Below are 224,408 nucleotides of genomic sequence, written 5' to 3' on the forward strand. Positions count from 1 at the left end.
ATGGACGGTCATCGGGCTTCACTCCAACCTGTGCGATAGGGGATTTTCAAGCCAGATATAGGTTCTCATCTGCACCATGTGAACCACCCTGCGCGCCGGTCAGGAATGCCGTCCGGGCGGGATGAGCCCAAGGATTAGGCAAAGACGATACTCCTTTGAGAATATTTGCGACTTAAGGATGAAACGCCATCGCATTGCTAAGACCGAAACGCCCGTTACCTTCTCTTGACCGTCCATTTTGGTGGTTTCACCATGCGGCTCAACACAAGGCAGGACCAACCTCGCCTCGATCCATGAAGGGAAGAAAGATGCAAGTCCTCAAGCCACTTTTATTTGCCCTAAGCTGCACCGTAGCGGCGTCGTCGGCCTTTGCGCAGCAGGCCTCTGACGGCGTGGTGAAGATCGGCATCCTGAATGACCAATCCGGCGTTTATGCCGATTTCGGCGGCAAGTCCTCGGTTGAAGCAGCCCGCATGGCGGTTCAGGATTACGGCGGCAAGGTCCTTGGTGTTCCGGTCGAGATCGTCAGCGCCGACCATCAGAACAAGCCCGACGTAGCCTCCAGCATCGCCCGTCAATGGTATGACACGGACAAGGTCGATGCCATCATGGAGCTGACCACATCCTCCGTCGCGCTCGCTGTGCAGGGCCTGTCGAAGGACAAGAAGAAAATCACCATGACCACCGGTGCGGCGACAACCGACCTCACCGGCAAGCAGTGCTCGCCTTACGGGTTCCACTGGGCCTATGACACGCATGCGCTCGCGGTCGGCACCGGCGGCGCATTGGTGGAGAACGGCGGCAACAAGTGGTTCTTCCTCACTGCGGATTATGCCTTCGGTTACTCGCTTGAGGATCAGACCTCCAAGTTCGTGAAGTCGAAGGGCGGTCAGGTCGTCGGCTCCGTGCGCCACCCGCTGGCAGCCACCGACTATTCGTCCTTCCTGCTGCAGGCCCAGAGCTCCGGCGCGAACGTGATCGGCTTGGCGAATGCCGGCCTCGATACCGCGAATGCCATCAAACAGGCTGCCGAGTTCGGCATCACCCAGGGCGGCACGCGCCTTGCGGCTCTGCTCTTCACGCTGGCGGAAGTGAAAGGTCTCGGCCTCAAAGCAGCGCAGGGCCTGACGCTGACGGAAGGCTGGTACTGGGACCAAAGCGACGAGAACCGCGCCTTCGCCAAGCGCTTCCAGGAAAAGACCGGCCGCATGCCCAACATGATCCACATGGGCACCTATTCGACTGTGCTGCAATATCTGAAAGCCGTCGAGAAGGCCGGAACGGACGCGACCGAGCCAGTGGCGAAGCTGCTTCACGAGATGCCGGTGAACGACATCTTCGCCAAGAGCGGCAAGGTTCTGCCCAACGGCCGCATGGTCTACGACATGTATCTCTTCCAGGTGAAGAAGCCTGAAGAGAGCAAGGGCGAGTGGGACATGTACAAGCAGCTCGCCAAGGTGCCCGGCGATCAGGCTTACCTGAGCCTTGCCGACAGCGGCTGCCAGATCACACAGTAAGCATCACGATTCGGGTGGGGATGCGTCCTGCATCCTCACCTCTTCTTTTGCACGAGGATGATGGCTGCCATATGGTCAGTACCCAATCGATATTGAGCGCCTCGGGCCTCACCATGGAGTTTCGCGGCTTCATCGCCGTGAAGAACGTGACATTATCCGTCAACGAAGGCACGATCCATGCATTGATCGGCCCCAACGGCGCCGGCAAGACCACGGTCTTCAATCTGCTCACCAAATTTCTCACGCCGACCCGCGGTGAAATTCACTTTCGCGGAGAAAACATCACGCGCATGAAACCCGCCGAGGTGGCGCGCCTCGGCCTCGTGCGCTCCTTTCAAATCTCGGCGGTATTTCCGCATTTGACTGTGCTCGACAATGTGCGCGTGGCATTGCAGCGCCCATCCGGCCTCGCCACACAATTCTGGCGCTCATCCAATAGCCTCTCGGCTCTCGACGACCGGGCGATGGAGTTGATCGATGCCGTCAATCTCTCGACCTATGCGGATTTGACCGCATCCGAATTGTCCTATGGCCGCAAGCGCGCGCTCGAGATCGCAACGACGCTCGCGCTCGATCCCGCCATGCTGCTGCTCGACGAGCCGATGGCCGGAATGGGCCACGAGGATATCGGCCGCATCACCGACCTGATCCGCCGCATTGCGAAAAATCGGACGGTGCTGATGGTCGAGCACAATCTAAACGTGGTTTCCGACCTGTGCGACCGCGTCACAGTTCTTGCGCGCGGCGAGATCCTGTCCGATGGAACCTACGATACCGTGAGCGCCGATCCACGCGTGCGTGAAGCCTATATGGGGACCGAGCATGAGTAAGGCGCCTCTCCTCGAAGTTCGCGGATTGAATGCCTGGTACGGCGAGAGCCACGTGCTCCACGGCGTCGATCTCGACATCCGTGAGGGTGAAACCGTGACGCTGCTTGGCCGCAACGGCGCGGGCAAGACGACGACCTTGCGCGCGATCATGGGCATCCTGCGTCGCCGCGAAGGTGTCATCAAACTGCGCGGCAAGGACCTCCTGAGCCTTCCCCTGCACAAGGTCGCGCAAGCCGGCATCGGCTACGTGCCGGAGGAACGCGGCATCTTCGCGAGCCTCAACGTCTCGGAAAACCTTGCCCTGCCACCGACGGTCGCGGAAGGCGGCATGAGCGTGGAGGAGATCTACAAGCTCTTCCCGAACCTGTACGAGCGTCGCACGAGCCAAGGCACCAAACTCTCCGGCGGTGAGCAGCAGATGCTGGCCATCGCCCGGATCCTGCGCACGGGCGCGAAAGTCATCCTGCTCGATGAGCCGACGGAAGGGCTTGCGCCCGTCATCGTCCAGCGTATCGGCGACGTGCTGGTCAAATTGAAAAACCGTGGCATGACCATTCTTCTCGTCGAACAGAATTTCCGCTTCGCGCGCAAAGTCGCTGACCGTTTTTACCTCATGGAGGACGGACGGATGGTGAGCTCGTTCCCCGGGAATGAGCTCGATGCGCGCATGGACGAGCTTCACGAAGTGCTGGGGGTATAAGGCATCATGAGCACGATTTTCGGCATCCCCACCCCTGCCCTCTACGGCCAGATTCTCATCGGTCTGATCAACGGCTCGTTCTATGCCATGCTCAGCCTCGGGCTCGCGGTGATCTTCGGGCTGCTCCGCGTCATCAACTTCGCCCATGGCGCGCAGTACATGCTTGGTGCTTTCGCCGCCTATCTGCTGCTCACCTATGCCGGCATCGGCTATTGGCCCTCTCTCGTTCTGGCTCCCATCATCGTGGGCGCCATCGCCATCGTCATCGAGCGCGTGATGCTGCGCCGTCTCTACGGCGTCGATCCACTCTACGGGCTCCTGCTGACATTCGGCCTCGCGCTCATCCTGGAAGGCGCCTTCCGCTACTGGTTCGGCGCGGCGGGCAATCCTTATGCGCCTCCGGAACAGCTCACAGGCGCGGTGAATCTCGGCTTCATGTTCCTGCCGATCTATCGCGGCTGGGTTGTCATCGCCTCCCTCATCGTCTGCATCGGCACATGGCTTCTCATCGAGAAGACCCGGCTTGGCGCTTATCTGCGCGCCGCCACCGAGAACGCGACACTGGTCCAGGCCTTCGGCGTGAACGTGCCGCTTCTGCTCACGCTTACTTACGGCTTAGGCGCCGCCCTTGCCGCGCTCGCAGGCGTGCTCGCGGCACCGATCTATCAGGTGAGCCCACTGATGGGCACGAACCTCATCATCATCGTCTTCGCCGTCGTGGTTGTCGGCGGCATGGGGTCGATCCTCGGCGCCATCGTCACCGGCTATATGCTCGGCGTGCTGGAGGGTCTCACGAAAGTCTTCTACCCGCAGGCGTCGAGCATCGTTATTTTCTTGGTCATGGCCATCGTTCTGCTCGTCAGGCCGGCAGGCCTCTTTGGGCGGGAGGAGTGACATCATGGCTATCGGAACAGAAGCTGTCGCGGAGCAACCCAAGCTGCGCATCACCGGCCTGATCCTCGGGGCTGTCGCCATCGCGGGATTGCTGATCGCGCCGTTCTATTTCTACACCGGCATCCTGATGAGCATGCTGTGCTTTGCGCTCTTCGCCTGCGCATTCAACCTGCTCATCGGCTATGTCGGCCTCCTGTCCTTCGGCCATGCCGCTTTCTTCGGCGGCGCGGCCTACTTCACCGCCCATGCCGTCAAGGTCTGGGGCTGGGAACCGCTGGCAGGCATCCTTCTCGGCGTCGCCGGTGCCGCCGTGATGGGCCTCGTCATGGGCCTGCTCGCCATCCGCCGCCAGGGCATCTACTTCGCCATGATCACGCTGGCGCTCTCGCAGATGTTCTTCTTCCTCTGCCTCCAGGCACCGTTCACCCACGGCGAGGACGGCATACAGGGCGTGCCGCGCGGTCATCTGCTCGGGCTGATCGATCTCAGCGACCAATACACCATGTATTACGTGACGCTGGCGATCTTCCTAGTCGGCCTCCTTCTCATCTGGCGCATCGTGAACTCGCCCTTCGGCAATATCCTCAAGGCGATCCGCGAGAACGAGAAGCGCGCTGTCTCGCTGGGCTATAGGGTCGATCGCTACAAGCTCGGCGCCTTCGTCATGTCGGCGGCGCTCGCCGGTCTTGCAGGCGGCACGAAGGCCATAGTCTTCCAGTTCGCGACACTCACCGACGTGACATGGCAGATGTCGGGCGAAGTGATCCTCATGACGCTTCTCGGCGGCATCGGCACGATGATCGGCCCTGTCGTCGGGGCGGGCCTCGTGATCGCGCTGCAGAACTATCTTGCTGCCTGGGATTTCCCCGTGACCGTGCTGATCGGTATCATCTTCGTCATCTGCGTGCTGCTGTTCCGCCGGGGCATCGTGGGCGAGATCCTGGAACTGTTTAAGCGCAAGCCCAAGCGAACGGCATAAGAGTCGGCTCGACCCGGCGTCTCACGATCGACGAATCTGCCAATGGAGGCAGGCCATGTCCAATACGAATCCCAACGTCAGCACTTTTGATTACGTCGTCATCGGCGCGGGCTCTGCCGGCTGCGTTCTGGCAAACCGCCTGTCCAAAGATTCGCGCAACCAGGTTTGTGTGATCGAGGCAGGCGGCAGGGATAACTGGATCTGGTACCACATCCCTGTGGGCTACCTCTTCGCCATCGGCAATCCCCGCTCGGACTGGATGTTCAAAACCGAGATCGAGCCCGGATTGAAAGGCCGCATCCTCAACTATCCGCGCGGCAAGGTGCTGGGCGGCTGCTCGGCCATCAACGCCATGGTCTATATGCGCGGCCAGAAAGAGGATTACGATAACTGGCGGCAGGCGGGCCTAGAGGGTTGGGGCTGGGACGACGTAAAGCCGATCTTCCGTCAGCACCTCGACCATTATCTCGGAGCGAGTGAGCACCATGGCGCGGGCGGAGAATGGCGTGTCGAGGCCGCGCGCCTGCGCTGGGACATTCTCGACACCTTCATCGAGGCCGCCGTCGAGGCAGGCATTCCGCGCGTGAGCGATTTCAACACGGGAAGCAACGAGGGCATCTCGTATTTCCAGGTGAACCAGAAAAGCGGGAGGCGCTGGTCCGCCGCGCGTGGCTTCCTCAAGCCTGCCCTCGCGCGCCCAAATCTCACTCTTGAGATTCATGCCCATGCGACGCGCCTTTTGTTCGAGGGCAAGCGGGCCGTCGGTGTGGAGATCCTGCAGAATGGCACCTTGCGCCGCATCCACGCGCGCAAGGAAGTCATTCTATCGGCTGGCGCCATCGCATCGCCCAAACTGCTGCAGCTTTCCGGCATCGGCGGCGCGACGCTGCTGCGGGAAAATGGGATCGAACCATTGCAGGATCTGCCCGGCGTCGGCGCAAATCTGCAGGATCATCTCCAGCTGCGCCCGATCTATAAGGTCCATGGCGTTCGCACGCTGAACGAGGATTATCGCTCGCTCATGAAGAAGGGCCGCATGGCCCTCGAATATGCCCTCTTCCGCAAAGGGCCGCTCACCATGGCCCCGTCGCAGCTCGGCGCCTTCACTCGCTCGTCACCGGATTATGCGACGCCAAACCTCCAGTTCCATATCCAGCCCCTGTCGCTCGACAAATTCGGAGAGGATCCGCACCCCTTCCCCGCCTTTACTGCAAGCGTCTGCAATCTGCGCCCGACCAGCCGCGGCACGGTCGCGATCCGCAGCAGCGATCCGGCTGATGCGCCCTTCATTCGGCCGAACTATCTCACGACCGATGAGGACCAGCGCGTGGCGGTCGATTCGCTGCGTCTGGTAAGGCATATCGTGTCGATGCCAGCGCTTCAGAAGTACCGGCCTGAGGAGTACAAGCCCGGAGTGAACCTGACGACCGACGAGGAACTCCTCAACGGCGCCCGCGACATCGGCACGACCATCTTCCACCCGGTCGGCACAGCGAAGATGGGAATCGACTCGGATCCGATGGCCGTCACCGACGGAAGGTTGCGGGTGCGCGGCATCGAAGGGCTTCGTGTGATCGATGCCTCCGTCATGCCGACGATCACCAGCGGCAACACGAACTCCCCGACCCTGATGATTGCCGAGAAGGGAGCAGCCATGATTCTGGAAGATCACGCGCGGGACAGCGCGCCCGTGCTTCGCTCGGCTTAAAGCTCACGACCGCGTTAAAAACATCGGCCCCAAAGTTCTCTCTGCTTTGGGGCCGATGCTGAAAGCTTCATCAGTGTCTCAGTTTGTGGAAGAGCGCCCATCCGCCGGCAGATGGCTTGCGGCCCAGATGGCGGCCTGCGTCCTGTTCTTTGCATGAATTTTGCGCAGGATCGCCTTCACGTGGACTTTGACGGTGGCTTCCGTGATATCGAACTTGCGGGCGATCAACTTGTTCGAGTCACCGTCCATGAGGCAGCGCAGGATCACGGTTTCGCGAACCGACAGACCCTTGGCAGGCGCGCTGTCCTCGCCCGGCTTTGGGGCATTCTGAACATCAACCTCGTCAGCTCTCTGCAGCACCTGCTCGCGCAGGAGATCGAGAACCGCTGACGGGAAGACCGTTTCACCCAGCATAACGAGGTCGAGCGTCTTGATCAGGACTTCGCAGGAGATAGATTTCATCAGGTAGGCATCGGCGCCCGCCTGGAACGCAGCGAAGACCTCGGCAAGGTCGTAATCGTCGACGAGCATCACGGCACGCGCCAAAGGCTGGCTTTCCTTCAGTTGCCGAACCTGCTGGCAGGTCTCCTGGTGATCCCGTGCGGCATCGATGATGAGTAGGAAAACCTTGCCGCTGTCATCCAAACCTCCCAGCGCTTCCACCAGGTTGGACGAGAGCCCCACCGGGTCATAAGCCGTTTCTGCGAGAATTCTCCTCAAGCCTTCGCGGAGCAGCGTGTTGGGCTCGACGAGAAGTGTCGAAACCACACCCAGATTCTCCTGAGGCCGCGAAGGCTCCACGGAGCGTGACAATTCGAGATATCTCGGATAGGCACCATCACGCGCCAGCGACACGGCGACAGTTTGCGGCGAACCATCCAGATCGTAATTCTTACGCATCGAAGGATGCCTTTCGGTCTTGATTGCCTAGTAACGACGCAAACTTTTCTTTAGGTAAATTAGCTTAATTTTACAACGAAAACAACGTCATCCCATTCACTTGATTTTAACATTCTTTAATTATCAGAAATTATTTATGTTTTTATATATCATAACAACAGTCTATTCGTGCTAAATCTGCCCAAGACTATCGCGGTTATTTCGGATCATTCAGCCCACTCGACCGAAAGCTCATATAGGAACCTCTCATCAGTTGAGGTACGAAGCTCGAGCTGGGATGGCGCAATCGTATTTCACTACAAAGGCACTGGAAACGATCTTGCGGTACACTAAACAACATATCAATGTGACAGCACATCTGCACCGGACCATGAGATTTTACTTCAACCTAGTTTGCGACGATGAGACGATGACCGATGACGAGGGAGTCGAGGTGAGAGATATCGAGCATGCGCGCGTTCAAGCGATGAAGGCTATCGCGGAATTGCGCCAGGAAGCGGGGACCGATCTCGTCGAGTGGTCTCGGTGGCGGCTTGACGTTGTCGACGAAGCAGGAGACGTGGTGTTCTCTCTGCAGCTCAATCAAACGATACATTGAGAAAGAGCGGCCCAGACCGCTCTCTAGTGACGCTATAACAGCGGCGTTTGCAGGGAAAGAAGGACCACCCTCTCACAAAACCTTCATCAGGGATGCGCTTTGCATGGGCAATCCATCTCCCGCTGGAATCCAGGAAGCGTCCGAGCCCTGATTGGAGAGGTGATTGACGGCCCACATCGCAGCCTGGGTACGGTTGGCGACCCTGATCTTGCGAAGAATAGCCTTGATGTGAACCTTCACCGTCGCCTCTGCGACCTCGAGCTTACGCGCGATGACCTTGTTGGGCGCTCCCTGCATGAGACATTGCAGGATCTCCGCCTCACGGATCGAGAGCGTCCGGATCACCGCTTCCTTCGCATCGGCCGAGCGCTCGGGCTGCGGCGCAGAAATCGTGATCGGAGTAGCCTCCGTGCGGATCTCTCTCGCCTCGCCAACCGACGTAAGAGCCAAAAGCAATGCCGATGATGGGAAAACGACCTCGCCCAGCATGACGAGGTCCAGATACTTGACCAGGGCGTCACAGCCCGTCGTCGCCAGGCAATAACCATCCGCCCCTGCATGCAGCACGGATCGCAACTCGTCGAAATCGAACCCATCGGCAAGGATGACCACGCGCCCGTCAGGATGGTCTTTCTTCACATCCTCGACGATGTCCTTGATCTCCCCAGGATAAAGATTGCTGTCGATCACGAACAGGCAGGGCGTGCCGTAGCTCGACAACCCGCTTGCGAAGCGACTCGTCAAATCATCCGGATGTACCTTGTAGCGCGTACTTGATAGGATATGCCGGAGCCCCTCGCGTAGCATGGAGTTCTTGCAGCCCAGAATCGTGGTGATCTGCAGCAAATTTGACATGTGGGGGAGCCTTTTCGCAAAGATTACCCCTAATTATACAGAGCCGCGTTTCATGCACTACTGCAGCAAAGGGATTATCGAATACCGCTTAGGAGGTATAATTTTTCCATTAGGAAGATTTGACCTGCTTGAAGCGGCTAGACTGATATCATTCGACTTTTCTCATCGGCACAGCTTCGTGTAACCTTCCGGCGCCGGACGCGTCTCAGATGCCGCGCGCTACAAGTGAAGGCAATGATGTATATGCAGCCCAGCCGCACAAGTTTTGCCTTATCTTAAGCATTGCAAGTTGGGACGTATGATCTCACCTCGCCAGTAACGCTGTGTACTTGGCGGCAAAGCTCGTGAAATGGAAACGATCATGCGCCCGACATGGACCGTCCATACCTTGCTCTTCGCAACGCTTGCGGCCTCGGCTTTGTTGGCAGCGCCCGAATGTGCAGCGGCGGAAACCTACTTCGTCAGTTCCATGGCAAACAATTCCGGCGCCGGGACAAGAGGCAACCCGCTGCCTAGCATTCAGGAAGCGCTTGATCGCGCCATGCCCGGCGACACGATACGTCTTATGCCCGGGCGCTATTTTCAGGATTTTAAAACCGTCAGGGATGGGCGCCTGGGCAATCCCATAGTCATCGAGGGACAGAAAAACGCTATCGTGTCCGGGGCCGGTGAACCGCGTATCGTTCAGATCAATCATGATTATATCGAACTTCGTAACTTCACGGTCGATGGTAAGCACAGTACCAGCGACAGCGAAGATGCCTACAGGGACAAGCTGATTTATGCAGTCGGAGCCCACTCCGGGGATGGTGTGACAGGCGTTCGGATCATCGGCATGAAACTCAAAAATGCCGGCGGTGAATGCATCAGATTCCGCTACCAGGCACGGCGCAACGAGGTCGCCCATTCCACGATCCAAAATTGCGGTGTCTACGATTTTGTTTTCGACGGCGGTGGCAAGAACGGAGAAGGCATCTATATCGGCACCGCGCCGGAGCAGTTGGGCAAGAACGGTGTGCCGGATTCCGCTATCGACCGGTCCGACGGTAACTGGATTCATCACAACACGTTCGATACCCGCGGCAATGAATGCGTCGACATCAAGGAAGGATCATCGGGAAATATTGTCGAGCACAATCGCTGCACCGGTCAGAAGGACAAGGATTCAGCCGGCCTCGACGCGCGCGGCAACGGCAATATCTTCCGCCACAATATTGTCTACAGGAATCGCGGCGCAGGCATAAGGCTCGGCGGCGACACGGCACAGGACGGCATCCAGAACAGCGCCTATGCCAACACGCTGCGCGACAATGCAGTCGGAAGTCTGAAAGTCATGACCAATCCTCAAGGCAAGATTTGCGGAAACATCGTCGCCGGCAGGAAGACCGAAACGACGGGAAGGTTCGGGCAGATCATCGATCCTCGACAACCCTGCTGAAAATTTGCGGGCAAGGTACGGCTGGAAGCCCCTGCCCGCTTTCCGATTACCTCAGAGCGTTGCCTGTCTCAGCTTCTTTCTGCACCGGTTGGTCGCCCACCGAACTGGTAGCCGTCGGCTCCATCATCGAACTGAGTGCCACGGCAGCAAGCGGAAAGCCGCTTTCCTGCGCGCTGCTCATCAACTCGATCGCCTTGCCGAGATCTGCATCGACTCCCGTACCGGACTTATACATGAGGCCGAGTCGGTACTTGGCTTCCGGAATTCCCGCATCGGCTGCCTGCTGCAACAGGCTTGCAGCCTTCTCAGGAGCCGCAGCGACGCCCGTTCCGTCGGCATAGGCCTGCGCCAAGCCGATCAAAGCCTCCTGGTTTCCGGCGGAAGCCGCTTTCTCAAGGCCGGCGACGATGTCCGGCACGACGTCGCTTTTTGGGCGCAGGGCGAGAAGGCGTGACAGCCCCTGAGCGGCTGCGACGTTTTCCTTGTCCTGCGCGGCGAGCGTGTACCACTGCACTGCCTGACGCTGATCCTCGATCTTGTCGCTGCCTGCGAGCATGTTGGCGAGATGGGTGGCAGCCGCGCTGTCGCCACGATCCGCCGCCACCTTGATCAAATGTCCAGCCGCCGCTCGATCCTGGACGCCGTTCGTACCGCGCTCCAGATCCATGGCGACCTGATAGGCGACATTGGGCTTGATCTGTGCGGCACGCTCGAAATAGCGCAGGGCCGCAGGCATGTCGGCGCTTCCCTCAATACCGGTGGCAAGAGCCCAGCCGATCTCGACGAGAGTCATCCGGGTACGCCCGTCATTCACGTCATCGAGCCATTTCAGCGCAGCCTCCTCGCTGCGCTCCACGCCCCGGCCTGTCCCGTAAGCATAGGCCACGTGAGCCCTGGCACGATTGTTGCCGACACGGGCTGCCCAGAGATACCACTGAGCCGCCTTACTCACGTCGACCGGTACGCCCTCCCCGCGGTCATACATGCCCGCGACCGCGAGAACGGAGCTGGAAGCGCCGCGCATGGCCTCATAACGAAGCTTGCTTTCGATTTTTCCACGGTTTGCGCCTTCGATGCCGACCTCGTGACGTGCCATGACCTTGGCGAGCAGCCGGGTCGCGACGCGATCTCCACGCGACGATGCAATCTGCAGCGCATTCAAACCCGTCGAGAATGCGGGCGTATCTACCTTCGCCTTCAGCGCGGCGTCACCGAGCTTGAGGAGGCGAGCGGTCGACATGGCGCGCAGCTGAGCCGGGCTCGACCCTGAAGGAGTAGCTGCCTCCCCGCCGTTCTCCTGCTTGACCGGAGCGGCAACGGGGGCTGCGATGGCCGTGCCCGCCATCAGGCAGCTGAGAATAACAATGTGCGTTGTCTTGATCATTGACCCACTCCCTTGCAATCTTTCCCGGCTGTGAAGCCGCTGGCGCCGAAACGCCCCATTGTTCTACTTGCGTGCGGCCGCTTCCGCCGTCGCCAGCCATTTCTGCGCGGCTTCCGCATTCACATCCGTTCCGAACCCAAGCGTCATCGCGAGGCTTACGCCGTACATGGCTTCCGCGTCGCCGGCATTGGCCGCGCGAAGCAGCCATTCAGTGCTGGCATTCGCCGACAATTCGACACCGTAGCCGGACGCATGAGCACGCGAGAGCTCCTTCATGGATGCCGTATCTCCCCCTTCTGCAGCCTTGCGCAGCCAGCCCGCACCCACCTCAGGCTCCGCCGGAATGCCGAAGCCGAATTGCAGGCAGCGGCCATATTCACGCATGGCCGGAATGGAGCCTGCTTCGGCGATGTCCTTCAGAACGGCGATAGCCGATCCCTCATCGTTCGCTGAACCTCCCGCGAGACGCCCCAGATCGACGGCAGCGGCGTCATCGCCTTGGCGCAGAGCTTTTCCGAGCCAGGCGACCGCCTCATCGGCCTTTCCCTCTCCGAACTTGCCGGAGGCATAACTGCGCCCGAGGAAGCGCATTGCCTCAACCTTGCCGGCATTGGCGGACTTCTCGATGATCCCGATAGCCGCCTGCTGCTCCTCCGGCCCTCCATCGAGCATGACGCAGCCGATAAGGAAAAGTGCCGCCGGATCCGGCTGCTCTCGCCTGATGTCGTTGAGCGCGCGCTGGATCCACATGCGCGCGCGATCATTCGATTGCGGATCCGGCATGCGGCGGTAGACCTGCGCCAGCTCGGCCATATCGCGTGCCACGCAGACCGGGAGCGCCTCGGCTCGCTGCACCCAGCGCGCCATCTCGGCTGGGTCGGCCGACGCGGATGCAAGCGCGATAGCGGCGCGGGCGCTGCCTGCTTCGAGTGCGGCGCGCCGCCATTCGGCGGCAGTTTTCGCGGTCGGCCTAAGCTGCTCGTCCGATTGATCCGCCAGCGCCAGCATGGCCGTCGGATTTCCGGCAGAGGCTGCCCTCTGCAGAAGCGCCACGCCTTGCCACTGATCATTCCCGCCCTGGGATACCAGGAAGCGGCCGAGTTCCAGCATGGCGTTCGGATCGCCAGCCTGCACCGCCTCCTGGAGCAGGGCTTTCGCAGTTGCCTCATCGCGCGAGGCACCCTCCGCGCCCAACAGCCTGCGTGCCAGCAGGAGGAGAGCCCGCGAGCGGTCCTCGCCGGGCGCGAGAGCCGCCACCTTCCAGCGCTCGGCGGCAGTTTCATCTACCGCGACGCCCTGCCCTGTCCTGTAGGCCAGCGAGAGCAGGATCATGCTTTCGCGGTCGCCTCTCTCGGCCGACTTCGTGAGCGCGGAGATACTCCGCTGCATGGCGGCAGGATCGCCGTTGGCCTGCGCAGCCAGTGCCGCGATGCTTCGCGCATGTCCTGCTTCAGCGGCGCGTTCCAGCCAGCCGCGGGCCTGCTCAGCGTCGGGAGAGACGACGGCGCTGCAGGCATAGAGATCGGACAGAACGCTCATGGATTCGGGATTGCCTCGGCTTGCGGCCTCTTTAAGGAGTCCGAGAATGTCGGTGCCGTTCGCATCCTGCGGGCGAACCAGCAGAAGCTTGGCGAATTCCGTGAGAGCGGAAGGATCACCGAGATCGGCCGCCTTGCGATAGAGAGCAAGCGCGCTCTTCATATCTGGCTGCCCATTGATGCCCGCTACGTGAAGGCGCGCGAGCGCTACGACCACACCAGGGCTGTGGCCCGGAAGCTCGGAAGCGCGCATGAGCGCATCGGCAGCTTTCGGAAGATCGGGAGACGCGCCGAACTCGCCCCGGTAATGCCGGGCAAGAATTTTATAGGCATCGATATCAGCGTAAGCGCCTGCCTTCTCCAGCCACGCAATCGCTTTCGGAAGATCCTTGGGGGTTCCATCGCCACGCAGCATGCGCTCGCCGAGCCATGTCATGGCCTCAGGCACACCGGCAGCAGCGGCGCGGTTGAGATGCTTGAGAATAATGTCGAGAGAGGCGTTCGCGCGTCCCTCGGTATAGATTTCGGCAAGCGCGACATCGGCGCGGTAGTCGCCATGACGGGAGGATGCTTCGAACCACTTCACCGCCTCAGGCAGACCGCCCGGCACCAGCGTCTCGTCCGCGAGCACGGTGCCGATCTCGAAAAGGGAGTTGCACTTGCCTTTGCCGAGATCACCGTAAAGGATGAGGAATCCGAGTTTGACGAGATCGTCCGTCAACGCTTTCGGCACGTCACCGATGCGGCCGCTGCGCTGAAGACGCGCAAGGCCGATGACGCCGTCTACATTGCCCGCGGCGGATGCCGTGCGAAGAAGCCGCTCGGCTTCCTTCACATCGGCACCGGCGATCCGCCCCTCCACATGAAGGCGGGCGAGTTGTACGGAGGCATCCATGTGCAGCATGGATGCGGCGGCAGTGAAAAGAGATGCGGCGCGCTCCGCATCGACAGGGCCGACAGCCGGATCGAGCATCAATCGACCCAAGCGATAGGTCGCCCGGCCCTTGCCGGGCCAGTTGCGATTAGCAAGACTCTCGAAAAGCTTGCGTGCGGTTGCGGGATCGCGCATCACCTGCGCGGATCCATCCGCATAGAGAGCCGCCGCATCGTACATCTCGTCCGGATTGTTGGCGGCCTGCGATTTATCCCACCTCTTCCAATCCCGTGAGAGGATGGTCTTTGGCGCCTGCGCGCAGATCTTGCTGAAATCAGCATTCGGGCCAAGAGAGCGTTGCGCTTGAGCATTCGTCACAGCGGGAAGAAGCGTCAGAGTGGCGAACGATGCGGCGAAAACAGCACCGATGCGCGTGCAGGATCTGGAGCTGCCGAGTTGAACGAGCTTTTTCATAACGGTTCTCCATTCTGCCTTGGCCTGCCGCATTTTCATGGATTGTGCCTGATCCAATGGACGTGTTGCTCGGTGCGATCACTCATCCTCGTCGGCGTCGCCGGGTTCAGGCAGCTTCCTCTTGCGTACGGCCTTGATCGCCTGCCAGTGCCCCGCCCGAGCCGCCTTCGCCAGCCATTCGTTATCGTCCACATTGCTCATGTCGGCGGCTGCAGGTTTATAGCGAAGCGCCAGGTGATACATGGCGGCCGGATGTCCGCCTTGCGCCGCCTGCATCAGCCAGCGTTCGGCTTCCTGCGGTTTGGAATCGTGTGCGACGGCATTGACGCGGTAGAGTTCATACAGCGCATCCTGAGAGCCAATACGCGCTGCACGCTCGAGCCAGGTCTGCGACAGCGCCGGATCGGCCTGCGTGCCGAAGCCTTTACGCAAGGCACGAGCAACTTCAATCATGGCCTCGGGAGAGCCGGTCTCTGCGGCACGCAGGAAAGATGCGAACGCGCCCTCCGGATCAACCGCAGCGCCCATTCCGGAAGCCTTGGCGTTTCCAAGCTCGATGCGCGCCATCATGACGTTGGCTTCGGCTGCCTGTGCCAGAAGCTGCTCCGATCTGGCGCCGTCGTGCTCGATTCCACCGCCATAAAGATAGGCCATGCCGAGTTGAAGCTGACCTTCCGGATCGCCGTTCTTCGCCGCCAGCGTGTAGAACTGCGTCGCAAGCTTGCGGTCACGCGCGACACCATTGCCCTGCACATAGGCATCGCCGAGCGCAAGGAGGACCTTCGTGTCGCCAGGCTCGTCATTGTAGATTTCGCGGTAGAGCGCGATGGCGCGCGTCGGATCGCGCGGCACCCCCACCCCTTCGCGATAGGCGTTGGCAAGAACGAAGCGCGCCGGATCATATCCGAGCTGGATCGCACGGCGCAGCAGAGACTCCGCTCGTGTACCATCCGATTGGACGCCTGCGCCCTTGAGCATAGCCTGTGCATACGCTGTCATGGCGGCCGGATTGTTTTTCCGGGCAAGCGTCTCGAGAACCCCGACGCCACGCTGCGCGGCACCCGGGTCCGTCAGCTGCAGCACCGCGACACGGCTCGCGAGTTCGTCATTTCCGACGGCTGCCTTCTCGGCCAAGGCGAGCCAGCGGCGGGCCTGCGCAACCTGGTCCGGCACTTTCGTCGCCAGATAGGTCTCGGCAAGCTGCAACGCCGCCTCCACGTTGCCGCCCTCTGCCGCTCGGCGCAGGGTCGTATCCGCCATCACACGCTCGCCGCGCGCGAGATAGAGCTTTGCGAGGGCGATGGGCGCACGAGCGTCACCGGAGCGGACGGCGCGTTCCAGGGCTTCCCGCGCGAGGTTGAAGTGTCCCGGTCCTCCGGCCTTGGAATAAAGAGCGCTCAGCTCGATCATCGCAGGCCCGCTCCCGGCCGCAGCCGCTCGGCTGAGCCATGTCGCAGCCAATGCATAATCCTGCGGAACGCCCCGTCCCTCGCTGAACATGCGCCCAAGCCGAACCATGGCCGTGGAACTGTTGGCGTCGGCGGCTTTGCGATACCATTCCAAGGCGCGGGGTGTTTCTACGCCATCGGAGCGAAGAGCATAGAAATCGCCGAGCCGAACCAGCGCGACAGTCGCGCCTCCTTCGGCCGCCTTCTGGTACCAGCGCAGCGCCTCGACTGGTGCGGACGCCACGCCGTTGCCATGCATCAGCGCGTCGCCCAGGCTGACGGCGGCTTTCACATGCCCGCGCTCGGCAGCTTCCTGCAGGCGCTCGACAGCGATTTTCTGCAAGGGCGCGGTGACCGGATCGGGATAGCCCAAAATCGTACGGGCATATTCGTAGAGCGCGGTCGTGCTGTCCTGTTTGGCCGCCCGATCGAAGAAGTCGATAGCGAGCGGAAGATTACGATCGATCAGATCACCGTTTCTGAGAAAACGGCCCAGGGAGACGAGCACACTCGGATCCGTGCCCGCAACCTTGAAGGCTTCGTTCAGAAGCTGCCGCGCCTCGTCTGGCTTGTCCTGAGCGTGAATCTCCGCACCCATCACAAGCGCGCGTGGCGCTTTCGTTTCGATGGCCCTGTCGAGCCAGAGTTCGGCACGTGCGGAAGGCACACCCAGAGCCCCACCGTTCGCAGGGTCTTCCGCGAGAACGAGCGCGGCCTCCACCGAGCCACGCTTAGCCGCCGTCTCCAAGGCGGCCAGCGCCTCCTGCGGCTGATAGAGCGGAGACTTTGTATCGGAGCGCATGCGGCCTATGCGAAAGGCTGCTTCCGCATCGCCGAGATCCGAGGCACGACGATACCAATCGAGCGCGACGCTCAGACGCTCCGGGCTATCGCTTGTCACTCGGTAATGATCGGCGAGAGTTCTTGCCGCATCCGCCGAACCCTGCTTGGCATCCTGGAAGAGCAGACGCAGGCCCTGGGTGGCATAGACATTCGCCTTGGCAGCGTCCGGCTCCAGGCGTGCAAGCGCGACACCGGAGGGTCCATGTCCCTGGCGCAGAGCCACCTGATAAAGCGCGCGCGCACCCGCGAGATCGCGGCTCATGCCGATGCCGTTCTCCATCAACCCGGCAAGTAGGTAAGTTGCCTCACGGTTCTGCATGGCAGCGGCGCGCCGCAGAAGTTCAGCAGCCCGTTCGTTGGCCGCCTGTCCGCCATCGCCGCTGAGGAGCATCTTTGCGCGGCGCACTGCGGCAGCCGGCCATTGCGGGCCAGGACTTGCCAATGCGCGCTCATATAGACGCTCGGCCTCCTTCGGATCTGCCCTCCGCAGCGGGTTTGACTCGCTGACCGGAAGACCATCTTCGAGCAGTTGCGCTTGATCGACGGCAGCCTCCGTATCCTGACGCTGGCGCAGCCGCTCAACGCGCTCCATCGTCGCACGGTACTGGTTGGAGTTCTCGACATCGGCCGTGCTCTGAGACCATGCAGCTGGAGCAGAAAGAAGAGCTGTCGTCGCAAGAAGAGGAAGAAGCCAGGACCTGTTCATGATCAACCGCGTCCCCAGATACATGTCGCGTTGCCGCCGACGAACTCGTCGATCAGCGGACGCTCATTGCGCAAGCTTCGTGCGAACAGCGCTTTGAGCCGTTTGGATGCGAGCCCGGGGCGCTCATGAGCAAGATAAGCCTCTGCCCAGGCCATGTAGTGGCGACCATGGCCACGTTTCGTCATGAAACCCAGGTCTGGTTTGCGGAAATCGGCATCATCGCCCGGTATGTAATTCTCCGAAGCATAGGCAAGCACCACGTTCGGCTCTACTAAGCCGTTGAGCAGATAAGACAGAACCCGGTCGAAGCTGCCATTGCCATCGTGCATGCCATAGAGGTCCGTTCCCCGTGCGGCTGCAATCTCTGCCATCACGGTCATGCTCGCCAGCGATTGGCGCATGTACCAGAGCGCGCGCGAGCCTCGGCGCGTCTCCAGCGGCAGGCTGCCATCCACCCGCGTCTCCGACAGAATGGTACGGTAGCGATCCTGTCCTTTGGCATAAAGCGCCTCATCGCCAGTCACCGCGCCCCATGCCATGAGGACGCTGTCAGTGAGATAACGATGGTTGTTATGGTCGACCGTTCCGTCGAAGATCCAGTCCACCTTGCGCACCAGGGGATCGATCCAGTTGGCGATGATGCGGCGCTGCTCGTCGTCCAGACCCTTCTGGATGACCGAGTAGCCGACGATGGTGGGAAGAAGGATACGCTTGAGCGCGTAATAGGCGTCATTTTCGACCTCGGTCTTCTCGAAGGCTTTGGCCTTCGCCCAGCCGAGATAGAAATCGCGCAACGCAGCTTCAGACGCCGCATCTCCCGCAAGGGCTCTGCCCGTCAGCACCATTACGGCCCAGGCGTAATCGTTGGCGGCGCCGTCCGTGCCGTAGCCTTCCGTGGTTTTGAGGCCGGGGATCGGCTTCAATGAATTCCATGCTGCGTCACGCGGGATCGCAAGACATGCGGCACGGATATTGGCGAGGGCCGGCTGGGTCAGGGCCGCACGCCGCTGCTCGACATCGAACAAGCCAGGCCGCGCCGATTGAGCGAAGGAGGACCCCGCCGAGAGAACAGTCATGGTCAGAATGGCGATAAAGCGCTTCATGCCGGTCTCTCAAGTTCCTTGCGATGTATTGGAGAAGGCCCGATGCTGAACGGTGTCGTTCGTAGTTGTGCAATCGGACGATGCATTGGAATCGAAGATTCGCAAATCTGCTCCGCCTTCGAAGTAACCTTGATCGCGCAGATGACAGGCGATGACCGGTCGTGCCGGGCGGCAAGTGCTCGCGACCAGCGTGTCGGTCTGGGAGGCCGCCTGAAGCACCAATCCTTCGAGCCCGCGAAGATCGCCGCCGAACAGGCGCCGCGACTGCTTGACGAAGCGGTTCGAGAACAGGGTCAGACCCGATGCGCCTTGCGCATTGATGCCGACACCGTTGGCGGAGAACCGATTGCGGCGCAGCGATACGCTCGTGACTGGAGCATAGGGATCCAGCTTGAAATCCCGCGTGTCGCCACTCTTCGTATCGAGAAGATTGGCCACATAGGCGCTTACACCAGCACTTCCGTTCCGCTCGATACGGTTGCCGTAGACACCGATGTCGAAACTGTTACGCACCTTCAATCCGTCGCGCTTGTTGGCAATGAGCTGGTTGCTGATCATCAGATTGCAGGAACTCTCGAACAGCGTGATGCCATCCTGCAGGTTCTGAAATGCGCTGTTGGCGTGGACGATGTTGTTGGAGCTGTCGCGGTCCAACATGATTCCGGAACCGACATTGTCGAAGGTCAGGTTGCCGATAATCCAGCTTTCATCCACCTCGCGCGAGATGATGATGCCGTGCTTCACCATTGTACCGTAGGTCGTGTTGTAGGCGATGGTCAGCTTGCGCGTTCGGTCATGGGGATCGAGTCCATAGATGACATTGTCGACATATTCGTTGCCAACGATCTGGATGCTCTCCGCCTCGTAGGAGTAGAAGCCAAAATGCGAATTTCGGAATACGTTGTCGACCACGTACCCGGTCGCATGAGCCTGATCGCGAAGCTCGGATACCCGGATGGGGCCCGACGAATAGGAAAGGCCGAACGACTTTGAATTCTCATAGCCGAGGGCGACCAGAACGGACGATGCCACGTTCATGCGCCCGTCGCCCCAGCTCAGCAGGAAGGGACGGAAAATGTGGGTCTTGCTCTTGTCGGACCAAGCCGGCTGCTCAGCCTTTTCGCTGTAGCCGATCACATCGGCATCGACCACATGGAGCTCACCGGCGCTGGCGATGAAAGCACCTGCTTCCGCGCTCAGACGATAGGTCGGAACGTCAAGGCGGGAAAGGATGAGCGTCGCACCGGGAGCGACGAAGACAGGCGCGCGCAGGGTCAGCACATCGCCGTCGAGAGACATCAGGTTCTGGTCGGGCGTTCCCTTGAGCTGTCGGGCCAGCATGCCCAATGTCGTCACGCCCTTTCGGACGACGATGAGGCGCGGGCTCGGAATGCCCTGATAACGCACAGCCTGCTCAATGCGGGTGCTGCCGGTCGGGCCTTCGTCCAGGAATTTCGAGATGTAGAGATTGTAGTTTGCGAACGTCACACCTGCATCTGCGCCGCTCGGCCAGGGCACCATGTCTCGGACGTCGCTCGCCTGCGCGAAATGCGCTGGCAGCGGAACCTTGACGGAGGCGGCAGGCTCACTTTCGACTTTCGCAAGTACCAATCCCCGGCGGGTACGCTGTTCGGGACCGAATTCCGCCTCATCCGATGGCGGAAGGCTCGCGGTCGTATCGACAACTTCCGTCACATCCTCCACGGGCTTGGACAGAGAAGCGGCCTGCTTCTCGGCAAGACGGCGGAAGGCGACGACACGACCGCGATCATCCGTAATCGAACGAATGAGATCAGCCGCCAGAACGACGCCATCGCCCTGCTCAGCGATTTCCAGTGCAATGTCTTCCTTGTCGGCATCGCTCGTCATTTGGCTCAGGCGGCGCTTGAGCACCGCATCCGGCAAGCTGCTGCGCTTCTTCTGCTCCACGGCCTGCTTGGCTTCGGCCTTCGCCAAAGCTTCATCCGCCCGGACACGGATCTTGTCATCGATGATCCGCTGCCTCAGATCGTCAGCTCGCGCCTTGTCTCCGAGTTCGGCGAGCGATTTGACGATGGTGTAGAGCGCCTTGTCCCGATCCGTCTTGTCCTGGCTTTCTGCAATGCGGATCGCTTCCGCGTAAGCCTGCTCACCAGTCTTTCCGTCTTTCTTACGGCTCGCCTGCCGGCCGATCTCGACCCATGCCTCGACCTGCGCGTCCTTGTCCGCGATACCTCCGGCCAGCGCCATGGCATCACTGAACTTTCCGGCTTGGGATTGCGACTTAACGACCGCCGCCTGCACGCGGCCTGCATCCTCCGACTCGGAGATGTCGGCGACGATCTGGAGCGCACCGGCGGCATCGCCTGCCTGGGCTTTGGCACGGCCGATGCCGCTGAGCGCATGCGACCGATCTTCTCGCTCGCGAATCTTCGGCATCAGGGCTTCAGCATCGGAAAGACGCTCGCTTTCAGCCAGCCGCTTGGCAAGATCGCCGAGGGTGGAAGACGTCTCGGAGCTTTCCTGCAACCGCCCAATATAGCTCATCGCCTGATCGAGACGGTCTGCTCGCGTGAGAGCACGGACGGCTTCGGGCCACACCACAACCTGCGTTGCCTCATCCGCAGCCTCGGCGCTCTGCAATGTTTTAGTGAAAACCTCCTCCGCCATGCTGCCATAACCTGCGCGGGCCAACTCGCTCGCGAGCGTAAGCTGTGCCGTGATCTTCTCGGCACCGTCTTGCATGCTGTCGAGAATGCCCACCGACTGGAGCGGCGCGCCCTTGGCGGCATTATCCTTCACAAGGGCGGCAAGGGCCTTCTGCTGGTCGCTAGGGCTGAAGAACCCCTGTGCGGCGGCCAATGCTGACTGCTGATCCTGCTTCTTCAGTGACGCGGCAAGAATATCGTTGAGGACTTTCTCCTGATCGGCGCTGCCTGGAAGCGCCAGCGCAACCTGGAGGCTTCCAGGAATGTCTCCAGCTGAAAGGCGCTTGCGCGCCTCCGCCGCAAGCTGCTCCTTCGAGGCCTTCTGCCAAGGCGTACCCTTGAGACGCGCCACCGCCAGATCCTGACGGGCATAGGCGCGGTCCCGGGCGCGCGGCATCTGTGTGATGGCACGTTCGGCCAGGGCGCTTCCGACCGGGCCGAGATTGGCGGCAAGGCGTGCGGCGGCATTATAAGCGCCAGATTGCTCACCTGCTCCGGGGATAGACTTCGCCGTATCGATCGCAAGCTGCACATAGCGAAGGGAGCGGTCCTGAACACCGAGCCTCGCATAAGCCTGGGCAAGTTCGATAAAGGCCGCCGCGCGGTATTCAGGCGCCTTCTGTTCGCTCGCGATCTGATGAAGGGTGACGCCGAGTTCGACGCGATCCGCGTTTGATTGCGAGGCCGCCATTTCCGTCAGGGAGGATTGGAGCAGCATGGCGCCGATCATATCGCGGCTCAATCCATCATCCGCCAGACGCGCGAGTTCGGTTTTCGCGCTGCCACGAAATTCGGATGCTCCCCCGGCTTGGGAACCGGCAAACTTTTCGAGAAGCTGGACGCGGGCAAGAACAACCTGATAGAAGCCTGCCCTCTGCTTCGCATTACTTCCCTGCTCAGCGGATATGAAAGCCTGCCTCGCTTCCTCGGCGAGGCGTGAGACCTCGTTAGGCTCCTGAGCGACGGCCCCCGTCGCCAGGATCCCGGTGCTCAGCACGATTGCCAGGATGGCAACGAAGGCCGGCATGCGGCGGCGCTCAACTCGCGACGATACGATCATATTGATCCTCCAGTCGCACGATATCGTCCTCGCCGAGATACGAGCCGCATTGCACCTCAATCAGGTGCAGTTCCTCATCGCCGATATTCTCGAGCCGGTGGACATCGCCTTTTGGAATGTAGACGGACTCGTTGGCTGTCATCACGGAGACGGCATCGCCCACCGTGACGCGCGCGGTGCCGGACACCACCGTCCAATGCTCGGACCGGAAGTGATGATATTGGAGTGAGAGCCTGCCCGCCACATCGACGATGATGTGCTTGACCTGGAAGCCCTCGCCCACTCGCAAGGATTCGTACGATCCCCATGGACGGCGGACCTTGCGGTGAGTATTGGCCTCGGGCCGGCGGTTTGCCGCAAGCTCGCTCGCAAGGCGCCCCACGTTCTGCGCCTGATCGATGGAACCGACAAGAACGGCGTCGGCCGTATCGACTACGACGATTTTCTCTAGGCCGAGAACAGCGACGAGGCGGGAATTGCCATGCACATAGCTGTTGCGCACGTCATGAAGAAGCGTGTCACCCCTTGAGACGTTACCATGGCCATCCTTCGCCCCGACATCCCAGAGGGCCGACCAAGAGCCGAGATCGCGCCATTCGGGCGATACAGGAACACAGACGAGACGCTCGCTGTGCTCCATCACGGCATAATCGATTGAAATCGCGGGAGCCGCGTCAAACTCCGCCGAGAGGCGGATCGTGTCGTTGCCCCGTTTAGCGGAGCCGAGCGCACGTCTTGCGCAAGCCATGACTTCCGGAGCGTAGCGCTCAAGCTCCTCGATGATCGTGCGGGCAGTGAACATGAAGATCCCGCTGTTCCACAAGTGGCGCCCACCGGAGAACAGGGCTTCGGCATCAGGACGCTTCGGCTTCTCGACGAAGCCTGCGACCTTGAAGCTCGCCTCGTCATAGGCGTCGCCGACTTCGATATAGCCGAACCCGGTTTCCGCATGGGTCGGACGGATGCCGAAGAGAACGATCTGGCCCTTGCGGGCGGCATCGACGGCTTGGGCTACCGCCTCCGAGAACACTTCCGCCTGCTCGATCACGTGGTCGCTGGGCGCCACGAGCATGAGGCGGTCGATGTCCTCCTCGGCGATCAGGGCCGCCGCCGCCGCGATGGCGGGAGCCGTGCTGCGCACCGATGGTTCGACCAGAAGGCGCACGGCCCCGGGGCCGATCTCACCGAATTCCCGCAGGGCGAGATCGCGATGGTTGCTGTTTACGATGATAAGCGGCTCGGCGTAGAGCTCGGTGCGAAAGCGCTGGACTGTCTGCTGGAAAAGACTGTGATCGCCGGAGAGAGCATGAAACTGCTTGGGCTCGCTGGACCGAGAGACAGGCCACAGGCGAGTACCCGATCCGCCGCACATTAGAACCGGAATGATATTATCCATTATTCATCTCCAAACAATTTTGTAGCGAACGATTCGTGTTTTTACTTCAGTGTCGCGATACGCTTGTCGTCGGCCATTACCGTAGCCTGTGCATCTTGCGATACGCCAGGCCCATCACCGCGGAAGATCGATGCGATCCGGCTACCCGCCCAGCTCATTCCGGCATGAATCTTGGTCGCGGCGCTGCCGACGGACGAACCGGAGAACGTGTCGAACACGACGGAGACAGGTTGTCCTATAGTGCTGCTTTCAAGCTCGCGGCCGGGTGCGATCTTGACGAGGAAACGACCGTTCCCGGCGCCATTATCGGGCAAGGTCGGAAGACGCTCGACCTGCACATCCCGAACGGTCGTGCCGTCGGCATATTCGATGACGGCCTTCGCGCCGCGATAGAAGCGCAACACCTCTGTCTGTGGAATGCTAGCCGTGATGTATGGAGCGCTCGTCTTCTCCCGCAGGACAAGAATCGGAGCCCCGTCCCTAACGAAGTTCGAGGCGCGGTTGTAGCGGGCCTGCACGATACAGTCGCAAGGGCTGTCGATGACAATGCTGTTGCTGCCCTGCGGTCCCTGGATGGTGAGAAGCGGCTCACCTGCCTGCACTTCATCCCCCGATGCCACGAAGGTCAGTTGACCGCTCGACGGCGCGGGAACGGTGACGAGATCCGCCGTGATCTGCGCCGATTGCGCCGGGATGATGTAAAGCTTCTGGAAGATGCCGCTTGCGATGAAACCGACGAGGAGCAGGGTTACGGCAGCGACAGCAGCGTAACCGGCGAAATTGCGTCCGTAATGGAATGCGTTCTCCTTGAGCCCTTGCGGCTTCGGGCGCTGCGGCACATCGCGGGTTTTGCCCTCGTTGCGTCGGGAGACGACATCCAGGACATCCCCGGCCTCCACAATCTCTCCCGAGAGATAGGCATCGAGGACGAAGCGAAGCAGGTTGTGCTGCCGGGGGGATACATTGGCGAAACGCATCCCGACGCGGCTATGCTCTTCATTCACGTAGCGAACTTCCGCCTGTACCGGCAGCGTGAGCTCATAACCGTTGAAAGGAAATATCAGCGTGAGAGCCACGATACAGCCAGGAACGGCATCGAAGGCTCCGTTGCGAACACCAATTCCACCGATGGAAAGATCGATGACCTGCACTTGCGTTCCGGCATAAAGGCACTTCATCGGCAAGCGGTAGCGAGGATGCTGTCGTTGAACCTCAGCTTCATGCGTGATCATCATTTCTAGATTCTCCATCTCGGAAATCGCTTGGTCAGGGAAAAAAGAGAAAAGCTCTCGGCGTCGGCAGGACATCCACGCTCCAGGCCAGCACTGTCAGAAAGGCAACGAGCGAAAGGCCATGCATGTAGGCCGACATGGCATTGCTTGCAGCGAAGGGACGCTTCGCGGCGCGTGCCGAGGTGGTTTTCTGGCGTGTCCACTTCTGCCGGTCGAGACGGAAGGTGATGTGAACTTTCACCAAGGATCCGAATATCTGGTTGAAATACAGCAGGAAGGGATAGAATACGGACACCCTGGGGCGTGCGGCGAGGAGCGAGAGCGTCAGTACGTAGCGGGATACCAGGATCCACAGCGCATAAAGCAGGAATACGTATCCGCTGATGAAGAAGCTGGCGATCATCGCGATGGCGAAGCCGACGAGCGAAGTCCACATGGACATTCGCTGATCGAGAATGGCCCACCATGTGAAGAGGCCGATCCGTTTCGGGCCGAGAGCCAGGGCACGGGAGTTGGTCCGCAACATGTTGCCGAACCACCGCACCATCAGCATGGCTGCCGCCGATACGAAGTTCGTGGTCGGTGGATCCTCGACCGTCATGACAACCATGTCGGGGACATAGACCATCTTGTAGCCGTTCCGCAGAAGCCAGAACCAGCTCGACTTGTCGTCGCCTGTCAGAAACTTGAACCGCCCAAGACGCCAGTGGTCGATATAGTCGAGTTCGACTTGGCTGATGAAGGTCGGATCACAAACGATGTCGGCGCGAAACATCGACATCCGGCCGGTGAGTGTCAGAACCCGCCCCGAGAGGCCCATCGACGACATGAGAGTGTGTCTCTGAGCGAAACGGAGCGTATACCACTCCTGGAAGATTCGGCTGCCGCGGACTTCGCTTGCCTCATCCGTCGTCAATGCGCCGATCTGCGGATCGAGTTGGAAGAAACCTGCGCATTTGCCGATGAGATCGCTCGGCACGATGCTGTCGCCGTCGATCACAGCGACGACATCGTCCCTCGAAGGCGACCGCCGTGCAATCGCCCGAAAGCCATAGGCAAGTGCGTCGCGCTTGCCAGTGCCGGCGATGCGGACAACGACGAGGTCGACCTTGTCCTGATCCTTGCAGATGCTGTGATACAAGGCCTTCACGAGACGCTGATCACCTGCCTCTACGAGCGAGGCGACGACCGTTGCTCTTCCCGGTGCAGCAAGAGCAGCCTCGAAAGCAGCCTTGTAGACCCGAGCCGTGACGGCGGCATCGATCCGAAACGATGTGACGAGCAGGTAGGCATGGTGAGCCTGCATGCTCACCATGCCGTCGGCGACCTTACGCATCCTTGGGAAAACCCACCTCCGGTAAACCAGCGCACGGATGAAATGGAGGAATCCCCATCCGTAGCGCCAGATCGCCAGAAACCCGACCGCTCCGATGAATCCGCCGCCGATCATGCCATAGGCCTCAGCCGGCATTTCAATCGCAAAGACTACAACGGCAACGACGTAGAGCAGATGTCCCCAAACCGACTCCGAGAGCCGAACGCTGCCGGTATTACCAGCAGATTCCCTGATAGAGCTCACTTGAACACCTTGTCTGGTCGATACGGACGAGATCGATGAGCGGGCGGTCGTCATCGATGACACCCATCAAGCGCGCGGCTTCAGCGCGGTTCCCGAGGACAAAGACCTCCGCGTGGTCAACCACTTCATTGATGTCCGCCGTCAGCAGGGAGGTGAGATGCGGCAGATGAGAGCGAACGAATTGCAGGTTGGCTCCCGTCAGCTTCGACACCTGGATGTTCGGATCATAAATGCGGATGTCGTATCCGCGGCCGAACAGGCGCTCGGCGAGCTCCACCAGCGGGCTTTCGCGCAAGTCGTCGGTCCCAGGCTTGAAGCTCAGACCTATGATGCCGATACGGCGCTTGCCGGTGGCCGCGACCATGGCATAGGCGCGGCGGAGTTGCTCCTCGTTGGCTTCCATGGTTGCATCGAGAACAGGCGTGGACACCTCCAGCTTGCGCGCGGCAAAGCGCAAAGCTCGCAGGTCTTTCGGGAGGCACGAACCGCCGAAGGCGAAACCCGGCTTGAGATAGGCTTTCGAAATGTTGAGGCGCGTGTCCGCGCACAGAACATCCATGACCGTGTGGCCGTCGATGCCGGCTGCCTTGCAGATGTTGCCGATCTCATTGGCAAAGCTGATCTTTAGCGCATGCCAGGCATTGTTGGTGTATTTCACCGCTTCCGCAGTGCGGATCGAAACGATGCGCGGCTCGACCTTGAAGATCTTATGCAATTCGACGAGACGATCCACCGTCGGTTGATCATGACGGCCGAATATGATCGCACCCGGGTCGTAATAATCGGCAAGAGCAGTGCTTTCACGCAGAAACTCCGGATAATAGGCAACGCCGAAACCGACGCCGGCCTGGCGCCCCGAGGCGCGCTCAAGCGCGGGAAGAATGATACTTTCCATCGTCCCGGGCAGAATGGTCGAGCGCATAACGACGGAATGAAACGAGTTCTTCTCGCGGATCGCAGCTCCGATTTCCTCGGCCGCAGCGGTGACGTAATTCGTGTCGAGAGAACCGTTCGAGCGCGAGGGTGTTCCCACGCAAACGAACGAAATGTCGGTGCTTTGAATGGCGTCACGGACATCGCTTGTCGCCGTCAGACGCTTCGAACGGATGCCGTCCTGGATGAGGCCTTCAAGGCCCGGCTCGACAATGGGGCTGATGCCGGCGTTGAGAGGCTCGACCTTTTGAGGGTTCGGATCGACTGCAATGACATGATGACCGTCATTGGCCAGACATGCAGCCGAAACGGCTCCCACATAGCCAATTCCAAAAACACTGATTTGCATAGGCTGTTCCTGCTGGACAACAGTGAAAAATCAAGCGCGAAAAACTTCGGCAGCGCCCGTTACAACCTATTAAATACTATCGCTCTGGCCTTTTTCTCGTCACTATTTCGGCTGGCGAGATACTCCCGAGGGATATGGCAAAGCATTACTCCCTCTACCGGCTTACAGTAACTCGAAAGAGCTTGAAAACACCTATAGGAGACGAGTTGCCTTAAGCCGATGCCCGGGTACTAGGCAGGCTTTGCAAAGGCTTGGCGCAAGAGCATCCGGTTTGAGCAACACCGCTCGATGTGGTCAGAGGCACATCAGGGCTACCCGCGCCGCGACTTGCGGCGAACGGGCGCGGCGCTGGAATCATACCTTAAGGTAAGGAAGAATTGACAGCCGCCATAATGTTGCCTTATGCAAGTAACAAAGGTGCCATTCTATAGTTGAGTTCTTTAATTTTTGGAGCGCTCAGCTCTCTGAAGTGAGCATCACTCATAATTAATATGGCGGTGCAATATTTCGCCATCTGGTGAAGCACCTGCTCGCCGACGAGGCGTTATTAAATTTCTATTGCAGAAGTCCCAAGAAATGGGACCTGATTTATTTTGGGGCAAGACGGTGGCTTTGGATTTTGATGCCGCTCCGAGTGGCAATTTTAGCCTGAGAAATTGGAAGATTACGCTGCCTGTAGACGCATCCGGGCGCTTCGTTCGAACCGCCGTCGAGGTGAAGGAGCTTGGCGGTTACGAGAACCCCGTTTACTTCTATACCGGGCAGGATGGGGCGATGGTGTTCAAGGCGCCGGCGGAAGGCGCCACGACAAGCGGCTCGCGATATGCCCGCACCGAACTTCGAGAGGTGAAGGGCTCCGAGCGCGCAGCATGGTCCCTTGCTCAGGGCGGCACCCTATCGGCAACGCTCAAGGTCAACGAAGTCCCTACCCTTCACACTGGCAAAGGCGGGCGTATCGTCATTGGCCAGGTTCATGGCCAGGATGATGAACTTGTCAGATTGTATTGGGAAAACAACACCATCTACTTCAAGAATGACCAGGCAGGCCCCGACAACAGAGAACTGCGTTTTGACCTGAAGGACTCGCGTGGGCACAAGCCTAGCGTTTCGCTGGACGAGCGTTTCTCGTATTCCATCAAGGCGAAAGGCGACTTTCTAGAAGTGGCCGTCCGGGCCGATGGCAAGCTCTACAAATCGCAAACCCCGATCAACGACGTTTGGGACACGGATAAATTCTATTTCAAGGCAGGCGTTTATCTCGGCGTAAACGAGACGCAGGGCACAGGCTACGGGCAAACCTCATTCTATGCCCTGAACTATAGCCACGGCTCAGGCGCAAAAGGCGCAGCTCCCTCTTCGTCCTCCGATGTAAAGAACATTATCAAGGGTACCAAGGGGCACAATGTGCTGAGCGGCTCTTCCTCCAAGGACATGATCTATGGATATGGAGACTCGGACAAATTGTACGGCAAGGGCGGCAATGACACGCTCATTGGAGGAGCTGGCAGGGACACTTTCGTGTTCGATACCAAACCCGACAGCAAGACAAACATGGATGTCATCAGGGACTTCAGCGTGAAGCATGACGTCATTCGCCTCAACGACTCCGTTTATACCAACCTTAAATCAGGCAGGCTTTCCGCAGACAGTTTCTTCATCGGAACACAAGCCAGCGACGAGAGTGACAGGATCATCTACAACGATAAGACCGGCACTCTATTCTATGATGCCGATGGAACCGGAAGTATGGAGGCCGTTCAATTCGCCAGGATTGACGCGAGTTTGTCGCTGACGGCCTCACACTTCATCATCATCTAATCACCACCGCGCGTTACGGCTCCGGAGAAATTCAGTGTTCTTCGATTGCGATGCGGCTGCTTTGCAGGTAGCCTAATTTTTTCCAAAATATAATGCTAGACATCTAACCCTCCATAAACTCTCGACCTGACGGATTACCTCGAAGGCTCAATCGAACGGCCCTCATCCCTTGCTATATCAAGAACTCCAAACAAGGGACTTGGTATATGCCCACGATCATTCACGTCGATCCTCCGACAGGAAATGCCGAACAGGATATGGCTGCCATCAAGACAGCCATCACGAATGCGAACAAGGCCTATCTCCTCAATCCAAGCGCCGGGCAAGTCACGGTTCAACTTTCCGCCGGCACATATGCAGTCGCCGGCGATCCAACCAACCCGTCGAAGGGTCCGGTTGAATTGCTCAGCGGCGTCGCGCTTGTCGGGCAAGGCATGGGCCAAACGACGCTCAGGCTCGTCGACGGATTCAATGAGCGCATCAACGGCATTGTCCGAACGGCTCTTGGTGAGATCAATGATGTGTCGGTTGCTAACCTGACCATCGACGGCAATCGTGCGAACAATACAGGGCATCAAGCCGGCTTCATCTGCGGCGACAAAGAAGATCTTCAGGAGAACATCTCTCTGGAAGGCGTCGAGATCAAGGATTGCACTGCCTATGGCTTCAATCCTCACGAAACCTCGCACAATGTCACCATCAAGAACAGTGTCGCTCACGGAAACGGCCTCGACGGCTTCGTAGCGGACGGCGTGGTCGGTGGCGTTTATGAGAACAACAGTGCCTATAACAATGATCGCCATGGCTTCAACATCCAGAATGCAAGCACAGATATCGATCTGATCGGCAACAAGGCCTACGAGAACGGGTCAGCGGGCATCACCGTGCAGCGCGGCGACATCCCCCGCGAAGGCTCCACGACGATCGACTGGGTGAGCGACATCCGGATTATCGGCGGTGAGTATTATGGGAATACCAAGGAAGGCATTCTCGTCAAACTGTCCGATGATGTCGTCATCGACGGCGCCAAGGTGTACGGCAATATGCGCCAAGGCATCAGGATCGAAGGGGCGACGGACACGATTGTGCGGAACAGCACGATTTCCAACAACTCGCAGGAAGCGGACGGCACCTACGACGAAATCAATATCCGGCTACGCGACGATACCGCTGTCAGCGGTGAGATATATTACTCTACCAACACCCAGATCCTGGACAACACCATCTCTTCCACCGGCGCCATCAATTCACGCTACGGTATCCGGGAGGAGAAGGACAACGCCGCTCAAACTCCGTCCGGAACGGCAATCGTCGACAATACGATCTCGGGAATGGACCGGGGAACGATCTCCGTTCCCGGATATGTATGGACAGGAACGTCCCGTGACGATCAGATGGTCGGAACGGACGAGGGCGAGGAGCTTCGCGGGCTTGGCGGGAACGACACCTATACCGTCAATCACTCTCAGGATGTGGTAACGGAGAATCCCGGTGAGGGGACCGACGACCACGTCCGCTCCTCCATCACTTATACATTGACGGCGAATGTGGAGCACCTGACGCTGATCGGCGCAGCGGCCATCAATGGATATGGCAATGAGCTAAACAATCGCATCATCGGGAATGCTGCGGTCAACACGCTCAAAGGGAACGCTGGTCACGACACTCTCGATGGGGGCCTTGGCGCGGATTTTCTCGAAGGTGGCGATGGCAACGATACTTATTATGTCGACAACGTCGGCGACAAGGTGACGGAAAAATTCAACGGGGGCGCCGGCGGCTACGACGTCATCTATAGCTCTGTGGATTATACCCTGCCGGATGAGGTTGAGAAGCTAGTCCTGATCGGGAATGCGATCAGAGCCACGGGCAATTCCGGCTCTGGAAATAATCTGATCGGCAATGATCTGAACAACATTCTCGATGGCATGGCAGGCGAGGACCGCATGGAGGGCGGCCTCGGCGATGACATCTACATCGTTGATGATAGTGGGGATCTTACCATTGAGGCTCCAGGACAAGGCAACGATACGGTCCACACTTATGTGAACTTCACATTATCTGCGAATGTCGAGAACATCGTCGCGATCGGCGGCGGTGCCATCAATTTGACCGGCAACGAACTCAATAATCGCATGACCGGCAATGCCGCGTCGAACATCCTGAAGTCTGGCTTGGGCAATGACACCCTGGATGGCGGCGCAGGAGCCGACGTTCTCGAAGGCGGCGACGGCGATGATGTCTATTACGTCGACAATGCCGGCGACCACGTGACAGAGAAGTTCAATGGCGGCGCTGGTGGTTACGACGTCATCTACAGCAGCATTGACTACGCCCTTCCGGCCGAAGTCGAGAAGCTGGTCCTGATCGGCGGGGCAATTTGGGCAACGGGCACCGCTCTTTCCGGCGATTACCTTGTTGGCAACAACCTGAACAACGTGCTCAACGGCTTGGCAGGGGCCGACCGCATGGAAGGCGGTTTCGGCGATGACATCTACATCGTCGACGATCCCGGCGACCTCACCATCGAGGCTCTAGGGCAAGGGGTGGACACCGTCCACACCTCCATCAGCTTCGCTCTGTCCGAGAATGTCGAGAATATCGTCGCAACTGGTGAGGACGCCCTCACCCTGACCGGAAACGGATTGAACAACTACATGGTCGGTAATCTCGCTGCCAACGTCCTCAAGGGCGGCGCCGGCGACGACACGCTGGATGGTGGAGCAGGAGCCGATTGGCTCGAAGGTGGCGAAGGAGACGACATTTACTACATCGACAACCCCGGCGATGTTGTCGTTGAGGGCGTCAATGGCGGGTTCGACACAGTTTACAGCAACTTCGATGGCGTGCTCACTGATAACATCGAACGGCTCATCCTGACTGGCAATTCAATTTGGGCCAAAGGCAATGCCCTCTCAGGAAACGTGCTCATCGGCAATGCTCAGGCAAACATTCTCGATGGCATGGGCGGGGCCGACCACATGGAAGGCGGACTCGGAAACGACACCTATTACGTCGATCACTGGGGTGACCAGGTCGTCGAGAATAGGGGCGGTGGAATCGACCGCGTCTATTCCTCCGTGAGCTATACACTCTCGCCGGAGGTGGAACAGCTCTTCGGAACAGGGGCCGATGCCATCGCTCTGTCTGGCAATGCCCTCAACAATACGATCGTCGGTAATTCGGCGAGAAACGTGCTGAGGGGCGGCAGCGGTCACGACATGCTCAACGGCGGTCTTGGCAATGATCGGCTCATCGGCGGAGCGGGCAAGGATACCTTTGTCTTCGACACCAAGTTGAGCCGTTCCGCGAACGTGGACATCATCTCCGGCTATAATGTGAAGGACGACACGATCAGGCTCGACAACGCGATCTTCAAGAAACTGGGTTCTAAGACCGGCAAGCTCAAGGAAGCATTCTTTAAGATCGGCGCCGCCGAGGACCGTAACGATCATGTCCTGTACGATTCCAAGTCAGGCTATCTCCGCTACGATGCCGACGGATCCGGAAAAGGCGCGGCTATTGTCTTCGCGAAGCTTTCTCCGAAGCTGAAGATGACGCACCACGACTTCTTCGTATTCTGAGGGAGCGCCCGTGAAATCAGAAAGGCGCGGCTGGCTCAACCAGCCGCGCCTTTTTACGTTACTGCGCTCTCTTTTGTCTTTTCCGCGAGAGCATGTTGAGCCCCTCGACCAGAGCAGAGAAGGCCATGGCGGCATAGATGTAGCCTTTCGGCACATGCGCGCCGAAACCTTCTGCGATCAAGGTCGTGCCGATCATGAGCAAGAATCCCAGCGCCAGCATGACGACCGTCGGATTGGCCTGGATGAAGCGCGACAGCGGGTCCGCAGCCAAAAGCATCACTGCCACTGCGGTCACGACCGCCACGACCATGATCGGCACGTGCTCGGTCATGCCGACCGCCGTGATGATGCTGTCGACGGAGAACACGAGATCAAGCAGCAGGATCTGAACGATGACAGAACTGAAGCTGACGACTGGGCCACGCGTCTCGAACATGTCCGAGCCGCGATTGGGATCCACATTGTGATGAATCTCCTTCGTCGCCTTCCACACTAGGAACAACCCGCCGGCGATGAGGATGATATCTCTCCAGGAGAAGCCATGGCCGAAGGCGGTGAAGATCGGGTCGGTGAGCTGCACGATGATGGCAATCGTACCCAACAGGCCGAGGCGCAGGATGAGTGCAAGGCCAATGCCGATGCGCCGTGCCTTCGCCTGCTGGTGAGCAGGAAGCTTGTTGGTCAGGATGGAAATGAAGATCAGGTTGTCGATACCGAGCACGACCTCCATCACGACAAGGGTTGCCAGGGCTACCCAGGCTGCGGGGTCCGCTGTTAATGCGATGATCTGGTCCATGATCCTCTCTCAATTGAAACCTGATCCTATGTCAGGGTCCTGCCAAGGTTCGGCAAGTGGGGCGCCTGCACACTTGGACAAAGGCTCCCGGGAATAACGTCATCATCACGGAAATGTTATCTCGCGCCGGGCATGCGCTTAAGCAGCAGTCTCCGGATGGCTCAGCTGGAACCATTAGGGGTCGCGCAAGCGTTCCCTCTGCCAGAAGAGGGAGGCCTCTATGGATACGAAGTTTTATTGGCTGACAAGCGCGGCGTTGTTTGCCTGCATCATCGCGACCGGGTCGCCAAGCTTGGCTCAAGCAGCGCGTCCTTGGGTCGATCCTCCCTCGGAGAATGCGGCATCTCAGCCAATCGTAACCGAGACGCGGCCCGCTGCACCATCAACGCCTCCTGTCGCACCGGTCAAGGAACCGGCTGCGGTCGAGGTCAAACAGACGGCAGAGCCTATTGAGAAACCGGTGATCAAGCCGATGCCAAGGAAGGCGGTCGCGGAGAGAAGAGTTCGCAGGCCGACACGGGAGGCGAGCGTTTCGCCGCGCTCGAACCAGCCACCTATGACGCGTGAAGAGCGCGTGAGGCGAGGCATCGATTCAGGTCTCGAACTTATGACGCTTCGAACCATCGAATACCCGGATGGGCGGAGAGTTCAGATTCTCACGCGTCCTGATCCCAGCGCCATGTCGGAGCTTCTCGAGGTACGGCGCTGAGGCAGCGCTGGCCCGTCAAGCGATCAAACTTTCAGGTTCCGTCAGTGAATCTCCAAGTTTTCCAGGGCGCTAAATTCCTGCGCCGAATGGATTTCTTGATAAGACTCATTCGCACTGGCCATTCTTCGTTCGAAGAGCAAATCTGTTGCTCTCACGTGAGGATGAGATCATGCGCAAGACAATGTTTATATTATCAGGCATCGTGGTTGGTAGCAGCCTAGGCGTCGTGGCTCAGCATGGCGACCCGATCGCGCAGCGTCAGAACCTCATGAAGAACAACCAGGAGCAGGTGCGTCTTCTGACCGGAATGGCTCGCGGCCAGACCGCCTTCGACGCAGCGCGTGCGAAAGCCGCGCTCCAAGCCATCGAGCGGAATGCCGAGCAGGTTCCGGCGCTTTTCCCAGCGGGCTCGCACCAGGGCAAGACCGCAGCTCTACCGGTGATCTGGGAGCGCAAGGCGGATTTCGACGCGCGCTCCGCCAAGCTGGCGCAGGATGCCAAAGCGGCCCAGACCCGCATTACGGATCAGGCCGGTCTCCAGGCAGTCATCCAGCCGGTGGGCCAGAATTGCGGCGGCTGCCACGAAGTCTATCGCAAGAAGGAAAGTTGATCGGCGCAAGGTTTAGGCAGAAGAGGAGCTTGCCTGGGAAGGGCGATTGGCTGTCCCGGGTCCCTGCCCTTATGATTCTTCAGCAAGCTCGACACCTTGGCCATTGCCGAAAGTTCTGCATACTCATCTGGGAGCAGCACTTTCTCACAAGGCCAATTGGATGAGCGCTCCGTCCCTAAAGATTCGGCCTACCAGACCCGTGTTCTGGCAAGCTTTGACAAACAGGGTCTGATGAATACCCTCGGCGCATCGATCGCGCATATGCGCTGGGAGCGGTCGATATCACGCTCTCGCCAAACCCATCCATCTCGCAGCAGCATGATTTCGTCCATGCAGGAGCTGTTGCGGCAATCGCAGACAGCGCCGCAGGCTATGCCGCGCTCATCCTCATGCCACCGGGAGCAGGCGTTCTGACAACGGAGTTCAAAATCTGATCGCCCCGTAGCCGGCAAACGCATCGTGGCGCGCGGACGCGTCGTCAAGGCAGGACGAACGCTGACATTGGCGCAAACGGAGGTCTTCGCTAAAACCGGCGGACAGGAAAAACTGGTCGCCCTTCTCACCGCTACGCTGATGACGATTGAAGGACGAGACGGGACTTCAGACTAAGCTGCAGAGCTTTTCGGCTAAGACCCGATGCAAATTCTCGTTTTCCAATGCATGGCTGAAGGATGGTAGCGGAGGAGGGATTTGAACCCCCGACACAAGGATTATGATTCCTCTGCTCTGACCAACTGAGCTACTCCGCCCCAGGTCGCGGGGCGAACCCGCGTCAGGCATGGGCGATATAGGGAAGATTGAGCCTCAGTGTCAAGAAAGAGGCGGCGCTTAGCTCAAGAAATTATAAGGGGCCTGTGATTTCGCCCGGCAACCGTACCGGATGAATGGGATATCTGCCTGGGGAATGGTAGCGCGGCTGGGATTTGGCCCCGATCAGGAGATCGGGTTTCTCCTCCGGCGAGCGGATTTTCTCCGCCACGGATCGCGGCTTATCCCTTGGACTTCATGCGCCAGAGCTGAAATCCGTCTGCCGAGATCGCAGACTCGATGGCGCGGCGAGAGAATTTATGGGGCGGCGCTTCGCGGGAATTGAGGGTTCCGGTCAGGCCCCAGGGTCCATATTTGGCCGGAAGCTTGCTGCCGGATTCGTCGCCTGCGAAGGCATGCAGGTCATCCTTGGCCTGTGACGTGAACATGAAAAGACGCATGGCGATGACTTTCTGTAGTTTGTGCCCTCTCCTCCAAATATAGGGCACAGCCGCCTAAAGTCAGCCGTGGCGTCTCCCTGAGCCAGAGGCTCAGGCGCGCTTCCTGATCCGCATGAGCTTGAAGAAGCCCACGGGAAAGAGCGACCGCAGCTCCACCACTTCCATGTTGCCGGTGCTGCGCGCCCAATCTTCGACGCGGGCAGCCTTGAAGGACGAACTCCAGCCGATGGCCTTGGCCACAGGTGCTGCCATTTCCTCAAGGGCGGCAACCGGGCCGGAGGGCTGACCCCAATGGTTCGCCAGCACGATCTCGCCGCCGGGCTTCAGCACGCGGGCGAATTCGGTCAGCGCCACTTCCGGCTCCGGCACGAGGGTGATGATGAACTGAGCCGTGACCGCATCGAACATCTCGTCGGAAAAGCCGAGTCGGGTCACGTCCATGACCTGCAGGCTCTTTACGTGGGACAGGCCGCGCTTCTCGACCTTGTCTTGCGCCCGGCGCAGCATGTCTTCGGAGAGATCGACCCCATAGACCTCGGCATGGCGGGGGTAGTAGCCCAGCGACAGGCCGGTGCCGACGCCGGCCTCCAGAACCTTGGGGCCACAAGCAACCGCCGCATTCACGGCGGCGCGGGCGGCCGGTTCCGTCAGCTTGTCGTAGACGAGGTCATAAATGGGCGCCCAACGCGCATAAGCCTTGCGCATCAGAACCGTGGTCGCTCCGTCGTTCATGCGGGTTCCTTCAGTCGAGCCTCAAGCCGCGGCGGGGGCAGCCGTGGCATCACTGCGGGCGATGGTGCCTCCGCCAAGCACCCGTGCCCGCGGAGCATCGCTCTCATAGATGACACAAGCTTGACCGGGAGACACCCCGTCTTCCGCCGATAACAGCTCGACCGTAGTGACGGTTCCTGTGGATCGCAACAGGGCCGGACGAGGTTCACGGGTGGAACGGACCCGCACGGCGACCTCCATCCCCTTATCGCCCAAGGCTTCCAGGGGCACGTCGCCAAGCCAGTTCACATCCGTGACGCGGATGAGCTTCGTCGCAAGCGCCTCGCGTGGCCCCACGATCACCCTGGCCTCTTTGGCATCGAGCCTGACTACATAGAGGGGCTCGCCCACGGAAAGGCCCAGGCCCTTCCGCTGACCCACGGTGTAATGAATGATGCCCTCGTGGCGGCCGAGCACGCGGCCATCCACATGGACGATCTCGCCGCCCTGCACGGCGCCGGGCTTCAGGCGCTCGATGACGTCGCTGTAGCGGCCTTGCGTGACGAAGCAGATGTCCTGGCTGTCGGCCTTCTCGGCCACGGTCAGGCCGAACTCGCGGGCCAATTCGCGGGTCTTCTCTTTCGGCAATTCGCCCAAGGGGAAGCGCAGGATATCGAGCTGCGCGGGCGTGGTCGCATAAAGAAAATAGCTCTGGTCCCGGTCCGGGTCCATCGCCCGGTGCAGGGCGCGGCGACCGTCTGCCAGAGCCCGGCTCGCCACGTAATGGCCCGTGGCCAGGATGTCGGCGCCCAGCTCCTTGGCGGTCTCCAGGAGATCCCGGAACTTGATGGAGCGGTTGCACTCGACGCAAGGGATCGGCGTCTCGCCGGCCAGATAGCTCTGGGTGAAGCTGTCGATCACGGCCTTGCGGAAGCGTTCCTCGTAATCGAGCACGTAATGGGGAATGCCGATGGCCTCCGCTACCCGGCGGGCATCGTAGATGTCCTGGCCGGCGCAGCAGGCGCCTTTGCGATGCGCGGCTTCGCCATGGTCGTAGAGCTGAAGCGTGATGCCGATGACATCGTAGCCCTCGCGCTTGAGAAGCGCGGCAACGACGGAGGAATCCACGCCGCCCGACATCGCGACGACGACACGGGTCTTGGAAGGTTCGGTAGGCAGGTCGAGTGAGTTGAACATCATTCCATCCAGAGGCACCGTTCAAGGCGGCGCACGGGAGGGGCCAAAGCCCTTCTATAGCGCATCGTGCGGAAAAGTGGACCCGGTTTTCATGGGCGTGGCCATTCGGTCGCCGGTACCGCCCTGCGGGCCGGCATCTCAGCCATGCGCCCTTCCTAAAGTTGAGCACCAGAGTAGAGCCCGAGAATGCCTTTCATTTTTGGGGCCGATGCTCATGCGCCACAATTCTTAAAAGGAAAGTGTGCGGCAATAAGTCAAAGTTAACGTTTATGGCTAAGTTTAGACATCCTCGTAACCGTCTGGACGGCTTAGGAAAACATTAAGCCCCACCCTGTAAGTTCGAGCCTATCAAGGTCGTTGAATTTTTGTGTGAGCGTATCATGACCGAACCCCACCGCCCTAGGGTCAAGTATGTCATAGGGCCCGATGGCAGTCCCCTGACGATTGCCGACCTGCCTCCCTCCAGCACCCGCCGCTGGGTCATCCGCCGCAAGGCCGAAGTTGTTGCCGCCGTTCGCGGCGGACTCCTGAGCCTTGAGGAAGCCTGTCAGCGCTACGCGCTGACCACCGACGAATTCCTGAGTTGGCAGATGTCCATCGACCAGCATGGACTCGCCGGACTGCGTACCACCCGCATTCAGCAATACCGGCAGTAAGCCGAACGCTCGAATGCGACAGACAATGAGGCGCTGCCTGACACCAGGTGGCGCCTTTTTTGTTTCCGTTGCGGAAATTCAATTCGGAAGGCTGTCCCGTTAAGACCTTCCTAACCATAAGATGGGCATAAATCCTTACCCCTTAGATGGATAGGTTCGAATCGTGCTCAGCACCCAGGACATGCCGGAACAGCAAGACCTCGCATCGACATTTGCGAGTCATCCGCCGTCCACCGCTGCCGATCAGGCCGTGGAGGCGCTGCGGCGTATTCTGGTGGGGCACACCATCGCCGATGTGGAACGCCACCTGATCCTGGACACCTTGGCCTATTGCCTCGGCAACCGGACCCATGCAGCGCGCATCCTCGGCATTTCGATCCGAACCCTGCGCAACAAGCTGAACGAATATGTGCAGGCGGGCGTCCAGGTGCCCGAGCCCGGACAGAAGCCGGCCTTAGCGGCCTAACGCTTTCTCAACCAGACGCTGGTTTCATGAGCCCCGGACATGAGCGGGATCCGGGAGAGGATGCCGTTCGCCAGGGCCGCCGCATGGTGCTTGGCCACATAATGGCTCGCGAAGACCAGCTCGAATCCCCTGCCCTGTAGAAGCGTTCCGACCAGAAGCTGCTCGTTGTAGCCGCGCCATTCCCAAGTCTTGGGATAGGCGTCCGGCAGGGTGATGTCGTGGATATGGACCAGCGTGCCGGCTGCCAGGCGCGGCAGCACATCGAGGAACAGGCGATCCACATCCGTGCCGGGCATGGCGATGTGGCTTGAATCGATGAACAGGATATCGCCGGCTGCCAGGCTCTCGAAGATGCCGGGCTCAGCATCGCGCAACAGGACCGGCTTATGCTCCACCTTGAGCTTCCCGAGAACCGCGCGGGGTGCCGGATCGATGCAGGTGATCCGCGTCGGCAACCCGCCATCCGCTACTCCTTGAGCCATGAAGCGGGTGGAATGGCCGGAACCGATCTCGACGATCCTGGCAGGCTTCTCCCGACGCACGAGAGCATAAGCCGCCACGGCATCGAGACGCGGGAACCAGCTTTGGTCGAAACGGGCAGGCCCCTCGCCCTTCAGAATGCGCTCGAGGTCCGGGGTATGGCTTTCGACGGCGGCCAGCACCGTATCGAAGCGCTGAATCGCCTCTTCGAAGAGTGGGCGCAGGGCCGGATAGTCTTCGGCCTCCACACTCTCGGCGTAACGGTAGGGGATGAAGAAGCCTAGCCGTTTCAAGCCGAGCAGGGTCGAAAGGCCGAAGCGCAGCCTGCGCCAGAACATCGTCATTTATCGGATGAATGCAGCGGGGGCGGCGGCACAGAGCTCGAATCCACCTGAGCCCGGCCGCGCCAGGCCTGGGCCAGACGCGCCCTCTCGAACATCAGCACGACGACGAGGGACAGGGCGAAGGGGATCAGAAGGTAGAACAAGCGGAAGATGATGAGCGCCGCGAGCACGTCCGGCTGCGGAATGTCCGGCATCGCGGTCAGGAAGACAAGTTCGAAAACGCCCAGTCCGCCGGGCGCATGGCTGACGAGAGCCGCCGAAAAGGAGGCCAGGAACACGGCGAGCACGACGATGAAGCTCGGTTCAAGATGGGCCGGCATGACGAAATAAATGATGCCGGCGGCGCCCAATAACTCCAGCGGCGCGGCAATCAGCTGCCGAACCATGATGGCCGGGCGTGGGTATTCCAGCTTGATCTTGCGGATGGCCAGCGGCGGCAGGTGCAGGATTGAGCCGACCACGTAGAGGGCGACGAAGGCGAGCAGCATGATGCCGACGACGCGGGCGGTGGCCGGATTGGTGAGGGCCGAGGGCATGAGATCCTCGAGCCTGTGCAACAGGTCCGGATTGACGGTCAGCACTACGCCGCCGAGCAGGATGGTGCCGAGCCCGAAGGTGAAGGAGCACAGAGCGACGAGCACCGCGATCTGGGTCGCACTCAGGCCCTTGGACGTATAGGCCCGGTAGCGGACAACGGCACCTGAGAAAACCGAAGCGCCGATATTGTGCGACAGGGCATAGGTCGTGAAGGAGGTGACCGAGACGAACAGCCACGAGATGTGGCGCACGCCGAGATGGAGCAGCGCGATCCGGTCGTACCAGGCAAGGGCCGCATAGGCGACAAGCGTAGAGAGGCCAGCCAGGGCATAGCGATGAGCCGGCACGGCGGTCAGGCTGTCCCACACGTCGTCGAGGGATATGCCGCGTAGCTCTCGATACAGGAGCCAACAGGAAATGACGACAGCCGCAAGCCCGATCAAGGGCCAGATGAACTCACGCACATTCTTCATCAAAACGGCAGCGCTCCCTCGTTCTCTCTTCTTTGCTCACAATCCCTTTATTCCGCAAGAGGGTGATGCCGACAAGCGGGCGGACATATAGCCCTTGGGTGAACAATTCGGCGCGAGCAGGCATGGGCAGGCCTCGCGCATGGTTGCCCTTGTGGCCTGCCCGTGAGACAGCGGCAGCCTGATCTCAATCTGGAGACGGTGGCCCATGACGGAACCTCACACCATTTTGAACCTCGACGGTTACACGGACCTGCCGCCGGGCAAAGTCGCCGCCATCGTCACCTATCTGGAGATGCGCGTCCCCCCTCGCCTATCGAATACCCCGGCGCCGTCAGGCTGGACGCTTCAAGCTATCGGGGCGGACGTCGAGCGCTACAGAACTCTATACCGCCGGATCGGTGAGCCCTGGCTCTGGTTCAGCCGGGCAGTCATGCCTGAAGCGGAGCTCGCCGCGATCATCGGCGATCCGAAAGTGAAGGCCTTCGCCCTGCATGACGGAACCGGAGATGTCGGCCTTCTGGAACTGGATTTCCGGTCGGACAGAGAAGCGGAGCTTGCTTTCCTCGGTCTCGCGACCGGAATCATCGGTAAGGGCACCGGTCGTTTTCTCATCGAGGAGGCCATCCGCCGAGCCTTTGCCGAACCGATCCGCCGCTTCTTCGTGCACACCTGCACCCTCGATCATCCGGGCGCTCTGGCATTCTACAGACGAGCCGGTTTCAAACCTTACAAGCGCGCCATCGAGGTCGCGGACGATCCGCGTCTTGCGGGCTTCCTGCCGCGCGATTCCGCCGACCACGTACCAGACTTGGATGAGCGATAAAATAAAAGGACGCGCCGGGCTGCGGCGCGTCCTTTTGAAAAGCTGTAGGGAAGGATCTCAGGCCGTCGCACGAAGCAGGCGGGCCTGACCGGACTGGCTGATCGCCGGGTCGATGCTGCGCTCGCCCGAGCGCTCCCGGTCTTCCAGGCTTTCGGCCTTCTTCAGATCCTCGAACGCCTCGCCGAGTTCGGCCTTGGCGTCGTCGAGCTGGGTGTTCAGGTTCTGAGCCGACATGCGAAGGTTGTCCCGCCGCTGGGCAGCGGCGCGAGCATAGGTCGGATAGGCGAAATGGTTAGGATCGGAGATCCCGGCCTTGTGCTCTTCCGCTGCGATTTCCCGGTCGAGGTCAGCCGCCATGCGGTCGAACTCGGCCATCATCATCTCGATCTGCGCCACGCGGCGACGCTTCTCGTCGACTTGAAAGCGCTTGAGGCGGATGAGCGTATCCCGCGACTTCATCTTGATTCAACTCCACACGTCGCTGTTTCAGGTCCCTCGCGGATCGCTCAGTTATCCGTCCGGTATGAGACATCATCCCGCATGGAAGTTGACCTTTCCTTACCGACGCGAAGGAAAAGTGCTGCCGGTACAAATCCATAGCCGCAAATGCTCATCCAAAGGCCTTCCCCGGACAGCTCGTCAACCTTTCGTTTACCGATTTCGTTAACACTGTTCGCCGTCACGGTTGCGGCTCTCAACGAGTCTCGACCAGGTGCAGACGAAATCCTTCGTTTGCAATGGTTTCACCTGGAGCGGGCGGTTACGTATGGTCATCCTGAGGGTACGGCGAGACGGCTTTGAACGACAGAATGGCACGGCCAAGTCGTTAAGCGCTTGCATGCATGAATCAGGGTTTGTTAACCATTCCAAACTAGCGTTACGAATCAGTTCAAAAGGGCATCCGTCGCAAGCCCGGCGGCGGATGGGTGGCAAGAGGCCGCTCGAAAGCTCAAGGGCATGGGCTGGGGATTGAACATGCGCGTACTTCTGATCGAAGACGACAGCGCAACTGCGCAAAGCATCGAGCTGATGCTGAAGTCCGAGAACTTCAACATGTATACGACGGATCTCGGCGAAGAGGGCATCGACCTCGGCAAGCTCTATGATTACGACATCATCCTTCTCGATCTGAACCTGCCCGACATGTCCGGCTACGAGGTTCTGCGCACGTTGCGCGTCGCGAAGGTGAAGACTCCGATCCTGATTCTCTCCGGCATGGCCGGGATCGAGGACAAGGTGAAGGGCCTCGGCTTCGGCGCCGACGATTACCTGACGAAGCCTTTCCACAAGGACGAGATGGTCGCCCGCATTCATGCGATCGTGCGCCGCTCGAAGGGCCATGCGCAATCGGTGATCACCACCGGCGATCTCGTCGTCAATCTCGACACGAAGACGGTGGAAGTCGGCGGTGCACGCGTGCATCTGACCGGCAAGGAATATCAGATGCTCGAGCTGCTCTCGCTGCGCAAGGGCACGACGCTGACGAAGGAAATGTTCCTCAATCATCTCTACGGCGGCATGGACGAGCCGGAGCTGAAGATCATCGACGTGTTCATCTGCAAGCTGCGCAAGAAACTCGCCAATGCTTCGCAGGGCAAGAACTACATCGAGACCGTATGGGGCCGCGGCTATGTGCTGCGCGAGCCGAACGAGTCCGAAGAGCGCGTCGCGGTTTAAGCGATACGACAACGAGAATAAAAAAGCCCGGCACATCGCCGGGCTTTTTGTTTTTGTGGAATGCGATTGCAAAGAAACGATACGCCTCCACTGTCATTCGCGCCTTCGCGGCGATGACAGTGTTTTATCCTGAGAGCGATCCCGAATCTTCGCTACGCTTCGTCCGGGATGACAATCAGGATGATGTCAGGCCGTCACTGCCTTGATCGTCACCTCATCGCCTTCGATGCTGAAGGCGATGGTCATGTCGGATTCGCGCGCCACCATGCCGGCGTAGTAGATCTGGATGCCGTGCGCGTCGACCGTGCCGGTCTCGGAATGGCCGGCGAGCAGCTCCTGCGAATGGGCGGGGATGCGCGCGTTCAGGCCCTTCGAGCGGATCTCGAACTGGCAGCTCTCCGCATCGCCCGTTACCGTCACCGCAATCGAGCCGCCGCGCGGAATGGCGGTGATGGCGATCATGATCAGGTTGAGGAGGAGCTTGACCCGGTTCTTGGGGAACAGCAGGCGAGGCGACGACCAGGAGAAGGTGATCTTGTCATCCAGAAACATGCCGCGCGCCACCTGCTCGGCATCGCCCAGATCGATGGAGGCTCCGGCCGATCCGGCTGCGCCGAAGGCGAGGCGGGCGAATTGCAGGCGGGCGGAGGCTTGGCGGGCGCTCTTCTGGATCAGGTCGAGGGCGAACTCGCGCATGGAGGTGTCGCTGTCGTCCTCCAGGACCTCGAGGCCGTTGACGATTGCGCCGACCGGCGAGATCACGTCGTGGCAGACGCGCGAGCAGAGAAGAGCGGCAAGGTCGAGCGAATCAAGGGAAATGGTGGCCATGAGGGCTCCGGAAGCACCGTAAGTTCAGCGTTGGATTCATGAAATTCAGGATTTCATCCGCCATGAATAACGCCAAACAGGAAAGAGAACGTGAACCGGATACCCGGCTACGAGTTCTTTGGAAAGCAGTCAAAAGAGATCGACAGATCTTACCAGAGCAGGCACAAATCAATGATGCGTCTCGATGACTCCAATCCCGATGAAATCGCCCAGCGACTGGCCCATATCGCTTGGGAGGCCGGCAACGTTCTGCGTGGGTTGGAAAATGCCTTCATCGACAAACGGCTCAAGGAGGACGGAAGCCCCACGACGGCAGCCGATCTGGCGGCCGAGGAGCTGATCATCAAGCGCCTTCACGAAGCTTGGCCCGGCATCCCCATCGTGGCCGAGGAGACAGCGAGCACGGCGAGCACAGCAGACTACTTCTTCCTGGTCGATCCTTTGGACGGCACCGGCGACTTCCTGAACGGCACCGGAGAATACAGCGTCAATATCGCCCTGATTCGGGGCAAGAGACCGATCGCGGCGGTTGTCTCCGCGCCGGCCATGGGCTCGATCTGGATGGCTGGGACCAAAGCCTGGACCTGCCCCCTCCCCGCGGACTTGGCGAGCGGCTTTGCTTGGCAGGAGGCGAAAGTTCGCAACGCCCCTGAGGATGGCCTCGTCGCCTTGGTGAGCCGCCGTCACGGCGATGTCGCCACGGAGGCCTGCCTGTCCGTGCTCTCCATCGGCACTCGGCGCATGACCTCTTCCGCCTTGAAATTCTGCCTGATTGCCTCCGGCGAAGCGGATGTCTATGTGCGCTGCGGCGCGACCATGGAATGGGACACGGCGGCGGGCGACCATATTCTCTGCTGCGCCGGCGGCAGCGTGGTCGGCCCGGGCAGCATTCCGCTCACCTACGGGCACGAGGATCGGGGCTATCGCAATGGTCCCTTCGCCGCCATGGGCGACACCACTCTGGCACAGCAGCTCGACCTGCCTGTGGCAGCCGCCTAAACATTCCCCTGCGGCAATAATGAACGTCTCGTACAGAGATTGTTAGGGTTGATGCTCGTAAATTCAGGGTTCGATAGAAGCCGTCCGGCCCTGCGCGGCCGGATCGTCCCCTGTCTCAAGACGAGGAGATAGCCTATGCGCTCCCGAATCCCGTTTCTGGCCGCGGCCGCTTTTGCCGCTCTCAGTGCTTTACCCATGCAGGCCTCGGCCCAGAGGGTCCAGCAAGCCTATGCGCCGAATCCTGGCCGGCCTGAATCCTTCAATTCCAACGAATTGGTGGATTCCGGCCATCAGTTCTTCGGTTCCGCCTCTCGTGGCCTCGCGCTGGCGCTTCAGGAGGCCATCAGCCGCTGGGGTGAGCCCAACGGCTATATCCTCGGGCAGGAGGCCTCCGGCGCCATCATCGGCGGTCTCCGCTATGGCGAGGGGAAGCTGTTCACCCGCAATGCCGGCGAGCGCCGCGTCTTCTGGCAGGGGCCGTCCATCGGCTTCGATTTCGGTGGCGAGGGCGCCCGGACCATGATGCTGGTCTACAACATGCCCTTTACGGAAGCCCTCTATAAGCGCTTCGTGGGCATCGACGGCTCGGCCTATTTCATCGGCGGCTTCGGCGTGACGGCGGCGGCCGCAGACGAGATGATCGTGGTCCCGATCCGGGCAGGCGTCGGGGCAAGACTCGGCGTGAACATGGGCTACCTGAAATTCACCCCCGAGCCGACCTGGAACCCCTTCTGAGGTTAAAGCCGGCGCAGACTTGTCTCCGCGCTAGTGGAAACCTCCCTGAAATGCACTAGAACCGGCAGGCCGGGGCACGATGTCCCTGGAAAGCTGCGCGGGCACAAGGCAAGGTGCTTGGGCGTTACCGGTCAGGCATTTTGGAGTTGGCGTCCGCGTGGTCGAAACAATCATGATTTTCGCGCTGGGGTTTGTAGCAGCATCCCTCATCGCCCTTCTTATCATTCCCGCCATCAATGCCCGCGCCGAACGCCTCGCGCGCCGAAGGGCCGAGGCGCTGTTTCCCATGTCGATCTCCGAGCTGACGGCGGAGAAGGACCATCTGCGCGCCGAGTTCGCTGTGCTGCAGCGGCGAATCGAGCGCAAGGCGGAAGAAGCCATGGCCACCAAGCACCAGAGCATGGAAGAGCTCGGTCGTCGGGCCGTGCGGATCGAGGCCATGGAAAGCGCCCTCACCGAGCGTGACAAGACTATCGCGGAACTGGAAAGAAATCTCGCCTCGACCCAAGACAGGCTCGATGTGACGGATCAGGATCTCGCGCAGACCAGGACCTTCCTGAATGGAACGCGCGAAACATTGTCTACCCTCGAGAATGCCCATCGCGCGACCCTGGATGAATTGTCCAAGACGCGCATGGAGTTGGACCTGACGCACGGGGACCGGAGCAGGACCAAGACTGAGCTCATCCACACCGTGGAGAAGCTTGCGCGCCTCGAAACACAATATGCCGAGACGGACCAGCGGCTGACGGCCGCCTTGAGCGATCTCGATGCCAGGCGCATCGCGATTTCCGACCTCGAAACCCGCCTGATGACACAGGCGGCGCGCGGCAACGATTTCGAGCGGGCTCTGAAGGAGCGGCATCTTGAGCTGACCGAAGAACGCAAGCGCCTGGCCGAACTCGTCAAGAATGTCGCCGCCGAGCATGAGCGCGGCCTTATTCTGGAGCAGCGGATCCGAGAGATCGAAGCCGAGCGCGATGAGGCTCAGGAGCGCTTGGTTTCTCAGGAAAGCTTCGGCAGCCAGGATGAGGAACTGCGCCGCCAGATCACAGAGGTCGCGGCCAAGGTGATGACGGGCAACGGCATGGCGGAGCCACGCGGCTCGAACAACCGCAATCAGCAGCAGCGGCGTAAGAAGGGCGGCAAGCAGAACCGTGCTGCCCCCGCCGCTTCCTGATCAAAACACTTATTTAGGCTGAATTTGTGGATCCCCGCCCGGGCTGCCGGGCGGGGGGATGACTGGCGTCGTGCCTGGCTCAGGCACCGGCGCGGGCACCCTGATATCGGGCGTGGCCGTCTGCGGCGGACGAATGACGCCATCGCTCTGCTGAAGCTTGTCGCTCAGATTGCCGCCCGTTGAGCCTGTCTCGGCCGGTTCCTTGGGCTCGACCCTCTCAAGCGGCATCTTCTGCAGTGGCGGCATGTTCGGCGCCTGCTGCTGGAGAACTTCGGGGTTCTGCGCCATGGCGGCGGTGAAGCTACCGGCCATGGCGAGGGAAAGAACCAGGATTCGCTTCATGGATCGCTCCTTTGCAGAGGAGGCAACGGGCGATCCACGAAGCGGTTCCGCTTCAATTACTCAGCGGCAAGGCGCGGCGCGGCCGCCATCTGAAGATAGGTCTCGCGCAATTTTCGGGTGATCGGGCCGGGCTTGCCGTCGGCCACGGGGCGGCCATCGATGGAGACGACCGGCAGCACGAAGTTGGAGGCGCTGGTCAGGAAGGCTTCCGCCGCCTCATAAGCCTCCTCGACCGTGAACAGGCGCTCCTCCAGCCCGATGCCGTGTTGCTCGGAGAGAGCCAGCATGGACCGGCGCGTGATGCCGGGCAGGATGGAGTTGGAAAGCGGCCGCACCACGATGCGCCCAGCCTTGGTGACGATGAAGGCGCTCGAGGAGCCGCCCTCGGTCACATAGCCGTCCTCGACCATCCAGGCTTCCTGGGCGCCGGCCTCCTTGGCCGCCTGCTTGGCGAGAACCTGCGCGAGCAGATTGATCGATTTGATGTCCCGGCGCTTCCAGCGCATGTCCGGCACGGTAATGACCGCGATGCCGGTCTCGGCTGCGGGAGCGGCCGCGATGGCTTTGGCCTGGGTGAACATGGCGACCGTGGGAGGCACGTTCTCGGGGAATGCGAAATCGCGCTCCGCCACGCCGCGCGTAACCTGGAAGTAGATGAAGCCCTCCTCCATCCCGTTGCGGCGCGCAAGCTCCTCCTGAAGGCGGGTCCACTCGGCGCGGGTATAGGGATTGGCGATCCGTACTTCCTTCAGGGACCGCTCCAGGCGCTCCAGATGTCCTTCGTTGTCCACGAGCTGTCCGCCGAGAACGCCCACGCCCTCGTAGATGCCGTCGCCGAACATGAAGCCTCGGTCCATGAAATCCACTTTGGCCTCTTCGATGGGCAGGAAGGAGCCGTTCAGGAACACGATGCGGGACATGGATACCTCGAATGAGACGACGCGCGACCCCATTCCGTAACGGTAGTCAGCGCGAGCATATGACCTAGATGACCGGGGATACGGATCAGCTTCGGAGCCATAGGTAACCCCAACATGAAACCGATTCCACTGCTCTTCTCGGTCATCCTGTCGCTGACGGCATTTTCTCCCGCCCATGCGGCACAAGGCCCACAGAACTGGTTTCAGGAGAGGGGTTATGTGGCGCCGGCAGGCACGCGGATCATCGCCTGCCACGGCTATGGCTGCGTGCGGCGCCTGGCGATTTCTGTGGACGGGGCCTGGATCAGCCGGGCCGGCGCTCTCTTGAGGGGCGGAGGCGGCTCTCCGGAGGCCGAGAGGCGAGCCTTGGCGCAGGTCGTGAGCACCTACACGGCCTATGTGTCCGCAAGCCTTGGCGGCAAGCCGGACGTTCCGGGGTCACCACCCCAGATGTCGAACGTGCACGGACAGATGGATTGTCTGGACGAGACGGCCAATACGACGAGCCTGCTGCTGGTGCTGCAGGACATGAGCTTGCTGACCTACCACCGGGTCGAGCAGCCGGAATCGCGGGGCTTCTTCTTCGACGGGCGCTACCCGCATTTCACCGCCATCATCGCGGAGAAGGAATCGGGCCGGGAATGGGCCGTGGACCCCTGGAAACGGGCGCCCGGGCAGAGGCCGGAAATCCTGCCGCTCAAGCAATGGCGGCAGGATTCCTGACTTAATGGTCTTATTTCAGGTGCTGAGCGAGGTGCTTGTTCATCTCGAACATGGTCACCTTGGGCTTGCCGAAGATCGGCTTCAGCTTGTCGTCGGCGATGATCTCGCGCTTGTTCTCGGGGTTCTGCAGGTTGTTCTTCTTGATGTATTCCCACATCTTGCTCACCACTTCGCCGCGGGCGATCGGGTTCGAGCCCACGATGACTGCCAGCTCCTTGGACGGCTGCAGGGGCTTCTGAAGAGCATTAGGCGTGGAACCAGCGGCCTTCTTGGCGGCGGGCTTGGCAGCAGCCTTCTTCGCTCCGGCTTTTCCGTCTGTGGTCTTGGTCGGCATGTATTCCTCCGGGAGTAGGATGGGAAAGCTTGTCGTCAGGCGGATATCCTGGCTTCGACAGCTCATTGATCTTCCCTGGGTCGGATAATCCGGAGACTTTTTCTAGGCCCCCGCCCCCGAAGGAAGCTCAATTCCGGCAGAGCTTATGACTGCTCTTCGCCTTCAGCAAGATAGACTTCAGGAATTTAGGCGGTTTTCGGAAAGGGAACGACCTTACCTGTCTCGTAGGGAGCTGAATAAGACTTGGTCGAGAGATGGGACCTCTTAGACCGTTCGGCAGCGGAATGGACATAAGATACGATGGCTTCGTTCGGGCAGGGCTTGGCCAGGAAGGCAGCTCCCAGAGGCAGGTCTCCCTGGGCAGGCCACTGCCGGCCCGACATGATCAAAATTTCGGCCTCTGGCCAGGACTTACGGACTTTATGGGCAAGCTCGAACCCATTGCAGCCAACCGGCATATCCACATCCGTCAGGAGCACGTTGACGCCCAATCCCGCCTCCAGGAGGACCAGGGCCTCCGTAGCGTTAGCAGCCTCGACCACTTTGAAACCAGCTTCCTCTAGAAGCTCGGAAATGAAGAGGCGAATGAGGGGCTCGTCTTCAACCAAAAGAACTGTGGACTGGCTCTCAGACATCGGGTGCTCAAACAATGGAACAATGTCCAACAACGCCTTTAGGGCGGTTCGGTTCCAGACCTCCAGAAGACCACTTGTGGAAACCAGGCATTTTTCGCGACATAAAATTACGATGACGCCGCAAGCCTTTGTTCCCCAAAGGTCTTTTGCATATGGAGGGCCAACCCTTCGGAGGCGATATTCTTCATCTTGGCCTCGACTTCGAAGTCGGACCAGGTGAGGTGCCGGGCGACGAGATCGTTGACGGCCATGTTCCACATGAGGTCGGAATGGGCGCGAAGGTCCCTGGGCTTGATGCCAGCCTCCGTAAGGGCCCGGAAATCAGGAAGGGCATGGATGTCGTAAGCCGGCAGCAGAGCTTCCCGCGAGACGCTGACGTGGCTCAGGGGCTGGACACCACGCCAGGATCGGATGATCAGCCCCACCCTCGGATCCTCCGGCTCGATATATTCGCCCCCGGACTTGATCCAATGATGGTGCAGGTCGAGGACGAGGGGCACGTCGTCCACCAGGGGGAGAAGATCATCGAGGCCGAAGCTCACCTCATCGTTCTCGATGGTGATCAGGTTGCGGGCGGTTTCGGACAGGTTCATGAGCCCGCCGCGGATTCCCTCGGCCCCCAGCGCCTTCGCTCCGCCGTGGATATTGATGTGCGCGCCGTGCGGATGCCATCCGTTGCCATAGCCCATGAGGCGCATAACATCGACGTGGTATTCGAATTCGGCGATCCCGTTCGCCGCGGCATTGGGATTGGCGGATGCGATCACGCAGAACTGGCCAGGGTGCATGCTGAGCCTGACGTCATGTTTGCGTGCAAGCTCTCCGGCCTGCGCCAGCTTCGTCTCGATCAGGTTGCGCAGATCCGTATCCTGATAAAGCTGTTGGCAACTGGTATGGGTGTATCCTGGCAGGAGATCGCTCGACATGCGATGCAGGCGCTCCAGTTTCGGGCGCTTCGAAACGTGGGCGATCTGCCGTGTGACGGCTTCGAGATTATGCGACACGACGGCGAGCAGCTTGTCGTAAGCAGCCTTCGCGTCGAGCCTGGCAAGATAGGTCATCGTCACGGTCATGGTATTCATCTGCCGCGCGACATCCGCTGCGCCATCTTCGGGAAGGTATTTGCAGCAGAAGCCTAGGCGCGCAGTGGTCGTCACGGACAATGATACCTTGAACGGTTGGATCAGCGCGTCAGGGCGCGTCGGAAAGCGACTCGAGAATTGCCCTTTCCTCGAACGGCTTCGGGATGAAAGCGGCCTCACGAAGTGAATGAGGCAACTCACCCGGTGAAGAGGCCGAGACGAACGCGAATGGAATATGCCGCTCAATCAGCGCGCTGGCCACGCCGAAGCTCTTGCCGCCGACGACATCAATATCCAGTAAGGCATAATCGAAGTTGTCCTCGATATGCTCATAGGCATCGTCCACGGAATCGAAGACACCGACGACTTCATGACCATCCGTCTCTAGGATAGTCTGAAGGTCGAGCGCTATGAATGGGTCGTCCTCCAAGATCAAGATACGCACACTATCGCTCCGTTGAATGACTTTTTGAAAACACGCCGACTGCCGATCCACGACAGGAGGAACGCAACTCTATTCCAATCACCGAGAAAACGGATAGAAAAGTCTCAGGTTCCAGCTTTGCCGCGGAAATACAGGCTTTTGACGCCTTCATCGTTAAGAATGCGTGCCGGAACACACAACCCGAAACAGCTTGGCAGGACCTCTCACCGCGCGTCTTGAAATCTTCGAATATCGACACCATTTCTCATTCAGCTGACGGGCAACCGTCAGATGCGGTCACGATGCCGAGGGATGACGCCGGATGTACGCGCATTTCTTGCCGTGACCGTTGCCATTTTTTGCGGGACGACGATTGCTCCCTTGTCGTTTCTTCATAAGAAAAGCGCCGGCATTGCTGCCGGCGCTTTTATTTTTATGCATATTGCTTGCGGTTAGTGACGATTGGTATCCCGATTGGATTCGAACTCGCTTTCGTGGCGGCTGAATCGGGTATCCTCGCCATTGAAGGCTTCTTCCACGTATTCACGTCCGCGGGTTGCGGCATCGCGCGCATAACGAACTCCCTGATTGCGGACTTCATCGGCCCATTCACCGAACGCTTCGTTCTCGCGGCGCGTGCGCGGCAAAAGCGCTCCAAGCAGAAGACCAGCGGCAAGACCGACGAGGCCCACGACCATCGGGTTCTCAGACGCGTAGTTCTGCACGCCACCGCGCGCCTGCTCGAAAGCCTTCGACGAGCGCCCGCCCATGCTGCGGACGCGACGGCGCTGGCCTTCATAGGTGTCGGAAGCCCAGTCGGAAGCACGCTCATAGGTATCGCGAGCCCAATCGGAAGCGCCTTCATAGGCTTCCTCGGCCCGATGACGCACGTCTTCGGCTACGCCCTGCGCCTTGTCCGTCATCGAGGACTTGTCGTCCTGCAAGCTGCGCTGAGCCGACTGGCCCCTTGAACGATCGCCCTGATTGCCGCCCATGGGCTGAGAGGTATGGGATGCAAGCGTAGAACTTTGCGCACTCTTCTTCTCATCGTGCGCATGCGGCATGGGAGCTTCCCCGATGTTACCAACGGATGTTCCAGCCGAAACCTTTCCGGCTCCGGTCTCGCTTTGCTTGTCCATCTGGGATTTGCCGCTTTCGTTCTTCGTATTGTTTGCCATGAAAAGCTCCTGTTTGTTCTTCAAATTCCGGGATTCATTCGACGACGCAGATAGGAATGATCGTCCGGATCCTGCAGCGGAGCCGCACCCGATCCGTAAACGCGCATATCGCTACCGCTCAACGCCAGATCCTCTTCCGTGATGAAATCCTCATCGGCAGGGATCAGACGCGTCGGACGCGGTCGAACCGGCCGACCGAGGCGATAGGCCAAAAGGCCGAGACCTGCGGCGATCAGCATGACAGGCACCGGGTTCTGGCGAACCGTGTCGAGCACGTGGTCGAAAACCGGGCCGTATTGACTGGTGCGTGCCGTGCCGAGCATGTCGTCGACGACTCCAGAGACGGTCATTTTGTTCTGAAGGCGGTCGATGGTCTGATCGAGCTGAGCGCGGCTTTGCTCGATCTCCCGCTCCAGATCCTGAAGGCTCTGTGTCATCATGCACCTCTCTCGGACAGGACTTCCGCATCACGCTTGAGAGACCGCATTGTCCGTTGCGGCGTGAGCGTGGAGGACGACATGGCGCTGCGTCCGTATAGCCCAAGCCCGATGGCGATGACCGCCATGACGCCACCGACGATCAGCGCCGCAAGCGCCTCGGAATCGAGAACGGTTGCCAGCCATTCGACAAGAGATTCCGTCAGCAGCATGACGGCAGCGATCGCAAAGATCGCCGCCACCACCATCATGGCAAGGCCAATGAAGAGTGTCCGAATGTTCTGCGAGATTTCCGTCCGGAAGAGGGCAAACTCCTTCTGGGCGAGATCGGTGGATTCGCGGAGGGCCTCACCGACGAGACCCTGGATGGTTTGTTGACCGTTGCTCTGCATGACCGCTCTCCGTCATGCACCCGCCCGGTTGCCCGAGCGTTGCGCCTGCCGGGAGCGATTATGGCCTCCTCCCGAAACATGCGGATTCATGCGTTCATGCCGCATGTCTTCCGCTGTGCTCTTCAGGAAACGGGCCGCAAGAAAGCCAACGGCAACCGACACGGCCGCCACCGTTGCAGGACGATGTCGCACCACTTCCTCGAAGTCGTTGAAGATGTCGGAGAAGGTGCGCTCCCTGATGGAATCCGCAAGCTGCTCCAGGCCATCGGCGGCGCTGTCCACAACGGCGCGGATATTCGGGCGCTCGTCGAAGGAATGGGTGGATTCTCTCAACGATGTCGCGAAATCGGCGACCGATTGCGCGACATCGTCCTTGCGGCGGCCCGCGTAATCGGAAGCCTGCTCACGCGCGGATTCGATGAAAAAGCGGCCACGCTCGACAGCGGCTCCGGCCATGTCGCCCATATCGTCGCGCAGGGCATCCCAATCTTCGGAACCGTTGTCTTGCTGCTTATCGCTGTTTTGCTGTCCCAAGCCCATGGTCAACCTCTCTTAATCGTGCGGAGGTAACCATTAGAAGCGCGGCAGGTTCCGAAACGTGCACGTGTCTTTCACCCTGAATCAACAGAGTTTTTGACCGTTCGGGACTAACGGGTGGATGCCAGCCAGTCGACGAGATCGGCGACCTTCCTGCGCGCTTCGTCATCTTTCAGGCCCACGAAGCTGCGCACGAGGCGGTCGCTCTCGGGGATGGTAAGAAATTCGGCCATGATGCTGTTGCCGGAAAAGCCCCCGGCCCGCAGCCCCGGAATGCCTTCGAAGAAGAAGTCGATGCCCACATCGAGGATGCCTGCGATACTGAGAAGGCGGCTTGCTCCGATCCGGTTGATGCCCTTCTCGTATTTCTGGACCTGCTGGAAGGTGAGCCCCAGAGCCTCGGCAAGCTTCTCCTGGCTCATGCCAAGCATAACTCGTCGGGCCCGGACCCGACTCCCAATATGCCTATCGGTGGGGTTGGGTGACTTCTGCTGCAACCGCGCCTCCTAGCGCTCCTCAAGTTTGGACGAATATACCGCTTTTAAAACTTATGGTAGCTTTGATATAATATGCAGCTGTTAATAGAGAAGCGACTGAGGGCACCAATGTCTAGTCATGGCTTCGACCATGCCACTGAAGCTTTTGAATTCATTGGTAAATTAGATCAAATTCCGTCCGCGCAGGGCGTTATCGGCGCCATGGAGCGGTCCCTCGCCTTGTTCGGCTTCGAAAATTTCATCATGACTGGCCTTCCCCATCATGACCAAAGGATTGAAAGCCTTGTTCTCCTGAAGAAGTGGCCGCTTGAATGGTATCAGCGCTACACTCAGCAAGGTTATGCCCAGCATGACCCCATTATTCAGCTGTGCCGCCAGACAGTCCAACCTTTCGAGTGGTCCGAGGCTCTTTATGACCCTGAGCAGAATCCCAAAGCTCACGAGATCATGAAAGAGGCCGTCGCGTTTGGGATGAGGGCAGGCTATTGCCTACCCATCCATGGCTTGAACGGCTATGAAGCCTGCCTGTCCATGAGCGGCTCCCATCTGGACCTGACGCCCCAAACTAAGCCCGCCATACATCTGATGGCCATGTACGCTTTCGAGCGCGTCCGAACTATCCTGGCACCTATCCCACGAACCAACCCTCTGACCGCGCGCGAGCAGGAAACGCTTCGTTGGGCTGCCATGGGAAAATCTGCGGCCGATACGGGAGAAATCCTCGGCGTGACGGAGCGTACAATTACCGCCCATGTTACGAGTGCCTGCCTAAAGCTGAGCGCCGCCAATAAAACCCATGCCGTGGCACGGGCGCTACAGCATCGGCTTATCCAGATGTGACGTCGCCGCACCTGTAATTTCCTACAATATTCAAACGACCCCCAATGTGGACATTGTTACTCCAAATATGGAGGAGCAAATATGTCCTTAATTCAGGTTGTTCGGGGCAAAGACGCCAAGGTTCACGCAGGTCTTCTGGACGAATATTTTCGATTAAGGCACAAAGTCTTTGTCGGAGAACGGCAATGGCAAGCTTTGAAACGCCCGGACGAACGGGACATCGATGCTTACGACAACGCCCACGCAACATATCTGATCGCCTTGGATGAAGGGAAGGTCATCGGAGGATTACGGCTCTATCCGACCCTGCTGCCTCACATGATCAGCGAGTTCTTTCCTTTCCTCGTTCAAGAAAAGGAAGTCCTTTCAGGCGAAAGCATCCTTGAATGCACTCGGTATTTCATCGTGAGAGAGCGGCGCACTGGCAGAACGGATTGCCGGTTGCTGGCGGCGTTCCAGAAATATTGCCTTGAGGAGAGAGTGACTGAAGTCACGGTTGTTGTTGAGATGTGGTGGCTGCCCCGATGGCAGCAGGCGGGCTTCAAGGTTCGTCCTTTAGGACTGCCGCAGTTGATCGAGGGCCAGCCTTGCATTGCCGCAGCCATTCAGATCTCCGAGCAAAGCCTTGCTCATGTCAGCAGGCTTGCGGGGCTGCGCTCACCTTACCTTGTTCGACACGACACCGACCTCTCCATTCTCGATCGGGTGCCGAATGTCGCGGCCTGAGGAGAAGCTGCCCCTCGCCTCTTTCGTGCAGGAAGAGATGATTGAGAACCTCAGCGAGAGCCTTGCTCAACTTCTCGGCACCTTGCCGCCTCTCGCGCGTCTCAGGCTTCTTGCCTTCATGCATCTGGTGGAGAACCCGGATACGATGAAAGCGACGCTGGAGATCGAACCTTCCGGCATCATGCGCCTGACCCTCGATACGATTGTGGCACCGTGCAGGGCGCATCAGCATTGATCTGATATAGACGAAGCCCCGCCCAACTCGGGCGGGGCTTCGGATGGGTTCCTTAATCAGGCTGCCTTGGTGTTGACGCGGGCTTCGGCGAGCTTGGTGAGCAGAAGATCGGTCTTCTTCTCCTCTTCCAGGTTCTGCTCGATAAGCTTCACGGCATCGCGCAGGCCGAGTTCTCCCGCCCAGGTCTTCAGGGAGCCGTAGCGGGTGATTTCATAATGCTCGACGGCTTGCGCGGCGGCGAGAATGCCGGCGTCGAGAGCCGGGCTCTCGGCGAAGTCTTCCATGACTTCCTTGCCTTCCTCGATGATGCCGTTGATGGCCTCGCATTGAACGCCGCGAGCGGCCTTGCCGAGGATCTGGAACACCTGCTCAAGGCGCTCGATCTGGCCTTCCGTTTCATCGCGGTGCTTCTCGAAGGCAAGCCGCAGCTCTTCGGATTCCGCCGCCTTGGCCATCTTCGGCAGAGCCTTCAGGATCTGCTTTTCTGCGTAATACACGTCCTTCAGGGTGTGAAGGAAAAGGTCTTCAAGGGTCTTCTCTTTGGCTGCCATCTCACAACTCCTTGGCTTTAGAGTTGACTCAACGATGGCCAAGTTTCCCAGTTCCCTCAGATTAGACTCTTCCCACAACGAGCGGAACAACACCCTTCCGCGTCGCGTTCGGCCTGCGCATTCCCTGCTCAGTTTGCAGGGATCAAGCCTGGCGAAGATGCCGGCCACAGGAGATCATGGATGAGTGAAGAACAGAATCTGAGCACCGTCGAGCGTGGCGCCTATATGGTGGTGGGACTCGGTCTTGCCGCCGCGGCGGCGAAGCCGCGCCCTAATCCGCTCTTGAACCTGCTGGCGCTTGCCGGCGGCTCGTATCTCGCCTGGCGTGGATATGTGGGCAACTGCCCAGTCAAAGCGGCATTGGCCGGCTCCCATGATGAAGCCGGCCAATTGAGCCATCATCGCTGATCAAGCTGCGTGGGCTGTGCCTCAAGCGCGGCCCACTCGCTCTTCATTCAAGATCAGTAGGTCGTCGTGGAACGGCCGCGACCTGCGATCATGCCATAGATGAACAGGACGATGATTGCGCCCACAATGGCGCCGATGAAGTTAGCGCCGTCATCGGGCCCGTACCAGCCGACTGCCCGTCCGAGATAGGTCGCCACCACGGCGCCGACGATGCCGAGAATGGTGGTGAGGATGAAGCCTGACGGCTCGTTGCGGCCGGGCATGATCCACTTGGCGATGAGGCCGGCCACGAAGCCGATGATGATGGTCCAGATGATAGTCATGGCGAGTTCCTTGCAGGTGTTGCCTTCACAAGCAACGCGCATCCCCGGCTAAGGTTGCGGCTGAACTGAGGCATCGCTAGCCATTTTTCATCTTCTTGCCTCAGTTGAGGTGGACGCTCCGCCTCAGGCCATTGACCAATGGAATGGAGACGCACGACATGGATTCCGCCAATACCCCGTGGACCTATGAAGCTGTCCAAGCACTCAAGGCTCTGGCTCGCGAAGGCATGCCCGCCTCCGTCATCAGCCTGAAGCTGAAGCGTTCCATTACGGATGTCCGAGCCAAGCTCAGCGACCTCGGGATCACTCCTGCGGTAGAGGCCTGAGGCCCATCGCGGAAGCGCAGCAACACGATCTCCGTGAGGCGCTGCGCTTCTTTCCCATCGGCGCATCTAACGCCAGCTTATTTCGAACATCGCGATCGGCAGCGCGAACCCCTTCAGGTTGCGATGCCCGAGACGGGTTATCTCGAACCGGTCCGACACCAGTCCTGAGACCGCCTCCGACACCACGATGCTGTCTGGTTCTGCATTCTGACACAGGCGCGCCGCCATCTGTACGGTCGCGCCGAACAGATCGTTACTGTCGGCGATGGGCTCTCCCGCATCGAGCCCGATCCGCACCTGCAGCTTTTCCCGGCTTGCCAGATTGAAGGCATCGAATGCCTGCTGGATGGACCTGGCGCATTCCACGGCCGCCTCGATCTCGTCGAATGAGGCCATGATTCCGTCACCCGTGTGCTTGACCTCGCGACCGCCCTTGTCCTTCAGCGCACGCCGGACCAGGGCGTCGTGTGCCCGTACCATCTCCACCGCCCTCACATCGCCCAACCGGGCCGTCATCGCGGTCGAATCGACAATATCCGTGAACATGATCGTGCGGTGCGCCGGGTCGACCGTTGTTTCCGCATGAGGGTGCATGGGCGAAGGATCGGAGACGCGCCCCAGGAAGGCCTCGACCGCCGACAGATCGACCTCGATCACATCCTTAGGAATATTGCCGTGAGCCTCATCATGGACCCGCACCGCCATGTCGATACTCGGCGCATCGATGAGACAGAACGCCGTGCCCCGCGTCTCGTCGAACCAGTAGGTCAGGAACCGGACGCCATATTGCTCTTGAAGGTCGAGGTCCTTGCGATGCGCCTCCGCGATATCGAGGGCGGTCAGGCCCTTCAGATTATGGCGGTCCAAGAAGATGGGCATGAAAGCCTCCTCACTTCTCGCGGTGCAGTCTACACGTCTCAACCGAAGGTGGGGACTGCTTTTTAGACACCCGAAAGAGAGCGCTTCGAGCTTCGCTCAGCCCTTGTACGCCACAAGAACCGCGCCGAGTGCGATGAGCATGACGCCGAGCCAGTTCGGCATCGAGAGCTTCTCGCCCAGGAACGCCACTCCAATCAGAGCGACGAGGACGACGCTCATCTTATCGATGGGCGCGACCCGCGCGGCATCGCCGAGCTTGAGCGCTCGAAAGTAGCAGATCCATGAAGCGCCTGTTGCCAGTCCGGAGAGAAGGAGGAAAACATAGCTGCGGCCCGAAACCGATCCCAGCGGTTGCCATTGCCCCGTCGCGACAAGAATGAGGCCGAGCGCGCACAGGATCACGATGGTCCGGATGAAAGTCGCGAAATCGGAATTGACGTTCTCGATACCGACCTTCGCAAAAATGGCGGTCAACGCGGCGAAGGCCGCAGAAAGCAGAGCCCAGAACTGCCAGGACAGGAGAACCGGCTTCATCGCATCACCTTCTCGCTTCATCAGGAAACGTATGCAGAGCGGAATATCGCGGAGCAGGTCAAGAGAGCACTGCAACCTGCGGCTCCTAGCATCTCAATGCTGCCTTGCAAGAGGTGTTCGTTGCCAAAGACTACTTTGGAATCGTCAGCAAGATGTTCGTTTTGAAGGAAATCGAGAAAACCATCAGCGCCCATGAGGCGCGCAAAGCCGGTTCGAAGGGCAAGGCCGATGCTGACGATCGGCGGCGTGGCGGCGGTCAGGATCTCGCATGAGGATTAAGGCGAGGGAGCCATCGGCTGGCGCCCGCTGACGTCCAGGAATCGAAGCTCCGAAAGGGATGCCTGCGCGCCCCAGATTGACAGGGTGCTTTCCCGTCCAAACCGTTAGACTTGTAAGGCTTTCAGAAAGGAAAAAATGGCGCGCCCGAAAGGATTCGAACCTCTGACCCCCAGATTCGTAGTCTGGTGCTCTATCCAGCTGAGCTACGGGCGCGTAATCGGCAATTCGTTGCGGGGAGCAACATCGGCCGAGGCGGGTGACATAAAAGGTTCTTGAGCCCTTGGCAAGCCTCCTTTGCAGAGAATTTGCATAAGCTTCGAAATCAGTCGTAGCTGGTAGTGCGATCGGGGATCGTGATGCGGAAACACGTCTTGCCGTTGCGATCGTCGAGGAAGATCGTGCCGCCGTGGAGTTGGACCAGCTCCGCGACGATGGTGAGCCCGAGGCCCGTGCCGCCTTTGCGCGTGGAGCCTTGGAACGGCGTGAAGAGATCGGCGCGAACCCGCTCGGGGATTCCCGGCCCGTTATCCTCAACGAAGATGACAGCGGCATGCCCCTCGCGCTTTGCCGTAACATCGATACAGGGCGACCCCTCGGGCGAGCCGGCCTGACTGAGAGCCTGCACCGCGTTGCGGACGAGATTCACAAGGATTCGCGAGAGCTGGTCCTTGTCCGCATCCACCATCAGGTCCTGCGGCACATGACAGGCGAACTCGATTCCCACCTCCGGCGCGAGGTCCGTCAGATTCGACAGATCCTCCACGAGCGGCGCCAGGGGAATCAGTTTGCGTTGCGGGAGAGGCTCCGTGGCACGGCCATAGGCTAGCGTCGTCTCGCAGAACGCGATGGCCCGGTCGAGGGTCGCCACGAGCCGCGGCGCGACGCGCTGGGCGGTGTCGTCATTGACGCGCTCCAGCCGGTCGGTGAGCAATTGGGCGGTCGTCAGCATGTTGCGCAGTTCATGGTTGATCTTGCTCACGGCAAGCCCCAGCTGCGCCAGGCGCCGCTTCTGCCGCAGCTCGTCGGCGAGGGTCGTCTCCATTTTCGCCAGCGCCTGCTCGGCGAGGCCGATCTCGTCGGCGCGGTCGGTCGGCTGGATCACGCGGGAGGCATCCTCGGGATTGCCCGAGAACTCCGCGATGTTGCCCGTCAGGCGCCGCACAGGCCGCACGATGACCCATTGCAGGGTCAGGTAAAGGAGGCCCGCCGTGGTGCCCGAAATGAAAAGCGAGAGCAGCAGGATGTTGCGGGAGACGTCGAGCATGGCATCCCGCAAGGGACGCTGATCGAGGATGATCTCGACGAAATCGACGCCCATGCCGGGACCGATCACACGAATCGGTTTGTCCGTGGGGTTGAACAGCACACTGAAGGCATCCCTGACGAGATCGACCCATTTCGCATCCCGCAGGTCGATGCTCTTGCCGACTTCGGGGGGCATGTCGTTGATGGCGAGCAGGCTGCGCCGCCCTCCTCCGCGCAAGGCGATGGCTCTGGCGCCGACACCTTGCAGGAGGCGCATTTCGAGTTCCTCGGACAGGTTTTCCTCGGGCGCCGCGTCGAGCACCATGGCGGCCACCTGAGCCGCGGCCAAGCGGTCGCTGAGCCAGGTCAGGCGGAAATTCGCGATGGAGGGCACATAGATGAGCACTTCCGCGATCATCACGAAGAGCACCGTCATCATGAGCAGGCGCGCGGAAAGCCCGAACTGGCTCGAAATCCGCCGTCCCCAGGTCTGCCCCGATGTTTGCGGCCGCTCGTAACTCATGCCCGCCTTATCCTACGCGGCGATTGAACCTGATCAGACGCCGCACCCCTGGATTCTGAGCCGAAGGCCTCAGAAACTCCACCGCAATGCTCTTCGTCATCTCGGAGAAGGTAGGGTTACGGATAAACCAAGCCGGCAAGATCGGAAACCTCAATCCCTTCGCGATGGCAAGGACTTGCGGGAAGGATTTTCATGGCGCCCGTTTACGGCCCCGCCAATACCGGATCGCGACCGGGGCCACGGCCAGAATTCCCAGAACCCCGAGGGCCGTCAGGAGCTCAGGCGTCAGCAGGCTTTTGACATCGAAGCGGACGGCGCAGTCCGTCCGGCCGGAGGCGAGGCAGGTCTCGCGCAGCCTCTGATGGCCGAGGATGACCCGCTCGAGACCCGAACCTGCAAAGGCAAAGGCGAAGGAAACCGGCAGGATGCCGAGCTGGGTTGCCAGAATGAAGCTCCTGAGACGCATGCGGAAGAAGCCGGCGCCCAGATTCGTCAGCCAGAAGGGCACGACCGGAATGAGGCGCAGGAGCAGAAGATAGCTGAACCCCTGGCGCCGAAAGCCCGCGGCAAACTCCTGAATGCGAGGCCCTGCCCGCCTCAGCAAAGGCTGACCCAGGGACGTTCGGGCGATCAGGAAAAAACATGTCCCGCCAAGGGTCGCCGACAGGGAGGCGGCGGTGCCGCCGATGAGCCAGCCGAACAGATAGCCGCCGATGGTGCTCAGGAAGGCGGACAGGGGCAGGGAAAGGACTACAGCCGCCACATAGACCAGGGCGTAAAGTCCAAGCATCGCGGCCGGACGCTCCGAGACGAGCGCGCGCAGTTCGGCGTGATATTGCACGAAAGTGTCGAAGCTGAGCTTGTGATGGAGGCCCGAGCCGAAAACGGCGGCCAGGGCCATGAGAACCAGCGCCAAGGGAAGGTATTTCAAGGGACTGGACGCCAGCCGGCCCTCTTCAGGCCCATGATCTTCCGCTGCCACTCTTTCACCCGAACTGTGTTTCCGCTATATCGTCAGCGACCGCCGGATCGGCAAGCGGCACCGTTATACCCATGACGGTCTCTTTTGCCGCAAAGGCCAGAGTGGCGTTGACTTTGCCCCTCCGTTCCGTCATAAGCCCGCAAGCTGACAGCGCTCTTTTGGGGCGCTGATCGTTTTTTCGAGACAGTTTCGGGGGCAACCCCCTTTCTAACCAGACGGGCGCGAGCCTTCGAGCACCGCTGCCCCTTATCGACCGGAGATGTGCCGTGAAGAGGACGTATCAACCGAGCAAGCTGGTTCGCAAGCGCCGCCACGGCTTCCGTGCGCGCATGGCGACCAAGGGTGGCCGCAAGGTCATTGCCGCTCGCCGCGCCCATGGCCGCAAGCGCCTTTCGGCGTAAGCAGCCTGAGGACCCCGATGCGCGAGCCTCGCGCTGATTTGACCATCGGGCGTCTGACGAAAAGACCTGACTTCGTCGCGGCGGCCACTGGCCGCCGCTTTCATACGGAGCGGATGACGGTGCAGGCTCGCCTGCGCGAAGATTCCGAACAGAATTCTGAGCTTGGCCTTAGGGTCGGGCTCACCGTCACCAAGCGTGTCGGCCACGCCACCGAACGCAACCGGATCAAGCGTCGCCTTCGGACTGTCGTTCTGGCGGCAGCCCGGGATTACGCGAACATCAATGCGGATGTCGTGATCATCGGTCGGCGCGATATCCTGGCGGCGGATTACGACGTGCTCATCGACGATCTGCGGCGCGCTCTACGGGTTGCAACCAAGCCGAAAAGCGCCCACCTCTCGGATCGCCGACCTCCCTCCTCACCTCACCCCAACGGCGAGCGTCGCGGACATTCCCATGCGTGAAGACAACAAAAATCTCATTCTCGCCATCGCCCTGTCGCTGGCGGTCCTGTTGGGCTGGCAATATTTCTATGCCGCCCCCGAGGCTGAAAGGCAGCGTCAGCTGACCCAGCAGCAATCCACGCAGGTCAATCCGAATGCCCCGAACCCGCCCGCCAGCCCAAGCCAGGCCGGCGGTGCCTCGCCGACCGTGCCCGGCACGGTGCCGAGCACTCCTGCGGCCCCGGTCCTCGAAACCCGCGAGGCCGCCCTTGCCCGCACGAAGCGCGTGCCCATCGATACCCCCGCGATTGCGGGCTCGATCAACCTTCGCGGCGGCCGCATCGACGACGTGGCGCTGAAGAATTATCGCGAGACCGTCGATCCCCGCAGCCCCAACATCATCCTGCTCTCGCCGGAGGGCACGCAGAGCCCTTATTACGCCGAGTTCGGCTGGGCCGCGACGCAGGGTGTAGCCGTTCCTAACGCCACCACGGAATGGACCGCCCAAGGCGACCGCCTGACCCCTTCGACACCGGTAACCCTGACCTGGGACAACGGTCAGGGTCTCGTCTTCCGCCGCACGATCTCGGTGGACGACAAATTCATGTTCACCGTGAAGAGCGCGGTCGAGAATCGCGGCGGCTCAGCCGTCGACGTGCGTCCCTACAGCCTCGTTTCCCGCCACGGGAAGCCCACCACCCTCGGCTATTACGTGCTGCACGAGGGCCTGATCGGCTATGTCGGCGATAACGGCCTGCAGGAGTACAAGTACGACGCCATCGACAAGGAAACTCCCGCTGCAGGCTCGACCGTTTCCGAGAAGAAGTGGGAAAATGTCCAGGGCGGCTTCCTCGGCATCACCGACAAGTACTGGGCTGCCGCCGTCATCCCCGATCAGGCTCAGACCTATCAGGGCGCCTTCACATCGCAGCAGAGCCAAGCCGGGCGGACCTATCATGCCATAGTGCAAGGCATGCCGCAGACGGTTCAGCCCAATGCCAATGCCGAGACGACGCAACGTCTCTTCGCGGGCGCCAAGGAAGTTGCTACCGTCGATTCCTACCAGAACAATCTCGGCATCAAGAATTTCGATCGCCTGATCGACTGGGGCTGGTTCTACTTCATAACCAAGCACCTCTTCACGGTGCTGGAATTCTTCTATCACCTCGTCGGCAATTTCGGCATCGCGATCCTGATCGTGACGGTGCTCCTGAAGATCCTGTTCTTCCCGCTCGCCAACAAGTCTTACCGCTCCATGGCGAAGATGAAGGCGGTGCAGCCGGAGATGGCTTCCATCCGCGAGCGCTACAGCGACGACAAGATGAAGCAGCAGCAAGCGCTGATGGAGCTCTACAAGAAGGAGAAGATCAACCCGGTCGCCGGTTGCTGGCCGGTGCTGATCCAGATCCCGGTGTTCTTTGCGCTCTACAAGGTGCTCTTCGTCACCATCGAAATGCGCCATGCGCCGTTCTTCGGCTGGATCCGCGATCTCGCGGCGCCCGATCCGACGTCCATCTTCAACCTCTTCGGCCTGCTGCCCTACAATCCGGGCGCGGTGCCGGTGATCGGCCATTTCCTGATGCTCGGCGTTTGGCCGATCCTCATGGGCATCACCATGTGGCTGCAGATGAAGATGAACCCGGAGCCGCCGGACCCGGTGCAGAAGCAGGTCTTTGCGTGGATGCCAGTGCTCTTCACCTTCATGCTCGGCTCGTTCCCCGCCGGCCTCGTGATCTACTGGGCCTGGAACAACCTGCTTTCGGTGAGCCAACAGGCCTTCATCATGAAGCGCAACGGCGTGAAGATCGAGCTGTGGGACAACCTGCGCAAGACCTTCAGCCGCAAGACCAGCCCCGCCAAGGGCTGAGGCAAACAACCGACACGATGATCATCCCCGGGCCTCGTCCCGGGGATTTTCTTTTGCACGCCGCCGACCTGTCGCGATTTCCTCCGGCGGCTCCTCCTCTAGATATCCGGGGGGGCAATCAAAACGGTGACAGGCCATGCATGCCCCCGAGAATCGGCTGACGCGAGCTTTCCGATCAGGCTCTCCGCCCCGTGAGATCGAGTTGAAGCTCGAACTCGCCTCCGGTTCAATGGACGAACTTCTCCGGCACCCGGCCCTGGCCTCTCTCAAGCCGCTCCCCGACAAGAGCGGACAACTGCATGCGATCTATTTCGATACCGGGGATCATGCCCTGCGCCGGGAGGGCATCAGCCTGCGCATTCGTCATGAAAGTGGCAACGCCGTCCAAACCATCAAGGCAAGCGGCCCCCACGGCAGCGTTGCCATGGATCGCGGGGAATGGGAGACGCCCGCCAATACTGGGCTCGACCTTAGCGCGGCCGCCGGAACTCCTCTCGAAGCGCTCCTGTCTGATGAGGCGATTCGGGAGAGCATTCGCCCTCTCTTCACGATCGACACGGAGCGTCGGGCTTTCGAGGCCGAGTTCGACGGCTCCCTGATCGAAGTCGCCCTCGACCAGGCCAAGGCGTCGGGCCGGCATCAGGACTTCACCTTCACGGAGGTAGAGCTTGAGCTGAAACGGGGCGAGCCTGCCGCCCTCTTCGCCTTCGCTCGTGCATTGAGCCAAGCTGCACCGCTACGCCTATCCACATTGGCGAAATCGGAGCGCGGTTACCGCCTTCTCGATTCGGCCTCCCTGGAGCCTTCGCGCGCAAAGCCGATCGAACTTCCGAAGAAAGCCACCTGCGTCGAGGCCTTTCAGGTCATCGCGCGCTCATACCTGTCTCAAATGCTGCACAATGAAGCCCTGGTGCGGCAAACGCAGGATCCCGTGGCCCTGCACCAGATGCGGGTAGGCCTGCGCCGCCTGCGGGCAGCCGTCTCCCTGTTCGGGAAGCAGTTGCTGACCGATCCGGAGAGCGAGGCCGTCAAGGACGATCTTCGTTGGGCCGGGCAGGCCATGGGCCAGGCCCGCGACCTCGATGTTCTCCTGGCGCGGATCCGCTCCTCGGAGACCGCATACGACAAGTCGCAGATCGGAAAGGTCGAACGATGCCGGGGAAAAGCCTATCGCGATTTGCTGGAAACCCTCGAATCCCGCCGGTTCATGGATGTCCTTCTCAAGGCGGCTGCCTGGATTGAGGCAGGAGACTGGATTGGCGCATCCGAGAACCAAGAAGCTCGCGAGCGCCGGGTACGGAATTTCGCAACCGACGAGCTGTCACGTCGGTTCAAAAGCCTTCGCAGGAATGGAAAGCGTTTGCGCAAGCGCAGCGAGGAAGAGCGCCACGCGTTGCGGATCCGGATCAAGAAACTGCGCTACGGCACCGAGTTCTTCGCTTCCCTATTCCCGTCCTGCAAGGACTCAAAGCACCGCGAGATTCTCGCCGACATGCTGGGGGAACTCCAGGAGAGGCTTGGCGAACTGCACGATCTGGCTGTCGGCAGCTCGCTCGTGCCTTCGCTCGTCGAGACCTCACCCGAAAGGGCTGAGCGGCGGCGAGAGAAGCTTCTCGACAAGAGCAGGTCGGCCATGAAATCCCTTTCCAGGATCGATCCTTTCTGGCTTTGACACCCTCGAAAACTCCGGAAAGTGTCTGGACACCTTGAACAATGCGGTCCAAGCGCCGATAAGAGCCCCATGACCGAGACAAGCCCCCCGAACCAGGACATCGACCCCTTTCTCGAAATCGGCCGCAAGATCTTTGCGGGCGAGGCCGATTTCATTTGGGCGGCAAGCTCCCTCACAGGGTTGCCCCCTATGGGAAAGGTCGAGATCGCCTTTGCCGGCCGCTCGAATGTGGGCAAGTCCAGCCTCATCAATGCACTGACCGGCCGCAACACCCTGGCGCGCACCTCGCATACGCCCGGCCGCACGCAGCAGCTCAACTTCTTCAATATCGGCGACCACTTCAATCTCGTGGACATGCCGGGATATGGCTATGCCGCCGTGCAGAAGGAGAAGGTGCAAGCCTGGACGCAGCTGATCCACGACTACCTGCGGGGCCGTGCGAGCCTTGCCCGCGTCTACGTGCTCATCGACGCCCGCCACGGCATCAAGCCGGTGGATGAAGGTATTCTCGAAACGTTGGGCACCGCCGCCGTCTCCTATCAGGTTGTGCTGACCAAGGCGGATGAATTGAAGGCGGGCGAGCTTGAGAAGTGCATGGCCGACACGGCGGGAAAGATCGCCAAGCGCGCCGCAGCCTTCCCAGAGATCCTGCCCACCTCCAGCCGCTCCGGCTTCGGCATCCCCGAGCTGCGCGCCGGCATCGCACGCCTGCTGAGCGAGCGAGGCGCAGCTTGAACCTCGCTACGCGAGCTCTGATCGTTCTCGCCGCGCTTTCTGGTGTCCTCGGCGTGGGACTGTCGGCTGCAGCTGCCCACATCACGGGCGGCAACCTGACCACGGCGGCTCAGTTTCTACTGTTCCATGCCCCTGCCCTGCTGGCCCTTGCGGCTCTTGCCGCGACTGGCTCTCTCCACCCGCTGCTCGGACCCATCGCAGGCTATATCCTGGTTATGGGGCTGATCCTTTTCTGCGGAGACCTGTCCCGCCGTGCCTTTGCAGACACGCCACTCTTCCCAAGAGCCGCGCCCACGGGCGGCATCCTGCTGATAATCGGATGGATCATCGTCGGGATCGCCGCGCTTGTTCCTGGACGATCCTGAAGTCTTCCTTTGCACAGAACGGCCATTCGGATAGAAGGCAAGCCGTTTTGTCCTGTTTTGTCCCTGCTGGAGTCCCTGATGACCGATCCTAACCAGCTCCCCGACGTCCATGTACAGGCCGAAGTGCTTGTGCAGGCTCTGCCGCATATGCAGCGCTATGACCAGCAGGTCGTGGTCATCAAGTATGGCGGCCACGCCATGGGAGACCGGGCCGCTGCCGAGGATTTCGCCGAGGACGTGGTGCTGCTCGAGCAATCGGGCATCAAGCCGATCGTCGTTCACGGCGGCGGGCCGCAGATCGGCAAGATGCTGGAAAAGCTTGGCATCAAGTCCGAGTTCAAAGGCGGCCTGCGCGTAACCGATGCCGCCACGGTCGAGGTGGTCGAGATGGTGCTCGCGGGCTCCATCAACAAGCAGATCGTCGGCTGGATCGGCGCCGAGGGCGGCAAGGCCGTGGGCCTTTCGGGCAAGGACGGGAACATGGTCTCCGCCCGCAAGGTGACCCGCACCGCCGTCGACCCTGATTCCAACATCGAGAAGGTGGTGGACCTGGGCTTCGTCGGTGAGCCCGAGCACGTGAACCGCGATGTCCTGGACCAGGTGCTCCAGGCCGAGCTGATCCCGGTGCTGGCCCCCGTCGCGACCGGTCAGGACGGCCAGACCTACAACGTCAATGCGGACACGTTTGCGGGCGCCATCGCCGGCGCCATGACCGCCAAGCGCCTCCTGCTCCTGACGGACGTTCCCGGCGTTCTCGACAAGAACAAGAACCTCATCCCGGAAATGACCATCGAGGATTGCCGCCGCCTGATCGCGGACGGCACCATCACCGACGGCATGATCCCGAAGATCGAGACCTGCATCTATGCCCTGGAGAGGGGCGTGGAAGCGGTGGTCATCCTGGACGGCAAGGTGCCTCATGCGGTGCTGCTGGAGCTGTTCACCGACCACGGCGCGGGCACTCTGATCCGGCGGGGCTAGCAGTCGCCCCCAGGAAGGCCTATATTACAAGCAGTGGGGCCGCACGGCCCCATTGTCGTCTTTGAGATCCATGAACGCCAAGCCTGCCATAGAGCCTCATCTGTCTTCTGCCGATTCCCGCGTTTTCTCGCATGTGGACACGTGGGTCTTCGACCTGGACAATACGCTCTATCCGCACACCTCTCGGATATGGCCGCAGGTGGATGAACGGATCACGCTTTATGTCGCAGACCTCTTCGGCATCGACGGCCTGTCGGCGCGGGCTCTGCAGAAGTATTTCTATCATAAATATGGCACGACCCTGCGGGCGCTGATCGAGGAACACGACATCGATCCGCACGACTTCCTCGATTTCGCGCACGATATCGATCACACCGATATCGAACTGAATGCCAGCCTCGGGGAAGCCATCAAGCAACTTCCAGGCCGCAAGCTCATCCTCACCAACGGCTCGCGCAAGCACGCTGAGAACGTGGCAAAGAAGATCGGCATTCTCGATCATTTCGAGGATGTGTTCGACATTGCCGCTTCGAACTTCGTGCCCAAGCCGGAGCGCCGTGCTTATGAGAGCTTTCTGAACAAGCACGGCGTGGAGCCGTCCCGCTCCGCCATGTTCGAAGATATCGCCAAGAACCTCACTGTGCCGCATGAGCTTGGCATGACGACGACGCTGATCGTGCCGAAGACCGTCGATCCGTTCCGGGAAAGCTTCGAGCAGGAAGCAGTGAAAACGCCGGATATCGACTATATCACCAACGATCTCGCGGACTTTTTGCGTCTTTACGCATTGCCTGCAAAATAGCCTGAAAAGAAAATGGCCCCCTTTCGGAGGCCATTTTCTTTATTATTCACGAAAACCTTAAGCGGCCTTGGTGTTGATCTTGCTCTCGGCAATCCGGTTGAGCTTCTGGTCCGTGGACTTTTCCTGATCCAGGATCTGATGCAGCACGCCAGCGCAATCCTCGCGGCCAAGCTGTTTCGCCCAGGCAACCAGCGTACCGTAACGGGTAATCTCGTAGTGTTCCACGGCCTGAGCGGCGGCGAGCAGAGCCGCATCGAGCACCTGCGGATCGGCAATGTCGCCGGAAATTTCCTGAGCTTCGTCGATGATGCCGTCGATGGCCGGGCAGGTCACACCCTTCGGATCGTGACCGTGCATGCGGAACACCTGCTCCACCATCTGGATCTGCTGTTTCGTCTCGCCAAGATGGGTCTCGAAAGCCTGCTTCAGCTGCGGATCGCTGACCTTCGCAATCATCTCAGGCAGTGCCTTCGTGATTTGCTGCTCAGCGTAATAAATGTCCTGCAGGGTGTGAATGAACAGATCGTCGAGCGATTTGATGTCCTTCGAGAAAAGGCCCATAGCGCTAATCCTTCCCAGGTTGTGATGAATCCAGGTACGTTGAGCGCCCGCAATCGCGAGCGCGTCGGATAGTGCTGGGAGAACGTCGCGGCCTGACGGCGGTTCCAGGCCTAATCCACGGCCCGCAGGTTCCGACCCTGAAGGCGCAGCCACTCGGCATGGGCCGCATCACCCTCTTCGAATTCGAGGGTTTCAATCCGCTCGCCACGCTTCACGATCTTGTCGGTCGAGACGCGGATCTGGGCCACGTCTTCCTGAGCTTGGCGGAAATGCTGATCGAGCTTTGCCACACGCCCGTCGAGGCGTGTCACGTCCTCCAACAGCTTCTGCACCTCGACCTGGATCACCTGCGCTTCCTCGCGAATGCGGGCATCGCGGACGAGGGCCTGCATCACCTGGATCGCAAGGGTCAGGAGCGACGGCGAAACGATGACGATGCGGGCACGATGGGCCTTCTGCACCACATCCTCGAAATGCTCCGAGAGATCGGCATAGATGGATTCCGCCGGTACGAAGAGCATGGCGATGTCCTGCGTCTCACCGGGGATCAGGTACTTTTCCGTGATGTCTTTCACGTGCACGAGCATGTCGCTGCGCACTCTGGAAGCGGCGCGGTTTTTCGCATCCTCGCCTTTCGCCTCACGGAAAGATGTAAAGCCTTCCAGCGGGAACTTCGCGTCGATCACGAGGCCGCGCTCATCGCCTGGCAGGCGCACGAGGCAATCGGGACGGGTGCGGTTGGAAAGCGTTGCCTGGAACTCGAAGGCATTCGCCGGCAGGCCATCGCGGATGATCGCCTCCATGCGGCCCTGGCCATAGGCGCCACGGCTTTGCTTGTTGGAGAGAATATCCTTGAGGCCAACGATCTCGCCGGTGAGATTGCTAAGGTTCTGCTGCGCCGCATCGATGACTGCGAGACGCTCATTGAGCTTCGACAGATTCTCGCTCTGATGGCGGGTGGACGCCTCCAGCCCCTGCCCGACACGGTGCTGCAGCCCGTCGATCCGCTCGGAGATCATGCGCACGAAATCGCTCTGGCGCGAGCCGAAGACCTCGGCGATAGTCTGCATCCGACCGGTCATTTCGGCCTGGATGCGGGTGAGTTCGGCCACCTTATCGTCCATCTCCCGCGCCTGCTCGGCGGCAATGCCTGCTTCCATCGCCCGCTCCCGCCGGGACCGGACGAGAAGCACAGTGAGTACCAACAGCAGTAGGAGGCTCGACCCCGCCATTCCGATCACGATATTCCCCCATGTCAGGGCATGGGTGCCGAAGATCAGGACGACGTCGTTCATGTGATAGGCTTCCGGTTGACGGCTTTATCCGAACATATCACGAACGATTTGACCATCCTCCAGGAAGCCCTTATCTCCCGCAAACATGAGCATCAAACCCCTTGTCATCATTCCCGATTCCAAGCTCCGCCTGATTTCCGAGCCCATTAAGGAAATCACGAAAGAGATCCGCCAGCTGGCCGACGACATGCTGGAAACCATGTACGACGCCCCGGGCGTGGGCCTTGCCGCCATCCAGATCGGCCTGCCCATCCGGATGGTGACCATGGACGTGTCGAAGTCCGACGACGAGCGCCAGCCCATGGTGCTCATCAACCCGGAGATCACATGGACCTCGGATGAGAAGCGGGTCTACGAGGAAGGCTGCCTCTCGATCCCGGAATATTACGAGGAGGTGGAACGCCCGGACCGCGTGCGCTTCCGCTACATGAACCTGAAGGGCGAGTCTCTGGAGCAGGAGGCCGATGGGCTTCTCGCCACCTGCGTGCAGCACGAGATCGACCACCTCAACGGCGTGCTCTTTATCGACTACCTGTCGAAGCTCAAGCGCGACCGGGTGATGACCAAGTTCAAGAAGGCCGCCAAGCGCGAGGCCGGAGCATGAGCTTGCGTGTCATCTTCATGGGCACGCCCGATTTTGCGGTGCCCACGCTGGCGGAAATCGTCGGTCAGGGCCATGAGGTCATCGCCGTCTATACACGCGAGCCCGCAGCCGCCGGGCGCGGTATGGAGCTTAAGCCCTCCCCCGTCCATAAGATGGCGGAGCGGTTCGGCATTCCCGTCTTTACGCCCAAGACCCTGCGTACCGAAGAAGCGGCGGAGCAATTCCGCAGCCTCAACGCCGACGTGGCCGTGGTCGTCGCCTATGGCATGATCCTGCCCAAAACCATTCTCGACGCGCCGGAACTCGGCTGCCTCAACCTTCACGCCTCCCTCCTCCCCCGCTGGCGCGGCGCGGCCCCGATCCAGCGCGCCATCATGGCAGGCGACAAGGAAACGGGCGTGGCGGTCATGAAGATGGAAGAGGGCCTCGATACAGGCCCGGTCGCCATGGCCGAGCGCGTCGCGATTGCCCCGGACATGAATGCGGGCGAGTTGCACGACAAGCTGATGGTGCTGGGCGCCGACCTGATGGTGCGTGCCCTGGCCGCCCTTTCCCGTGGAGCTTTGAGCTTCTCGCCTCAGCCTGAGGAAGGCGTGACCTACGCCCATAAGATCAAGAACGAGGATTCCCGGATCGACTGGTCGAAGCCCGCGCAGGCCGTGTACGACCACATTCGTGGCCTGTCCCCGTTTCCTGGCGCTTACTTCACCGCCGATTTCGGCAAGGGCGAGGAGCGCGTGAAGGTGCTTCGTGCGGCTTTGGGAAAAGGCTCCGGCACCCCTGGCATGCTTACCGACAATGATGGTACAGTATCCACCGGCGATGGGGCCGTGCGGCTGATCCAAGTTCAGCGCGCCGGCAAGGGGCCCGTGGCTTTCGATGAATTCCTTCGCGGCGTGAGGATGGATCCGGGCGCCCGCTTTCTGTGAGGCCCCGCCATGAATCTTCGTCTGAAAGAATCGGCCGATGAAGCCGCATTGCGCGCCATTTATGAGGCCTCTTTCGGGCAAATGACTGAGGCGACCCTTGTCCAGCAGCTGCGCATGGATGGCGACCTGATACTCTCCCTTATCGCCTACACGGAGGAACCGGTCGGCCATGTCGCCTTTTCGCGACTGAGTCTCGATGCAGTCCCTTCCATCAAGGGCTGTGGGCTTGCTCCGCTCGCCGTCATTCCGGCGGGGCAGGGCCAGGGCGTCGGTACCTTCCTCGTCGAGGAAGGGCTAAAGCGGATGAGGGCCGAAGGCTACGATCTCGTTCTTGTGCTCGGCGAACCGGAATATTACGGCCGCTTCGGCTTTACGACCACGCTGGCGCGCCAGCTCAAGACGCTTTATGACGGGCCGTATCTCCAGGCCCTCGCCCTTTCCGAAAAAGGGAAAGAGGCTCATGGTTCGATTTCTTACGCCAGAGCCTTCGCAGAACTGAAATAACATGCCTCGCTACAAGCTCGTCGTGGAATACGACGGCACGCCATTTACCGGTTGGCAACACCAGACGAATGGGCTCTCCGTGCAGCAAGCGGTGGAGGATGCCATCGCGCGCTTTGCCGGCGAGACCGTGCGCATTCATTGCGCCGGCCGCACGGATTCCGGCGTGCACGCAACCCATCAGGTCGTGCACGTGGACTTGGCGAAGGAATGGCGCCCGGATACGGTGCGCGATGCCACGAATGCGCATTTGAAGCCCAAGCCCGTCGCGATCCTTGCCGCGCAGATGGTGCCGGAGACCTTCAACGCCCGCATCTCGGCCATCAAGCGCCATTACGTCTACCGCATCCTCAATCGCCGCGCTCCGCCGACGCTGGATTCCACCCGCGTCTGGCATGTGGCCTGGCCGCTCGATGCTGCCGCAATGCACGAGGCGGCGCAGACGCTGATCGGCCAGCATGATTTCACGACTTTCCGCGCGGCGGAGTGCCAGGCGAACAGCCCGATCCGCACTCTCGATCGCCTGGATGTGGAGCGGATCGGCGACGAGATCCGCATCTATGCCTCCGCTCGCTCGTTCCTGCACCATCAGGTACGCTCACTCACGGGCACTTTGGAACGAGCCGGCGCTGGGCGGTGGTCGGTCGCGGATGTCCGCGCTGCCCTCGATGCACGGGATCGCACCCGTTGCGGACCGATGGCGCCTTCGACAGGCCTTTACCTGATTGGCGTCGATTATCCTGACTAGCTTAGGAGGCCGCGCGTCAGGCTTTCCACACCGGCATTCAACAGGATGCCGAAGAGCACGATTGCCAAAGCCGGAAGAGTGGAGAGGCCGAGCGTCGCCTTGGTGGCGAACCATTGGACACGTACGAGGATCACTGCGAAGGCGAGAGTGAACAGACTGGCAAGAGGCGGCGTGGCCCAGCCCAGCAGAAGCAGCATGGCCGGAACCGACAAGACGAGCAGGCCGATCACCGAGATCCAGTTCGTCACGATGACGAAGGGCGCATAGCGGCTGGTGAGCCTTAAAACCCGGGCGATGAAGATCATCGCGAGGGGAAGCGCGATATAGCCGCCCACATGGCCCAGAGCCACCACCGTATCGATCCAGAGATTGCCGAGCAGCGCTCCATTCGGCACCGCACCGATGCGCATGCGCTCGATGGCGAGCGAGATGATGTAGGCGGGAAGCGTCAGCCAGATCGCCGCGAAGGAGCGCCAGAAGCCCCGCTCACTCATGTCGAAGGATTTGAGGCCTTCGGCCCTGCTGTGGAGCAGGTCGATCGCGCCTTTGAACGAGCGGTTGACCTCATCAGCCGTGACGATCATGGAGCCACCTCTTGACGGTTCAGGTGCTCACGAGAACAGGCTGAAGCCGCAAAACGTTCCAGGTTCGATGCGACTTTAGTTTAATACAGCTATGCTTAAAGCCTCAAGCCCCAGGTGCGAAGTAGGCGTTCAACACTTTGCGATAGATCGCCGCAAGCTTGGCCAGATCGTCAACAGCTACGCGCTCGTTGCTCTGGTGCATGGTCTGCCCCACGAGGCCGAGCTCGACCACCGGACAATCCTTCACGATGAACCGGGCATCCGAGGTGCCGCCCGTGGTGGAGAGCTTGGGGCGGATGCCCGTCTCAGCCTCGATGGCATCGGCAATGAAACCCACGAATTCGTTTGGCGGCGTGAGGAACGCGGTGGCGTTCGTCGGCTCTACGCGCAGGGAATAACGAACCGTATTGCCGGCCGCTTCACGCAGGCGGCGGGCGATCTCCTCCTCCAGGCTTTCCGGCGTCCAGAGATCGTTGAAGCGGATATTGAAGGTGGCCCTAGCCTCGGTGGGGATCACGTTGGAGGCGGGATTGCCCACATCCACCGTGGTCACTTCCAGGTTTGAGGCATCGAAATGCTCGGTGCCGCGATCCAGCGGCTCGCGCAGCAGCCCGTCGAGGAGGCGCAGCATGCTGGGAATGGGATTGTCCGCGAGATGCGGATAGGCCACGTGCCCCTGCTTGCCCTCGACCGTGATTTTGCCGGTCAGCGACCCGCGTCGCCCGATCTTGATCATGTCGCCGAGGCGGTCGGGATTGGTCGGCTCGCCGAGGATGCAGTGATCGAATTTCTCGCCGCGCGCCTTCGCCCATTCCAGAAGCTTCACCGTGCCGTTGATGGCAGGCCCCTCTTCGTCTCCCGTGATGAGGAAGCCGATGGAGCCTTTGAAATTCGGATTGTCGCGAATGAACTCCAGCACTGCGGCCATCGAGCAGGCAACGCCGCCCTTCATGTCCACCGCGCCGCGCCCATAAAGCTCGCCGTCATCGATCTCGCCGCTGAACGGATCGTGCTTCCACCGGCTCAGATCGCCCGGCGGCACCACATCCGTATGGCCGGCAAAGAGCAAGTAAGGCTCACCCGAGCCGTAACGGGCATAGAGGTTCTCCACGTCGGGCGTGCCCGGTTCGGAAAACACCGGACGATGCACCTCGAACCCCGCTTCTTTCAGCACGCTCTCGATGAATGAGAGCGCCCCACCCTCCTCCGGCGTGACGGACGGGCAGCGAAGAAGCGATTGGGTGAGAGCGAGGGCGGATGTGTCCATGCATCAATCCCGCAACAGCTCGTTGATGGCGGTCTTCGCGCGGGTCTGTGCATCCACGCGTTTCACGATGACGGCGCAGTAGAGGGACGGGCCGGGAGTGCCATCCGGCAGGGGCTTGCCGGGGAGCGAGCCGGGGACGACGACCGAATAGGGCGGCACGCGGCCGATGAAGACTTCGCCGGTGGTGCGGTCGATGATCTTCGTGGAGGCGGAGATGAAGACGCCCATGGAGAGCACCGAGCCCTCGCCCACGATCACGCCTTCGACCACCTCGGAGCGTGCGCCGATGAAGCAGTTGTCCTCGATGATGGTGGGGTTGGCCTGCAGCGGCTCCAGCACGCCGCCGATGCCGACGCCGCCGGAGAGGTGCACGTTCTTGCCGATCTGCGCGCAGGACCCGACGGTCGCCCAGGTATCGACCATGGTGCCTTCGTCCACATAGGCGCCGAGATTGACGAAGGACGGCATGAGCACGACGCCGGGCGCGATATAGGCGCCGCGTCGCACTGTCGTGTTCGGCACGGCGCGGAAGCCCGCTTCACGGAAACGGTTCTCGCCCCAGCCTTCGAACTTCGAAGGCACCTTGTCCCACCAAGTCGCGCCGTCCGGACCGCCGGACACGACCTTCATGTCGTTAAGTCGGAAGGACAGCAGCACCGCCTTCTTCAGCCATTGATGAACCTGCCACTCGCCGCTGGCCGCTTTCTCCGCCACGCGGGCCTGGCCTGAATCGAGCAGGTTCATCGCTTCCTCGACGGCTTCGCGCACGGAACCCGTGGTAGATATGCTTACATTCGCCCGGTCTTCCCAGGCGGCTTCGACATTACGGGCGAGATCGGTGTTGGACATGGGAAAACTCGGCGCAAGAATTTCGGGTGCCGCTTGATTAGCAACGGGATCGGAGCCTGTCACCTGCGGTTATCAGAACGATGTGCGCTGGCGGATGGCGGCGGAGAGCGTACCCTCGTCGAGGTAATCGAGTTCGCCGCCGACCGGCACGCCGTGGGCGAGCTTCGTCACCTTCACGTGCAGATGACCGAGGAGTTCGGTGATGTAATGCGCCGTCGTCTGCCCATCGACCGTGGCGTTGAGCGCCAGGATGATTTCAACGACATCCGGCTCGGATGCGCGCTCGACGAGGCGGTCGAGATTCAGGTGCTCGGGCCGCACGCCGTCGAGCGGCGAGAGCACGCCGCCGAGCACATGGTATTTCGCATTGACCGCGCCGGAACGCTCCAACGCCCAGAGATCCGACACGTCTTCGACCACGACGAGGATCGACGGATCGCGCTTGGCATCGCGGCAGATCGTGCAGGGTTCCGACGTATCGACATTGCCGCAGGACGAGCACACGACGATGCGCTCGTTGGCGATGCGCATGGCATCGCTCAGCGGGTTGAGCAGCGTGTCGCGCTTCTTGATGAGATGCAAAGCCGCACGACGCGCCGAGCGCGGGCCGAGGCCCGGCAGGCGCGCGAGCAGCTGGATCAGGCGCTCGATTTCAGGACCGGCGACGTGCTGGGCCATGCAGTCTCTCTTTTGCTTTTACCGCATCGCTCGATGCGAAGAACCGGTACCCACTTCTTCGCGCGATACTCCTCAGAACATCTTCAAGCCGGGCGGAATCGGCAGGCCCTTGGTGATGCTTTCCATGCGCTCCTGCGCAGCGCGCTCGGATTTGCCCCGGGCATCGTTCATGGCGGCGACGATGAGATCCTCGAGGATCTCCTTCTCGTCCGGATTCATGAGGGTGGGATCGATGGAAATCGCCTTGAGCGCGCCCTTGCCGGACACCTTCACGGTCACGACACCGCCGCCGGCCGTGCCGTCGACTTCGAGAGTGTCCAGCTCGGCCTGGGCATCCTGCAGCTTCTGCTGCATGGCCTGAGCCTGCTTCATCAGTCCCATGATGTCCTTCATGATCGTATCCTCTGATTAGAAAAGATCGTCGTCTTCTTCGGCCTCGTGCGCGGCAAGCCCATCGGCGTCGCCGAGAAGTTCCGCCTCGGCATCCGTCTCGCCGTCCTTCTCCGCACGCTCGACCACGTTGACGATCTGCGCGCCGGGGAATTTCGACAAAACCGCCTGCACGAGCGGATGACTGGCGGCGCCGGCCTTGCGCTCACGCTCGGCGGTCTCCGCCTGCTCGCGCAAGGTGGGCGCGCCCTCCTCCGACGACAAAGCCACCATCCAGCGCTCGCCGGTCCATTTCTGGAGCGCGCGGGAGAGATCGTTGGCGATAGTGCGGTTGCCGGATTCGGTGAGGCTGAGCTCGATATGGCCTTCCTCGAAACGCACGAGGCGCACATCACGTTCGAGCGCGGCCTTCAGCACGATTTCGCGCTGCTCGCTGGCGAGCGCCACCACATCCTCGAAGCGGCGAAGCCGCATGGTGGGTTCCGCCTGCGCGGGTTGCGGGCGCGGCTGCGGATGAGGTTGCGACGTCGCCAGCGCCATGGAGCCGGATGTTGCCGGGCCACCGGATGGCCTGGACGGCGCGGGAGCCGGACTGCCTGCGGGCAGAGGCGAACCGTCTTTCAGCGCGCGCAAGGCCTCGTCGGGCGTCGGCAGATCCGCCGCGTAAGCGAGACGCACGAGCACCATTTCGGCGGCGGAAATCGGACGGTTGGAAGACTGAACTTCGGGAATGCCCTTCAAAAGCATCTGCCATGCGCGCGAGAGCGTGCGCACCGAAAGCTTCTGCGCGAATTCCGTGCCACGAACGCGCTCGATCTCGGACAAGGCCGGATCCTTCGCTGCTTCCGGGATCAGCTTGAGACGCGTGACGATATGCGAGAAGGCCGCGAGATCGGAGAGGATCACACCCGGGTCGGCGCCGGCATCGTATTGCGCGCGAAGACCGGCGAAAGCGGCGGGCACGTCGCCGCGCATCACGGCCTCGAACAGGTCGATCACCTGGGTTCGGTCGGCAAGGCCCAGCATGTCGCGCACCGTGTCGGCGGTGACGACACCCGCGCCATGGGCGATGGCCTGATCCATGAGGGAGAGCGAGTCACGCGCCGAGCCTTCCGCCGCGCGGGCAATCGCCGCGAGCGCTTCCTGATCGGCCTTCACCGCTTCCGCTTCGCAGATGCGGCCGAGATGGCCCACGAGCTTGTCGGCCTCGATGCGGCGCAGGTCGAAGCGCTGGCAGCGGGAGAGAATGGTGACGGGGACTTTGCGGATCTCGGTGGTGGCGAAGATGAACTTCGCATGCGGCGGCGGTTCCTCCAGCGTCTTCAGGAAGGCGTTGAACGCCTTCTCCGAGAGCATGTGGACCTCGTCGATGATGTAGACCTTGTAGCGGGCGGAGACCGGCGAATAGCGGATGCCGTCGATGATCTGGCGCACGTCGTCGATGCCGGTATGGGACGCGGCGTCCATCTCCAGCACGTCCACGTGGCGCGATTCCATGATCGCCTGGCAGTGCACGCCGAGTTCCGGCATGTGGATGGTAGGCTGGCCGGAGCCGTCTTCCTTCTGGTAATTGAGGCCGCGCGCCAGGATGCGGGCGGTGGTGGTCTTGCCGACGCCGCGAACGCCGGTGAGCATCCAGGCCTGCGGAATGCGGCCGGTCTCGAAGGCATTGGACAGCGTGCGCACCATCGCCTCCTGACCGATCAGGTCGTCGAAGGTGCGGGGGCGGTATTTCCGGGCAAGGACGCGATAAGGCGAAGCCTGAGCCGCAGGGGCCGGCGCAGCGGGGAAGCCCGGCAGGGCCGGCTCGTCGTTCGGGGGCGTGCCGGCTGTGGTATCGTCCATGGGCTGCAAGGCTTTGGAAAACTCTGGAGCTGTTTCCACTTACGCGGAATCGTCTCTCTTTGTGACCGCATTTTTTGACGTCGAACCGGATCCACTTCGCCGAAAAATGCTACTTAAGGTGGGAGGCTGGACGAAGACCCGTTCGGTCTCGTTAGGGCTGCTTCCTTCCGGATCTGACCCGGTTGGCGAGTGAGACGTCCCTCGCCAACCTCCCAATCGCTATATGGGCGTTTCGGACAGGGAACGCAAGTTGGAAAGGCTCGACCCGCGAGTCGTCCCCGGATTGCACAAGCGAAGGCGGCGATGGTCCTCGGATGCAGGGCATTATCGCGGGGCGTCATGGGCACGCGGGCGTGACCTCGCGGCGTGTGGCCCGAGGGTGTTGGGTCGAGGGAGGGCGCGAGGAGGCGTCCGGCTCGTGTGTGTGTTTGTGTTGAGAACCTGACGGCTCCCCGCGCACGGCTTTTTTAGGCGTACACCGCGTCTTTCAGCGGAGGGCCTCCTGTCAGCGGGCTTGCGACGCCCCCAGCAGGACCGTGCCCGATCCCACAATCACGACGCCTCGCGAGCGCGCCCCTCGGTGGATCAGGCTGTGCCCACCATAGCCAAGGTTAGGATCATTGTCAAGAACAAATGCAGAACATAAGAGTGTAGCGGTGTTCCCTCCCCCTTGCGGGGAGGGCTAGGGTGGGGGCGGTCTGGCTGGGCGAGAGATCGACCCAGATTACTCTCACGTCATCACCGGCCTTGTGCCGGTGATCCCGATCATGGTGAGCGCTCCGCTCTTCGCATCGGGATGGCCGGGACAAGCCCGGCCATGACATCGTCGGGCTGTTGTGGTGTCTGGATGCCACGATGGGCTCTGACTTTGCGACCCCCACCCTACCCCTCCCCGCAAGGGGGAGGGAACGCGTGCGCCGGATCCGCCGTCCGGGATGACCCATCCTCTGATGACGTGGGAGGAAACGGCATTCCCGGCTGACAACCCACCGCCACCTCGGCTACATAAATTCTATGACATTCCAGCTCGATTCCCGGCTCGAAGCCGACACGATCCCCGTCGGCGACCTTGCTCTCTGCTCCGTCCTACTCCTGAACGATGCGCGTTTTCCCTGGTTCGTCCTGGTCCCGCGCATCGACGGCGTCAGCGAGTTGACCGATCTCTCCGAGGAGCATTCGGCGCAACTGATGCAGGAGATCCGCATCACGACCCGCGTGATGCTGGAGCTGTCGAAACCCGACAAGGTGAATGTGGGTGCGCTGGGAAATATCGTGACGCAGCTGCATGTGCATGTGATCGGACGCTTCCGCTCCGATCCGGCCTGGCCCGGTCCTGCCTGGGGCCACGGCACGAAGGCTCCCTACCCTGACCACGCGGTGACCGCGCTCATCGAGCGCGCGGCCGCTCTTTTCGCGGCGGCATGACCATGGCGATTTCTCTCGGCTACACCAGCAACGCTCTTGTTCGCCACACGGTCGAGCATGACCCGGAGGCGCTATCCAAAGCTGTCAAAGATCCGAAGAGTGCGCTGATCCTGCTCGCGGGCGATCAGCCGGTTCTCCAGGCCGGAGAACCGGGAACGAGCCTCCTGCCCTTCTCGACACTCGACCGGTTGTCCGCGCACAAGGAACAGGTGTTCCTCGGCGTTCTTGGCGACAGACCCATCATAGCAACGCTTGCGGCTCCGGAAGCGGCGGAGCTGTTTCAGGAGCCAGCTCATGTCGTGACCGATCTGCGCGCGATTGCGACCCGTGGGTTGGTGCCAGTAGAGGAACTCGGCATCCTCGCCATGGCGAAGTCCATCCTGGATTGGCACAACCGTCATCGCTTCTGCGCCAATTGCGGCGCGCCCTCTCAAGCCGCACAGGCGGGTTTCCGCCGCGATTGCAGTTCTTGCGGCGCGCAGCATTTTCCGCGCACCGATCCTGTGGTGATCATGCTGATCACGCGCGGCGACAAGTGCCTGCTCGGGCGTCAGCCGCGGTTTGTGGAGAAGGTCTATTCCTGCCTCGCAGGCTTCCTCGAACCGGGCGAGACCATCGAGGATGCGGTACGGCGCGAGACTTTTGAGGAATCGGGCATCCGCGTCGGTGAAGTGCGCTATCTCGCATCGCAACCCTGGCCCTTCCCGTCGAACATCATGATCGGCTGCCAAGGCGAGGCGATCAGCGACGAGATCAATTTTGATCGCGAGGAATTGCAGGACGCGCGCTGGTTCTCGAAACACGATGTGCGGCGCATGCTGGACGGCACGCACGAGGACTTCGCGGCACCCTCACCGATTGCGATCGCGAACCATCTGCTGCGGGAATGGATGAAGGATTAGAGCGCGACAGAGCGTTCCAACTCAAGCGATGGAAACATCCACGTCATGGCCGGGCTTGTCCCGGCCATCCCGATCCGAAGAGCACTGCCTCCACTCATCGGAATCACCGGCACAAGGCCGGTGATGACGGGGGAGTTTCAGCACTTCATCCTGCTGACGATCCCGGATCGGCTTCGCCGTCCGGGATGACGTGCCCTTATTCCGCCACTTCCTTGATCTTCTCGCGGAACGGTGCTGCCGGATACACGCCGAGAATGCGCAGCTCACGGGAGAAGAACTCCAGCTCCTCCAGCGCGCGCTTGAGGTTCGCATCTTCCGGGTGGCCGTCCACCTCGGCATAGAACTGCGTCGCCAGGAATTCGCCCTCGAGCATGTAGCTCTCGAGCTTCGTCATGTTGATGCCGTTCGTCGCAAAACCGCCCAGCGCCTTGTAGAGCGCGGCGGGCAGGTTGCGGACGCGGAAGACGAAGGAAGTCACGGTCGGGCCGTTGCCGGCGGGCGCCCATTTCGGTGTCTTCGACAGCACGACGAAGCGCGTGGTGTTGTGCGCTTCATCCTCCACATCCTCGGCAATGATCTTCAAGCCGTAGAGATCGGCCGCCATGCGCGGCGAGAGCGAGGCGCGGGTCGGGTCCTTCCACTCGGCTACCTGGCGCGCGGAGCCTGCGGTATCGCCCGCCACATAAGCCTTCAGACCGAGCTTGCGGACGATCTTGCGGCATTGGCCGAGCGCGTGGACATGGCTGTAGACGCTTTTGATCGTGCCGAGATCAGCCTCGGGCAGCGCCATGAGCTGGAAATGAATCGGCAGGAAGCCCTCGCCGATGATGTGCAGGCCGGACGTCGGCAGGAGGTGATGGATATCCGCCACGCGGCCCGCGATCGAGTTCTCGATCGGGATCATGGCGAGACCCGCCTGCCCCTCGTTCACGGCGGCGAAGGCATCCTCGAAGGTCGGGCACGGCAGCACCTCCCAATCGGGAAACATCTCCGAGCAGATGATGTGGGAATTGGCCCCCGGCTCGCCCTGGAATGAAATGACCTTGTTCATGCTGTCCTCCGGGCCGCGATGATCCCGCGGGCTCTGTCCAGATCGTGGGGGGTATCGACGCCGAGCGGCACGTCATCGACGACGACCGCGTCGATTCGCATGCCGGCCTCCAGCGCCCGCAGCTGCTCCAGCTTCTCGCGCAGTTCCAACGGCGAAGGCGGCAGGCCTACGAAGCGCTGAAGCGCCTTGCGGCGATAGGCGTAAAGGCCGATGTGATGGTAGAGCGGCCCCTCGCCATAAGGGGCCGTGGCGCGGGTGAAGTAGAGGGCGCGGAACCGGCCTGGCGAGACCTCGCTGCCAATCATCTTCACCACGTTGGGATTGGTCTTCTCCTCCTCGCGCTCGATCATCGCGACCAGGGTCGCCAGATCGACGGCGGGGTCGGACAGGGGCGCGATGGAAGCCGCGATAGCGCGCGGATCGACAGTCGGCAGGTCGCCCTGGACGTTCACGACCACGTCATGCCGGCCTTCCGGATCGAGCTTTTCCACAGCCTCGAAGATGCGGTCGGAGCCGGAGGCGTGGTCGGCCCTGGTCAGCACCGCCTGCCCGCCGGCCCGGGTCACGGCCTCGGCGATTTCCGGCGCGTCGGTGGCGATGGCGACAGGGCCGATCCCGGCTTCCATGGCACGGCGCCAGACATGGACGATCATGGGCTCGCCCGCGATATCGGCCAGGGGCTTGTTCGGCAGGCGGGTCGCCGCAAGGCGGGCGGGAATGAGAACGAGAGGATCGGACATGGGTTCTTTGAGGGCTTGGATCTTTCGCGTCCTTACCAAGGCAGGGACCATTTGTCATGGGCTCAAGGCCGGACCTCCCGCGGAACTTGGGCGTTTCTCAGCCGGTGCTGCGACCACGGGAGCGGCGAAAACCTCGAAGAGATCCAAAGAACCCCATTGTCAAACCCCTATCTCTACGGCTAAGCAACGCCCCTATCGCGGGCGCCCGCTCGTGGAGTTGTTCTGCTGCGCTGATTTCGCCGATAAGGCGAGGAGAGCCTGACCTATGAATATCGAGACCAACAAGATCGCCGGTGCCGTTTTTGCCACGCTCCTTTTCGTGGTTGGCGTCAACGTTGTTGCAGGCGGCCTGTTCTCGCCTCATAAGCCCGCCGTTCCGGGCTACGATCTTCCGGCTCCCGAAGCGGGTGCCGCTGCAGGCGGTGGCGCCCCGGCCGAGCCGGCCCAGCCCCTGCCCGTGCTTCTGGCCAGCGCCGACCCGGCCAAGGGCCAGGCCGCGTCCAAGAAGTGCGCCTCCTGCCATACCTTCGAGAAGGGCGGCCCCAACAAGGTCGGCCCGAACCTCTACGGCGTCGTCGGCCGCCCCGTCGCCTCGCACGAGGGCTTCAACTATTCGAACGGCATGAAGGCCCATGGCGGCAATTGGGATTACGAGGCCCTGAACGCCTTCGTCCATAACCCCAAGCAGGCCACCCCCGGCACCATCATGGCCTTCGCCGGCATCGCCAGCGACAAGGAGCGAGCCGACCTGCTCTCCTATCTCCGCACGCTCTCCGACAGCCCGGTTGCGCTTCCGGCCGCTCAGTAACCAGAGCGAACATCATTGCATTTTAGCAAAGCCGGGCCCTCGCGCCCGGCTTTTGTTTTGCATGGTCTCCCTTGCGCTCGCCCTACCGCGCACAAAAATGTACGATGCTCTTATTCTAAGAAGGAAGCATCGGATGGGTCCCAAAAGTGCAAATCCACTTTTGGGTCCGATGCTTTGATAGACGCCTCACGCGTAAGGAGACGCCTTTGATCCGTTTCGCGCTGCCAATCCTCCTGGCTGCCTGCCTTGCCTTCTCTCCCCTCGCGGCTCAGGAAGCCCCCAAGGAACCGCAATGGCGGCACGGCGCGACCCTTCTCGGCGAGGCCAAGTACCCAGCCGGCTTCAAGCATTTCGACTACGTGAATCCGAACGCCCCCAAGGGCGGCCTGGTGCGGTTTGGAGCGCAAGGCACCTTCGACAGCTTCAACATCGTGGTGGCAGGCGTGAAGGGCTCACCCGAGCAGGGCCTCGGCCTCATCTACGAGTCCCTCACGACCGGTGCCCTGGACGAGACGAACGCGGCCTATGGCCTGCTGGCGGAGAGCTTCACCTATCCGAAGGATTATTCCACCGTCAGCTTCCGCCTGCGTCCGGAAGCCAAATGGCATGACGGGCAGCCGGTCACAGCGGACGACGTGATCTTCTCATTCGAGAACCTGAAGGTTAACAGCCCCACTTACGCCTATTATTACGCCAACGTGACCAAGGCCGAGAAGACGGGCGAGCGCGAGGTGACCTTTACCTTCGACGAGAAGGGCAATCGCGAGCTGCCGCAGATCATGGGCCAGCTCATGGTGCTGCCGAAGCATTGGTGGGAGGGCACCGCACCCGATGGACGCAAGCGCGACATCACGCAGACGACCCTCGAGCCTCCGCTGGGCTCGGGCCCCTACCGCCTCAAGAGCTTCGAAGCAGGCCGCAATTCGACTTACGAGCGCGTGAAGGATTATTGGGGCGCCAACATCAACGTGAATGTCGGCCAGAACAATTTCGACGAGATCCGCTACGAGTATTATCGCGATGCGACGGTGCTGCTCGAAGCCTTCAAGGGAGATCGCATCGACTTCCGGGCAGAGAACAGCGCGCGCAACTGGTCGACGGGCTACAACTTCCCTGCACGCCAGGAAGGCCGCGTCGTTCTTGAGGAATTCCAGTACGCCGCAAGGGGTATCATGCAGGCCTTCGTGCTCAATCTGAGACGCGACAAGTTCAAGGACGAGCGCGTGCGCCGCGCGTTCAATTTTGCTTTCCCGTTCGAGGAACTGAATAAGACGGTCTTTTACGGACTCTACGAGCGGCCTTCGAGCTATTTCTACGGCCTCGACCTCGCCTCCTCCGGCTTGCCCGAAGGCAAGGAGCTGGAGATTCTCGAAACCCTGCGCGACAAGGTTCCGGCGTCAGTCTTCACCACGCCTTACAAAAATCCCATCAACGATTCACCGGAAGCTATCCGCAACAATTTGCGCGAGGCTGACCGCCTGCTGCGCGAAGCAGGATGGGAAGTGAAAAACGGCCGCCGCGTGAATGCGAATGGTGAAGTCTTGAGCGTGGAAATGCTCGGCAGCACACCCAGCGACGAGCGCATCTTATTGCTCTATAAACCGGCACTCGACCGCTTGGGCATCAAAACCACGGTGCGCATCGTGGACGATGCGCAAGAGACTAACCGCACACGCAGCTTCGACTTCGACATCACCACGGGTGTATGGGCACAGTCGTCATCGCCAGGGAATGAGCAGCGCGAATATTGGGGATCGCAAGCTGCAAAGCGCGAAGGTTCGCGCAATCTTGCAGGCATCGCCGATCCCGCTGTCGACGCCCTGATCGAGCGCATCGTTTACGCCAAGGATCGCGATGAGCTGGTCTCGGCCTCGAAAGCGCTCGACCGCGTGCTGCTGGCGCACAACTACGTGGTGCCGCAATGGACATCTCTGAAACAGCGCACCGCCCGCTGGAACCGCTACAGCCATCCTGAGAACATGCCGCGCTACGGCGGCGCCGCGTTCCCGACCATCTGGTGGTACGACGAGGCCAAAGCCGCCAAGACCGGAGCGCCACGATGAGAACCTTCAGCCGTCGCGCGGTCCTGAAAAGCGGCGCTGCCGCAACCGCGATCAGCCTGCTGCCGAAAACCGCTTTTGCGCAGGAGAACGGCGGCGCGGAAGTCCACGGCCTCTCCAGCTTCGGCGAGCTGCAATATCCGCCCGACTTCAAGCATTTTTCCTACGTCAACCCGAACGCTCCCAAGGGCGGCACACTGGCGCTCCAGATCAAGCAGGGCATCGGCAATCAGAATTTTGACACCTTCAACACGCTCAACATCTTCGTGCTGCAGGGCGACGGCGCCGCCGGCATGACCGCCACCTTCGATACTCTGATGTCGGGATCGGGCGACGAGCCGGATGCGCTCTACGGCCTTGTGGCAAAAAGCGTGCGCGTATCCGACGACAAACTGACCTATCGCTTCACTTTGCGTCCTGAAGCGCGCTTTCACGATGGCTCTCGACTGACCGCAAAGGACGTCGCTTTCTCGCTGAATATCCTCAAGGAGAAGGGGCATCCGGTCTTCCGCTCGCTACTGACGCAGATGGCTTCCACCGAAACTGAAGCAGATGACATTCTGCGCGTACAGTTCACGCCGCAGCGCAGCCGCGACCTGCATCTCGTCGTCGCCGGAATGCCGATCTTTTCGGAACGCTATTGGGCGGCTAAGAATTTCGAGGCGGCGACGCTCGAAGCGCCGCTCGGTTCCGGCCCCTACAGGGTCGGGCGTTTCGAAACCGGGCGGTACATCGAGTTCGAACGCGTGGCCGATTACTGGGCGAAGGACCTGCCGGTGAATGTGGGCCTGAACAATTTCGACCGCGTTCGGTGGGATTATTTCCGCGATAGGACGGTCGCCTTTGAGGCCTTCAAGAACGGCACGCTCAACTATCATGAGGAATACACCTCTCGCATCTGGGCCACGGGCTACGATTTCCCGGCCATGCGTGAAGGCAAAGTGAAAAGAGAAGAAATTCCGATTGACGCCCCTTCCACCATCCAGGGCTGGTATTTCAACTTGCGCCGGGATGCCTTCAAGGATCCGCGCATCCGCGAGGCCATCGGCCTTGCCTTCGATTTCGAATGGACGAATGCCAACATCATGTTCGGCATGTTCAAGCGCACCACGTCCTATTTCGAGAACAGCGACATGAAAGCTGCGGGCATGCCCTCACCCGAGGAGCTTGCCCTGCTGGAGCCGTTTCGCGCCGAGCTTCCAGCTTCCGCCTTCGGCGAGCCGATTCCGCCGCCCGTCTCCGATGGATCGGGACAGGACCGGCGCTTGCTTCGTCGCGCGGATGAGCTGCTGCGCGAGGCCGGATGCAAGCGCGAGGGCGGCGTACTGAAACTGCCCAACGGCCAACCTTTCCGGATCGAGTTCCTAGACTCCCAGGCCGCCTTGCAGCCTCACACGCAGCCCTTCCAGGCCAACCTGAAGCGGCTCGGCATAGAGGCAGTCTCGCGCATCGTGGATGCGGCTCAGTACCAGCGCCGCATGGATGAATACGATTTCGACATGGCAAGCCGAAACCTCGCGGGCAGCGCCACGCCCGGCGACAGCCTGCGGGTGGTCTACGGCTCGGAAGCCGGCAAGGCGCCAGGATCGCAGAACATCGCCGGCATCGCTCAACCCGCCGTCGATGCCCTGATCGAGAAGATCGCCACCGCCAAGTCTCGCCAGGAGCTCAACATCGCCTGCCGTGCCCTGGACCGGGTTCTCCGTTCGGGCCATTATTGGGTGCCCATGTGGTACAGATCCAGTGACCTGATCGCCTATTGGGACCAGTTCTCCCGCCCCGAGACGAAGCCACGCTTCGCGTCTGGCGCGCCAGGGAGCTGGTGGTACGATGCCGAAAAGGCCAAGCGGATCGGGCGAGGATAAGATTTGAACATCGAATTGACACGTCACATCGACCGCAAGCGGGCGGACGCCTGATGCTGGGCTATATCGCGCGACGCATCCTTCTCATGATCCCGACCATCCTGGGGATCATGCTCATCTCCTTTACAATCATCCAGTTCGCGCCGGGCGGCCCGGTGGAGCGCATCATTGCGCAGCTTCAGGGGCAGGATTCGAGCGCCACCTCCCGCATTTCCGGCGGTGGCGGCGATCTCGGCGGCGGCAGCCAGAGCCCCGGCGGCGGAGGTGATTCCACGTCCTCCCGCTATCGCGGCGCGCAAGGCCTGGACCCGCAATTCATCAAACAGCTGGAGACGCAGTTCGGCTTCGACAAGCCGGCCCACGAGCGCTTTTTCAAGATGATCTGGGATTATGCGCGGTTCGATTTCGGCAAAAGCTATTTTCGCGACATCTCGGTGCTGGAGCTGATCAAGGAGAAATTGCCCGTCTCGATCAGCTTAGGGTTATGGATGACGCTTCTGTCCTATGCGATCTCGATTCCCCTCGGCATCAAGAAGGCCGTGAGGGACGGTTCGTCCTTCGACATCTGGACCTCCGCCATCGTCATCATCGGCTATGCAATTCCCGGCTTCCTCTTCGCGATCCTCTTGATCGTGCTCTTCGCCGGCGGCTCGTTCTGGCAGTTCTTCCCTTTACGCGGCCTCACCTCCGAGGGGTGGAGCTCGATGCCGTGGTACATGCAGATCCTGGATTATTTCTGGCATCTGGTGCTGCCGATCACGGCCATGGCATTGGGCGCATTCGCCACCTCGACGCTGCTGACGAAGAACTCGTTCCTCGACGAGATCCGCAAGCAATACGTGCTCACCGCGCGCATGAAGGGCTTGTCCGAGCGCCAGGTTCTCTACGGCCACGTCTTCCGCAATGCGATGCTGATCGTGATCGCTGGCTTCCCCGGCGCCTTCATCGGAGCCTTCTTCGCGGGGGCGCTCTTGATCGAGACGATCTTCTCCCTCGACGGCCTCGGCCTTCTCTCCTTCGAGTCCATCGTGAACCGCGACTATCCCGTAGTGTTCGCCAACCTCTACATCTTCTCCCTGGTCGGCCTCGCGGTGAACCTGGTCTCCGACCTCACCTATACCTGGATCGATCCGCGCATCGATTTCGAGACGAGGGAGGCGTGAGATGAACGAGACCGTTCCCGTCGTTTCCCCCGCCTCCTCGCCCGTCGCGCCGCCATTGCCGCGTGAGGGCTTCGTCAAGCTCTCGCCGCTCAACCGGCGGCGCCTGCAGAACTTCAAGGCGAACCGGCGCGGCTTGTGGTCGTTCTGGATCTTCATGGTCCTGTTCGTGCTCAGCCTGTTTGCCGAACTCATCGCCAACGACAAGCCGATCCTCGCTTCCTACAAGGGCGAGATCCTGTATCCGGCCTTTGTGGATTACCCGGAAGAAAAGTTTGGCGGCTTCCTGGCGGTCACGGATTATCGCGATCCCGTCATCTCCAAGGAGATCCAGGAGAACGGCTGGCTCCTCTGGGCGCCGGTCCGTTTCTCCTACAACACGCACAATCTCGACCTCCCCGTGCCCGCCCCGGCACCGCCCACATGGACGCTCACCGACGAGCAATGCCGCCCCATCGCGGAGCGCAATGGCGGCACGGGCTGCGGCAGCATCGAGTGGAACTGGCTCGGCACGGACGACCAGGGCCGCGACGTGGTCGCGCGCCTCATCTACGGCTTCCGTCTCTCGGTGCTGTTCGGCCTCACTCTGGCAGGCATTTCCTCCATCATCGGCATTCTCGCCGGCGCGGTGCAGGGCTATTACGGCGGCTGGATCGATCTGATCGCGCAACGCTTCATCGAGATATGGACGGCGATTCCGGCGCTTTACCTGCTCATCATCATCTCGTCGATCATCACGCCGAGCTTCTTCGTGCTGCTCGGCATCCTGCTGCTCTTCTCATGGGTGTCGCTGGTCGGCGTGGTGCGCGCGGAATTCCTGCGCGCCCGAAACTTCGAATATGTGCGTGCCGCACGGGCGCTTGGCCTGTCCAACGCCACCATCATGTTCAAGCACCTTTTGCCGAACGCCATGGTGGCGACGCTCACCTTCATGCCGTTCATCATCAACGGCTCGATCACGACTCTCACCTCCCTCGACTTCCTCGGCTTCGGCCTGCCCCCCGGCTCGCCCTCGCTCGGCGAGTTGCTGGCACAGGGCAAGGCGAACCTCCAGGCGCCGTGGCTCGGCCTCGCAGGCTTCTTCGTGATCGCCGTCATGCTCAGCCTCCTCATCTTCATCGGCGAAGCGGTCCGTGACGCCTTCGATCCGCGAAAGACGTTTCGATGACAGAGCCCCTCCTCTCAGTGCAGGATCTCTCCGTCGCGTTCCGCCAGGGCGGGGGCGACATGCTCGCCGTCGACAAGGTGTCGTTCGACATCATGCCCGGCGAGACGGTGGCGCTCGTGGGCGAGTCGGGATCGGGCAAGTCGGTCTCGGCGCTCTCCGTACTGAAGCTCCTGCCCTACCCGTCCGCGCATCACCCTTCGGGCAAGATCCTGTTCAAGGGCAAGGACCTGATCGCGCTCACCGAGGACGAGATGCGCAAGGTGCGCGGCGACGACATCACCATGGTGTTCCAGGAGCCGATGACCTCGCTCAATCCGCTCCACACCATCGACCGGCAGATCGGCGAAATCCTCAAGCTGCATCGCGGCATGTCGGAGCGCGAGGCGCGCGCCCGCACGCTGGAGCTTCTGCACCTCGTGGGTATCCGCGATGCGGAGTCGAGGCTCAACGCCTATCCGCACCAGCTTTCGGGCGGTCAGCGACAGCGCGTCATGATCGCCATGGCGCTCGCCAACGAGCCTGACCTGTTCATCGCGGACGAACCCACCACCGCGCTCGACGTGACGGTGCAGGCGCAGATCCTGAAATTGCTGGCCGAGCTGAAATCCAAGCTCAACATGTCCATGCTCTTCATCACGCACGATCTCGGCATCGTGCGGAAGATCGCGGATCGCGTCTGCGTCATGCTGAAGGGCGAGATCGTCGAGCATGGCAGCGTGGAGGAGGTGTTCGGCAATCCGCAGCACGAATACACCAGGCGTCTTCTGGCAGCCGAGCCGAAGGGCCGCGCGAACCCGGTGCCCGAGAATGCGCCGACCGTCGTGGAGGCGGGCCCCATCAAGGTCTGGTTCCCCATCAAGCGCGGCTTCCTGCAACGCACTGTCGGCCATGTGAAAGCAGTGGATGGCGTGTCCGTGCGCGTGCGCCAGGGCGAGACTGTGGGCGTGGTCGGCGAATCCGGCTCAGGCAAGACCACTTTGGGACTTGCGATCCTGCGCCTCGTGCAGTCGGAAGGGCCTATCGTCTTCCTCGGCAACCGCATCGACGGCCTGCGCTCCAAAGAAGTGCGCCCCATGCGCAAGAATCTCCAGGTGGTGTTCCAGGACCCTTACGGCTCGCTCTCGCCGCGCATGTCGGTGGCGGAGATCGTGGAGGAAGGGCTGCTCGTGCAGAACAAGAGCCTCTCCTATGCCGAACGCCGCGACATCGTGGCGAAGGCCCTTTACGATGTCGGCCTCGACCCCGCGACCATGGATCGGTATCCGCATGAATTCTCCGGCGGCCAGCGCCAGCGCATCGCCATCGCGCGCGCCATGGCGCTGGAGCCGCAATTCATCATGCTGGACGAGCCGACCTCCGCCCTCGACATGTCGGTGCAGGCGCAAATCGTGGAGCTTCTCCGCGATCTCCAGAAGCGTCGCAACCTCGCCTACATGTTCATCAGCCACGACCTGAAGGTGGTGCGCGCGCTCGCGAACCATGTGGTCGTCATGCAGAACGGCAAGGTGGTGGAGGAAGGGGCGGCCGAGAGCATCTTCGCCGCGCCGCAGACGGATTATACGCGAGCCCTGTTCGCGGCGGCGTTCAACCTGGAAACGGCAGGCTCCAACACCGTGAGGCAGTGAGGCTTACCCCCCGTAAGGACCGCAATCATGGCTGACACCCCCATAAAGGTGGGGCATCGCATCTTGCGCCGTAATGCCGTATCAGTCGTGAATCTCAAGTAAGGACCTTCATTCATGGCACGCGCTCTTCTCATCGTTCTCGACTCCGTCGGCATCGGCGGCGCGGAGGATGCAGCGGCTTATGGCGATGTGGGCGCCGATACGGTGGGCCATATCGCGGAAGCCTGCGCCGATGGACGCGGCGACCGCGAGGGCCTGCGCCGGGGCCCGCTGAACCTGCCCCATATGACAGCCCTCGGCTTGGGCCTGGCTTGCGAGGCCTCCACGGGCCGCATGCCGCCAAACCTTGCGCCTCAAGGAGCCCTGAAGGGCGCCTGGGGCTACGGCGTCGAAACCTCCAAGGGCAAGGACACGCCTTCCGGCCATTGGGAGATTGCGGGCGTCCCCGTCACGTTCGACTGGGGTTACTTCCCCAACACGGTGCCCACTTTCCCCGAGAAACTGACGAGCGCTCTGATCGAACGCGCGAAGCTTCCCGGCATCCTCGGCAACAAGCACGCGTCCGGCACCGCCATCATCGATGAATTCGCAGCGGAACATCTCGAGACCGGCAAGCCCATCTGCTACACCTCCGTCGACAGCGTTCTTCAGATCGCGGCGCATGAGGAAAGTTTTGGGCTGAAGCGCCTTTACGAACTCTGCGAGATCGCGCGCGGACTCTGCGACGAATACAAGATCGGCCGCGTGATCGCCCGCCCCTTCCAGGGCACGCCCGAGACCGGGTTCAAGCGCACGGGCAACCGCAAGGATTTCGCGACGCCTCCGCCTGCCGACACCATCATGGACACGCTCGCCAAGGCCGGGCGCACTGTCGTCACCGTCGGCAAGATCGGCGACATCTTCGCCCATCGCAGCACCGGCCAGGAGATCAAGCCGAACGGCAACGATGCCTGCCTGTCCGCCGCCATCGACGCCATGAAGTCTCTGCCCGATGGCGGCTTCATCTTCGCCAACCTCGTCGATTTCGACAGCGAGTTCGGCCACCGCCGCGACATCCCAGGCTATGCCGACGCGCTGGAGGCCTTCGACAGGCGCATTCCCGAGATTGAGGCAGTGCTGAAAGATGGCGATATCGTCATCATCACCGCCGATCACGGCAACGATCCCTCATGGCAGGGCTCGGATCACACCCGCGAGCATGCGCCGATCCTGGTCTTCGGGCCGGGCGTGACGCCGGGCAGCATCGGGCGGCGGGAGAGCTTTGCCGATATGGGTGCAAGCGTGCTGGCGCTGCTGGGCGTGGCAAATCCGGGCAAGGGGAAGGCCTGGGTTTAACCGCTTCCCCTAGTGGTCATCCCGGACGGCGCAGCCGATCCGGGATGACAGCTTGGCCACGACAACCTTGGCCGCAACTTCCCCTCACCACACCCTACCCCCAACCCATTGACGGCCCCGCAACTTTGGATCAGTCTCCTATAGATCGTATGGAGACTCTCCGGACGATCAGGGGGAGTCTTCCCGTTTTCGCGTGGAAGATCATCGATGAGCTCGCCTAACCGCTCGACCCATATCCGGCTCACCTCTCACCCCGAGCCGAATGCAGGCACGATCAAGCATCCGATCAAGTGGGGCGCCTCGACGCCTCAGGAACGCGGGCCGATCATCGGCACGGTCACCAACCCTGCCGACCGCAACGTCATCGGCGCGCATGGCGGCTCCTATTCGCTCTACCGGGCACTCGCGATTTCCGCCCGTGCGCTCAATCCGCTGGCGCGGCCCGATCTTCACAACACGCATCCCACCGCCGAGATCGGCCCGTATCCGCAATGGTCGGAACCGAGCAGGATCGTCTCGCTCGATCCCTGGGGCCATATGGTCGGCGAAGTCTTCAAGGACGATATCGCCAGCGGCATCGACATCCGCCCCAGCATTGCGGTGACGAAAGCGCGGCTCAACATGCCGGAAATTCTCGCGGCCATGGGCGCGAACCGGCTGAAGGCCGATGGCGGTTTCCTGCACGAATCCGGCGACATTTCCGTCACCAAGATCGCGGTCGATCCCGTATGGTATCTGCCCGGCATCGCGGAACGCTTCGGCTGCTCGGAAGGCGAGTTGCGCCGCACGCTGTTCGAACAGACCGGCGGCATGTTCCCCGAACTCGTGACGCGCCCCGACATGAGCGTGTTCCTGCCGCCCATCGGCAACATCACGGTCTATGTTATCGGCGAGGTGTCGCGCCTGAGCGATCCGAAAACCCGCATCGCCTGCCGCGTGCATGACGAATGCAACGGCTCCGACGTGTTCGGCTCCGACATCTGCACCTGCCGTCCTTATCTCGTGCACGGCATTGAGGAATGCGTGAGAGAGGCGCAGTCGGGCGGTGTCGGCGTGATCGCCTATAACCGCAAGGAAGGCCGCGCGCTGGGCGAGGTGACCAAGTTCCTCGTTTACAATGCGCGCAAGCGTCAGGAGGGCGGCGATTCCGCCGCAACTTATTTCGAGCGCACGGAATGCGTGGCGGGCGTGCAGGATGCGCGCTTCCAGCAGCTCATGCCTGATGTGCTGCACTGGCTCGGCATTCGCCGCATCGACCGGCTCATGTCCATGTCGAACATGAAATACGATGCCATCACCGGCTCCGGCATCGAGGTGGTGGAGCGCGTGCCGATCCCCGCCGAACTGGTGCCGCCGGATGCTCAGGTCGAGCTGGAAGCGAAGAAGGCTGCCGGCTACTATACGCCGGATGGAGCCCCCGATGCCGAGGGTCTGGACAAGGTGAAGGGCCGCGATCTCGAGCGCTTTTAACCTTCTCCACAATCGGCTGGCCCCGACGGTGCTGGCCGGCGACAGACTATGCTATCGCTTCTCGCGTCGAGAACACCGGAGCCCCGATTGACGGACCAGCCTGACCTGTCTTCCAAGACCCACCTGTCTTCAGAGACCCACTTGTCTTCAGAGACTCTTGCCGCCCGCAAGCTTCTGACCGCAAAGGCGGTGCGGGAGCGTTCGCATCAGCTTCTCGAAGCCGGCCTTGCCGGCCGTCTGCACCATTTCACGGTCGATCTGAACCGGCTGGACGCTTGCGCCGACGAGGTTGTTGCCACCATTCGCGAGGCCTACCCCTCTCTCGACATTCCTTTCCATGCCCGCTGGCGTCATTTCTCGGCCGGAGGCCACGACCGGTGGGATGCGGTGATGCATGGCGCGCCCTGGGAGAATGCCGCCCAGATGGCTCGCGCCGCCTTCGACCTCGCCATCGTCTCCGTGCTGCTCGATGCGGGCGCCGGCCCGCAATGGCGCTACGAGGAAGGCCGCACGGGCGAGACTTATACGCGCTCTGAGGGCCTTGCGATCGCAAGCTTCGACATGTTCTTGAGTGGCGCGTTCTCCAGCAATCCCAACGATCCGTTCCGTGTGGATGCGGATGTGCTGATGACGATGACGGCCGAGGACTTGGCCTCCGGCTTCCAGGTATCAGTGGATAATCCGCTTGTGGGGCTTGAGGGCCGCGCCTCGCTCCTCAATCGCCTTGGCCGTGTGGTCGCGACCAATCCCGACATTTTCGGCCAGGCGGACGATCCCAGGCCCGGCGGCATCTTCGATGTGATCGCGGGTACGACCTTGGACGACAACATCAAGGCGACCTCCATCCTCGAAGCCCTGCTGGCCCATCTCGGCCCGATCTGGCCGGGGCGCATCACACTGGGCGGCATCGACCTCGGCGATACGTGGCGCCACCCGCTCGTGGAGGCGCCCGATGCCACGAAGGGGTTGATTCCCTTCCACAAGCTCTCGCAATGGCTGTCCTATTCCCTTATCGAGCCTCTGGAATGGGCGGGCTACAATGTTGTCGAGATCGACGGCCTCACCGGCCTGCCGGAATACCGCAATGGCGGCCTTTTTCTCGACACGGGCGTTATCGGCCTGAAGGATCAGGAAGACGCCAAGCGCGCTCATGCGGTGGATTCGCAGCTCGTTGTTGAATGGCGGGCCTTGACGGTTGCGCTTCTGGACCGCATTGCCGATCCCATCCGCGCGAAGCTGGGCTTCAAGGCGGAGGACTTCCCCCTGGCCAAGGCGCTCGAAGGCGGCACCTGGGCAACGGGGCGCCGGTTGGCGAAGGAGAAGCGCGGCGACGGTTCGCCGCCTCTCAGCGTCATCAGCGACGGAACAGTGTTTTAATTGAGTAGGTATGCGACGATGAAAGAGGGCAAGAACATGCAGGGCGTCACGGTGGTCGATCATCCTCTGGTGCAGCACAAGCTGACCTTGATGCGCGACAAGGAGCGCTCCACGAAGGGCTTCCGCCAGCTCCTCAACGAGATCGGCATGCTGCTCTGCTACGAGGTTACCCGTGACCTTCCCATGGAGCGGATCGAAATCGAGACGCCGATGACCAAGATGGCAGGCGCGCAGATTGCCGGCAAGAAGCTGGTCTTCGCACCGATCCTGCGCGCAGGCGTGGGCTTTCTCGACGGAATGCTGACGCTCGTGCCTGCGGCGCGCGTGGCGCATATCGGCCTCTATCGCGATCCGGAAACGTTGCAAGCCGTAGAATATTACTTCAAGGCCCCGTCCGACCTCGCGGACCGCATGGTGCTCGTGCTCGACCCGATGCTCGCCACCGCGAACTCGGCAGTCGCCGCCATCGACCGCCTGAAGGAACGAGGCGCGAAGGATCTGCGTTTCGTGTGCCTATTGGCTGCACCCGAAGGCATCGAGAAGCTGCGCGGCGCTCACCCGGATGTGGACATCTGGACCGCTTCGATCGACGAGCGTCTCAACGATCACGGCTACATCGTTCCCGGTCTCGGCGATGCCGGTGACCGCATGTACGGAACGCGCTGACCACGAAGGGATATGCCTTTGCGATTCATCGTCGCCGATTGGGGAACGACACGCTTCCGTGGCTACCTGATCGAGGATGAAACCATTCTCGATCAGGTCTCGTCGAACGAGGGCGTTTCCGAACTTCAAAAGGGCCAGCATCGCGACGTGTTTCTGCGCCAATGTGGGCGCTGGCTCGAAGCCAAACCTGACGCGCCCGTGCTGCTCGTCGGCATGGTGGGAAGCCGCGAGGGCTGGGTGGAAGCGCCTTACGCCACCTGCCCCGCCGGCCCTGAGGAAATCGCGAAAGCGATGGTACCGGTGGAATTGGGCAATGGCCGCAGCGGCTACATCATTCCCGGCCTTTTCTGCGAGCCTGCTCCCGGCGCCGCCGATGTGATGCGTGGCGAGGAAACCCTTGCGCTCGGTTCCGGCATCGAGAACGGCATCATCTGCTCGGCAGGAACCCATCCCAAATGGATCGAGATGCGCGATGGACGTATCGCGCGTTTCGCCACCTACATGACCGGCGAGATGTACGCGCTGCTGCGTGAGCATTCCATGATCGGTCGCCCCGCGACCGAGCCGGAAGATCTGAGCGGCTTCGATCTCGGGCTCGACGCCGCCATGCGCAACGACGGCGAGAATGCCGTTGGCCTGCTGCATCTTCTGTTCAGCGCCCGCGCATCCGTCGTTTCCAAACGCATGGACAGCAATCTGCTCGCGCCGTACCTGTCGGGCTTGTTGACCGGTGATGAAATCAACGGCGCGCTTGCCCAGTTCGGACGTCCCAAGAGCGTCACCATCATGGCTGAAGAAAGCCGCGCCGAGCTTTATATTCACGCTCTCAAGAGATACGGCATCGAGGCGCAGACGAAGATCCCACAACAAGCCTTGCTCGCCGGTTTGTCACGCATCGTGCGTGCCCATGCGCAGCGTTGAACGGCACAACCCACTCTCAGGTCAAATCTCATGCCCCATCCCCTTCTCGCCGCAGACAACGAGACCTCGCGTCCCATCTGGCTCGTGAATGACCAATCATGGCCGGAGATCGCATCCAAGCTTCCGCAGGCCGCGCAGGCTTTCGCGAAGGTGCAAGGCTTCGAGGGCAAGGCTGGGAGCCATTGCATCCTGTCGGATGCGGATGGCGGCATTCTCGGCGTCGTCTTTGGCCTTAACGGCACTGAGGCCAAGCACGACGATCCCTTCCTCGTCGGCAAATTGCCGACGCTTCTGCCGGACGGCGTTTATCGCTTTGAGACGGAAGCACCGAACCCGACGCTCGCCACACTCGCGTGGATTCTCGGAAGCTACAGCTTCACCCGCTATCGCAAGCGCAACGAGAAGTCTGTGCGGCTCATCGCGCCGAAGGGCGTCGATGCGGATGATGTGACGCGCATTGCGGATGCTGTTTACGCAAGCCGCGACCTCGTCAACACGCCCACGAGCGATCTCGGCCCCGACGGCATCGAAGCCGCCGCGCGCCAGATTGCGGAGAGGCACGGCGCGAAGTTCACCAGCATCGTCGGCGACGATCTGCTGAAACAGAACTTCCCCATGATACACGCGGTCGGACGGGCATCGGCGACACCGCCGCGTCTCATCGACTTCACCTGGGGCAACGAGAAAGCACCGCGCATTACGCTGGTCGGCAAAGGCGTCGCATTCGATACCGGCGGCCTCGACATCAAGCCCGCCTCGTCCATGCTGCTCATGCGCAAGGACATGGGCGGTTCCGCAGCGACGTTGGCGCTGGCCAGCATGATCATGGGCGCAAAGCTGCCCGTGCGCCTGCGTGTGCTCATTCCCGCCGTCGAGAATTCCATTTCGAGCAACGCCTTCCGCCCCGGCGATATCCTGCAGAGCCGCAAAGGCATCACGGTCGAGATCGGCAATACGGATGCGGAGGGTCGTCTGATCCTCGCCGATGCGCTGGCGCTCGCGGATGAGGAGAAGCCGGACCTTATCGTGGATTTCGCGACGCTCACGGGTGCCGCCCGCGTGGCGCTCGGCCCCGAACTGCCGCCCTTCTTCACGGATGACGACGCGCTTGCCGCCGACATCGCCCGCCATGGCCAAGCCGTGAACGATCCCGTCTGGCGCATGCCGCTCTGGGCACCTTATCAGGCTCAACTCGACTCCAAATTCGCGGACATGAACAATACCGGCGGCCCCATGGGCGGCTCCATCACCGCGGCGCTTTTCCTGCGCCGTTTCGTGAAGGATGCGAAGGCCCACGTACATTTCGACATCTTCGCCTGGAACCCCTCCACCAAGCCGGGCCGTCCCGAAGGCGGCGAGGTTCATGCGGCACGCCTGATGTATGCCTACCTGAAGGAGCGCTACGCTTTTTAAGCATAGCAGCAGGGAATGGTTGCACCGTTCGTTATGACACCAAATAATACGGGTCCGAAACGAACGGTGCGGCATGGCTGTCGAGTTGCGTCCTCTTCAATCCCTGCGTCTCTGGCACGATGTGAACCTGGACCTCGTGCATCAGGGCGGCGATCTCTCCTCGCGCCAGATCGCGATTCTTCTGACCATCTATCTGGAAGCGCCGCCGCATACGGTGCGCGGCCTCGCCCAGAAGCTCAACGTCACCAAACCCGTCGTCACCCGCGCGCTCGATACGCTCGGCAAGCTCGACTACGTCACCCGGCGCCGGGATGAGGCGGATCGGCGCAATGTCATCATCCAGCGCACGGTCGCTGGCGCTTTGGCCGTGGAGCGGCTAGGAGATATCGTGACCACCCGCGCCAAGGAGCTGCCCCGATGAGTTTCGACCGCCGCATCACGCCTGTCCGCGCCGATCTGGCCGATGAGCGCCTGCGTGGACAGGTCGAGGCCGAGCGCTTCACCACCGGCACGGCCAAGCGCCTGATCGCCTCCTTCGCGCCCCTGCACCGCCATCCCTCCCGCGAAGCACCTGTCGATACGCAGGCGATCTTCGGCGAGGCCGTGACGGTCTATGACGAGCATGAAGGCTGGGCCTGGGTGCAGCTCAACGACGACGGCTATGTGGGCTATCTGCCGAGCGTCGGCTTAAGCGATGCGAATACTGAACCCACGCACAAGGTCGGCGCAATCCGCACTTTCATCTATCCCGGCCCGAACCTGAAGCTGCCCTATCAGGATCACCTGACTCTGAATTCCAAGGTCGTGGTGGTGGAGACGCAAGGCGAATACGCGCGTCTCGCCACGGGCGGCTGGGTGTTCGCCGCGCATCTGAAAATGCTCGATGCTTGGGAAGCTGATTACGTCGGTGCCGCCGAGCGCTTCTTGCATACACCCTATCTCTGGGGCGGCAAGACGAGCCTCGGCATCGATTGCTCTGGCCTCGCGCAGACGGCGCTGACGGCCGCCGGCATCAAGGCCCCGCGCGACAGCGACATGCAGGAGAAGGAGCTTGGGCGCAGCATCGAGATCAGGCCCGATCTCAGCGGCCTGCAACGCGGTGACCTGATCTTCTGGAAAGGCCATGTGGGCCTCATGGTGGATGCCACGAACTTCATCCACGCCACCGGCCACAGCATGACCGTGATGATCGAGCCGCTTGCTGTCGCGGAAGAACGCATCCGCACGACAAGCTACGGCGCGATCACTTCCATCAAGCGCCTGTAACTTTATTATAGTCCCCGCAGCCCTGCTTGTGCTTGGTCTCTGGCGGACTTATATGGTGAGCGCAAGCGAGGACGGCCTCCCCCAGTTTGGGACAATCGTTCGGGACGACCCGGACTATTCCTGGTGGGGACTATCATGCGCACGACACGCGACCGTATCCGTCATGCACTCAGCTTCGAAATCATCGGCCTCGCCCTCGTCACGCCGCTCGGCGCGTGGGCGTTCGGCATGCCGCTGCATGATATCGGCATAGTGGGTTTCGGCAGCGCGACCCTCGCGACGATCTGGAACTACATCTATAATCTCGGCTTCGACCGCGCCATGCAGCGCCTGCGTGGAACCACGGCGAAGACGACGCCGATCCGCGTGCTTCATGCGATCCTGTTCGAAACCGGACTGCTGATCGTCTTAATGCCGCTGATTGCGGTGTATCTCGGCATCTCGCTCTGGCAGGCCTTCCTGCTCGATATATCTTTCGCCGTGTTCTACCTGGTCTATGCGTTCGTGTTCAACTGGGCCTATGACCGCATATTCCCGCTGCCCGAATGGCAGAAGCTGGAAACGGCTTGAGGCTCGTCTCCGTCATGACCGCGACACATGCGGCCATGACAGGGGGAGAGCTTAATATCCCCGCGCACGATCCACGATGTTCTCTAGCGCTTCACCTGCTTCATGACGCCTGATCTGATCGGCGATGTAGCGTGCCGTCGCTTCAGGCTCGCTCGTCGCGGCATTGTGCGGTGAGATGGTGACGCGCGGGTGCGTCCAGAGTGGAGAATCCTGCGGCAGCGGTTCCACTTCGAACACGTCGAGCGTTGCTGCTTTCAGGGTGCCATCGTCGAGACAGGCGAGAATATCGGTCTCCACCTGCAGCTTGCCGCGTCCCGCGTTGATGAGAACAGGCCCACCAAGCCTGCCGTCATGCGCCAGCTTCTGGAACAGCGAGCGACTGAGAATGCCGCTCGTATCCGGCGTGAGCGGGATAAGGCTGACCAGGATATCCGTGCGGGCGAGGAAAGCGGACAACCCGTCCTCGCCGGAATAGATCTCGAAGCCTTCGACATTCTTGGCCGTGCGGCTCCAGCCCGCCACGTCGAAGCCCATCACCTTGAGCTTGCGCGCGGCATCCTGGCCCAGCACGCCGAATCCCATGATGCCCACGCGCACATCGCCGGCAATCGGCGGCGCGCGGTCCGGCTGCCACCGCTTCGCGCGCTGATCCTCATCGAAGCGGTGCTGATCGCGCAGATGCATGAGGCAGTGCATGACCACATATTCGCTCATGCGATGGGTGAGATCATCTTGCGCGACGCGCACGATGGGCACATCAGGAAGATCCGGATAGCTCATCAGATGATCGACACCGGCGCCAAGCGAGAAGAGCGCGCGCAGGCTTGGCAGGCCTGAGAGACTTCCTGGCTTCGGGCCCCACGTGGCAACATACTCCACGCGGGATTTGTCGAAACCCTCACCGAGCACAACGATGTCGCGGTCGGGCAGCACCTTGCGAAAGCGCTCGACCCAGGGCTTCGGATCCCACGTGAGAGCAACGAGCAGTGTCATCCCTGCACTCCGATGCGTTCGAGAACGAGCTTGCTCGCCGCAGGCTTCGTCTGGCCGATGGTGTAGGATGCGCGAACGGCGCGTGCCGCTGCCTCGGCTGCCGCTTCGCTGCGTGCATGAACGATGGCGAGCGGACGATCCTGATCGACGCTCGCACCGACCTCCGCCAGATCGGTAAGACCGACCGCGTGATCGATAGGATCCTGCGGGCGCGTGCGTCCGCCGCCCAGCGCCACGACGGCAACGCCGATATCGCGCGTCGCGATCTTCTGCACGATGCCTGCACTTTCAGCAAAAATTGGGCGGATGATCGGCGCGGCCTGCAAGTGCTGCTTATGCTTCTCCAGAAGATCGGACGGACCGCCGAGCGCGACGACCATGCGCTGGAACACCTCGGCAGCCTTGCCGGAGGAAATCGCATGCTCGATCTTCGCGCGTGCTTCCACGATGTCGGCGGCAAGCTTGCCGAGCACCAGCATCTCCGCCGACAGCTCGACCGTCACTTCATGGAAGCGCTTCTCGCGGCGACGGCCGGTCAGATAATCGACCGCGTAGGCCATCTCGACGGCGTTGCCCGCGGCGGATGCGAGAGGCTGGTCCATATCGGTGAGCAGAGCACTCGTGGGCAGTCCTGCGCCATTGGCGACGAGCACGAGGCTCTCGGCCAATGCGCGCGCATCCTTCGCGTTGTCCATGAACGCGCCGGAGCCGAACTTCACATCCATCACGAGACCCTGAAGACCTGCGGACAGCTTCTTCGAGAGAATGGATGCGGTGATGAGATCGATGGATTCTACCGTCGCCGTGACGTCGCGAATGGCGTAGAGGCGCTTGTCGGCAGGCGCGAGATCCGCCGTCTGGCCGATGATCGCGCAACCGACCTCGTGCGTCACGCGCCGGAAGGTGTCGATGTCGGGCTGCGTCACGTAGCCGGGAATGGAATCGAACTTGTCGAGCGTGCCGCCGGTATGGCCAAGGCCACGGCCCGAAATCATCGGCACATAGCCTCCGCAGGCGGCGACCGCAGGGCCGAGCGCGAGGCTCACCGTATCGCCCACACCGCCGGTCGAATGCTTGTCGAGCACGGGGCCGGGCAGGTCCCACTTCAGCACCTCGCCGGAATTCATCATCGCGCGAGTCAGCGCCACGCGTTCCGGCACGGTGAGGCCCCGGAAGAAGATCGCCATGGCGAAGGAGGCCGCTTGGCCTTCAGACACGCGGCCGGCTGTGAGGCCCTGAATGAAGGCCTCGATCTCCTCAGCCTGGAGCGTTCCACCGTCGCGCTTGCGGCGGATGATTTCCTGCGGCAGATGATGACTCATATCAGTACGCTCCGGTGGCGGCGGATCCCGCGCGCCCTTCGATCGCGGCGATCAGGGTATCGTAGACGCTGCTCGCGCCGATGCGGAAAGTCTGTGGCGTGGCCCAGCCCTGCCCCATGATGCGATCCGCGAGATCGAGATAGATTTTCGCATCCTCGACAGTGCGGATGCCGCCGGAGGGCTTGAGGCCGACCTTGCGCCCCGAAGCCTTGATGGCATTGAGCATGATCTCGGCGGCTTCGGGTGTTGCGGAAACCGGCGTCTTGCCTGTCGAGGTCTTGATGAAATCGGCGCCTGCTTCGATGGACAGACGGCTTGCCGCATCGATCAAGCCTGCGTCCTTCAATTCACCCGTTTCCAGAATGACCTTGAGCAGGCGGTTACCATCCACGCGTTCGCGCACGGCCTCGATCATCTCGCGGGCAATGGCGACATCGCCTCGGCGCAGGGCATTGTAGGGCAAAACGAGATCGATCTCGTTCGCGCCGTCCGACAGGGCCTCCTGCGTGTCGTCAGCGACGCGGCTCACGTCCTCGCCACCGGCGGGAAAGTTCACCACCGTCGCGATGCGAACGGGCGAGCCTTTCAGGTTTTCCTGCGCACGTTTCACGAATTGCGGCCACACGCAGACAGCGGCGACCGGCCCGCGCGGATCGAGCGCTTTTTTGCAGAGCGCATCGATAGCCTGATCGGTGCAATTGTCGTTGAGATCGGTGAGATCGAGTGAGCGCAGCGCGCGCTGGGCAATGAGCGCATCGGACATTTTACATCTCCGCGACGAATGATCGGATGAGGCGCTTGAACTTCTCGGAGGCTTCCGCCGCCGTATCCTTGGTTTCCTGGTGCGAGGGAGAAGCGCCCTCGATGCCGGCGGCGAGATTGGTGACGACGGAGATCGCCGCGACCTTCAAGCCGTAATAGCGCGCGAGGATCACTTCCGGCACCGTGGACATGCCCACGAGATCGCCACCGAGGATCTGCACCATCTTGATTTCGGCGGGCGTCTCGAAGCTCGGGCCCGAGAGCCAGGCATAGACGCCCTCGGGAACGTCGATGCCGGTCTTCTTCGCGGCGCGCTGCAGGGCCTCGCGCAGGCCCTCGTCATAAGCGCCGGTCAGCGACACGAAGCGGCCTTCCGTGTGATCGCGCAGCAGCGGATTGCCGCCGGAGAGATTAAGGTGATCGTTGATCGCCACAAGGCTGCCGGGGCGGATATTCGCGCGAACGGAGCCTGCCGCATTCGTCGCAACCAATACCGGAATGCCGAGTTCCTTGATGAAGGCGATGGGCAGACGCATCGCGCCCGCATCGCCCGTCTCGTAATAATGCGCGCGGCCCTGGAACAGGAGGACGCGTTTGCCCTCCAGCGTGCCGGCGACGAGCTTGCCCGCGTGTCCCGATACGCCGCTCTTCGGGAAATGAGGGATCTCGGCATAGGCGAGGCTTACCGCGTCGCTCACCTCATCGACCAAGGTGCCGAGGCCGGTGCCGAGCACGAAGGCTGCATCGAAGCGGCCATCGAAACCGCGGGCGCGCACGAATTCGGCGGCCTCTTGAACGTTCTGGTGCATCATCGTCTTTTCAGGCTCTTACTTGAGCCTTCCTTCCATTGCGCGAGGTCCGCAGACGGACCTCATCTTCCAATCAACGGTTCGTCAGATTATCCGGCCCGAACGAGAACGGCAGCAACTCTTCCAAGGTGAAGCTTTTGCGGATGCCCTCAGGCCCCGCGATATGAATCTTCGTATCGGGCAACCCGAATTCGCGGATGCGCTGGCGGCAGCCGCCGCAGGGCGTGACGAGATTCTCGCCATCGCCGATCACCACGATCTCGTGGATCGCGCTTCCACCACCCGCGATCATGGCGGAGATGGCACCTGCTTCCGCGCAAGAGCCCACCGGATAGGCGGCGTTCTCCACGTTGCAGCCGGTAAACATCTGGCCGTCCGGTGTTGCAATCGCAGCTCCCACCTTGAAGCGGGAATAGGGCACATAGGCTCTGGTCTGGATAGCCTTGGCGGCTTCGAACAAGGTGTTGAGCGATGGCATGCTCAGCGCTCCTTCACATAGGGCACGCCGGAGGCGCGCGGCGGGATTGCGGTGCCGATGACGCCGGCGAGCAGGATGACGGTGAGAAGATAGGGCATCGCCTGAATCGCCTGCACCGGCACCTCGCCGATGAACGGAAGCGAGCGGCCCTGCAACTGGTTGGCGAAGGCATCGAGGAAGCCGAAGAGGAAGCAGGCTCCGAGCGCCGGCCATGCGCGCCATTTCGCGAAGATGAGCGCGGCGAGCGCGATGAAGCCTCGCCCCGCCGTCATGTTGGGAAGGAAGCCCGCTGCCTGCGCGACGGAGAGATAAGCGCCGCCAAAGCCGCACAACACGCCGCCGATCACCACGGCGGAATAGCGCAAGGCCGTCACCGAAATGCCCGCCGTATCCACCGCCGCCGGGTTTTCGCCGACCGCGCGCAGGCGAAGACCGAAGCGCGTGCGGCCGAGCACGAACCACGTCACCGGCACCGCGAGAAGAACGAGATAGACCAGAGCGGAATGGCCAAAGAGAATTCCGCCGAAGCGCTGATCGCCTTCGAGCGGCGGCGTGCGTCCGCCCTGGCTGTACCACGCATTGCCGACGATGGCGGTCAGGCCCGCCGCCAGCATGTTGATGGCGACACCCGACACGATCTGGTTGCCGCGCTGGCTGATGGAGGCAAAGCCGTGGATGAGCGAGAAGCCAACGGATGCGAGAATGCCGAGAATCAGGCCGATCCATGCGGAATCGAATGCATAAGCACCGGCAGCGGAGGCAAAGGCCGCGACCAGCATCTTGCCTTCGAGGCCGATATCGACGACGCCCGAACGCTCCGACCAGAGACCTGCAAGGCACGCCGCCAGCAGCGGAATGGAAAGCCGAAGGGCCGAGTCGAGAATGGTTGCGATGATGCCGAGATCCATGATCATGCCCCCGCGAGTTTCTGGCGTGTCATGACATGCGCCACGATGCGCCTGAACAGGCCATCGAGCGCGCCGGCGAACAGGATGATGATGCCACCGATCACCACCACCATGTCGCGGGTGATGTTGGGCTGCTCGAAGGCCAGCTCCGCGCCGCCCTGATAGAGAATGCCGAACAGGAGCGAGGCCAGCACGATACCGACCGGATGCGCGCGGCCCATGAGCGCCACCGCGATGCCGACGAAGCCGTAGCCGGAAGTGAATTCCAGTAACAGGCGGTGCTGGTAGCCCATGAGCTCGTTGACCGCGAGGCCGCCGGCGAGTGCGCCGGAGATCACCATGGCAATGATGATGATGCGCGCGGGCGAGATGCCCGCATAGACCGCGGCGGTCGGGTTCGAGCCGACGACGCGGATCGCATAGCCGAGGCGCGAGCGGTAGATGAGCAGCCATACGAAATAGGCCGCGGCCAGGGCCAGCACGAGCGTGAGGTTGAGCTGTGACGCGGGGATCTCGATGCCGAAGGCGGCGAAGACCTCGTGCATGAAGGGGATATGCGACGCGTCAGGGAAGGTGCGCGTCTCCGGGTTCATGGATTGCGGCTCGCGCAGCACGTTCACCAGCAGATAGACGATCAGCACGCTGGCAAGCCAGTTGAACATGATCGTGGTGATGACGATGTGGCTGCCGCGCTTGGCCTGCAGATAGCCGGGAATGGCGGCCCAGGCAGCGCCGAAAGCAGCGGCACCGAGGATGCCGAGGGGGATCAGCAGGAAGCCCGGCAGGAAGCTGAGATTGTTGAGCACGAGCGCGATGCCGAGGCCCGCGAGCGTTGCCTGGCCTTCACCGCCGATATTGAAGAGACCGGCATGATAGGCCACCGCCACTGCAAGCCCGACGAAGATGAAGTCGGTGGCGTAGAACAGGGTAAAGCCCAGGCCTTCGCCGGTGCCGAGGCTGCCTTGCAGCAGGTACTTGGTCGCGGTCAGCGGGTTCTCGCCGATGCCGAGCACCACGAGACCCGCAATGAGGAAGGCCGCGATCACGGAAATCGCGGGAACCAGGACCGTGTCGGCCCATTTGGGCATGTCGATAGGTGCGCTCACGTCTGACTGTCCGGAAGGAACAGGTGGCCCTGTTCGTCGAGAGGGAAGAACGGGTTCCAGGCAACTTCCCAGAGATGCCCGTCAGGATCGGCGAAATAGCCCGAGTAGCCGCCCCAGAACACGTCCTGCGGCGGCTTCACTTTGCTGGCGCCGGCAGTGACGGCGAGGGCATAGACCTCATCCGCTTCCTGCTTGGAGCGGGCATTGTAGGCAAGCGTGATGGCGGCAAAGCCGGTCGGCTTGTCCTCCACATGCGCATCGGCCGCCAGATCGGCACGGCCGAACAGGCCGAGAGCTAATCCATTCGCCTGGAAGAAGACGACGCTTGGCTGGCTCGCGCTGGAGGCTTTCCAGCCCCAGGCTTCATAGAAGGCCCGTGATTTTGCGAGATCGGCCACGCCAAGCGTGACCAGCGTCAATCGCGGCTGCATCATGCGGCCTCATCCGTTACGCCGGCCATGAGCAGGCCGAGATCCTGCTCGTTCGTCTGGGACGCGATGCGCTCACCCGTAATCTTGCCGCCGCACATGGTGAGAATGCGGTCAGAGAGATTCATGATCTCGTCGAGTTCCACCGACACGAGCAGAATGCCGACGCCCGCATCGCGGAGCGCGATGAGACGGCGATGGATGAACTCGATGGCGCCGATATCGACGCCGCGCGTGGGCTGGCCCACGAGCAGCACCTTCGGATTGCGCTCGATCTCGCGCGCCAGCACGATCTTCTGCTGATTGCCGCCGGAGAACTTGGAAGATTTCAGACGCGGCGCGGGCGGGCGCACATCGTACTGCTCCATCTTCTTCGCGAGATCGGCGATAAGGCGGTCATGATCGAGGATCGGCCCGCGCCCGAGCTGCGGTTCATCGCTGAAGCCGAGGATCGCGCTCTCGAAAGCCGGGAAGGCGGGCACGAGGCCCATGCGCAGGCGATCTTCCGGCACGTGCAGAAGGCCTGCCTTTCGCATGTCATGCGGGTTGTGCTGCGAGAAATGGATCGGCTTGCCGTCGAGGCGCATGGTGCCGAGCACCGGCTGGCGCATGCCGGCAATCGCTTCGAGCAATTCGCTCTGTCCGTTGCCCGCGACGCCCGCGATGCCGACGATCTCGCCGGCGCGGACCGTGAGCGACGCATTGGCGACGCGCAGGACGCCACGGTTGTCGATGACGGTGAGATTTTCGATTTCAAGGAGAGGTGCGCCGGGTGTCTTTTCCGATTTCTCGACGCGCAGAAGCACGCGGCGGCCCACCATCAGCTCCGCCAGTTCCGGCGGCGAGGTGTTGGCCGTCTCGACAGTCGCGACCATTTCGCCGCGACGCATCACCGAGACGCGATCCGTGATCGCCATGATCTCGCGCAGCTTGTGCGTGATGAGGATGACGGTCTTGCCCTGCTCCTTCAGCGAGCGCAGCAATTCGAACAAAGCATCCGCTTCCGGCGGCGTGAGCACGGCGGTAGGTTCGTCGAGAATGAGGATATCGGCGCCGCGATAGAGGGCTTTGAGAATTTCCACACGCTGCTGAAGACCGACGGAGAGTTCGCCGACGGTGGCATCCACATCGATTTCGAGGCCGTAATCGTTTGCGAGCCGCGCAAGCTCCTTGCGCACCTTGGCCTCGCCCACGCGCAGCATGGCGCCGCCTTCGGCGCCGAGCATCACGTTCTCGACCACGGTCAGCGGCTCCACCAGCATGAAGTGCTGATGCACCATGCCGATGCCCGCATGAATGGCATCGTTGGAGGATCGGATTCGGATCGGCTGGCCGTTGACGCGGATCTCGCCGGAATCGGCCTCATAGAAGCCGTAGAGGATCGACATCAGCGTCGACTTCCCGGCCCCGTTCTCACCCACGATGCCGTGGATCGTGCCGCGCTCGACGGAGAGGTTCACATTCCTGTTGGCGTGAACGGCGCCGAAGCTCTTGTTGATCGCAATGAGTTCAATCGCGGGGGACATCGGCCTCTGGTCACTGTCCGGCTGAGTGAGGGTGGATGTGCCGGATCCTAAAGGAAAAGCAGATACTTAAAAAGAGATCCGGCCGCAGACCCTTTTTTGGGCCTGCGGCCGGAGCCATACGTCAGATTACATCGGGCACTTGGAGTCCGACATGTAGTCATGCACCTTGATGGCGCCCGACTTGATATCGGCGGCGGCTTTGTCGGCGGCGGCCTTCATCTCGGGCGTGATCAGCGCCTTGTTGTTGTCGTCGAGCGCCCATGCCACGCCGTCCTCATTGAGGCCGAGAACCGAGACGCCGGCCTTGAAGGTGTTCTTCTTGGCCTGGTCGAAGGCGTTATAGGTGGCGACATCCACGCGCTTAACCATGGAGGTCAGCATCTTGCCCGGGTGCAGGCCGTTCTGGTTCGAATCGACGCCGATGCCGAGCTTGCCCGCGTCCACGGTGGCGCGCAGCACGCCGATGCCGGTGCCGCCGGCTGCGTGGTAAACCACGTCCGCGCCGCGATCGATCTGGCCCTTTGCGAGTTCGCCACCCTTCACCGGGTCACCCCATGCGGCGCCCGTGGTGCCGGTCATGTTCTGGAACACTTCGGCGTCCTTGTTGGCGTATTTCACACCCTGGACGTAGCCGCAGGCGAACTTGCGGATGAGCGGAATGTCCATGCCGCCCACGAAGCCGACCTTGTTGGTCTTGGAAGCCTTGGCCGCCAGAAGGCCGACGAGGAACGAGCCCTCGTGCTCCTTGAACACGACGGACTGCACGTTCGGCTTCTCGACGACGGCGTCGATGATGGCGAACTTGATGTTCGGGAACTCTTCCGCGACCTTCTTCAGCGCGGTCTCCTGGGAGAAGCCCACGGCCACGATCGGCGAATAGCCGTCGCGGGCGAAGCGGCGCAGGGCCTGCTCGCGCTGGGCGTCGTTCTGCGGCTCGAAATCGCGGTAATCGGCACCGGTATCCTTCTTGAACTTCTCGGCGCCCGCGTGAACGCCTTCATTGAAGGACTTATCGAACTTGCCGCCGAGATCGTAAACGATGGCGGGCTTGAAGGCGGCCTGCTGCGCGAAGGCAGCCGAGGCGGAGAAGGCGAGGCCCGCGAGTGCGAGGCCAAACTTGGTTACTGTCATCGGCAATGTTCCCTGTTCTGACGCCGGCCTTGAAGGCCGGTTGCCCCGAGACGATGGCACGGGAAGGGTCACGACGCCAAGGTCTCTGTCAAGCGGCATGTTATTTCCTTAATGCACCGTGCGGAACCTAAAGCCTCGTTTTTGTTGGCGCGCCCTTCGGGTCCATAGGAAACCCGTTCCGCCTTATTGTTAAGGAGCATTGCCGCCTAGGGTGTCCTTTCGCTTTTTGGCGGACGCCCCACCGGAACGGTTGATCGCTCGTCCTGAGGCGCTAAGCTCGTTCCCATGCCCCTGAATCCCGAAGAAATAGACCGCTATGCCCGCCATCTCGTGCTCCGAGACGTTGGTGGGCCGGGCCAATTGAAGCTGAAAGCCGCTCGCGTGCTCGTGGTCGGGGCCGGCGGCCTGGGCGCGCCCCTCGTCCAGTATCTGGCGGCTGCCGGGATCGGCACTATCGGAGTTGTGGATAATGATACGATTTCCCTCTCCAACCTCCAGCGGCAGGTGATTTTCGGGACCGGCGATGTCGGCCTTCCCAAGGTAGAGGTGGCTGCCAGGGCGATCTCCCAGCTCAACCCGAACGTCGCGGTGGAGACTCACAGTCTTCGCCTGACGCATGGGAATGCCCGCGACCTGATCAACAGATACGACATCGTGGCGGATGGATCCGACAATTTCGATACCCGCTATGCCGTCTCCGATGCCTGCTTTTTCGAGAGAAAGCCCCTGGTCACGGCGGCTCTTGGCCAGTTCGACGGTTCGCTGACCACGATCCGGACCTATGAGACCGGCGCTGATGGCCGCCCCAACCCCACCTATCGCTGCCTCTTCCCCTCCCCGCCCCCGGCGGGCTCGATCCCCACCTGCGCCGAGGCAGGCGTGCTGGGGGCGCTTGCCGGCGTCATGGGCAGCCTGATGGCCATGGAAGTGATGCGGGAGATCGTAGGCTTCGGAGAAAGCCTCGTTGGGCGGCTTCTCATGGTCGATGCGCGGGGGATGCGCTTCGACACGTTCCGCTATGGGTGGGATGAGCGGAATCCATTGAATGGCAAAGACGCGTCGGGCGCGGTCTAGGACCGCGCCCGAGCAGGCTTTCCATTATCCGCGCAGCACCGCGCCGGTCTTCTTCGACACCTCCGCGACGATCTTGGCCGTGACGGCTTCGATCTCCACGTCGGTCAGCGTCTTTTCCGTCGGCTGGAGCGTGACGGCAATTGCGACGGACTTTTTGTCTGGGTCGATGCCGGTGCCCTCGTAGATGTCGAACACGTCGACGCCCACGATGAGCTGACGCTCGGCGCCTTGAGCAGCCTTCACGATGTCGCCCGCGGCCACATCGCGACCGACCACGAAGGCGAAGTCGCGGGTGAGCGGCTGGAAGTCGGGCAGGTTCAGCTTCGGCTTCATCTTGGTGGGCTTCGCCTTGGGCGGCACAAGCGCATCGAGGTTGAGCTCGAAGGCGACCAGCGGACCCTTTATGTCGAGCGCCTTCAGGATCTTCGGGTGAACCTCACCGAAAGCACCGACGATGTTCTTCGGGCCGAATTGCAGCGTGCCGGAGCGGCCCGGGTGGAACCAGGCCGGACCACCCGCGACGATCTGCAAGCCGCCAGCTGGAATGCCGAGCGCGGCCAGCAGCGCCAGCACGTCGGCCTTCGCATCGAAAGCATCGACGTTTTTCGCGCCGCCATTCCAGTGACGGCCGACGCCTTCTGCGCGCGCCGTGCCACGACGTACGGCTGTGGCCTTGATCGACTGGCCATCCGGCTCATCGGACGCGAAGGTCTGGCCGACTTCGAAGAGCGCCACGTCACCGAGACCGCGATCCGCGTTGCGCTGCGTGGCCTTCATGAGACCCGGCAGCAGGCTCGGGCGCATGTCGGAGAGTTCCGCCGCAATCGGGTTCGCGAGCGCAAGACGCGCAGCGCCGCCGCCAAAGAGTTCAGCTTCGCCCTTCGAGATGAAGGACCAGGTAACGGCTTCCACCAAACCACGCATCGCGAGCGAACGGCGGGCAACGCGCGTGCGCTTCTGGATGAGCGTGAGGATCGGCTTTGCCACCGTCGCCTCTAAACGCGGCAGCGGCTGCGGCTCGATGCGGTCGACACCGGCGATGCGGATGACTTCTTCGACGAGATCAGCCTTGCCTTCGATGTCAGGACGCCAGGACGGCGGCGTGACGTTCACGCGCTCGCCCGAACCCTGAACCTTGAAGCCGAGCTTCTTGAGGATCTCTTCGGATTCCACAGGCTTCACATCGAGGCCCGACAGGCGCGGAACTTCCGAATACGGAAATTCGATGACGCGCGTGGTGTCCGGAACCTTGCCGGCAACGACGGCCTCTGTCGGCTCACCGCCGCAGAGTTCGATCACCATCTTCGTCGCGAGATCGAGACCCGGCACCGTGAAGGCCGGATCGACACCGCGCTCGAAGCGGTAGCGCGCATCGGTGATGATGCCGTGCTTGCGGCCGGTCTGCGCGATGTTCAGCGGGTCCCACAAAGCGGATTCGATCAGCACGTCGGTCGTGCCTTCGTCCGAACCGGAATGCTCACCGCCCATGATGCCGGCGATGGATTCGACGCTGTTCTCATCGGCGATCACCACATTGCCCGCATCGAGCTTGTAGGTGCGTCCATCGAGCGCCAGCACTTCCTCGCCATCCTTCGCGCGGCGAACGGTGAGATTGCCCTTCACCTTCTTCGCGTCGAAAACGTGCAGCGGGCGGCCGCGGTCGAAGGTGATGTAGTTGGTGATGTCGACGAGCGCGTTGATCGGGCGCAGACCGATGGAGAGCAGACGACGCTGCATCCATTCCGGTGACGGGCCGTTCTTCACACCGCGCACGAGACGCAGCGCGAAGGTCGGGCAGAGCTTCGCGTCCTCGCCCGAGAGATCGAGCGTGACCGAGACCGGGCATGCGCCCTTGGCCGCAATGGCAGCAACATCCCCGCCCTTGAGCGTGCCGAGACCGGCAGCTGCGAGATCGCGCGCGATGCCGAAGATCGACGTGCAATCGGGACGGTTCGGCGTGAGGTTGATCTCGATCACCGGATCGTCGAGGCGTGCATAAGCTGCATAAGCCACACCAACAGGCGCATCTTCCGGCAGCTCGATAATGCCGTCGTGGTCCTCGGAGAGTTCCAGCTCCGCCGCCGAGCACAGCATGCCGGCGCTTTCGACGCCGCGAATGGTGCCGACACCGAGCGTGATGTTCTTGCCAGGAATGTAAGTGCCGGGAGGCGCGAACACGCTTTTCATGCCGGTGCGTGCATTCGGTGCGCCGCAGACGACCTGGATCGGCGAGCCGGTGCCGGTATCGACCATGCACACGCGAAGCCGATCCGCATTCGGATGCTGCTCGGCGGAGATCACATAGGCGTTGATGTAGGCACCAAGCGTCTTCGCCTTGTCCTCCACGCCTTCGACCTCGAGGCCGATGCGCGTGAGCGTTTCGACGATCTCATTGAGAGACGCGGTGGTTTCAAGATGATCCTTGAGCCAGGAGAGAGTGAATTTCATGATTGCTCTCCTTTACGAAGTCAGGCCGCTGACGAGGGACGGGATGTCGAGCGGGCGGAAGCCGTAATGGTTCAGCCAGCGCACATCGGCCTCGAAGAACGGGCGCAGGTCCGGCATGCCGTATTTCAGCATCGCGATGCGGTCGATGCCCATGCCCCAGGCGAAGCCCTGGTACTCATCGGGATCGAGGCCGCAATTGCGCAGCACGTTCGGATGCACCATGCCGCAGCCGAGAATTTCGAGCCAATCGGTGCCCTCGCCGAAGCGGATTTCGCCGCCCTTGCGCGAGCACTGGATGTCCACTTCAGCCGACGGTTCGGTGAAGGGGAAGAACGACGGGCGGAAGCGCATCTTCACCTGATCGACCTCGAAGAAGGCCTTGCAGAACTCTTCGAGAATCCACTTCAGGTGCGCGATGTTCGCCTGCTTGTCGATGACGAGGCCTTCGACCTGATGGAACATCGGTGTGTGCGTCTGGTCCGAGTCATGGCGATAGGTGCGGCCCGGAATAATCACGCGGATCGGCGGCTTTTGCGTCTGCATCGTACGGATCTGCACCGGCGAGGTGTGCGTGCGCAGCACCTTGCGCTCGCCCTTCGCGTCGGGAGCGAGGAAGAAGGTGTCGTGCATCTCGCGGGCCGGGTGGCCTTCGGGGAAGTTCAGCGCCGTGAAGTTGAGGTAGTCGGTCTCGATATCCGGCCCTTCCGCCACGGAGAAGCCCATATCGGCGAAGATCGCCGTTAGTTCCTCGATCACCTGGCTGATCGGGTGGATGAGGCCGCGAGCCTCGGGCGCTTCCTGCACGGGCAGCGTCACGTCGATGCGCTCGGCGGACAAACGGGCCTCAAGAGCCGACTCCGCCAGAGTCTCTTTCTTGGCGGCGAGCGCGCCCTGCACCTTATCGCGCAGGCCATTGATGAGGGGGCCGCGTTCCTTGCGCTCATCCGGCGTCATGGCGCCGAGAGTCTTCAGGAGTTCGGAGACGGAGCCCTTCTTGCCGAGCGCGGACACGCGCACGGATTCGAGGGCCGCCTCATTGCCGGCGGCGTCGACCTGGGAAAGCAGGTCAGTTTCGAGTTGGTTGAGATCGGTCATCGGTCCCTAGCCTGATGCTAAGCGCTTTCAAGTGAGGCGCGGCGCAGGAACCGTGAAGATATCCGAGCCGCGTGGTCGCAACCGACAGCAATCAGCCGTCAGCGCGGATGGTCTCGGAGAAGGGGGAGTAAGGCGGTGCGACTGAAACCCAGCCGCACCGAAAGCTAGTCTATCCGATTTAGGCGGCCTGCTGCGGCAGGGCGGCCTTGGCAGCTTCCACGTAGGCAGCGAAAGCCGCCGGCTCGTGGATGGCCAGTTCGGACAGAACCTTGCGATCGACCTCGATCCCAGCCTTGCCGAGACCGTCGATAAATCGGGAATAGGTCATGTCATGCAGGCGGACGGCAGCGTTGAGACGCTGGATCCAGAGAGCGCGGAAGGTGCGCTTCTTGTTGCGACGATCGCGCGTCGCATACTGCATGCTCTTCTCGACCGCCTGCTTGGCGATACGGATGGTGTTCTTGCGGCGGCCGTAGAAACCTTTGGCGGCCTTAAAAACCTTCTTGTGCTTGGCGTGGGACGTAACGCCCCTTTTGACGCGTGCCATGGGAAAACTCCTTCAATATCCGGGATGTGTTGGGAAGACCGCCTTAGCCGTTGGGCAGGAAGTACTTCTTCACGTTGTAGGCGTCGCCCTCGAACATCGTCGTGGTGCCGCGCAGGTTGCGGATCTGCTTCTTGGTCCGCTTGATCATCCCGTGGCGCTTGCCGGCCTGGGCGTAAACGACCTTGCCGGTGCCAGTGATCTTGAAGCGCTTCTTCGCGCCCGATTTCGTCTTCAGCTTGGGCATTTTGCTCTCCTTTGGTCAGGCCTTGAGAGCGGGAAACCCGCCCTTTCAACCCATATTGCTACTGTGAGCAACACAAACCGCCACGGCAGCCCTAACAGCCGGGCGGTTCGATGAAGGGCGGCTTATGGCAGAAGGCCGCCCAAAAAGCAATGGCCGCCGGAACCCCGACGGCCATGAATCTTGCTGGAAATGGAGTCTTTTACCGAGGTGCGAGCACCATGACGACCTGACGGCCTTCGAAGTTCGGCTCCATCTCGACCTTGGCGATATCGCCCACATCGGCCTTGACCCGGTCGAGAACCTTCAGGCCGAGAGACTGATGCGCCATTTCGCGGCCGCGGAAGCGCAGGGTGATCTTCACCTTGTTGCCTTCCTCGAAGAAGCTCTTCATGGCCTTCATCTTGACGTCGTAATCGTGATCGTCGATGCCCGGACGCAGCTTGATTTCCTTGACCTCGACAGTCTTCTGCTTCTTGCGCGCCTCGGCGGCCTTCTTCTGCTCAAGGAAGCGGAATTTGCCGTAATCGAGGATTTTGCAGACCGGAGGAGTGGCGTTCGGCGAGATTTCCACCAGGTCGAGGCCGGCGTCTTCGGCTACGCGCAGGGCATCGAAGAAGGGCACTACACCCTTGTTCTGTCCGGTGTCATCGATCAGCTGAACTTCGCGGACTCCGCGAATGTCTCGGTTGGCGCGCGGACCGTCTTTCTGCGGCACCGGCATGGGTCTCATGGGACGACGAATGGCTCTTATCTCCTGTTTAAGGGCTCAGTTGAGAGAGCAGACTTGGCCTCAGGCCTCTGCAGGATACTCAACGTTGCCGAGAATGATCTGACATTTCGCCCAAAATGGCGCGAAGTCAACTTGTTCTATGGGTAAAATGGTTCTCCAGAAGAGCCGAATACACATTCAGCGTGCTGGAAACCATGCGTTCGAGCGAGAAGTGGCGCTCCACATGGGCGCGGGCGCGGGAGCCCAGCGCAATCCGGGCGCTGGCGCCCAGGTCGAGGGCCTCCCCGACGGCATCGGCCAAAGCCTCCGAGTCGTTCGGCGGAACGCGCCACCCGGTCCGCTCCTGCGGCGCTACAGCGGGAGGGGAGAGAACCGTCTCCGGCACCGCCCCCAGATCCGACACCACGACCGGCGTGCCCATGGCTTGGGCCTCCACCGCCGAGCGGCCGAAGGCTTCCGGCTCCGTGGACGGCACCGTCACGACGGCGGCGGTCAGGAAGGCCGCCGGCATATCCGTGCAATGGCCGACCCGGCGCACGATGTCCTTCAGCTTCCTTTCCGCGATCAGGCCGTCCAGTTCCTTCACGTAGGAATCGCGCCCCTGCGGATCGCCGGCGAGGATGTAGACGACATCCGTCAGGCCCTTGTCGCGTAGCCTGGCCGCCGCCTCGATCAGGACCTTCTGGCCCTTCCAGCCCGTCAGACGGGCCGCCAGCAGCACCACTCGTTCGTGGGGCGCCACCTTCCAGGCCTTCCGCAAAGCCTCGATCCGCTCCGGCGCGACCGCCCCGGGGGAAAACTTCAGGAAATCCGTTCCGCGATAGATCACTCCCACCCGGTCGCCGGCTTGGGGATGCATCGAGCGGATCAGGTTTCCTGTATATTGCGAATTGGCGATGACCACGTCGCCCCGCGCCATGACCGAATTGTAGAGGACCTTCACCGAGGAACGGCCGGAATAGCTGCCGTGATAGGTGGTCACGAAGGGGATGTGGAGGCTGCGCGCCGCCCCCAAAGCCACCCAGGCCGGAGCGCGGGAGCGGGCATGGATCAGCGAGACCTTCTCGCGGTGGCAGATCTTGGCGAGCTTGCGCACGTTGAGAAGCATCGAGATCGGGTTCTTCGTGGCCGCCGGAAAGGGAATCCAGATGCCGCCCTTGGCCTGCAACTCCCCCACGAGCCGTCCGCCATCGGTGGCCACGAGCGCCCGTGCGCCGGCATTCACCAGGCCCTCGGCGATATCGACGGTGGTACGCTCCGCACCACCGGCTTCAAGCTCCGGAATGATCTGCAGGATTGTCCTTCCCGCCAGGGGATGGACCTGGGATGACGGAAAAGCCGCTCCTCCGCCAGGTCGCGCTGAAAAACTCACCGATGTAAGAGCCTTCTTAAATGGAATCACAGAATCGCTATTAAACGCTTGCTTCAAAGCAGTTGAGGATCGGTTAACCATGCAGCAAAGCGTCACGGTCGGCAAAGAGGCCGACGCACGCCAGATCGCCGTGATCTCCCGCGAGGGCAAGGGGCCGCCCGTGGTCTGGCTCGGGGGTTTCAAGTCCGACATGCGGGCCACCAAGGCCGGCGCTATCGATTCCTGGGCCGAAAAGAATGGCCGCGCCTTCCTCCGCTTCGACTATAGCGGACACGGCGAATCAGGGGGAGATTTCGAGCAAGGCACCATCTCCCGCTGGCTGGAGGAGGCGCTTGCGGTGATGGAGACCCACCTCACGGAGCGCCCCATCCTCGTCGGCTCTTCCATGGGCGGCTGGATCTCCCTGCTGGCAGCACGCGAGCTGATGGCCAGGCGCCCTGCCCTCGCCCCTATCGGCATCGTGCTGATCGCTCCCGCCACCGACATGACGGAGCGGCTCATGTGGGACCGTTTTCCCGAGGGCCTGCGCCAGGGCCTCGAGGAAACAGGCGTCTATTACCGGCCCTCCGCCTATTCGGAGGATTCCTACCCCATCACGAAGAAGCTGATCGAGGATGGGCGCCGCCATCTCCTTCTGGGACGGCCGATCCAGACCGGCTGCCCCGTGCATATCCTGCAAGGTATGGAAGACCCGGACGTGCCCTGGAGCCACGCCCTCCAGCTCGTGGAGCGCCTGCCAGGCGACAGCGTTTCCCTGACGCTCATCAAGGACGGCGATCACCGCCTCTCGCGCGATGAGGATCTGGAGCGCCTGATCGGCGCCATCGAGGCGATTGCTTGAAAGGTTTAGGTGAGCCTTAATGCAGGCTCACCGTCGTCAGGTCATGCGCCCATGCGTTGGCGACTGCCGCGTCCTTGGAATCGGTGAGGACGATGGGCTCGCCGCTGGCGGAGAGGAGCGCGAAAAGCTCCATGCCGGGCTGCAGTTTCGGGGCCTGGGGAAAGAGCCGCGCCACGTCGTCGGAGCGCAGGGGCTTCACATAGGCCACATCGCCGAGGCCCAGATTGGCCAGCTCGGCCACATCCAGAGGCTGTCCGGCATGATTGGTGATATCGAAATTCATGGCCTTCTCCTTATGCGGCTGCCGTCACACCTTGTCCGAGGCGATGATGTTGATCTTGCGGACGATCCGCTCCGGCTCAGGCCGAGCCAGATCGATCGACAACAGGCCATTGGACAGATCCGCGCCCGTCACCTCCATGCCGTCGACAAGGAGGAATGTGCGCTGGAACTGGCGGGCAGCGATGCCGCGATGAAGGAAGTGCCTTGTCTTGTCGTCGGACTGACGCCCCCGGATGACGAGCTGACTCTCTTCCAGGGTCACTTCCAGCTGATCCCGGGTAAAGCCGGCGACAGCCAGGGTGATGCGCAGACGCTCAGGAGCGTGCTCGTTGCGAGCAAGGCGCTCGATATTGTAGGGCGGATATCCATCCCCGGCGGCTTTCGCGACGCGGTCGAGCGCCTGCTCGATCTCGTCGAAGCCTAACAGAAACGGGTGCCCAAAGGGCGACTGACGCGACATGTACGAAGCCCAAGGTTAGAGGCACTTCGGAATTTGAGCCCGCTCATGCGGCACTCAGGCGACCGTTGCCGGCCGCTGACAGCAATATGGATATGGTTCCTGGGCGGATCAAGGGTCCGGCCGGGACAGCCCAGCTGGACCCGAATTCAAGGTAAACGGCCGAGCCTCAGACCTTGCCGCGCCACCAAGCCACCTGCTCGGCCACCTGGACCGGCGAGGTGCCGCCGAAGCTCGTGCGCGAGCGGACCGAGTTCTCAACACCCAGCACGTCGAAGATGCCCTTATGGATGCGCGGCTCCACGGATTGCATGACTTCAAGCGGCAGTTCTTCGAGGGTGCAGCCGCGCTGCTCGGCTTCCGAGACGATGCGCCCTGTCACGTGGTGGGCGTCGCGGAAGGGGATGTTGAGCGAGCGGACGAGCCAGTCGGCGAGATCGGTCGCCGTGGAGAAACCGGCTCCGGCAACCGCCGCCATGCGCTCCGGCACGGGCTTCAGATCCTCGATCATGCCGGTCATGGCGGCGAGCACGATCTCGATGCTGTCGGCGGCGTCGAAGACCTGCTCCTTGTCCTCCTGCATGTCCTTGGAATAGGTCAGCGGCAGGCCCTTCATCATGGTGAGCACGGCCATCAGCGAGCCGAAGATACGGCCGGACTTGCCGCGCACGAGCTCCGCCGCATCGGGATTGCGCTTCTGCGGCATCATGCTGGAACCGGTGGTCCAGCGGTCGGGCAGCTTCACGAAGCCGAACGGCGCCGACATCCAGATGATGATCTCTTCCGCCAGCCGCGACAGGTGCACGGCGCTGATCGAGGCTGCCGCCATGAACTCCAGCAGGCTGTCGCGATCCGACACGGAATCCAGCGAGTTGCGCGTCGGACCGTCGAAGCCCAGCGCCTTCGCGGTCATGTGCCTGTCGATGGGGAAGGACGTGCCGGCGAGCGCGCCCGCGCCGAGCGGGCACTCGTTGAGGCGCTTGCGGGAATCGCGGATGCGGCTGCGGTCGCGGCCGAACATTTCCACATAGGCCATGAGGTGATGACCGAAGGTCACCGGCTGCGCGCTCTGGAGATGCGTGAAGCCCGGCATCACGGTCGCGACGTTCTTCTCCGCCTTGTTCAGCAGCGCCTTGATGAGGTTTGTCAGCTGCTCCTCGGTGCGGTCATGGGCATCGCGCATCCAGAGGCGGATATCCACGGCGACCTGATCGTTGCGGCTCCGCGCCGTATGCAGGCGCGCCGCGGGATCGCCCACGATCTCGCGAAGCCTGCTCTCCACATTCATGTGAATGTCTTCGAGCGCCTTGGAATAGGTAAAGCTTCCTGTCTCGATCTCGCCCAGCACCCGCTGGAGGCCCTGGTGGATCGCATCACGGGCGCTCTCTGCGATGATGCCCTGCTTGGCGAGCATCGCGCTGTGGGCGATGGAGCCCTGGATGTCCTGAGCATAAAGGCGCTTGTCGAAGTCGATGGAGGCGTTGATCGCTTCCATGAGCGCGCTCGGCGAGGACGAGAACCGTCCACCCCACATGGTGTTGGCACCGGTCTTCTTGGCTTCTTCAGACACTGTGTTTCATCCAGAGATTAAGGTTCGCAAGGCTTTGCCATAGGTCACCCCGCAAGGCAAAGCCGTAACAGGGATGCACAGGCATTAATCACTCCAAGCAATGTTTGCCAGTTTAAAACCAGTTGCTAGACTCGACAGAGCCTGTGTGATTTGCATTCATACATCGCCGCAAAAAGGCGCATGCAGCGCTTAAGGGAACTGGCCTATGAAAATGCTACCGAAATTCCTCCTATCCGCCGCGATGGTCGCCACCATGGCCACCTCGTTCTCTGCCGTTCAGGCTGCGACGCCCCCGGACACCCTGGTCCAAGCCTGGCAGATGGACGACATCATCTCGCTCGATCCGGCCGAGGTATTCGAGTTCACGGCTTCCGAACTCCTGGGCAACACCTATGAGCGCCTGATCGCCTATGATTACAAGGACGTTTCCAAGATCTACGGCGAGGTCGCCGAGTCCTGGACGGTCTCTCCCGACGGCAAGACCTTCACCTTCAAGATCCGCCAGGGCAAGAAGTTCGCCTCCGGCAACCCGCTGACGGCCGAGGACGCAGTGTACTCGCTCCAGCGCGCCGTGATGCTCGACAAGTCGCCGGCCTTCATTCTCGGTCAGTTCGGCTTCACGAAGGACACCGTCAAGGACAAGATCAAGCAGACTGGTCCCTTCGAGTTCACGATGGAGCTCGACAAGTCTTACGCCCCGACCTTCGTTCTGTATTGCATGACCTCCAGCGTCGCATCGATCGTCGACAAGAAGCTCGTCATGCAGAACGAGAAAGACGGCGACATGGGCTATAACTGGCTGAAGACCAAGTATGCCGGTTCCGGCCCCTTCTCGATCCGCGATTGGAAGGCGAACGAAGTCGTCGTATTGGAGCGCAACCCGAACTACGACAAGAAGGCACCGCTTGCTCGCGTGATCTACCGCCACATTAAGGAAACGGCGACTCAGCGCCTGATGCTTGAGAAGGGCGACGTGGATATCGCCCGCAACCTGAACCCGGAAGAGATCGCAGCCGTTTCGAAGAACGCTGACATCAAGGTTGATTCCGGTCCGAAGGGCGGCCTCTGGTATCTCGGCCTGAACCAGAAGAACCCGAACCTGGCGAAACCCGAAGTCCGCAAGGCGCTCAAGTACCTCGTCGATTACGCGGCCATCGCCGACACGATCATGAAGAATAAGGGCACCGTCCATCAGGCCTTCCTGCCTAAGGGCTTCCTGGGTGCAGTTACGGAAAACCCCTACAAGCTCGACGTCGCCAAGGCGAAGGAACTGCTCGCGCAGGCAGGCCTGAAGGACGGCTTCACCGTGACCATGGACACCCGCTCCACCGCCGACGTCACCGGCACGGCGCAGGCCATCCAGAACACCTTTGCGCAGGCTGGCGTGAAGCTCGAAATCATCCCGGGCGACGGCAAGCAGACCCTGACCAAATACCGCGCCCGCCAGCACGATATCTATATCGGCCGCTGGGGTGCCGACTATCAGGACCCGAACACCAACGCCGACACTTTTGCCGCGAACGACGACAACAAGGACGATGCGAAGGCCAAGCCCCTCTCCTGGCGTAACGCCTGGGATCCGGGCCCGCTGACGGCAAAAACCCGCGCCGCCGTTCTCGAGAAAGACGCCGAGAAGCGCGCCACGATGTACAAGGAGCTGCAGCAGGCGGTTATGGATGATGGCCCGTTCATCATCTACCTGCAGGAAATCGAAGTCGCTGCCCAGCGTAAGAACGTCGATGGCTTCATCATCGGTCCGTCCTTCGACACCAACAGCGTCGCTCAAGCCAAGAAGAACTAATCTCTCGATGGCATCTTCAATCGCGAACGGAGGCGGAGGGCACGATGCCCTCCGCTTCTACCTTACAAAGATCGTTCAATTTCTTGTCGTGCTGGCGACGACCCTGCTCGGGCTTGTTGCCGTCACCTTCTTCATCGGCCGCGTCGTTCCCATCGATCCGGTGATCGCCATCGTCGGCGACAGGGCTCCCGCGCATGTCTATGAGCGCGCGCGCCAGGAACTCGGCCTCGATCTGCCGATGATTCAGCAATTCTGGATCTATCTGAAGAAAGCCGTTACCGGCGATTTCGGCAATTCGGTTCTCACCACCAATCCGGTGATGACGGACATCATCAATGCCTTTCCGGCAACCTTCGAGCTGGCGACGCTCGGCACCCTGATCGGCACGTTCATCGGGATCCCGCTCGGCGTTCTCGCCGCGGTGAAGCGCGGCAGCATCATCGACCAAGTCGTGCGCTTTCTCGGATTGGCTGGCTATTCCATTCCGATCTTCTGGCTTGGACTCATGGGACTGCTGCTGTTCTACGCCAAGCTCGGCTGGGTCGCGGGGCCTGGGCGCATCGACGTGACCTATTCCTATCTCTACACGCCGGTCACGGGCATCGTGCTGCTCGACACCGCCATGCAGGGGCAGTGGGATGCGTTCTGGGATGCGGTTTCGCACATCCTCCTGCCCGCATGTCTGCTCGGCTATTTCTCGCTCGCCTATATCAGCCGCATGACGCGTTCGTTCATGCTCAACGAGCTGGCTCAGGAATATGTGATTGCTGCGCGGGTGAAGGGTCTGTCAGAAATGCGCGTGATCTGGAAACACGCATTGCGCAATGCGGCCGTGCCGCTGGTCACCGTAATTGCTTTATCCTACGCGAACCTGCTTGAAGGCTCCGTGCTCACCGAAACCGTGTTTGCATGGCCGGGTCTTGGCCAATACATCACCAATTCCCTGCAGAATGCGGACATGAACGCGGTGCTGGGCGGAACGCTGGCGATCGGCACCGTCTTCGTGCTGCTCAATCTCGTCTCCGATCTGCTCTATCGTCTACTCGATCCGAGGACCCGCTGATGGCTGGTGCCCCCCTCTCCCAACCCACCGGCATGCGGGCGTGGCTTCTCTCCGCAGAGCCGCATTCCCGCTGGCAGGCCCGCCTCGGCCGCCTCTATCTCGGCTGGCGCTCGTTCACGACGAACCCGCTTGCCGTGCTGGGCCTCAGCATCGTGCTGCTGCTGCTCTTCGTGGCCATCTTCGCGGATTTCATCGCGCCCTATTCGCCCATCTCCGGCGGCGATCTGCGCACGCAGCGCCTCCTGCCGCCGAGCGAAACCTATTGGCTCGGCACGGACGATCAAGCACGGGACATATTTTCGCGCATCGTCTACGGCTCGCGCATCACGCTGTTCGTGATCGTGCTAGTGTCGATCATCGCGACGCCCATCGGCCTCCTTGTCGGCACCGTCTCCGGCTATCTCGGCGGCTGGGTCGATACGGTGCTCATGCGCATCACCGACATCTTCCTCGCCTTCCCGCGCCTCGTGCTGGCGCTGGCTTTCGTGGCGGCTTTGGGCCCGGGCATCGAGAACGCCGTCATCGCTATTGCGATCACGTCCTGGCCGCCTTACGCACGCATCGCCCGTGCTGAGACGCTGATGATCCGCAACAGCGATTTCATCGCGGCCGTGAAGCTGCAGGGCGCCTCCACGCCGCGCATCATCCTGCGCCACATCGTGCCGCTCTGCCTCTCATCGCTCATCGTGCGCGTGACCCTCGACATGGCGGGCATCATCCTCACCGCGGCGGGCCTCGGCTTCCTCGGCCTCGGCGCGCAGCCGCCCGCACCCGAATGGGGCGCGATGGTCGCCACAGGCCGCAACTACCTCATCGATCAATGGTGGGTCGCCGCCATGCCGGGAATCGCCATCTTCGTGGTCAGCCTGGGCTTTAACCTGCTGGGTGACGGCCTGCGCGACGTTCTCGATCCGAAGGCTGCCAAATGACGAAGCCGCTTCTCGAAGTCGAGGACCTGCGCGTCCGCTTTCATCTTCGCACCGGGATCGTCGAGGCGGTGCGCGGCATCTCGTTCCAGCTCGGCCGCGAGCGCTTGGGCATCGTCGGCGAATCCGGCTCCGGCAAGTCGCAGACCGGCCGCGCGATCCTCGGCCTTACGCCGCCGCCCGGCGAAGTGACGGCCAAGCGTCTCGTGTTCGACGGAATCGATCTGCAAACAGCCTCGAAGCGCACGCTGCGCCAATTGCGCGGCGGCCGCATCAGCATGGTGATGCAGGACCCGAAATATTCGCTGAACCCGGTCATGACCATCGGCGAGCAGATCATCGAGGCCTATCAGGCGCATAAGAAGGCAAGCCGTGCGGAAGCGCGCGACAAGTCGCTCGCCATGCTGGAAGCGGTGAAGATGCGCGATCCGCAGCGCGTCTTCTCCCTCTACCCGCATGAGGTGTCGGGAGGCATGGGCCAGCGCGCCATGATCGCCATGATGCTCGTCACCGATCCCGACCTTCTCATCGCCGACGAGCCGACCTCCGCGCTCGACGTTACGGTGTCGATGGAGATCCTGCGCATTCTCGACGAGCTCGTCTCCGAGCGCGGCATGGGCCTCATCTTCATCTCGCACGACCTGAAGCTTGTCTCATCCTTCTGCGACCGCGTGCTCGTGATGTATGCGGGCCGCGTGGTGGAGGAGCTGGAGGCGAAGAACCTGCGCGAGGCCAAGCATCCCTACACGCAGGGCCTCATGCGCTGTCTGCCGACGCTCGCGAACGATGTTCGCCCGCTCCCTACCCTCAACCGCGACCCCTCGTGGGCTCTGTGAACGGGGGATTGAAGAACAATGCTCGATATTCATAACCTCAAAGTCGTCTACGGCACCGGCCGCATGCGGGTCGACGCCGTCAAGGACGTGAGCTTCCATGTGGAGCAAGGCGCGTCCTACGGGCTCGTCGGCGAATCCGGCTCCGGCAAGTCAACGGTGCTGCGCGCCATCTGTGGCCTTGCGCCAATCTCAGGCGGCGGCGTCAAGGTTGACGGCAAGGAAGTGACGACGCCGCGCGGCAAGGAATTCTACCGCACCGTCCAGATGGTGTTTCAGGATCCCTACGGTTCCCTACACCCCCGTCATACGGTGGACGACACACTCTCCGAGCCGCTCGCCATTCATGGCGAGAAGGACGCGGAAACGCGCATCGTCCAGGCGCTGAAGGAAGTCGGCCTCGGCCCCTCCTTCCGCTTCCGCTATCCGCACCAGCTCTCCGGCGGCCAGCGCCAGCGCATCGCCATTGCGCGCGCGCTGATCCTGCGCCCGAAGGTCCTCCTTCTGGACGAGCCTACCTCGGCGCTCGATGCCTCGGTGCAGGCGGAAATTCTCAACCTTCTGGATGATCTGCGCCGCAAATACGGCCTGACCTATATTCTGGTGAGCCACGACCTCGCGGTCGTCGCGCATCTGTGCGAGCGTCTTCTGGTCATGCGCCACGGCGAAGCGGTGGAGGAAACGACATCGATAGCTTTGCGCAGCGGCCAAGCTTCCAATGAATATACGCAGTCCCTGATCCAGGCGAGCCAGGGCTTCACGCGCGATCCATCCCAACCGGCTCCGGCTTTCGCCGGTTGAGTTTCATTCATTTCATCTGAAGAGCAGAAAACCGATGTCCTCTTCCGCCCCGATGCCCGTTTTCGACGGCCACAACGATGTTCTTCTCCGCCTCATGCGCGGCAAGATTCAGCCTGAGAAGGCGTTCCTGGAAGGCGACAATATCGGCCACATGGATTGGCCGCGCATGAAGCAGGGCGGCATGTTCGGCGGCTTCTTCGCGGTCTATGTGCCTTCCGAGGACATGGGAACGGATGTCGACGCGCTAATGTCGAACGCGCGATACGACGTGCCCCTGCCGCTACCGCTGCCCTTCAGCGCCAGCCAGCACGTGACCGTGCATATGTCGTCGCTGCTGATCCGCATCGAGCGCGCCTCGAACGGTGAGGTGAAGATCTGCCGCAGTGCCGCCGACATCCGGCATTGCCTCGACAACGGCAAGCTCGCCGCGATCCTGCATATCGAGGGCGCTGAAGGCATCGATCCCGACCTGTATATGCTGGACGTGCTCTACGAGAGCGGCCTGCGTTCCATCGGCCCGGTCTGGAGCCGCTCCAATATCTTCGGCCACGGCGTGCCGTTCCGCTTCCCCGCCACGCCGGATATCGGCCCCGGCCTCACCGAGCGCGGTCGCGCGCTCGTGCAAGCGTGCAACCGCCTGAAGATCATGATCGATCTGTCGCACCTGAACGAGGCAGGTTTCTGGGACGTGGCGAAGCTATCCGACGCGCCGCTCGTCGCCACCCACTCGAACGCCTATGCGGTGTGCCAGCATTCCCGCAACCTCACCGACAAGCAACTCGCCGCGATCCGCGAAAGCCGCGGCATGGTGGGCGTGAACTTCGCCACCTCGTTCATCCGCTCGGACGGTCGCCGCAATGACGACACGCCGCTGGAGGAGATGATCCGCCACATGGATCACCTGATCGAGCATGTAGGCGTGGACAGCGTCGGCTTCGGTTCCGATTTCGACGGCGCCACCATTCCCGCCGAGATCGGCGACGTGCGCGGCCTCCCTCGCCTGGTCGATGCCATGCGCAAGCACGGCTACGACGAAGCGACCCTGCGCAAGCTCTGCTACGAGAACTGGGTGAACGTGCTGGAGCGCACCTGGGGGCGGTGAGAGTGTGAGAGACTAATGGGGATCGTAACACCGCTTCTGAGCCATCACCCTTTAATCGGGCGGTGGCGATCGGAAGAAGATGACGGACGCTCAGAGTATGTTGTCTCTGCAGACCCGAACGGCATCCGTGTAAGAGGGTGTGACTTCATTGACGGTGAGGAGTTCCAGATCTCCGACGTCAAATGGACTGAAAGCAGCGTCGATTTCAAAACGCATATGCCCTCGACAGGTCGCCGAGGGCATATTGTTCTGACATTCGTACAATCTCTTCAAGCTGTTATGATGACTTACACGTTTACAGATACGTGTATCGCTCACAAGTTCGACGAGCGCTGAGCCATTCTTACGGAATGTGCGCGCTCATTATCTCTCAGCCTTAGCCGTCAGCGCGAAGACGCTCGCGATCCCGCCCACACCCAGCATCAGCAGCAGGCTCACCGCATTGATCGCTGGCGATGCGCCTTCGCGCATCTGGCCGTACATGGTGATCGGCAACGGCGAATCTGAGCCGACGAGCATCAGGGTCGTGTTGAAGTTCTCGAACGACATCAGCAACGCGACCAAGCCCGCGCCAATGAGCGCGGGCCTCAAGAACGGCAGCGTGACCGTGCGCAGCACGCGAAGGCGGCTGGCGCCGAGATCGAAGGCTGCTTCTTCCAGCGACCGGTCGAACTTGCGCAGGCGCGCGGCGATGATGAGCGTGGAGATCGTCAGGATGAACGAGAGCTGGCCCAGAACCACCAGCGGCAGGCCGGGTCGCAGGAAATCGAGATCCGTCTGAAGCCATTCCTCGAGCCCGTTCGCCACCCGCGAGAAGAAGGCGAGGATCGAGATGCCGAGCACGACGCCCGGGATGACGAGCGGCCAGAGCATCATCATGGACAAAAACGTCTTGCCGGGGAATTCCGCGCGCTCCAGCACCCAGGCATTCACCGTGCCGATGAACACGGCGAGCAGCGCCACGGGGATCGCCACCTTGAAGCTGTTGGCGATGGTATCCAGCCAGATGGGATCGACCAGCACACCGGGCTTGGCTCCAGCCGCGCCCGTGCCGGTGAACCATTCCAGCGTGAAGCCGCGCCAGGGCGGCGACGGGAACGGGCTCGCGTTGAAGGCGAAGATCGCCACCACGAGGAGTGGCGCGAACAGGAAGATGTAGAACGCCGCGATGTAGAGCTTCCAGGAAAGGGTTGGACGGTTCATGGCGTCATGCCTGCTTCAAGGTGGTGCCGAGGCTCTGCCCGGTGAGGCGCAGGCCCACCCCCACGATGGCGGAGGACAACAGGAGGAGAAGGATGCCGAAGGCAGCACCCTGCGGCCAGTTGAAGCGCGTGATGAACTGCGCGTAGATCTGCTCCGTGAACCACAACCCGTTCTTACCACCGAGCAGAACCGGCGTCGCGAAATTGCCGACGCTGAGCATGAACACGATGATAGAACCGGCGACGATGCCGGGCATAGCATGCGGAATCACGATGCGGCGCAGCACCGTCCAGCGGCTGCCGCCGAGATCGTAGCCCGCTTCCACCACGGACGGCTCCAGGCTTTCCAGCGCGTTTGCCAGCGGCACGATCATGAAGAGCAGGCCCCCATAGACAAGGCCGAGGATCACCGCGCCGTCGTTGTAGAGCAATTCCACCGGCTGATCGGCAAGCCCTATAGCGCGAAGCGTATAGGAGATAATGCCGGTCTCGCGCAGAAGGATCATCCAGCCGAGCGTGCGCACGAGCTCCGACACCCAGAAAGGTAGCAGGCAGAGCAGCAGCAGCATCGCCTTCAGGCGGCCTTGCGCCACGCGGGCGATATAGAGAGCGATGGGAAAGGCGAGCACAAGGGTGAGTGCGGTCACGATGATCGACATGATCGCCGTGCGTGCGAAGGTGCGCCAGTAAAGCGGCTCGGTGAAGAATTCGAGGTAGTTGCCGAAGCCGAAGGTGTAAACACGCGGTGCCACGCGCTCGCTGAAGGAAAGGACGAGAATCTCCACATGCGGCAGCACAATGAGCAGGCCCAGCCACAGAACGGCCGGAGCCAGGAGCAGGAAGAGCGTGAGGCTCTGGGCCGGTTTCTTGCTCATGCGGCGAACACCTTCATGGCATCCGCCGTCCAGCCCACATGGATCGGCGCGCCGACCTGGATGCCGGCAAGCGGCCCCGCCTGCGGCAGCACCGCGCGGACGGGCTGGTCGAAACCGGAGGCGTCGATGAGCAGGCTCGAATTCGCGCCGTCGAACAGCACCGCCGAGACGCGGCCCTCGAAGCGATTGGGCAGGCTGCTCAATGCGGACGAATCCTGTGCCAATGCGACGGCCTCGGGGCGCACGAAGGCGAGCAAGGCTTTGTCCGCGACCTTGCCTTGACCCTGCACCACCGTGCCGGAACGCAGGCGCACGGAGATGGCCCCGTTGGAGGCAGCCGCTGCTTCGCCCTGCCACTTGTTCGTCTCGCCGACGAAGCTGGCGACGAAGGGCGTTGCCGGATTGTGGTAGAGCTCGCGCGGGCTTCCCACCTGCTCGAACTTGCCCTGGTTCATGACCGCAATGCGGTCGGACATGACCAGCGCTTCCGACTGGTCGTGCGTGATGTAGGCGAATGTCGTGTTGAAGGTACCTTGCAGCTGCTTCAACTCGATCTTCATGTGCTCACGCAGCTTCAGATCGAGTGCGCCGAGCGGTTCGTCGAGAAGCACGAGTGTCGGCTCGAGCACGAGGCAGCGGGCAATCGCCACGCGCTGGCGCTGGCCGCCGGAGAGCGCCGTCACGCGGCGTTCACCGAAGCCTTTGAGGCCCACGCGCTCCAGCATGCGGCTGGCGCGCTCCTCGGCCTCCGCGCGCGACACGCCGCGACAGGTGAGACCGTAAGCAACGTTCTCGCCCACGCTCATCATCGGGAAGAGCGCGAGGCTCTGGAAAACCATGTTCACCGGGCGCTTGTTGGCCGGAACGCCGATCATCGACTTAGCTCGAATGCGAATGTCGCCGGAGGTCGGATGTTCGAAGCCTGCGATCATGCGCATCAGCGTGGTCTTGCCGCAGCCGGAGGGCCCGAGAATGGAGAAGAACTCACCGGGAGCGACGCTGAAGCTCACATCGTTGACGGCTGCATAGGAGCCGAAACGCTTGATGACGTTGACGAGATCGAGATCGGATGAATGAGCCATGGCACTGCCGGAACAAGCATAGAAACAGGCATCCCCCGGGCAAGCCGGGGGATGATATTGAAGCGAAGTGGAGACTTACGAACCGGCTTTCAGACGGTCGAGGATCTTGCCCTCGATCTCTTCGAGGCCGGCCGGCACGGCCGGATACCACTTGATGTTGTCGATGGCGGCTTTCGGGAAGCTCTCGGCGAACTGATCTTTCAGCTTGCCCTGCATGAGCTTGTCGGCGCCGTTGGAAGCCGTGAAGTTGCCGGCGGCAGCGGCCACCTTCGCGGCGATCTCAGGACGCATGTTGAAGTTGATCCACTTGTAGGCGGCGTCGTCATTGCGGCCCTTGGAGGGGATCGCGAAGGTGTCGACCCAGCCCAGAGCGCCCGACTTCGGCGCGATGAACTTCATGTCGGCGTTTTCGGCATTGAGCTTCCAGCCACCCGTATCCCATGCCATGGCGGCGGCGATCTCGCCGGAGCGCACGGCATTGAGGAGCTGGTCCGAGCCTTCCCAGAAGAACTTAAGGTTCTTCTTGCACTCGGCAAGCGTGGCGCCGACCTTGTCCATCAGCGCGGAATAGGCCTTCACATCGCCATAAGCTGCGAAAGGATCCATGCCGTTGGCAAAGGCGAACGCGATCAACGCGGGGCGCTTGGCGCGGAAGCTAGTCTTGCCGGCGAGCGACGGATCGCAGAGATCGTTGTAATCGGCAACCTTCGGCGCGGTCTTCACGTTCACGACGAGACCGTCCGTGCCCCAGATATGGGGGACGCCGTAGACCTTACCGTCGATGGTGGTGTTCTTCTTGGTCGCTTCCAGCATGGAGGCGATGAAGAGATCGGACTTGAGCTTGGAGAGATCGAGCGGCTTGTAGATGCCGAATTCGGCCTGCGGGCCGGCAATGCGATCCTGGCTCGGCTGGACGATATCGAAGCCAGCACCTTGCGTGGCGCGCAGCTTGGAGATCATCTCCTCGTTGTTGGAGGTCGTGACCTCCACCTCAATACCGGTTTCCTTCGTGAACTGCTCGATCACGTCTGCCGGTGCGTAACCCGACCACGTCAGGAGCCGCAGCTTATCGGCGGCCTGGGCCGATCCGGCGATCATCAGTGCGGCGAAAGCGGTAGCCAGCTTCAAGCTGGCGCGTTTGGTCAACATTATTCATCCTCCATATGGACGGGCTATTACCCTGTTCCCCAGTTGCAAAGTTATATGACAGTGCAACGACATGCTAGTGGGTCTGAAGCCGGCTCACGAACCCTTCTCAAAGGTGACTTCACCCTGCCCCATGGTTATGGATAAGCTCTGATTTTTCGGAGCCTTTTCCCATGCGCACATTCTACCCCGAGATCGAACCCTACGACCACGGCATGCTCGATGTGGGCGACGGGCATAGGGTCTATTGGGAATTATGCGGCAACCCCGACGGGAAACCCGTGGTGTTCCTGCATGGCGGCCCCGGCGGCGGCTGCACGCCGACCCAGCGGCGCCTGTTCGACCCCGAAAAATACAAGATCCTTCTCTTCGACCAGCGCGGCTGCGGACGTTCGACGCCCTATGCAAGCCTGGAGGCCAACACCACCTGGCATCTCGTGGCCGACATCGAGCGCCTGCGCGAGATGATCGGTGTGGACAAGTGGATGGTGTTCGGCGGCTCCTGGGGCTCCACCCTCGCCCTTGCCTACGCGGAAACTCACCCTGAACGCGTGACCGAGCTTGTGCTGCGCGGGATCTTCACCCTGCGTCGTTCGGAACTGCTCTGGTACTATCAGGAAGGCGCGTCCTGGATCTTCCCCGACAAGTGGGAAGGTTTTCTCGCACCGATTCCGGAAGAAGAACGCGGCGACCTGATGGCCGCCTACCGCAAGCGTCTGATCGATCCCGATCCCGCTGTTCGCGCCAAGGCCGCGCGGGCCTGGAGTCTGTGGGAAGGCGAGACGATCACGCTGCTCCACAACCAAGGTTACAGCGACCAGTTCGGCGACGAGCATTACGCCATCGCTTTTGCGCGCATCGAGAACCATTACTTCGTCAACAATGGCTGGTTCGAGGAAGGGCAACTGATCCGCGATGCCCATAAGCTCAAGGACATTCCCGGCGTGATCATCCAGGGCCGCTACGACATCACCACTCCGGCAAAATCCGCGTGGGATCTGCACAGGGCTTGGCCGGAAGCGCAGTTCACCATTGTGCCGGATGCGGGACACGCGGTGAGCGAGCCGGGCATCACGCATCATCTGATCGAAACGACGGATCGATTTGCGAACCAATGATTGTCATTCCGGACGGCATGGCCGATCCGGGATCGCTGAACCCTTTTGTCATTCCGGGGCCGCGCAGCGGAGCCCGGAACCCATAGCCGCCACAGATGTAGAATGAAACGAGCGGGCCCCGTTGCGTTCTTCTCAGCACCGTCGTGGTTATGGGTTTCCACGCCTTCGGCGCGGTCCTTCGGGTCGGGCTCGCCTTCGGCGCCCCGGAATGACAGTGCTCTATTCTGAAGCCGATCCCGGATCGGTTACGCCGTCCGGGATGACAATGCGGTGACTTACTTCGCGGTCCAGCCGCCATCCATGGAGATGTTCGCGCCGGACATCTGGCTCGCGGCATCCGAGCACAGGAACACGGCCATCGCCGCCACCTGATCGACCGTCACGAACTGCTTTGTCGGCTGGGCTTCCAGCAGCACGTCGTTGATAACCTGCTCCTTAGTGAGGCCGCGCGCCTTCATGGTGTCGGGGATCTGCCTCTCGACCAGCGGCGTCCACACATAGCCGGGGCTGATGCAGTTCACCGTGATGCCGTGGGTCGCGGTTTCGAGCGCCACGGTCTTCGTGAGGCCCGCAATGCCATGCTTGGCCGCTACATAGGCCGATTTGAACGGCGAGGCCACGAGGGAATGGGCGGAGGCCGTGTTGATGATTCGGCCCCATCCGCGCGCCTTCATGCCGGGTACCGCCGCGCGGATGCCGTGGAACGCGGAGGTGAGGTTGATCGCGATGATCTGGTCCCATTTCTCGACTGGAAATTCCTCGACCGGCGAGACAAACTGGATGCCAGCGTTGTTCACCAGGATATCCACGCTGCCGAAGGTCTTCTCGGCCTGATGGATCATGTCGGCGATCTCCTCGCCCTTGAGCATGTTGGCCGGCGAATAAACAGCCTTCACGCCGAACTCACTCTCGATTGCGGCGCGAGTCTTTTCGATCTCGGCCGCGTCGCCGAGGCCGTTGATGACCACATTCGCTCCTTCCTTGGCGAGAGCCCGGGCGATGGCCAGCCCGATTCCGCTGGTGGAACCCGTGACGACGGCGGTCTTGGATGTCAAAGTCATGGTCTGCTCCGCATGGGCCTCGAGGCCCCTCATGTGAGGTGACATAGCACGAAGGGAAAAGCGGGGTTAAGTCTATCAAAAAGAGGGGTGGGCCGTCAGGCACGCGCCGCCCGTCACAGATGCTTCGGGTGCATGACGCTCTTCGCCATTGTTGCGTCATGGCCGATGTGGGATGAAGGGGCATGTCTTTCGGTCAATGCCATCGATGGGTGAATGGTGCAGATTCCCAGATTCCTCCCCTGCGGCGATAGCGCCCTGACAATCGAGTTCGGAAGCAGGGTTGACCCTGAGCTAAACGCCAGGGTCCTCGCGCTCGACGAAGTACTGCGCTCCCTAGCGCCCGAAGGCCTGCTGGAGACCGTGCCGACCTATCGCTCTCTGACGGTTCAATTCGACCCGGCGGTTCTGGATTATGATGCCCTCGTGCGCTTCCTGACGGAGACGAGCGCGGAGCTGAAACCGCGCGAGAGTACCGGCAAGCGCTGGCGCGTGCCGGTCGTCTATGGCGGCGAATACGGCATCGATCTGGAGAGTGTCGCGGAATCGAAGGGCCTGACGCCGAATGAGGTGATCGAGATCTTTTCGAGTGCCGTCTACAGGATCTACCTGATCGGCTTCATGCCGGGCTACGCCTATCTCGGCGGCCTCGATCCCCGTCTCGTGACCTCGCGCAGAACCCATCCACGCGCAAAAGTGCCGAACGGCACGATCATGATCGGCGGCGAGCAGGCGGGCATCGTGCCTATGGAAATGCCGAGCGGCTGGCATCTTCTCGGGCGCACGCCCGTGCGCAGCTATGCACCTGAACGGGACCCGACCTTCCTGTTCGAGGCGGGCGACGAGATCGTGTTCGAGCCCATCGATGCCTCGCGCTGGGATGCGCTGGAAAAAGCGGCGCTCGCGGGCGAGCCCGTTGCCGAACAGGTGCGCTCATGATGAGCCTCGTTGTCAAAAGCTGCGGGCCGATGACGAGTCTGCAGGATTGGGGTCGCCTGGGCTATCAGCGGTTCGGCGTCTCGCCCTCCGGCGCCATGGATCGGCGCTACCTTGCCATGGCAAATGCGCTCGTCGGCAACGCGCCTGCAACGGCCGCCATCGAATTCGTCAATCTCGGCGGCACCTTCACCGCCGAAGGCGGCGATCTGCACGTGGCACTCATCGGCGCGGATTGCACGATGCATATCGATGACGTGCTGATTGAACCACAAACATCCGCCATCCTGAAGGAAGGCCGGACGCTGCGTGTCGGCCACGCACGCACGGGTACGTTCGCCTATCTTGCCGTTGCGGGCGGCTTCGCCATCGAGCCGCAATTGGGCAGCCTGTCGTTCCATCTGCGCTCGCAACTCGGCGGGCTGAATGGCTCCGCCCTGAAAGCCGGCGACCATCTCCCCTGCAACGATGCGGGCGACCACATGCCGATGCATCTGCCTGTGGCAATTCCAGAAGAGAGTGGCCCCATCCGCGTGATGCTGGGGCCGCAGGATGATTACTTCACCGAAGACGCTATCAACACGTTCCTGAATGCGGTGTTCACCATCAGCCCCCAGGCCGACCGCATGGGATTTCAGTTGAACGGCCCGCAGATCGAGCACGCGAAGGGCTTCAATATCATCTCGGACGGCATCGTCGATGGGCACATTCAAGTGCCCGGCAGCGGCTTCCCCATCGTGCTGATGCGCGACCGACAGACCGCCGGCGGCTATCCGAAGATCGCGACGATCATCAGCACCGATCTCGCACGCTTTGCGCAGCTGCGCCCGGGTTCGCCGGTTCGCTTCCGCGCCGTGTCACGTGATGAGGCGGTTTCCGCTGCACGCCAATTCAAGGATTGGGTTGCTGCCTTGCCATCGGCGCTCAAGCCCCTGCGCTTCGACCTGACGACGGAACATCTGCTCAGCACCAATCTCATCGGCGGCATGGTGGATGCGCTGGCGCAAAAGACGTCTGAACACGGTGCTTGAATCGTGTTCACTCACGTCATCACCGGCCTTGTGCCGGTGATCCCGATGTCTTGAAGCGTCGCGCTTTTCGGATCGGGATGGCCGGGACAAGCCCGGCCATGACGAAGCAGATGTTGCTATTGCCTCTTACTTGGTCTTGACGCCGCTGTCCTCGCTGCGATCCGCAGCGCCCGCGGCTTTCGCCTCGCGGCGGCGTTCGTGCAGCACGTATTCGGTATAGCCGTTGGGCTGCTCGACGCCCTTGAAGATCAGGTCGCTCGCTGCCTGGAAGGCAGGGCCGTCGAAACCCGGAGCCATCGGACGGTAGAGCGGATCGCCCGCATTCTGCCGGTCCACCACTTCCGCCATGCGGCGAAGCGTCTGCATCACCTGATCCCGCGTGACAATGCCGTGGCGCAGCCAGTTGGCGAGGTGTTGGCTCGAGATGCGCAACGTCGCGCGATCCTCCATGAGGCCGACATCGTGAATGTCGGGCACCTTCGAGCAGCCGACGCCCTGATCGACCCAGCGCACCACGTAGCCGAGAATGCCCTGGCAGTTATTGTCGAGTTCCTGCTGCACCGCATCCGGCGCCCAGTTGGATTGCGACACGGGAATGGTGAGGATGTCGGAGAGCTTGGCGCGCGGACGCTTCTTCAATTCCTCCTGACGCGCAGGCACGTTCACCTGATGGTAGTGCAAAGCGTGCAGCGTTGCAGCGGTCGGCGACGGCACCCAGGCGGTGTTCGCGCCAGCCTGCGGATGGCCGATCTTCTGCGTCATCATGTCAGCCATCTTGTCGGGCGCGGCCCACATGCCCTTGCCGATCTGCGCCTTGCCCGGCAGGCCGCAGAGCATGCCCACATCGACGTTGTTGTCCTCGTAGGCTTTGATCCACGCGGTCGACTTCATGTCGTTCTTGCGGATCATAGGGCCGGCTTCCATGGAGGTGTGAATCTCGTCGCCCGTGCGGTCGAGGAAGCCCGTATTGATGAACACGATGCGCTCGGCAGCAGCCTTGATGCAGGCCTTGAGGTTGACGCTGGTGCGCCGCTCCTCGTCCATGATGCCCATCTTCAGTGTGTTGGGCTGAAGTCCGAGCACGTCCTCGACGGCTCCGAACAGTTCGTTGGCGAAGGCCACCTCGTCCGGTCCGTGCATCTTGGGCTTCACGATATAGACCGAGCCCGCCCGGCTGTTTGGCGTCGGTCCCTTGCCCTTCAGGTCATGGATGGCGATGAGCGCCGTGACGGCGGCATCGAGAATCGTCTCCGGTATCTCCTGACCTTTCTCGTCCAGCACCGCATCCGTGAACATGTGGTGGCCCACATTGCGCACGAGCATGAGGCTGCGGCCATGCAGGCGAACCTCGCCGCCATTCGGTGCGGTGTAGACGCGATCCGCATTGAGCTTGCGCTCGATGGTGCGACCACCCTTCTCGAAACTCTCGACAAGATCGCCCCTCATCAGGCCGAGCCAGGTGCGATAGACCTCGACCTTGTCGTCGGCATCCACCGCCGCCACCGAATCTTCCAGGTCCATGATGGTGGAGACGGCCGATTCGATGACGAGATCGGCAATGCCTGCGGCATCATCCGCGCCGATGGGGCTCGAACGGTCGATCTTGATCTCGATATGCAGATTGTTGTGGCGAAGCAGGATGGCCGAAGGATTCACCGAATCGCCCTGGTAGCCCGCGAGCTGGCCCGCATCCTTCAGGCCCGTCTCGCCACCACCCTGAAGCTTCACCTTGAGGGCGCCGCCCTTAATGGAATAACCGGCGGCATCCTTATGGCTTCCTTCAGCCAGCGGCACCGCCTGGTCGAGCAATTCACGGGCACGTGCAACGACCTTGGCGCCGCGAACCTTGTTGTATCCACCCGAGCGCGTGGCCCCTCCCTCCTCAGAAATAGCATCCGTGCCGTAGAGGGCATCGTAGAGGCTGCCCCAGCGGGCATTGGCGGCGTTCAGTGCGTATCGGGCGTTGGAGGTTGGCACCACGAGCTGGGGGCCGGCGATATGGGCGATCTCGTCGTCCACGTTCTGCGTCTTCACCTCGAAGTCGCCGGGCTCCGGCAGGACGTACCCGATCTCGCGCAGGAACTGCTCGTACTCGATCTGATCGAAAGGCTGTCCGGCGCGGGCCCGGTGATAATCGTCGATCTGCGTCTGGATCTTGTCGCGGACCGCCAGCAGCTCCCGGTCGCGCGGGGCGAAGGTTCGGACAAGCCCGGCCAGGCCGCTCCAGAACGCATCCGCAGATACGCCCGTGCCGGGAAGCGCCTCCTTCTCGATGAAATCATGGAGAGTTGCTGCAACCTGGAGGCCATTCGTCTGAACGCGCTTCATCGCTTCCGCTTTCTTGGAGAGAGGAGATCCCTGCCCTTAGCTTAAGGCGGGCCGACTAAAAATGAAGATGGGCGCGCTTTCCATGAGACATTGGGCTGATGGAATACGTCTGTTGGAAACAAGGCAACAAAAAAGCCGCCCGAAGGCGGCCTTTTGAAAGATTTGGTGGAGCCAGGCGGGATCGAACCGCCGACCTCTTGCATGCCATGCAAGCGCTCTCCCAGCTGAGCTATGGCCCCATCTGAACCGCGGTGTTTGGGGCACCGCGGCGTCTCTATAGTCGGCTCTGAGCCGAGGTTCAAGCCTCTTCGTCGTCTTCGATATCACTATCGATCAGGCCGGCCACATCGTCGTCGCCTTCTTCCTCGTCCTCGAGGAAGGTGTCGTCGTCGCTGTCGTCGACCACTTCGATATCATCATCGACGGAGACGTCCTTCTCGTTCTCACCGGCCTCGACCTCGTCGAGGGACACCATCTCCGGACCATTGGTCTCGAGTTCGGTATCCTCATCCTCTACTTTGGCGCGGGCGATTGCGGGAGCCGGGACGCGGCTCAGGGCCATGGCCTGGAAGACGGTGCCGCATTTGGGGCAGACCGCCGGGTCCCTATTGAGATCGTAGAATTTTGCGCCGCAGCTCATGCACTGGCGCTTCAAGCCGAGTTCCGGTTTGGCCACGGGTGATTGCCTTCATAGAGTGAATCGTTGGGAAGGCACCCGTTAGTCATGAGGGGAGGCCTTGTCAAATAGGAAATTGCAGGAGACACCCCCACCGGGCCGAGCTTGCGCGTGACGGAGAGAAACCGGCGTGTTAGGAGCCCGCCTTCGGGAGAGAAGCCCCTAGGGTCCAAGACCAAAGGGTCAAGGCAAGGAATTCGATAATGTCGCACGCGCATGGCATTGCATCGCCGGTCACCAGCAAGTCGGGGGCGGCCCTGAAGGGGCGTATCCGGGTTCCCGGTGACAAGTCCATCTCCCACCGCTCCATGATCTTCGGGCTCCTCTCCATCGGAGAAACCCGCGTGGAGGGCCTTTTGGAAGGCGACGACGTGCTGCGCACGGCGGAAGCCTGCCGGGCGCTCGGCGCCACCATCACCCGCGAGGCTCCTGGCCGCTGGCGCATCCAAGGTGTGGGAATCGGCGGCCTTAGCGAGCCCAAGGACGTTCTGGATTTCGGCAATGCGGGCACGGGCTCGCGCCTCATGATGGGCGTGGCGGGCAGCCACCCGATCACCTCGACCTTCGACGGCGATGCCTCGCTTCGCAAACGCCCCATGCGCCGCATCCTCGACCCGCTGGTGCAGATGGGCGTGACAGTGGTCAGCGAGGCCGAGGGTGGGCGCGTGCCCCTGACCCTGCGTGGACCGAAGGAAACGCTCCCCATTACCTACGAGACCCCGGCGGCCTCGGCGCAGATCAAGTCGGCGATCCTGCTCGCCGGCCTCAACTCTCCCGGCAAGACCACCGTGATCGAGCGTGAGGCGACCCGCGACCACACGGAGCGGATGCTGCGCCATTTCGGCGCCAAGGTAGATGTGGTGCCTCATGGCGAGGATGGCCGTGCCATCACCCTCCAGGGCCAGCCGGAGCTGCGCGGCACGGATATCGTGGTTCCCACCGACCCCTCCTCCGCCGCCTTCCCGCTGGTAGCAGCGCTCATCACCCCCGGCTCGGATATCGTGATCGAGGGCGTGATGATGAACCCGCTGCGCACCGGCCTCATCACCACGCTTCTGGAAATGGGCGCCTCCATCGAGCGCCTGAACGAGCGCGACGAGGGCGGCGAGACCGTAGCCGACCTGCGCGTGCGCCACAGCCAGCTCAAGGGCGTGACGGTCCCCCATGGCCGGGCGCCTGCCATGATCGACGAGTATCCGGTCCTTGCCGTTGCGGCCTCCTTCGCCGAAGGCGCCACCCGCATGCAGGGCCTGCACGAACTGCGCGTGAAGGAATCCGACCGCCTCGCCGCCGTGGCGGATGGCCTGGCGGAAGCCGGCGTCAGTCATGAGATCGAAGGCGATGACCTGATCGTCCACGGCGCCAAGACGGTCCGTGGCGGCGGCAATCCGGTGAAGACCCATCTCGACCATCGCATCGCCATGGCCTTCCTGGTCATGGGCCTCGCCACAAGTGAGCCGGTGACGGTCGATGACGGTGGGATGATCGTGACGAGCTTCCCCTCTTTCATCCCGCTCATGCGCGAACTCGGCGCCACGATTCAGGACTGAGGCCCTCATGATCATCGCGATTGACGGCCCCGCCGCATCGGGCAAGGGAACCCTGGGCAAGCGCCTGTCGGAGCATTTCGGCTTCGCGCATCTGGATACCGGCCTGCTCTACCGCGCGGTGGCCCGCGTGCTGCTCGACCGGGACGTCGCCCTGACCGAAGAGGCGGCGGCGCACGACGTCGCCCTCAATCTCGACGTCACCCATCTCGACGATCCCCGCCTGCGCGGGGCCGAGATGGGCGAAGCAGCTTCCGTGATCTCCGGTTATCAGCCAGTGCGCGATGCCCTTCTCGCCTTCCAGCGCCAGTTCGCCGAGCAACCCCCCGGTGCCGTGCTCGATGGGCGCGATATCGGCACCGTCGTCTGCCCTCACGCGGATGTGAAGCTGTTCATCACCGCTGCTCCCGAGGAGCGCGCTCGCCGCCGTCACCTTGAGCTGGTAAAGCGCGGCGAAAGCACGGAATATGAGAATATTCTTAAGGACATCCGTCGCCGGGACGAGCGGGACATGAACCGCTCCACCGCGCCTTTGAAGCCCGCCGCCGATGCCCTTACGCTCGATACGACCCATCTCGACGCCGAGGAAACCTTCCAGGCGGCCCTCGATCTGGTGCAGGCAAGGGGTACCTAATTACAACTTGACCTTGCGTCAGGTTGAGAAGCTGGCACACTGACCGAACGTCCGCCTCCTCCAAGGAGATTACGATGGTTCGCTCAGTGCCCGCCCATCTGGCCGCAGGACTAGCCTTGCTGTGGACTTGCTTGGTCATGCCGCAACAGGCGCGGGCCCAAACCGAGGTCGACCTCGCTCTCGTGATCGCCGTCGATATCTCCTTCTCCATGGACACCGACGAGCAGGCTCTACAGCGCGAGGGCTTCGCGCAGGCCTTTCGCTCCCCCCAGGTTCATGAGGCCATCCGCAGCGGCATGCTGGGCAAGATCGCGGTCACCTACATGGAATGGGCCGGTTCTCCCGACCAGAAGGTGATCGTACCTTGGACAATTCTCGACAATCCCGAAGGGCTGATGGCCTTCGCGGACAAGATCTCTTCCACTCCCTTACGCCGGGCGCAGCGCACCTCGATCTCCAGCGCCATTGATTACAGCGTGAGGCTTCTGGAAGAGAGTGGCTTGGAGGCCGCCCGACAGGTGATCGACGTCTCCGGCGACGGGCCCAACAACCAGGGCCGCAACGTGGTGGAGGCGCGGGATTCCGCTCTTGCCAAGGACATCACCATCAACGGCCTGCCGATCATGCTGCGTAAGCCCGGCTATCTCGACATCCCGGAGCTCGATGTCTATTACAGGGACTGCGTGATCGGCGGGCAAGGCGCCTTCACAGTACCGGTGAGAGATCGTGACCAGTTCATCGCGGCCATCAAGACCAAGATCCTGCTCGAGATCGCCGATCTCACGCCCAAGCAATCCCTCATCAACCGCATCCAGACCGCGCCCAGCACCAATTGCCTTGCCGGTGAGATGCAGTGGCGGGACCGCTGGAGCAACTGAGCCTCTCTCATGACGCAGCTGACGTTGGCGCTCGTGGCCCACGACGCCAAGAAGGACGACATGGCCGATTTCGTCGCCAAGTACGAAGACGACATTCGCCCCTTCACCCTCTTCGCCACTGGCACCACCGGCGGACGCATCATGGAACGATGCCCTGCCCTATCGGTGACACGCCTGAAGAGCGGCCCGCTCGGCGGCGACCAGCAGATCGGCGCCATGATCGCAGAAGGCCGGATCGATGCCCTTTTCTTTTTCGTCGATCCCCTGTCGCCACACCCGCACGACGTGGACGTGAAAGCGCTGATGCGCCTAGCCCTCGTCTACGACATCCCCATGGCGCTCAACCGCGCGACGGCGGGACGGCTGATCGAGTCGTTCCGGGATTAATCTCTTTCGAAACCAGCCAATCCGCACACCGCGTGTTCCCTCCCCCTTGCGGGGAGGGCTAGGGTGGGGGTCGGAAAGTCAAAGCACCTGACATCCTCCAGTAATCTCAAAGGCTGATACCAGCCACACCTCTCGCCAGTGGGGATAGGTGAAGAGCGCCAGACTTCGCAATGTCTCACCCAGTCAGACCACCCCCACCCCTGCCCCTCCCCGCAAGGGGGAGGGAATAGGTGTGGTGCACGATCATCTTAAATCCCCCGCGGCTTCGCGCGCCGTGTCGGCGGCGCGGTGAGCGGGTCCTCCGGCCAGGGATGCTTGGGGTATTGCCCGCGCATGTCGGCACGCACAGCCGCCCATGAGCCGCGCCAGAATCCGGGCAGGTCGCGGGTGATCTGAATGGGGCGCTGCGCGGGCGAGAGCAGGTGCAGGATCAGCGGCACGCGTCCCGCCGCGATGGTGGGATGCTTGTCGAGCCCGAACAGTTCCTGCACGCGCACCGCCAGAACCGGCCCCTCCTCGCCACCGTAATCGATCGGAATCTGCGAGCCCGTCGGCACCTCCACATGGGTCGGCGCTTCCGCATCGAGGCGGCGCTGCAGGTTCCAGGGAAGCAGGCTGCGCAACGCCTCGCTCAGCAGGTCAGGACCGACATCGTTGAGGCTGCTCCTGCCAACGAGATGTGGAGCGAGCCATTCTGCCGCTGTTTCCGTCAGCGCTTCATCGGACAGATCAGGCCACTCATCTCCCTCGGCCTTGTGCAGGAACTGCACGCGTTCACGCCATTGCGCCAGCGCCTTCGACAGGGGAAGCGCATCGAGCCCCACAGACACGAGGCCTTCCGCAAGCGCGCGCGCAGCCCCTTCCGTTGCAGGCACTTTGAGCGGGCGCTCGTTGAATACGAGAGAACCGAACCGCCGAACGCTGCGAGCACGCAAGGCGCGGGCCTGCCGGTCAAAGGCGACCTCGTCGCTCTGCTCGATCTCATCGCCGAAATGAGCTTCGATTTCCTCAATGGAAATGGGGGCTGCCGCGAGAATACGCGCCGCCGCAGCACCTCCGGAAATCTCAGCGATAGCGAGATAAGGCTCCTTCGCCAGCCGGTCATGCGCCTCTAAAGATGCGCCGCGCCCATTGGCCATGAGATATTCACCTGGCTTGCCGCGCGCTTTCGCGAGGCGATCAGGATAAGCGAGCGTCAGCAGCGCACCGATGGAGCGCTCCTCACCCCTGCCGCCTGCATGCCCCTTCGCCCAGTTTTCGGCCATGCGCCGCATGTCCTCAGCGCGGCGGGAGCGGTCGCGCCGGAAGCGCTCGACCCGGTCGGTGAGATCGACCATGTCGCCGCCAAGACCGCGCTCGACGAGCACCGCCGCCACATCCGCCGCATCGCGCGCTTGTCCGCTCTCACCGGCGACCAGAATCATGCGCGCCAGACGCGGCGGCAGGGGCAGATCGCGAAGGCGTCGCCCAGTCGAGGTGATTCGCCCCTCTTCATTGAGCGCATCGAGCTGCTGGAGGAGAGTCTTCCCCTCCTTCAGGGCCGGAGCCGGAGGCGGATCGAGGAACGCGAGCGTCGTCGGGTCCGTGACGCCCCAGGCGGCGCAATCGAGGAGAAGCGGCGCGAGATCGGCTGCGAGGATTTCAGGGCGCGCGAAAGGTTCGAGCGCTCCTGTCGCCGCCTCCTCCCAGAGCCGGTAGCAGATGCCGGGTTCCGTTCGTCCCGCACGGCCCCGCCGCTGATCGGCGGCGGCGCGGGAGACGCGCACGGTCTCAAGCCGCATCAGGCCGATATTCGGCTCGTAGACAGGTACGCGGGCTAACCCTGAATCCACGACAACGCGCACGCCCTCGATGGTGAGCGAAGTTTCCGCGATGGAAGTCGCAAGCACCACCTTGCGCCGCCCTGGCTTCGCTGGGCTGACGGCGAGATCCTGTTCTCCACGATCAAGCGCCCCATAGAGCGGCGCAAGATCAACGGCGGGATCGGCGATGCGTTCGCGCAAAAAGGTTTCGACGCGGCGGATCTCGCCCTGCCCCGGCAGGAACACGAGGATGGAGCCGCTCTCGGCCCGCAGCGCGCGCGTTACGGCATCCGTCACCTGCTCTTCGATGCGGCGGTTGGGATCGCGCCCGAGATATCGCGTCTCGACCGGATAGGCGCGCCCTTCGGATTCGATCACGGGCGCATCGCCCAAAAGTTTCGCGACCCGCGCGCCATCGAGGGTGGCCGACATCACGAGCAGGCGCAGATCCTCGCGGAGGCCGCCTTGCGCATCGAGCGCAAGGGCAAGGCCGAGATCGGCATCGAGGGAGCGTTCATGAAACTCGTCGAAGAGAACGGCGGCAATGCCTTCGAGGGATGGATCGTCGAGGATCATGCGGGCGAACACGCCCTCGGTCACCACCTCGATGCGCGTCTTGCGGCTGATCTTGGAGCCGAGACGCACGCGAAGACCCACTGTCTCCCCCACGTTCTCGCCGAGCGTCCGGGCCATGCGGTCGGCAGCGGCACGGGCCGCGAGACGTCGCGGCTCCAGAACGATGATCTTAGCCCTATTCACCCAGGGCTCGTCCATGAGCACGAGCGGCACGCGCGTCGTCTTGCCCGCGCCGGGCGGGGCCACGAGCACAGCATTGGAACGCTCGCGCAAGCTCGCCGTCAGATCGGCAAGGACGGCATCGATGGGCAGAGAGGTCTCGAGATCGCGCATGCCGCGTGATGGCTCAGGACGGGCCGGAGGGCAAGGTGAACCTCACACCGGCAAGCCGTAAAGGCGAAGCTCGGCGGCGAGGTCGATATCCTCAGAAGGATAGTAGATCGCTTCCATGCCGACGGCGCGGGCAGCTTCGGCATTCGGTTTCGAATCGTCGATGAAGATGCAATCGGCGGCCTCCAGCCCGTAACGGTCGAGCAGCAGGCGATAGATCGCGTGATCAGGTTTCAGCAACCTCTCGTCGCCCGAGACGATCACGCCGTCGAAACCGGCAAGGAACGGGAAGCGCTCCTGCGCCAGGATGAATTTGGGCCCTGAAAAATTCGTGATGCAATAATTCGGCACGCCGGCATCCCGCAGGCGCTGGAGCAAAGTCACGTTCTGCTCGAATACGCCGGAAACCGTCTCAGGCCAGCGATCGTGGAAGGCGCGGATGGCGGGTTCATGCTTCGGATGATCCTTGACCAGAAGCGCCACGGCCTCGTCCCAATCCCGCCCGCGATCCTGCTCCAGGTTCCAGTCCGGCGTGCAGACATTGGACAGGAACCATTCCATCTCCGTGTGGTCATCGAAGACGCTTCGGTAGAGATTACGCGGATCCCAGCGTAGCAGGACATTGCCGATGTCGAAGACGACGGTCTTAGGCTTCCGATTGGTCATGTTTGCCCCCTGGCTTAATCGATTCATATTTCGCCAATGGAAAGGCCCGAGCCTGAACGCTGCATGAAGCTTGAGCATGCCGAAGGACCGAGTAAGGCCAGCAGCTCCATCGCGGCAATGCGACATGAGCCACCTCTTTCATCGGGAGAACTGTCAGCCGATCAGCCGCCGATATTGTAGGCGGCCAACGCTGCCATGTTGACGATGTCGTTGTCGGTCGCGCCGAGCGACACGATCTGCACGGGCTTGTCGAGACCGACGACGAGCGGACCCATGACCATCGCGCCGCCCAGCTGCTGCAGCATCTTCGTCGAGATCGATGCGGAGTGGAACGCGGGCATCACGAGCACGTTGGCAGGTCCTGTGAGCCGGCTGAACGGATATTGCGCCATCAGCTCGCGGTCGAGCGCCACATCGGCGGCCATTTCGCCGTCATACTCGAAATCGAGGCGCATTCCATCGAGGATTTTCACCGCCTCCTGGATCTTCTCCGCACGTTCCGCGCGCGGATGACCGAAGGTGGAGAAGGACAGAAGCGCGACGCGTGGTTCATAACCGAGACGGCGTGCGACGCCGGCAGATTCGATGGCGATCTCGGCAAGCTCCTGCGCACTCGGCATTTCGTGAATCGCCGTATCGGCGACGAGAACCGTGTGACCGCGCGCAAGGCACAGGGACACGCCGATCACGCGATGGCCGGGCTTCTCGTCGATCACGTGGCGCACGTCGGCAAGCGCCGTCGAATAGTTACGGGTTGCGCCCGTCACCATTGCATCCGCGTCACCCAGCGCCACCATGGATGCGGCGAAATGGTTGCGGTCCTGGTTGATCAGGCGTTGGCAGTCACGGAACAGGTAGCCCCTGCGCTGAAGGCGCTCGTAAAGAAACTGCGCGTAGGTGCTGTTGCGGCGCGACAGGCGCGCATTGTGTATCTCGATACCCTCGCGGCCTTCGAGCTCGATGCCGGCCAGTGCCGCCGTCTCGAGGATGCGCTCTTCGCGTCCCACGAGGATCGCGCGGCCGAGGCCCTGGTTTACGAAGGACAGGGCCGCGCGGATGACCCGCTCCTCCTCGCCTTCGGCGAAGACCACGCGCTTGGGTATCTTGCGCACGCGCTCAAAAATGCCGTTGAGCGTGCCCGCAACGGGATCGCGGCGGGCGGAGAGCTGCGCCTTGTAGGCTTTCGTATCGACGATGGGACGGCGCGCCACGCCCGTTTCCATCGCGGCCTGCGCCACGGCAATCGGAATGGTGTGGATCAGGCGCGGATCGAAGGGAACGGGAATGATGTAGTCGCGTCCGAAGCGCGGACGCGCGCCCTGATAAGCGGCGGCCACCTCGTCGGGCACATCCTCGCGGGCGAGATCGGCGAGCGCCTGCGCCGCCGCGATCTTCATTTCCATGTTGATCGTGGTCGCCTGCACATCGAGCGCGCCGCGGAAGATGTAAGGGAAGCCGAGTACGTTGTTGACCTGGTTCGGATAATCCGAGCGGCCCGTCGCGATGATCACGTCGTCACGGATGCGCGCCACTTCCTCGGGCGTGATTTCCGGATCGGGATTGGCCATGGCGAAAATGATCGGATTGGGCGCCATGGAGCGGATCATCTCGTCGGAGAACGCACCCTTGGCGGAAAGGCCGAACACCGCATCCGCCCCTTTGAGCGCATCGGCCAGCGTGCGCGCGCTCGTCTCGGCCGCATGCCCGGACTTCCACTGGTTCATGCCCTCCGTGCGGCCCTTGTAGATCACGCCTTTCGTGTCGCAGAGGATCACATTGTTGGGCGCGAAACCCATGGCCTTGAGCAGCTCCGTGCAAGCGATGCCAGCCGCGCCCGCGCCGTTGACCACGAGCTTGGTCTTCGCCATGTCGCGACCGGTCAGGTGCAAGGCGTTGATAAGGCCCGCCGCCGCGATGATCGCGGTTCCGTGCTGGTCGTCATGGAACACCGGAATGTCCATGAGCTCCCGCAGGCGCTCCTCGATGATGAAGCATTCCGGCGCCTTGATGTCCTCCAGATTGATGCCGCCGAAGGAGGGGCCGAGATAGCGCACGCAGTTGATGAAGTTATCTGCATCCTCCGTGTCGACCTCGAGGTCGATGGAATCCACGTCCGCGAAACGCTTGAAGAGAACCGACTTGCCCTCCATCACCGGCTTGGAGGCAAGCGCTCCGAGATTGCCGAGGCCGAGGATGGCCGTGCCGTTCGAGATCACCGCCACCATGTTGGAGCGGGTGGTGTAGTCGAAGGCGAGCGACGGGTTCTCGGCGATGGCGAGCACCGGCACGGCGACGCCCGGCGAATACGCCAGCGACAGGTCCCGCTGGGTGGCCATGGGCTTCGTCGGCACGACCTCCAGCTTGCCAGGCCTCCCCTGGGAGTGGAACAGCAACGCCTCCTGGTCGGTGAAGGTGGGGCGCTTGCGGGGGGCAGAGGGCTTATCGTCGGTCATGGGATGTCGCGGATCTCAAGAAAATCGGTGTCGCCATGGGGCTTAGGCTGCAGGCTGCGACCTTAAGGCCAAGGATTGCACGCCTCAAGACTTGTGCACACCCTACTCTTGTAGCCTATCACAGGGTGAAACGCCCTCCCGGCTTTGCTACAACCCTGTAATGTCATCCCAAGCCTCCTATCAGCCACCCGAGAGCACCGACCAGAACGTTCCTGCCGGCTCCAAGCCCGCCCAGGACAGCAAGGTCACGCCCATGATGGCGCAGTACGTCGAGATCAAGGCTGCCAACCCGGACAGCCTCCTGTTCTATCGTATGGGGGATTTCTATGAGCTGTTCTTCGAGGACGCGGAGATCGCAAGCCGGTCACTCGGCATCGTGCTCACCAAGCGCGGCAAGCACCAGGGGCAGGACATTCCCATGTGCGGCGTGCCCGTGGACCGGGCGGACGATTACCTCCAGCGCCTGATCGGCCTGGGCCACCGGGTGGCGGTGTGCGAACAGACCGAGGACCCGGCGGAGGCCAGGAAGCGCGGCTCGAAATCCGTCGTGCGCCGAGACGTGGTGCGCCTCGTGACCCCGGGCACGATCACCGAGGAGCGGCTGCTCGAACCCGGCCGCGCCAATTTCCTACTCGCCATCGCCCGCCGCCGCATCTCCGACACGCAATGGTGTTACGGCCTGGCCGCCGTTGACATTTCCACAGGACAATTCGTCTTGAGCGAGACGGATGCCCTCGGTCTGCCTGCCGAGATCGCACGATTCGAGCCGCGTGAGATCCTGGTGCCGGACGTGATCCATGACGATCCGGAGCTTATCGCCTTCTGGCGCGATACACGCGCCTCGATCACGCCCCTCTCCCGCGAAGGGCTGGACCCCGCCTCCGCCGAACGGCGGCTGAAGCAGCATTTCGGCGTTGCGACGCTCGACGCCTTCGGCTCTTTCGGGGCCGCCGAGATCACGGCGGCGGGCAGCGTGCTTTTCTACATCGAGAAGACACAGATCGACAGCCGCCCCGTGCTCAACCCGCCAGCCCGCGACAATGCCGGCGCGGCGCTTGCCATCGATGCGGCGACACGCGCCAATCTCGAACTCACGCGCACCCTCTCCGGCGAGCGTGCGGGCAGTCTGCTCGCCGCCATCGACTGCACGGTGACGCCGGGCGGGGCGCGATGCCTGGCCGAGCGTCTCGCAGGCCCCCTCACCCATCCTGGTCTCATTGGCGAGCGGCAGGATGCAGTCGAGGCGCTCGTGAACAATGCGGACCTGCGCGACCGATTGCGTCGTATCCTCAAGCGTTCGCCCGATCTGGCGCGCGCGCTCTCTCGCCTGAGCCTCGGGCGCGGTGGACCGCGTGACCTGGCTTGCGTGCGCGACGGCCTGTTCGCGGCGCGCGAGCTCGGTCTTGAACTGGCAATCGCGCCCAATCTGCCAAAGGAGCTTGCGGATGCGGCAGCACGCCTGCAATCCCTGCGCACGGATGTAGCGGACAAGCTGGCGGCCGCGCTCGCCGACGAGATTCCGCTGCTCAAGCGCGACGGCGGTTTCATCCGTGCCGGATATGACGCCAGTCTCGATGAGCTGCGCGAACTGCAGCAGGATTCCCGCCGCTTCATCGCAGCGCTTCAATCGCGCTACGCGAACGAAACCGGCTGCCGCACGCTGCGCGTGAAGCACAACCACATGATCGGCTACTTCGTGGAAGTGCCGCAGAATGTGGGCGAGGACCTGTTGAAGGAGCCGTGGAAGGAAACCTTCATCCATCGCCAGACGATGGCGGGCGCCATGCGCTTTTCCACGCAGGAACTCGGTGAGCTTGAATCGAAAATTGCGTCGGCCTCCGACCGCGCGCTGAAGGTCGAACTCGGCTTGTTCGACGAGATGGCGCAGGAACTGCTCGACCTGTCGGGCGAAGTGGCATCAGCCGCGGAAGCGATTGCCATCATCGACGTCAGTGCAGCGCTTGCCGATCTCGCCATGCGCCTCGATTGGACGCGGCCTAATATCGACACGAGCCTCGCCTTCAGCATCAAGGGCGGACGCCATCCTGTCGTCGAATCGGCTCTCAAGCGCGAAGGCACGGCCTTCATCGCCAACGATTCCGATCTCTCAGGCAAGGATGCGGGTTGCATTCTCCTGATCACCGGCCCGAACATGGGCGGTAAATCGACCTATCTGCGCCAGAATGCGCTCATCGTTGTGCTGGCGCAGATGGGCTCCTTCGTTCCGGCGAAGGAAGCGCATATCGGTGTGGTCGACAGGCTGTTCTCCCGCGTCGGCGCCGCCGACGATCTCGCACGTGGGCGCTCGACCTTCATGGTCGAGATGGTGGAAACGGCAGCGATCCTCAATCAGGCCACCTCGCACTCCCTCGTGATCCTCGATGAGATCGGACGTGGCACATCCACCTTCGACGGATTGTCCATCGCGTGGGCAGCTATCGAGCATCTGCATGAAGCCAATCGCTGCCGCGCACTGTTCGCCACCCACTTCCACGAACTGACAGCCCTGTCCGAGCGTCTGCCGCGCATTTCCAACGCAACGCTGAAAGTGACCGAGTGGCATGGCGAGGTGGTGTTCCTGCACGAAGTCGTGCCCGGCGCGGCCGACCGCTCATATGGTTTGCAGGTAGCGCGCCTCGCAGGCCTGCCCTCAGCGGTCGTTGACCGGGCAAAGACGATTCTGGGAGAACTGGAAAAGTCGGATCGCGAGCGCCCAAGGCGCGCTTTGGTGGACGATCTTCCGCTCTTTGCCGTGCCTGTCCGCTCCGAGTCGGCTCCTGCACCTGTGCCAAAGCAAGACATGTTGCGTGACGCGCTCGATGCCCTGGACCCTGACCAGATGACCCCCCGGGAAGCGCTGGATGCGCTCTACCGTCTGAAAGCCCAGCGGTAAGCGAAAGAGGAACAGTCAGGGCAGAGAGGAGCTGTCCTCGCGATCCTTAAGATCGAAAGGGATGAAGGTCATCCTGTGAGGATCCTTCTCCTCACATTCCTCGCCCGCCGTGACATAGGCCAGAGCCTCCTTCACGCCGCGTTCCGTATAAGGCTTGGCGATCACACCGCGCGCTCCGGCAAAATCCTCCGGGATACGCTTGGCATTGGCGGTCATGAACAGGACGGTGACCTCCTTCTCGGACAGAGCACGCGCCGCATCGATGCCGGTCAGACCGTCGGAGAGATGCACATCCACGAAGGCGAGGTCCGGCGAGGATTGTCTGGCAAGGTCGATGGCTTCAGCGGACGAGGCCGCGATACCCACGACATCGTGCCCGATATCCTGCAGGAGGCTTTCCAATTCCAGGGCGATGAGAAATTCATCTTCCACGATCAGGATGCGCAAAGGCTTACCCTACTCAATCCGAGTCCTCTCCCCAAGTCTCTTCCGCATCCACGGGCATGAGGATCTCGCCCGTGTACCTGGCTCCGCATCGCGCCAAGTCAACCGCTCTGTCGGTTGCCGGACCAGCATATCGGTCAGATTTTTTCCGAAAGCCCTCTCAGGCACAGGGGTAAGGTCGAGCCCAATCCCGTCATCCGTGACGACGATTTGCAGTTTCTTTGCAACGCGCTCAACTCGGAATGTCAATCGCCCCCGACTGTCGCTGGGGAGGGCGCGCGTGATGGCATTTACGATGAGCTTGGAGCCCATGAAGCCGTGGGAGGCGTCGTTGGCGAAGACAACGGGAATTTCGTCCCGATGCGGATCGGCTGTCCGGATGGCTTTGGGAATTGTTTGGAGAGCGCCCTTGAAGAACGCGTCGGGCCCAGCCTGCTGCCGGTCCTGGCTTATCTCGGAGGCTGGGTTGGATGCCCGCATCATGATCTCGATATGCAACTTTAGAAGGTCATGACGTTTCGTACACAGACCATCTTGAGATGATACCGTCCCACGTCATGCCGGTCTCCCATGGTGAATGGCCAATGCCCTTTCGGGCTTGGAAGCCCAGCCGGCATATGGTCGGACTTAACGTCATTAGGACAAGAGTGTTCCGACTTCAGCTCCTACAAATATGACACATGCCTCTTCTAGGATTAGAAACACTATCACGTTCTGTCGGAGCAGGTTAAAGTCGCGCCGTCTCAAGGGGAACGATTCCGATGGTCATGCGCGTGTCTACTGTTGCCTTCGAGGGGATCGAGGCGCGCGCGGTCGACGTGCAGGTTCAGATTTCCGCCGGCGCGGTCGCTTTCATGATCGTCGGGTTGCCCGACAAGGCCGTGGCGGAATCCCGCGAGCGGGTGCGCTCGGCCCTGATCGCCTCCGGTCTTGCCCTCCCCGCCAAGCGGATCACCGTCAATCTCGCGCCCGCAGATATGCCCAAGGAAGGCAGCCATTACGATCTTCCCATCGCGCTCGGGGTCATGGCCGCCATCGGCGCGATCCCCGGCGATGCGTTGAACGGCTTCACCGTCCTGGGCGAGCTGGCCCTCGACGGCTCTATCACCTCGGTAGCAGGCGTGCTGCCTGCGGCGATGGCGGCCTATGACCGTCAGCATGGCCTGATCTGCCCGGAGGCCTGCGGCTCGGAGGCCGCCTGGGCAAGCCAGGATATCGAGATCCTGGCCCCGCGATCGCTGATCCAGCTCGCGAACCATTTCAAGGGCACGCAGGTCCTGAGCCGGCCCGAGCCCGTGATCATGCCTGCCTCCGGAGCCCTGCCCGACCTTCGCGACATCAAGGGGCAGGAGAGCGCCAAGCGCACCCTCGAGATCGCGGCAGCTGGCGGCCATAACCTTCTCATGAACGGCCCTCCCGGCGCGGGCAAATCCATGCTCGCCCAGCGCCTGCCCTCGATCCTGCCGCCGCTCTCGCCACGGGAGCTGCTGGAGGTCTCGATGATCCAGTCGGTGGCGGGCCTGCTGGCGGATGGCGCGCTCTCGGACCGGCGCCCGTTCCGTGCACCACACCACTCGGCCTCCATGGCGGCGCTTGTTGGCGGCGGTCTCAATGCCCGGCCCGGCGAAGCCTCTTTGGCCCATCACGGCGTGCTGTTTCTCGACGAGCTGCCCGAGTTCCAGCCGCAGGTTCTCGACTCGCTCAGGCAGCCTATCGAGGCAGGCGAGATCCTGATCGCCCGCGCCAATCACCGCGTCACCTATCCGGCCCGTTTCCAGCTCATCGCCGCCATGAACCCCTGCCGTTGCGGGCAGGCGACCGAGCCCGGCTATGTGTGCCGCCGCCAGCCGAACGAGCGCTGCATCGCGCAATATCAGGCCCGCCTCTCAGGGCCGCTGCTCGACCGCATCGATCTCGCCATCGAAGTGCCTGCGGTCACCGCAGCCGACCTGATCCTGCCGCCGCCCGAGGAAGGCTCGGCCCAGGTTGCCGCCCGCGTCGCAGCCGCACGTAAAACGCAGGAGCAGCGCTATGCGGCGCTCAACCTCAAAGGCATCACCACGAATGCGGCCTGCCCACCGGCACTTTTGGAAGAGATCGCCCAGCCGGATGCCGATGGCTTGTCGCTGATTCGCGATGCCGCCAACGCCATGCGCCTCTCGGCCCGCGGCTTCCACCGCGTCCTGAAGGTCGGGCGGACGCTGGCCGATCTCGATGGCGAGGACCGCGTTCGACGTATTCATGTGGCGGAGGCGCTGTCCTATCGCGCCCATAGCGACCGCAGATCGGCGGCATGAGAATTTTAGCCGAATAATCCTGTCGAACCTTGCGATATGATCCTGCGGCCGCGATATACTTTGTCACAAAACGGTGTGATACCCCAGCTATGCCAAGGTTAGCCGGACAGCGAAGACCCCGGCAGCCCCGAAGAGACGCCACCTGCGAGATTGCGATGAGCACCTCTGGCCTGAATGAACCGACGACTTCTCCTGCCTCTGAACGCCCTGCCCTGCCGAGCAACCTGGGAAGGCTGATTCCCGGTTCCGGACGCATTGTCCGCGATTACGGCAATCTCGATCCAGTGCTCGGACGCATCGGATCCCTGGAAGTGCGCCTGGCCACGACTGCTAAAGAGATCAGGAAGGCGCAGAAGCTTCGCTACAAAGTTTTCTACGAGGAAATGTCGGCGGCACCCACAGGCGCTGCCAGAATCTCGCGGCGCGATGTCGACGAGTACGACTATATCTGCGACCACCTTCTCGTTCTCGATCATGATGTGAAGGCGGGCGCCCTACGCTCGAAGAAGCCCAAAGTCGTCGGCACCTATCGGCTTCTGCGTCAGGATGTGGCGGAGCAGCACGAGGGTTTCTACACGCGCGGCGAATACGACATCGCGCCTCTGCTGAAGGCTCATGCCGGATTGCGCTTCCTCGAACTCGGCCGCTCCTGCGTTCTCGAACCCTACCGCAACAAGCGCACGGTCGAACTTCTGTGGCACGGCATCTGGACCTATGTGCTGCACTACAAGATCGACGTGATGCTCGGCTGCGCGAGCCTGGAAGGCACGAACCCGCAAAACCTCGCGCTGCCTCTCAGCTTCCTGCATCACTACGCATCGGCACCGGAGGCCTGGCAGGCCAGCGCTCTACCCGAACGCCTCACGCGCATGGATCTGCTGCCCAAGGAAGCAGTTGATCCGAAAGCCGCCCTGCATGCCTTGCCGCCACTGATCAAAGGCTATCTCCGCCTTGGCGCGACCTTCGGCACCGGTGCTGTGATCGACAAGCAATTCGGCACGACGGACGTGCTCGTCATCCTGCCCGTGTCAGCGATCAACCCGCGCTACATCGATCATTTCGGCCCCGCCGCCAATCGTCACGCAGCGTAGGTTCTGCTCTCCGCAGGGGATAGTGCGCGGCTCCATTCCGCGCACACATCCGGGTCGCTTTCGCCCTCCCGACGCGGTCGCGCATGAGCAGCAATCACATCATGCGGAAGTAATCGCCCGATAGCCCACACGGCCATGGCGCGCACAAGCGGTGATGAATCATCGAGCAGGCGCACGGCTTCCTCGGCCAATCCCGCATCATCGGAATTACCAATCGCGATGAGCACATTGCGGATGAAGCGGTCGCGCCCCGTGCGCTTGATCGGCGTGCCGGCAAAGCGCGTGCGGAAGGCAGGATCGTCGAGACGCGCGAGCTCCGCAAGCGGCAACGCGGCAAGATCGTCGCGTTGCATGAGTCGCGCTTCGCGCCCTGCCTGAGCGAACTTGTTCCACGGGCAAACGGCAAGGCAATCGTCGCAGCCGAAGATGCGGTTGCCGATACCTTCGCGTAAGCTCTCCGGGATATGCTCCTTATGCTCGATGGTCAGATACGAGATGCAGCGCCGCGCATCGATCTGGAACGGTGCGGGAAACGCATTGGTCGGGCACACATCGAGGCAACGGCGGCAGGAGCCGCAATGGTTTCGCTCCGGCTCATCCACCGGCAGCTCCGCCGTGGTGAAGATCGCGCCTAAGAAAAGCCAGTTGCCGAACTCGCGCGAGACGATGACCGTGTGCTTGCCCTGGAAACCGAGACCCGCTGCTTCCGCGAGAGGCTTTTCCATCACAGGCGCCGTATCGACGAACACCTTCACATCCGATGAGGCCTTCGAGGCGAGGAGGCCCGCAATTTCCTTGAGCTTGCCCTTGATCACGTCGTGATAGTCGCGATTGCGGGCATAGACCGAGATCGAGCCGCGATCCTTCATCGGGAGCGTGGCGAGCGGATCATCGGTGGGACCGTAATTGAGGCCGAGCAGGATGATGCTGCGCACCTCGGGCCAGAGCGCACGCGGATCGGCACGGCGCTCCGCCGTCTCGGCCATCCAGTCCATGGAGGCATGATGGCCCGCCTCCAGCCAGGACTGCAGGCGCTCAGGCGCAAGCGGAATGGAATCAGGCGCGGCGATGCGCACAGTGTCGAAGCCGATCTGCTTCGCCCGCTCGACGAAGGCACTTTTCAGCTTCTCGCCGCTCAGAAATCCAGATTTTCGTAGTGATCCACCGGCGCCATCCCCGGAACCCGGTCCGCCAGGAGCGCGCGAAAGGACGGCCGGGATTTTACCCGGGCGTACCAATGCTTCGCTGTTTCGTCCTCGTCCCATGGCACGTCGCCGAGATAATCCACCACCGAGAGATGGGCCGCCGCTGCCAGATCCGCATAGGTCATCTGGTCGCCGGCCAGCCAATTCCGCTTGGAAATCAGAAAACCGATATATTTCAAGTGATATCGCACATTGGTGCGTGCGGCGCGAATCGCGCTCATGTCGGGTGGTCCGCCGCCAAGCTCGGCCGGCATGAAGCGCTTGTAGATCTTCTCCGTGGCCAGGTAATCCGTGACCTCGTCGTTGAATTTCACGAGGAACCAGTCGAGCAGGCGGCGCACCTCGACGCGCCGCGCCATCTCCTGAGGCAGGAGTCTGCGGTCCTTCAAGGCCTCGCCCCGGGTCTCGTCGAGATAATCGGCGATCCCGCGCGCGCCCGGAACGGCCAGCCCGTCGCTCTCCACCAGCAGCGGCAAATTGCCCGCCGGGTTGATTTCCAGGAAGGGAAGCCGCCGATCCCATGGCTTCTCCTCGACGAAGTCCGGCTCAAGGCCCAGCTCCGCCAGAATCAAGCGCGCGAACCGCGAATGCGGGCAAAAGGGATAGGAATGCAGGATGGCCATGAATGATGTCAGATGCGAAACAGGCGGCGAGAATAAGGCCGTGCTTCGTTAAGGAGCGGTAAGGAATTTTGGTGAATCTCATGCGCTAGGCGCATGTGAGTGGCTTTGCCGGTGCAAAGCTTTCTTGACATGTCCGTGAGCGCCCCTGCATCTGGCGCCGATTTTGGGATTTTCAACGATGGAAAACATCATCGAGGCACTCTTTCTCGGCCTCATCGAGGGCCTGACCGAGTTCCTGCCCGTCTCCTCCACGGGCCATTTGCTGCTGATCGGGCATTTCCTCGGCTTCGAGTCGACGGGAAAGACCTTCGAGGTGCTGATCCAACTCGGCGCGATCCTCGCGATCCTGTCAGTCTATTTCAACAAGCTCTGGACCATCGCCAAGGCCCTCCCCCACGATCCCGACGCCCGGCGCTTCGTGATCGGCGTGGTGATCGCGTTCCTGCCCGCAGCGCTCATCGGCGCGGCGCTGCACGGCTTCATCAAGGAAGTGCTCTTCGATCCCTGGATCGTCTGCATGACGCTCATCGCCGGCGGCTTCGTGTTGCTGCTGGTGGACCGGATGCCGCTGACGGCGACCCATGAGGACGCGACCCGCTTCCCCCTGCCCATGTATCTCAAAATCGGCTTCCTGCAGTGCCTCGCCATGGTTCCCGGCGTGTCGCGCTCAGGTGCCACCATCGTGGGCGCCATGCTGATGGGTGCCTCGAAGCGGGCGGCGGCCGAATTCTCGTTCTTCCTCGCCATGCCCACCATGGCAGGCGCCTTCGCATACGATCTGCTCAAGAACTACAAATTCCTCTCGTCCAACGACGCGGCTATCATCGTGGCCGGTTTCATCACGGCCTTCATCGCGGCGCTCGTGGTCGTGAAGAAGCTGCTCGACTACGTTTCCCGCCACGGCTTCACGCCCTTCGCCTGGTGGCGGATCATCGTCGGCGCGGCGGGGCTGGCCGGCCTCATCGCGTTCGGGTGAACGATGTTTAGCCGAGACGAAGCCATCGCTCTTTCCATTGCTTGCGTCATCGCCTTCCTGGTCGTGGCCTTCGCGGTCTTCGCCGGCGTGACCACGCCCGCATCGGAGCGGGTTGCGCCCGCCTGCTCCGAGTGGACGGACGGCTGCGTCGTCTGCGCCCGCAGGCCGGAGGGACTGGCCTGCTCGACGCCGGGTATTGCCTGTGTCCGGCAGGCGCCGAAGTGTTTGAAGCCCTGATTACGGAATCGTCTTGTCCGGGAAGCGGCAGAGGTCGTTGACCGGGCAGCGCCAGCATTCGGGCTTGCGCGCCTTGCAGATGTAGCGTCCGTGCAGGATCAGCCAGTGATGGGCATGGAGCAGATATTCCTTCGGGATCAGCTTCTCCATCGGAGCTTGCGTTTCCAGCGGTGTCTTGGTGTTCACCAGCGGCAGGCGGTTGGCGACGCGGAAAATATGCGTGTCGACGGCGATGCGCGGATCGCCGAAGGCGATGTTGACGACGACGCTCGCGGTCTTGCGCCCGACCCCCGGCAGGGTCTCCAGGATCTCGACGGAATTGGGCACCTCGCCGCCGAACTCATCGACCAGCCGCTGTGCCGCCGCGATGACGTTCCTCGCCTTCGTGTTGTAGAAATTCAGCGTCTTCACGTGCTGACGCAGCCCCTCCTCCCCCAAGGCCAGCATTTTCCAGGGCGTATCGGCGATGGGGAAGAGATCCTTCGTCGCCTTGTTGACGCCCACGTCCGTGGATTGAGCGGAGAGCGCGACCGCGACGAGGAGCGTATAGGGATTGGTGTAGTTCAGCTCGCCCTTCGGCTCGGGATTGGCCGCATGAAGACGCCGGAAGACCTCGATCATCGTGGCGCGATCAAGGAGTTTCGGCGTGCGGGCCTTGAGCGCTTTCGCGGTAGCCTTTGCGGGGATGGCTTTGGGCTTGGAACTGCGACGGGAGGGCTGCTTCAGATCGGACATTTCTGCGTTATATCTGGACCATGGCAGCCAGCAAGGAGACATTTGGGAACGCCGACCGGTTCGAGAAGCCGGTGTTCTCGGCTGTCATCCGCCCGCACCGCTCGTTGAGCCCACAGGGCTTCCGCATCCTCATGATGCTGGTCTGTGCGGTGTCTGTCATCGCGAGCCTACCCTTCGCTGTCATGGGCTTTTGGCCGGTGGCCGGCTTCTTCGGCCTCGATTTTCTGGGCCTCTACATCGCCTTCCGCGTAAGCTACCGTCAGGGCCAGGCCTTCGAAATGCTCGAGCTGACCCCCATCCGACTGCTGTTCAGAAAAGTCACCGCCCGCGGTGAGACGCAGGAATGGCAGTTCAACCCGCTCTGGACCCGTCTCGACCGCGAGACCGACGATGAGTTCGGCCTGCAGAAGCTGGAACTCGCCTCCCGCAACCAACGCGTCGTCATCGCCCACGATCTCTCCCCGCCGGAACGGGAGACGCTGGCCGAAGCGTTCAGCCGGGCGCTGTCGGATGTGAAGCGGGGTTATTGATCAAAGAAACAATGTAGCGATAAACATCGGGAGTGAGGATATCCTGATGAATCGTCTGTTTCTGCTTGCCTTCACCATCTCCGCCTTCAGCCTTTCCCCTGGCATCGCTGCTGCCAATGGGCGAGCAGACATGGTGAGGCTTTTTCATGATCAGCTGACAGCCTGCTACAACCTTCCTCTCGATGCGAAGAGATTGGAGCCGGTTGTGGTGGAGATCCGCGTGAAGGCCGATGGCACCTTGGACGGTGAGCCCCGGATCATCGAAGGGCCGCCCAAATCTGTCGTCGCTGCCGCCGCATTGCGGGCTATCAAGAAATGCTTGCCTTTCAAGATCCCGAGCACTTGGGCGCCTTGGAAACGGCAGTGGGAGGTTATGCGGATCGGGTTCAATCCGAAGTGAGACGGTAAAGCTCTTAGCAGTCTGCAAATTCATACAGAGAATATCAAAGAGCAAGCGGGAACGGCCTCGCGGCGTGTTTCGCCCGAGGGTTATTGGGTCGAGGGAGGGCGCGAGGAGGCGTCCGGCTCGTGTGTGTGTTTGTGTTGAGAACCTGACGGCTCCCCGCGCACGGTTTTTTTAGGCGTACACCGCGTCTTTCAGCGGAGGGCCTCCTGTCAGCGGGCTTGCGAAGCCCCCAGCAGGACCGTGCCCGATCCCACAATCACGACGCCTCGCGAGCGCGCCCCTCGGTGGATCAGGCTGGGGAAGGGTATAGCCAAGGTTAGGACAGCTGTCAAGAACAAAGAGTGAACATAACGTTGCATGCCCAGCCGCCCCCCTGTCATCCCCGCGCAGGCGGGGACCCATAACCGCTGCCCTGGCAGAAGAAAGCTGCTCCGGTCGCCGTGCTTCGTTCGGCACCGTCGGGGGTCTGGGTCCCCGCCTGCGCGGGGATGACGGTGGGGAGGTCTCAGTGCTCTACTTACACGCGATCCCGAATCGGCTCCGGAGCACCGCGCCCTTCCGGACGCGATGGCCGGGATGAGCCCGACGATTGAAGGCCGGGCCATCCGCTAAACCGGGCAGACCGGCAGGAAGGCTCATGCCACAGAAATCGGGTGTCGCCACCTCGCGGAACGACCTAGATTGAGCGCAAGAGGAACACATCATGCTCGATACCTTGCGCAACATCACCATCGAACCCGGCGAGATCGCGCTACCCGACGAACCGCACAACGATTACGAGCGCGTGCGCCGGATCATCGCCTATATCTCGGAGCGCTGGCGCGAGCAGCCCTCGCTTGAGGCCATCGCCGACCATGTGGGGCTCTCCACCACTCACGTTCATCATCTCTTCCGGCGCTGGTCGGGGCTTTCGCCGAAGGCTTTTCTTCAGGCAATCACCCTCGATAATGCCAAGGCTTTGCTGACCGATTCCGCCAGCGTGCTCGATGCCACCTACGAACTCGGGCTCTCAGGGCCTGCGCGACTGCACGACCTCTTTGTGACCCACGAGGCCATGACGCCGGGCGATTACAAGACCGGCGGCTCAGGCCTGACCATGCGCTACGGCTTCCACCCCTCCCCCTTCGGCGAGGCGGTGCTGATCGTGACGGAGCGGGGATTGGCGGGCCTGGGCTTCGTGGATGACGGGGACCGGCAGGCTGCCCTTGCCGACATGACCCGGCGCTGGCCCAAGGCGCAATATGTGGAGGACGACACCGCCGTGGCGCCCATCGCCCGGCGTATCTTCAGCCCTGCCCAATGGCAGGCGGAGCAGCCCCTGCGGGTGGTGCTGATCGGCACGGATTTCGAGGTGCGGGTCTGGAAGACCCTGCTGCGGATCCCCCGCGACAAGGCCACCACCTATTCCGATATCGCCCGCCATATCGGCAACCCCGCCGCCTGCCGGGCCGTGGGCGCGGCGGTGGGCAAGAACCCCATTTCCTTCGTGGTCCCCTGCCACCGGGTCCTCGGACGTACAGGCGCGCTCACGGGCTATCACTGGGGCCTCACCCGCAAGCAGGCGATTTTGGGATGGGAGGCCGGGCGGGGCTTGGATGGGAGCAACACTGAGTAGACTGTTGCGTTCCGCTCACTAGAGGCGACGCACCAACATTCTCAATAGGCAGATTCCGGTCACCAACATAGCCAATCCTGCCACGAGCAGAATCGATCCAAAGGGCGGCGACATAGCCAGGATGAGTCCATAAGCGGTCCCGACCAGCCCGCATAGGCACAACAAGGCGCTGACCAGAATACTCAACCCCAGAAGGATTGAGCACCAAGCCGACCGCCGTAGAATAATCTTGCCATTCATAATGTGGTCTCAGCGAGGCCTAAGGCTTTGTGAGCGCGGCGCCTCGAATGAGAGGCGCTGCGTCCCAGCCGATCTCTGGAAGAGCGAGCCAAACCAGAAGAGAGGCGATGGCGGCGCAGGGCAGGCCGAATCCTAAAAGGAACGTCCAGACGGCTCCCGACCCGACAGCCCGTACAAAGCGGATGATGTCGTGAAGCACGAGGCTGACAAGCAGGGCGATCAGAGCCACTATGATGATATCTTCCATAGCTCTCCTCCCGGCTTGAGCAATGCATTCATAGACACGTTATCGCATATCAAAGGCAATAAAGGTGCGATACCACACGTAAGGTAAGCTAGCTGGGAGGCGAAAAACGCGCGGTTCCTCCCTATTGCAGCCTTGCAACAGGGGCGGTCCTAGACGAAATGGGGCCAAGAACGGCCCAGGATCGTCTTGCAGCGCTCGAATGCCCTTCTTATATCTGCGCCAGCAGGGTTCGCCTCGATCGAGACGGGCCTGCGAGTTCATCAACATAAGCCATGGGCCGGGCCGCTTCGGGGCTCGGCGGTCTGCTTGAAAGTGAGGGATCCCGCCATGGGTAAGGTCATAGGTATCGACCTCGGCACTACCAATTCCTGCGTCGCTGTCATGGAAGGCACGACGCCTAAGGTTATCGAAAACTCGGAAGGCACCCGGACGACTCCGTCCATCGTGGCCTTCACGGACGAAGGCGAGCGCCTCGTCGGCCAGCCGGCCAAGCGCCAGGCGGTCACGAACCCGTCGCGCACGTTCTTCGCCATCAAGCGCCTGATCGGGCGCACCTTCGACGACCCCATGACCAAGAAGGACATGGGCCTCGTTCCGTATCACATCGTGAAGGGCGGCAATAACGACGCCTGGGTAGAAGCCGACGGCAAGACCTACTCGCCGTCCCAGATCTCCGCCTTCACGCTCCAGAAGATGAAGGAAACCGCGGAGGCCCATCTCGGGCAGCCGGTGACGCAGGCCGTCATCACGGTTCCCGCCTACTTCAACGACGCCCAGCGTCAGGCCACCAAGGACGCCGGCAGGATCGCCGGTCTCGAGGTCCTGCGCATCATCAACGAGCCGACCGCTGCTGCCCTCGCCTATGGCCTTGACAAGAAGCAGACCGGCATGATCGCAGTCTACGACCTCGGCGGCGGCACCTTCGACGTGTCCGTGCTCGAGATCGGCGACGGCGTGTTCGAGGTGAAGTCCACCAACGGCGACACCTTCCTCGGCGGTGAAGATTTCGACATGCGCCTCGTCGAATACCTCGCGGCCGAGTTCAAGAAGGAACAGGGCATCGACCTGACCAAGGACAAGCTCGCCCTTCAGCGTCTGAAGGAAGCCGCCGAAAAGGCAAAGATCGAGCTGTCGTCGGCCTCCCAGACCGAGATTAACCTCCCCTACATCACGGCGGATGCCTCCGGTCCGAAGCACCTCGCCCTCAAGCTCTCGCGCGCCAAGTTCGAGCAGCTCGTGGACGATCTCGTGCAGAAGACCATCGAGCCCTGCCGCAAGGCCCTCAAGGACGCCGGCATCTCGCCCGGCGACATCGACGAGGTGGTCCTGGTCGGCGGCATGACCCGCATGCCGAAGATCCAGGAAGTGGTGAAGCAGTTCTTCGGCAAGGAACCCCATAAGGGCGTGAACCCGGATGAGGTCGTGGCCATCGGCGCTGCGATCCAGGCGGGCGTGCTCCAGGGCGACGTGAAGGACGTTCTGCTCCTCGACGTGACCCCGCTCTCGCTCGGCATCGAGACGCTCGGCGGCGTGTTCACCCGCCTGATCGAGCGCAACACCACGATCCCGACGAAGAAGAGCCAGGTCTTCTCGACCGCGGAAGACAACCAGAACGCGGTGACGATCCGCGTCTTCCAGGGCGAGCGTGAAATGGCGGCGGACAACAAGCTGCTCGGCCAGTTCGACCTCGTGGGCATTCCGCCCGCCCCGCGCGGCGTGCCGCAGATCGAGGTGACCTTCGACATCGACGCGAACGGCATCGTGAACGTCACTGCGAAGGACAAGGCCACGGCCAAGGAGCACCAGATCCGCATCCAGGCTTCCGGCGGTCTGTCGGATGCCGACATCGAGAAGATGGTGAAGGACGCCGAGTCCCACGCCGAGGAAGACAAGAAGCGCCGTGAGGTCGTGGAGGCGAAGAACCAGGGCGAAAGCCTCGTTCACGCCACCGAGAAGTCGCTGTCGGAATACGGGGACAAGGTCTCCGAAGCCGACAAGCAGGGCATCACGACCGCCATCGACGCCCTTCGTCAGGCCCTTGCAGGCGAGGACGCCGAGGTCATCAAGGCTCGCACCACGGACCTGATGCAGGCTTCCATGAAGCTGGGCGAGGCCATGTATGCCGCGCAACAGAATGCCGGCGAAGGCGGCGAGCAGCCCGAGGGCGAGAACGCCCAGAAGGATGACGTCATCGACGCCGATTTCCAGGAAGTCGACGAAGACGACAAGAAGAAGCGCGCTTAAAGATATGAGCGCATTCTAGAAATTCGGCACCCGGCATTTGACTGCCGGGTGCCGTTTTCATGATAAGAGCTGCAATAACAATGACCGATCAACCGACCCACAGCCGCAAGGCACACACCGAAACATCGGGTGCCACAAGCCGCATCGAGCGCCAGGGTCGGATTGACAACATGACGGAGCGTCAAAACGCTCCCGGGGGCGCCTGACATGTCCAAGCGCGATTATTACGAGGTCCTCGGCGTCGCGAAGACCGCCACCGAAGCGGAGATGAAATCCGCCTTCCGGAAGCTCGCGATGCAATTTCACCCGGACCGCAATCCGGGCGACCACGAGGCGGAAGTCAAATTCAAGGAACTCAACGAAGCCTACCAGACCCTCTCCGACGGGCAGAAGCGCGCGGCCTATGACCGCTACGGCCATGCGGCCTTCGCCAATGGCGGCGCGGGCGGGCCGGGCTTCGGGGGTGATTTCTCAGACTTCATGTCCGACATCTTCGAGAATTTCTTCGGCGATGCGGGCAGCGGCGCTGGTAGAGGCCGGGGCCGCAGCACCGGCGGGCGCGAGCGTGGCGCGGACATGCGCTACAACTTGGAAATCAGCCTGGATGAGGCTTTCCACGGCAAGACCGCCGAACTGAAGATCCCCACCTCCATCACCTGTGAGGCCTGCTCAGGATCGGGCGCGAAGCCGGGTTCGAAGCCCAAGACCTGCCCCACCTGCGGCGGCGCAGGCCGCGTGCGGGCGACGCAAGGCTTCTTCTCCATCGAGCGCACCTGCCCGAACTGCCATGGGCGCGGCGAGGTGATCGACGATCCCTGCGGCTCCTGCGGCGGCGCAGGCCGGGTCACGCGCGAGCGCACGCTCTCCGTCAACATTCCGGCAGGCGTCGAGGACGGCACGCGCATCCGCCTTGCGGGCGAAGGCGAGGCCGGGCTACGCGGCGGACCTGCGGGCGATCTCTATATCTTCCTGTCCCTGAAACCCCACCCGTTCTACCAGCGGGACGGCGCCGACCTGTTCTGCCGCGTGCCGATCTCCATGGTGACGGCGGCGATCGGGGGCGAGCTCAATGTGCCCACCATCGGCGGCTCGGAAGCCCTGGTGAAGGTGCCCGAGGGCACCCAGACCGGCAAGCAGTTCCGCCTGCGGGGCAAGGGCATGCCGGTCCTCCGCTCGCGGGATGTAGGAGACCTCTACATCCAGGTTGTTGTGGAAACACCGCAGAAGCTCACCAAGCGCCAGCGCGAGCTTCTGGAAGAGTTCGACAAGGAATGCTCCAAGGAAAACCATCCTGAAAGCTCGGGTTTCTTCTCGCGTTTCCGGGAATTTCTCGATGGGTTGAGCGGATCAAGTTAACTTGACGGTCGTTTCCTTTGAGCCTTAAACAGCCTATGTGATCCGCCCGCTTGAGGGGTCTACCCAGTGCATCAGTCGTTTCAACGGCCCACGACACGGAAACACCCCTTCAAGAAGGACCGCTTTCAGGACGAGGCCCGTTTCCTGCGATCCTGGCTCGAACGTCCCCTGGTCGTGGGGGCGGTGACCCCCTCGGGAAAAGTTCTCGCGCGGACCATGGCGTCCTATGTGGACCCCCGCATTCCGGGGCCAGTGATCGAACTCGGCCCCGGTACCGGTCCCGTTACCGACGCATTGATCAATCGCGGCATCGAACAGGAACGGCTGGTCCTCGTCGAGTTCAACCCCGAATTCTGCCAGCTCCTGAAGCGCCGTTTCCCGAAGGCGACGATTATCCAGGGCGATGCCTACGATCTTCAGGAAACCCTCTCCGGCATTCTGAAGGAGCCTGCGGCCGCCACCGTGTCGAGCCTGCCGCTCTTCACCAAGCCCATGGATCAGCGCCTGGACCTGCTGGAAGCCGCTCAAGAGATGATGCATCCGAGCGCGCCCTTCATTCAATTCACCTATGCGGTGGTGCCGCCGATCCCGGCGCGGTCGACATACTACAAGGCCAAAGCCTCCAACCGCATCTGGCGCAATCTCCCCCCGGCCCGCGTGTGGGTCTACAGCAAGGTCAAGCATCCATGAGCACCGCAATGTCTCCTTCGACGAATCCCGTGTCGGTTGGAGACATTCGCGATAGGCTTATCATTGGACTTGATGTTCCAAGCGTCGAGGAAGCGCGCTCCATCGTGTCGCGCATCGGCGATGCGGGGACCTTCTACAAGATCGGCTACCAGCTCGGTTATGCAGGCGGCTTCGAGTTCGCGCGCGAGCTGATCGGCCAGGGCAAGAAAGTCTTTCTCGATCTCAAGCTCCACGATATCGGCAACACGGTGGAGGCAGGCGTGCGCTCCATCGCGGGCATGGGCGTGACATTTCTCACCGTGCATGCCTACCCGCAGACCATGCGCGCCGCCGTTGCCGGAAAAGCCGGATCGGACTTGAAGATTCTTGCCGTCACCGTGCTCACATCCTACGACGACAACGATCTCGTCGAGGCGGGCTACGCGCCTGTCGCAATAGGCGAGCTCGTCGCCAAGCGTGCCGAGCAGGCTCGCGACATCGGCATCGACGGCATCGTCTGCGCAGCGACCGAAGCTCAAGCCGTGCGCGGCATCCTCGGACGAAACAAGCTCATCGTGACGCCGGGCATTCGCCCCGTAGGTTCCGAGGCAGGCGACCAGAAGCGCGTCGTCACGCCCGCGGAAGGCATTCGCCTTGGTGCCAATCATCTCGTCGTCGGCCGCCCCATCGTGAAGGCCGCCGATCCGCGAGCGGTTGCGGAAGCCATCGTACGCGAGATCGCCAAGTCCTGATCCTTTCCTTCAAGAGCATCCCCATGCGCATCATGCGACTGGTCCTGCTGTGCGGTGTCATGCTCATCGGCGGACAGGCATGGGCCGATACCTGCACGCTCGTGGTCGAGTTCGACACGGGCCGTATGCTGAAGCGTGAAGGCGATTGCGAGCGCCGCAGCAATCCCGCCTCCACCTTCAAGGTGCCTTTGAGCGTCATGGGTTACGATGCAGGCATTCTCACAGGCGAGGATGAACCGGCCTGGCCCTACAAGCCTGAATACAAGACCTGGAACGAAGACTGGAAGAAGACCACGACACCGCGCTCCTGGCTGAGGGATTCCGTTCTCTGGTACTCGCTCGTCCTGACCGGCGAATTGGGCAACGCGCACTTCAAGCGCTATGTCGATGCGTTCGATTACGGCAATCGCGATGTCAGCGGCGACAAAGGCAAGAACAACGGCCTCACCCGTTCATGGCTGAGCGCATCATCGCTCCAGATTTCGCCCGTCGAACAGATCGATTTTCTAAAAAAGCTTCTCAAGCGCGAATTGCCTGTCTCGCGGAAGGCCCAGGACACGACGCTTGCGATCATGCCCGCCTTTCCCCTGCCCGATGGCTGGACGGCCTATGGCAAGACCGGCACCGGCTTTCAGCCGACACGAAACGGCGCTTTCGACCGCAATCGGCAATTCGGCTGGTTCGTCGGCTGGACGCAGAAAGGCGAGCGGAAGTTTCTCTTCGCCCGCCTGATCCGTGACGAGCGCAAGGAAAGCGGCGGCGCGGGTTTTCGCGCGCGCGACGGACTGTTGGCGGAGCTGCCGCTCCTCATGCAACCATGAACGGCCCTGCCGATACTTGACGATTCCGCGCGGCTATCGTTCGCTGCGCACCCCATTCAACAGGAGAGCTCCATGCCCAAAGGCTATGTCATCGCCCGCGTTACCGTCACGAACCCGGAGGCTTATGCGGAATACGCCAAGGGCGCGACGGCGGCGATCAAGCAATATGGCGGACGGCCATTAGTGCGTGGCGGAGCCTATGAGGCGCTGGAAGGCGAGGCACGGGCGCGCAACGTGGTGATCGAGTTCGACTCGGTCGAGCAGGCCCGGACCTATTACAATTCGCCCGAATATCAGGCCGCCAAGGCCAAGCGCGACGGCGCTTGCGTGGCGGAGTTCGTTCTCGTGGAAGGAGCGGAGTGATGGCGAAGGGATATTGGATCGGCCGCGTCGACGTTTCGAACCCGGATGCCTACCAGAACTACGTGAAGGCCAATGCGGTGCCCTTCGCCACGTTCGGCGCGAAATTCTTAGTGCGCGGCGGCGGCTATCGTGTGGCCGAAGGGGAAGCCCGTGCCCGCAATGTGGCGATCGAGTTTCCGTCTTATGCCGCAGCGCTGGCCTGCTGGGATTCGCCCGAATATCAGGCGGCCAAGGCCGAAAGGGACGGCCATGCGGTGGCCGATATCATCATCATCGAGGGCTACGAGGGCCCGCAGCCGGGTTGAGTTCGCACGTCATCACTGGCCTTGTGCCGGTGATCCACGTCTTCATCTGCCCCACCGACCTCATCCTGAGGAGCCGCTGTAAGCGGCGTCTCGAAGGAGCGTCCAGAGAGCACTGGAGCCTCCTTCGAGACAGTCGCTGCGCGACTTCCTCAGGATGAGGACATAGGGTTGGGAGTGGGGTTTAAAGTGAAGGCCGCAGCCATCCCGCTTCTCAGCCACCCCTTGAGCCGCTATACCCGACCCGCAACAACAGGAGATCGAGCATGAGCGAAATGCGACTTGTCGTGGTCGGCGCCGCCGGGCGTATGGGGCGCATGCTCATCAAAGCGGTTTCGGAAAACGGCGGCTGCCGCCTTGTCGGCGCCATCGAGCGCGAGGGTTCGACGGCTCTAGGCCAAGATGCAGGCAGCCTCGCGGGCTTGCAGCCGCTGGGAATTCCAGTGACGGACGATCCGCTCACCGCCTTCGCCCAGGCCGATGGCGTGCTCGACTTCACCTCTCCCGCCGCTACGGTTGCCTTCGCGGCGCTCGCCGCCCAGGCGCGCATCGTGCACGTGATCGGCACCACCGGCTTGGCGGAAGAGGATTTCGCGAAGCTGGAGGCCGCTGCCCGGCATGCGCGCATCGTCCAGTCCGGCAACATGTCGCTGGGCGTGAACCTGCTCGCGGGCCTCGTGCGCAAGGCGGCGGCAACACTGGGTGAGGATTTCGACATCGAAGTGCTCGAGATGCACCACCGCATGAAGGTGGATGCGCCCTCCGGCACCGCGCTTCTGCTCGGCGAGGCTGCCGCCGAAGGCCGCCAGATTTCTCTTAAAGAACGCTCGGTGCGCAGCCGTGACGGGCATACCGGCGCGCGCGTTCCCGGCGATATCGGCTTTGCTACCTTACGCGGCGGCTCGGTGGTGGGTGAGCATTCGGTGATCTTCGCCGGCCAGGGCGAGCGCCTCGAACTCGGCCACCGCGCCGAGGACCGCGGGATTTTCGCGCGCGGCGCGGTGAAGGCCGCACTCTGGGGTTTCGACAAGAAGCCCGGTTATTACACCATGGCCGATGTGCTCGGCCTCGATCAGCTCTAAAACACTCAACGACCCTTACGGAGACGTCCCGACATGAACCGCCTTCTCGTCCTCGCCCGCCACGGCCAAAGCGAATGGAACCTCAAGAACCTGTTCACGGGCTGGAAGGACCCTGGCCTCACCGATCTCGGCATCGAGGAAGCCCGCGCCGCAGGCCGTCGCCTCAAGGAGATGGGCGTGCAGTTCGACGTGGCCTTCACGTCCGATCTCGGCCGCGCTCAGCGCACCTGCAAGCTGATCCTCGAAGAGATCGGCCAGCCGGACCTGAAGACCATCGCCCACCAGGCCCTCAACGAGCGCGATTACGGCGATCTCTCCGGCCTCAACAAGGACGATGCCCGCGCCCGCTGGGGTGAGGAGCAGGTTCATGTGTGGCGCCGCTCCTACGACGTGCCGCCTCCCGGCGGCGAGAGCCTCAAGGACACGGTGGCCCGCGTGCTGCCCTACTATATCCGCGAGATCCTGCCCCGCGTCATGCGTGGCGAGCGCGTGCTCGTGGCCGCTCACGGCAATTCGCTTCGCGCCCTCGTGATGGTGCTCGACGGCCTGACCTCCGACACGATCCCCAGCCTCGAACTCGCAACCGGCATCCCGCTGGTCTACGACCTCAACGACGACACCACCGTCGCCAGCAAGAAGGTGCTGGAGGCTTAAAGCACTCGCTCTTGTCATTCCGGGGCCGCGCAGCGGAGCCCGGAACCTATAACCCCCACTGTCAAAGAATGAAGTGAGACACATCTCGCTCTATTCTTGTACGTCGTGTTTATGGGTTTCCACGCCTGCGGCGCGGCCCTTCGGGTCGGGCTCGCCTTCGGCGCCCCGGAATGACAAGGCGTTGTATTAACTCATGACCGCCATCACCCTCGCACCCGGCCTCATCTACTATCCCGACTATCTCGACCGCCCGGACCAGGAGCGGCTTCTCGAAACCTTGCGCGCCATCACCAAGGCCGCGCCGCTCTACACCCCGCGCATGCCGCGCACCGGCAAGCCGTTTTCCGTGCGCATGACCAATTGCGGGCGGCTCGGCTGGGTGTCGGATGTGGACGGCTACCGCTATCAGCCCGCGCATCCGGAGACGGGCGAGCCCTGGCCTGCCATGCCGGAGCAGGTTCTGCGGGCATGGGAGGAGTTGAGCGGCTATCCACAGGCTCCCGATGCCTGCCTCGTCAATTTCTACGAGCCCTCCGCCCGCATGGGCATGCACCAGGACAAGGACGAGAAGGAATTCGCGGCGCCCGTGGTCTCCCTGTCCCTTGGTGACACCGCCCTGTTCCGCTATGGCGGCCTGGAGCACAAGGATCCGACGAAATCCGTGAAGCTGCGCTCGGGTGACGCAATCGTGTTCGGCGGCCCCGCGCGGCTGATCTATCATGGCATCGACAGACTTGCGCCCGGCACGTCGGACCTGCTGCCGCAGGGTGGACGGCTCAACCTGACCTTGCGCAAGGTGGAGCAGGCGCTTTAACTTCAACTCCCAGACGTTTCCGAGGGGGCATCCATGAAAGCTCTTGTCGCCGCCGTTTTCGGCTTTACCCTTTCCATCCAGGCCGCTTTCGCCGCGGAGCCCGTGTTTCCGCCGGCCTCGCGCATCGGAATCGTGCCGCCCCAGGATATGGTGGTGTCGAAGCGCTTCTCCGGCTTCGAGAACGAGGAGCGCGCCGCCGCCATCACCTTCGCGGAAATGCCGCCCCAGGCCTATGATCAGATGGTCCCCGGCCTGACGAAGGAGGCCCTTAAGAAGCAGGGGCTCGACCTCAAGACCCGTGAGAATGTCAAGATCGGCTCGAAGAGCGGCATTCTCATCGGCGGAGCCATGACGGGGCCGGTGACAGGCCGCAAATGGGTTCTCGTCGTCAAGGATGCGGACCTGACCGGCCTGGTGATCGCGCAGGTGCGCGGCGGCCAGGACGGCTACAGCGATGCGCAGATCCGCGATGCCCTGAAGAGCGTCGCGCTCAGGAACAGCGTCTCCCTGGAAGAGCAGGTTTCCGCCCTTCCCTTCCGCATCAACGACAAAGCGGGCTTCAGGCCGGTGCGGGTGCTCGCCGGCAATTCCGTCCTCTATACGGACGGGCCGCAGGATACGGTCAAGGCGGTGGAGCAGCCGATGGTGATCCTGGCATCTGCCGTGCAGTCGCTTCCCAGTGTCGAGGCCCGGAACCAGTTCGCCCGGGCCGCTCTCAACTCCAACCAGATCCTGAAGGAGGTCCGCATCGAGCGCTCCGAGGCTTTCCGGCTCCGAGGACAGGATTGGCACGAGATCGTTGCCCGAGCCAAGGAGGCCGAGAGCGGGCAGGATATCGTGGTGATGCAGTCGATCCAGTTCGACGGGAGCCGCTATGTGCGCATGGTCGGCATGTCGCGGGCCGAGCAACGGGACGAGAACCTGCGCCGCTTCCGCGCCGTGGCCGATGGGCTTGAGATCCTCAGCCAGTAAGAGGCTAAATCCCGAGCCAGGGCAGCCAGCGCCGCTTGCGAAATCACCGGCACAAGGCCGGTGATGAGATGTCGTCGAATGGATTAGCGAGGCTTACGAAGCGGAGGAATTGTCCGCCGTCTCGCCATTGCCCGGGGTCTTCGGGCCGCCCTTGGCGACGCCAACGAGAGCCGGGCGCAGGACGCGGTCGCCGATGACGTAGCCGGATTGGACCACCTGGACCACCGTGCCGTTCGGAACGTCAGGGTTCGGCACCTCGAACATGGCCTGATGCACGTTGGGGTCGAATTTCTGGCCCTGCGGGTCGAGCTTCTTCACGCCGTGCCGCTCCAAGGTCTTCAGAAGGTCGCGCTCGGTGAGGTCGATACCCTCGATGAGGCCCTTGAAGGCCCCCTCGGCCGAGGCCTTCTCGTCTTCCGGCACGCTCTCGATGGCACGGCGCACGTTGTCGGCGACGTTCAGCATATCGCGGGCGAAATTCGCCACCGCATAGGTGCGGGCGTCGGCCACCTCACGCTCGGTGCGGCGGCGAAGGTTCTCCATATCGGCCATCAGGCGCAGGAGCTTGTCCTTCAGATCGGCCTTCTCGGCCTCGAGAACGGCCACCGGATCGGCCTGGGGGGCGGCATTTGCCTCCGTGTCAGCACCGTTGGCAGGCTCGGCCTGAGGGTTCATGGCTTGGTTTTCCGTGTCGTTCGGATTCATGATCGATCAACTGATTAGGGAAAGGGTCAGGGCACATATCAGGTCGAAGCGCTCACAAATCAAGCGCTGCGGCGCTGAAGCGGCTCAGCTTCCTCATTCTTGAACACCTCCAGCAGGGTGCGGCGGATGGTGGATTGGCGGCCCGCATGGGTGACTTTGGTCCCGGTCAGATCCGTTACATAGAACACGTCCACGGCTTTTTCGCCGAAGGTGACGATATGGGCGGAGGCGATGTTGAGGTTGAGTTTGCCCAAGGCCGTCGTGAGATCGTAGAGCAGACCCGGCCGGTCGAGGCCTGAGACCTCGATGACCGTCTGGCGGCTCGACAGGGAATTGTCGATGGTGACCTCCGGCGGTACGTGGAAGGCCTTGGGCGAGCCTTTCGACGGCTTCTTGCTCTCCACGAGATCGGCGATCTTCACCTCGCCCTTGAGCGCCCGCTCGATGGCCTTGGCCACCCGACCCGCGCGGCGCAGCTCGTCCTCGTCCCGGTCGAAGGCGCGGGAGAGCACGATGGTGTCGAGCGCCATGCCGTCCGTAGTCGTGAAGATCTGCGCATCCACGATGTTGCCGCCCGCCGCCGCGCAGGCTCCGGTGACGATGGCGAGAAGGCGCGGATGGTCGGGCGAGAGCACCGTGAACTCGGTCACGCCCCTGAACTGATCGGTCTCGTAGGATGTGGTGACGGTGCGCCCCGCCTTGTCGGCATTGTGCACGAAATGCGCCTGCTTCACGCGGCGCACCTCATCCGTCTTGAGCCAATAGGCCGGCGTATGGCGCGCGGCGTAAGATTCGAAATCCGCTTCGGACCATTTCGGCAGGGCACCGCGCAGTTGCTCCTGTGCAAGACGTACCCGGTCCGAGCGCGCGACATCCGCCGCGCCGCCGCCGAGCAGCACCTCGGTCTCGTAATAGAGTGTGCGCAGGAGCTGGCCCTTCCAGCCGGTCCATGTGCCGGGGCCCACGGCCTTGATGTCGGCGATGGTGAGCACGAGCAGGAGCTTCAGGCGCTCCATGGTCTGCACCACATCGGCGAAGGCCTTGATGGTGGCGGGATCGGAAAGATCGCGGCTCTGCGCCGTGTTCGACATGAGCAGGTGATGCTCCACGAGCCAGGCGACGGTGTTGGTCTCCGCATCAGACAAGCCGAAACGCGGTCCGAGCTTTCGCGCGATCACGGCGCCTGCTTCCGAGTGATCCTCCGGCCTGCCCTTGGCGATGTCGTGCAGGAAGACTGCCACATAGAGCGCGCGGCGGTTCTGGATGGTGCCGAAGATCTGATTGGCCAGCGGATGCTCGCCGCCGAGCTGGCCGGACTCGATCTCGGTGAGAACGCCGACGGATTGGATGAGATGTTCGTCCACCGTGTAGTGATGATACATGTTGAACTGCATCATCGCGACGATGCGGCCGAAATCCGGCACGAAGCGACCGAGCACGCCCGCTTCGTTCATCCGTCGCAACACCACTTCCGGCGCGTTCTTCGAGGTGATGATGTCGAGGAAGAGCTTGTTGGCTTCCGGGTCGTTGCGCAGGTTGTGGCCGATGAGCTTCAGCGAGCGCGTGGCAAGCCGTGTCGCATCGGGATGGATCGCGAGATTGTGCCGATCCGCAAGCCAAAACAGGCGGATCAGGTTGACTGGATCGCGCTCGAACGCTTCCTCGCTGCTCACATTGATGCGGTTGTTGTCGATGATGAAATCATCGCCTTCCAGCGCGCCGCCACGACGGCGGCGGAAGCGACCGAACATGCGGTCGAGCATGGGCCGTTTCTTCGTCTGGCGCGCTTCGAGCTCGGCGCAGACGATTGCCGTGAGATCGCCCACATCCTTCGCGATCAGGAAGTAGGCTTTCATGAAGCGCTCGACCGCCGACAAGCCTCCGCGCGGCGCGAAGCCGATGCGGTCGGCGATCAGACGCTGATGATCGAAGGTCAGGCGCTCTTCTGCGCGCCCGGTCGCGAAATGCAGATGGCAGCGCACGCGCCACAGAAACTCCTCGCAGCGCTGAAAGAGCTTGAACTCCTGCTGCGTGAAGAGGCCCGCCTTCACCAGCTCCTTCGGTGTCTTGACCTGATAGACGTACTTGCCGATCCAGAAGAGCGTATTGAGATCGCGCAGGCCGCCCTTGCCGTCCTTCACATTGGGCTCGACGAGGTAGCGCGATGCGCCGGCCTTCGCGACACGCGCATCACGCTCTTTGAGCTTCGCGTCCACGAATGCAGCCGGCGAGATCGCGACGATCTCCTTGTCGAAGCGCTGCACGAGATCGTCGAACATCTCACGCTCGCCGAACAGAAAGCGGGATTCAAGCAAAGCCGTGCGGATCGTCATGTCCGCATTCGCTTCGCGGATGCATTCCTCGACGGAGCGGGTGGCGTGGCCCACTTTGAGCTTCAGGTCCCACAGCACATAAAGAATCGCCTCGACGACGCTCTCGCTCCAGGCGGTCTGCTTGTAGGGAAGAAGAAACAGCAGATCGACGTCGGAACCCGGCGCCAAGGTGCCGCGCCCATATCCGCCCGTCGCTACGACGGCCAGATGCTCGCCGCTCGAAGGGTTTTCCATCGGATAGAGAAACCGCACCACCGCATCGTGCACGATGCGGACCAGCTCATCCATGTGGGTCGAGAGGTAGCGGGCGCAGACGAGGCCGTCCTCGGTATCGAGAAGCTGCTGCTCCGCTTTCGCCCGGCCCTCCTCCAGATAGGTCTTGAGATCGGGCACGAGCCGGGCCCGCAGCTCCGCCGCATCGTAGATGGGCTGCTCGCTCAAGGTTTGCAGGATGCTGTCTGGATTCTGTGACGCCATGGAACAACCGGTTAGAGCTTTTTCGGCGAAGTGGATCCGGTTCGCCGTCGGAAAATGCGGCAAACCAGCTCTCGAGATCGATTTGGCTTATCACTCCCGGCCCCGTCGCCCAAGGGCGGAAGCGGTTTATCCGGCAAACCGGAAATGTCGTTCTTTATAAGAAATATCGTTTGACGTAAGAAACGCCTCGTTCTACAAAAAAGACACGCGCCGATTTGAGCATGCAGCTTGCGGGCGCGAAACAAGTGCAGCTAAAGCGTTGGGTGCGGCAGACCAGGAGTCCAAGCCCCATGCGCCAAACATGGGACTTTGACGATGAGCCTGACCCGCCGTTTTCTCCTTGCCGCCTCGCTCGCAACGGGCCTCACCTCCTTCGCCACCGGCGCCTTCGCCCAGGTGAAGGAAATCAAGATCGATTTCGCCACCTACAATCCCGTGAGCCTTTTGCTCAAGGACAAGGGCTTCCTGGAAAAGGAGCTCGCGAAGGATGGCATTTCCGTGCGCTGGGTACAGTCGCTCGGCTCCAACAAGGCGCTTGAGTTCCTCAATGCCGGATCCATCGACTTCGGCTCCACCGCCGGCGCGGCGGCCCTGATCGCCAAGATCAACGGCAACCCGATCAAGTCGATCTATGTCTATTCGCGTCCCGAATGGACGGCTCTCGTGACCCGCAAGGACACCGGCATCACCAAGGTCGAGGACCTGAAGGGCAAGCGCGTGGCCGTGACCCGCGGCACCGATCCGCACATCTTCCTCGTGCGGGCCCTGCAGGACGCCAAACTGACCGAGAAGGACGTGAAGCTCGTTCTGCTTCAGCACCCTGATGGCCGCACCGCCCTTGAGCGCGGCGATGTGGATGCCTGGGCCGGTCTCGACCCGCTGATGGCGGCGGCCGAGGTGGACAGCGGCGCGCAGCTCTTCTTCCGCAATGCCGGCGCCAATACCTGGGGCGTGCTGAACGTCTCCGAGACCTTCGCTAAGGACAATCCGGAACTCGTGGGCCGTGTGCTCAAGGCCTATGAGGAGGCCCGCAAATATGCGCTGGCCAACCCGGCCGAGCTGAAGAAAACCCTCGTGACCTACACCAAGCTCGCCGAGCCGGTGATCGAGCGTCAGCTTGAGCGTACGGAACTCACTCACTCCTCCATCGGCCAGCCTCAGGTCGATACCATTCTGGCGGCCGGCATCGCGCTCCAGCAGGCCGGAGTGATCGCTCCTGAGGCGAATGTGAAAGCTGCCGTCGACTCGCTGATCGACCGCCGTTTCGCCACAGCGGCGCGCTAATGTCTTCATCGCGGGAGAGCGCCGTGTCGGGCGAAGCCACGAGCCAGATCTCGAGCCAAGCCTGGTCCTCCCAATCGGGTGCCGCCGCTCTCGCGGCCCCTACCTCGGCCGAGAAGCATCGCGCCTTCGACTGGCGCATCCTTCTCGGCTTTTTGTTGCCCATCGCCATCGCCCTCCTCTGGGAGGCCGCTGTGCGCTTCGGCCTTGCCCAAGGGCGCCTCGTTCCGCCGCCAAGCCGCATCATCGCGACGCTCTGGGGTCTCGCTGAAACCGGCGAGTTGTGGACCCATGTATGGACCACCCTGTGGCGCATTCTCTCGGGCTTCATCATCGGCGCAGTCGCAGGCATCGTGTTCGGTGCGCTCTCAGGCTCAAACCAGACCATGAGGCACCTGCTCGACCCGACGCTTCAGGCCCTGCGCGCGATCCCCTCCATCGCCTGGGTGCCGCTGTTCATTCTCTGGCTCGGCATCTTCGAGGCCTCGAAGATCGCGCTGATCGCGGTCGGCGTGTTCTTCCCCGTCTATCTCGGCATCGCGGGCGCGATCCTCTCCGTCGACCGCAAGCTCGTCGAGGTCGGCCACGTGTTTCGCCTATCGCGCTTCAAGCTCGCCAAGCGTATCCTGCTGCCCGCCGTTCTGCCTGAGGCGGTGATTGCGTTGCGTTCCGGCCTCGGCCTCGGCTTCATGTTCGTGGTGGCTGCGGAGTTCATGGGCGCGTCCGAGGGCCTCGGCTACCTGCTCGTCGATGGGCAGCAGATGGGCAAGCCCGACCAGATTCTCGCCGCCATCATCGCCTTCGCCCTTCTCGGCAAGCTCGCCGACAGCCTGCTCGTCTTCGGCACCAAGCCGCTCGTGCGCTGGCAGGATACGGTGCGGGAGAGATTGTAATGCTTGCCCTCGAACACCTCTCCAAAACCTATGCCGACGGCACGCGCGCGCTGTCCGACATCAACCTCACCGTTCGCGAAAGTGAGATTGTTGCCCTGATCGGCGGATCAGGTTGTGGAAAGACCACGCTGCTGCGCCTGATCGCCGGGCTCGACCGCGCAAGCACGGGATGGATCAAGCTCGACAACGAAGTGCTTGCAGGCCCGCATCCGGCGGTCGGAATCGTGTTTCAGGAGCCACGCCTCCTGCCCTGGCTGTCGGTGGAGGACAATATCGCTTTCGGCATCGAGGATCTTCCCGCATCCGAGCGGAAAGACCGCGTGGCTCACGCGCTCGACAAGATTGGGCTGATCGAACATGCCAAGCGCTGGCCGCGCGATTTATCCGGCGGTCAGCAGCAGCGCGTTTCCATCGCGCGTGCCTTCGTCACCAATCCGAAAGTGCTCTTGCTCGACGAGCCGTTCTCGGCGCTCGATGCTTTCACCCGCGCGAGTCTGCACGATCATCTGCTTAGGCTGTGGGAAGAAACACGCCCTACCATCGTTCTCGTCACGCACGACGTGCAGGAGGCGGTGACGCTCGCGGACCGCGCTGTCGTCATGCAGCCGAAGCCCGGCCGCATCTTCGATGAATTACCGCTGACCCTCGGGCGTCCGCGCGACAAGACGGGACTTCCCTTCGAGACCTCGGTGCGCCGCGTCTTGACGGCTCTCGACCATTCGCTCAAAGCTCCGCAACAACAGCCTCAGCGCGAGCGTGACCGGCAAGCCGCCGCGCTGTGGTGGTAATGGAAAAACCCAAGGACATCATCATGGACGTGACCGCTCTCCGCGCCCTCCAGGCGCCGCTGAAGGATCAATATCGCAACGATCCAGATTCCGCCGTGATCACTCTGAAAGCGCAAGGCACGCTCGACGACCAGCACATCGCGTGCAAGGTCGAGACGGGCCGCGCACTCGCTATCGCCGGCCTACATCCTGCCACCGGCGGCTCCGGCGCGGAGCTCTGCTCCGGCGACATGCTGCTCGAAGCGCTCGTCGCCTGCGCGGGCGTGACGCTGAAGGCTGTCGCGACCGCTCTCGAAATCGAACTGCGCCATGGCGCCGTGAAAGCGGAAGGCGATCTCGATTTTCGCGGCACGCTCGGTGTCGACAAGACCGCACCTGTCGGCTTCCGCGACATCCGTCTGTCGTTCGAGGTCGACACCGATGCGCCGCAGGAGAAGATCGATCAGCTGCTCAAGCTCACCGAGCGCTATTGCGTGGTCTTCCAGACGCTGAACAACAAGCCTGAATTGAGCGCGACGCTGACGCGCAAGGCGTAAGTATTCTCAAAGTTGCCCTCCCACGTCATCACCGGCCCTGTGCCGGTGATCCCGATTAGGTAGGGCGCCTCGCTTTTCCAATCGGGATGGCCGGGACAAGCCCGGCCATGACGGAAAGACTGCGCTTTATAAGACAACTGATTTTAAAGTTGAGTTCAGCTAATTCCCCGCCACCAGCGTGCGTGGTGCGCCGCTGATGGCGACTGCCGCGCCGCCTCGCACTTCCTGCACGGTGAGCGCACGGTCGTTGGTGCCGTCGGGATTGAAGCGAAACACGCCGTCCGCGCCGGCAAAGCCTGCGGGATTGGTCAGCACACCATCCGCATATCCTTGCGCTCCCTGCATGCGCGCGAGCGCGGCGGCAAGGGTCACCGCATCGTAGGACAAGGTGGCGAGGCGGATCGGCTCCGCGTTGAAGCGGTCGCGATAGCGGCCTGCGAAATCCTCGAAGCCGCGATTGTCGGGAGCCGCGAACCAGCCACCCTGCAGGGCGGGCAGCGCGAAGACGCGCGGCTCGTTCCAAAGCCCTGTGCCCATCGCCTTCACGCGCTCTCCGTTGAAGCCGATGGTCTGCAATGCCTGCGCAACAGAGGGCAGGCCATCGCCGCCATCGGGCAGGAACAGCGCATCCGCCTGCGGAGCGGGACCGCCGATGACGCGCGCGAGACGCTGCACCGCGCCCATGGGCTGGCCCGCGGGATAGCGCTCGACGGCGACGAGGCGAATAACCTGGCGCGCCGCCACCTGCTGCAAGCGCGCTTCCGCGACCCGGCCATAGGTGGTGTCGGGGATCAAAGCCACCATGGAGCGGCGGCCTTGAGAGGCGGCATAGGAAACGATGCGGTCCACCTCCGCCTGCACGAGGAAGCTCAGGAGATAGATGCCGGGCGTCGCGACGCCCGCATCCGTCGAGAAGGCGATGAGCGGCTTGCCGCTCTGGCGCGCCACCTGTCCCGCCGCCTGCACGGAGCCGGAAAAGAGCGGGCCGATGATGAGCTGTGCGCCCTCAGCGACGGCCTGGCTCGCGGCGTCCTGCGCGCCCTCAGGCGTGCCGCGATCATCCTTCACGAGCAGGGTGATGTCGGTGTTCTGAAATTCTTCGAGCGCCATCTCGGCGGCGTTGCGCATGCTCTGCCCGGCCATGGCGCCCTGCCCCGCGCCGCTGAGCGGCAGGATGAGCGCGACTTTCACGGGGCCGTTGCCGAGGGTCTTGCCTCCCGTGCTCGGCATTGCGCCATCAAGAGGCGCACTCTGCACGGAACCGGAGAGTACCGGATCACCGACATCCGCCGTATAGGTGGGCTGCGCCTGGGAAGCGGCAGGCGCGCGGCCGACCTTGCGCGGCGGCTGCGTGCGGCTCGAACCGACGCAGCCGGACAGAACCAGTGCTGCTGTGACGACGAGGGCCCAGGCGGCCCGGCCCTTCAGGCCTGCTGCGGCACGAGTCATTGGCGCCATCTCCGTTCCCCTTGGAGTTTGGGCAGGATGACGAAGAGACTGGCAGGAAAAAGTAAATATTGTTTCCAAGTTTCAAAAGCCTCACGCCCCGGCTTTCGCGACGGCGGGCCTTTATGCGAGAGTGACCGGTAATGACGCAGAGAATCGACAACCGGACCCGGCGGCGCGATGCCACCGAGAAAACCGCCACCTTCACCGCCTTCGGCCTCGCCGCCGAGGCCAAGCCGCTTTCGCCCGGCCTCTATGTGGTCGCGACGCCCATCGGCAACCTGCAGGACGTGTCGTTCCGCGCGCTGAGCGTGCTCGCCGCGTCCGATGCGGTGCTGGCCGAGGATACGCGGGTCACGAAAACCCTGCTCGCCCATTACGGCATCACCACGCCGCTTGTGGCTTATCACGAGCATTCCAACGACGCGGTACGCGAGCGCATGGTCCACCGCATCCGCGAGGGGCAGGCGCTTGCGCTGGTGTCCGATGCAGGCACGCCGCTCGTTTCCGACCCCGGTTACAAGCTCGTGCAGGCGGCTATCGAGGAAGGATTGCCGGTCACACCCATTCCAGGCCCCTCCGCCATACTCACCGCGCTTGTCGTATCGGGACTTCCGACGGATCGCTTCTTCTTCGAAGGTTTTCTGCCCTCGAAAAGCGGTGCGCGGCGCACGCGACTTCAAGAGATCGGCACGATCCCCGGCACGCTGATGCTGTTCGAAGGCCCGCATCGCCTGCCTGAGATGCTCGCAGATGCAGCCGATGTGCTGGGCGAGCGGCAGGCCGTGGTGGCTCGCGAACTCACCAAGATGTTCGAAACCATCCGGCGCGGCACACTGCCGGAACTGGCGGCGCAATTCGCGGAGGAAGGCCCGCCGAAAGGCGAGATCGTGGTGCTGATCGGCGAAGCGACGAAGGCCATGCATGCGGCGGAAGCCGATGCCGCGCTCGACGGCAAGCTCGAAGCCGCATTGAAGAACCACTCGATCAAGGATGCGGCGGCGATCGTCGCGGCCGAAGTCGATCTCCCCAAGCGCGAGGTCTATGCCCGCGCGCTGGTGCTCGCCAAGAAGGATTCATGACCAGAGCGCTTGAACGCCGCCGCGCCACGTTCCTGCGCGGTCACAGGGCCGAGACCATCGCGCTCCTATATCTTCTCATGAAGGGCTATTGGCCCGTCGCGCGCCGCTATTCCGCAGCCGGCGGCGAGATCGACCTCATCATGCGGCGCGGCGACACCATCGCGTTCATCGAGGTGAAGGCGCGCGGAACGATGGACGATGCGCTCATCGCCATCACCGCCACCAAGCGTCAGCGGTTTTCACGCGCGGTAAGGAGTTGGCTGTCACGCCATTCATGGGTCGAAGGCAAAACATGGCGCGCGGACGCGGTGTTTATCGCACCGAGGAAATGGCCGAAGCATATCATGTCGGCGTTTGAGTTGGAGATGCCTTGAGGCATCTCCCTGTAATCCTTTCCACCACACGAACCTCATCCTGAGGAGCCGCTGCAAGCGGCGTCTCGAAGGAGCGTCCAGTGGTCTCTGGAGCCTTCTTCGAGACAGCGCTACGCGCTTCCTGAGGATGAGGGCGGAGAGATAAGAATCGTATTGGTATGTGCGGCGGAGACTGAATAGGGCCTAAGCCGCCAATTTCCGCTGATCCCTCACCGACAATCGGATAGTGCGCGCGAGTTCCTGCACGATATGATCGCCGCCGTTTTTCGGCAGGTACAGGTTCACCATGAAGGGCGGCAGCGGCGGCAGGCCACTGTCGGAGGCGAGCACTTCGAGCCCGCCCGGCACGGTGGAGGCCATCGCGGCCATGACTGCGATGTCCGCGGCAACCGTCGCGACCTGCGCCGATGTGTTTGTTGCATCGAACACCGAGCGCCACTCGATGCTGGCCTTTTGCAATGCCTCGCGGATCGGCAAGCGGAACGAGCAGTCCGAGCAGCCGATGGAAACAGGCAAGGGGCGTTGCCACGCCGCCTCACCGCCCCTCGCGCCGACCCAAACGAGACGGTCCATGACAAGGTTCTCGCCGTCCGTATCGCAGGCCAGCTCCGTCCCGAGCACCACATCCACCTTGCCTGCGGAGAGCTTCGCCTTGAGTTCGGCGGTCGACCCGCTGTCGAGGGTGATGCGTACGCGCGGATAGCTGCGCGCGAAGTCCTTCAGGAACGTCGGCAGATAGGTGGTGATGATATCGCTCGGGATGCCGAGGCGTACCTCGCCCTCGAATTCCGGCGTGGTCATCTCGGTCCAAATTTCGTCGTTCATCGCCAGCATGCGCTTGGCGCGCCCGAACAGGCGCTCGCCCGCCTTGGTCAGGGCCATACCTTTCCGGTCGCGGATGATGAGCTCCTCTCCCAGGCCTTCCTCCAGCCGCTTGATCTGCTGACTGACGGCGGCCTGGGTCAGGTTGAGGATGCCGGTGGCGGCGGTCATGCCGCCCGCATCCACCACGGCGACGAAGGCTCTCAGCAGGCTGACATCGAGATTGCGGGCCATGGGTCACCTCAATAAGCGATCCTTATTTTCAATATAATGAACATTCGTTTCACTTATGCAAGTGGGAGGATCATATTCTTCTTCACACAGGAAGGAGATCGTCATGACCAGCTTCACCAACACCTTCGAATGGACCGTCGAGCAGACCAGCCAGAAGCAAGGGCTGATCCGGGGTCTTGTCGCTGCCATCGTGAAAGAAATTCACCTGCGCCGCGCACTACGGGATGTCGGCGCGCTCGATGACGCAGCCCTGATCGATATGGGCATCAGCCGCGGCGGCATCGAAGACGCCGTGCGACATGGCCGGTGTTAAGATTTGTCGGGCGGCGCAAACACCGTCACGGCTGAGGGCCTGATCGAGAAATGGGCCGGAGTTTGGGTGACGATCTCGCCATCCGCATTGATCGGCCTCGGCCTGCGGGTGCGGATGTCGAATTCCTTCGCCCGCACGGCGCGGACTTCTCGCCAGGCACCGTGCCGTCCGTGGCGGAATGAGCGCGCCATGAGCGCCAGCTTCCAGGCGCGTTTCAATTCGAGACTGTAGAGATCGAGATGTTCGTCGTCGATGGCCGCATCCTGCTCGACCGCATTGCCGCCGCCATAGAAGCGCCCATTGCCTATCGCGATTTGAAGTGTCCGCACGCGCACGTTTTCCGTTTCGCTGCGGATCGTGGCGCGGAAAGGCCTTGCCTGCGCCAGCACCTTCAACGCCACCATCGCATAGCCCAGGCGGCCATACCGGCGCTTGATGTCCCGTGTCAGCTGCTGCGCCAGTTCGGCGGAAAGGCCGACGCTTGCCACGTTGAAGAAAGGCTCTCCGTTGACGATGCCGAGATCGATCTGGCGCATGAGCCCGTCAGCGATGACTTGGGCCGCGCCATCGAGGTCGAAGGGAATTCCGAGCGTGCGCGCCAGATCGTTGGCCGTGCCCAGGGGCAGAATTCCGAGCGGCAGGCCGGACTCGATCACGCCGAAGGCCGCCGCGTTCAGGGTACCGTCGCCGCCGCCGACGATGGCGCAATCCACATCCTTGGCATTCTTGACGATGAGGGGCGACAGATCCTCCCGACGGTCGCATTCGAGATGGACAGGCTCGATTCCATGGGCTTCGAGGCGTTCCATGGCCATCTCGCGCTGGGCGGCGCCGCTTCGGCTCTTGGCATTGACGATAAGGAGGGCGCGGCGTGACATGGCCTATCACATGGAAAAGCTTGCGAGGATCTGCAAGGGGGTGGGACGCCGCAAGCGCGGCCATGTGATAACCTCAGGAGGGCCATTTCGTTCACTCGGCCCACAAGAAGAGTTGCCATCCGGGATTTTCAGGCCAATAACCCTGCTTCCCACGGAGACCGATCCATGACCCTCACCGTTGCGATCCAGATGGATCACATCCGCAGCCTCAAGATCGCGGGCGATACCGGCTTTGCGCTGCTGCTCGAAGCCCAGCGGCGAGGGCATAACATTCTTCATTATACACCCGACCGCCTGAGCCTTCACGACGGCAAGGTGATTGCGATGGCGGAGACCATCGAGGCGCGGGACGTGGAAGGCGATCACTACACGTTGGGCGAACCGCGGCGCGTCGATCTCTCGACTGTCGATGTCGTGCTCATGCGCCAGGACCCGCCCTTCGATCTGGCCTACATCACCGCCACGCATTTCCTGGAGCGCATCCATCCGAAGACCCTCGTGGTCAACGATCCCGCGCATGTGCGCAATGCTCCAGAAAAGATCTTCGTCACGCATTTCCCGCATCTCATGCCGCCGACGCTGATCTCGCGCGACAAGCAGGAGATCGAGGAGTTCCGCCGCGAGCATGGCGATGTGGTGATGAAGCCGCTCTACGGCCATGGCGGCGCAAGCGTGTTCAAGGTCGGCCGCGAGGACCCGAATTTCGGCTCGCTCTATGACCTCTTCTCCAACCTGTTCCGCGAACCCTGGGTGATCCAGCGCTTCCTGCCGAAGATCACGGAAGGCGACAAGCGCATCATCCTCATCGACGGCGAAGCGGCCGGCGCGGTCAACCGCGTTCCCGCAGCGAACGACATCCGCTCCAACATGGTGCGCGGCGGCGCTGCGAAGCCAACGGATCTTTCGCCGCGCGAACGCGAAATCTGCGAAACCATCGGCCCCGATCTCAAGCGCATGGGCCTCATCCTCGTCGGCATCGACGTGATCGACGGCAACCTTACGGAAATCAACGTCACCGCGCCGACAGGCATCCGCGCCATCAAGCGCCTCGGCGGGCCGGACCTCGCGGTGGATGTGTGGGATGTGATCGAGTCAAAGATCCGCCGCTGACGGCGACGGATTTTATCGTCAAACCGGCCGGCGAGCGAAGGCGAGCACTGCCCCAAGCCCGCACATGACGAGGCCCGAGGTTTCGCAGATGCGGCGGATGATCTTCGGCCTGCGCGCGAAACCATCACGGGCGCGAGCCGCCATGAAGGCGACAACCACATCAACAAGGGTGTTCAAGGTCACCGACACGAGGCCCAGCACGGCGAACTGAAGCGCGACGTTTCCTTGAGCCGGGCTGACGAATTGCGGAATGAACGCGAGGAAGAAGGCAGCGGTTTTCGGGTTCAAGGCCTCGACCAGAACGCCCTCGCGGAAAGCCTTCCATGCGCCGGTGGTGGCGACGTTCGTGGGCGCATCCACCTTCGCATCCCGAATGGTCTTGAAGCCGAGCCAAACCAGATAGACGGCGCCTGCGAGTTTCAGAAGCGTGAACGCCTCGGCGCTTGCCATGACGAGAGCGGAAACGCCAAGCGCACCGGCAACGATATGGACGCAGCCGCCGAGACCAGTGCCGAAGCTCGAGGCCACGCCTTCAGAATAGCCACCGGCCAATGTGCGAGCCGCCACATAGAAAATGCCCGGCCCCGGCGTGATCGCAATGAGCAGAGCGGCGGCGACGAACAACAAAAAGCTGCTGAGTTCGAACATCAATTCTGTCCTCTGAAGGTGTTCTCAATCTTGAATCGGCGTGTTGTGATGTCGAGCATCACGCCGCCAGCTCCGCAATCACCGCATTGAGCACGGGCGAACCCTTCGGCGTCACGGCGACGCGCGTGCCGTCGATACGGATCAGGCCCTCTTCCTGCAAAATACGCACACGCCGCTCATTCAGCGGCTTTCCGGTAAACGCCTCGAAGCGACGCGCATCGATGCCCTCCTTCAGGCGAAGGCCCATGAGCAGGAATTCGTCGCCCTCGGCTTCCGAGGTCAGCACTTCCTCGTCGATGACACCGTGGCCCTCGCGCTCGACGAGTTCGAGCCATGTCTCGGGGTGCTTTTCCGTCGCGGTGGCGAGACGCGCATTGCCGGTGACGAGGCGTCCATGCGCGCCGGGACCGATACCGGCATATTCGCCGTAGCGCCAGTAAAGCAGGTTGTGCTGCGATTCCGCTCCAGGCCGTGCATGGTTCGAAATCTCGTAGGCCGGCAGACCGTGCTTCTCGCAGGTTTCCTGCGTGATGTCGTAGAGCGCGCGGCCCGTCTCCTCGTCCGGCACTTTGATCTTGCCCGCATCGTAGAGACGCTGGAACCAGGTTCCCGGTTCGATGGTGAGCTGATAGAGCGAGAGATGCTCCACCGCATGGCCGATCGCCCGCTCCAGCTCCGTGCCCCATTCCTGCGGCGTCTGATCGGGACGGGCATAGATGAGATCGAAGGAATAGCGCTCGAAGATGGAAGCCGCGATCTTCACCGCAGCTAGCGCCTCATCAACGGAATGCATGCGGCCCAAGCGCTTCAGATCGGCATCGTTGAGCGCCTGAACGCCGAGCGACACCCGGTTGATCCCGGCATGACGATAGCCGCGAAAGCGCTCCGCCTCGACGCTGGTCGGGTTGGCCTCCAGCGTGACTTCGGCGTTCGGGTCCATGCTCCAGGCGCCACCGATGGCATCGAGGATCGCGCCCACCGTTTCCGGCTTCATGAGAGAGGGCGTGCCGCCGCCGAAAAAGATGCTGGTGACCGTGCGCCCCGGAATGCGCGCCGCCGTATGGGTGATCTCGCGCCTGAAGGCCGCGAGGAACCGCTCCTGATCCACCGGCTGGTGGCGGACATGGCTGTTGAAGTCGCAATAGGGGCACTTGGAGGCGCAGAAGGGCCAATGGACGTAAACGCCAAAGCCCACATCGCGCGTCGGATGATCGATCATGAGGCGTATATGGCAGGTCTTCACGCGAAGGTCACGGGCGGCTTTGTCGCGTGAAGTGCCGAAGTGTCGTTCCCTTGAGGGCGCGCAGCGGATGACAGTGCGGTACTCAAATGATTAGTGAACCTCTTCTTGAGGCAGTTGTTCACCCTGAGGCGCCTTTAAACCCTAGCTTAGCCGGGCACGGCGGCTTAAGGTTTAGGGGCAGATACGAAGGACCCATCATGCGGCATTGGCGCGGCCCGTTCGACCGGCAGGGCTACCACCACGGCAATCTGAAGGAAGCGCTGATCGAGGCGGCGCAGCGCTTCATTGCCGAGCGGGGTATCGGCGGGTTCACCCTGGCCGATGCGGCCAAGCTCGTGGGCGTGACACCTGCTGCCCTCTACCGCCATTTCCGGGGCCGCGATGCCTTGGTGGCCGAGGTGGCTTTCAGAGGCTACGACGAACTGGCAAAGCGGCTTGGCCGCGCCCTTCAGAGCGAGGGAACGTCGCTGGAGCGCTTCACCCGCATGGGCGAGGCTTATCTGGCCTTTGCCGAACAGGAGCCCGGTTTCTACGCCGCCATGTTCTCCGCCAAGCCAACCGAGAGCGAGGAATGCGGACCCTTCTGGGGCAAGGGGCAGGACAAGGAAGGCGGGAAAACGCCGGGCACCGCTTTCGATTACCTTGTGAAAGCCCTGGATGAAACCTTTCCGCAGGGCTTCGAGAATGTCGATGCCCGCTTCATTGCCATCGAGGTCTGGGCGCTGTCCCACGGCATTGCCATGCTCGATGCAGCTGGCCAGCTGCCCAAGGGCCATAGCCTGCCGGACAAATATGAGCTCCTGCGGGCCGGTGTCCTCGCCCTGGTTCATGGTGCGCTCAAGGGCAGGTCCGGCCAAGCTGCTGGATAATGCGCCAAGGCACGTTCCGGCTGCTTCTCTGCCATCCCTTAAAAATAAACGGCAAATCTCTTGAAAGCGCCGAGCCCACCACGCATGTTAATGTTGTTAGCATTAACATGGGACCTGCCAATGTCAGATTCTGCCTCCACCGCCTGGAATTCAGGCCCTCAAGCCGGGCCCTGGAATACCGGTGCCCAACGCCGCTGCGGGCGTCCGCCCCGGCGCGCGCTGGAGATCGTCGGAATTATCCTGGGCTTCATTTGGTTCTGGCCGCTCGCGCTGGCCTATGTGGTATGGAAAATGTGCGGATACCCCAAGAAAGACGAGGCGAGAGCCTATTTCCGTGACACCTTCAACCGTGTCGCCGACGACATCTTCTCAGCACGCCGCTCAGGCAATGGCTTCGCCTATGGCAGCACCGGCAATGCAGCCTTCGACGATTATCGCCGCAGCGAGATCGAGCGTCTTGAGGAAGAGCGTCGCAAGCTCGACCAGGAAGCGCGCGACTTCCGTGAGTTCGTGGAAGAGCTGAAGCGCGCCAAGGACCGCGAGGAATTCGATGCCTACATGGCCAAGCGCCGGGGCAACGGCCCGACCGCTGCTTAAAGCCTAAGCTATGGGAAGCGCCCTCCGGGGCGCTTCTTTTTTGCCCCTTCTCGCCGTCATGGCCGGGCTCGTCCCGGCCATCCCGATCCGAAAAGCGATACGCATCAATCAATCGGGATCACCGACACAAGGCCGGTGATGACGTGCTGCGGTTGTTACGCGCGCGTCAAACACCCCGCCGCCAGCTTCACGAAGGCGCGGGCGCGGTGGGAGAGGCCTTCCGGCTCCGGCTTCGACCAGTCGATGCCATGCTTCTCGTCCGAGGACAGCTCACCGAAGGTTTCGGCAAAACCATCGGGCTTGAACATGGGATCGTAGCCGAAGCCCTTTTCCCCACGCGGCGGCCAGACCACCTCGCCGAAAACGCGGCCTTCGAACAATTCCTCATGTCCGTCGGGCCAGGCAATCACAAGCGCAGACACGAAATGCGCCCGCTTGACGGTAGCCTCACGCTTTTCCAGCTCGCGATGAACCCGCTCCATGGCGGCGTAAAAATCCTTGTTCAGGCCGGACCAATCCGCCGTGAACAATCCAGGTGCGCCGTCGAGCGCATCGACGCAGAGACCGGAATCGTCGGAGAAGGCCGGCAGGCCCGTGGCTTTCGCGGCGGCATGGGCCTTGATGGCAGCATTCTCCGCGAACATATGGCCGGTCTCAGCGGGCACGGCTAAGCCAAGCTCGCCCGCGGAGACGGCCTCGATGCCGAAGGGTGCCAGCAGTTCCCGCATTTCACGCAGCTTGCCCGCGTTATGGGTCGCGATGACGACTTTGCCCGTAAGAGGACGGCGCGTGCTCATGCCACGGCCTTCTTCTGAAGATCGACGAGCTGAGTCACGCCGGCCTTGGCGAGTTTCAGAAGGCTCAGGAATTCTTCCTCCGAGAAAGGCTTTCCTTCCGCCGTACCCTGCACTTCCACAATGCCGCCGGAGCCGGTGATGACGAAATTGGCGTCTGTCTCAGCGGCGGAATCCTCCGCGTAATCGAGGTCGAGCACCGGGGCGCCCTGGTAGATTCCGCAGGAGATGGCGGCCACGGGCTCACGCAGCGGATTGATGGAGATGATGGAGCGCTTCTGCATCCAGGTGAAGCATTCGTGCAAGGCCACCCAGGCGCCGGTGATGGAAGCGGTGCGGGTGCCGCCGTCCGCCTGGATGACGTCGCAATCGAGCACGATCTGCCGCTCACCGATGGCGGGCAGGTTCACGACGGCGCGAAGCGAGCGGCCGATGAGGCGCTGGATTTCCTGCGTGCGGCCCGAAGGCTTGCCGGAATTGACCTCGCGCCGGGTGCGCTCATGGGTGGCGCGGGGCAGCATGGAATATTCCGCCGTCACCCAGCCCTTGCCGGTGCCGCGCAGCCACGGCGGGCCTTTTTCCTCCAGGGAGGCCGTGCAAAGCACCCGGGTATTGCCGAAGGAAACGAGGCAGGAGCCCTCCGCATAGCGCGCGACGCCTCGCTCCAGGGTGACAGGGCGCAGTTCGTCGGGGGCGCGGTTGGAAGGACGCATGGCCGGATTCTCCTCAAAAATTCGATACTGGAAGCCTCTTAGAGGCGCCTTAACGCTTTAGGCAAGCGGCAGTCTTGCCTAAAGCGTCTCTGGCCCGCACATAATGCTGACTTGCATGGTGGAATTGTGAGAGCGTAAAAACCATCCTATGCACGCAACCGGCCCCTTCTCGAACCTGTCCGATGCCCGCGCCATCGCGGAGCTGAACGACCGTTCCCGCGAAATTTTTCGGCAGATCGTCGAGAGCTATCTCATCACGGGCGAGCCCGTGGGCTCGCGCCATCTCTCGCGCCTCTTGCCCATGGCGCTCTCCCCCGCCTCGATCCGCAACGTGATGTCGGATCTGGAGGCGGCGGGCCTGATCTTCTCGCCCCATACCAGTGCGGGCCGCCTGCCCACGGAATCGGGCCTGCGCTTCTTCGTCGATGCGATGATGGAGATCGGCGACGTCACCTTCGACGAGCGGGCGCGGATCGAGGCCCAGATGAAGGCCGCCGCCTCGGGCCATACGCTCGAGACGGCGCTGGCAGAAGCCTCCACGCTCCTCTCCGGCGTATCGCGCGGCGCGGGCGTGGTGGTGACGTCCAAATCCAATGCGCGTCTCAAGCATATCGAGTTCGTGCGGCTCGACCCCGCCCGCGCCCTCGTGGTGCTCGTCTCCGAGGACGGATCGGTGGAGAACCGCCTGCTCGATCTTCCGGCGGGCCTTCCCGCGGGCGCGCTGGTGGAAGCCGGGAACTTCCTCAATGCGCGCATCCAGGGCAAGACCATCGGCGACATCAAGCGCGAGATCGAGACCCGGCGCGGAGACATGGAGCGCGAGCTCGACGTGCTCACCGCCAAGCTCGTAGAGGCAGGCCTCGCCACGACCGTCGGGCCTGTGGGCGCGCGTCAGCTCATCGTGCGTGGGCAGGCCAATCTGCTCGACGATCTAAAGGCGGTGGAGGATCTCGACCGCATCCGCCTGCTCTTTTCCGATCTCGAAACGCAGACCGATGTCATCGACCTGCTCAGCCGCGCGGAAGGCGGCGAAGGCGTGCGTATCTTCATCGGGTCGGAGAACAAGCTGTTCTCCATGTCCGGCTCCTCGATGATCGCGGCCCCTTTCCGCGACGGCAGCCAGAAGATCGTGGGCGTTCTTGGCGTGATCGGGCCGACGCGGCTCAACTATGCGCGCATCGTTCCGATGGTGGATTACACGGCCAAGGTGATCTCGCGCATTCTCGAACAGGGGCGCTAGGCTGCCAACGTCTCCGAGGAGGATTTTGACACAGTCTCAACATGTTGCCGTGAGATAAAAGACCTCTTGTAGCTATCCGCGTAAACTTCTGGCTCATGACTAGACAATGTTCCTGTCTACCGAGGAGGCTTCCGTGAAGACACTCACTATTCTCGCCGGTACTGGTTTCATGATGCTCGGCACAATTGGCCTCGCACAGGCTCAATTCAGCGGCACTCCGAACTCTCCCTTCCCCTACGCTGCCCCCAACGAAGTTCAGATCATCAACGGCATGCCCTGCCGTACCATTCTCGAATCCGGGACCAATCAGCGCATTCCCATTCAATGCGCTACCCCGTCCGGCCTGGTCGGCGTTTCCGGCCCTATCGGGATGGAGCCTATGGCGACAGGCAGCGTTCGCGTAGCCCCTGGAGTTCCCCTCTCAGGCACTCCGGACTCTCCCTTCCCGTATGCCACTCCCAATGAGGTCAGGATGATCAACGGCGTTCCATGCCGCACGGTTCTCGTTCCTGAGACTGGCCAGCGCGTCCCCGTGGAATGCCTGCGCTGACCCTGGATGGCTTTAGTGACAAGCGCGGAAAGCCAGTTCTGCACTTGTCACGCTTACGGACGGATATCGTCACGCCACCTCCACCGAGCACACGCTAACCCGACGGCATTTCCCGCATTACAGCGAATAAATCGCTCTCCCGCATAGGCCTGCCCAACGGGCACACCCTCACGCCATGAGGCTACTAGCCTCCTCTCAGCGAAGGCGATGAGGGGCCTACAAGTTGAAACGCTGCACCGGCCTCCCTTGGCTTTGGGGGCCACCCCTGCTATTGCGGCCTGAACATTCTTATATTTGCAGAATTATGACCGCTCGCACCTTCGACAACATCCGCAACTTCTCCATCGTGGCCCATATCGATCACGGGAAGTCGACGCTCGCCGACCGCCTGATCCAGACCACGGGGGCGCTGACTGCCCGTGAGATGACGGAGCAGGTGCTCGACAACATGGATATCGAGCGCGAGCGCGGCATCACCATCAAGGCGCAGACCGTGCGCCTGGAATACACGGCTCAGGACGGCAAGACCTATATCCTGAACCTCATGGATACCCCCGGCCACGTGGACTTCGCCTACGAAGTCTCGCGCTCGTTGGCTGCCTGCGAGGGCTCGCTCCTGGTGGTGGACGCCTCCCAGGGCGTGGAAGCCCAGACGCTCGCCAACGTCTACCAGGCCATCGACGCCAACCACGAGATCGTGCCCGTCCTCAACAAGATCGACCTGCCCGCCGCCGATCCGGACCGGATCAAGGAGCAGATCGAGGAGGTGATCGGCATCGACGCGTCCGAGGCTGTGCCGGTTTCCGCCAAGAGCGGCCTCAACATCGAGGGCGTGCTGGAGGCCATCGTCAACAAGCTGCCGCCGCCGAAGGGCGACCCGGACGCGCCCCTGAAAGCCCTCCTCGTCGATTCCTGGTACGACGCCTATCTCGGCGTGGTCGTGCTGGTGCGCATCATCGACGGCACCATGAAGAAGGGCCAGACCATCAAGATGATGGGCACGAACGCGTCGTACTCGCTTGATCGCGTCGGCGTGTTCAACCCGAAGATGACTGAGATGTCCGTGCTCGGCCCGGGCGAGGTCGGCTTCTTCACCGCCTCGATCAAGGAAGTGGCGGATACCCGCGTCGGCGACACCATCACCGACGACCGCAAGCCGACGGCACAAGCGCTTCCGGGCTTCAAGCCCGTGCAGCCGGTGGTGTTCTGCGGCCTCTTCCCAGTTGACGCCGCCGAGTTCGAGAACCTGCGCGGCGCCATGGGCAAGCTGCGCCTGAACGATGCCAGCTTCTCCTATGAGATGGAGACCTCGGCGGCGCTCGGCTTCGGCTTCCGCTGCGGCTTCCTGGGCCTCCTGCATCTCGAGATCATCCAGGAGCGCCTGGAGCGCGAGTTCAATCTCGACCTCATCTCCACCGCGCCTTCCGTGGTTTATCACCTGAAGCTGCGCGACGGCTCGACCATTGAGCTGCATAACCCGGCCGACATGCCGGACGTGATGAAGATCGAGACCATCGAGGAGCCGTGGATCCGCGCCACGATCCTCACCCCTGACGATTATCTCGGCTCCGTCCTCAAGCTGTGCCAGGATAGGCGCGGCGTGCAGATCGACCTGAACTATGTCGGCAAGCGCGCCATGGTCGTCTACGACCTGCCGCTCAACGAGGTAGTGTTCGATTTCTACGACCGCCTGAAGTCAATCTCGAAGGGCTACGCTTCCTTCGACTACCACATCTCCGATTACCGCGAGGGCGACCTCGTGAAGATGTCGGTTCTGGTCAATGCGGAGCCGGTGGATGCGCTCTCCATGCTGGTCCACCGCGACCGGGCCGAGAGCCGCGGCCGCGCCATGTGCGAGAAGCTGAAAGAGCTGATCCCGCCGCACATGTTCCAGATCCCGGTTCAAGCCGCCATCGGCGGCAAGATCATCGCCCGCGAAACCATCCGCGCGCTGCGCAAGGATGTGACCGCCAAGTGCTACGGCGGCGACGCCTCCCGCAAGCGCAAGCTGCTCGACAAGCAGAAGGAAGGTAAGAAGCGCATGCGCCAGTTCGGCAAGGTCGACATCCCGCAGGAAGCCTTCATCGCCGCACTGAAGATGGATACCTGAGGCGGACAGACCTTTATTTCCAAAGCCCGGCTTGGCAGCAAGCCGGGCTTTTTATTTGCCGTTTTATTTGCCGAATGAAACTTTGGAACCCTGCCCTTCTGGTTCGTGTTCACTCCACGCACAGGGTCTGTCCCCGATCCCAGTCCTCTCGGCACGGCGCCTTTCCAGTGCCGGGCTTTGGCATGCCCATGCGGTGTGGGTTGGCGGATCGGGCTATCATGACATGGACCGATCTCGTCTTCAGGAGAACCTATGCCTGTTTCCATGCGCTCCGTTTTGCCGACCCTGGCGGCCCTGCTTCTCGGCTATGCCCTCATTCAGATCGGCAATACGTTGCAAGGTACATTGCTCAGCATTCGCGGCAATATGGAGCAATTTTCTCCCACGCAGATCGGAGCCGTCGGATCGGCATTCTGGGCAGGCATCGTCATCGGCTCGCTTTGGGCGGGGCGTGTGATCATGCAGGTCGGGCATACACGCACTTTCGCTGCCCTGGCAGCGATCTCGGCGAGCGCAGCGCTTTTACATATTCTCATCATCAGCCCCGCTGTGTGGATCGCAGCCCGCGCATTGACGGGCTTTTGTTTCGCGGGTCTCTTCATCGTGGTGGAGAGTTGGCTCAATGCCTCGGTCACCGCTCAGACACGTGGGCAAGTCCTCAGCGTCTACGGCATGACGGGTCTCATCGCAGGCATCGGCGGACAAATGCTTTTGCCCACGGGCGATCCCGCCAGCTTCCAGCTCTTTTGCTTCGTCGCCATTCTCATCTGCATCTCGCTGGTGCCGACAGCGCTCTCACGCGCGGTCGCTCCTCCTCACGCCGTGAGCGATACCAGGATCAACATCATGCAGCTCTACCGCCAATCGCCATTCGGCGTGGTGGCGGCGGTACTCTGCGGCATTACCACAAGTTCGTTCTTCGCGCTCGGCCCCCTCTGGGCGCAGGAGCGCGGTCTGAGCACGGCGGAAATCGCGATCTTCATGGCCTGCGGAACCTTGGGCGGCTTTCTCACCACATGGCCGCTCGGCTGGCTCTCGGACCGCATGGACCGGCGCCACGTGATTATCGGCGCCTCCGGAATGGCCGCGGCCATTCTTCTGGTGATCATCAATTTCGTGCCGCTGACGGTGCCGGCGTGGCTGCTCTTCGTATATGTGGCGATCTTCGGCGGCAGCGTGATCCCCACTTACAGCATCGTCACCGCGCACGTGAACGACATGGTGCGCCCCGGTGAGTTCGTAGCGGCGGCAGGAGGCCTTCTGATCCTGCAAGGTGTAGGCTCGGTGATCGGACCAGTGATCGCCGGCTTCGCGATGACGGAATTCGGACGTCTCGGGCTGCTCTACGTTTTCATTCTCGCGCAGGCGCTCATGGCGATCTGGGGCGCTTATCGCAGTCTCCAGCGCGCCGCGCCTCCGACCGAGGAGAAGGAGAACTTCGTGGTCGAGCCGACGATCCCCGTCGGCACGCGGTTGGAGGGAACCTAAGCTGTCGCGGCACGGCGACCGGATGCATCGACGACCAACTCGCCGTCCTCCTTGCGGAACTCCCCCTGCTGCGGCGGCAGGATGTCGATCACGTTTTCCGACGGGCGGCAGAGCCGCACCCCGAGTGGTGTGACGACGATGGGCCGGTTGATGAGGACAGGATGCTCCATCATGGCATCGAGCAGATCATCGTCGCTCAAGGACGGATCGCCGAGCCCAAGCTCATGATATGGCGTCCCCTTCTCACGGATCACATCGCGAGCACTCAAACCCAAGCGCGCGATGAGTTGGCGCAGCAGCATGCGGGTCGGCGGCGTTTTCAGATATTCGATCACGTGCGGCTCGATGCCGGCATTGCGAATGAGGCCGAGAGCGTTGCGTGAGGTGCCGCATTGCGGATTGTGGTAGATGACCACGTCCATGGTTTGCTCCGTTCTCCACTGCATGGGTCATGGCATAGCGGAGCAGCGGCGAGGGTTGCAATCTCTCAAGAGCCGCTTACGCCGCGCAGGCGGGGCCGCGCTGTACCTTGAGGCTCGTCAGCATCGCCTTCATCAACGCCTCATAGCGTGACTTCTCCGTGACATTGGTCAGGGAGAGTTCGAGCACCCAATCGCTGGATAGAGGCACGATCAGCGTTTCGACGGTCATACCTTGCGGGCCCGAGGGCAGGTGATGATCGACCCAGGTCGCTGACCAGCGCGTTGCACCCGTAGAGAGCGACGCGAGCGAAACGGATTGAGCCGGACGTCCGAGAAGGCTTTCGTAGTCCTGCTGCAGCAAAGCGGCATCGCGGCTGACGAGATCGGGCTGCGGCAGGCCACGCAGTTCATGAGTGGAGCGCAGGCTGACCTCCAGCTCCGCATCGGAAAACACGGCCTTCAGGCGAGTATCCAATCCGCCTGTCTGCGAGCGCCATTCCTGCGGCAGCGACAGCGCGAAACAGGATTCCGGGGCGGCAGGCCCCACCACGCGGGTTTGCCCCATGCGGGCATCGAAACGCACCTGCACGCTCTCCTGAAGAGGGTCCGAGCTGTTGGGGGAAGCGTTGGCGGCTAGCGCCATCGGCGATAGGCCCAGCAGCACCGCGAGGGTCGCCGAACACGAGCGCATGGTCAGAGCGTAGATCATGACATTCCCCAAGGCGAGCAATAAGGCCTTGCTATGGCAACGCTCGAATCCTCCGGTGAGTTTCGTTCCTTAAGGCTTTGTTCCTTGAGATTCACTGCAAGGCTCGGCCTTGAGTTGCCGAGCGTCGGCCCTACCTCGAACAGCAGAATAACCAATTCAGGAGAGAACACATGAAGGCCGTGATGCGCGCTTCATTCATTGCAGCCCTCCTGCTCGCCGCAGGGTCCGCTTCGGCAGCCACATGCCGCGATCCGGCTGGTTTCGAGAAGTGGCTTGGCGACATCGAGCAGGAAGCGATTGCGCAGGGCATCTCACAACGCGCTGTGCAGCAGGGCTTGGCGGGCGTCACCTTCGACCAGAGCGTGATCCGGCGCGATCGCGGCCAGGGCGTGTTCAAGCAGAGCTTCGAGCAATTCGCCGGGCGCATGGTCTCGCCCGGCCGTCTCAAGGGCGGCGCTAACATGCTCAAGCGCCACGCGGCAACTCTCGCGCGCATCGAACAGCGCTACGGCGTGCCGGGCCCGGTACTCGTCGCCATATGGGGATTGGAGACCGATTTCGGTGCCGTGAAGGGCAACCTTCCCGTCATCCGCTCGGTCGCGACACTGGCTTACGATTGCCGCCGCACGGAGTTTTTCCAGGCGCATCTCTTCGACGCCCTGCGCATCGTCGACCATGGCGACCTGACGCCGGCAGAGATGCGCGGCGCATGGGCCGGCGAGATGGGGCAGACCCAGTTCATGCCTTCAAATTACGTGAAATACGCAATCGACTTCGACGGCGACGGACGCGCGGACCTGCTCCACAGCCCGGCCGACGTGTTGGCCTCCACGGCGAACTTCCTGAAGGGACATGGCTGGGTGCGAGGCGGCGGCTGGGAGCCGGGCTCGCCGAACTTCGAGGCCATCCGCGGCTGGAACAAGTCGCAGGTCTATTCGCGCACGATCGCCTTCTACGCCACCAAGCTTGCCGGCGGCGACACATCAGCTTTCGCAAGCCAGTAGGCACCATGAAAAAGGGCGGCTCCAAGGCCGCCCTTTCATTGCATTCCACGAACCCGATCAGCCGCGCGCGCGGGCACGGATCATGAAGGTATCGTAGGCGTATTCGGCCACTTGGAACCAGAGATATTCCTCGTTCCTGAACGCCTTGTAGCTGTCGTAGATCTTCTTGAAATCGGGGTTCTTGGCCGAAATCTCATCATAGATCTCGTTGGCGGCCTTGTAGGCGGCCTCCATGATTTCCTGCGAGAACGGACGCAGTTGCGCGCCATTGCCGATCAGGTTGCGCAGGCCCTGCGGATTCTTGGCGTCGTACTTGGCCTGTGTGTCCACGTTCACGTAACCGGCGGCAGCCTGAACGGCGGCTTGATAAGACTTCGGCAGCTCGTTCCACTTCTGCAGGTTGATGAAGAAGTGGATGGCCGGCCCGCCCTCCCAGAAGCCCGGATAGTAGTAATACGGCGCGACCTTGTTGAGCCCGAGCTTGTCATCGTCGTAAGGCGCAACCCACTCGGCGGCATCGATGGTGCCGCGCTCGAGCGACGGGTAGAGATCGCCGCCCGCAATCTGCTGCGGCACCACACCGAGCTTGCCCATGATCTGGCCGGCAAGACCGGCGATGCGCATCTTCAAGCCCTGGAGATCCTGAACGGTCTTGATCTCTTTCCGGAACCAGCCGCCCATCTGCGCGCCGGTATTGCCGGCGGGCAGCGCATAGAGGTTGTGCTTGGTATAGAACTCGTTGAGCAGATCGTTGCCGTTGCCATGATAGAGCCAGGCATTGGTCTGGCGCGAGTTGAGGCCGAAGGGCAGGTTGGTGCCGATGGCGAAGGTCGGGTCTTTGCCGACATAGTAGTATGAGCAGGTGTGCCCCATCTCCACCGTGCCGCCCGCAATCGCATCGGCTGCCTGCGGCGTGCCGACGATCTCGCCCGGAGCGAAAGGCTGGATGATAAACTTGCCGTCGGTTGCCTCGGACACGAGCTTGGACAGCGTCTCACCGCCGCCATAGAGGGTATCCAGGGATTTCGGGAAGGCCGAGGTCAGGCGCCAGCGGATCTCAGGTGCGGATTGCGCGATGGCAGGCTTCGCAATGGTTCCCGCAACCGCGCCAATGGAGGCGGCCTGGAGGAATGCACGGCGTTTCATGGGCGTCTCTTTCTTGTTCTGAAATTTTAAAGCGCGCTCGTGACAGAAAGTTTCAAGAACGCGCGATAAAACGCAAAAGGTGAGACGCCTCTCATAATGGGCTTTGTAAAAGGAGGGAGGCCCGTCGGAGCATTGATTGCATGCGTCAGGCGCATGATTGGCGCTCGTGGCGGACTCCCCTTGGACAAACCCGCAGCAATCCAATCCTTACAGGAACAGCTCGCCAGCACCCCAGGCCAGGAGCACGAGAAGGATGAAGCCGATTAGGAAGATGCCGAAGAGGACTTTCGCGATCGTCTTGGCACCCGAGGCGACGCCGGTGAAGCCGAGAGCACCTGCCACAAGGGAGACGACGAGAAAGATCAGAGCCCATTTCAACATTGTTCAAGCCTCATCGAATGGTTGAGCTTGAAGCATAAGCACTGAAAGCGAGGCAGGTTCCTTGAACCGCGTGAGCGGCCCTACATCACCACGGTCACGGTATCGGCCGCGCGCGTGAGACCGGTATAGAGCCAGCGGCTGCGGTGCTCTCGGAAGGCATAGGATTCATCGAAAAGCACCATATCGTCCCATTGCGAGCCCTGGGCCTTATGCACGGTGAGGGCGTAGCCGAAGGTGAACTCGTCGGATTCCCGCCGCAGCGTGAAGGGAACCTCTTCTTCCGTCCCCTCGAAGAAAGCCTTGTGAACCGAAACTTCAACAGACCGGCGGCGGGCATCGTCGTCGGCCAGCACATCCATGCGGATGAAGTCGTTACGGATGCCGCGCAGGGTCTGTATGCTCCAGGTGCCGCCGTTGAGCAGCCCCTTGGTCTTGTCGTTGCGCAGGCAGACCAGCTTTTCGCCGACCGCGGGCATGGGGCTCCGATAACCGTTCAGCTCCCTCAGGCGCGTGTTGTAGAGGCGCCTTGTCTTGTTGAGGCCCACCAGCACCTGATCGGCCTTCATGACGGCCGCGGCATCGATCTCCCGCCGGTGGATGATCCGGCTGTTTCCATAGCTTCCGGGGCTCAGCCGCCCCCCTTCCCTCACGATCATGGAAAGATGAACGATAGGATTATCTTTGGCCTGCCGATGTACTTCGGTGAGCATGACGTCGGGTTCGGCCTCGGTGAAGAAGCCTCCCCCCTTCACGGGCGGCAGCTGCGCCGGATCGCCGAGCACGAGGACGGGCTTGCCGAACGACAGCAGATCGCGGCCCAATTCCTCGTCCACCATCGAGCATTCATCGATCACGATGAGATCAGACTTCGCCACCTGGCTCTGCCGGTTGATGACGAATTGCGGGCCGTTCTCATCCCCCTCCCGCGACCGGTAGATCATGGAATGAATGGTCGATGCTTCAGTGCATCCCTTGGTCCGCAACACGAGGGCAGCCTTGCCTGTGTAAGCGCCGAACGACACCTCGCCATCGACGCCCTCGGCAATGTGCCGGGCGAGAGTCGTCTTGCCCGTACCTGCGTATCCGAAGAGGCGAAAGACCGGACGGTCGCCTTGGCGCAGCCAATCGGCGACGGCTTTCAGAGCGGCATCCTGTTGCGGCGACCAGGTCATGGGAGATTGAGCTTCTTGATCCAGGCTGGAGAGACGGGGCGGAGGACGATCCCGCACGCTCGCGGACAAGGCTTGGAATCGAGGCGCCACCATAATGCCGGGCGCCGGCAAATGCGATGCCGAGTTTACAGGAAACGCGCGACCTTTTGGCTTTGCCGCGAGCGCGTCGAAGGCTGACCGGGAGATCTCACATCGAGGCGCAGCACCAGCATGCGAAGGTGGACCGCGCCCGCCTGAAACCCGCCAACCACAAGGGTTTTGGCAATCATGCGCACATCGCGAAGCAAGTCCTTGACCGTATGCAGCACCCTCGCGAAGCAAGGGCTGCTTCACCTGATCGATAGCGCATCCGGGCTTTCGCCGTGCGCATCGAAGCTGCGTTCTCCAGCCTCGAAGTCGATATGCTCGCCACATGCCTCCGGAACATCCGATCCACGCTGTGAAGCATGAGCCTGCCGATCGACCTTCCACTTGGCTCGATGCAAGCGCTCACGCCAGCTCCGCGCAACGATCCGCACATCCTTTCCAGGCTTGGATAACGTGGCCGTGATGACCCGGGTCGCGATGCTCGCGGATGGTGCCGGTCATGTGCTTCGAGCCGGGCCATCGCATGCCGGAAGCAGACTGTCCGAAGCCTCGGCGGTGAGCGTGCGAGCGTTCCGCTCGATGTGTGGCACAGGTCGCGGGGAGACAGGATCAGGAGCACATGAAATGCGCCTCGCGATAGGCGCCGTCCTGTCGCTACGTCACAGCCCGTTGAAGTGATTCTCAGCGCGTGCGACACACCGCATGCTCGTCTGGACATGCGCGGAGCGTGTTTTTCGACCTCAACGCACAAAAAAATTTTCAGCTTCGAAATGGCCCTCTAATCGCTCTCCGAAACCATCATACGCATCTCCGCTTTCGACGGTCCCTGCAGGCGTCGCCTTAGGAGCGAGATCGCATGTGCATCGTCTCTGCGATGCTTTTAACATATTGAAATGAAAAGACTTTTAAGTAGCGATTATGATAAACATTATAGAGTGAAGGTGATGTCGAATTGTCCCAAGAAGAGACTTATTGAGTCGTTCTTCGCGCCTTCTATGGCGCGCTGGAAGTGCAAGTTCAGGCGCATCATCCAGCGAAAGTATCCACAGAAAAAGTGCCGGTTCTACTTTCTACACTTTCCGTTAATCGGAACCCGCTTGGTATAACGACGTTGCCTTCCAAGCGTGACGGTTGCGCGCGAAGGCCCTTGAAGGAGGCGGCTATGCCGATTGATATTAAGTCCAACCCGCTGACAGCGTTGTTCACGGGTGACACCGGTGCGACCAGCACCAAGAAGAAAAGCGGAGCCAAGAAGGGCTCCAAGACCAGCGCCAAGAAGGCCAGCACTTCCTCGGCTCGCAAGAGCACGAAGAAGGCCGGCACGAAGACCGCTGCCAAGAAGACCGCTGCCAAGAAGACCACTGCCAAGAAGACCACGGCAAAGAAGACTGCAGCCAAGACGACGGCTCGCAAGTCTGCTGCCAAGACCTCGGCCAAGTCGGCCGTGAAGTCCACGGCGAAGAAGTCTGCTGCCAAGAAGACCACGGCACGCAAGACCGCCGCGAAGAAGGCTCCGGCCAAGTCGGCTGCTAAGGCCACGGCCCGCAAGTCGGCCGCCAAGACGACGGCTCGCAAGACCGCCGTCAAGACGACGGCCCGCAAGACCGCTGCCAAGAAGACCGCTGCGAAGTCGACGAAGTCGGCTGCGAAGAAGTCTCCGGCTCGTTCGACCGCCGCCCGTAAGACCGCTGCGAAGTCCACGGCTCGCAAGTCTCCGGCTCGTAAGACCGCTGCCCGTAGCTCCAGCCGCACTGCGGTGAAGGCTTCGGCTCGCAAGACGGCCGCCAAGTCCACGACGAAGCGCGCCGCAGCAGCCTCTAGCCGTACTTCCGCTACGAAGAAGTCCGGCAAGGTTGCAAAGCGTTCGACTGGCGCTCGTAAGAGCCCCTCTAAGAAGCGCTAAGACCCCATGCCCCATGCGCCGGGACAGGGCTCGCCCTGTCATCCGGCACATGGGCATAAAAAATCGCCCGGTGAGAGCCGGGCGATTTTCTTTTTCTGGCCTTGTTCCGGTTAGCGGCCGGTGCTCATTGGGTCGCTGTCGCCCCAATACGGGGTGGCGTTGTAATAGCGGTGAACGTGCTCTTCCCATTCCCGGTCGTAGGAGGCATCGTGCCCTTCGGCCGTGCGGCGGGGAGCACCGCGAAGCTGATCTTCGTTGAGATTGAGCTCATAGGCATCCAGCTCGACATTGTACTTCAGGACGCCCCAGGGCAGCGTGTAATATTCCTCGCCGAGGCCCATGAAGCCGCCGAAGCTCATGACTGCGTAAGCGACCTTTCCGGACCGTTTCTCGATCATCACGCGTTCGATGGTGCCGATCTTGTCACCTTCCGAGCGGCGCACGGGTGTTCCTTCCACCTTATCGCTGGCGATGAGGCTGTGGGTTTCGCGGACGTCGCCGCTTTGTGCCGTCGTCTGCATCTCTCACTCCCTATCGTTGAAGATGTAAGGCAACGCTCCGTCAAAACCCCGGTTCCGAGCCAAAACTTCTGCCTTCGGTGCCTCGCGGCAGCGTGAGCGATCCTGCCTTCAAGCGCAGCCTTAGGAACCCCTCCATGTCCCTTACGTTGACCCGCGTTTGTGAATTCCGCGATATCGAAGGAGATTGCCATGCCAGTTCGCCAGAAGCCGGTCGAGGAGCAAGTGGTCGTCATCACGGGTGCTTCCAGCGGCATCGGCCTCGCGACAGCGCATCTGTTCGCCTCGCGCGGAGCCAAGGGCCTCGTTCTGGCAGCACGCAACGAAGAGGCCCTGCGCAAGGTCGCCGACGAACTCAGCCGAGGCGGCACACGCGCCATTGCGGTGCCTGCCGACGTGAGCAAGCGTGAGGATCTCGAGCGCATCGCCAAGACGGCCATCGACACCTTCGGCGGCTTCGACACCTGGGTGAACGATGCGGCGGTCGCCCTTTATGGCTCCTCGGACAAGATTCCGATCGAGGACCAGCGACAGCTCTTCGAGGTCAATTACTGGGGCGTGGTGAACGGCTCCCTGATCGCCGCCGAGCACCTGCGCAACAGGGGCGGCACCATCATCAATCTGGGCAGCGTATTGTCCGAGCGGACGATGATGCTTCAGACGCAGTACTCCGCCTCCAAGCATGCCGTGAAGGCTTTCACCGACGGCCTGCGCATGGAGCTTGAAGCGCAGGGCGCACCGATCTCCATGACGCTCATCAAACCATCATCCATCGACACGCCTTATGTAGAGCATGCCCGCAATTACCTCGACAAGGAGACCTCCGTCCCGCCGCCGGCCTATGATCCGCATCTCGTCGCGAAAGCCATCGTGTTCGCCGCCGAGCATCAGCGCCGCGAGCTCACCATCGGTTTCGGCGGATGGGTGATCGGCGCCATGGGCAAGGTAGCGCCGCGCCTCGTGGACAAAGCGATGGAACTGGGTGGCTACGGCATGCAGACCACCAATCATCCCGAGCGGCCCGAAATGCGCGACAATCTCTATCGCTCCCGCGAGGACGGCGACATGTATTCCTCCTTGCCGCGTGAGCCGCGCAAGACGAGCCTGCTTCTCGAAGCGCAGCTCCATCCCTACGCAACGGCGGCTGTCCTTGCCGGCATCGGCGCGGTTATCGCCAGCGTGTTCTTCACACCTCTCGCCGGCGCTAAGCCGCGCCGCCGCGCGAAGCACCCTCGGCCGCGTTACCAGCCGCAGATGCGCCGCCGCGGCAACGGCCACGACAAGCACGTCGTGGGCCCAGGTCATGCGAGCCAGCGCGGCGCCCACGAGGGCCGTCCACAGCCCCGACACTGAACAGGCAGAAGGCCCGGTTCATCCGGGCCTTTCCATTTCAAGCGACATCATGGCCGCACGGCCGTGGTTTGCGAGTCGGAACACACAGGCTAGCTTTTCCTTCATGAACGCGATTCGTCTTCTCACGCTCACCGCCAGCCTGCTCCTCGCCGGCACGGCAATGGCTCAGGACAAGGGCTCGGTGGATCCGAAACCTCTGCCGCCCCTCGCGAACCCGGACGATCCCAGGCTTGCCGCCAAGGAGCTGTTCGGACGTCGCGACAAGCCGGCCTCGCTCCAGGCGCGCTCCATCGGCAGCTATGCCCGCGGCTGCGTGGCGGGCGCGACGGCCATCCCCGTGGATGGCGACACGTGGCAGGTCATGCGCCTGTCGCGCAACCGCAACTGGGGCCACCCGCAACTCATCGCCCTGCTGCAACGGCTTTCGACGCGCATCCCTTCGATCAACGGCTGGCCCGGCCTGCTCATCGGAGACATTTCCCAGCCGCGCGGCGGGCCGATGCTGACCGGGCATGCCTCGCATCAGATCGGCCTCGATGCGGATGTGTGGCTGACCCCGATGCCGGACCGGCGCCTGTCGCGCGTGGAGCGGGAGGAGCTGTCGGCCACCAACATGGTGCGGGACGACTGGCTCGATATCGACCCCGCAATCTGGACAGCGCAGCACACGGCGCTCATTCGCGCGGCGGCATCGGAACGGGGCGTCGCGCGCATCTTCGTCAATCCGGCCATCAAGAAGGCGTTGTGCCGCGAGGCCGGACAGGACAGGGCCTGGCTCGGCAAGGTGCGCCCGACCTACGGCCACAATTATCACTTCCACATCCGCATCGCCTGTCCCGCCGGCGAAGCAGGATGCTCCGATCAGGACCCGCCGCCTGGAGGCGACGGCTGCGGTGCGGATCTCGCGCAATGGTTCACGCCGCAGATGCTCCATCCGAAACCGGGCAAGCCGCGCCCGCCGCTGACGATGGCGCAATTGCCTGAAGAGTGCCAGCGCGTACTGGTGTCCCCATGAGAAAGGGCACGGACAATGGCTTGTCCGTGCCCTTTGATCGCACCGTTCGGCCTACTCGGCTGCGATGCCGGTTCCGATCTGGCACGACACGCCGGTGCCGCCGAGACCGCAATAACCGTTGGGGTTCTTCGCCAGGTATTGCTGATGGTAATCCTCAGCGAAATAGAATGGTCCCGCATCCTGAATTTCCGTCGTGATCGGGCCATAGCCTTTCGCCACCAGAGCCTGGGCATAAGCCGCTTTTGAGGCCTCGGCAGCCCTTCGCTGCGTCTCATCGGACACATAGATCCCGGAGCGGTACTGCGTGCCCATGTCGTTGCCCTGGCGCATGCCCTGGGTCGGATCATGGCTCTCCCAGAAGGTCTTCAGCAGATCCTCATAAGAAATCTTCTTCGGATCGAAGACGACGAGCACGACCTCGTTCTGCCCGGTCATGCCGCTGCAGACTTCCTCATAGGTCGGGTTGGGGGTGAGCCCGGCCGAATAACCCACGGCCGTGACCCAGACCCCGTCGCCCAGCTGCCAGAACTTGCGCTCGGCGCCCCAGAAGCAGCCAAGGCCGAACACAGCCTTCTCCATGCCGTCCGGGTAAGGCGGCTGCAGGGGCCTGCCGTTGACGAAGTGCGTCTCGGCGGTCGGCAGGGGATTGGACCGTCCCGGCAAAGCCTGGGCGGTACTGGGCATTTCAACGGGTTTGCGGAAGCTGAACATGGAGGCCTCTCTCGTGACCTCCCTTATGTAAGCATTCCTTTTCCGGATGGGAGTGCGGCATCCGCCCAAGCGCGGGATCAGCGGTCGAATACGTAGCCGATCGGCTCCAAGGGCTTCTGGCCGAGCCAGAGAAGCAGCGCGCCGATGAGGAAGCCCGTCACAGAGGCAGGAAGCTGGAGGAGTTGGACCATGAAGGGATCCCAGAGCCATGAATAGGTCTGCCCCGCAAGCTGGCCTTCCAGACCCTTCACAGCGCCAGGAAACAGGGTTCCAGCCGCCCCCTCGATGGAAACGAACGAGACGGATTGGTTGACCATGGAACGCGTGCCGTCGATGACCAGACCGACGAAGCCAGCCGCCACCAGCAGAAGCCCCAAAGTGCGCGCCACGAATTTCAAGAAACAATCCTCGTCAAACAGAGAGGAAATATCTAGAGCGTTTTGTCGCTGCCGGAAAGCCGATTCACACAAACTTCCCACACAATCGGGCTTGCCTTTTGCATCTGTTTAGCGATACACGGGCGCTCCGCACGATGTGCGAGAAACCTGTTCCGCGGCTTCGCGAACAAGGTTACGGAGCCTGACAGGCTCTTTTGCTGGAGGGGTGGCCGAGTGGTTGAAGGCGCACGCCTGGAAAGTGTGTATACGGGAAACCGTATCGCGGGTTCGAATCCCGCTCCCTCCGCCATTATCTAAGTCTCTGATATTACTAGACTTTGCGCTTGCAGACACCTTCTTCGAGGTGCCGGATTTCTTGTGCCAATTTCGAGATAGTCATTCTCTGACAGTCACTCTCAAGAGACCAAACAGAGGCTTTCCGGCTCAAACTCTGCCTCCGTTCTCCGCCCTAAAATGGCCCAGTCCGGTTGTGGTGACAGGCAAATACGCGTGCGATCGATTAGCCAATGCTAGCGGTCAACCCGAGCGCAAAATTATGGCCGAGATTCGGTAGGCGGTGGATGCAAACGAAGAGAGCCGATCGCTAGGATGACGCCTCCTCTATCGCACTCGTCGAGGAGAGCACGGCGATCCGCCGCTTTGATCGTTGCGCCGCCTCCTCCGCACATTTTTCGACATGCGCGGTCTGGTTGATGACCTGAAGATTGCCTGCTCCCCAGAAGACCAGCAGCTCCGGCCAAGACGTCGCGCGATGTTGGGACCAAACAGCGAAGAGCGGAATGCGATGGTCCACTTCGGCGGTCCTAAGCAGTCGCTTCCCGGTTGTCGTGCATTTCCGCTGGTGGGTACGTAAGCAGATCATGGACTTAATCCAGTCTGCATCAATTGATAGAGTTGATGCAACTTCAGCGGTCGGTACGCTATAGCAGGCCGTACTGGTGCTATTGCTCGGAACTCAAATATTTAATCTTTTGAGGTGGTACTAGAGTATCACTACGTGCGACAAGGGCCCTACCGATCACGAGCGGGCTTAGTGCACTTTGCAAGTACACTAGAGCTCCATCTAGAAGCGTTCGCCCCACTCTTTTGGACCACCGTCGCGTTAATTACGAGTTCTCATATATCGCGGGCGTTCCTCTTGAGTCATCCGCAATCCATTATGCTCACCGTCGCGTTCCTGCCAGAGGAAAACTGATGAGGTATGGGCTCTGAATAGACTTGGGTGCCGTTCAGAGCGGTTCGATCTGCCTCTGTCCCTAGAAGGCTCATTTGCAACCCTTATGCGCTCTTTACCGGAAACGTGGGTTCACCGAGAGAGAGCATCAGACGGTTCGCCCAATTGAAGAAGGCCGCGCCATTGATGACATCGACAATCTCAAGATCGTCGAGACCCGCCCGCTGCAGCCCCTCGACCAGACCATCGTCAGAGACTAGCGGCGTCGCCGTCAAAGCTGTCGATGCTTCGATGATCGCATTCCATCGCCTGTCGATATCGGCATCGACGCCCTCGTCGAGTAGGCGCTGGATCTCCTCGCCGCGCTTTGAATGAACCGTGGCGAAGCGGGAGTGAACGGACGCGCAGAAGATGCAGCCGTTGAAGCGGGAGGTAGCCGTTGCCGCAAGCTCGCGTTCAGCGCGGGGAAGGCCGCTGCTCGTATTGTAGAAGATGTCCTTATCGGTCTTCGTCCGGGCTTCCAGAACCTCCGGATCGCGGGCGAGCAGCAGAAAATAAGGCGACTTGGCGCGGGAAGCGTCCACGAGGCCCGCCCAGTGCCTGTCAGTCAGCTCGTCGGCGGAGAGGGGCTCCAGCCATGGCAGCCAGCCCAGCTCTTCCTGTGTGAAAGCCACGGGTTCGCAGTTGTCGGGATGGGAGAGGGTTTTCTCGATCATGATGTGCGCCTCTTAAACGGTGCCGGTGGCCAGAACGCCTGTGAAGATGGATGTCACATCAACATCCGTTCGAGTGGCTGAAGCCAGCGCGCTCAAGCCCGCGACAACGCGGATCTGGAAGGAGAGGAAGGCGACCAGCTGCGAGATCGTGACGATGTCCGTCGTGGACCACCCGGCATCGATCAGTTTCTGCAGTGCTGCGCTGCTGGCATCGCGCGGACGGAAGACAAGAAGATGCGCGTGCTCCAAAGCGGCGACCAACTTGGGTCCGAGCAGATCCGCATGAGTTACGAAGACCTCGTACTTAAGCCCCTCCTTGTTCTCACGCAACAAAGGCCCTTCCGGGTAGCGGCCATAGGGCCCCTCGGTCGTCCCGCACAGGATTTCCGCGGCAATGATTTCAGCCAATTGCTTCTCCGCCGATTTTCCCAATCCGGCTGCATAGAAGTCTCGCACGTGAGACTGACGGTGAAGGCCTGCCACGAAGGTCGCGATGGCAAAACGCTCCGCCAGGGTCACGCCGCTGGGAAAGGCAGGCTCGAAGAGGGCGAGGTAGCTTTTCTGCGCGTTCTCGCGCGCCTGAGGCCTTTCCGCCCGCAGCTTGTCGAGACGCGAGTTTGGTTGGATGCCGGCCAGATGATCGATGATGTCCAATGTGGTCGTGCTCATGTCATGCTCCTGTATGGGTAAAGGCTCTCAGCGCACGAGAGCGACGCGTTTCTCAGGTATCTCGACGGTCTTCTGCCATCCAAGAGCGGGGGCGACCTCACTGGCAATCAGCTCGATGGAGCGCAGGATGTAGGAATGGGGCGGATCGACGGAATGTACCTGGAAGACTATGTCGGTCGCCCGCGCCAGAGCCGTGTCCTTGCTCAAAGTTTCGATCACGTCGTCCGGCGTGCCCACATGGGTGTCGAGGGCGGTAATGATGTCGGACAGATTGTTGCTCGGGATGAAATGCCCCTTCTCCGCGAAATGATCGACGACCTTACGCAGCCCCTGCTCCGCGAGGCGCAGGGCCTCGTTCCGGTTGTCGGCCACAAACAGGGTGCGGGAAGCCATGATGCGCGGCTCCCGCCCCTGAGGCAGCGCTTCGAGATAGGCATCGATGATGGGATGCTGGATGTCGCAGAGAAAGGCCTGCGGGGTCTCCTTCGGCCTCGGCTGCGTGCGCGACAGCATGAGGCCGTCACCGGCCCTTCCGGCGCGCGCGCCACCCCAATGGGAGAATGTCGCCTGCCAGACACGGTCGTTGAGGGACGGCTCTGCCGGATAGAGGCTGTCACCGCCTTCAAGCGGCTTGCCGTTCCATGCATCTTTGACGATGGCGAGAGAGTGCTCGAAGATCTCCGTGCGGTTGGCGCTGTCATGACCGAAGGCCGTGAAGGAGGACGGTGTGCCGCCCGTTCCAACACCAACTTCGAGCCGTCCTCCGGAGATGAGATCGAGAACAACGGCATCCTCCGCTACGCGGATGGGATGTTCCAGCGGCAACGTGATCACGCCGGTACCGAGGCAAATGCGGGAGGTGCGGGCCGCCACATGCGAGAGAAAAACCAGGGGCGACGGTAATCCACCTTCCGCCTCATGAAAGTGATGCTGCGCCACCCAGGCTGTGTCGAAGCCGTGCCGCTCCGCATGAACGATCTGCTCGGCGGCAAGGCGATAGCGCTCGCCTGCGCTGGCTTTGTCGAGAAGGCGTGTGAAGAAGCCAAGGCGCTTTTCTGGTGAAGAAGTTGTCATGGTCTTGCTCCGCTGTGAAATGCATTCAGTGATGAAAGGGGTGCCGTTGTCCGGGGATCGCGCCGAGCAATTCGCGCGTGTAGTCGCTCGTGGGCCCCAGGAACACGTCCTCAATGCCGCCGCTGTCGACCTGACGGCCGTTATGCAGCACGGACACCGTGTCCGAGATCTGCCGAACCACCGCGAGATTGTGCGAGATGAACAGGTAGGTGAGCCCAAGAGCTTTCTGCAGCTCATCGAGAAGCTCGAGGATCTGTGCCTGCACCGTGACGTCGAGCGCCGAAACGGCCTCGTCCAGCACCAACACCTGCGGATCGAGAACGAGGGCGCGGGCAATCGCCACGCGCTGCCGCTGCCCACCCGATAGTGCACGGGCTTTGCGGGTCAGGGCCGATTGCGGGAGTCCAACTCGGTCGAGGATTGCGTGAACTTTCTTCGCGCGATCCTCTCGCGGAATAGGGTCGAAGTTGAGGAGCGGTTCCTCCACAATCTGAAAGATGGTCTGGAGCGGATCGAGGGACGCGAACGGATTTTGGTAGACGAGCTGGATTGTCCTGCGGAACTGACGAAGCGCTTCGCCGCGCAGGCCGGTGACGTCGGTTCCGTCGACGAGGATGCGCCCGCCACTCGGCTTGTTGAAGCCTACGATACTGCGCGCCGTTGTCGTCTTGCCGGAGCCTGATTCACCTACGATGGCGTGGGTCGAGCCCCGCTGCACCGTGAAGGACACATTATCCACCGCCCTGAAGGCTTCGCGGCCCCTGACGGAAAAATCCTGCACGAGATTCTCGACGACGATGGCGTTCTCCTCGCTTTGCAGGTTTCTGGCGCGGGAGACATGCCTGACCTTGCCGAGCGAGGGCGCATCGGCCAGAAGCTTTTGTGTGTATTCGCTGCGAGGATTCGCGAGCACCTCTTCGGTGCGGCCCTGCTCCTGAATGCGACCGCCTTTGAGCACGACGATATGGTTCGCCCGGTCGGCAGCAACGCCCAGATCGTGTGTCACGAGAAGAACGGCGGTGCCGTATTCGCGGCGAAGTTCGTCGATGAGATCGAGGATCCGCTTTTGCACCGTGACATCGAGGGCGCTCGTGGGCTCGTCGGCGATGATCAAGGATGGCTTCAAGGCAATCGCAATGGCGATCAGGACGCGCTGGCGCATGCCTCCCGACAATTCGTGCGGAAATTGCCTGGCCCGAAGCTCCGGCTCCGAGAGGCCGACCCTGGCGAGAAGCTCGGTCACCCGCGCCTCGATCTCGCCTCTGCTCCCGTAGCGATGGATCTCCAGCACCTCGGCGACCTGCGCTCCGACGGTCTTGACCGGATTGAGCGAGCTTGTGGGGTCTTGCGGGATGAGGCTGATCTTGCTGCCGCGAATGGCATCGAGCCGCTTCTGCGCCCAGCTTGCGATATCGGTTCCGTTGAGCCGGATCTCGCCGGATTCGAGCTTCCCGTTATCGGCGAGAAGCCCGATGACCGCCTGCGCAGTCGTCGTCTTGCCGGAGCCCGATTCACCGACCAGGGCCACCACCTCGCCCGGCTTCACCTGAAGCGATACGTTATGGACGACCCGCTGGAGCTCGTCCTTGCCGCGATAGGCAACAACAAGATTGTTGATTTCCAGAACCGGCACGTCTGAGCGGCTTAGAGAGTGTGCGTGAAGGTCGATGGCCGTGCTCATGCTTTCACCTTTCCGAAGGATTGGCTGATGCGGTTGGCTGACAGCACGACGAGGATCACGACGATTCCGGGCACCGTGGTGAGCCACCAGGCGCGCGCGATGTAGTTGCGTCCCTCCGCGATGAGCAGACCCCATTCGGGCGTGGGCGGAGGAGCGCCGTAACCAAGGAAGCCGAGGGTGGAAATAGCGAGGATCGCCCAGCCGAACTGCAGGGCCGCGAGCGCCGTCACCGAAGTCAGGGAGTTGGGAAGAATGTGTCGCAGCAGCACGCGGGTGAAAGTGCCGCCGCTGCCGAAGGCAGCTTCCACGTAGTCGCTCACACGTACCCGCACCACTTCCGAGCGCGCAAGCCGCGCGAAGCGGGCAATGGAGGTGACGCCCACTGCAATAGCTGCGGTTACGTTGCCGAAGCCGAGCAGGATGACGATGCTGAGCGACAGGAAAAGCTGAGGGATCGACAGAAGAACATCGACGCCCCGCATGATGATGGCGTCTGTCCGACCTCTTGCCGTTCCGGCGATCAAGCCCAGCGCCGTTCCGACCACGAGGCCGACGCCGATCGCCACGAAGGCTCCCGAGAGCGAGTTGCTAGCGCCATAGATGATGCGTGCCAGGAGATCGCGACCGAGCGCATCAGTGCCTAACCAATGCTCGGCGCTGGGTGCGCGAAGCTGCTGACGAGCGATGCCGACCGTTCCGCTGTAGCTGGTGAAGGCTTGCGGGATGAGCGCCCACAGAACGACCACACCGATCACGGACCAGGAGAGCACAAGGCCAGGCTGGATGTTTTTAAGCGCGACGATCCAGCGCGATGTGAAGAGGGAAGTGGCTTCTTTCAGCACGCTGGAATCGTCTCGCAGCAGGCTTCGTCCCGTGGAGTTCAGGCTGGTCATGCGAAGGCTCCTGTTCTGACTTTGAGACGAGGGTCGAAGACCGGGTAGAGCAGGTCGACCGCGAGGTTGATGACGACGAATGCAAAGGCAGAGAATACGACCAAAGCCTGCAGTACCGCGATGTCCTGGTTGTTGACGGCCTGCTGCGTAAGCCCGCCGATTCCGTTGAGGCCGAACACGGCTTCCGTGACGACGGCACCCGCCAGAAGCTCGCCGAACAGAATGCCGCCGATGGTGAGCGTGGGCAGCACCGCATTCTTGGCCACATGCCGCCATACGACCCAGCGATGCGAGGCGCCCTTGGCGCGCGCCACCGCCACGAAAGGCTCGGTGAGCACGTCATCGATATTGCGCATGAGAATCTGGGCGAGCGGCGCCGAGATCGGAACCGCGAGCGTCAGGACGGGAAGGATGAATGCTTCCCAAGGTCCCGGATTAATGACGGGAATGAGCTTTAACCGGAAAGAGAAAATCTGGATCAGCATGATTCCGAGCCAGAACACGGGCGTGGAGATGAATAGGGATGGGATGGATTGAATGAAGGAGCGCAGCCAGGAGAAGGACGTCAGTGCCGAAAGCGCCGAAAGCAATAACGCCACAGCCACCGCGACAATAAAGCCGAGTGAGGCAAGCCACAGCGTCGGCGCGAGGTTCGCCGCGATCAGATCGCTGACGGGAACACCCGCCTGGATCGAGTAGCCGAATTGGCCGGTCAGAAAATTTGTGAGCGAATGAAAATACTGCACCGGAAGCGGGCTGTCGGCCGCATAGGATGCCCGTATCTCCGCAATCTGGGCCGGCCCCAGGCCCAGTTCCGGGTTCAGGAACTTAATGAGGATTGCATCGCCCGGAAGCGCCTGAAGGAGAATGAACGAGACGGTGAAAGCAGCCCAGAGCACGAGAGTTGCCTGCCCTACCCTTCCGGTCACATATCGCAACATGATGGCTCCTGTCGTGAATGATGAAAGTGGCTGCGATGGATGCCGGGTGCCGGAATGCCCCGGCACCCGATTTGCCGAACGTCAGTTACGGGGCGTGAGCCATGTGCTGTAAAAGCTCGGACGGCCCACCGCTTCGAAGGACACGCCCCTCACGTAAGGCGCAGCCGCGAAGGCTTGCGGTTCCTCGAAGATTGGGATGACATAGGCCTGATCCACCACGTAGTTTTGGACGTCGCCTGCAATCGCGAGGCGCTTGGCGCGATCAGGCTCGGACGCCAGCTTGTCCAGAAGCGTATTCAGCTGATCGTCGAGGAAGCTTTGCACCTTGTCGCTGTTGCCGCCCTTTTGCAGCAGCACGTTGCGATTGGTCGGATAATACTGGCTCTTGATGACATCGGGATCGGCACGGCCGACCATCGCCGGAGATACGGGCGCCTTTGCCGGATCGAAGTTGTTCACCGTCGCACTTCCCGAATCGGCCGTGAGGACATTGAGCTTCACGCCGATCTTGCCCCATTGCTGCGAGACGAGCTGAAGCGTCTCCTTGTTCTGCGGCTGCGGCAGGGATTCGTAGGCCGAAAGCTCCAGGTTCTTGCCGTCCTTCTGGCGCAGGCCGTTTGCGCTCACTTTCCATCCGGCCTCATCGAGCAGCGCCTTCGCCTTGTCGAGATCGTGGGTGAGCTTGGGCGACAGATCGATATAGCCCAACGCCGTCTTGGCGATGATGGACGATGCCTTCGGGTAATGAGCCGAGAACAGGGTCGACACGATCTCGTCCGTATTGGTGGCGTGCAACAGCGCGCGGCGGACGCGAATATCCGACACCAGAGGATTGTCGGGGCGGAAGACGACGCTGTTGTTCACACCGCGCGTGGACGGCGCATAGATCAGGTAGCCCTCGTCTTCGACCTGCTTCTCGTCATAAGCCTGGATCTGCCGGATGACATCGGCTTGGCCTGCGAGCAGCGCGCCGATGCGCACGCTGTCCTCCGGCGTGACGACATACTTGATGGAGTCGAGATAGGCGCGGCCCTGGTGTTCCAGCTTCGCCGGCCCCCAATTGTAATCGGCGCGCACTTTCAGGTTCAGTTCGCGCCCAAGCGTTTCGCTTGCAACCACGAAGGGGCCGGAGCCGATGATCTTCGTGGCATCGCCCAAGGTTTCATAAGGCAGCGCGAGGGTTGCGAGAGACACGAGCCCCGAACCGATCACCGAAGTGCCCTGCAAGAAGCCGGGTGAGGGCTTCTTGAAATAGAATTTGACCGTGGAGGAATCGATCACCTCGCTGCGGTCGTAATTGTTGATCACCTCGGAGATCGGAAGCTTCAGATCCTTGTTGCCGCGTCCGAACGTGTCGTAGTTCTTGGCGACTGCTGCTGCATCGAGCGGCGTGCCGTCGGAGAACGTAACCCCTTTGCGAATCTTGAACGTGTATTCCGTGGCATCCGCATTGACCGTCCAGGATTCCGCGATCCAGGGCTCGATCTCCAGGGTCTTCGGGTTCTGATAGGTGAGCTTGTCGGTGATCTGGTTGAGGATGCCGCCGTTCGGATAGAAGCCGCCCGCTGGTGAATAAAGGTTCGTATGGGCCTGCTGTTCGAGATAGATCAGCGTCCCCCCCTGCACGGGCTTCTCATTGAAGCCGGCCGCCTGTGCGGCTCCCCATCCGCCCGTTCCGGCCAGAAGCGTGGCGCCGAGCAAGGCCGTGAGACGGGCTTTATTCCTGAAGCGTCGAGTGATGGACACGGTATTTCCCCTGCATATTGAAGCCGAATGACCTGAGAATTATCGAGGCGGGAAAGCCCGAAACGCAACGGGAATGTTCTTTTTTTCGAACAAGTGGCGTAAGGATATCGTTCTTCAAGAACCCGCCCGAAAAGAAGAATTACTCTCATTGCCAAAAAAATAGGCACTTCACTCTGGACTTTGCCCTCGCTAAAAGGGCTTGAACCCCGCGAATTGTTCTTTATAAAGAACTAGCCAACGGGGTGGAGACTTTCTCCGGAAAGCTCCTCCGGAGATCCTTCAATGCTCGCCGAGGTCTCGCATGGACGCGACAGACACCAAGATCCTGATGCTACTGCAGGAGAATGCTAGCATTTCGATTGCCGAGCTCGCCCAACGGGTGAACCTGTCCCAGACCCCGTGCTGGAAGCGCGTGCAGCGCCTTGAGGCTACGGGAATCATCCGCAAGCGCGTCGCCCTGATCGACCCCGAGAAAGTGGGCTTAGGGCTCACAGTCTTCGTCTCCATCGAAACGTCCGACCATTCGGGGCAGGGATTGCAGAACTTTGCCGACATCGTATCGGCCATGCCGGAGGTGATGGAGTTCTACAGGATGGCAGGGGACGTGGATTACGTACTGCGCGTCGTCGTGCCGGACATGGCGACTTATGACCAATTCTACAAACAGCTGATCGAGGCGATCCCGCTCAAGAACGTCACTTCGCGCTTTGCCATGCAACGGGTTAAATCGACAACGACTTACACTCTGACGCCCAATGGCGGTGTTAGCTCACGCCGCGCGTAGGCTGCGTGTGGAAGCCCGCAGCCTCAAGGCTTCGGCCCCCTCATGGACCAGGATCGAGAGCCGCTTGCGGATCGCGGGATCTGCGATGTGTCCATCGGTGAATGCGCTGTCCGACACGAAGACTCCTGTCGGCAGAGTATGCGCATTGAAGAATGAGAAGAGCGGACGCAACTGGTGATCGATCACGAGAGCATGCCGATCTGAGCCGCCCAAAGCGAGCAAGGCCACCGGCACGCCAGCAAGCGCCTTGTAATCGACGAGATCCATGAAGTGCTTGAAGAAGCCTGTATAGGAGCCTTTGTAAACCGGCGATCCGACAACGAGCAGATCGACTTCTTCCATCAATCGCAGAGAATGCGCGAGCTGTGGGGAAACCTCATCCCGTGTGCGCACCGCAAGAGATTGTACGAGTTCCGCAACATCGATGAGAATCGTGCTGCCGCCCGTTTCCTGCGCCATTCTTTCGAGAACATCCGTCACGAGACTGCGTGTCCGGAAATCGGGCGAGGGACTTCCTGCAATGGCAACGAGTTTTGGCATGTGATCTCAGGAGATGAACCTGCTCAAGGGTCTTCTTGAAGCCCTGCGAAATCAATAGAATCTTATTTTAATAAATGATCGCGAAGGAGAGGCCTGATCTCTCATTCGCGACCTATCCGGAAAAGGTTTCTTCAAACGGTCTTGTGCGCCCCGCAGAAAGGGTGCGCTGCTCTTATCGCAGTTTCGTACGCAACCGTGCTTGAGCACGAACGAGCTCCGCTGCCATATCCGGCTCGTCTATGGAATGGTTCGATTCGGTGACGATGGTGAATTCGGCCTCAGGCCAAACTTCCTTCAGATCCCAGGCCGTGCGAGGAGGCGTGACAACGTCATAGCGCCCTTGAACGATCACGCAGGGCAGATGACGAATACGCTCGACGCCGTGCAGAACGGCATTCTCCAGCATGAAGAAGCCTTTAACGCAGTAATGCGAGAAAATGCGGGCGGAGGTCAGAGCCTGCTTGGGATCGCTGATGCTCTGGACATAGGCAGCGTTCGGCCTGAACGACCCGACCCATCCCAAGAACGTGCGAATGGCGACGGCTGAGGGCAGATGGATTTCGGGATCGGGATGGATGAGCCTTTTGTAATAGCCTGCGAGAACGTCGCCCCTCTCCTCTTCCGGTAAAAAATCGCGCAGCGCGCGCCAATGTTCAGGAAAGAGAGCACTGATGCCGTCCTGCCACCACCAGTCGAACTCGAATTTTCGGCCAAGCGCGATACCCCGCAGCAGCAGCCCTAGAACGGCATCAGGATAGGCTTGCGCATAGGCGAGAGCGAGAAAGCTACCCCAGGAGCCCCCGCTCACGGCCCAAGGACCGACGCCGAGATGAAGGCGGAGCTTTTCGATATCGGACACGAGATGCTGCGTCGTGTTGGCTTGAAGTTCCGCATAAGGCTCGGAGCGTCCGCAGCCGCGCTGATCGAAGAGAACGATGCGCCAAACGGCAGGATCGAAATAGCGCCGGTTGATCGGACGAAAGCCCGCACCTGGCCCGCCATGGAGATGAACGAGCGGGATGCCTTCGGGATTACCGGATTGCTCGTAATAGATTCGGTGTCCCTCGCCCACTTCCAGATAGCCGCTGTCGAAGGGCTCGACGGACGGAAAGAGCGCCTCGTCGAGGGTCTCCGGCTGCATTCTAAGGAGTTCGTCTGCCATTTACTCTGCTCGCGGATCGAAAGCGTCCTGAAGGCCATCGCCGATGAAGTTCACGGCGATAACGGTGATGAAGATGAGAAGGCCGGGATAGATCGCGAGCATCGGCGCGGTCGCGACAAGCTCCTGCGCGTTATTGAGCATGTTGCCCCAGCTCGGCGTCGGCGGAACGATGCCGAAACCTAAAAAGCTCAGGACGGCCTCGAAGAGAATGACGCTGCCGAGCACCTGGCTGCATGCGACTATGATCGGCGCGATCACGTTGGGCAACACGCTGCGCAATAGAATGCGGAGCGTGCCTGCTCCCGAGACGCGGGCGGCCAGCACGAATTCCCGCTCGCGGATGCTGAGCGTGGAGGCGCGTACGAGGCGAGCGATGCGGGTCCAGTCGATCAGGGCAATGATCAGGACGATCCGATAAAAGCTCGCCGCGCCCGAGCGCGTGAAATCGGCGGAGAACCCGAGCTTCGTCAGGTCGATGGCGGCCAGCACGATGAGAAGTGGCAGGAGCGGAAGCGCGATAATGCCGTCGGTGAACCGCATCAGCAGCCCATCGATGCGCCCGCCGAAATAGCCGGCGGTGAGGCCAATGGCTATGCCGATTATTGCGCCGAGCAATGTCGCGGCAAAACCGACCGCCAGAGACACCTGCCCGCCATACATGAGCCGGATGAGAACATCGCGTCCCAACTCGTCGTGCCCCAGCCAGTTCGTCGCGGAAGACGGGTCAAAGCGGGAGAGAAGATCCGCATTGTTGGCGTCGATGCCTAAAAAGGCTTCAAGCGGGGAAGCGGCCAGAGAGAATACGATCAAGCCCATTAGGACATAGAGACCGGCAAGCGCCGTCCTGTTGCGCCTGAACCGCGCCCAACGTCTTTGCCAGGGCGAGGCATGCAAGATCATTGCGTCGATACTCATGTCATGGAGATCCTTGGATCAAGCCAAGCATAGGCAAGGTCGGCGAGAAGATTGCCGATCAGGGTTGCAAAAGTTGCAAAGAGAAGAGCGACGAGGGCGAGGTTGAAATCGTTACCCAGGATCGCGTCGTAGATCGTCTTGCCCAAGCCACGCTGCGCGAACATGGTCTCGGTGATCAGCGCGCCCGAAAAAAGCGTGCCAAAATTCACGCCTATTACGGTGATCACAGAGGTCAGCGCGTTGGGGAAGGCATGTCGCAGGACAACGCGCAGCTCGCGCGCGCCCTTGGCACGGGCGGTGCGGATGAAATCCATACGCAGAGTCTCGATCATGGACGAGCGCGCATAGCGAGTCACGCCACCCAGATTGGCGATGACGAGGGTCGCTACAGGAAGGATGAGATAGCGGGCGCCGTTCCAAAAACTCTCCTCACCGGGCTGCCCCATTCCGCTGGCGGGTAGCCAGCCGAGTCCAACCGCGAAGGTCAGAATGAGAATCAGGGCAAGCCAGAAGGACGGGATGGAGATGCCGGCAAAACTCACGAAGCTGATGAGCGTATCGAACCTTCCGCCCGGCCTGATGGCGGAGCGGATGCCGAGAGCGATGGCGAGAAGGCTGCTGATCACGAGCGTGAGCGCGACGAGTTTTGTCGTCTGCCAGAGCGCCGGTCCGATAATGTCGAGCACGGGCCGGGCATAGACACGAGAGAAGCCGAAATCGCCGCTCAAGGCCGCAATCAGCCAGCGCCAATAGCGGGCGATAAGCGGTTGATCGAGGCCGTGCAGCGCGCGCAATCGATCCGCATCGGCCACCGTCATGCCGGGGTTAGACATGACCATAAGATCGATGGGATCGCCCGGCATCAAGCCGATGAGGCCATAGACGACGAAGGACATAACGAGCAGAACGACCGCCATGCCAAAAACGCGGCGCAGGAGAAAGACGGTCATTCGACCATCTCCACAAAGTGACAGGCCGTGAGATGAGCGGCATCACGATGTGCCTTGAGTTCCGGACGCTCGCGGCGGCAGATATCTTGGGCCAGCGGGCAGCGGGGATGGAAAGCGCAGCCCGACGGCACGGCGAGAGGGCTCGGAAGATCGCCGGCGATCAGGGTTCGCCTCCGGCGTCCCTGGCCGATACGCGGCACGGCGGCCAGAAGTCCCTGCGTATAGGGATGCCGGGGATTGGCGAAAAGCGCATCGCGCCCGGCGATTTCCACGAGACGGCCGAGATACATCACCGCGACGCGATCGGCGATGTGATGGACGGCGGCGAGATCGTGGCTGATGAAGAGATAGCTCAGACCGCGCTCGCGCTTAAGACTTCCCAGCAGGTTGAGCACCTGGCTCTGCACCGAAACATCGAGCGCGGATAACGGCTCGTCGGCAACGACGAGCTGCGGCTCCGGCGCGAGAGCGCGCGCAATCGCGATGCGCTGGCGCTGTCCGCCGGAGAATTCATGCGGATAGCGATTGAGCGCATCCGCCGGCAAGCCGACCTGCCCGATCAGATCCTGCACCCTGGCACGGATCTCACGGGCATCTCCCATACGATTGATCTTCAAGGGCTCGCTTAAGATCTCGGAGACTGTCATGCGCGGATCGAGGGAGGAGAAGGGATCCTGGAACACCATTTGGATCGCGCGGCGCACAGGTTTGCGGCTGGCGCGCGGCAGATCGAAGATGTCCCGGCCTTGAAAGGAGACCACGCCCTTTGGCGCTTTATAAAGCCCGGCAATGGCGCGGCCCGCCGTAGTCTTGCCGCAACCGCTCTCACCCACGAGCGCCAAAGTCTCGCCGGGAGCAATATCGAAACTCACTTCCTGCACGGCCTGAATGACGCGACGGCGCTTTGGCAGAAGCTGCACGCCGCCTACGGGAAAGCTGATCGTCAATCCCTTGACGGAAAGAAGAATGGTCATGGACGAACCTTATGGCAGGCGACTTCATGCCCGGGTCTGACCGCGAGCAAGGCGGGCACGAGGGCATAGCATTCCGAATCCGCCTTTGGGCAGCGCCCGGCAAAGCGGCATCCCTTGAGATTGCCGTCGAGGCGCGGAACCATGCCGGGAATGACCGGCAGCTCATTCTGCCGGTCGCCGATCTTCGGCAGGGTTGCGATCAGACCTTGCGTGTAGGGATGAAGTGGATCGGAAAAGAGCGCATCAGCGCTCGCGTGCTCCACGACCTGTCCTGCGTACATGACGATGACGTCGTCCGCGATTTCCGACACCACAGCAAGGTTGTGACTAATGAACTGCACCGCCATGCCAATCTCGCCCTGCAGGCGCTGCATGAGTTCGAGGATCTGCGCCTGGATCGTCACATCAAGCGCCGTCGTCGGCTCATCCGCGATCAGAACATCAGGACGGCAGGCCAAAGCCATCGCGATCACGACACGCTGGCGCATGCCACCGGACAACTGATGCGGATAAGCGGCGGCGCGCTCGGCTGGAGACGGAATGCCCACGAGGCGCAATTCCTCGACCGCACGCTCACGCGCCTCTTTCCAGCCCAGACCCTCGTGAAGATGCAGCACTTCCGCGATCTGATCGCCAACCCGCATGGCGGGGTTGAGCGCCGTCATAGGCTCCTGGAACACCATCGCAATGCGCTTGCCGCGAATTTCCGGCCATTCATTCGCAGCGAGCGCAGACAGGTCCTGACCGTTGAGGCCGATGCGTCCCGAAACGCGTCCCGATTTCGGAACGAGCCCCATGAGCGCCAGCGCCGTCATGGATTTGCCGCAGCCGCTTTCACCGACGACGCCGAGCGTTTGCCCGCGCGCGATCGCATAGGTCAGGCCATCGACGACACGCCTTGTGCCTTTATGATACGGAAAGTCGACGGACAAGCCGTCGACTTCGAGAGCGAGTGGCGAAGTGAGCCTGGACGCATGACGTCCAGGCTCATTTTTAAGGCGATCAGATTGCATGCCAGGTTTCAGCCCAATGCGTGCTCACACCGCTGCCGGTCGGCTCGACGCCCTTCAGCCATTTCGGAATTGCGAGAGGCTGAACGCGGAAGAAGAGCGGGAGGACGGGCAGCTCTTCCACATAGATCCGCTGCAGCTCGGCCCAGAGCGGCTTGCGGGCTGCGGGGTCGAGTTCGACGAGGAGCTTGTCCAGGGCCGCATCGAATTTCGGATTGGAGAACGCGGCGATGTTGTTGCCGGCCCAGTTGTTGCCGTCGACAGGAATGGCCGAAGTGTGAAGGTTGCGCACCGGCGGCTCATCCGGATCGCTGGTCCAGGCATAAAGGGCAAGGCCACTATAGGTGCGCTTGCGTGCCGTCTCGCCGAAGAACGTGCGTGCCGGCTCGTTCTTGATCACGACCTCGACGCCGATCTCACGCCACTGGCTCTGCAGAACCTGCTGCACGAGTTCGCGCACCTTGTTGCCGGCCGTCGTGCCGAAATCCAGCGACAGGCGCTGGCCCTGCGCATTGACCCTGACCTTGTCGGGCCCGACTTTCCAGCCCGCCTCTTCGAGAAGCGCCGCTGCCTTCTTCGCATCATAGGCGAATTTGGTGACGCTGTTGTCATATAAGGGGCTGATCGGTGCGAGGAACGAGTCCGCCACGGGCTCACGGCCATCGAAGAGCTTGTCGGTCAGCGCCTTGCGGTTGATCGCATGGAGCAGAGCCTGGCGGACGCGCTTGTCCTGCAGAATGGGGTTGTTCTTCTGAAGGTCGATATGCTCGTAGGTGTAGCTCGGCTTGTAGATGAATTCGAACTTGGCTTTGTGAGTTTTTTCGAGTTCCAGCACCTGATCGGTGGTCAGACCCACGCCATCGCCCGGCGCGAAATCCACATCTCCCGATAGCACGTTCGCCTGCAACGCCGCCGAGTTCTCGATGGTGCGAATGACGATTCGCTTGAAGTGCGGCGTCTTGCCGAACCAATGCGGGTTGGGCTCAAGCACGATATTCGCACCCGACTGGATTTCCTTGATCAGGTAAGGGCCATTGTAGAGCCCGGGTGTCGTCGAAGCGCGATTATAGGCCGTATTCTTCGGATATTCGGCAACGCCGACGCTTTTGACGATGGGGCCTTCGATATGCTCCGGCAGGATGCGGAAGCGGCCGAGTTCGTTGTAGTCGCTGCGAACCGTCTTGGTGTGCAGAATGACAGTCTTGTCGTCGACCACGTCGATCTTCTCGTAACGGTCATAAGCATCGAGGCTTAAGAATCCTGCCTCCTTCTGACGTCCGAGATTCCACGTGAAGAGCACATCCTTCGCCGTCACTGGAACGCCATCGCCCCAGGTGGCCTTGGGAT

The 224,408-nt window shown here is 61.8% G+C and carries 219 protein-coding genes, 4 tRNA genes, 1 other RNA gene and 1 pseudogene (2 of these 225 cut by a window edge); 107 read left to right on the forward strand and 118 right to left on the reverse strand.

What is annotated here, in order from left to right; translation table 11 throughout:
* Positions 1-12, reverse strand: the 5' portion of a protein-coding gene (locus tag AB4Y85_RS03125; RefSeq protein WP_441983395.1) for an NAD-dependent succinate-semialdehyde dehydrogenase. 1,473 nt of this gene lie to the left of the window's left edge; only the first 12 of its 1,485 coding nucleotides appear in the window; the start codon lies at positions 10-12; its stop codon lies beyond the left edge, outside the window.
* A 296-nt stretch (positions 13-308) separates the two neighbouring features.
* On the opposite strand from AB4Y85_RS03125, the gene AB4Y85_RS03130 reads away from it, so the two are divergent.
* The 6 genes from AB4Y85_RS03130 (at position 309) to AB4Y85_RS03155 (ending at position 6,628) form a co-directional block, all read left to right on the forward strand.
* A complete protein-coding gene (locus AB4Y85_RS03130) occupies positions 309-1,517 on the forward strand; it encodes an ABC transporter substrate-binding protein (RefSeq protein WP_441983396.1) in 1,209 nt (402 codons plus the stop codon).
* 71 nt (positions 1,518-1,588) lie between these two features.
* Complete coding sequence (locus tag AB4Y85_RS03135; protein WP_441983397.1) at positions 1,589-2,347, forward strand: ABC transporter ATP-binding protein; 759 nt, start codon at positions 1,589-1,591, stop codon at positions 2,345-2,347.
* Positions 2,340-3,047 carry an ABC transporter ATP-binding protein gene (locus AB4Y85_RS03140; RefSeq protein ID WP_441983398.1) on the forward strand — a complete coding sequence of 236 codons (708 nt, stop codon included), beginning with the start codon at positions 2,340-2,342 and terminating at the stop codon, positions 3,045-3,047. Before AB4Y85_RS03135 ends, AB4Y85_RS03140 begins: the two co-directional genes overlap by 8 nt.
* Positions 3,048-3,053: 6 nt before the next feature.
* On the forward strand, positions 3,054-3,941 hold the full coding sequence (locus AB4Y85_RS03145; RefSeq protein WP_441983399.1) for a branched-chain amino acid ABC transporter permease: 888 nt from the start codon (positions 3,054-3,056) through the stop codon (positions 3,939-3,941).
* A gap of 4 nt (positions 3,942-3,945) precedes the next feature.
* A complete protein-coding gene (locus AB4Y85_RS03150; protein ID WP_441983400.1) occupies positions 3,946-4,920 on the forward strand; it encodes a branched-chain amino acid ABC transporter permease in 975 nt (324 codons plus the stop codon).
* A gap of 55 nt (positions 4,921-4,975) precedes the next feature.
* Positions 4,976-6,628 carry a GMC family oxidoreductase gene (locus AB4Y85_RS03155; RefSeq protein ID WP_441983401.1) on the forward strand — a complete coding sequence of 551 codons (1,653 nt, stop codon included), beginning with the start codon at positions 4,976-4,978 and terminating at the stop codon, positions 6,626-6,628.
* 78 nt (positions 6,629-6,706) lie between these two features.
* Here the strand turns inward: AB4Y85_RS03155 and AB4Y85_RS03160 are convergent, their stop codons facing one another.
* Entirely contained in the window at positions 6,707-7,528 is an 822-nt protein-coding gene (locus AB4Y85_RS03160; RefSeq protein ID WP_441983402.1) for a LuxR C-terminal-related transcriptional regulator, read from the reverse strand.
* A 370-nt stretch (positions 7,529-7,898) separates the two neighbouring features.
* On the opposite strand from AB4Y85_RS03160, the gene AB4Y85_RS03165 reads away from it, so the two are divergent.
* On the forward strand, positions 7,899-8,126 hold the full coding sequence (locus AB4Y85_RS03165; RefSeq protein ID WP_441983403.1) for a DUF6894 family protein: 228 nt from the start codon (positions 7,899-7,901) through the stop codon (positions 8,124-8,126).
* 72 nt (positions 8,127-8,198) lie between these two features.
* Here AB4Y85_RS03165 and AB4Y85_RS03170 read toward each other — a convergent pair whose 3' ends face one another.
* A complete protein-coding gene (locus tag AB4Y85_RS03170; RefSeq protein ID WP_441983404.1) occupies positions 8,199-8,981 on the reverse strand; it encodes a LuxR C-terminal-related transcriptional regulator in 783 nt (260 codons plus the stop codon).
* 349 nt (positions 8,982-9,330) lie between these two features.
* Between AB4Y85_RS03170 and AB4Y85_RS03175 the strand changes: the two genes are divergently transcribed.
* Positions 9,331-10,419 (forward strand): right-handed parallel beta-helix repeat-containing protein, encoded by a 1,089-nt coding sequence (locus AB4Y85_RS03175; RefSeq protein WP_441983405.1) that lies wholly within the window; start codon positions 9,331-9,333, stop codon positions 10,417-10,419.
* A gap of 46 nt (positions 10,420-10,465) precedes the next feature.
* Here the strand turns inward: AB4Y85_RS03175 and AB4Y85_RS03180 are convergent, their stop codons facing one another.
* The 9 genes from AB4Y85_RS03180 to AB4Y85_RS03220 form a co-directional block, all read right to left on the reverse strand.
* The gene (locus AB4Y85_RS03180; protein WP_441983406.1) at positions 10,466-11,803 is read right to left on the reverse strand and encodes a tetratricopeptide repeat protein; all 1,338 of its coding nucleotides are present in this window, start codon (positions 11,801-11,803) and stop codon (positions 10,466-10,468) included.
* A gap of 63 nt (positions 11,804-11,866) precedes the next feature.
* Positions 11,867-14,689 (reverse strand): hypothetical protein, encoded by a 2,823-nt coding sequence (locus AB4Y85_RS03185; RefSeq protein WP_441983407.1) that lies wholly within the window; start codon positions 14,687-14,689, stop codon positions 11,867-11,869.
* A gap of 78 nt (positions 14,690-14,767) precedes the next feature.
* Complete coding sequence (locus AB4Y85_RS03190) at positions 14,768-17,686, reverse strand: hypothetical protein (RefSeq protein ID WP_441983408.1); 2,919 nt, start codon at positions 17,684-17,686, stop codon at positions 14,768-14,770.
* 2 nt (positions 17,687-17,688) lie between these two features.
* Positions 17,689-18,789 carry an alginate lyase family protein gene (locus tag AB4Y85_RS03195; protein ID WP_441983409.1) on the reverse strand — a complete coding sequence of 367 codons (1,101 nt, stop codon included), beginning with the start codon at positions 18,787-18,789 and terminating at the stop codon, positions 17,689-17,691.
* 9 nt (positions 18,790-18,798) lie between these two features.
* The gene (locus AB4Y85_RS03200) at positions 18,799-22,536 is read right to left on the reverse strand and encodes a right-handed parallel beta-helix repeat-containing protein (RefSeq protein WP_441983410.1); all 3,738 of its coding nucleotides are present in this window, start codon (positions 22,534-22,536) and stop codon (positions 18,799-18,801) included.
* A complete protein-coding gene (locus AB4Y85_RS03205; RefSeq protein ID WP_441983411.1) occupies positions 22,514-23,932 on the reverse strand; it encodes a mannose-1-phosphate guanylyltransferase/mannose-6-phosphate isomerase in 1,419 nt (472 codons plus the stop codon). Before AB4Y85_RS03205 ends, AB4Y85_RS03200 begins: the two co-directional genes overlap by 23 nt.
* 41 nt (positions 23,933-23,973) lie before the next feature.
* A complete protein-coding gene (locus AB4Y85_RS03210) occupies positions 23,974-25,167 on the reverse strand; it encodes a PilZ domain-containing protein (RefSeq protein ID WP_441983412.1) in 1,194 nt (397 codons plus the stop codon).
* 31 nt (positions 25,168-25,198) lie between these two features.
* Complete coding sequence (locus AB4Y85_RS03215) at positions 25,199-26,743, reverse strand: glycosyltransferase (RefSeq protein WP_441983413.1); 1,545 nt, start codon at positions 26,741-26,743, stop codon at positions 25,199-25,201.
* Entirely contained in the window at positions 26,715-28,025 is a 1,311-nt protein-coding gene (locus AB4Y85_RS03220) for a nucleotide sugar dehydrogenase (protein WP_441983414.1), read from the reverse strand. The genes AB4Y85_RS03215 and AB4Y85_RS03220 overlap by 29 nt, the downstream gene beginning before the upstream one ends.
* A gap of 606 nt (positions 28,026-28,631) precedes the next feature.
* Between AB4Y85_RS03220 and AB4Y85_RS03225 the strand changes: the two genes are divergently transcribed.
* Together AB4Y85_RS03225 and AB4Y85_RS03230 are read left to right on the forward strand one after the other, a co-directional pair.
* Positions 28,632-29,843, forward strand: a complete 1,212-nt coding sequence (locus AB4Y85_RS03225) for a polysaccharide lyase family 7 protein (RefSeq protein ID WP_441983415.1) — start codon at positions 28,632-28,634, stop codon at positions 29,841-29,843.
* A 206-nt stretch (positions 29,844-30,049) separates the two neighbouring features.
* Complete coding sequence (locus AB4Y85_RS03230; protein WP_441983416.1) at positions 30,050-33,427, forward strand: right-handed parallel beta-helix repeat-containing protein; 3,378 nt, start codon at positions 30,050-30,052, stop codon at positions 33,425-33,427.
* Between the two features lie 58 nt (positions 33,428-33,485).
* Here AB4Y85_RS03230 and AB4Y85_RS03235 read toward each other — a convergent pair whose 3' ends face one another.
* Positions 33,486-34,223, reverse strand: coding sequence for a TerC family protein (locus AB4Y85_RS03235; protein ID WP_441983417.1), 738 nt, complete (start codon positions 34,221-34,223; stop codon positions 33,486-33,488).
* A 345-nt stretch (positions 34,224-34,568) separates the two neighbouring features.
* On the reverse strand, positions 34,569-34,811 hold the full coding sequence (locus AB4Y85_RS03240) for a hypothetical protein (protein ID WP_441983418.1): 243 nt from the start codon (positions 34,809-34,811) through the stop codon (positions 34,569-34,571).
* A 290-nt stretch (positions 34,812-35,101) separates the two neighbouring features.
* Here AB4Y85_RS03240 and AB4Y85_RS03245 point away from each other — a divergent pair, with 290 nt between their 5' ends.
* Complete coding sequence (locus AB4Y85_RS03245) at positions 35,102-35,542, forward strand: c-type cytochrome (RefSeq protein ID WP_441983419.1); 441 nt, start codon at positions 35,102-35,104, stop codon at positions 35,540-35,542.
* Positions 35,543-36,214: 672 nt separating this feature from the next.
* Here the strand turns inward: AB4Y85_RS03245 and AB4Y85_RS03250 are convergent.
* The 4 genes from AB4Y85_RS03250 to mnmA form a co-directional block, all read right to left on the reverse strand.
* Positions 36,215-36,291: transfer RNA gene (locus tag AB4Y85_RS03250), tRNA-Met, on the reverse strand.
* Between the two features lie 240 nt (positions 36,292-36,531).
* Positions 36,532-36,738 carry a hypothetical protein gene (locus AB4Y85_RS03255; protein WP_441983420.1) on the reverse strand — a complete coding sequence of 69 codons (207 nt, stop codon included), beginning with the start codon at positions 36,736-36,738 and terminating at the stop codon, positions 36,532-36,534.
* A 102-nt stretch (positions 36,739-36,840) separates the two neighbouring features.
* On the reverse strand, positions 36,841-37,482 hold the full coding sequence (locus AB4Y85_RS03260; protein WP_441983421.1) for a class I SAM-dependent methyltransferase: 642 nt from the start codon (positions 37,480-37,482) through the stop codon (positions 36,841-36,843).
* 21 nt (positions 37,483-37,503) lie between these two features.
* Complete coding sequence (gene mnmA, locus AB4Y85_RS03265; protein ID WP_441983699.1) at positions 37,504-38,658, reverse strand: tRNA 2-thiouridine(34) synthase MnmA; 1,155 nt, start codon at positions 38,656-38,658, stop codon at positions 37,504-37,506.
* Positions 38,659-39,038: 380 nt separating this feature from the next.
* On the opposite strand from mnmA, the gene sciP reads away from it, so the two are divergent.
* Positions 39,039-39,314, forward strand: coding sequence for a CtrA inhibitor SciP (sciP, locus tag AB4Y85_RS03270; protein ID WP_441983422.1), 276 nt, complete (start codon positions 39,039-39,041; stop codon positions 39,312-39,314).
* Between the two features lie 184 nt (positions 39,315-39,498).
* Positions 39,499-39,780: pseudogene (locus tag AB4Y85_RS03275) on the forward strand (helix-turn-helix domain-containing protein); the annotation flags it as partial.
* On the opposite strand, the gene AB4Y85_RS03280 reads toward AB4Y85_RS03275, so the two are convergent.
* Complete coding sequence (locus AB4Y85_RS03280) at positions 39,777-40,598, reverse strand: class I SAM-dependent methyltransferase (protein WP_441983423.1); 822 nt, start codon at positions 40,596-40,598, stop codon at positions 39,777-39,779. The pseudogene AB4Y85_RS03275 and the gene AB4Y85_RS03280 sit on opposite strands and share 4 nt — an antisense overlap.
* Before the next feature lie 2 nt (positions 40,599-40,600).
* Positions 40,601-41,614, reverse strand: a complete 1,014-nt coding sequence (locus tag AB4Y85_RS03285; protein ID WP_441983424.1) for a lysylphosphatidylglycerol synthase domain-containing protein — start codon at positions 41,612-41,614, stop codon at positions 40,601-40,603.
* A gap of 205 nt (positions 41,615-41,819) precedes the next feature.
* Between AB4Y85_RS03285 and AB4Y85_RS03290 the strand changes: the two genes are divergently transcribed.
* Positions 41,820-42,437 carry a GNAT family N-acetyltransferase gene (locus AB4Y85_RS03290; protein WP_441983425.1) on the forward strand — a complete coding sequence of 206 codons (618 nt, stop codon included), beginning with the start codon at positions 41,820-41,822 and terminating at the stop codon, positions 42,435-42,437.
* A gap of 57 nt (positions 42,438-42,494) precedes the next feature.
* Here AB4Y85_RS03290 and fliJ read toward each other — a convergent pair whose 3' ends face one another.
* Entirely contained in the window at positions 42,495-42,896 is a 402-nt protein-coding gene (fliJ, locus tag AB4Y85_RS03295) for a flagellar export protein FliJ (protein WP_441983426.1), read from the reverse strand.
* A 516-nt stretch (positions 42,897-43,412) separates the two neighbouring features.
* On the opposite strand from fliJ, the gene ctrA reads away from it, so the two are divergent.
* On the forward strand, positions 43,413-44,114 hold the full coding sequence (ctrA, locus tag AB4Y85_RS03300) for a response regulator transcription factor CtrA (protein WP_441983427.1): 702 nt from the start codon (positions 43,413-43,415) through the stop codon (positions 44,112-44,114).
* 186 nt (positions 44,115-44,300) lie between these two features.
* Here ctrA and chpT read toward each other — a convergent pair whose 3' ends face one another.
* The gene (gene chpT / locus AB4Y85_RS03305) at positions 44,301-44,942 is read right to left on the reverse strand and encodes a histidine phosphotransferase ChpT (RefSeq protein ID WP_441983428.1); all 642 of its coding nucleotides are present in this window, start codon (positions 44,940-44,942) and stop codon (positions 44,301-44,303) included.
* 171 nt (positions 44,943-45,113) lie between these two features.
* Between chpT and AB4Y85_RS03310 the strand changes: the two genes are divergently transcribed.
* The 3 genes from AB4Y85_RS03310 (at position 45,114) to AB4Y85_RS03320 (ending at position 47,856) form a co-directional block, all read left to right on the forward strand.
* Complete coding sequence (locus AB4Y85_RS03310; protein ID WP_441983429.1) at positions 45,114-45,941, forward strand: 3'(2'),5'-bisphosphate nucleotidase CysQ family protein; 828 nt, start codon at positions 45,114-45,116, stop codon at positions 45,939-45,941.
* 195 nt (positions 45,942-46,136) lie between these two features.
* Positions 46,137-46,676: a DUF1134 domain-containing protein gene (locus AB4Y85_RS03315; RefSeq protein ID WP_441983700.1), complete on the forward strand. Its 540-nt coding sequence runs from the start codon at positions 46,137-46,139 to the stop codon at positions 46,674-46,676.
* Positions 46,677-46,833: 157 nt separating this feature from the next.
* On the forward strand, positions 46,834-47,856 hold the full coding sequence (locus tag AB4Y85_RS03320) for a hypothetical protein (protein ID WP_441983430.1): 1,023 nt from the start codon (positions 46,834-46,836) through the stop codon (positions 47,854-47,856).
* A 9-nt stretch (positions 47,857-47,865) separates the two neighbouring features.
* Here the strand turns inward: AB4Y85_RS03320 and AB4Y85_RS03325 are convergent, their stop codons facing one another.
* Positions 47,866-48,198: a hypothetical protein gene (locus AB4Y85_RS03325; protein ID WP_441983431.1), complete on the reverse strand. Its 333-nt coding sequence runs from the start codon at positions 48,196-48,198 to the stop codon at positions 47,866-47,868.
* A 56-nt stretch (positions 48,199-48,254) separates the two neighbouring features.
* Positions 48,255-49,118: a D-amino-acid transaminase gene (locus tag AB4Y85_RS03330; protein WP_441983432.1), complete on the reverse strand. Its 864-nt coding sequence runs from the start codon at positions 49,116-49,118 to the stop codon at positions 48,255-48,257.
* 114 nt (positions 49,119-49,232) lie between these two features.
* On the opposite strand from AB4Y85_RS03330, the gene AB4Y85_RS03335 reads away from it, so the two are divergent.
* Entirely contained in the window at positions 49,233-49,841 is a 609-nt protein-coding gene (locus AB4Y85_RS03335; protein WP_441983433.1) for a hypothetical protein, read from the forward strand.
* Positions 49,842-49,851: 10 nt separating this feature from the next.
* Here AB4Y85_RS03335 and AB4Y85_RS03340 read toward each other — a convergent pair whose 3' ends face one another.
* From AB4Y85_RS03340 to AB4Y85_RS03380, 9 genes are all read right to left on the reverse strand, one after another.
* Positions 49,852-50,175: an SWIB/MDM2 domain-containing protein gene (locus tag AB4Y85_RS03340; protein ID WP_441983434.1), complete on the reverse strand. Its 324-nt coding sequence runs from the start codon at positions 50,173-50,175 to the stop codon at positions 49,852-49,854.
* A gap of 185 nt (positions 50,176-50,360) precedes the next feature.
* Entirely contained in the window at positions 50,361-50,810 is a 450-nt protein-coding gene (locus AB4Y85_RS03345) for a response regulator (RefSeq protein ID WP_441983435.1), read from the reverse strand.
* Positions 50,811-50,917: 107 nt separating this feature from the next.
* The gene (locus tag AB4Y85_RS03350; RefSeq protein ID WP_441983436.1) at positions 50,918-51,967 is read right to left on the reverse strand and encodes a UV damage endonuclease UvsE; all 1,050 of its coding nucleotides are present in this window, start codon (positions 51,965-51,967) and stop codon (positions 50,918-50,920) included.
* 34 nt (positions 51,968-52,001) lie between these two features.
* Positions 52,002-52,337, reverse strand: coding sequence for a response regulator (locus AB4Y85_RS03355; protein ID WP_441983437.1), 336 nt, complete (start codon positions 52,335-52,337; stop codon positions 52,002-52,004).
* Between the two features lie 431 nt (positions 52,338-52,768).
* Positions 52,769-53,494, reverse strand: a complete 726-nt coding sequence (locus tag AB4Y85_RS03360; protein WP_441983438.1) for a hypothetical protein — start codon at positions 53,492-53,494, stop codon at positions 52,769-52,771.
* Positions 53,495-53,514: 20 nt separating this feature from the next.
* Positions 53,515-53,934, reverse strand: a complete 420-nt coding sequence (locus AB4Y85_RS03365; protein ID WP_441983439.1) for a DUF3618 domain-containing protein — start codon at positions 53,932-53,934, stop codon at positions 53,515-53,517.
* Entirely contained in the window at positions 53,931-54,323 is a 393-nt protein-coding gene (locus AB4Y85_RS03370) for a phage holin family protein (protein WP_441983440.1), read from the reverse strand. The genes AB4Y85_RS03365 and AB4Y85_RS03370 overlap by 4 nt, the downstream gene beginning before the upstream one ends.
* 12 nt (positions 54,324-54,335) lie before the next feature.
* Positions 54,336-54,863 (reverse strand): hypothetical protein, encoded by a 528-nt coding sequence (locus AB4Y85_RS03375; RefSeq protein ID WP_441983441.1) that lies wholly within the window; start codon positions 54,861-54,863, stop codon positions 54,336-54,338.
* Positions 54,864-54,970: 107 nt separating this feature from the next.
* Complete coding sequence (locus tag AB4Y85_RS03380) at positions 54,971-55,357, reverse strand: helix-turn-helix domain-containing protein (protein ID WP_441983442.1); 387 nt, start codon at positions 55,355-55,357, stop codon at positions 54,971-54,973.
* Positions 55,358-55,465: 108 nt separating this feature from the next.
* Here AB4Y85_RS03380 and AB4Y85_RS03385 point away from each other — a divergent pair, with 108 nt between their 5' ends.
* The 3 genes from AB4Y85_RS03385 (at position 55,466) to AB4Y85_RS03395 (ending at position 57,158) form a co-directional block, all read left to right on the forward strand.
* Entirely contained in the window at positions 55,466-56,197 is a 732-nt protein-coding gene (locus AB4Y85_RS03385) for a helix-turn-helix transcriptional regulator (protein WP_441983443.1), read from the forward strand.
* Between the two features lie 81 nt (positions 56,198-56,278).
* Positions 56,279-56,923, forward strand: a complete 645-nt coding sequence (locus AB4Y85_RS03390; protein ID WP_441983444.1) for an acyl-homoserine-lactone synthase — start codon at positions 56,279-56,281, stop codon at positions 56,921-56,923.
* Positions 56,910-57,158, forward strand: a complete 249-nt coding sequence (locus tag AB4Y85_RS03395) for a hypothetical protein (protein WP_441983445.1) — start codon at positions 56,910-56,912, stop codon at positions 57,156-57,158. Before AB4Y85_RS03390 ends, AB4Y85_RS03395 begins: the two co-directional genes overlap by 14 nt.
* Positions 57,159-57,214: 56 nt before the next feature.
* On the opposite strand, the gene AB4Y85_RS03400 is transcribed toward AB4Y85_RS03395, so the two are convergent.
* A complete protein-coding gene (locus tag AB4Y85_RS03400; RefSeq protein ID WP_441983446.1) occupies positions 57,215-57,709 on the reverse strand; it encodes a YciE/YciF ferroxidase family protein in 495 nt (164 codons plus the stop codon).
* Between the two features lie 180 nt (positions 57,710-57,889).
* Between AB4Y85_RS03400 and AB4Y85_RS03405 the strand changes: the two genes are divergently transcribed.
* Positions 57,890-58,117: a YgaP-like transmembrane domain gene (locus tag AB4Y85_RS03405; RefSeq protein ID WP_441983447.1), complete on the forward strand. Its 228-nt coding sequence runs from the start codon at positions 57,890-57,892 to the stop codon at positions 58,115-58,117.
* A gap of 53 nt (positions 58,118-58,170) precedes the next feature.
* On the opposite strand, the gene AB4Y85_RS03410 is transcribed toward AB4Y85_RS03405, so the two are convergent.
* Positions 58,171-58,440: a GlsB/YeaQ/YmgE family stress response membrane protein gene (locus tag AB4Y85_RS03410; protein WP_441983448.1), complete on the reverse strand. Its 270-nt coding sequence runs from the start codon at positions 58,438-58,440 to the stop codon at positions 58,171-58,173.
* 158 nt (positions 58,441-58,598) lie between these two features.
* On the opposite strand from AB4Y85_RS03410, the gene AB4Y85_RS03415 reads away from it, so the two are divergent.
* On the forward strand, positions 58,599-58,766 hold the full coding sequence (locus AB4Y85_RS03415) for a hypothetical protein (protein ID WP_441983449.1): 168 nt from the start codon (positions 58,599-58,601) through the stop codon (positions 58,764-58,766).
* A 66-nt stretch (positions 58,767-58,832) separates the two neighbouring features.
* Here AB4Y85_RS03415 and AB4Y85_RS03420 read toward each other — a convergent pair whose 3' ends face one another.
* From AB4Y85_RS03420 to AB4Y85_RS03440, 5 genes are all read right to left on the reverse strand, one after another.
* Positions 58,833-59,645 (reverse strand): nickel-binding protein, encoded by an 813-nt coding sequence (locus AB4Y85_RS03420; protein WP_441983450.1) that lies wholly within the window; start codon positions 59,643-59,645, stop codon positions 58,833-58,835.
* A gap of 96 nt (positions 59,646-59,741) precedes the next feature.
* On the reverse strand, positions 59,742-60,179 hold the full coding sequence (locus tag AB4Y85_RS03425) for an EamA family transporter (protein WP_441983451.1): 438 nt from the start codon (positions 60,177-60,179) through the stop codon (positions 59,742-59,744).
* A gap of 415 nt (positions 60,180-60,594) precedes the next feature.
* Positions 60,595-60,671, reverse strand: a tRNA-Arg gene (locus AB4Y85_RS03430).
* A 109-nt stretch (positions 60,672-60,780) separates the two neighbouring features.
* A complete protein-coding gene (locus AB4Y85_RS03435) occupies positions 60,781-62,226 on the reverse strand; it encodes a sensor histidine kinase (RefSeq protein ID WP_441983452.1) in 1,446 nt (481 codons plus the stop codon).
* A 190-nt stretch (positions 62,227-62,416) separates the two neighbouring features.
* On the reverse strand, positions 62,417-63,157 hold the full coding sequence (locus tag AB4Y85_RS03440; protein WP_441983453.1) for a TVP38/TMEM64 family protein: 741 nt from the start codon (positions 63,155-63,157) through the stop codon (positions 62,417-62,419).
* Positions 63,158-63,474: 317 nt separating this feature from the next.
* Here AB4Y85_RS03440 and rpmH point away from each other — a divergent pair, with 317 nt between their 5' ends.
* The 8 genes from rpmH to AB4Y85_RS03480 all read left to right on the forward strand — a co-directional run bounded on the left by rpmH (position 63,475) and on the right by AB4Y85_RS03480 (position 70,474).
* Positions 63,475-63,609 (forward strand): 50S ribosomal protein L34, encoded by a 135-nt coding sequence (gene rpmH, locus AB4Y85_RS03445; protein ID WP_027314822.1) that lies wholly within the window; start codon positions 63,475-63,477, stop codon positions 63,607-63,609.
* Between the two features lie 17 nt (positions 63,610-63,626).
* Positions 63,627-64,073, forward strand: coding sequence for a ribonuclease P protein component (gene rnpA / locus AB4Y85_RS03450; protein ID WP_441983454.1), 447 nt, complete (start codon positions 63,627-63,629; stop codon positions 64,071-64,073).
* A complete protein-coding gene (gene yidC, locus AB4Y85_RS03455) occupies positions 64,066-65,919 on the forward strand; it encodes a membrane protein insertase YidC (protein WP_441983455.1) in 1,854 nt (617 codons plus the stop codon). Before rnpA ends, yidC begins: the two co-directional genes overlap by 8 nt.
* 136 nt (positions 65,920-66,055) lie before the next feature.
* The gene (locus AB4Y85_RS03460; RefSeq protein WP_441983456.1) at positions 66,056-67,591 is read left to right on the forward strand and encodes a CYTH and CHAD domain-containing protein; all 1,536 of its coding nucleotides are present in this window, start codon (positions 66,056-66,058) and stop codon (positions 67,589-67,591) included.
* Positions 67,592-67,660: 69 nt separating this feature from the next.
* Entirely contained in the window at positions 67,661-68,326 is a 666-nt protein-coding gene (yihA, locus tag AB4Y85_RS03465) for a ribosome biogenesis GTP-binding protein YihA/YsxC (protein ID WP_441983457.1), read from the forward strand.
* Positions 68,323-68,691, forward strand: a complete 369-nt coding sequence (locus AB4Y85_RS03470; RefSeq protein ID WP_441983458.1) for a DUF423 domain-containing protein — start codon at positions 68,323-68,325, stop codon at positions 68,689-68,691. Before yihA ends, AB4Y85_RS03470 begins: the two co-directional genes overlap by 4 nt.
* Positions 68,692-68,769: 78 nt before the next feature.
* On the forward strand, positions 68,770-69,672 hold the full coding sequence (gene argB, locus AB4Y85_RS03475) for an acetylglutamate kinase (protein WP_441983459.1): 903 nt from the start codon (positions 68,770-68,772) through the stop codon (positions 69,670-69,672).
* A 70-nt stretch (positions 69,673-69,742) separates the two neighbouring features.
* Positions 69,743-70,474, forward strand: coding sequence for a pyrimidine 5'-nucleotidase (locus AB4Y85_RS03480; protein WP_441983460.1), 732 nt, complete (start codon positions 69,743-69,745; stop codon positions 70,472-70,474).
* A 57-nt stretch (positions 70,475-70,531) separates the two neighbouring features.
* Here AB4Y85_RS03480 and AB4Y85_RS03485 read toward each other — a convergent pair whose 3' ends face one another.
* Complete coding sequence (locus tag AB4Y85_RS03485; protein ID WP_441983461.1) at positions 70,532-71,035, reverse strand: YciE/YciF ferroxidase family protein; 504 nt, start codon at positions 71,033-71,035, stop codon at positions 70,532-70,534.
* 110 nt (positions 71,036-71,145) lie between these two features.
* On the reverse strand, positions 71,146-72,330 hold the full coding sequence (locus AB4Y85_RS03490; RefSeq protein ID WP_441983462.1) for a DNA recombination protein RmuC: 1,185 nt from the start codon (positions 72,328-72,330) through the stop codon (positions 71,146-71,148).
* An 85-nt stretch (positions 72,331-72,415) separates the two neighbouring features.
* Here AB4Y85_RS03490 and def point away from each other — a divergent pair, with 85 nt between their 5' ends.
* The 4 genes from def to truA are packed head-to-tail and all read left to right on the forward strand — an operon-like array spanning position 72,416 to position 75,112.
* Positions 72,416-72,934 (forward strand): peptide deformylase, encoded by a 519-nt coding sequence (gene def, locus AB4Y85_RS03495; RefSeq protein WP_441983463.1) that lies wholly within the window; start codon positions 72,416-72,418, stop codon positions 72,932-72,934.
* Positions 72,931-73,863, forward strand: a complete 933-nt coding sequence (gene fmt / locus AB4Y85_RS03500) for a methionyl-tRNA formyltransferase (RefSeq protein ID WP_441983464.1) — start codon at positions 72,931-72,933, stop codon at positions 73,861-73,863. The genes def and fmt overlap by 4 nt, the downstream gene beginning before the upstream one ends.
* Positions 73,864-73,872: 9 nt before the next feature.
* Entirely contained in the window at positions 73,873-74,367 is a 495-nt protein-coding gene (locus AB4Y85_RS03505; RefSeq protein WP_441983465.1) for a GNAT family N-acetyltransferase, read from the forward strand.
* A 1-nt stretch (position 74,368) separates the two neighbouring features.
* Positions 74,369-75,112, forward strand: coding sequence for a tRNA pseudouridine(38-40) synthase TruA (gene truA / locus AB4Y85_RS03510; protein ID WP_441983466.1), 744 nt, complete (start codon positions 74,369-74,371; stop codon positions 75,110-75,112).
* Here the strand turns inward: truA and AB4Y85_RS03515 are convergent.
* The 7 genes from AB4Y85_RS03515 to ffs form a co-directional block, all read right to left on the reverse strand.
* Positions 75,109-75,696 (reverse strand): hypothetical protein, encoded by a 588-nt coding sequence (locus tag AB4Y85_RS03515; RefSeq protein ID WP_441983467.1) that lies wholly within the window; start codon positions 75,694-75,696, stop codon positions 75,109-75,111. The two genes, truA and AB4Y85_RS03515, sit on opposite strands and share 4 nt — an antisense overlap.
* Positions 75,697-75,799: 103 nt before the next feature.
* Positions 75,800-76,963, reverse strand: coding sequence for a succinyl-diaminopimelate desuccinylase (gene dapE / locus AB4Y85_RS03520; protein ID WP_441983468.1), 1,164 nt, complete (start codon positions 76,961-76,963; stop codon positions 75,800-75,802).
* A 3-nt stretch (positions 76,964-76,966) separates the two neighbouring features.
* Positions 76,967-77,812, reverse strand: a complete 846-nt coding sequence (dapD, locus tag AB4Y85_RS03525; protein WP_441983469.1) for a 2,3,4,5-tetrahydropyridine-2,6-dicarboxylate N-succinyltransferase — start codon at positions 77,810-77,812, stop codon at positions 76,967-76,969.
* Positions 77,813-77,884: 72 nt separating this feature from the next.
* Positions 77,885-78,490: a recombination mediator RecR gene (recR, locus tag AB4Y85_RS03530; RefSeq protein ID WP_441983470.1), complete on the reverse strand. Its 606-nt coding sequence runs from the start codon at positions 78,488-78,490 to the stop codon at positions 77,885-77,887.
* Positions 78,491-78,562: 72 nt separating this feature from the next.
* A complete protein-coding gene (locus tag AB4Y85_RS03535) occupies positions 78,563-78,883 on the reverse strand; it encodes a YbaB/EbfC family nucleoid-associated protein (RefSeq protein ID WP_441983471.1) in 321 nt (106 codons plus the stop codon).
* Positions 78,884-78,898: 15 nt separating this feature from the next.
* Positions 78,899-80,725 (reverse strand): DNA polymerase III subunit gamma/tau, encoded by a 1,827-nt coding sequence (locus AB4Y85_RS03540; protein ID WP_441983472.1) that lies wholly within the window; start codon positions 80,723-80,725, stop codon positions 78,899-78,901.
* 117 nt (positions 80,726-80,842) lie between these two features.
* An RNA gene (ffs, locus tag AB4Y85_RS03545) (signal recognition particle sRNA small type) lies at positions 80,843-80,939 on the reverse strand.
* Positions 80,940-81,739: 800 nt separating this feature from the next.
* On the opposite strand from ffs, the gene AB4Y85_RS03550 reads away from it, so the two are divergent.
* Positions 81,740-82,150: an HIT domain-containing protein gene (locus tag AB4Y85_RS03550; protein WP_441983473.1), complete on the forward strand. Its 411-nt coding sequence runs from the start codon at positions 81,740-81,742 to the stop codon at positions 82,148-82,150.
* Between the two features lie 2 nt (positions 82,151-82,152).
* The gene (nudC, locus tag AB4Y85_RS03555; protein ID WP_441983474.1) at positions 82,153-83,052 is read left to right on the forward strand and encodes an NAD(+) diphosphatase; all 900 of its coding nucleotides are present in this window, start codon (positions 82,153-82,155) and stop codon (positions 83,050-83,052) included.
* Between the two features lie 196 nt (positions 83,053-83,248).
* Here the strand turns inward: nudC and AB4Y85_RS03560 are convergent, their stop codons facing one another.
* Both AB4Y85_RS03560 and AB4Y85_RS03565 read right to left on the reverse strand, forming a co-directional pair.
* The gene (locus AB4Y85_RS03560; protein WP_441983475.1) at positions 83,249-84,103 is read right to left on the reverse strand and encodes a prephenate dehydratase; all 855 of its coding nucleotides are present in this window, start codon (positions 84,101-84,103) and stop codon (positions 83,249-83,251) included.
* Entirely contained in the window at positions 84,100-84,843 is a 744-nt protein-coding gene (locus AB4Y85_RS03565) for a 3-deoxy-manno-octulosonate cytidylyltransferase (protein ID WP_441983476.1), read from the reverse strand. Before AB4Y85_RS03565 ends, AB4Y85_RS03560 begins: the two co-directional genes overlap by 4 nt.
* Positions 84,844-85,108: 265 nt before the next feature.
* On the opposite strand from AB4Y85_RS03565, the gene AB4Y85_RS03570 reads away from it, so the two are divergent.
* The 15 genes from AB4Y85_RS03570 to AB4Y85_RS03640 all read left to right on the forward strand — a co-directional run bounded on the left by AB4Y85_RS03570 (position 85,109) and on the right by AB4Y85_RS03640 (position 102,547).
* Complete coding sequence (locus AB4Y85_RS03570) at positions 85,109-85,651, forward strand: c-type cytochrome (RefSeq protein ID WP_441983477.1); 543 nt, start codon at positions 85,109-85,111, stop codon at positions 85,649-85,651.
* A gap of 206 nt (positions 85,652-85,857) precedes the next feature.
* Entirely contained in the window at positions 85,858-87,714 is a 1,857-nt protein-coding gene (locus AB4Y85_RS03575) for an extracellular solute-binding protein (protein WP_441983478.1), read from the forward strand.
* Positions 87,711-89,576 carry an extracellular solute-binding protein gene (locus AB4Y85_RS03580; protein ID WP_441983479.1) on the forward strand — a complete coding sequence of 622 codons (1,866 nt, stop codon included), beginning with the start codon at positions 87,711-87,713 and terminating at the stop codon, positions 89,574-89,576. The genes AB4Y85_RS03575 and AB4Y85_RS03580 overlap by 4 nt, the downstream gene beginning before the upstream one ends.
* Positions 89,577-89,629: 53 nt before the next feature.
* Complete coding sequence (locus AB4Y85_RS03585) at positions 89,630-90,739, forward strand: microcin C ABC transporter permease YejB (protein ID WP_441983480.1); 1,110 nt, start codon at positions 89,630-89,632, stop codon at positions 90,737-90,739.
* A gap of 1 nt (position 90,740) precedes the next feature.
* Entirely contained in the window at positions 90,741-91,904 is a 1,164-nt protein-coding gene (locus AB4Y85_RS03590; protein ID WP_441983481.1) for an ABC transporter permease, read from the forward strand.
* On the forward strand, positions 91,901-93,529 hold the full coding sequence (locus tag AB4Y85_RS03595; RefSeq protein WP_441983482.1) for an ABC transporter ATP-binding protein: 1,629 nt from the start codon (positions 91,901-91,903) through the stop codon (positions 93,527-93,529). The genes AB4Y85_RS03590 and AB4Y85_RS03595 overlap by 4 nt, the downstream gene beginning before the upstream one ends.
* A gap of 114 nt (positions 93,530-93,643) precedes the next feature.
* A complete protein-coding gene (locus tag AB4Y85_RS03600) occupies positions 93,644-94,864 on the forward strand; it encodes a phosphopentomutase (protein ID WP_441983483.1) in 1,221 nt (406 codons plus the stop codon).
* Positions 94,865-95,071: 207 nt separating this feature from the next.
* The gene (locus AB4Y85_RS03605) at positions 95,072-96,334 is read left to right on the forward strand and encodes a GTP cyclohydrolase II (RefSeq protein WP_441983484.1); all 1,263 of its coding nucleotides are present in this window, start codon (positions 95,072-95,074) and stop codon (positions 96,332-96,334) included.
* Positions 96,335-96,421: 87 nt separating this feature from the next.
* Positions 96,422-97,711, forward strand: coding sequence for a URC4/urg3 family protein (locus AB4Y85_RS03610; RefSeq protein WP_441983485.1), 1,290 nt, complete (start codon positions 96,422-96,424; stop codon positions 97,709-97,711).
* 36 nt (positions 97,712-97,747) lie between these two features.
* Entirely contained in the window at positions 97,748-98,377 is a 630-nt protein-coding gene (gene upp / locus AB4Y85_RS03615) for a uracil phosphoribosyltransferase (RefSeq protein WP_441983701.1), read from the forward strand.
* 18 nt (positions 98,378-98,395) lie between these two features.
* On the forward strand, positions 98,396-99,298 hold the full coding sequence (locus tag AB4Y85_RS03620) for a 2-dehydro-3-deoxygalactonokinase (RefSeq protein WP_441983486.1): 903 nt from the start codon (positions 98,396-98,398) through the stop codon (positions 99,296-99,298).
* Positions 99,299-99,328: 30 nt separating this feature from the next.
* On the forward strand, positions 99,329-100,711 hold the full coding sequence (locus AB4Y85_RS03625; RefSeq protein ID WP_441983487.1) for a leucyl aminopeptidase family protein: 1,383 nt from the start codon (positions 99,329-99,331) through the stop codon (positions 100,709-100,711).
* A gap of 73 nt (positions 100,712-100,784) precedes the next feature.
* Positions 100,785-101,132 (forward strand): MarR family transcriptional regulator, encoded by a 348-nt coding sequence (locus AB4Y85_RS03630; protein WP_441983488.1) that lies wholly within the window; start codon positions 100,785-100,787, stop codon positions 101,130-101,132.
* A complete protein-coding gene (locus tag AB4Y85_RS03635; RefSeq protein ID WP_441983489.1) occupies positions 101,129-101,977 on the forward strand; it encodes a C40 family peptidase in 849 nt (282 codons plus the stop codon). Before AB4Y85_RS03630 ends, AB4Y85_RS03635 begins: the two co-directional genes overlap by 4 nt.
* A gap of 135 nt (positions 101,978-102,112) precedes the next feature.
* Positions 102,113-102,547, forward strand: coding sequence for a PACE efflux transporter (locus tag AB4Y85_RS03640; protein ID WP_441983490.1), 435 nt, complete (start codon positions 102,113-102,115; stop codon positions 102,545-102,547).
* A gap of 51 nt (positions 102,548-102,598) precedes the next feature.
* On the opposite strand, the gene AB4Y85_RS03645 is transcribed toward AB4Y85_RS03640, so the two are convergent.
* The 10 genes from AB4Y85_RS03645 to AB4Y85_RS03690 all read right to left on the reverse strand — a co-directional run bounded on the left by AB4Y85_RS03645 (position 102,599) and on the right by AB4Y85_RS03690 (position 112,010).
* Positions 102,599-103,540 (reverse strand): 2-hydroxyacid dehydrogenase, encoded by a 942-nt coding sequence (locus AB4Y85_RS03645; RefSeq protein WP_441983491.1) that lies wholly within the window; start codon positions 103,538-103,540, stop codon positions 102,599-102,601.
* Complete coding sequence (gene deoA, locus AB4Y85_RS03650; RefSeq protein WP_441983492.1) at positions 103,537-104,862, reverse strand: thymidine phosphorylase; 1,326 nt, start codon at positions 104,860-104,862, stop codon at positions 103,537-103,539. Before deoA ends, AB4Y85_RS03645 begins: the two co-directional genes overlap by 4 nt.
* A 1-nt stretch (position 104,863) precedes the next feature.
* Entirely contained in the window at positions 104,864-105,625 is a 762-nt protein-coding gene (deoC, locus tag AB4Y85_RS03655) for a deoxyribose-phosphate aldolase (protein ID WP_441983493.1), read from the reverse strand.
* A gap of 1 nt (position 105,626) precedes the next feature.
* Positions 105,627-106,436 (reverse strand): purine-nucleoside phosphorylase, encoded by an 810-nt coding sequence (locus tag AB4Y85_RS03660; protein WP_441983494.1) that lies wholly within the window; start codon positions 106,434-106,436, stop codon positions 105,627-105,629.
* A gap of 70 nt (positions 106,437-106,506) precedes the next feature.
* Positions 106,507-106,911, reverse strand: coding sequence for a cytidine deaminase (locus AB4Y85_RS03665; protein ID WP_441983495.1), 405 nt, complete (start codon positions 106,909-106,911; stop codon positions 106,507-106,509).
* Between the two features lie 2 nt (positions 106,912-106,913).
* Positions 106,914-107,819 carry an ABC transporter permease gene (locus AB4Y85_RS03670; RefSeq protein WP_441983496.1) on the reverse strand — a complete coding sequence of 302 codons (906 nt, stop codon included), beginning with the start codon at positions 107,817-107,819 and terminating at the stop codon, positions 106,914-106,916.
* A 2-nt stretch (positions 107,820-107,821) separates the two neighbouring features.
* Positions 107,822-108,925, reverse strand: a complete 1,104-nt coding sequence (locus AB4Y85_RS03675) for an ABC transporter permease (RefSeq protein ID WP_441983497.1) — start codon at positions 108,923-108,925, stop codon at positions 107,822-107,824.
* Positions 108,922-109,356 carry a VOC family protein gene (locus tag AB4Y85_RS03680; protein WP_441983702.1) on the reverse strand — a complete coding sequence of 145 codons (435 nt, stop codon included), beginning with the start codon at positions 109,354-109,356 and terminating at the stop codon, positions 108,922-108,924. Before AB4Y85_RS03680 ends, AB4Y85_RS03675 begins: the two co-directional genes overlap by 4 nt.
* Positions 109,356-110,879, reverse strand: coding sequence for an ABC transporter ATP-binding protein (locus AB4Y85_RS03685; RefSeq protein WP_441983498.1), 1,524 nt, complete (start codon positions 110,877-110,879; stop codon positions 109,356-109,358). The genes AB4Y85_RS03680 and AB4Y85_RS03685 overlap by 1 nt, the downstream gene beginning before the upstream one ends.
* Positions 110,880-111,005: 126 nt before the next feature.
* Positions 111,006-112,010, reverse strand: a complete 1,005-nt coding sequence (locus AB4Y85_RS03690) for a BMP family lipoprotein (protein ID WP_441983499.1) — start codon at positions 112,008-112,010, stop codon at positions 111,006-111,008.
* 285 nt (positions 112,011-112,295) lie between these two features.
* On the opposite strand from AB4Y85_RS03690, the gene AB4Y85_RS03695 reads away from it, so the two are divergent.
* Entirely contained in the window at positions 112,296-113,084 is a 789-nt protein-coding gene (locus AB4Y85_RS03695; protein WP_441983500.1) for a HesA/MoeB/ThiF family protein, read from the forward strand.
* A gap of 24 nt (positions 113,085-113,108) precedes the next feature.
* Here the strand turns inward: AB4Y85_RS03695 and pheT are convergent, their stop codons facing one another.
* From pheT to AB4Y85_RS03725, 6 genes are all read right to left on the reverse strand, one after another.
* Positions 113,109-115,532, reverse strand: coding sequence for a phenylalanine--tRNA ligase subunit beta (pheT, locus tag AB4Y85_RS03700; RefSeq protein WP_441983501.1), 2,424 nt, complete (start codon positions 115,530-115,532; stop codon positions 113,109-113,111).
* Between the two features lie 12 nt (positions 115,533-115,544).
* The gene (gene pheS, locus AB4Y85_RS03705; protein ID WP_441983502.1) at positions 115,545-116,627 is read right to left on the reverse strand and encodes a phenylalanine--tRNA ligase subunit alpha; all 1,083 of its coding nucleotides are present in this window, start codon (positions 116,625-116,627) and stop codon (positions 115,545-115,547) included.
* Between the two features lie 178 nt (positions 116,628-116,805).
* A complete protein-coding gene (gene rplT / locus AB4Y85_RS03710; RefSeq protein ID WP_441983503.1) occupies positions 116,806-117,174 on the reverse strand; it encodes a 50S ribosomal protein L20 in 369 nt (122 codons plus the stop codon).
* Positions 117,175-117,217: 43 nt separating this feature from the next.
* Positions 117,218-117,418, reverse strand: a complete 201-nt coding sequence (gene rpmI, locus AB4Y85_RS03715; RefSeq protein ID WP_109598789.1) for a 50S ribosomal protein L35 — start codon at positions 117,416-117,418, stop codon at positions 117,218-117,220.
* Positions 117,419-117,617: 199 nt separating this feature from the next.
* Positions 117,618-118,139: a translation initiation factor IF-3 gene (infC, locus tag AB4Y85_RS03720; RefSeq protein ID WP_441983703.1), complete on the reverse strand. Its 522-nt coding sequence runs from the start codon at positions 118,137-118,139 to the stop codon at positions 117,618-117,620.
* Positions 118,140-118,275: 136 nt separating this feature from the next.
* Entirely contained in the window at positions 118,276-119,520 is a 1,245-nt protein-coding gene (locus AB4Y85_RS03725; protein ID WP_441983504.1) for a glycosyltransferase family 4 protein, read from the reverse strand.
* 79 nt (positions 119,521-119,599) lie between these two features.
* Here AB4Y85_RS03725 and AB4Y85_RS03730 point away from each other — a divergent pair, with 79 nt between their 5' ends.
* Positions 119,600-120,361, forward strand: a complete 762-nt coding sequence (locus tag AB4Y85_RS03730; RefSeq protein ID WP_441983505.1) for an alpha/beta hydrolase — start codon at positions 119,600-119,602, stop codon at positions 120,359-120,361.
* Positions 120,362-120,377: 16 nt separating this feature from the next.
* Here AB4Y85_RS03730 and AB4Y85_RS03735 read toward each other — a convergent pair whose 3' ends face one another.
* The 3 genes from AB4Y85_RS03735 to argH form a co-directional block, all read right to left on the reverse strand.
* Positions 120,378-120,644, reverse strand: coding sequence for a DUF1150 family protein (locus AB4Y85_RS03735; RefSeq protein ID WP_441983506.1), 267 nt, complete (start codon positions 120,642-120,644; stop codon positions 120,378-120,380).
* 24 nt (positions 120,645-120,668) lie between these two features.
* Entirely contained in the window at positions 120,669-121,103 is a 435-nt protein-coding gene (locus tag AB4Y85_RS03740; RefSeq protein ID WP_441983507.1) for an Hsp20 family protein, read from the reverse strand.
* 166 nt (positions 121,104-121,269) lie between these two features.
* Positions 121,270-122,670, reverse strand: a complete 1,401-nt coding sequence (argH, locus tag AB4Y85_RS03745) for an argininosuccinate lyase (RefSeq protein ID WP_441983508.1) — start codon at positions 122,668-122,670, stop codon at positions 121,270-121,272.
* Positions 122,671-122,875: 205 nt separating this feature from the next.
* Here argH and AB4Y85_RS03750 point away from each other — a divergent pair, with 205 nt between their 5' ends.
* From AB4Y85_RS03750 to AB4Y85_RS03775, 6 genes are read left to right on the forward strand one after another with little or no spacing between them, the layout of a single operon-like run.
* Positions 122,876-124,471, forward strand: a complete 1,596-nt coding sequence (locus tag AB4Y85_RS03750; protein ID WP_441983509.1) for an ABC transporter substrate-binding protein — start codon at positions 122,876-122,878, stop codon at positions 124,469-124,471.
* Between the two features lie 7 nt (positions 124,472-124,478).
* Positions 124,479-125,534: an ABC transporter permease gene (locus AB4Y85_RS03755; RefSeq protein WP_441983510.1), complete on the forward strand. Its 1,056-nt coding sequence runs from the start codon at positions 124,479-124,481 to the stop codon at positions 125,532-125,534.
* Positions 125,534-126,463: a nickel transporter permease gene (gene nikC / locus AB4Y85_RS03760; RefSeq protein ID WP_441983511.1), complete on the forward strand. Its 930-nt coding sequence runs from the start codon at positions 125,534-125,536 to the stop codon at positions 126,461-126,463. Before AB4Y85_RS03755 ends, nikC begins: the two co-directional genes overlap by 1 nt.
* Complete coding sequence (locus AB4Y85_RS03765; protein ID WP_441983512.1) at positions 126,460-127,296, forward strand: ABC transporter ATP-binding protein; 837 nt, start codon at positions 126,460-126,462, stop codon at positions 127,294-127,296. The genes nikC and AB4Y85_RS03765 overlap by 4 nt, the downstream gene beginning before the upstream one ends.
* Positions 127,297-127,314: 18 nt before the next feature.
* A complete protein-coding gene (locus tag AB4Y85_RS03770; RefSeq protein WP_441983513.1) occupies positions 127,315-128,094 on the forward strand; it encodes an ABC transporter ATP-binding protein in 780 nt (259 codons plus the stop codon).
* A gap of 34 nt (positions 128,095-128,128) precedes the next feature.
* Entirely contained in the window at positions 128,129-129,196 is a 1,068-nt protein-coding gene (locus tag AB4Y85_RS03775; protein ID WP_441983514.1) for a dipeptidase, read from the forward strand.
* Positions 129,197-129,559: 363 nt separating this feature from the next.
* Here the strand turns inward: AB4Y85_RS03775 and AB4Y85_RS03780 are convergent, their stop codons facing one another.
* The 4 genes from AB4Y85_RS03780 to AB4Y85_RS03795 all read right to left on the reverse strand — a co-directional run bounded on the left by AB4Y85_RS03780 (position 129,560) and on the right by AB4Y85_RS03795 (position 133,504).
* Positions 129,560-130,399, reverse strand: a complete 840-nt coding sequence (locus AB4Y85_RS03780; protein WP_441983515.1) for an ABC transporter permease — start codon at positions 130,397-130,399, stop codon at positions 129,560-129,562.
* A gap of 4 nt (positions 130,400-130,403) precedes the next feature.
* Entirely contained in the window at positions 130,404-131,273 is an 870-nt protein-coding gene (locus AB4Y85_RS03785) for an ABC transporter permease (protein WP_441983516.1), read from the reverse strand.
* Entirely contained in the window at positions 131,270-132,355 is a 1,086-nt protein-coding gene (locus AB4Y85_RS03790; protein WP_441983517.1) for an ABC transporter ATP-binding protein, read from the reverse strand. The genes AB4Y85_RS03785 and AB4Y85_RS03790 overlap by 4 nt, the downstream gene beginning before the upstream one ends.
* Positions 132,356-132,430: 75 nt before the next feature.
* Positions 132,431-133,504, reverse strand: coding sequence for an extracellular solute-binding protein (locus AB4Y85_RS03795; RefSeq protein WP_441983518.1), 1,074 nt, complete (start codon positions 133,502-133,504; stop codon positions 132,431-132,433).
* Between the two features lie 170 nt (positions 133,505-133,674).
* On the opposite strand from AB4Y85_RS03795, the gene pip (AB4Y85_RS03800) reads away from it, so the two are divergent.
* On the forward strand, positions 133,675-134,619 hold the full coding sequence (gene pip, locus AB4Y85_RS03800) for a prolyl aminopeptidase (RefSeq protein WP_441983519.1): 945 nt from the start codon (positions 133,675-133,677) through the stop codon (positions 134,617-134,619).
* A 275-nt stretch (positions 134,620-134,894) separates the two neighbouring features.
* On the opposite strand, the gene AB4Y85_RS03805 is transcribed toward pip (AB4Y85_RS03800), so the two are convergent.
* Positions 134,895-135,680 (reverse strand): 3-hydroxybutyrate dehydrogenase, encoded by a 786-nt coding sequence (locus AB4Y85_RS03805; RefSeq protein ID WP_441983520.1) that lies wholly within the window; start codon positions 135,678-135,680, stop codon positions 134,895-134,897.
* A gap of 213 nt (positions 135,681-135,893) precedes the next feature.
* Here AB4Y85_RS03805 and pxpB point away from each other — a divergent pair, with 213 nt between their 5' ends.
* Together pxpB and AB4Y85_RS03815 are read left to right on the forward strand one after the other, a co-directional pair.
* Complete coding sequence (gene pxpB, locus AB4Y85_RS03810) at positions 135,894-136,616, forward strand: 5-oxoprolinase subunit PxpB (RefSeq protein ID WP_441983521.1); 723 nt, start codon at positions 135,894-135,896, stop codon at positions 136,614-136,616.
* On the forward strand, positions 136,613-137,644 hold the full coding sequence (locus tag AB4Y85_RS03815) for a biotin-dependent carboxyltransferase family protein (RefSeq protein WP_441983522.1): 1,032 nt from the start codon (positions 136,613-136,615) through the stop codon (positions 137,642-137,644). Before pxpB ends, AB4Y85_RS03815 begins: the two co-directional genes overlap by 4 nt.
* Before the next feature lie 126 nt (positions 137,645-137,770).
* On the opposite strand, the gene AB4Y85_RS03820 is transcribed toward AB4Y85_RS03815, so the two are convergent.
* The 3 genes from AB4Y85_RS03820 to AB4Y85_RS03830 form a co-directional block, all read right to left on the reverse strand.
* Complete coding sequence (locus AB4Y85_RS03820) at positions 137,771-139,972, reverse strand: malate synthase G (protein WP_441983523.1); 2,202 nt, start codon at positions 139,970-139,972, stop codon at positions 137,771-137,773.
* 163 nt (positions 139,973-140,135) lie between these two features.
* Positions 140,136-140,211: transfer RNA gene (locus tag AB4Y85_RS03825), tRNA-Ala, on the reverse strand.
* 59 nt (positions 140,212-140,270) lie between these two features.
* A complete protein-coding gene (locus tag AB4Y85_RS03830; RefSeq protein WP_441983524.1) occupies positions 140,271-140,648 on the reverse strand; it encodes a TIGR02300 family protein in 378 nt (125 codons plus the stop codon).
* Positions 140,649-140,851: 203 nt separating this feature from the next.
* On the opposite strand from AB4Y85_RS03830, the gene aroA reads away from it, so the two are divergent.
* From aroA to AB4Y85_RS03850, 4 genes are all read left to right on the forward strand, one after another.
* Positions 140,852-142,198, forward strand: coding sequence for a 3-phosphoshikimate 1-carboxyvinyltransferase (gene aroA, locus AB4Y85_RS03835; RefSeq protein ID WP_441983525.1), 1,347 nt, complete (start codon positions 140,852-140,854; stop codon positions 142,196-142,198).
* Positions 142,199-142,205: 7 nt separating this feature from the next.
* The gene (gene cmk, locus AB4Y85_RS03840) at positions 142,206-142,829 is read left to right on the forward strand and encodes a (d)CMP kinase (protein WP_441983526.1); all 624 of its coding nucleotides are present in this window, start codon (positions 142,206-142,208) and stop codon (positions 142,827-142,829) included.
* 74 nt (positions 142,830-142,903) lie between these two features.
* Complete coding sequence (locus AB4Y85_RS03845; RefSeq protein WP_441983527.1) at positions 142,904-143,707, forward strand: DUF1194 domain-containing protein; 804 nt, start codon at positions 142,904-142,906, stop codon at positions 143,705-143,707.
* 9 nt (positions 143,708-143,716) lie between these two features.
* Positions 143,717-144,094 carry a methylglyoxal synthase gene (locus AB4Y85_RS03850; RefSeq protein WP_441983528.1) on the forward strand — a complete coding sequence of 126 codons (378 nt, stop codon included), beginning with the start codon at positions 143,717-143,719 and terminating at the stop codon, positions 144,092-144,094.
* A gap of 248 nt (positions 144,095-144,342) precedes the next feature.
* On the opposite strand, the gene hrpB is transcribed toward AB4Y85_RS03850, so the two are convergent.
* From hrpB to AB4Y85_RS03865, 3 genes are all read right to left on the reverse strand, one after another.
* On the reverse strand, positions 144,343-146,805 hold the full coding sequence (gene hrpB, locus AB4Y85_RS03855; protein WP_441983529.1) for an ATP-dependent helicase HrpB: 2,463 nt from the start codon (positions 146,803-146,805) through the stop codon (positions 144,343-144,345).
* A 42-nt stretch (positions 146,806-146,847) separates the two neighbouring features.
* Positions 146,848-147,468 (reverse strand): HAD family hydrolase, encoded by a 621-nt coding sequence (locus tag AB4Y85_RS03860; RefSeq protein ID WP_441983530.1) that lies wholly within the window; start codon positions 147,466-147,468, stop codon positions 146,848-146,850.
* Between the two features lie 161 nt (positions 147,469-147,629).
* A complete protein-coding gene (locus tag AB4Y85_RS03865; protein ID WP_441983531.1) occupies positions 147,630-149,921 on the reverse strand; it encodes an NADP-dependent malic enzyme in 2,292 nt (763 codons plus the stop codon).
* A gap of 160 nt (positions 149,922-150,081) precedes the next feature.
* Between AB4Y85_RS03865 and mutS the strand changes: the two genes are divergently transcribed.
* A complete protein-coding gene (mutS, locus tag AB4Y85_RS03870) occupies positions 150,082-152,814 on the forward strand; it encodes a DNA mismatch repair protein MutS (RefSeq protein ID WP_441983532.1) in 2,733 nt (910 codons plus the stop codon).
* Positions 152,815-152,829: 15 nt separating this feature from the next.
* Here the strand turns inward: mutS and AB4Y85_RS03875 are convergent, their stop codons facing one another.
* Positions 152,830-153,261: a response regulator gene (locus AB4Y85_RS03875; RefSeq protein ID WP_441983533.1), complete on the reverse strand. Its 432-nt coding sequence runs from the start codon at positions 153,259-153,261 to the stop codon at positions 152,830-152,832.
* Between the two features lie 758 nt (positions 153,262-154,019).
* On the opposite strand from AB4Y85_RS03875, the gene AB4Y85_RS03880 reads away from it, so the two are divergent.
* Positions 154,020-155,555, forward strand: a complete 1,536-nt coding sequence (locus AB4Y85_RS03880) for a YifB family Mg chelatase-like AAA ATPase (protein ID WP_441983534.1) — start codon at positions 154,020-154,022, stop codon at positions 155,553-155,555.
* A gap of 155 nt (positions 155,556-155,710) precedes the next feature.
* Positions 155,711-156,646: a GNAT family N-acetyltransferase gene (locus tag AB4Y85_RS03885; protein ID WP_441983535.1), complete on the forward strand. Its 936-nt coding sequence runs from the start codon at positions 155,711-155,713 to the stop codon at positions 156,644-156,646.
* On the opposite strand, the gene queG is transcribed toward AB4Y85_RS03885, so the two are convergent.
* Both queG and AB4Y85_RS03895 read right to left on the reverse strand, forming a co-directional pair.
* The gene (queG, locus tag AB4Y85_RS03890) at positions 156,634-157,884 is read right to left on the reverse strand and encodes a tRNA epoxyqueuosine(34) reductase QueG (RefSeq protein ID WP_441983704.1); all 1,251 of its coding nucleotides are present in this window, start codon (positions 157,882-157,884) and stop codon (positions 156,634-156,636) included. The two genes, AB4Y85_RS03885 and queG, sit on opposite strands and share 13 nt — an antisense overlap.
* Positions 157,782-158,474 carry a glutathione S-transferase family protein gene (locus tag AB4Y85_RS03895; protein ID WP_441983536.1) on the reverse strand — a complete coding sequence of 231 codons (693 nt, stop codon included), beginning with the start codon at positions 158,472-158,474 and terminating at the stop codon, positions 157,782-157,784. Before AB4Y85_RS03895 ends, queG begins: the two co-directional genes overlap by 103 nt.
* 178 nt (positions 158,475-158,652) lie before the next feature.
* Between AB4Y85_RS03895 and AB4Y85_RS03900 the strand changes: the two genes are divergently transcribed.
* Both AB4Y85_RS03900 and AB4Y85_RS03905 read left to right on the forward strand, forming a co-directional pair.
* Positions 158,653-159,450 (forward strand): undecaprenyl-diphosphate phosphatase, encoded by a 798-nt coding sequence (locus AB4Y85_RS03900; RefSeq protein ID WP_441983537.1) that lies wholly within the window; start codon positions 158,653-158,655, stop codon positions 159,448-159,450.
* Positions 159,451-159,453: 3 nt separating this feature from the next.
* Complete coding sequence (locus AB4Y85_RS03905) at positions 159,454-159,687, forward strand: hypothetical protein (RefSeq protein ID WP_441983538.1); 234 nt, start codon at positions 159,454-159,456, stop codon at positions 159,685-159,687.
* On the opposite strand, the gene nth is transcribed toward AB4Y85_RS03905, so the two are convergent.
* The gene (nth, locus tag AB4Y85_RS03910) at positions 159,688-160,422 is read right to left on the reverse strand and encodes an endonuclease III (protein WP_441983539.1); all 735 of its coding nucleotides are present in this window, start codon (positions 160,420-160,422) and stop codon (positions 159,688-159,690) included.
* A 20-nt stretch (positions 160,423-160,442) separates the two neighbouring features.
* On the opposite strand from nth, the gene AB4Y85_RS03915 reads away from it, so the two are divergent.
* The 3 genes from AB4Y85_RS03915 (at position 160,443) to AB4Y85_RS03925 (ending at position 162,973) form a co-directional block, all read left to right on the forward strand.
* Entirely contained in the window at positions 160,443-160,952 is a 510-nt protein-coding gene (locus AB4Y85_RS03915) for a DUF2244 domain-containing protein (RefSeq protein WP_441983540.1), read from the forward strand.
* Positions 160,953-160,998: 46 nt separating this feature from the next.
* Positions 160,999-161,352, forward strand: coding sequence for an energy transducer TonB (locus AB4Y85_RS03920; RefSeq protein WP_441983541.1), 354 nt, complete (start codon positions 160,999-161,001; stop codon positions 161,350-161,352).
* A 709-nt stretch (positions 161,353-162,061) separates the two neighbouring features.
* Positions 162,062-162,973: a methylated-DNA--[protein]-cysteine S-methyltransferase gene (locus AB4Y85_RS03925; RefSeq protein ID WP_441983542.1), complete on the forward strand. Its 912-nt coding sequence runs from the start codon at positions 162,062-162,064 to the stop codon at positions 162,971-162,973.
* Positions 162,974-163,232: 259 nt separating this feature from the next.
* On the opposite strand, the gene AB4Y85_RS03930 is transcribed toward AB4Y85_RS03925, so the two are convergent.
* The gene (locus tag AB4Y85_RS03930) at positions 163,233-163,460 is read right to left on the reverse strand and encodes a hypothetical protein (protein ID WP_441983543.1); all 228 of its coding nucleotides are present in this window, start codon (positions 163,458-163,460) and stop codon (positions 163,233-163,235) included.
* A 327-nt stretch (positions 163,461-163,787) separates the two neighbouring features.
* On the opposite strand from AB4Y85_RS03930, the gene dnaK reads away from it, so the two are divergent.
* From dnaK to AB4Y85_RS03985, 11 genes are all read left to right on the forward strand, one after another.
* Positions 163,788-165,704 (forward strand): molecular chaperone DnaK, encoded by a 1,917-nt coding sequence (gene dnaK, locus AB4Y85_RS03935; RefSeq protein ID WP_441983544.1) that lies wholly within the window; start codon positions 163,788-163,790, stop codon positions 165,702-165,704.
* Positions 165,705-165,911: 207 nt separating this feature from the next.
* Positions 165,912-167,060, forward strand: coding sequence for a molecular chaperone DnaJ (gene dnaJ, locus AB4Y85_RS03940; protein WP_441983545.1), 1,149 nt, complete (start codon positions 165,912-165,914; stop codon positions 167,058-167,060).
* A 66-nt stretch (positions 167,061-167,126) separates the two neighbouring features.
* A complete protein-coding gene (locus AB4Y85_RS03945; RefSeq protein WP_441983546.1) occupies positions 167,127-167,750 on the forward strand; it encodes a class I SAM-dependent methyltransferase in 624 nt (207 codons plus the stop codon).
* A gap of 8 nt (positions 167,751-167,758) precedes the next feature.
* The gene (gene pyrF / locus AB4Y85_RS03950; RefSeq protein WP_441983547.1) at positions 167,759-168,481 is read left to right on the forward strand and encodes an orotidine-5'-phosphate decarboxylase; all 723 of its coding nucleotides are present in this window, start codon (positions 167,759-167,761) and stop codon (positions 168,479-168,481) included.
* Positions 168,482-168,513: 32 nt separating this feature from the next.
* A complete protein-coding gene (gene blaOXA, locus AB4Y85_RS03955) occupies positions 168,514-169,302 on the forward strand; it encodes a class D beta-lactamase (RefSeq protein ID WP_441983705.1) in 789 nt (262 codons plus the stop codon).
* A gap of 72 nt (positions 169,303-169,374) precedes the next feature.
* Positions 169,375-169,665: a DUF1330 domain-containing protein gene (locus AB4Y85_RS03960; RefSeq protein ID WP_239351600.1), complete on the forward strand. Its 291-nt coding sequence runs from the start codon at positions 169,375-169,377 to the stop codon at positions 169,663-169,665.
* Entirely contained in the window at positions 169,665-169,970 is a 306-nt protein-coding gene (locus tag AB4Y85_RS03965; protein WP_441983548.1) for a DUF1330 domain-containing protein, read from the forward strand. The genes AB4Y85_RS03960 and AB4Y85_RS03965 overlap by 1 nt, the downstream gene beginning before the upstream one ends.
* A gap of 272 nt (positions 169,971-170,242) precedes the next feature.
* Complete coding sequence (dapB, locus tag AB4Y85_RS03970; RefSeq protein ID WP_441983706.1) at positions 170,243-171,049, forward strand: 4-hydroxy-tetrahydrodipicolinate reductase; 807 nt, start codon at positions 170,243-170,245, stop codon at positions 171,047-171,049.
* A gap of 33 nt (positions 171,050-171,082) precedes the next feature.
* A complete protein-coding gene (locus AB4Y85_RS03975) occupies positions 171,083-171,703 on the forward strand; it encodes a 2,3-bisphosphoglycerate-dependent phosphoglycerate mutase (protein ID WP_441983549.1) in 621 nt (206 codons plus the stop codon).
* Positions 171,704-171,896: 193 nt separating this feature from the next.
* Positions 171,897-172,517 (forward strand): alpha-ketoglutarate-dependent dioxygenase AlkB family protein, encoded by a 621-nt coding sequence (locus tag AB4Y85_RS03980; protein ID WP_441983550.1) that lies wholly within the window; start codon positions 171,897-171,899, stop codon positions 172,515-172,517.
* Between the two features lie 33 nt (positions 172,518-172,550).
* Positions 172,551-173,489, forward strand: a complete 939-nt coding sequence (locus tag AB4Y85_RS03985) for a hypothetical protein (RefSeq protein WP_441983551.1) — start codon at positions 172,551-172,553, stop codon at positions 173,487-173,489.
* A 93-nt stretch (positions 173,490-173,582) separates the two neighbouring features.
* On the opposite strand, the gene grpE is transcribed toward AB4Y85_RS03985, so the two are convergent.
* Complete coding sequence (gene grpE, locus AB4Y85_RS03990) at positions 173,583-174,194, reverse strand: nucleotide exchange factor GrpE (protein ID WP_441983552.1); 612 nt, start codon at positions 174,192-174,194, stop codon at positions 173,583-173,585.
* A 59-nt stretch (positions 174,195-174,253) separates the two neighbouring features.
* On the reverse strand, positions 174,254-177,004 hold the full coding sequence (locus tag AB4Y85_RS03995; protein WP_441983553.1) for a [protein-PII] uridylyltransferase: 2,751 nt from the start codon (positions 177,002-177,004) through the stop codon (positions 174,254-174,256).
* A 315-nt stretch (positions 177,005-177,319) separates the two neighbouring features.
* Between AB4Y85_RS03995 and AB4Y85_RS04000 the strand changes: the two genes are divergently transcribed.
* The 4 genes from AB4Y85_RS04000 (at position 177,320) to AB4Y85_RS04015 (ending at position 180,502) form a co-directional block, all read left to right on the forward strand.
* A complete protein-coding gene (locus AB4Y85_RS04000; protein ID WP_441983554.1) occupies positions 177,320-178,288 on the forward strand; it encodes an aliphatic sulfonate ABC transporter substrate-binding protein in 969 nt (322 codons plus the stop codon).
* Positions 178,289-178,425: 137 nt separating this feature from the next.
* The gene (locus tag AB4Y85_RS04005; protein WP_441983707.1) at positions 178,426-179,178 is read left to right on the forward strand and encodes an ABC transporter permease; all 753 of its coding nucleotides are present in this window, start codon (positions 178,426-178,428) and stop codon (positions 179,176-179,178) included.
* The gene (locus AB4Y85_RS04010; protein ID WP_441983555.1) at positions 179,178-179,966 is read left to right on the forward strand and encodes an ABC transporter ATP-binding protein; all 789 of its coding nucleotides are present in this window, start codon (positions 179,178-179,180) and stop codon (positions 179,964-179,966) included. The genes AB4Y85_RS04005 and AB4Y85_RS04010 overlap by 1 nt, the downstream gene beginning before the upstream one ends.
* Positions 179,967-179,989: 23 nt before the next feature.
* Positions 179,990-180,502, forward strand: coding sequence for an OsmC family protein (locus AB4Y85_RS04015; protein WP_441983708.1), 513 nt, complete (start codon positions 179,990-179,992; stop codon positions 180,500-180,502).
* A gap of 159 nt (positions 180,503-180,661) precedes the next feature.
* Here AB4Y85_RS04015 and AB4Y85_RS04020 read toward each other — a convergent pair whose 3' ends face one another.
* Positions 180,662-181,951 carry a penicillin-binding protein activator gene (locus tag AB4Y85_RS04020; protein ID WP_441983556.1) on the reverse strand — a complete coding sequence of 430 codons (1,290 nt, stop codon included), beginning with the start codon at positions 181,949-181,951 and terminating at the stop codon, positions 180,662-180,664.
* Between the two features lie 140 nt (positions 181,952-182,091).
* Here AB4Y85_RS04020 and rsmI point away from each other — a divergent pair, with 140 nt between their 5' ends.
* Positions 182,092-183,030 carry a 16S rRNA (cytidine(1402)-2'-O)-methyltransferase gene (gene rsmI / locus AB4Y85_RS04025; RefSeq protein WP_441983557.1) on the forward strand — a complete coding sequence of 313 codons (939 nt, stop codon included), beginning with the start codon at positions 182,092-182,094 and terminating at the stop codon, positions 183,028-183,030.
* A complete protein-coding gene (locus tag AB4Y85_RS04030; protein ID WP_441983558.1) occupies positions 183,027-183,404 on the forward strand; it encodes a YraN family protein in 378 nt (125 codons plus the stop codon). Before rsmI ends, AB4Y85_RS04030 begins: the two co-directional genes overlap by 4 nt.
* Positions 183,405-183,587: 183 nt before the next feature.
* On the opposite strand, the gene AB4Y85_RS04035 is transcribed toward AB4Y85_RS04030, so the two are convergent.
* Positions 183,588-184,460, reverse strand: coding sequence for a LysR family transcriptional regulator (locus AB4Y85_RS04035; RefSeq protein WP_441983559.1), 873 nt, complete (start codon positions 184,458-184,460; stop codon positions 183,588-183,590).
* Between the two features lie 103 nt (positions 184,461-184,563).
* Here AB4Y85_RS04035 and AB4Y85_RS04040 point away from each other — a divergent pair, with 103 nt between their 5' ends.
* Entirely contained in the window at positions 184,564-184,773 is a 210-nt protein-coding gene (locus AB4Y85_RS04040) for a DUF1127 domain-containing protein (protein ID WP_441983560.1), read from the forward strand.
* Here AB4Y85_RS04040 and AB4Y85_RS04045 read toward each other — a convergent pair.
* Positions 184,770-185,651, reverse strand: a complete 882-nt coding sequence (locus tag AB4Y85_RS04045) for a lipid kinase (RefSeq protein WP_441983561.1) — start codon at positions 185,649-185,651, stop codon at positions 184,770-184,772. The two genes, AB4Y85_RS04040 and AB4Y85_RS04045, sit on opposite strands and share 4 nt — an antisense overlap.
* Before the next feature lie 165 nt (positions 185,652-185,816).
* Between AB4Y85_RS04045 and gshB the strand changes: the two genes are divergently transcribed.
* Positions 185,817-186,761 (forward strand): glutathione synthase, encoded by a 945-nt coding sequence (gene gshB / locus AB4Y85_RS04050; RefSeq protein ID WP_441983562.1) that lies wholly within the window; start codon positions 185,817-185,819, stop codon positions 186,759-186,761.
* Between the two features lie 18 nt (positions 186,762-186,779).
* Here the strand turns inward: gshB and AB4Y85_RS04055 are convergent, their stop codons facing one another.
* Entirely contained in the window at positions 186,780-187,409 is a 630-nt protein-coding gene (locus AB4Y85_RS04055) for a LysE family translocator (protein ID WP_441983563.1), read from the reverse strand.
* A 58-nt stretch (positions 187,410-187,467) separates the two neighbouring features.
* The gene (gene hemW / locus AB4Y85_RS04060) at positions 187,468-188,628 is read right to left on the reverse strand and encodes a radical SAM family heme chaperone HemW (protein ID WP_441983709.1); all 1,161 of its coding nucleotides are present in this window, start codon (positions 188,626-188,628) and stop codon (positions 187,468-187,470) included.
* A gap of 221 nt (positions 188,629-188,849) precedes the next feature.
* Between hemW and AB4Y85_RS04065 the strand changes: the two genes are divergently transcribed.
* Together AB4Y85_RS04065 and AB4Y85_RS04070 are read left to right on the forward strand one after the other, a co-directional pair.
* Positions 188,850-189,521, forward strand: a complete 672-nt coding sequence (locus AB4Y85_RS04065) for a TetR/AcrR family transcriptional regulator (protein WP_441983564.1) — start codon at positions 188,850-188,852, stop codon at positions 189,519-189,521.
* 120 nt (positions 189,522-189,641) lie between these two features.
* Positions 189,642-190,118, forward strand: coding sequence for a DUF2852 domain-containing protein (locus tag AB4Y85_RS04070; RefSeq protein ID WP_441983565.1), 477 nt, complete (start codon positions 189,642-189,644; stop codon positions 190,116-190,118).
* Positions 190,119-190,273: 155 nt separating this feature from the next.
* Here AB4Y85_RS04070 and rdgB read toward each other — a convergent pair whose 3' ends face one another.
* Both rdgB and rph read right to left on the reverse strand, forming a co-directional pair.
* Positions 190,274-190,915, reverse strand: coding sequence for an RdgB/HAM1 family non-canonical purine NTP pyrophosphatase (gene rdgB, locus AB4Y85_RS04075; protein ID WP_441983566.1), 642 nt, complete (start codon positions 190,913-190,915; stop codon positions 190,274-190,276).
* Positions 190,912-191,625 (reverse strand): ribonuclease PH, encoded by a 714-nt coding sequence (rph, locus tag AB4Y85_RS04080; RefSeq protein ID WP_441983567.1) that lies wholly within the window; start codon positions 191,623-191,625, stop codon positions 190,912-190,914. Before rph ends, rdgB begins: the two co-directional genes overlap by 4 nt.
* 148 nt (positions 191,626-191,773) lie before the next feature.
* On the opposite strand from rph, the gene hrcA reads away from it, so the two are divergent.
* From hrcA to AB4Y85_RS04100, 4 genes are all read left to right on the forward strand, one after another.
* On the forward strand, positions 191,774-192,865 hold the full coding sequence (hrcA, locus tag AB4Y85_RS04085) for a heat-inducible transcriptional repressor HrcA (RefSeq protein WP_441983568.1): 1,092 nt from the start codon (positions 191,774-191,776) through the stop codon (positions 192,863-192,865).
* Positions 192,866-192,998: 133 nt separating this feature from the next.
* Positions 192,999-193,415, forward strand: coding sequence for a hypothetical protein (locus AB4Y85_RS04090; RefSeq protein WP_441983569.1), 417 nt, complete (start codon positions 192,999-193,001; stop codon positions 193,413-193,415).
* Positions 193,416-193,719: 304 nt separating this feature from the next.
* Entirely contained in the window at positions 193,720-195,525 is a 1,806-nt protein-coding gene (gene lepA / locus AB4Y85_RS04095; RefSeq protein ID WP_441983570.1) for a translation elongation factor 4, read from the forward strand.
* 252 nt (positions 195,526-195,777) lie between these two features.
* Positions 195,778-197,013: an MFS transporter gene (locus tag AB4Y85_RS04100; RefSeq protein WP_441983571.1), complete on the forward strand. Its 1,236-nt coding sequence runs from the start codon at positions 195,778-195,780 to the stop codon at positions 197,011-197,013.
* Here AB4Y85_RS04100 and arsC read toward each other — a convergent pair.
* Positions 197,010-197,435 carry an arsenate reductase (glutaredoxin) gene (arsC, locus tag AB4Y85_RS04105; RefSeq protein WP_441983572.1) on the reverse strand — a complete coding sequence of 142 codons (426 nt, stop codon included), beginning with the start codon at positions 197,433-197,435 and terminating at the stop codon, positions 197,010-197,012. The two genes, AB4Y85_RS04100 and arsC, sit on opposite strands and share 4 nt — an antisense overlap.
* Before the next feature lie 76 nt (positions 197,436-197,511).
* Positions 197,512-198,144, reverse strand: a complete 633-nt coding sequence (locus AB4Y85_RS04110) for a hypothetical protein (RefSeq protein ID WP_441983573.1) — start codon at positions 198,142-198,144, stop codon at positions 197,512-197,514.
* Positions 198,145-198,326: 182 nt separating this feature from the next.
* Here AB4Y85_RS04110 and AB4Y85_RS04115 point away from each other — a divergent pair, with 182 nt between their 5' ends.
* Positions 198,327-199,148: a lytic murein transglycosylase gene (locus AB4Y85_RS04115; RefSeq protein WP_441983574.1), complete on the forward strand. Its 822-nt coding sequence runs from the start codon at positions 198,327-198,329 to the stop codon at positions 199,146-199,148.
* Positions 199,149-199,205: 57 nt separating this feature from the next.
* Here the strand turns inward: AB4Y85_RS04115 and AB4Y85_RS04120 are convergent, their stop codons facing one another.
* The 4 genes from AB4Y85_RS04120 to AB4Y85_RS04135 all read right to left on the reverse strand — a co-directional run bounded on the left by AB4Y85_RS04120 (position 199,206) and on the right by AB4Y85_RS04135 (position 202,116).
* Positions 199,206-200,294 (reverse strand): TRAP transporter substrate-binding protein, encoded by a 1,089-nt coding sequence (locus AB4Y85_RS04120; protein ID WP_441983575.1) that lies wholly within the window; start codon positions 200,292-200,294, stop codon positions 199,206-199,208.
* Between the two features lie 207 nt (positions 200,295-200,501).
* Positions 200,502-200,675 carry a DUF1328 domain-containing protein gene (locus AB4Y85_RS04125; protein WP_441983576.1) on the reverse strand — a complete coding sequence of 58 codons (174 nt, stop codon included), beginning with the start codon at positions 200,673-200,675 and terminating at the stop codon, positions 200,502-200,504.
* A gap of 80 nt (positions 200,676-200,755) precedes the next feature.
* Positions 200,756-201,847 (reverse strand): ATP-dependent DNA helicase, encoded by a 1,092-nt coding sequence (locus AB4Y85_RS04130; RefSeq protein ID WP_441983577.1) that lies wholly within the window; start codon positions 201,845-201,847, stop codon positions 200,756-200,758.
* 125 nt (positions 201,848-201,972) lie between these two features.
* The gene (locus AB4Y85_RS04135; RefSeq protein WP_441983578.1) at positions 201,973-202,116 is read right to left on the reverse strand and encodes a hypothetical protein; all 144 of its coding nucleotides are present in this window, start codon (positions 202,114-202,116) and stop codon (positions 201,973-201,975) included.
* A 980-nt stretch (positions 202,117-203,096) separates the two neighbouring features.
* Here AB4Y85_RS04135 and AB4Y85_RS04140 point away from each other — a divergent pair.
* On the forward strand, positions 203,097-203,837 hold the full coding sequence (locus AB4Y85_RS04140; protein WP_441983579.1) for a hypothetical protein: 741 nt from the start codon (positions 203,097-203,099) through the stop codon (positions 203,835-203,837).
* Between the two features lie 110 nt (positions 203,838-203,947).
* Here the strand turns inward: AB4Y85_RS04140 and AB4Y85_RS04145 are convergent, their stop codons facing one another.
* Complete coding sequence (locus AB4Y85_RS04145) at positions 203,948-204,358, reverse strand: PRC-barrel domain-containing protein (protein WP_441983580.1); 411 nt, start codon at positions 204,356-204,358, stop codon at positions 203,948-203,950.
* A 189-nt stretch (positions 204,359-204,547) separates the two neighbouring features.
* Between AB4Y85_RS04145 and AB4Y85_RS04150 the strand changes: the two genes are divergently transcribed.
* Together AB4Y85_RS04150 and mepA are read left to right on the forward strand one after the other, a co-directional pair.
* Positions 204,548-205,708 (forward strand): SDR family oxidoreductase, encoded by a 1,161-nt coding sequence (locus tag AB4Y85_RS04150; RefSeq protein WP_441983581.1) that lies wholly within the window; start codon positions 204,548-204,550, stop codon positions 205,706-205,708.
* A gap of 103 nt (positions 205,709-205,811) precedes the next feature.
* On the forward strand, positions 205,812-206,723 hold the full coding sequence (gene mepA, locus AB4Y85_RS04155) for a penicillin-insensitive murein endopeptidase (protein ID WP_441983582.1): 912 nt from the start codon (positions 205,812-205,814) through the stop codon (positions 206,721-206,723).
* 51 nt (positions 206,724-206,774) lie between these two features.
* On the opposite strand, the gene msrA is transcribed toward mepA, so the two are convergent.
* On the reverse strand, positions 206,775-207,434 hold the full coding sequence (msrA, locus tag AB4Y85_RS04160) for a peptide-methionine (S)-S-oxide reductase MsrA (RefSeq protein ID WP_441983583.1): 660 nt from the start codon (positions 207,432-207,434) through the stop codon (positions 206,775-206,777).
* 77 nt (positions 207,435-207,511) lie between these two features.
* The gene (locus AB4Y85_RS04165) at positions 207,512-207,832 is read right to left on the reverse strand and encodes a PetM family of cytochrome b6f complex subunit 7 (RefSeq protein ID WP_441983584.1); all 321 of its coding nucleotides are present in this window, start codon (positions 207,830-207,832) and stop codon (positions 207,512-207,514) included.
* Positions 207,833-208,031: 199 nt separating this feature from the next.
* On the opposite strand from AB4Y85_RS04165, the gene AB4Y85_RS04170 reads away from it, so the two are divergent.
* A tRNA-Ser gene (locus AB4Y85_RS04170) sits at positions 208,032-208,121 on the forward strand.
* A 989-nt stretch (positions 208,122-209,110) separates the two neighbouring features.
* Here AB4Y85_RS04170 and AB4Y85_RS04175 read toward each other — a convergent pair.
* From AB4Y85_RS04175 to AB4Y85_RS04205, 7 genes are all read right to left on the reverse strand, one after another.
* Positions 209,111-209,722: an alkylhydroperoxidase domain protein gene (locus AB4Y85_RS04175; RefSeq protein ID WP_441983585.1), complete on the reverse strand. Its 612-nt coding sequence runs from the start codon at positions 209,720-209,722 to the stop codon at positions 209,111-209,113.
* A gap of 12 nt (positions 209,723-209,734) precedes the next feature.
* The gene (locus AB4Y85_RS04180) at positions 209,735-210,391 is read right to left on the reverse strand and encodes a CMD domain protein (protein ID WP_441983586.1); all 657 of its coding nucleotides are present in this window, start codon (positions 210,389-210,391) and stop codon (positions 209,735-209,737) included.
* 27 nt (positions 210,392-210,418) lie between these two features.
* Positions 210,419-211,465 carry a putative FMN-dependent luciferase-like monooxygenase gene (locus tag AB4Y85_RS04185; protein WP_441983587.1) on the reverse strand — a complete coding sequence of 349 codons (1,047 nt, stop codon included), beginning with the start codon at positions 211,463-211,465 and terminating at the stop codon, positions 210,419-210,421.
* A gap of 25 nt (positions 211,466-211,490) precedes the next feature.
* A complete protein-coding gene (locus AB4Y85_RS04190) occupies positions 211,491-213,146 on the reverse strand; it encodes a dipeptide ABC transporter ATP-binding protein (protein ID WP_441983588.1) in 1,656 nt (551 codons plus the stop codon).
* Positions 213,143-214,039 (reverse strand): ABC transporter permease, encoded by an 897-nt coding sequence (locus AB4Y85_RS04195; RefSeq protein WP_441983589.1) that lies wholly within the window; start codon positions 214,037-214,039, stop codon positions 213,143-213,145. Before AB4Y85_RS04195 ends, AB4Y85_RS04190 begins: the two co-directional genes overlap by 4 nt.
* Positions 214,036-214,980, reverse strand: coding sequence for an ABC transporter permease (locus AB4Y85_RS04200; protein WP_441983590.1), 945 nt, complete (start codon positions 214,978-214,980; stop codon positions 214,036-214,038). The genes AB4Y85_RS04195 and AB4Y85_RS04200 overlap by 4 nt, the downstream gene beginning before the upstream one ends.
* An 81-nt stretch (positions 214,981-215,061) precedes the next feature.
* Positions 215,062-216,663, reverse strand: coding sequence for a TIGR04028 family ABC transporter substrate-binding protein (locus AB4Y85_RS04205; protein WP_441983710.1), 1,602 nt, complete (start codon positions 216,661-216,663; stop codon positions 215,062-215,064).
* A gap of 364 nt (positions 216,664-217,027) precedes the next feature.
* Here AB4Y85_RS04205 and AB4Y85_RS04210 point away from each other — a divergent pair, with 364 nt between their 5' ends.
* Complete coding sequence (locus tag AB4Y85_RS04210) at positions 217,028-217,510, forward strand: Lrp/AsnC family transcriptional regulator (protein WP_441983591.1); 483 nt, start codon at positions 217,028-217,030, stop codon at positions 217,508-217,510.
* Here AB4Y85_RS04210 and AB4Y85_RS04215 read toward each other — a convergent pair.
* From AB4Y85_RS04215 to AB4Y85_RS04245, 7 genes are all read right to left on the reverse strand, one after another.
* Positions 217,496-218,050, reverse strand: a complete 555-nt coding sequence (locus AB4Y85_RS04215; protein ID WP_441983592.1) for an NAD(P)H-dependent oxidoreductase — start codon at positions 218,048-218,050, stop codon at positions 217,496-217,498. The genes AB4Y85_RS04210 and AB4Y85_RS04215 overlap by 15 nt on opposite strands.
* 172 nt (positions 218,051-218,222) lie before the next feature.
* The gene (gene pip, locus AB4Y85_RS04220; protein ID WP_441983593.1) at positions 218,223-219,191 is read right to left on the reverse strand and encodes a prolyl aminopeptidase; all 969 of its coding nucleotides are present in this window, start codon (positions 219,189-219,191) and stop codon (positions 218,223-218,225) included.
* A 21-nt stretch (positions 219,192-219,212) separates the two neighbouring features.
* Positions 219,213-220,127: an ABC transporter permease gene (locus AB4Y85_RS04225; RefSeq protein ID WP_441983594.1), complete on the reverse strand. Its 915-nt coding sequence runs from the start codon at positions 220,125-220,127 to the stop codon at positions 219,213-219,215.
* Positions 220,124-221,077, reverse strand: coding sequence for an ABC transporter permease (locus tag AB4Y85_RS04230; protein ID WP_441983595.1), 954 nt, complete (start codon positions 221,075-221,077; stop codon positions 220,124-220,126). Before AB4Y85_RS04230 ends, AB4Y85_RS04225 begins: the two co-directional genes overlap by 4 nt.
* A complete protein-coding gene (locus AB4Y85_RS04235) occupies positions 221,074-222,051 on the reverse strand; it encodes an ABC transporter ATP-binding protein (RefSeq protein WP_441983596.1) in 978 nt (325 codons plus the stop codon). The genes AB4Y85_RS04230 and AB4Y85_RS04235 overlap by 4 nt, the downstream gene beginning before the upstream one ends.
* Complete coding sequence (locus tag AB4Y85_RS04240) at positions 222,048-223,064, reverse strand: ABC transporter ATP-binding protein (protein ID WP_441983597.1); 1,017 nt, start codon at positions 223,062-223,064, stop codon at positions 222,048-222,050. The genes AB4Y85_RS04235 and AB4Y85_RS04240 overlap by 4 nt, the downstream gene beginning before the upstream one ends.
* A protein-coding gene (locus tag AB4Y85_RS04245) for a peptide ABC transporter substrate-binding protein (protein WP_441983598.1) crosses the window boundary here: on the reverse strand, positions 223,054-224,408 show its 3' portion. 331 nt of this gene lie beyond the right edge of the window; the window shows 1,355 of its 1,686 coding nt (coding positions 332-1,686); its start codon lies off the right edge, out of view — the gene reads right to left on this strand; the stop codon is at positions 223,054-223,056. The genes AB4Y85_RS04240 and AB4Y85_RS04245 overlap by 11 nt, the downstream gene beginning before the upstream one ends.

The sequence above is a fragment of the Microvirga sp. 2YAF29 genome (assembly GCF_052114605.1).
Lineage (GTDB): Bacteria > Pseudomonadota > Alphaproteobacteria > Rhizobiales > Beijerinckiaceae > Microvirga.

Excerpts from the sequence above, each read along its gene's own strand:
- AB4Y85_RS04010 (WP_441983555.1), top strand. The coding sequence starts at position 179,178 with ATGCTTGCCCTCGAACACCTCTCCAAAACCTATGCCGACGGCACGCGC.
- AB4Y85_RS03915 (WP_441983540.1), top strand. The coding sequence starts at position 160,443 with ATGGCAGCCAGCAAGGAGACATTTGGGAACGCCGACCGGTTCGAGAAG.
- AB4Y85_RS03190 (WP_441983408.1), bottom strand. The coding sequence starts at position 17,686 with ATGAACAGGTCCTGGCTTCTTCCTCTTCTTGCGACGACAGCTCTTCTT.
- AB4Y85_RS03690 (WP_441983499.1), bottom strand. The coding sequence starts at position 112,010 with ATGACAGTAACCAAGTTTGGCCTCGCACTCGCGGGCCTCGCCTTCTCC.
- rpmI (WP_109598789.1), bottom strand. The coding sequence starts at position 117,418 with ATGCCCAAGCTGAAGACGAAATCGGGCGCGAAGAAGCGCTTCAAGATC.
- AB4Y85_RS04135 (WP_441983578.1), bottom strand. The coding sequence starts at position 202,116 with ATGATTGCCAAAACCCTTGTGGTTGGCGGGTTTCAGGCGGGCGCGGTC.
- deoA (WP_441983492.1), bottom strand. The coding sequence starts at position 104,862 with ATGAGTCATCATCTGCCGCAGGAAATCATCCGCCGCAAGCGCGACGGT.
- AB4Y85_RS03730 (WP_441983505.1), top strand. The coding sequence starts at position 119,600 with ATGCAGCAAAGCGTCACGGTCGGCAAAGAGGCCGACGCACGCCAGATC.
- truA (WP_441983466.1), top strand. The coding sequence starts at position 74,369 with ATGCCTCGCTACAAGCTCGTCGTGGAATACGACGGCACGCCATTTACC.
- AB4Y85_RS03860 (WP_441983530.1), bottom strand. The coding sequence starts at position 147,468 with ATGACCAATCGGAAGCCTAAGACCGTCGTCTTCGACATCGGCAATGTC.
- rplT (WP_441983503.1), bottom strand. The coding sequence starts at position 117,174 with ATGGCACGCGTCAAAAGGGGCGTTACGTCCCACGCCAAGCACAAGAAG.
- AB4Y85_RS03920 (WP_441983541.1), top strand. The coding sequence starts at position 160,999 with ATGAATCGTCTGTTTCTGCTTGCCTTCACCATCTCCGCCTTCAGCCTT.
- AB4Y85_RS03360 (WP_441983438.1), bottom strand. The coding sequence starts at position 53,494 with ATGGCAAACAATACGAAGAACGAAAGCGGCAAATCCCAGATGGACAAG.
- hrcA (WP_441983568.1), top strand. The coding sequence starts at position 191,774 with ATGCACGCAACCGGCCCCTTCTCGAACCTGTCCGATGCCCGCGCCATC.
- AB4Y85_RS03900 (WP_441983537.1), top strand. The coding sequence starts at position 158,653 with ATGGAAAACATCATCGAGGCACTCTTTCTCGGCCTCATCGAGGGCCTG.
- AB4Y85_RS03175 (WP_441983405.1), top strand. The coding sequence starts at position 9,331 with ATGGAAACGATCATGCGCCCGACATGGACCGTCCATACCTTGCTCTTC.
- AB4Y85_RS03815 (WP_441983522.1), top strand. The coding sequence starts at position 136,613 with ATGATGAGCCTCGTTGTCAAAAGCTGCGGGCCGATGACGAGTCTGCAG.
- AB4Y85_RS03330 (WP_441983432.1), bottom strand. The coding sequence starts at position 49,118 with ATGTCCCGCATCGTGTTCCTGAACGGCTCCTTCCTGCCCATCGAAGAG.
- def (WP_441983463.1), top strand. The coding sequence starts at position 72,416 with ATGAGCATCAAACCCCTTGTCATCATTCCCGATTCCAAGCTCCGCCTG.
- AB4Y85_RS03590 (WP_441983481.1), top strand. The coding sequence starts at position 90,741 with ATGAACGAGACCGTTCCCGTCGTTTCCCCCGCCTCCTCGCCCGTCGCG.
- AB4Y85_RS04030 (WP_441983558.1), top strand. The coding sequence starts at position 183,027 with ATGACCAGAGCGCTTGAACGCCGCCGCGCCACGTTCCTGCGCGGTCAC.
- AB4Y85_RS03290 (WP_441983425.1), top strand. The coding sequence starts at position 41,820 with ATGACGGAACCTCACACCATTTTGAACCTCGACGGTTACACGGACCTG.
- rph (WP_441983567.1), bottom strand. The coding sequence starts at position 191,625 with ATGCGTCCTTCCAACCGCGCCCCCGACGAACTGCGCCCTGTCACCCTG.
- AB4Y85_RS03640 (WP_441983490.1), top strand. The coding sequence starts at position 102,113 with ATGCGCACGACACGCGACCGTATCCGTCATGCACTCAGCTTCGAAATC.
- pxpB (WP_441983521.1), top strand. The coding sequence starts at position 135,894 with ATGGTGCAGATTCCCAGATTCCTCCCCTGCGGCGATAGCGCCCTGACA.
- AB4Y85_RS03310 (WP_441983429.1), top strand. The coding sequence starts at position 45,114 with ATGATGCGTCTCGATGACTCCAATCCCGATGAAATCGCCCAGCGACTG.
- msrA (WP_441983583.1), bottom strand. The coding sequence starts at position 207,434 with ATGTTCAGCTTCCGCAAACCCGTTGAAATGCCCAGTACCGCCCAGGCT.
- AB4Y85_RS03400 (WP_441983446.1), bottom strand. The coding sequence starts at position 57,709 with ATGGCAGCCAAAGAGAAGACCCTTGAAGACCTTTTCCTTCACACCCTG.
- AB4Y85_RS04185 (WP_441983587.1), bottom strand. The coding sequence starts at position 211,465 with ATGACAACTTCTTCACCAGAAAAGCGCCTTGGCTTCTTCACACGCCTT.
- hrpB (WP_441983529.1), bottom strand. The coding sequence starts at position 146,805 with ATGCGCGATCTCGAGACCTCTCTGCCCATCGATGCCGTCCTTGCCGAT.
- AB4Y85_RS04150 (WP_441983581.1), top strand. The coding sequence starts at position 204,548 with ATGCCAGTTCGCCAGAAGCCGGTCGAGGAGCAAGTGGTCGTCATCACG.
- AB4Y85_RS03155 (WP_441983401.1), top strand. The coding sequence starts at position 4,976 with ATGTCCAATACGAATCCCAACGTCAGCACTTTTGATTACGTCGTCATC.
- nth (WP_441983539.1), bottom strand. The coding sequence starts at position 160,422 with ATGTCCGATCTGAAGCAGCCCTCCCGTCGCAGTTCCAAGCCCAAAGCC.
- AB4Y85_RS03485 (WP_441983461.1), bottom strand. The coding sequence starts at position 71,035 with ATGGGCCTTTTCTCGAAGGACATCAAATCGCTCGACGATCTGTTCATT.
- AB4Y85_RS03680 (WP_441983702.1), bottom strand. The coding sequence starts at position 109,356 with ATGCAGCCGCGATTGACGCTGGTCACGCTTGGCGTGGCCGATCTCGCA.
- AB4Y85_RS03980 (WP_441983550.1), top strand. The coding sequence starts at position 171,897 with ATGACCGCCATCACCCTCGCACCCGGCCTCATCTACTATCCCGACTAT.
- AB4Y85_RS04210 (WP_441983591.1), top strand. The coding sequence starts at position 217,028 with ATGGACGCGACAGACACCAAGATCCTGATGCTACTGCAGGAGAATGCT.
- AB4Y85_RS03515 (WP_441983467.1), bottom strand. The coding sequence starts at position 75,696 with ATGATCGTCACGGCTGATGAGGTCAACCGCTCGTTCAAAGGCGCGATC.
- AB4Y85_RS03390 (WP_441983444.1), top strand. The coding sequence starts at position 56,279 with ATGTCCTTAATTCAGGTTGTTCGGGGCAAAGACGCCAAGGTTCACGCA.
- AB4Y85_RS03200 (WP_441983410.1), bottom strand. The coding sequence starts at position 22,536 with ATGATCGTATCGTCGCGAGTTGAGCGCCGCCGCATGCCGGCCTTCGTT.
- gshB (WP_441983562.1), top strand. The coding sequence starts at position 185,817 with ATGACCCTCACCGTTGCGATCCAGATGGATCACATCCGCAGCCTCAAG.
- AB4Y85_RS03685 (WP_441983498.1), bottom strand. The coding sequence starts at position 110,879 with ATGTCCCCCGCGATTGAACTCATTGCGATCAACAAGAGCTTCGGCGCC.
- AB4Y85_RS03160 (WP_441983402.1), bottom strand. The coding sequence starts at position 7,528 with ATGCGTAAGAATTACGATCTGGATGGTTCGCCGCAAACTGTCGCCGTG.
- AB4Y85_RS03785 (WP_441983516.1), bottom strand. The coding sequence starts at position 131,273 with ATGAGCAAGAAACCGGCCCAGAGCCTCACGCTCTTCCTGCTCCTGGCT.
- AB4Y85_RS03645 (WP_441983491.1), bottom strand. The coding sequence starts at position 103,540 with ATGACACTGCTCGTTGCTCTCACGTGGGATCCGAAGCCCTGGGTCGAG.
- sciP (WP_441983422.1), top strand. The coding sequence starts at position 39,039 with ATGACCGAACCCCACCGCCCTAGGGTCAAGTATGTCATAGGGCCCGAT.
- AB4Y85_RS03820 (WP_441983523.1), bottom strand. The coding sequence starts at position 139,972 with ATGAAGCGCGTTCAGACGAATGGCCTCCAGGTTGCAGCAACTCTCCAT.
- AB4Y85_RS03765 (WP_441983512.1), top strand. The coding sequence starts at position 126,460 with ATGACGAAGCCGCTTCTCGAAGTCGAGGACCTGCGCGTCCGCTTTCAT.
- AB4Y85_RS04045 (WP_441983561.1), bottom strand. The coding sequence starts at position 185,651 with ATGTCACGCCGCGCCCTCCTTATCGTCAATGCCAAGAGCCGAAGCGGC.
- AB4Y85_RS03885 (WP_441983535.1), top strand. The coding sequence starts at position 155,711 with ATGAGCACCTCTGGCCTGAATGAACCGACGACTTCTCCTGCCTCTGAA.
- AB4Y85_RS03985 (WP_441983551.1), top strand. The coding sequence starts at position 172,551 with ATGAAAGCTCTTGTCGCCGCCGTTTTCGGCTTTACCCTTTCCATCCAG.
- AB4Y85_RS03560 (WP_441983475.1), bottom strand. The coding sequence starts at position 84,103 with ATGAACAAGGTCATTTCATTCCAGGGCGAGCCGGGGGCCAATTCCCAC.
- AB4Y85_RS03790 (WP_441983517.1), bottom strand. The coding sequence starts at position 132,355 with ATGGCTCATTCATCCGATCTCGATCTCGTCAACGTCATCAAGCGTTTC.
- AB4Y85_RS03410 (WP_441983448.1), bottom strand. The coding sequence starts at position 58,440 with ATGACTATCATCTGGACCATCATCATCGGCTTCGTGGCCGGCCTCATC.
- AB4Y85_RS03895 (WP_441983536.1), bottom strand. The coding sequence starts at position 158,474 with ATGGCCATCCTGCATTCCTATCCCTTTTGCCCGCATTCGCGGTTCGCG.
- AB4Y85_RS03165 (WP_441983403.1), top strand. The coding sequence starts at position 7,899 with ATGAGATTTTACTTCAACCTAGTTTGCGACGATGAGACGATGACCGAT.
- AB4Y85_RS03385 (WP_441983443.1), top strand. The coding sequence starts at position 55,466 with ATGTCTAGTCATGGCTTCGACCATGCCACTGAAGCTTTTGAATTCATT.
- upp (WP_441983701.1), top strand. The coding sequence starts at position 97,748 with ATGCAGGGCGTCACGGTGGTCGATCATCCTCTGGTGCAGCACAAGCTG.
- AB4Y85_RS04235 (WP_441983596.1), bottom strand. The coding sequence starts at position 222,051 with ATGACCATTCTTCTTTCCGTCAAGGGATTGACGATCAGCTTTCCCGTA.
- AB4Y85_RS03255 (WP_441983420.1), bottom strand. The coding sequence starts at position 36,738 with ATGTTCACGTCACAGGCCAAGGATGACCTGCATGCCTTCGCAGGCGAC.
- dapB (WP_441983706.1), top strand. The coding sequence starts at position 170,243 with ATGCGACTTGTCGTGGTCGGCGCCGCCGGGCGTATGGGGCGCATGCTC.
- AB4Y85_RS03260 (WP_441983421.1), bottom strand. The coding sequence starts at position 37,482 with ATGAACGACGGAGCGACCACGGTTCTGATGCGCAAGGCTTATGCGCGT.
- aroA (WP_441983525.1), top strand. The coding sequence starts at position 140,852 with ATGTCGCACGCGCATGGCATTGCATCGCCGGTCACCAGCAAGTCGGGG.
- AB4Y85_RS03665 (WP_441983495.1), bottom strand. The coding sequence starts at position 106,911 with ATGCCATCGCTCAACACCTTGTTCGAAGCCGCCAAGGCTATCCAGACC.
- AB4Y85_RS03600 (WP_441983483.1), top strand. The coding sequence starts at position 93,644 with ATGGCACGCGCTCTTCTCATCGTTCTCGACTCCGTCGGCATCGGCGGC.
- AB4Y85_RS03230 (WP_441983416.1), top strand. The coding sequence starts at position 30,050 with ATGCCCACGATCATTCACGTCGATCCTCCGACAGGAAATGCCGAACAG.
- AB4Y85_RS03325 (WP_441983431.1), bottom strand. The coding sequence starts at position 48,198 with ATGAAGCGAATCCTGGTTCTTTCCCTCGCCATGGCCGGTAGCTTCACC.
- yihA (WP_441983457.1), top strand. The coding sequence starts at position 67,661 with ATGACCGAGACAAGCCCCCCGAACCAGGACATCGACCCCTTTCTCGAA.
- AB4Y85_RS03285 (WP_441983424.1), bottom strand. The coding sequence starts at position 41,614 with ATGAAGAATGTGCGTGAGTTCATCTGGCCCTTGATCGGGCTTGCGGCT.
- chpT (WP_441983428.1), bottom strand. The coding sequence starts at position 44,942 with ATGGCCACCATTTCCCTTGATTCGCTCGACCTTGCCGCTCTTCTCTGC.
- AB4Y85_RS03565 (WP_441983476.1), bottom strand. The coding sequence starts at position 84,843 with ATGTCCGATCCTCTCGTTCTCATTCCCGCCCGCCTTGCGGCGACCCGC.
- AB4Y85_RS03695 (WP_441983500.1), top strand. The coding sequence starts at position 112,296 with ATGCCCCTGAATCCCGAAGAAATAGACCGCTATGCCCGCCATCTCGTG.
- AB4Y85_RS04195 (WP_441983589.1), bottom strand. The coding sequence starts at position 214,039 with ATGACCAGCCTGAACTCCACGGGACGAAGCCTGCTGCGAGACGATTCC.
- AB4Y85_RS03130 (WP_441983396.1), top strand. The coding sequence starts at position 309 with ATGCAAGTCCTCAAGCCACTTTTATTTGCCCTAAGCTGCACCGTAGCG.
- AB4Y85_RS03865 (WP_441983531.1), bottom strand. The coding sequence starts at position 149,921 with ATGACCGACGATAAGCCCTCTGCCCCCCGCAAGCGCCCCACCTTCACC.
- AB4Y85_RS03630 (WP_441983488.1), top strand. The coding sequence starts at position 100,785 with ATGGCTGTCGAGTTGCGTCCTCTTCAATCCCTGCGTCTCTGGCACGAT.
- AB4Y85_RS03570 (WP_441983477.1), top strand. The coding sequence starts at position 85,109 with ATGAATATCGAGACCAACAAGATCGCCGGTGCCGTTTTTGCCACGCTC.
- AB4Y85_RS03335 (WP_441983433.1), top strand. The coding sequence starts at position 49,233 with ATGAAACCGATTCCACTGCTCTTCTCGGTCATCCTGTCGCTGACGGCA.
- AB4Y85_RS04190 (WP_441983588.1), bottom strand. The coding sequence starts at position 213,146 with ATGAGCACGGCCATCGACCTTCACGCACACTCTCTAAGCCGCTCAGAC.
- fmt (WP_441983464.1), top strand. The coding sequence starts at position 72,931 with ATGAGCTTGCGTGTCATCTTCATGGGCACGCCCGATTTTGCGGTGCCC.
- recR (WP_441983470.1), bottom strand. The coding sequence starts at position 78,490 with ATGGCCCAGCACGTCGCCGGTCCTGAAATCGAGCGCCTGATCCAGCTG.
- AB4Y85_RS03755 (WP_441983510.1), top strand. The coding sequence starts at position 124,479 with ATGGCATCTTCAATCGCGAACGGAGGCGGAGGGCACGATGCCCTCCGC.
- AB4Y85_RS03805 (WP_441983520.1), bottom strand. The coding sequence starts at position 135,680 with ATGACTTTGACATCCAAGACCGCCGTCGTCACGGGTTCCACCAGCGGA.
- pip (WP_441983519.1), top strand. The coding sequence starts at position 133,675 with ATGCGCACATTCTACCCCGAGATCGAACCCTACGACCACGGCATGCTC.
- AB4Y85_RS03995 (WP_441983553.1), bottom strand. The coding sequence starts at position 177,004 with ATGGCGTCACAGAATCCAGACAGCATCCTGCAAACCTTGAGCGAGCAG.
- AB4Y85_RS04120 (WP_441983575.1), bottom strand. The coding sequence starts at position 200,294 with ATGAAACGCCGTGCATTCCTCCAGGCCGCCTCCATTGGCGCGGTTGCG.
- AB4Y85_RS03535 (WP_441983471.1), bottom strand. The coding sequence starts at position 78,883 with ATGAAGGACATCATGGGACTGATGAAGCAGGCTCAGGCCATGCAGCAG.
- AB4Y85_RS03145 (WP_441983399.1), top strand. The coding sequence starts at position 3,054 with ATGAGCACGATTTTCGGCATCCCCACCCCTGCCCTCTACGGCCAGATT.
- AB4Y85_RS03195 (WP_441983409.1), bottom strand. The coding sequence starts at position 18,789 with ATGAAGCGCTTTATCGCCATTCTGACCATGACTGTTCTCTCGGCGGGG.
- dapE (WP_441983468.1), bottom strand. The coding sequence starts at position 76,963 with ATGGACACATCCGCCCTCGCTCTCACCCAATCGCTTCTTCGCTGCCCG.
- AB4Y85_RS03415 (WP_441983449.1), top strand. The coding sequence starts at position 58,599 with ATGGATTCCGCCAATACCCCGTGGACCTATGAAGCTGTCCAAGCACTC.
- dnaJ (WP_441983545.1), top strand. The coding sequence starts at position 165,912 with ATGTCCAAGCGCGATTATTACGAGGTCCTCGGCGTCGCGAAGACCGCC.
- pyrF (WP_441983547.1), top strand. The coding sequence starts at position 167,759 with ATGTCTCCTTCGACGAATCCCGTGTCGGTTGGAGACATTCGCGATAGG.
- cmk (WP_441983526.1), top strand. The coding sequence starts at position 142,206 with ATGATCATCGCGATTGACGGCCCCGCCGCATCGGGCAAGGGAACCCTG.
- AB4Y85_RS03930 (WP_441983543.1), bottom strand. The coding sequence starts at position 163,460 with ATGGAAGATATCATCATAGTGGCTCTGATCGCCCTGCTTGTCAGCCTC.
- ctrA (WP_441983427.1), top strand. The coding sequence starts at position 43,413 with ATGCGCGTACTTCTGATCGAAGACGACAGCGCAACTGCGCAAAGCATC.
- AB4Y85_RS04140 (WP_441983579.1), top strand. The coding sequence starts at position 203,097 with ATGCCGATTGATATTAAGTCCAACCCGCTGACAGCGTTGTTCACGGGT.
- AB4Y85_RS03405 (WP_441983447.1), top strand. The coding sequence starts at position 57,890 with ATGAGTGAAGAACAGAATCTGAGCACCGTCGAGCGTGGCGCCTATATG.
- AB4Y85_RS03365 (WP_441983439.1), bottom strand. The coding sequence starts at position 53,934 with ATGATGACACAGAGCCTTCAGGATCTGGAGCGGGAGATCGAGCAAAGC.
- AB4Y85_RS03220 (WP_441983414.1), bottom strand. The coding sequence starts at position 28,025 with ATGCAAATCAGTGTTTTTGGAATTGGCTATGTGGGAGCCGTTTCGGCT.
- AB4Y85_RS04040 (WP_441983560.1), top strand. The coding sequence starts at position 184,564 with ATGACCAGCTTCACCAACACCTTCGAATGGACCGTCGAGCAGACCAGC.
- AB4Y85_RS04110 (WP_441983573.1), bottom strand. The coding sequence starts at position 198,144 with ATGATCTACGCTCTGACCATGCGCTCGTGTTCGGCGACCCTCGCGGTG.
- AB4Y85_RS03205 (WP_441983411.1), bottom strand. The coding sequence starts at position 23,932 with ATGGATAATATCATTCCGGTTCTAATGTGCGGCGGATCGGGTACTCGC.
- AB4Y85_RS03370 (WP_441983440.1), bottom strand. The coding sequence starts at position 54,323 with ATGCAGAGCAACGGTCAACAAACCATCCAGGGTCTCGTCGGTGAGGCC.
- AB4Y85_RS04200 (WP_441983590.1), bottom strand. The coding sequence starts at position 214,980 with ATGTTGCGATATGTGACCGGAAGGGTAGGGCAGGCAACTCTCGTGCTC.
- AB4Y85_RS03375 (WP_441983441.1), bottom strand. The coding sequence starts at position 54,863 with ATGGGCTTGGGACAGCAAAACAGCGATAAGCAGCAAGACAACGGTTCC.
- rnpA (WP_441983454.1), top strand. The coding sequence starts at position 63,627 with ATGCGCGAGCCTCGCGCTGATTTGACCATCGGGCGTCTGACGAAAAGA.
- AB4Y85_RS04145 (WP_441983580.1), bottom strand. The coding sequence starts at position 204,358 with ATGCAGACGACGGCACAAAGCGGCGACGTCCGCGAAACCCACAGCCTC.
- deoC (WP_441983493.1), bottom strand. The coding sequence starts at position 105,625 with ATGTCCGATGCGCTCATTGCCCAGCGCGCGCTGCGCTCACTCGATCTC.
- arsC (WP_441983572.1), bottom strand. The coding sequence starts at position 197,435 with ATGGACGTGGTCATCTACCACAATCCGCAATGCGGCACCTCACGCAAC.
- AB4Y85_RS03435 (WP_441983452.1), bottom strand. The coding sequence starts at position 62,226 with ATGAGTTACGAGCGGCCGCAAACATCGGGGCAGACCTGGGGACGGCGG.
- AB4Y85_RS03775 (WP_441983514.1), top strand. The coding sequence starts at position 128,129 with ATGTCCTCTTCCGCCCCGATGCCCGTTTTCGACGGCCACAACGATGTT.
- AB4Y85_RS04225 (WP_441983594.1), bottom strand. The coding sequence starts at position 220,127 with ATGAGTATCGACGCAATGATCTTGCATGCCTCGCCCTGGCAAAGACGT.
- AB4Y85_RS03480 (WP_441983460.1), top strand. The coding sequence starts at position 69,743 with ATGAACGCCAAGCCTGCCATAGAGCCTCATCTGTCTTCTGCCGATTCC.
- AB4Y85_RS03925 (WP_441983542.1), top strand. The coding sequence starts at position 162,062 with ATGCTCGATACCTTGCGCAACATCACCATCGAACCCGGCGAGATCGCG.
- rdgB (WP_441983566.1), bottom strand. The coding sequence starts at position 190,915 with ATGAGCACGCGCCGTCCTCTTACGGGCAAAGTCGTCATCGCGACCCAT.
- AB4Y85_RS03180 (WP_441983406.1), bottom strand. The coding sequence starts at position 11,803 with ATGATCAAGACAACGCACATTGTTATTCTCAGCTGCCTGATGGCGGGC.
- AB4Y85_RS04035 (WP_441983559.1), bottom strand. The coding sequence starts at position 184,460 with ATGGCCCGCAATCTCGATGTCAGCCTGCTGAGAGCCTTCGTCGCCGTG.
- AB4Y85_RS03425 (WP_441983451.1), bottom strand. The coding sequence starts at position 60,179 with ATGAAGCCGGTTCTCCTGTCCTGGCAGTTCTGGGCTCTGCTTTCTGCG.
- rsmI (WP_441983557.1), top strand. The coding sequence starts at position 182,092 with ATGACGCAGAGAATCGACAACCGGACCCGGCGGCGCGATGCCACCGAG.
- AB4Y85_RS04115 (WP_441983574.1), top strand. The coding sequence starts at position 198,327 with ATGCGCGCTTCATTCATTGCAGCCCTCCTGCTCGCCGCAGGGTCCGCT.
- mnmA (WP_441983699.1), bottom strand. The coding sequence starts at position 38,658 with ATGTTCAACTCACTCGACCTGCCTACCGAACCTTCCAAGACCCGTGTC.
- AB4Y85_RS03490 (WP_441983462.1), bottom strand. The coding sequence starts at position 72,330 with ATGAACGACGTCGTCCTGATCTTCGGCACCCATGCCCTGACATGGGGG.
- AB4Y85_RS04000 (WP_441983554.1), top strand. The coding sequence starts at position 177,320 with ATGAGCCTGACCCGCCGTTTTCTCCTTGCCGCCTCGCTCGCAACGGGC.
- AB4Y85_RS04175 (WP_441983585.1), bottom strand. The coding sequence starts at position 209,722 with ATGATCGAGAAAACCCTCTCCCATCCCGACAACTGCGAACCCGTGGCT.
- blaOXA (WP_441983705.1), top strand. The coding sequence starts at position 168,514 with ATGCGACTGGTCCTGCTGTGCGGTGTCATGCTCATCGGCGGACAGGCA.
- AB4Y85_RS03795 (WP_441983518.1), bottom strand. The coding sequence starts at position 133,504 with ATGTTGACCAAACGCGCCAGCTTGAAGCTGGCTACCGCTTTCGCCGCA.
- AB4Y85_RS04230 (WP_441983595.1), bottom strand. The coding sequence starts at position 221,077 with ATGACCGTCTTTCTCCTGCGCCGCGTTTTTGGCATGGCGGTCGTTCTG.
- AB4Y85_RS04065 (WP_441983564.1), top strand. The coding sequence starts at position 188,850 with ATGCGGCATTGGCGCGGCCCGTTCGACCGGCAGGGCTACCACCACGGC.
- AB4Y85_RS03965 (WP_441983548.1), top strand. The coding sequence starts at position 169,665 with ATGGCGAAGGGATATTGGATCGGCCGCGTCGACGTTTCGAACCCGGAT.
- AB4Y85_RS03670 (WP_441983496.1), bottom strand. The coding sequence starts at position 107,819 with ATGGATCTCGGCATCATCGCAACCATTCTCGACTCGGCCCTTCGGCTT.
- AB4Y85_RS03625 (WP_441983487.1), top strand. The coding sequence starts at position 99,329 with ATGCCCCATCCCCTTCTCGCCGCAGACAACGAGACCTCGCGTCCCATC.
- AB4Y85_RS03740 (WP_441983507.1), bottom strand. The coding sequence starts at position 121,103 with ATGTCGCGTCAGTCGCCCTTTGGGCACCCGTTTCTGTTAGGCTTCGAC.
- mutS (WP_441983532.1), top strand. The coding sequence starts at position 150,082 with ATGTCATCCCAAGCCTCCTATCAGCCACCCGAGAGCACCGACCAGAAC.
- AB4Y85_RS03240 (WP_441983418.1), bottom strand. The coding sequence starts at position 34,811 with ATGCCTCGCCTCACGCGCTCTTCACGCGTCATAGGTGGCTGGTTCGAG.
- AB4Y85_RS04180 (WP_441983586.1), bottom strand. The coding sequence starts at position 210,391 with ATGAGCACGACCACATTGGACATCATCGATCATCTGGCCGGCATCCAA.
- AB4Y85_RS04015 (WP_441983708.1), top strand. The coding sequence starts at position 179,990 with ATGGACGTGACCGCTCTCCGCGCCCTCCAGGCGCCGCTGAAGGATCAA.
- yidC (WP_441983455.1), top strand. The coding sequence starts at position 64,066 with ATGCGTGAAGACAACAAAAATCTCATTCTCGCCATCGCCCTGTCGCTG.
- AB4Y85_RS03245 (WP_441983419.1), top strand. The coding sequence starts at position 35,102 with ATGCGCAAGACAATGTTTATATTATCAGGCATCGTGGTTGGTAGCAGC.
- AB4Y85_RS03975 (WP_441983549.1), top strand. The coding sequence starts at position 171,083 with ATGAACCGCCTTCTCGTCCTCGCCCGCCACGGCCAAAGCGAATGGAAC.
- AB4Y85_RS03605 (WP_441983484.1), top strand. The coding sequence starts at position 95,072 with ATGAGCTCGCCTAACCGCTCGACCCATATCCGGCTCACCTCTCACCCC.
- AB4Y85_RS04100 (WP_441983571.1), top strand. The coding sequence starts at position 195,778 with ATGCCTGTTTCCATGCGCTCCGTTTTGCCGACCCTGGCGGCCCTGCTT.
- AB4Y85_RS03780 (WP_441983515.1), bottom strand. The coding sequence starts at position 130,399 with ATGAACCGTCCAACCCTTTCCTGGAAGCTCTACATCGCGGCGTTCTAC.
- AB4Y85_RS04125 (WP_441983576.1), bottom strand. The coding sequence starts at position 200,675 with ATGTTGAAATGGGCTCTGATCTTTCTCGTCGTCTCCCTTGTGGCAGGT.
- AB4Y85_RS03635 (WP_441983489.1), top strand. The coding sequence starts at position 101,129 with ATGAGTTTCGACCGCCGCATCACGCCTGTCCGCGCCGATCTGGCCGAT.
- AB4Y85_RS03315 (WP_441983700.1), top strand. The coding sequence starts at position 46,137 with ATGCAGGCCTCGGCCCAGAGGGTCCAGCAAGCCTATGCGCCGAATCCT.
- dapD (WP_441983469.1), bottom strand. The coding sequence starts at position 77,812 with ATGTCCAACACCGATCTCGCCCGTAATGTCGAAGCCGCCTGGGAAGAC.
- AB4Y85_RS04130 (WP_441983577.1), bottom strand. The coding sequence starts at position 201,847 with ATGACCTGGTCGCCGCAACAGGATGCCGCTCTGAAAGCCGTCGCCGAT.
- AB4Y85_RS03140 (WP_441983398.1), top strand. The coding sequence starts at position 2,340 with ATGAGTAAGGCGCCTCTCCTCGAAGTTCGCGGATTGAATGCCTGGTAC.
- AB4Y85_RS03580 (WP_441983479.1), top strand. The coding sequence starts at position 87,711 with ATGAGAACCTTCAGCCGTCGCGCGGTCCTGAAAAGCGGCGCTGCCGCA.
- pheT (WP_441983501.1), bottom strand. The coding sequence starts at position 115,532 with ATGAAATTCACTCTCTCCTGGCTCAAGGATCATCTTGAAACCACCGCG.
- AB4Y85_RS03460 (WP_441983456.1), top strand. The coding sequence starts at position 66,056 with ATGCATGCCCCCGAGAATCGGCTGACGCGAGCTTTCCGATCAGGCTCT.
- AB4Y85_RS03595 (WP_441983482.1), top strand. The coding sequence starts at position 91,901 with ATGACAGAGCCCCTCCTCTCAGTGCAGGATCTCTCCGTCGCGTTCCGC.
- AB4Y85_RS04240 (WP_441983597.1), bottom strand. The coding sequence starts at position 223,064 with ATGCAATCTGATCGCCTTAAAAATGAGCCTGGACGTCATGCGTCCAGG.
- AB4Y85_RS03660 (WP_441983494.1), bottom strand. The coding sequence starts at position 106,436 with ATGATGCACCAGAACGTTCAAGAGGCCGCCGAATTCGTGCGCGCCCGC.
- grpE (WP_441983552.1), bottom strand. The coding sequence starts at position 174,194 with ATGAATCCGAACGACACGGAAAACCAAGCCATGAACCCTCAGGCCGAG.
- AB4Y85_RS04055 (WP_441983563.1), bottom strand. The coding sequence starts at position 187,409 with ATGTTCGAACTCAGCAGCTTTTTGTTGTTCGTCGCCGCCGCTCTGCTC.
- AB4Y85_RS03540 (WP_441983472.1), bottom strand. The coding sequence starts at position 80,725 with ATGGACGATACCACAGCCGGCACGCCCCCGAACGACGAGCCGGCCCTG.
- AB4Y85_RS03505 (WP_441983465.1), top strand. The coding sequence starts at position 73,873 with ATGAATCTTCGTCTGAAAGAATCGGCCGATGAAGCCGCATTGCGCGCC.
- AB4Y85_RS03420 (WP_441983450.1), bottom strand. The coding sequence starts at position 59,645 with ATGCCCATCTTCTTGGACCGCCATAATCTGAAGGGCCTGACCGCCCTC.
- fliJ (WP_441983426.1), bottom strand. The coding sequence starts at position 42,896 with ATGAAGTCGCGGGATACGCTCATCCGCCTCAAGCGCTTTCAAGTCGAC.
- mepA (WP_441983582.1), top strand. The coding sequence starts at position 205,812 with ATGAACGCGATTCGTCTTCTCACGCTCACCGCCAGCCTGCTCCTCGCC.
- AB4Y85_RS03345 (WP_441983435.1), bottom strand. The coding sequence starts at position 50,810 with ATGTCTGAGAGCCAGTCCACAGTTCTTTTGGTTGAAGACGAGCCCCTC.
- argB (WP_441983459.1), top strand. The coding sequence starts at position 68,770 with ATGACCGATCCTAACCAGCTCCCCGACGTCCATGTACAGGCCGAAGTG.
- AB4Y85_RS03750 (WP_441983509.1), top strand. The coding sequence starts at position 122,876 with ATGAAAATGCTACCGAAATTCCTCCTATCCGCCGCGATGGTCGCCACC.
- AB4Y85_RS03770 (WP_441983513.1), top strand. The coding sequence starts at position 127,315 with ATGCTCGATATTCATAACCTCAAAGTCGTCTACGGCACCGGCCGCATG.
- lepA (WP_441983570.1), top strand. The coding sequence starts at position 193,720 with ATGACCGCTCGCACCTTCGACAACATCCGCAACTTCTCCATCGTGGCC.
- AB4Y85_RS03395 (WP_441983445.1), top strand. The coding sequence starts at position 56,910 with ATGTCGCGGCCTGAGGAGAAGCTGCCCCTCGCCTCTTTCGTGCAGGAA.
- infC (WP_441983703.1), bottom strand. The coding sequence starts at position 118,139 with ATGCCGGTGCCGCAGAAAGACGGTCCGCGCGCCAACCGAGACATTCGC.
- AB4Y85_RS03550 (WP_441983473.1), top strand. The coding sequence starts at position 81,740 with ATGACATTCCAGCTCGATTCCCGGCTCGAAGCCGACACGATCCCCGTC.
- nudC (WP_441983474.1), top strand. The coding sequence starts at position 82,153 with ATGGCGATTTCTCTCGGCTACACCAGCAACGCTCTTGTTCGCCACACG.
- AB4Y85_RS04020 (WP_441983556.1), bottom strand. The coding sequence starts at position 181,951 with ATGACTCGTGCCGCAGCAGGCCTGAAGGGCCGGGCCGCCTGGGCCCTC.
- AB4Y85_RS03850 (WP_441983528.1), top strand. The coding sequence starts at position 143,717 with ATGACGCAGCTGACGTTGGCGCTCGTGGCCCACGACGCCAAGAAGGAC.
- AB4Y85_RS03280 (WP_441983423.1), bottom strand. The coding sequence starts at position 40,598 with ATGTTCTGGCGCAGGCTGCGCTTCGGCCTTTCGACCCTGCTCGGCTTG.
- AB4Y85_RS03135 (WP_441983397.1), top strand. The coding sequence starts at position 1,589 with ATGGTCAGTACCCAATCGATATTGAGCGCCTCGGGCCTCACCATGGAG.
- AB4Y85_RS03235 (WP_441983417.1), bottom strand. The coding sequence starts at position 34,223 with ATGGACCAGATCATCGCATTAACAGCGGACCCCGCAGCCTGGGTAGCC.
- AB4Y85_RS03585 (WP_441983480.1), top strand. The coding sequence starts at position 89,630 with ATGCTGGGCTATATCGCGCGACGCATCCTTCTCATGATCCCGACCATC.
- AB4Y85_RS03960 (WP_239351600.1), top strand. The coding sequence starts at position 169,375 with ATGCCCAAAGGCTATGTCATCGCCCGCGTTACCGTCACGAACCCGGAG.
- AB4Y85_RS03905 (WP_441983538.1), top strand. The coding sequence starts at position 159,454 with ATGTTTAGCCGAGACGAAGCCATCGCTCTTTCCATTGCTTGCGTCATC.
- AB4Y85_RS03185 (WP_441983407.1), bottom strand. The coding sequence starts at position 14,689 with ATGAAAAAGCTCGTTCAACTCGGCAGCTCCAGATCCTGCACGCGCATC.
- AB4Y85_RS03150 (WP_441983400.1), top strand. The coding sequence starts at position 3,946 with ATGGCTATCGGAACAGAAGCTGTCGCGGAGCAACCCAAGCTGCGCATC.
- pip (WP_441983593.1), bottom strand. The coding sequence starts at position 219,191 with ATGCAGCCGGAGACCCTCGACGAGGCGCTCTTTCCGTCCGTCGAGCCC.
- AB4Y85_RS03210 (WP_441983412.1), bottom strand. The coding sequence starts at position 25,167 with ATGATGATCACGCATGAAGCTGAGGTTCAACGACAGCATCCTCGCTAC.
- AB4Y85_RS03735 (WP_441983506.1), bottom strand. The coding sequence starts at position 120,644 with ATGAATTTCGATATCACCAATCATGCCGGACAGCCTCTGGATGTGGCC.
- AB4Y85_RS03170 (WP_441983404.1), bottom strand. The coding sequence starts at position 8,981 with ATGTCAAATTTGCTGCAGATCACCACGATTCTGGGCTGCAAGAACTCC.
- AB4Y85_RS04070 (WP_441983565.1), top strand. The coding sequence starts at position 189,642 with ATGTCAGATTCTGCCTCCACCGCCTGGAATTCAGGCCCTCAAGCCGGG.
- pheS (WP_441983502.1), bottom strand. The coding sequence starts at position 116,627 with ATGACCGATCTCAACCAACTCGAAACTGACCTGCTTTCCCAGGTCGAC.
- AB4Y85_RS03845 (WP_441983527.1), top strand. The coding sequence starts at position 142,904 with ATGGTTCGCTCAGTGCCCGCCCATCTGGCCGCAGGACTAGCCTTGCTG.
- AB4Y85_RS03880 (WP_441983534.1), top strand. The coding sequence starts at position 154,020 with ATGGTCATGCGCGTGTCTACTGTTGCCTTCGAGGGGATCGAGGCGCGC.
- nikC (WP_441983511.1), top strand. The coding sequence starts at position 125,534 with ATGGCTGGTGCCCCCCTCTCCCAACCCACCGGCATGCGGGCGTGGCTT.
- hemW (WP_441983709.1), bottom strand. The coding sequence starts at position 188,628 with ATGATCGATCATCCGACGCGCGATGTGGGCTTTGGCGTTTACGTCCAT.
- AB4Y85_RS03340 (WP_441983434.1), bottom strand. The coding sequence starts at position 50,175 with ATGCCGACCAAGACCACAGACGGAAAAGCCGGAGCGAAGAAGGCTGCT.
- AB4Y85_RS04215 (WP_441983592.1), bottom strand. The coding sequence starts at position 218,050 with ATGCCAAAACTCGTTGCCATTGCAGGAAGTCCCTCGCCCGATTTCCGG.
- dnaK (WP_441983544.1), top strand. The coding sequence starts at position 163,788 with ATGGGTAAGGTCATAGGTATCGACCTCGGCACTACCAATTCCTGCGTC.